Raw genomic sequence first — 222007 nt, forward strand, 5'->3', positions numbered from 1 at the left:
CGCTCTTCATCCGACACAGCGATCGCTGACTGGGTCGGCACGGGATATCCCGAGACGCCGAACCCGGTCTGGCGCGCCTCGTCGCGCCGGCGCCGATAGTCGCTCTTGAAGGCGCGCTCCCGCTCCGGGTCCATGGGGCCGTTCTGGGCGGGAAGGCTGAAATTCGCCGTGCGCTGGAAGACGGTCAGGTGCTCCGCATCCTGGGCGATCAGCGGGATCATCTGGATGCCCGACGAGCCGGTGCCGACCACGCCGACCCGCTGGCCGGAGAAGTCGACCCCCTCGGCCGGCCACATGCCGCTGTGGTACCAGCGCCCCTCGAAGCTCTCGATGCCCTTGAAGTCCGGCACGCGAGGCGTCGACAGGTTGCCCGTCGCCATGACGCAGAAGCGAGCGGCGATGGTCTCGCCGGCTTCGGTCGTGAGCCGCCACTGATTGGCGGCCTTGTCGAAGGAGGCAGCGACGATCCGCGTATTCAGCTGCACGTGTCCGCGCAGGTCGAAGCGGTCCGCGACGTGGTTGATGTAGTCGAGGATCTGACCCTGCGTCGCGTAGCGTTCCGGCCAGTTCCAGTCCTGCTGGAGATCGTCGGAGAACGAATAGGAATATTCGAGGCTCTCGATATCGCAGCGGGCGCCCGGGTACTTGTTCCAGAACCAGGTGCCCCCGATCCCGCTGCCGGCCTCGAAGGCGCGCACCTCGAAGCCGAGCCCGCGAAGGCGATGAATGGCATACAGCCCTGCAAGCCCGCCGCCGACAATCGCGACATCCAGGGTGGTCGACGTTTGCGCGACACCCCGTTCCGCCTGTCCGCTCATCCGTATCCTCCCTAGGTGTTTTGTCCGGACCATATTGGCGACCAGCAGATTGTCAACCGTCGACGGTCGTCGGAAGTCCGTTGACAAACCGGCGACGCTCGTCAGATGCTGAGGCGCGTCCTGAGGATGTTTCATGTTCGTCATGCCGGAGATCGTTCGGTCTCCCAGCCTGGCCGAAAAGGCCAGACAAATGATCCAGGAGGCCATCTGGTCCGGCGAACTCGGCCCGGGCGTCCATCTCGTGGAAGCGACGTTGGCCGAGCAGTTTCACATCAGCCGCGGACCCTTCCGCGAGGCGCTGCGCACGCTCGCGGCGGACGGATTGGTCGAGTTCTATCCGGGACGCGGGGCCTTCGTGGTCGATACGACGCCGGAGCAGATGCAGGACATGATCATCCTGCGCGCGATGCTCGGCGGGATGGCCGCGCGCTATGTCACGGCGGAGGCAGATGCCGATCTCCTGCAGCGCCTGTCGGCATCGTACTCCAAGATGATGATTGCATCGGAGGCGGGAGACGAACGATCTTTCTTCGACGAGCATTGGCGATTCTATGAGATCCTGCACAGGTCTGCCAACGAGTTCATCTACCGATCCTGGAAGTCACTGTCCGGCCTGATCAACGTCTATTTCAGGCGCATGGGGCGCGAGCATCTGACGCAGAATCTGATCCTGCGGGATATCGAGTGCTTCCTGAAGCTCTTCCAGGCCGGCGATCCCGACGAGGCCGAGGCTGCGGTGCGCAGCGAGATGCTGCGGATGGGATTTGTCGTGCTCGACAAGCCGATCCCGCGGATGCTGCACAGCTACGTGACGCGGCGTGTCCTCGAGGACGGATCGCTCGTGGCTTACGATCCGGTGTCGGATTCGGTTGCCGGATCGGAACTTCAAACAAACAAAACAAATCAAAACGAGGAAACGTGGGGGAATGACAGTACATCCGCAGATAAGAGCCGCTCTCGCCGCGCTGGCTGAGGCGAACCTTCCGGCGATCGAGACGCTCACGCCCGAGAGGGCGCGCGAGGTGTTCAACGCGATGTCGCGGGCGCGCGGCGGCACGCCCGCTCCGATCGCGAAGGCGGAAGACCATGTCGCCGAGGCGGAGGGCCTGAAGGTTCCGGTTCGGATCTACTGGCCGGAGGGCGTGGGGCCTCATCCCGCCTTCGTGTTCTTCCACGGGGGCGGGCACGTCATCGGCGATGTCGAGACCCACGACAAGCTGGCGCGCAACCTCTGCGGCCTCTCGGGCGCTGTGGTCGTCTCCGTCGATTATCGCCTCGCTCCCGAGCATCGGTTCCCGGCCGCCATCGAGGACGGTTGGGCTGCCTATGAATGGGTGCGGCGGAGGGGAGCCGATCTCGGCATCGATCCAAGCCGCCTCGCCGTCGGGGGCGACAGTGCCGGAGGCAACATCGCCGCCGTCGTCGCGATCATGGCGCGCGATGCAGGCTACAGCGACATCCGCCTTCAGGTGCTCGTCTATCCGGTCGCCGACTTCACGTTCGGCCATGACAGCCATCGCCGCTTCGCCGAGGGCTACGGCATCCTCACGGCCGACGCGATGCGCTGGTTCCGGGATCACTATCTCTCGGCGCCCGACGATGCGCGCGACTGGCGCGCCTCGCCGCTCTTCGCGAGCGATTTCGGCGGCCTGCCGGCCGCTTTCGTCGCCACGGCGGATTGCGACGTGCTGAGCGACGAGGGCACGGCCTATGCGGAGGCGCTGCGCGCTGCCGGAGCCGTCGTCGAGCATCGCGAGTACCGCGGGATGATCCACGGCTTCCTCGCGATGACGCCTGCGATCGACGACGCCGCTCGCGCGCAGGCCGATGTCGCCGCGGCCTTGAAGGCCGCCTTTGCCCGGGAACCCGCATCCTGAGGCGGTCGATCGGGCACAACGAAACGACGTCCGGAAAAATCCGGACGAAATCTGGGAGGGAACCTGTGTTGAAGACTTTGTTCGGGCGATCGACCGCGATCGCCGCCGCCTTCGCGGCCATCGTGATCGCCGCGCCCGTGAAGGCAGCCGAAAAGCTGATCTACGCCACCTATTTCTCGGACGTCTATTCCGCCAGCAAGACCGATTTGTGGTTCATGGCCGAAGTCGAGAAGCGCTCGAACGGCGAGATCACCTTCGAGAAGTACTGGAACCAGTCGCTGATGAGGGCGCCTGAGCTGTTCCCGGCCCTGCGCAGCGGCGCTGCCGACATCGTCGACGGTGCCCCGGCATCCTACAATGTCCGCGAATATCCGCTCGCCAACATCCTGATGCCGCTGACCTCGTCCAAGGCGGATGCGGTGACACTCGCCTGGAACAAGCTCTACGCGCAGAACGCCGATTTCCGGAAGGAATTCGAAAGCCGGGGTGCCAAGGTCCTCTACGCCACGGCCTGGGCGGAGAATTCGGCCTGGTCCCGGCGCCCGATCGCGAAGGTCGGAGATTTCAAGGGGCTGAAGGTTCGGGCCGTTCCCCCGATCGCCGAAGCCTATGCCGCCCTCGGCGCGACGCCGATCAGCATGACCTGGCCGGAAGGCCTCGAAGGATTGCAGCGCGGCGTCGTCGACGCGATGTCCGCGGCGCCCTTCGATTCCGGCGTCCTCGGCGGTGCTCCGGACGCGGCGAAGTATGGCAGCGATGTCGGCGGGATGGGGATCTTCTCCATGGCGACGGTCGCGATCAGCCTCGATCGCTACCGCAAGCTGAGCGAGAAGCACCGCAAGATCATCGACGAGGTGGCCGCCGAGGCACCGAAGAAGTCGATGGAGTTCAACGAAGCCAGCATCAATGGCGCCGTCGAGAAGCTTTGCGCGCGCAAGGACAAGGTCACGGTCAACGTGTTCCCGCCGGAGGAGGCCGAAAAGGTGCGCAAGGTCGCCTCGAGCCCGCTGCAGGAGGCCTGGATCAAGCGGGCCAAGTCGGAGGCCAAGGTCGACGGCAAGGCGATGCTGGACGAGTTCCTGGGCTATGTGCGCGAGTTCGAGAAGACCTCGACCTACGTGCCGGGCTTCGAGCGCTACCTGAAGACCTGCGGCTCGAAGGGCTGACGCCGTCTCATGGCCGGCGAGGGTGTCGAACCCTCGCCGGATTCTCCTGATCGCATCGAGGCAGACGCCATGACGGCCCTAGTCGAGAAAATCGAGCGAGGCTTGCTCGCTCTCAGCATCGTGAGCGGTTTCGCCACGCTCCTGATCATCGTCATCGTCACGGTGGATGTCGCCGGACGCTTCCTGTTCAACATGCCGTTCCACGGCGGTGTCGAGGCCAGCGAACTCCTGATGGTGGTGCTGGTCTTCTTCGGCCTCGCCGCCGCCCAGCAGCAGCGCCAGAACTATACGATCGAACTCCTGGTGCGGCATCTGCCGCCGCAGGCGCAGCGCGGTTTCGAGCTCGTCGGCTACCTCGTCTGCTTCGTGATCGTCGTGATGCTGGCCTGGCCGAGCACCAAGCAGGCGCTCTCGTCCTTCGAGCGCGGAGAAGCCGGTTTCGGCGTGGTGCCGTTCCCGCTCTGGCCGGCCCGGATCCTCCTCGCCGTCGGACTCTGGCTCCTGGCCGTCCAATTCCTCTGCGACATCTACCGGTTCTTCGCGGATCGCCCGCATCCGGCCGAGGCTGTCGACGCACCGAAGGTCTTCGAGTGATGCTGCACGACATGGGCCCCGGCCTCGCCATTATCGGCCTTCTGCTGATCCTCCTGCTCGCTCGCCTGCCCATCGCCTTCGCGCTCGCGGCAGCGGGCATCGCGGGCCTTCTGTGGACGCGGCCGGGGCGGGCGGTCGACTTCCTGCTGTCCACCTTCGCCTACGGTGCCACCGCGAATTTCGCCTATATCGTCCTGCCCCTGTTCCTCTTCATGGGGCAGATGGCCTTCTCGGCCGGGCTGTCGCGCTCGGCCTTCGATGCGGGCGAGAAATGGCTCGGGCGCGTGCCCGGGGGGCTCGCGGCGGCGACGGTCTTCGGCTGCGCCGCCTTCTCGACCATCTGCGGCTCGAGTGTCGCGACGGCCTCGACCATGGCCCGCGTCGCGCTGCCCGAGATGCTGAGCAAGGGCTATTCGCCTCGCCTCGCGGCGGGCTGCATCGCCGCCGGCGGCACGCTCGGCGTGCTCATCCCTCCGAGCGGCATCCTCGTGATCTATTCCATCGTCACGAACGTCTCGCTCGTGAAGCTCTTCTTGGCGGCCTTCGTGCCGGGCGTCCTCACCGCGATCATCTACGTGATCGGGATCATCGTCTGGGTGAAGCTCAAGCCCGAGATCGCGCCCCGGCCGGAGAACGAAGCCCCGCCCACCTGGGGGGAGCGGTTCGGCTCGCTCTTCCGGGCCTGGGAGCTGCTGCTCCTCTTCGCAGCCGTGATGGGCACGATCTATCTCGGTGTCGCGACGGCGACGGAAGCGGCGGCGATCGGAGCATTGTTCGCGCTGATCGCCGTTCTGCGGCGTCCCGGCCGCAAGGCGGCGGTGCTTCAGGGCCTGCGCGAGACGGGCACGGCGACCTGCTCGATCTTCGCCCTCGTGATCGGGGCCGGGCTGTTCAGCCTCGGGCTGTCGACCACGGGCCTGCCGACCCAGCTCGCCACGCTGGTCACGGGGCTCGAACTCTCCCAGACCGCCACCATCATCATCATCCTGCTGCCGTTCCTGTTCCTCGGCTGTTTCGTCGACGGCATCTCGATGGTCCTGATCATGATGCCGATCGTCTACCCGATCGTCGAATCGGTCGGGTTCAGCGGCATCCTGTTCGGATTGCTCGTCGTGAAGATGGTCGAGATCGGCGCCATCACGCCGCCGGTGGGTCTCAACGCCTTCGTCGTGAAGAGCATGGCGCCGAAGATCGAACTCAGGGACGTGTTCTACGGCTGCGTCCCGTTCGTGATCCTGGAGCTCCTGATCGTCGCGATGCTGATCGCCTTTCCCCAGATCTCCCTGTTCGCCGTGTCGGATTGAGGCGCGGGCCGGGTCGGCGAGGAGCACAACTCGGACCCGGCCCGCGGCTGCGGGCGGAGCGTCGGCGCAGGCCGTGCTCGCCCGCCGCCGCCCTCGGCGTGCGCCGAGGGCGCACGCTCCCAGCAACGCGGCTTGAGCCGATCAATCAGAAAATCAAACGAATGAATCAAACTTTTTTGTTTGCCCGTTCATAGCTCGTCGCTGCACATCCGGAGCAGGATCGGACGCCGCCGCGTGGCTTTGGCCGCGCCTGGCGAGGCCGAGCGGTGAGGAGTTGTGTCGATGACGAGCGATGCCAAGTCGTTCCGGAACGCTTTGGGAGCCTTCGCGACCGGCGTGACGATCGTGACCACGCGCGATCCCGAGGCCGGCGATGTCGGCATGACGGCCAACAGCTTCAATTCCGTCTCGCTCGATCCTCCCATGATCCTCTGGAGCCTCGGGAAAAGCTCGAGCAACATCGACACGTTCCGTCGGGCGGGATCCTTCGCCGTGCATGTCCTGGCGGCGCATCAGGCCGAGCTGTCGACGCGTTTCGCGACGCGCGGCGTGGACCGGTTTCAGGGCCTCGCCTTCGACCGGGGAGAGGACGGCACCCCGCTGCTGCGCGATTGCACGGCGCGGTTCGAGTGCCGGACCGCCTTCCAGCACGAGGGCGGCGACCATGTGATCTTCGTCGGCGAGGTGACGCGGTTCACGCATTCCCAGAGCCAGCCGCTGGCCTTCCACGGCGGAGATTATGCATGGGTCGTCAAGCGTGACCGGGACGAGCGATCCGACCCGACCGATGCCGGCAATCGGAGCCTCTCCCCCGTCGATCTCCTCTACCACATCGCCCGGGCCTATCATCACCTGCGCCACGACACGGTGCAGGAGCGTCTGCGGCTGGGCTGGAGCGAGGCGGAATACTTCACCATCGCCATGCTCAGCATGCACGGTCCGATGACCCTCCCGCAGCTCGCCGCCTCGGTCGAACACAGGGGGTACGGAGTGACCCGGGACGTGATCGACGCGCTGCGGCAGAGGGGCATGATCGAGGCGCCGCCGGCTGCGGAGGGCGAGACCTCTCTCGGTCTGACGGAGGCCGGCCGGGCGGCCTTCATCGAGGTCATCGCCATCGCGAAGGCAACGGAGGCGGATGCGACGGAAAGCTTCACGCCCGCCGAGGTGCAGTTGCTGAAGCGACTCCTGCAGAGGCTTCTGCCGGCCCAGGACGCGAGGGCGTCCGGATGGTCGGAGGCGGCCCGAACGTGACGCGCTAGGATCGGGACGGTCCGGGCGGCGGCTCGGGCGGCGGCTCGGGGGAGACGGCGATGCAGATCAATCTGAAGACGCTCGCGGCCTTCCTGTCGGTCGCCGAGACCGGCTCGTTCCGCAAGGCGGCCGACGTGGTGCGCCGATCGCAATCGGCGGTGTCGATGCAGATCAAGCAGCTCGAGGACCAGCTCGGCCTCGTGCTGTTCCATCGGACGACGCGCCGCGTTCAGCTGACCGCGGAAGGCGAAGTGCTGCTCGGCTCGGCTCGGCGCGCCCTCGCGGAGCTGAAGACCGGGCTCGAAAGCCTGCGCGAGGCGGCCGACATGCAGACCGGGCAATTGTCGCTCGGTTGCGTGCCGAGCGTCGCCGCGACCATGCTGCCGCCGATCCTCGCGCTCTATCAGCGCGACTTTCCCCGGATCAGGGTCACGTTGCGGGAACTGGCATCGGACGACCTGCTCCAGGCCGTCGCCCGGCGGGATGTCGAGTTCGGCATCGGGCCCGGCGTCGCCTGGGCGGGAGATTTCGCCTTCCGTCCCTTCGCCAGCGATCCGATCCTCGCGCTCGTGCCCAAGGCCTTCGACACGCCCGAGCGAGACGAGATCACGTTGGCCGATCTCGCCCGGCTGCCGGTGCTGATGTACTCGCGCTCGGCCGCTCTTCGCGGCAATCTCGAGCGGGAAATGGCCGCCCGCGGCCTCACCTTCGACATCCGCTACGAGATCCTTCACGCCCAGACCCTCGTCGCCTTCGCGCGGGCGGGGCTGGGAGTTGCCGTGCTGCCGAAGGTGACGGTGCCGCCGAGGCTCGGAAAGGGGCTGCGCGCGCTTCCGATCGTCGATCCGAGACTGGAGCGGTCGCTCGACATCATCACCCTGCGCGGCCAGGCCCTGTCGCCCGCCGCGCAGCGCCTGGCGGATCTCGTGGCGGCGCGGTTCGAGCGCAGGGATGCCGGCCGGGCCGGAACCGATCAGAGAAACTGACCAATCATTGAGATAAATGCATTTGCCACGAGGTCGCTGCCACGACTAGCTATTTCGGTTGCTTGCGACCTCGGTACGGCATGATGTGCCTCGCCCTGTTTCCGATCCTGATGAGGCGCCTATGCCCCGCCAAATGAAACTGATCGCCTTCATGCAGGCGCAGAATTGTTCCAACTATCCGGCCTCCTGGCGATACCCGTCGTCCGGGACTGACTGGCACGACAGCCGTTACTATCAGCGGATCGGCCGTATCCTGGAGGATGGAAAGTTTCATCTTGCGTTCTTCGACGACCGGCTGGCGATCCCGGACCGGTTCGGCGACGATTTCGCGCTCACCATCGAGCATGGCATTCGGGCCGCCAAGCTCGACCCGATGCTGACGGCGCTCACCATGGGCCTCGCGACCGAGAGGCTCGGCATCGGCTGCACCTACTCGACGACCTATTACGAGCCGTTCCACGTCGCGCGCTCCTTCGCCACCATGGACCTGCTCCTCGGCGGGCGCGCGGCCTGGAACGTCGTCACCTCGGTCAACAATTCGGAGGCCGCCAATTTCGGCCGCTCCGAGCATCTCGCGCACGATCTTCGCTACGACCGGGCCGACGAGTTCATGGAGGTCGTCCACGGCCACTGGGACAGCTGGGAGGACGACGCGATCCGCAACGACAAGGCGGAGGGGCTCTTCGCCGATCCGGCCAAGGTCCATCGGCTCGACCATGACGGGCGCTTCTTCAAGTCGCGCGGTCCGTTCACCGTGCCCCGTTCGAACCAGGGGCATCCCGTCATCATCCAGGCGGGACAGAGCGGGCGGGGCAAGACCTTCGCCTCGCGCTGGGGCGAACTGATCTTCGTGATCTATCCGAACCTCGCGGTCGGCCAGGCGTCCTACCGGGAGATGAAGGACCATCTCGCCAAGACCGGGCGCGAGACGACCGCGATCGCCCCGGCCGTGTATCCGATCGTCGGCGAGACGCAGGCCATGGCCGAAGACAAGCGCGCCCTGATCGAGAGCCTGGCGAAGCCGGCCGACGCGATGGCGCTGCTGTCCGAGGTGCTGAACTACGACCTGTCGGCCAAGGACCCCGACGAGGCCTTCTCGGCCGAAGAACTCGAGGCGATCAGCGGCATGCAGAACATCCGCGACCGGGCCGTGAAGATGTCGGGCAAGCCGAACCCGACCGTCGCGGAACTCGTGCGCGCGAGCGGTCGCGGCACGATCCGGGAACTCCCGGTCTTCGTCGGGACCGCGACCAGTGTCGCCGACCAGATGGAAGAATGGTTCACGACCGCGTGCGATGGCTTCGTGGTTTCGGCCACGCATTCGCCGGGTGCCTACGAGGACTTTGTTCGGCTCGTCGTGCCCGAATTGCAGCGACGCGGCATTTTTCAACGCGATTATGCTGGTTCGACCTTGCGCGAAAACCTGGGGCTTGCAAGGCCGGAGCGCGGCAGTTGGCGTAGGGCCGGCTGACGCCCGCGGCTCGGCCTCGGCCTCGCCGCGGGGATGACGTGACCAGGGCCGGCTCGGCGCAAAAGTCGCCGGGCCGAAGAACAGAACGGAGTGGGGAGGACATGATCGTGGTCGGAACGCGGCGGGCGGCGTTTGCCGTCGTGGCCGGAATGGCGGCATTGGTCGCCGTGCCAGATATCGCCCAGGCGGATGACGCCGTCGCCGCCTTTCCCAGCCGGTTCGTGCGGCTGGTCGTGGGCCAGGCCCCGGGCGGCACCACCGACGTCATCGCGCGGGCGATGGCAACCCGGCTCTCCGAGCGGTGGAAGCAGAACGTCATCGTCGAGAACATGGCCGGAGCGTCCGGAAATCTCGGCGCGCAGAACGTCGCGCGCGCCGAGCCCGACGGCTACACGCTGCTCATGACCTACGAAGGCTCGCAGGCCATGAACCCGCATGTGCTTCCGACCACGGCCTTCGATGCGGTGAAGGATTTCTCGCCCATCGCCACGGTGGCACGCGCGGGCTTCCTGCTCATCGCGTCGCCGAAGACGGGGATCGAGGACTTCGCGACGCTCGTGAAGCGCGCCCGCGCCGCTCCGGCGACGCTGACCTACGGCAGTGCGGGAGCCGGTTCGGCCAATCACCTCATCGGCGAGATGCTGCAATCGAAGGCCGGCATTCGTCTGCGCCACGTCCCGTATCGCGGCGCGCCGCAGGCCACGACGGACCTCATCGCGGGGCAGATCGATCTGGCCGTCGTCTCGATCCCCTCGATCATGGGCCAGGTCGCCGCCGGAACCGTGAGGGCGCTCGCCGTCACCAGCGCGGAGCGCTCCTCGGCGCTCCCCGATGTGCCGACCGCGGCCGAAGCGGGGGTCGCGGGCTTCGCCGTGACGCCCTGGTGGGGCATCCTCGCCCCGGCCAAGGCGGATCCTGCCCTGGTGCGCAAGATCGCCGACGACATCAACGCCATCCTCGCCGAGGACAGCATCAAGGCGACGTTCGGGAAGCTGGGCGCCGAGGTGTTCGTGACGACGTCGGCGCAATTCGGGGAACTGATGGCCGAGGACGTCCGGAAGTGGGGCGTGACCGTGAAGGAGATCGGCCTCAAATAGGCCGCCCTTCGATCTCGACGACGGACGCGGCCGTGGTGCCGTGCCTCCGCCGGGCGAGCGGGTCGGTCGACCCGCTCGCAGACCGCGTCATCCGACGATGACATAGACCTTGCGGATCGTCGTCTCGACGGTCCACACGCCGCCGGTATTCGGCGGGAAGAACACGGTGTCGCCGGCGCCAATGCGGATCTCGTCGCCGCTGTCCGGCTTGAACGTGCAGGTCCCGCTCAGCATGTGCATGACCTCGCCTTCCTTGACGTCCCGGCGGAAGGAGCCGGGGCTGCATTCCCAAAGCCCGGCGCGCTGGGAGATGGCGCCCAGGTCCAGGCTCTGGCCGCTCAGGCTGCAGGGCGGCTGGCTGATGGGTTTCGCGACATGGCCACGGTCTTCGGGCAGAGCGATCTGTGCGCTGCCCTTGATGATCTGGATGCTCGACATACGGTCTTGAACCTCTCTCGTCCTGTTTTCAGAGCTTCAGTCGGTCACGAATCCGGCCATAGGCGATGCGGGCCGCGGCGCCGATGGGCCAGAATGAGTGGAAGGGAAACGGCAGCAGGCCGGTGACGGGCATGGCAAGCTCCGCTCCCGGCGTGCCGGTGATGCGCCGGGCGATCTCGCTCCCCATGGCGGTCGCCATCGCGACGCCCCGGCCGTTATAGCCGAGCGCGGCGATGACCTGCGGCGCCGGTTCGTGAAAATGCGGGTAGTGATCGCGGGTGATTGCGATGCGGCCGTTCCAGCCATGCGTCCATGCGTGGCGTGACAGGCCCGGCCAGAGCTTGCGGGCATAGGTGCTGAGCGAGCCGAACGCCTCCGGCCCTTCGGCCGAATGCAGAACGCTCCGCCCTCCCATCAGGAGACGCCCCCCGTCGTCGACGCGGTAATAGGTCGTGATCGAGCCGATCTCGTAGACGGCGGGGCGCCCCGGCAGGATCGCGGAGCGGAGGTCCTCGTCCAGCGGCTCGCTCGCCACGATGCCGCTGAAGACCGGCACCACCGTCTTCCTCAGACCCGGCCAGAGATCGTCCGTGTAGCCGTTGGTCGCGAGGACCACCCAGTCCGCCGAGACCGAGCCTCCGGGCGTCGTGAGAAGCCAGCGGCCGTCCCGGCGGGACATCGACGAGACATGCGTCCGGCCATGGATCGCGGCGCCTTCGCGGATCGCGGCTTCGGCCAGTCCCCTCGCATAGGCCAGGGGATTGAGCGTGCCGCCGCGACGGTCGATCACCCCGTTGAGGTAGCGGTCGGTGCCCGTCGCGCGCGCCATCGCGTCGCGGTCGAGATAGTCGGTCGGGAGCGAGCGCGCGGCCCAGGCATCCGCCGTGCGCTGGATCGTGCCGGCGTCGCGCGGCGCGAAGGCGGCTCTCAGCGTGCCCGTCTGCTGCGCCGCGCATGCGATCGCGTGGTCGCGGATCAGCCGGAAGACCAGATCCGGGGCGCCGCCCGACAACGCGATCATGCGCCGGCCGAGCTCCGGTCCGAAGGTCCGTTCGATCTCGTCCGGCTCGGCCTTCAGGCCGGGATTGACCTGTCCGCCGTTCCGGCCGGAGGCGCCCCAGCCGGGCTCGTGGGTCTCGAGCACGACGGCGTCCACGCCGCGCAGCCGCAGATGGAGCGCGGCCGACAGGCCCGTGAAGCCGCCCCCGACGATCGCGACGTCGCAGCGCCTGTCCTGCGCCAGAGGCGGCGTCGGCGCGGCCGGGCCGGCCGTCTCGCGATAGAGGCTTGCCGGGAGTTCGGATCGGGAGGGGACGGACAAGGCGGTCATTCCCCCGCCGCGCGGGAATTGACCCAGATCACCTGGGTCAGGCCCGTTCCCGGATTGCCGAATTGATGCGGCCGGTTGCTGTCGAACGAGAAGCCGTCGCCCTCGCGCAACACATGGGTCTCGCCTTCGACGCACAGTTCCAGCACGCCTTTGACCACGATCCCGGCTTCGGCGCCGGAATGGGCGTAGGGCGCGCCGCCCGTCGAGCCGCCGGGCTCGATGGTGATCAGGTAGACGTCGAGCTTCGGATTGGGATGGGTCGGGGTGACGAGCTCCTTGGAGATCGAGGTGTCACGGAACGCGATCCGTCGCCGCGTCTCCCGGCGCTGCACGATCGCCTCGTCGTCATCGCTCTCGTCGAACAGACCGCTGAGCCTGACATTCAGCGCATTCGCGATGCGGACGAGCACGCGGACGGAGGCGGACGAGCGTCCGCGCTCGATCTGGCTGATGAAGCTGACGGAGAGCCCGGACCGCTCCGCGACATCCTTCAGCGACAGCTCTCGGGCCTTCCTGAGATGGCGGATACGCCGTCCCAGCTGCGCATCTGCGCCCGCGGCAGAATCGTCGTCGATCGGCTCCATGGACTCGATCTGCATGGCCGCGGGGCTCGTCACGATAGCCCGTCCGTTCGGTGATGCGCGATTGTCGGCATGGCTCGGCCCTCCGTGCCGCAGGCTCCCCAGGGGAGCACAAACGATCGGCGCGCGGTTGGTGAAAAATGCGGCGGCGAAGATTTTATTCTGAACATAATCTGCCTTGCAATTTCTTTTTCTAGCAGAAAGATTGGCGGCATGAGCAGCCCTCGCGAGCATGACGGCCTCCACCTCCGGTCCATCCACAAGTCCTTCGGGGCGGTGCGGGCCGTGGACGGCGTAGACCTAACGATCGCGGCTGGGGAGTTCGTCGCGTTCCTCGGGCCGAGCGGCTGCGGCAAGACGACGTTGCTGCGGATCATCGCGGGTTTCGACCGGGCCGATTCGGGCGAATTGCTGCTCGACGGCCGGGACATCGGCTCCCTGCAGCCCAACAGGCGCGACGTCGGGCTGGTGTTCCAGAACCTCGCCCTGTTTCCCCATCTCTCCGTCGCCGAGAATGTCGGCTTCGGCATGCGCATGCGCGGCCGCCCGGATCAGGAGATCCGGGCCAAGGTCGCCGAGATGCTGGAGATCGTCGATCTGTCGAGCTTCGGCGACCGGCGCATCCCGCAATTGTCCGGTGGGCAGAAGCAGCGCGTCGCCCTCGCGAGGGCGCTCGTTCTGCGTCCTGCCGTCCTCCTTCTGGACGAGCCGCTTTCCGCGCTGGACGCAAAACTGCGTCGTCAACTGCAGTCGGACCTCAAGGCGCTGCAGCGCGAGACCGCGACGACCTTCGTGTTCGTGACCCACGATCAGGAAGAGGCGCTCTCGATGGCGGACCGCGTCGCGGTCTTCAACCGGGGGCGGCTCGAGCAGGTCGGGGAGCCGGAGGCCTTGTATGCCCGGCCGCAGACGCGGTTCGTCGCGGAATTCGTGGGGGATGCGAACCTCCTCGGCGCGGACGATCTGGCCCGCTTCTCGGTCGGCGGCGGAGCCGACGAGCTGCTCATCGTGCGGCCCGAGCAATGCGCCATCGGCGAGGCGGCCGCGGGCCTGCCGGTGCAGCGGGACGCCGTGGTGACGATGCGGGAATTCGTCGGGCCGCATGCGCGCCTCAGGCTCGAGGTCGAGGGCTCCGGGGTGCGGTGGCTCGCCCTGTGCCCGGGCGTCGCGGCGACGGGCCTCGATGCCGGGGCGCGCACGCGGCTCGGCTTCGATCCATCCGCCTGCGCCAAGGTTCGGGCATGATCGGCTCCGGAACGCGCGCGCTGCTCTTTGCCCCGATGGGCCTCCTTCTGGCGGCCTTTCTGATGACCGTCGTCGGGCTGGTCCATTCCTCGGCGGCGCGGGGGCTCGCGGTCTATGTCGAGCTTCTGGGCGATCCCGGCATCCGCACGGTCCTCGTCCGCACGGTGATCATCGCCACGATCACGACGGCGGCCTGCGCCGTGCTCGGCTATCCGCTGGCGCTGTTCCTGTCGCGCAGCCGCAACCGCAATCTCTGGCTGATCCTCGTGATCTCGCCCTGGCTCGTCAGCATCGTGGTGCGGACCTTCGGCTGGATGGTGCTGCTGGGCTCGCGGGGGCTCGTCAACACCACGCTCCAGGCGGTCGGGGCGACCCCGTCCCCGATCAGGATCCTGTTCACGCCGACGGCGGTCGTCCTCGGCCTGACGCACGTCTTCCTGCCCTTCATGGTGATCGCCATCCTGTCGTCGCTGCTGCAACTGGACCGGCGCCTCGAAGAGGCGAGCCGCATCCTCGGCGCGACGCGCTGGCAGACCTTCCGGGCGGTGACGCTTCCCTTGTCCGTCCCCGGCCTGATCGGCGGGTGCTCCCTGGTGCTGTTGATGGCGACGGGCGCGATCGTGACGCCGCTTCTGCTTGGCGGCCTTCGTGACCGGATGCTGGGCACGCAGATCTACACGGAGGTCTTCCAGGTCTTCAATTTCGAGCGGGCCTCCGCCATGGCGGTGATCCTGCTCGCGACGGCCCTGATCCTCGTGATCCCGCTCCGGCTCGTCGAAGGCCGCATGCGCCGCCGCCTCGGAGCCGCCCGATGAGGACCAGCCTGCCCGTCCGCATCCTGGCGGCTCTCGTCCTCGTCTTCCTGCCGGCGCCGCTCATCATCGTCATCGGGGCGTCGTTCTCGCCCGGCGCGGTCCTGTCCTTCCCGCCGCCCGGCTTCTCGCTGCGCTGGTACGGAGAGGTGCTGGGCGATCACGGATGGGTGATGGCCTTTGTGGCGAGCGCGGGCATCGCCGCCGGCGCGGCCGTCGTGACGACGATCGCGGCGCTCGGGGCCGCGCTCGCGCTGGAACATGCCTCGCCGCGCACGCGCAGCATCGCCGAGACGATGATCCTGGCGCCGCTGCTCTTTCCCCATGCCGCCCTCGGCATCGCCTTCCTGAGCTGGCTCGTCGCGCTGCATGCCAACGGCACGATGATCGGCGTGTTCGTCTCCCACGTCATCCTGTGCGCACCCTTCGCCTACCGGCCGATCGCGGTCTCGCTGCATCAGATCGACCGATCCGTGGCGGAAGCCGCCGAGATCCTGGGCGCGAGCCCGTGGCGGACCATCACCACGGTGCTGATCCCGATGCTGCGGCCCGGTCTCGCCGCCGCGCTGATGTTCAGCTTCATCATCAGCTTCGACGAGGTCACGGTGACGATGTTCCTGGTCGGGCCCGAATTCTCGACGCTCCCGGTCAAGATCTACGGCCACCTCGCCGATAGCGCCGATCCGGTCGTCGCCGCGATCTCGACCATCCTGATCGCCATGACCGGAGGCATGATCCTGCTGCTCGATCGCGTCGTCGGCCTCGGCATCTTCGTCGACATCGAAGAAGACGCCCGCGGAAATGCCTGAGCTCGGAGATGTATGATGATGAAGCGACGTGATTTCCTGGCCGGCTCCGCCGCGCTGACCTCCGCTCCCTGGATCATCCCGGCCCGTGCGTCCGATGACAGGATCGTCATGGCCTGCTGGGGCGGCGGCACGGCCCGGATGTGGCGCGATGCCTTCGGAAAGCCCTTCACGGCGGACACCAAGATCCCCGTGACGGTCGCGGAAGTGCCCGACCCGTCGGCCGCCATCGCGGCGGCGCAGGGGCGCCCTCAGCACAACGTCATCATCGCGGCCTCTTTCCAGGGCGCTTCTCTGGCCCGCCGCGGCCTGATCGAGGAGTTCGACGCCAGCGAGCTGCCGAACCTCAAGCACATCCCGGAAAAATACTGGATCAAGAACGAGGCCGGCAAGGTGCTCGGCATGCCGATCTACTTCATCTATTACGGCGTCGCCTACAACACGAAGAGCTCCAAGGCCGACGATTTCGCGTCCTGGAAGAACCTTGCCGAACCGAAATGGAAGGGTCTGCTCTCCATCACGAGGCCGATCTTCTTTGCGCCCTACGACCTCACCATCTGCAGCAAGGTGATGGGCGGGAACGAGGTGAATATCGAGCCGGGCATTCCTCTGCTCCAGGGCATCGCCCGCAATGCGGTCAGCTCCTATACCTCGATGGCCTCGCTCCAGCAGCAGCTCGCGCTCGGTGAGGTCTCGGCGGCGCCGTTCTATTCGAGCCAGGTCCAGCTTCTGAGGCGGAGCGGCGAGAAGGGTGTCGACATCGTGATCCCGCAGGAAGGCGGTCTCGTCCTGTCCTACATCCTGGCGATCCCGAAGAACTCGGGCAGCCGCGCGGCGGCGATCCGGTTCCTGAACGAGTCCATCTCGCCTCCGAAGCAGATCGAGGCGGCCCGCAACGCCTATCTGCCGCTCTCCAACAATGTCGAGCTGCCGGCCGACCTGTCCAAGGACTACGGCATGACGATGGACGAGGTCCGCGGCCGCAACTGGGCGCCCGACTGGTACGCCGTCGCCGGCCAGATCGAGGAGCGGATGCGACTCGTCCAGAGGATCATCGACGAAGCGCGGTAATCGATCGCTCGGCTCGGCGGGGTTGCGACCTCCCGGCGCGGCGGCGGGTGTTGGAGACGGATGTTCATGCGTGTGGGTATCGAGATCGGCGGGACATTCACGGATCTCGTCCGGATCGACGATCGCGGCATCCGGATCGTCAAGGTCCGCAGCACGCCGGCCGCGCCGGATGCCGGATTGTTCGATGCCGTCGAGGCCGGCGGCATCGACCTCGAGGCGGTGCGCGACTTCGCGCACGGCTCGACGGTCGCGACCAATGCGGTCCTCGAGCGCAAGGGGGGGCGGATCGCTCTCCTGGTCACGGAAGGCTTCCGCGACATCCTGCTCTTGCGCCGCCAGGACCGCGAGGCCCTGTTCGACATCTTCTATCGGAAACCCGAGCCGCTCGTGCCGCGCAGCGACACGCTCGAGGTGCCCGAGCGCGTCGGCAGCGGCGGGGACGTCGTCCGGGCGCTCGACGAGGACGCGCTGGTTCCGCGCCTCGAAGCGTTCCTGCGGGATGGGGGATACGATGCCGTCGCCATCTGTCTCCTGAACGCGTTCGCGCGGCCCGATCACGAGCGGCGCGTCGCCGAACTCGTGCGCCGGATCGCGCCCGATCTTCCCGTGACGTGCTCGGTCGATGTCAGCCGGGCCTTCCGCGAATACGAGCGGGCGAGCACGGCGACGCTCGCCGCCTATGTCCAGCCGGTGCTCGACGCCTATCTCCGCCGGATCGAGGCGCGTCTCGACGGGTCCGGGTTCCGCGGCGCCTTCTCGATGATGCAGTCGAATGGCGGCCGGGTTCCCGCCGCCGCCATCCGCTCGAACGGGGCGAGCGCGCTTCTGTCGGGGCCGGCGGCCGGCGTGACCGGCGCGATCCGCCAGAGCGCACGGTCCGGGGTGCGCGACATCATCACGCTCGATATCGGCGGCACCAGCGCCGATGTCTGCCTGATCCGCGACGGGCGGCCCGACCTCACCAAGGAAGCCCGCATCGACACGCTGCCGGTCCTCGTGCCGATGGTCGACATCACGACGATCGGCGCGGGCGGCGGCTCGCTCGTCTGGATCGACGATGGCGGGCTCCTGCGCGTCGGCCCGAGGAGCGCCGGCGCCGATCCGGGTCCGGCCTGCTATGGTCGCGGGGGCACCGCGCCGACGCTGACGGATGCCCATGTCGTCTGCGGCCGCATCAATCCCGACGCGAAGCTCGCAGGCTCGCTTCCGCTCGATGCTGCGGCTGCCCGGCGCGCCTTCGAGCCGATCGCCGAGACCCTCGGCCTGTCGGTGGAGGAGGTGGCGAGCAGCGCCATCCGGATCGCCGTCGAAGCCATCGTCTCGGCGATCCGCCTCGTGAGCACCAGCCGAGGCCGCGATCCGCGCGACTATGTCCTCGTGCCGTTCGGCGGAGCGGGACCGCTTCATGCGGCCTTGGTCGCCGATGCGCTCGCGATGGACAGGGTCCTCATCCCGCCCAATGCCGGGGTGCTGTCGGCCTATGGGCTCCTGGTCGCGGATTACTCGGTCTATGACGGCGTGACGCGCCGTCGGCGGCTCGAGGAGGAGGCGATGCCGGATGTGCGGGCGACGATCGCCGAGCTTCTCGAGGGGCTGACGCGGCGGGCCGACGAACTCGGCCTCGGCCCGGACCGCCGCTTCGACGTGATCCTGGAGATGCGCTTCGTCGGCCAGGCCTACGATCTCGGCGTGCCCATCGACCTCGCCGCGCTCGACGAGCTGAAAGCCTCGGACCTCGTCGCCGCCTTCGTGCGCGAGCACGAGATCGTCTATCGCCACGGCGGACTCGGGGCGGTGAAATCCGTCGAGATCGTGTCCTTCCAGGCCGGCCTGCACGTCGCGCCCGAGACCGTCCCGAGCCTCGCCGACGTGGCGGAGGCGGAGGCCGCCATCCCGACAATCGGCGCGCGGATCTATGACGAAGGGCGGTGGCACGAGACCTCGCGTCAGGCGCGAAGCGCCGTCGCGGACGGCATTCGCGGGCCTGTCGCGCTCGAAGACCTGACGGCGACCGTCTACGTGCCCCCCGGCTGGACGGCCGCGTCCGACGAGGCCGGCAACCTGACCCTGAGGAGAGTCGCGTGAATCCCGTCGATCAGGCGATCATCAGCCAGGCGCTGCTCTCGGCCGCGCGCGAGATGGGGATCAAGCTCTACCGGTCGGCCTATTCCTCTGTCGTGCGCGACGGCAAGGATGCCTCGACCGGCATCCTCGACTGCACCGGCCAGGCGGTGGCGCAGAGCGACGAGCTCATCCCGATCCTCGTCGGCTCCCTGTCGATCACCTTCCGTGCCTGCGCCGAGCGCTATCCGGTCGAGACGCTGCGCGAGGGCGACTTCTACATCTGCAACCACCCCTATCACGGCGCGCACCACCTTCAGGACATCCTGATCTTCGTGCCGATCTTCTTCGAGGGAGAATTGCTGGGCTTCAGCGCCTCGGTAGCGCACCATCTCGATATCGGGGGCGGTGCGCCGGGCATGAACACCTCGGCGACCGACTACTACCAGGAGGGGCTGATCATCCCTCCGAGCAAGTACAACCTGAAGGCCGATTGGCAGGACGACGGCCCGTTCCAGCGCTTCCTCGCCGCGAATTTCCGCGTGCCGGAAATGACGATCGGCGACATCGATTCCCAGTTCGCCGCCTGCGCCGTCGGTGCCGACCGGGTCCGGGAACTCGCTGCGAAGTTCGGCCCGGCGACCGTGAAGGCGGCGATGAGCGAGATGATCGCCTATGTTGAGCGGCGGGTGCGCGCCGCGGTCAGGGCGATCCCGGACGGCACCTATTTCGGCGAGGATTGCCTCGACGACGACGGCCTGTCGGACGAGCCGCTCGCCATCAAGGTCAAGCTGACGGTCGCGGGGGACCAGCTCTCCGTCGACTTCGAGGGTACCTGCCCGCAGGTGAAGTCGAACCTCAACGCGCCCTTCGCCTCCACCGTCTCGGCGACGCTCGCCTGCGTGAAATCCGTGCTCACGGGAGACGACGTGCCCTTCAACGAAGGCGCGACTCGGGCCGTCAGCATCACGGCGCCTCGGGGGAGCCTCCTCAACCCCAATCCGCCGGCACCGGTGCGGGCGCGCATGGAGGCCGCCTTCCGGTCCTACGACGTCGTGCTCAAGGCCTTCGGCGCGGCCATTCCAGACCGGGCTGTCGCGCCGGGCTACGATTGCACCACGGGATTCTGCCTCAGCCACCTGAAGGATGGCCGCTTCCGCGTGTTCCTGGAACTGCGCGACGGCGGCTATGGCGGATCCGCGAAGGGCGACGGCTGCGATGCCGTCGCCGGACCCCTGTCCAACTGCACCAACACGCCGGTCGAGCAGATCGACGCGGATTACGACTTCTTCCGCATCGAGTCCTACGAGCTGCGGCCGGATAGCGGCGGCAGGGGGCGTCACCGCGGCGGCATGGGATCGACCCGGACCTACCGCATCCTCGAGGACGGCGTCCGTCTGTCGATCTATGCGGATCGCTTCAAGTTCCCGGCGGCGGGGCTCGCCGGCGGCGAGCCGGGGGCGCCGGGTGGGTGTTTCGTCCATCGGGGGGACGAGGTCATCACCGTGCGGACCAAGGACGACCTTCCGCTGCGCCGCGGGGACCTCATCGTCCTCGCCTCTGGTGGCGGCGGCGGCTTCGGCGAGGCCTCGGCCCGCGACGAGGCTGCGATCAAGCTCGATCAGAAACAGGGTTACGTGACCGCGTGACATCGCGGGACGGCAGGCCCTCCAGGGAGATGTCTCACATGTTCGATCGCCGCTCGCTTCTCCTCGGTTCCGGTGCGCTCGCCGCAGGCGCCATTCCGCGCACCGCGCGAGCGTCGGGCGGACGCGTCATCATGGCGACCTGGGGCGGAGGCAGCTCCAAGCGCTTCCGCGAGACCTTCGCCGGATCCTTCACCAAGGCGACCGGGATCCCCGTCACCATCGCGGAGGTGCCCGATCCGGCGGCCGTGATCGCGGCGGCCCAGGGCCGGCCTCAGCACAACGTCATCATCGCGGCGTCCTTCCAGGCCGGCACCCTCGCGCAGAAGGGCCTGCTCGAGGAACTGACGGAAGACGAGATCCCGAACATCCGCAAGATTCCCGAGCAGTTCTGGGTCCGCAACGCGGCCGGCAAGCTGATCGGGATGCCGATGTACTTCCTGTTCTACGGAATCGCGTACAATACCGAGCTCGCCAAGGCCGAGGATTTCCCGTCCTGGAAGGTGCTGGCCGAGCCCCGCTGGAAGGACAAGATCTCGATCACCCGCCCGGTCTTCCTGGCGCCCTACGACCTGACGCTCTACGCCAAGCTCAATGGCGGCGACGAGACCAATATCGAGCCCGGCATCCCGATGCTGCGGGCGGTCGCGAAGAATGCCGGCACCGCCTACACCTCCATGGCCTCGCTGCAGCAGCAGCTCGCCACGGGCGAGATCGTCGCGGCCCCCTATTACTCCGGCCAGATCCAGAACCTGCGGCAGGCAGGCCAGACCAGCATCGCGATGACGCTGCCCGCCGATGGCGGCCTTGCCCTGTCCTACATGCTGGCGGTGCCGAAGGGCGCGCCCGACCGCGCCGCCGCGATCCGCTTCCTCAACGAGGCCATCGATCCGCAGAAGCAACTCGAAACCGCGCGGAGCGGCTTCCTGCCGCTGACCACCACCACCCTGCCGCCGGACATCGAACGCGACCTCGGGACGACGGTCGAGAAGGTCCGACAGGGCACCTGGTCGCCGAACTGGTTCACGATCGCCGAGAAGTTCGAGGAGCGGGTCCGCCTCGTCGAGCGCATCATCACCGAAGCGCGGTGACGGACGGCTCGTGTAGTGCCGGGCCGGCAGGGACCGCCCGGTCCGACCCGGCCGCCGCTTTCGATCGAACCTGAGGCCTGCCATGCCGACCGCCTTCCTCTGGCACGAACGCTTCGCCTGGCATGAGGCCGGCCCCTATCCGTTTCCCGGGATGGAGCCGTTCCCGACGCCCGACACCGCGGAGGGCAAGCGGCGCATCCGCAACCTCGTCGATGCGTCCGGCCTCCTGGCGAAGCTCGTCGCGCTCCCGTTCGGCGAAGCCGAGGATGCGGCGATCCTGCGTGCGCACAGCCCGGCCTATCTCGATCGCCTCCGCGCGGTCGACCGGACCGGCGGCAGCCTCGCCCCCTTCGCCCATCTGGCGGCTGGCGGCCTGTCGATCGTCCGGCTCGCCGCCGGGGCCGCGATGGCGGCCGTGGACGGGGTCGTCGACGGCACGGTCGCCAACGCCTATGCGCTCCTGCGCCCCTGCGGCCATCATGCGGAGCGCGACGCGGGGATGGGCTTCTGCCTCGTGAACAACGTCGCGGTGGCCGCCCTGCACGCCATCGAGGCGCGCGGATTGCGGCGCGTGGCCGTGGTCGATTGGGACGTCCATCACGGCAACGGCACCCAGGACATCTTCTGGAACGATCCCCGTGTCCTCACGATCTCGCTGCATCAGGAGGCGCTGTTCGGTGCGGGGTCTGCCGGCGAATGCGGCGGCGTCGAGTGGACGGGCGGGTCCGACGCGGCCGGGACCAACATCAACGTGCCGCTGCCGCCCGGCTCGGGGGAGGGCGCCTATCGCGCGGCCTTCGAGCGTGTCGTCGTTCCCGCGCTGCGCCGCTTCGCGCCCGACCTGATCCTCGTCGCGTCCGGCCTCGATGCATGCTCGCACGACACGCTCGGACGGATGATCCTGCATTCGGACAGCTACCGGCACCTGACGGCGACGGTGATGGAGGCGGCGGCCGAGCTCTGCGAGGGCCGGCTGGTCCTCTGCCACGAAGGGGGCTACGCGCCGCAGCTCGTGCCCTATCTCGGCCTTGCGATCCTCGAGACGCTGTCGGGACAGAGGACCGACATCGTCGACCCGTTCAAGGACGGCGTGAAGCGTCAGCCCGGCCAGGTTCTGCAACCCCACCAGGAGGCAGCGGTTTCGCTGGCCGCGACGGCGGCAGGGCTGCATTCCTGACGCGCGGGAGGCGGTCCGCCCGCCGCGTGCGCCTTCCTTCCCCTCCAGTGCGCGCTCCACGACGCGGACGACCTGCCCCGGTGCGGTGTCGACCGCGCCGCGATGGCTCGCGCCGCCGATCGGGCGAGGCGTCACGATGCCGTGAAGGGGGGAAGAGGTCGGCTCCTGCCTACGCCTCGTCGAGCACGACGATTGGCCAGCCCGAACCGGGCATGGCGCGCACGGAGCGACCACCGGTGCAGGGTAGCCCAGCCGCCTCGCGGGTCAAGCCGACACGGCCCGCGCCCGGCCTTCGGCTGCCGTCGTCAGAGAGCGGCGAACCAATCGGCATAGATCGTCGTCCGGGCCATGTGGCGGTTCAGGTCTGGCGCGCCGTCGGTCCACCAGACCGGGCCGCGTTCGCCGAGCGCGCGCTTCGCCGCATCGACGGCGGCACGGGCGTCCCGCAGATCCTCAATGCGGCCGGACCGTCTGGCGTGGCCGACGCGGCGCCGCGCATCCATCAGCGCCGCCACATGCCGCGCGCGTTCCGGCTCGGGCAGGTTCGGGTTCGATCGGCGCCAAAGCCGGCCGCGGACCACGATGTATCGGCCGTCGGGCGTCACCGGAGGATCGCTCACCGTCCCGAGCCTGTCCCGCCGGCCTCCGCAATCTGCGCCCGCCGCGAGGGCAGGAGCAGCCTCGGAAGGTCGCCGCGGACAAAGCCGTGGCTGACCGAGGCTGCGTGATCCCGCGCCAGCGTGTCGAGATCGTTCAGCAGCCCCCGCACCGCCGCGCGCGCGTCGCCGCCGAATTCGGCCAGCACGGCATCGACATCCTCCTCGGTCACAGCCGGGACGGCCGTTGGAACGGGTGGAGAGGCGACGCGGCTCATAGGAACATTATGAGAACAAACGTCGCCGGAGTCGAGTCGCGTGCGGCGTCCTCGCGGCGCTTTGCGCTGGGGCCGTCCCGCTATGCGAGGTAGTTGTGGAGGACGCGCCCATAGGGAAGCGTGAAGTCGACGACCTGATGGCGCGCCTTCACGATCTTCCTCACCGGCAGGTCCGCGACCCGGCAATTGACGTGCGGGACGAGATGCAGGCGGGCATCGCCTTCCCAGGCGCCATGGACGGTGATGTCGGTGAGATTGTAGCCGATGAGCTGCGCGACATCCATTCCCGTGCCGTCGACCTTGGGGATCAGCTTCAGATTGACGTTCAGGCCGCCGATCCCGTCCCGCACCGCGTCCAACTGGTCTTCGAGGCTGCGATGCTTGTAGGTCATCGTGCCGATCGCGACGGGGATGTCGTCGTAGAACAAGGTGCCCGTGAGGGTGTCCTTGATCACCTTGAGCCGCGGGATGCCCCACTTCTTCGGGAAGCCCCAGATTTCCCGGCCGCCGGCAATGGGCGGCTCGTCGTCCAGATACATCTGGACCGAGAAGCTGCAGGGCTCGCCCTTGTAGAGGGCCGCGATGGCCAGGCCGCTCTCCTGGTAATCCCCGAACCCGGACGAATCGGGCATCTTCATCCACTCGTAGGAGACGATGTTGCCCGGGGCCGGTTCCAGCGGTTCCGGCAAGGCGGCTCGGATCAGGTCCGGGTCGCTTTCGTAGGAGATGATCAGGTACTCGCGCCCGATGAAGCGGTTCGGGGGCTTCGGATAGCTCGGGCTCGCGACCGGCATCGAGCTGGCGGCGAGAATTTCGTCTCGGGTCATCGCTTGTCCTCGTCTTCGTTTGTCCCGCGGCGATCCGTGAGATCGTAGAGGCTGATGCCGAGCGAGCGGCGGCGACCGAGCCAGTCCGGATGATCGAAGGAGCGCCGCGCGTCGTCGAGACCGGCGGTCCAGTGTTCCAGCATCGTCGAGCGCGAGAACTCGTAATCCTTCGCGCTCCCCTCGTAGGGCCGGCTTCGGTAGATGAGCTGAAGGATCGAGATGGAGGGCTCCTTCGAGCTCTCGAGCAGATGGGCGACGTCCTCGTCGTCCCGAAGCTCCGGCGGCAGCTTTGCGAGGAGGCGCCGCAGAGCCTCCTTCGTGCGGTGGAGCTCGACCTGGGCGTCCGTGTTGAGCCGGGTCCGGCTCGAATAGCGGATGTCCTTCTCGCGCACGCTGGCCTGATCGAGCGTTTGCGGCATCGGTCCCCGTGCGGGGAACAGGTCGACCTGAAGGATCGACATGTTCTCGTCGGTCGCGCAGTCGAGCACATGCTGGAGCGGCGTGTTCGAGACGAGCCCCCCGTCCCAGTAGTAGCGGCCGTCGATCTGGACGGGCGGAAAGCCCGGCGGCAGCGCGCCCGATGCCATGATATGTTCGGGGCGGATGACGTGGCTGTGGTTGTCGAAGAAGACGACATTCCCCGTCTCCACGTCGACGGCGCCGACGCTGAGGCGGGTTTTCCGGGAGTTCACCAGGTCGAAATCGACCAGCCTCAGCAAGGTCTCCCTCAGCGGCGAGGTGTCGTAGTAGCTCACGGGCCCCGGAAGCCCCGCCCCGTACAGCGCCCGCGGGGGGATGTGGTGACGGAAGAAGCCCGGAACGCCGGTGAGTGTGACGAGAGCCGCGCTGAGCTCGTTGACCGAGGCATGGAGGTGCTCGCTCGGCCACAGCGGAACTCCGACGCCTGACGAGACCTGTCCCCAGAACTCGCGCAGCCGCTCGAGCCTGCGCTCCGGCGGATTGCCGGCGATCAGGGCGGAGTTGATCGCCCCGATCGACACGCCCGCCGCCCAGTCAATGCCGGCGCCGCGCTCCTCCGCCGCTTCGATGACGCCGGCCTGGTAGGAGCCGAGCGCGCCGCCGCCTTGAAGCACAGCGACGTTCAAGCCGGACGAGCGGGTGGGGGTCGCCATGATGTCGTTCCGATGAGGTTCCGAGACCGGGAGCCTGCGGCGCCTATTGCATGAACCAGCCGTGGCTCACCACCGCCGATTGGCCGCTATGCGCCACGGAGGAGGCGCTCGCATAGAACAGCACCATGTCCGCAACCTCGTCCACGGTCGTGAACTGGCCATCGATCGTGTCCTTCAGCATCACCGTCCGGACCACATCCTGCTCGGACATGCCGAGTTCGCTCGCCTGTTCGGGGATCTGCTTCTCCACCAGCGGCGTGCGGACGAAGCCGGGGCAGACGACATTCGCCGCGACATTGTGCTCGGCGCCTTCCTTGGCCAGCACCTTGGCGAGGCCGATCAGCCCGTGCTTGGCGGTGACGTAGGCTGCCTTGAGCTTGGAGGCTTCCTTCGAATGGACGGAGCCCACATAGACCACGCGGCCATACCCGGCCTTGTACATGTGCGGCAGGCAGGCGCGGGTGGTCAGGAATGCGCCGTCGAGCTGGATGGCGAGGATCTTCTTCCAATCCCCGAAGCCAAAATCGACGAGCGGCTTGACGATCTGGATGCCCGCATTGGAGACGAGGACGTCGATCCTGCCGAAGTGAGCAACCACCTCGTCGATGGCCTTGCCGACCTGCTCCTCTTCGCTGACATCCATGACGACGGCATAGGCCTTTCCGCCCTTCGCCACGATCTCGTCCGCCGTCGCCTGCGCCGCATCCAGCTTCAGATCCGCGATCACGGCCACGGCACCTTCCGCCGCAAAGCGCTCGGCGAGCCTCTTGCCGATGCCCGATGCCGCTCCGGTCACGAGAGCGATCCGGTTCTCAAATCTCGCCATGTCGGTGATCTGCTCCATCCGCGGACCGAAGATCGCAGCCGAGTGCCGCCGTGGACGCCGGGCGCCGGTCGGGCGCGATGCTAAAACGGATGCGGATCGAGACAACCGGCAAACGTCCCAAATTCCTGCCGGATATGTCCCACCTGCGCAGGAAGCTCGAAACGATTAACCAAAATAAGCTCTCCGCGCGAATATCGTTCGGCGTTGCGCTCATGATCGGCACAATGTAAGGGCTGCTTTGTCTTGATTCTGACAATCAAGGCTGTGTATGCTGAGAATAGCAATGTGAATAGGCAATGAGATCGATTGCCTTCTCGCTCTCAGATTGTGCCGGCGTGCGTATGGTGGACGTCGGTTTCGCGCTTGTATGATGGGTCGGGACGATGAACGTCTATTTGGAAGCTTTGCGGCACCTTCCGTTGATCGTGATCGGCCTGCTTCCCATCATGAACCCCCTGAGCACCGTTCCGCTGTTCCTTGCGCTCACGAAACGGATGTCGGCTCGTCACAAGCGTCAGCAGGCCCTCAAGGCCAGCCTGTATGCCTTCGGCGTGCTGGCCGCATTCCTCCTGCTCGGCAACAGCATCATCTCTCTCTTCGGCATCTCCCTGCCGGGGATCCGCGTCGCCGGCGGCTTGATCATTCTGGTGCTTGCCTTCCGCATGCTGTTCGCCGGCGAAGGAGAGGCGGCCTCGATCGAGTCCGGCCCGGAGGAGATCAAGCAGGCCGATCTCGATTTTTCGTTCTCGCCCTTGGCCATGCCGAGCCTGGCGGGTCCCGGTTCGATCGCGGTCGTGATGGGCTACAGCTCGCACATTCCGCAGGATCACCTCGTCCTGGGCTACACCACCGTGTTGGCGGGAACGTTCATCACCACGATGGTCGCCTTCCTGGCGCTGGCCAGCGCGGGCTGGATCAGCAAGTTCCTCGGCGAGCACGGCATCCAGGCCGTGACCAAGATCATGGGGTTCCTCCTGACCTGCGTGGCGGTTCAGTTCATCGCGTCGGGCGTGCGCGAGTTCATCCAGTCCTTCGCGTGAGCCGGGCGATCGTCGGGCCGGGCGCGATGCGCAGGCCGGCGGCCTTGGATGCAGGGCTCCATGATCGCCATGGAATCGGTCCGGACCGTCGAGATTGAGCGACGCGAGGCGTTGCGGTGCCATCGCGCCGCTGCCAAGCTGGATCGCTGCGACGGCATCCGCCGTCGCAGCCTGTTCGATATCGGTGTCGATCGAGGGACGAGGCGGTGAGTGCAACCGAGATCGGCCTGTCAACCGACATGGTGGACAGGTCCGTTCGGACCGAGTTCTGGAGGGATGTCTCGAGCATCCTCTATGACATCACGCCGGTCGATGACGGGCGGGCACAGGAGCTCACAGGCTCGGTGCAGTCCCAGCCTTTCGGATCGATGATCCTGGGGCATACGACGTTCAACCGTCAGATCTGCCGGAGAACGCCGAAGATCATCGTCAGAAGCGCGCTGGATTTCTACATCGTGCAGCTCGTCCTCTCGGGCGATTACAGGGGCGATTTCAACGGCGTGAATTTTCACGCTCGTCCCGGCGACGTTTTCATCCTCGATCTGGCGCAGGTGCTCGACAGCGAGAAAGAAGCCGGAGCACGCATATCGCTCGTTCTTCCGCGCCCGGTCCTGGACAAGTGCCTGCCGGGACGGCGCCTGCACGGTCTGATCCTCGATCGCCGGAGGGCCACGACGCGTCTGCTGGCGGATTACCTTATCGGAATCGAGAAGGTCGTCGGCGATCTCGCGCCGAACGAGATCCCCGCCGTCCAGGAATCCGTATCGGTTCTGCTCGCGTCCGCCGTCGAGGGCGCGGGCGAGCATAGGGCGCCGCTGACCGTCAGTCGGCCGATGCGGCAGCGTATTCTCTACTATATCGACAGCAACCTCGGTGATCCGCTGCTCGGCCCCGACAGGGTGATGCGGCGCTTCCGGGTGTCGCGCTCGCATCTGTACCGTGCCTTCGAGCCGGATGGCGGCGTCGCGAGGATCATCCGGGCGAAGCGCCTCGATCACGCCTACCATCTCCTGAGAGGATCGGCCGGCGGTCGTGTGTCCGTGAAGGAGGTCGCCCGCCGCTGCGGCATCTCCGAGGGGACGGATTTCGCAAAGTCCTTCAAGGTCCGCTTCGGCCTGACGCCGAGCCAGTTGCGCGGCGTGGCGGCGACGGCCCGGAGCGAGCCGCAAGGCCCATTCCTTCTGCATGAGCACTTGCTGACAGAGGCGGCGAGGAACGGCCTCTGAGGCGATCGACGTCGCACGCGCCGGAGGCGTGTCGCCGTCGTCGTCCGAAGCAGGCGGCCGGCCGTCGCGTGCCAGCCCGATCGGGCGGCAGGCGCACCATCACGAGCAGGGTGTCGATGGCAGCGAATTCGGCACAGGAACCGGATGATCTGCGCGTCCAGATGTGAGCATGGAAGGCAGCGGCCAGGCCATGCACGAGAACCAGAACGAAATCGTGCCGTATCGAGCGGGGGATGGGTGTCGGATACGGAGCGCGATATCGCCGATTGCGTCGGGGCGGTCTACGAGGCCGCCACCGGCGGCGGCGACTGGCGACCTGCCGGCACCCGGATCTGCCGGCTGCTCGACGCCCAGAGCGCGACGTTCCGGCTCGGCGACGGGGCCGGCGCCAGCCGCAACGTGCTGTCGACGTCCGATGACGCCGAGGCGGCCTATATCGCCTATTACCACCATGTGAACCCGTTCATGCAGGTTGCGCGGCGGGTGTTCCGGAGAAGCCGCGAGCAGACCGTCGGGCGTGTCAGGCGCGGGGAGCAGGTCGTCCCCGATGCGGATTTCATGGCGAGCGAGTACTATCACGACTTCGCGCGCCACCACGGTCGCCGCCATATGATCAGTGGAATGGTCGGCCTCGGCGAGGCGACCCCGCTCGCCTTCTTCCGCGCCGATGGAACGGAGCCGTTCGGAGAGCGGGACGTCCGCGTGCTGCAGATGCTGATGCCGCATGTCCAGCGCGCCGTCGAACTGCGCGCGCGGCTCTCCCTCGATCGGCAATCCGCCGGATTGACGCGCGCCGTCCTCGATACCGTCCCGTTCGGGATCGCCGTGGTGGATGCGGGGCTGAGGATCCGCTTCGTCAACGATTCCGGGGCCCGCCATCTGGCCGGTGTCGATGCCGGGCTCCATGCGATGAGGTCGGGGCCCTTCGCGGGGACCGGCGTCCATCTCCGCGCGACCGGACGATCGGGGTCGGCCACCCTGCGCGCGCTCGTCTCCTCGGCTGTATCGGGTGGCCCCGGCGGTTCGATGCGGGTGCTGTCCGAAGACGGGAGCGCGTTGGCCGTGCTCGTGTCTCCGGCGCCCCATCTGCTTGCCGCGGAGATCGGCAGCGAGCGGCTCGGCAACGGCCCCGAGCCGCTGGCGCTGATCGTCATTCGGCCCCTCGATCGCAAGGATGCGCCCTCGATCCCGATGCTCTGCGACCTGTTCGGATTCAGCCGGGCGGAGGCTGAGGTCGCCGTGGCGCTCTTCGGCGGGGCGGGCGCGGAGGATGTCGCGAGAGGACGCGGCGTCTCGCTCGTAACCGTGCGCAACCAGATCCGCTCGATCCTCGTCAAATCGGGGGCAGCGAACCTCCGCGATCTCGAGCGCATGATGGCGACGATCGCGGCCTCGGCGCTCCAGGTTCGCTGACGTCCCGCCCGATCGTCTGTCCTGATCGGTATTCGGCGCGGAAGCGGGGCTCTACCCTGATCATGGTCCGGCCGTCCTGAGGCAAGTAGGAGCGGTCAGGGCGCCCGCGATATCCATGCGCGCGATCCTAGCCGATTCACCGTGCGGCATGAGCAGGACTGATCATGCCGGACGCGCCGCCGCCGACTAGGTCGCGGGCATCGAAGACGGCCCGGGTCCCTCGTCTCATGTCGATGCATGTCTTTCCGCCGCGGCGCAGCCAGACGATGTCAGGCGTCTCCGACCAGCCCGTCTGCAAAGGCCTGCTGCCCGACGACGGGAGCGAGGCGCTTGGCACGCCCGTCGACCGCGACCGACGACGCTCGCGCAATCACCGCTTTCGCTGACGGCCCTGCCGGGCCCGCCGGCGTCACCCGGCCGAGCCGCCGCCCCGCGGCCGGCCGATCTTCCCCGACCATGCTCGACCAATGGAGACATCGATGAAAAGAGTCCTTTCCCTGATCGCGGGCCTCGGCCTCGCGGCGCTGGCGGCAGGCGCTGCCCATTCCGCTCCCGTTCCGACCATGACGGCCCAGGCAGCCCCCGCCGGCGACATCGTCACGGTGTCGGGCGGCTGCGGGCCGTTCGGCTGGCGCGGGCCCTGGGGCCATTGCCGCGACACGCCCTATAGCGGCCCGCTCCCCGGCGGCGGCTGGGCCGGCGGCCCGCAGCCCGCGGCCGACTTCTTCGGCAATGGCTGCCCTCCCGGCTACTGGCACGGCCCGTGGGGCCATTGCCGCAACACGCCCTATCACGGCGCCCTGCCGGGCGGCGGCTGGAAGTAATGCGTCTCGCCCATCCTCCTGACCGACTGGATCCATCCATGCTCAAGATCACTCTTCCGGCCGTCGTCTTCGCGGTGGCCGCGCTCGGCGTCGGCGTCGCCCAGGCCCAAACCCAGCCCGCTCCGCAGCAGCAGCCGGCGCCGACGATCGTCGAACTGCATACCGCCGAGGATTCCGTCGCCGTGCTCGATGCGCGCCTCGCCGCGCTGAAGACGGTGATCGGCATCAAGCCGGACCAGGACAAGCTCTGGGCGCCGGTGGAGGCTGCGATCCGTCAGGTCGCGAAGAACGCCGCCGACCGCCGCGCGCAGCGGGCCAAGGCCGCGCAGCCGACGAGCTTCGTCGACATCCTGGAGCGCTCGGCCGATGCCGAGGCCGCCCGCGCGGCCGATCTCAAGATCGTCGCATCGGCGCTGAAGCCGCTCGTCGCGTCGCTGAGCGAGGCCCAGCAGCGGCGCATCCCGGCCTTCCTCGGCCTGCGCGAAGGACGCTACGGCATGCCGCAGCCCTCCGCCGAGCTTTGGATCTTCGAGGACGAAAGCTGATCCGACCGGCCGGCGGATCGCGGAACACTCCGTCCGCCGGCCCGCCCCCAAGCGGGCGTCGAGACACCGTGACCTGAGGGCGTGGGTGGAGAGGGCCGGCGGCCGCCGCCGTCGCCACCCCCTGCCCACTCCCCCCTCCGCCCGCGGACGATCGAAGCGATGATGGTGCGCGTCGCCGCCATGACGGCGAGAGCGATGAGGAGACGGTGGCCGCGAGCCGCAGCCGGGCCAGAAGGTGACAGGCGAGCGGTCGCAGCCTCGACGGCGATGGCTTACATCGCGACTGCCCGCCGGACCGTGGGCGATCGGGACAGCGAGCCATGCACCGAAACGACTTCAGGACGCTGCAGCTGTTCGTGGCAGCTTGCGAACTGAAGAGCCTCAGCCGGGCAGCCCAGCGCCTCGGCATCGCCCCCTCCGCTGCCAGCCGCCGGATCCAGCTCCTCGAGCACGACGTCAAGGGGGCGCTTCTCGAGCGCCTGCCTCACGGTGTCGTGCCGACACCGGCCGGAACCACGTTCCTCCGTTTCGCGCGCGACATCCTGCATCTCGTGGACCGCGCCGACCACATGCTGAGCGAGCACCAATCAGGGGTTCGAGGCTTCGTGCGCGTCGCCTCGTCCAGCTCTGTTCTGCTGGCCCGGCTCGCTTACGACATCTCGCGGTTCGCCTCGTCCCATCCCGATATCCAACTCGACCTCGAAGAGCGCGACACGGAAACCACGCTCGAAATGGTGCGAAGCAAGCAGGTCGATATCGGCCTCGTCGTCAGCGGCGCGGATACCCAGCCCCTCGTCACCTTCTCCTTCGGCGGCGACCGACTTGTTCTCGCCGTGCCGCAGACGCATCGGCTCGCGTTGCGTGAACGGCTGAGATTCTCCGAGTTCTCCGACGAGACCTTCGTCACGCTGGGCCATGGCACGGCCGTGAGGAAGGTGCTGGTGGAGCAGGCTCGCCTGCTCGGAGCGCCGCTCCTGGTGCGCGTTCAGGCGAATACGTTCGAGGCGATGGCGCTCCTGGCAAGCCAAGGGCTCGGGGTGGCGGTCTTGCCGCAACCCGTACTCGCGCCCCTCAAGGAGGCCTATGGGCTGAAGGAGATCGAGATCGTGGAGCCGTGGGCGAGGCGAAATTTCGTGCTTTGCGTGCGCTCGATGCCCGAACTGGACCCGCCGGCGCAGAAACTGCTGAGATTTCTGCTCGACCCTTAAGCATTCGAATTTGGCGAAATCAGAATTCTACGAATTCGCCTTTATCGCGCGCAGGGTTATCGGCGAACCTTCCTCGCTGCCATGGTCCAGCAGTTGAACGGGAGTGTGATGTCCGCTCGCTCGCCACAGCCGAGAAAGGCCCCGACTGATCGGGTCTTCGGGGTATCTCAGCAGGTCGGACGCAACACGGCAGGACGTCCGGCATGACCCTGAACGCGCGCACGAGAGGAACGCTTCTCGTTCTCCCCGCCACGCTCTGGCTCCTGCTTTTCGCCGTCGCTCCGCTGGTGCTGCTCGTCGCGATGTCGTTCTGGACGTCGAGCATCTTCGGGACGACCCCGGACCTGACGCTCGACAACTACCGGGTCATCGTCGAGGAGCCGATCTATCTGAAGGTCCTGCTCCAGACCCTGCGCATCGCCGTGACGGTGACGCTGATCTCGCTCCTGCTCTCCTATCCGATGGCCTATTTCATCGCCACGCGGCCGATGTCGAGGAAGAACACCTTCCTCGTGCTCCTCTTCCTGCCGTTCTGGTCGAGCTACGTGGTGCGCACGTTCGTCTGGCTGCCGATGCTGGGACGGAACGGCCTCGTCAACTCCGTCCTGCTTCAACTCGGCGTGATCGACCAGCCGCTGGAGTGGCTCCTCTACAACGAGGGCACGACCCATCTCGCCCTCGTCTATGTCTATACGCTGTTCATGGTCCTGCCGATCTACCTATCCCTGGATCGCATCGATCCGAGGCTGATCGAGGCGGCGGCGGATCTCGGCGCCGGGCCGTGGCGGACCTTCAGGCGGGTCATCCTGCCCCTGTCGATGCCGGGCGTGCTGTCCGGCTGCGTGATGGTGTTCCTGCTCGCCTGCGGCGCCTACGTCACGCCGCAGCTCGTCGGCGGCACGACGGGCATCATGTTCGGCAACGTCATCGCCCCGCAATACACGGTGACGAACAACTGGGCTCTCGGCGCGGCCTTGTCGGTGGTGCTGATCGTCGTCGTCTTCCTGTGCCTCGCCCTCTTCGGCCGGAAGGTCCGGCTCAACGACGTCTTCGTCGGGGGCTGAGATGGCAGGCAGCACCGACACCGCCGGCGCTCCCGCCGACCGCCTCGGCAGGCTGAGGGCGACGGCCCTCTCGGTCTATGCCGGGCTGTTCTACGCCGTCCTCTATCTGCCGATCCTGCTCCTCGTCGTCCTGTCGTTCAACGATTCGCAGTCGATCGGCCTGCCGTTCAAGGGCGTGACGCTGCGCTGGTTCGAGGAGGTGCTCGGCTCCAGCGCGATGCGGACCTCCATCGCGAACAGCGTGCTGCTCGGCATCGCCAGTTCAGTCATCGCGACCGTCCTCGCCCTGATGCTGGCCCTGGGCTTCCGGAACGACTTCGCCTTCAAGAATCTCCTGATGAAGGTGGTGCTCCTGCCGATCCTCGTCCCGGGGATCGTCGGCGGCGTGATCTACCTCGTCTTCTTCGGCTATGCCGAATTGCCGTTCGGGGTCTGGTCGACGGCTTTGCCCGTCCACATCACCTGGGTCCTCCCCTTCGCCTTCCTGACGCTGTTTCCGCGCGTGCACGGGCTGGATCGCAGCCTCGAGGAAGCCGCCGCCGATCTTGGCGCCCGTCCCTGGGTCACGTTCCGTCGCGTCACCTTCCCGCTCATCAAGCCCGGCGTGGTCGCGACCACGATGTTCGCCTTCACGCTCTCGTTCGACGAGTTCATCCGCACCCTGTTCTCGATCGGCAACGAGAGGACGGTTCCCGTCCATCTGTGGTCGCTGCTGTCGGACCAGATGGCCCCGTTCCTGCCCGCGGTCGGCGTCGTGATCATGGCGATCTCGATGATGGTCTCGCTCGCCGGCTTCGCGCTGTCCGCGCGGGCGGACCGGAGACCGCGCTGACAGCGCCCCCCATAACCAGAGGAGAACCACGCATGAGCCGTCACCCGTTCGATCTCAGCCGCCGTGCGATCATGCAGGGCTCGGGCGCGCTTCTGAGCGCTTCGGCGCTGCCTTTCGGGGCGTGGGCCCAGACGCCCGAGGTCACCGCGCTGATGGTCAACGCCATGCTCGGGCCGACGCTGAAGCCGATCGCCGAGGCCGAGGCGAAGGTCAAAATCACGGAAGGCGCCTTCATGTCCGGGACGGATACCGTCTCGCGGCTCACCGCGCCCGGCGGCGCCCGCTACGACCTCATGAACAGCTCCTTCGCCTTCTCGCAGCCCGTGGTGATGGGCGCGAAGGCCGGCCAGGAGCGGGTCCAGCCGATCGACGTGTCCCTGATCCCCAACATGAAGGACATCAACGCCCCATCCAAGGAAGGCATCGGGGAGCGCGACGGCAAGGTCTACATGATCCCCCACAGCTGGGGCTTCGATTCCATCCTCTACAACCGCGCCGTGGTTCCGGACGACGACCCCTATACCCAGTCGTGGTCGCTGCTGTTCGAGGACAAATATGCCGGCCGCATCGGCTGGTGGGACGTCGCGCACCAGATGCTGATGGCCGCGGGGCTTTATCTCGGCCATGCCGAGCCGGAGAAGATGACGCGAAGCGACCTGAACGAGGTCGGCCGCTTCCTGATCGCGAAGAAGAAGAACGTGCGCACGTTCTACACGACCTTCGCGCAGGGCTCGAACCTGCTCAGCAGCAACGAGATCGACATCTGCTACGGCATCGCGCCGATGCGCAACGATCTCCAGAAGCGCGGCTTCAACATCACGGGCGCCTGGCCGAAGGAAGGCGTGCTGTCGCTGATCAGCGCGTCCTATATCCCGAAGGACTGCAAGAACGTCGCTGGCGCGCACGCGATCATCAACGCGATGCTGGGCGAGGCCTATTCGAAGGAGCTGTCGAACGGGAGCGGCTACCTGTCGGCCTCCATCCACGGCGACGCCAATCTGTCGGCGGACGAGAAGAAGAAGTTCGGCTACGGGCTCTTCGACGGCTCCGTGAAGCACTATCAGCTCAAGTTCCCGACGGCCATGAACATGTGGATCGAGACGTGGAGCCGGGTGAAGAGCTCGTGACGACCTCTTCGCAAGCGTCGGTGGGGGCGGAGCAATCCCCTGCCGGGGAGACGGCCGTCTCCCTGCAGGGGATCACCAAGGCGTTCGGCGGCGTCACCGTCCTCGAACCGACCACCCTCGATATCCGGAAGGGAGAGTTCTTCTCCCTTCTCGGCCCCTCGGGCTGCGGCAAGACGACCTTGCTGCGGATCATCGGGGGCTTCGAGCATCCGAGCGGCGGCGAGCTCCTGATCGGCGGGCAGCCGATGCTCGGCACGCAGCCCTATGACCGGCGGACGAACATGGTCTTCCAGCACGGCGCCCTGTTCCCGCACCTGACGGTGGCGGAGAACATCGCCTTCGGCCTGGAGATGAGCCGGAAGCCGCGCGGGGCGATCGACAGGAAGGTCGCCGAGGCCCTCGATCTCGTCCGGCTCGATGGATTCGGCGCGCGCCGGATCGATCAGCTGTCGGGCGGCCAGCGCCAGCGCGTCGCCATGGCCCGCGCCTTGGTGAACGAGCCGGAGGTGCTGCTGCTCGACGAGCCGCTCGGTGCGCTCGATCTGAAGCTCCGCCTTCAGATGCAGGACGAGTTGAAGCGGCTGCACCGCGCCATCGGCGGCACCTTCATCTTCGTCACCCACGATCAGGGCGAGGCGATCTCGATGTCCGACCGGATCGCCGTGATGAGCCGCGGCGTGATCCAGCAGGTGGGATCGCCGCGCGACGTCTACGAGAAGCCGGCGAACCGGTTTGTCGCCGAATTCATGGGCCATTCGAATTTCTACACGGGGCAGGTCGGGCGCCGGGAGGACGGCGCGGGCGAGGTGATCGTGAACGGCCGGCCCTTCCCCTGCACGATCCCGCCGGGCTTCGCGGTCGGGGCGCCGGTCTTCGTCGCGCTGCGATACGAGCGCGTCGAGGTCGCTCCTCCCGACGATCCCGGTTTCGGCCTCGACGGAACGCTGGTCGAGGAGGCGTATCTCGGCCCGACCGTCCAGCGGACGATCGATCTGGGCGAGATCGGCCTCATCGTGTCCGATACCGCCAATAACGGCAGGGAGCGGGCGATGGCTCCCGGCAGCCGCGTCCGGGTGAGGTGGCTGGCAGACAGCCCGACGCTGCTCGCGCCATGAGCATGGAGAGGGACATGCCCGCAGGGTACGGCGGCGGCCTCGCGATCAACCACTACATCACGCCCGAGGGCTATGCGCTCGAACGGTTCCTCGACGATTGCGCCGAGGCCGGAGCGACCGGCGTCGGGCTCACCGAGCGGGCGCTCGCGGAGATGCCGCTGGAGCGTCTCGGCCAGGCCCTCGAGGAGAGGAGCCTGCGCGTCACCTCGGTCAACAGCGCGGGCTTTTTCCTGTGGGACGATCCGCAGAAGGCCCTGCGGCAGCAAGAGATCAACGCCGCCCTGATCCATGCCGCCGCCGTTCTCGGCGCCGATGCGCTCGTCACGATCACGGGCGGCCTGCACGATTACGCGGAGGCGAGGCCGGGCGACCTGAAGCGGGTCCGCTCGCGGGTGGAGCAGGATCTCGCCCCGCTGATCGATGCGGCCGTCGCGCGCGATGTCCGTCTCGGCCTCGAGCCGATGCATCCGATCCGCATTCCGAACAAGTCGACCTTGAACACGCTCGCCCAGACCGAGCGCCAACTGGCGCACCATCCCGGTCTCGGTTTCGTCCTCGACATGTTCCACTCCTGGTGGGATCCCGATCTCGAGGAGGTGCTGGAGCGGTCCGTGTCCCGCCTTCGCCTCGTCCAATTGACCGGCGTCGCGCAGCCACGGGGCGATGTCCTGCTCCCGGTCCGCTGCCCGCTCGGAGAGGGGCTCGTCGACCTGCCGGCGCTGCTCGCGACGCTCCGCTCCGTGGGCTATCGCGGCCATTTCGAGTTCGAGCTGTTCGCGCCCGATCTGCGCGGCGCGACGGTGGCCGAGGCCATCCGCCGCGCGGTGGCGGAATTCGGCGCCGCTTGGGAAGGCTGAGGGCTGCCATGTCCGTTCTCGTCACGGGAGGCTCGGGTTTCGTCGGCCTGAACATCGCCTCCGAACTTCTTGCGCAAGGCACCGACGTCGCGCTGTTCGGGCCGGCCGCCCCGCCGGCGGGCGCCCTCGCGCATCTGCGCGGGCTGAAGGGCGTGCTGACGATCGCCGAGGGCGACGTCCGCGACCGGCGCTCGCTCGATGAGGCGATCGCGGCCACGGGAGCGTCGCGGCTCGTCCACGGAGCCGCCATCACCGCGGGTCTCGAGCGGGAGGCGGTCGAGGCGATCCGCATCGCGGAGGTGAACCTCCTCGGCACGCTGAACGTCCTCGACGCGGCGGTCGCCGCCGGGATCAGACGGGTCGTGCAACTCGGGACGGGCTCCGTCTTCGGCAGCGTGCCGCCGGACATCGACGCGATCGACGAGACGCTTCCGCCGGTCCCCGACAGTCTCTACGGCATCACCAAGTACGCCGCCGAGCGGGCTGCGATCCGTTACCGCCAGACCCGCGGGCTCGATGTCGTCGTCGCCCGGCTCGGCGTCGTGTTCGGTCGCTGGGAATACGATACCGGGGTGCGCGATACGCTGAGCGTGCCGCTGCAGCTCGCGCGCCTCGCCCGCGCGGGCGAGAAGGCCTGTTTCCGGGCCGGATTGCCCGACGACTGGGTCTATGCCGCGGATATCGCGGGCGCCGTGGCCGCTTTGCTCGACGCGCCGGCGACATCCTACCCCGTCTATCAGATCGCGACCGGACGGCGCTGGTCGATCACAGACTGGTGCGAGCGCCTCAAGGGCACCTATCCCGGCTTCGACTACGCGCTGAGCGCGGATGACGCGCTCATCAACGTGGCGAGGGCCGCCCCGACCGCACGGCCGCCCTTCCGCGTGGACCGGCTGCGCGAGGATGTCGGCTACCGCGCGCGCTTCCTGGAGGAGGCCGCCTTCGAGGATTATCTCGCCTGGCATCGGGCCGGAGGGTTCGAGACGCCATCCGCGTCCCCGCAGCCGGCCGACGACCGAGCGGCATCGATGGGTGCGGGCCGATGAACGCGATCTCGTCCGAAACCTTCAGGCTCGACGGCAAGACGATCGTCGTGACAGGCGCGGGCGGCGGGATCGGCACCGCGATCTCGACGGCCTTCGCCGCGGCCGGAGCGCGCGTCGCCTGCCTCGACAGGGAGACGCCGCAGGCCACCGTCGACGCCATTGCGGCCGAGAAGGGTCAGGCCCTGGGGTTCGCCTGCGACGTCACGGACCAGACGCAGGTCTACGCGACGATCCAGACGATCGTCGCCCATTGGGGCGGCCTTCACGGCCTCGTCAACGGCGCCTCGAACGACGATCCGTCCGGCAGCATCGTCGAGCTGTCTCCGAAGCACTGGTCGGCGGTCTTCGACGTCCACGTGACCGGCGCCTATCACATGAGCCGGGCGGCGCTGCCCCACATCATCGCCTCGGGCGGCGGGAGCATCGTGCACATCGCCTCGCAGATGGGCCATGTCGGCGCGCGCGGCCGGCCGGCCTATTGCGCCGCGAAGGGCGCCTTGATCCAGCTGGCCAAGGCCATGGCGCTGGACCATGCCGATCAGGGCGTCCGCGTGAACTCGCTGTCGCCGGGGGCGATCGAGACGCGCCGCCTCGTCCTGCGGCACGGGGACATGGAGAGCGCCAAGGACTACAACGCCTCCAAACACGCGCTCGGCCGGATCGGCCAGCCGCACGAGATCGCCGCGGCCGCGCTCTACCTGATGAGCGACGCCTCGAGCTTCATGACCGGCACCGATCTGCTCGTGGACGGCGGCTACACAGCGATGTGAGCCGAAGCGCCAGGGCTTGCAGCGAACGTATGAAGGGCGCGCGTATCGGGAGGCGCTTGGGCGCCTCCGCCGCTTCCGCGGAACGATGACAGCTAGGCCGCCAAGCCCTCTGCCTCATCCCTCGATCTTCTCGAGTTGCGCCGCGACCTGCCCGCGCTCGACGAGTTGCGCGCGATCCCGAGTTGGATGGCGTGGCGGTTGAGTGATGTCGCACATCGCTTTTCGGCTTGGATGCCGACGCCGGCAGTATCAATCCATTCGAATGGGTCCGTCCGGCAAGATCGCGGACTCCTCGATCCGGGAAAGCTTCACGAGCCGATCGGACGGCCCGCCATCGCCAAGCTGATCGAAGCCGGTCGTATTGGGATCCACGATGGTGCTTCTCCGTCGGCTCCGCCCCTCAGACGAATGCGCCGATCGAGCGCGCTTGGCGGAGCACGAAGCAGAACGTCTCGCACCCCCTTACCGTCACCATGGCCGGGCCGGAGCCGCGAGGCGGAACCGACCCTGCCAAACCCTCTACCTAGGCGCCTACGGCCTCTCGTGTTGCGGCAGGCCCTGAGGCACGATCGTCTGGACGATCGAAGCATCCAGCATTTCGAAATCGTGGAGGCCGATCGTCTCGTAGAGTTCGGCCCGGGTCTGCATGGCGTCGACCTGGTTGTGGGTGCCGCCGTCGCGGGCGATGGCGGCGTATAGCTCCGCCTGGGCGCGATTGGCCACTCGGAGCGAGGAGACCGGCCAGATCACCATGCGATAGCCCATCGCCTCGAACTCGGCCGCCGAGAAGAACGGCGTCCGGCCGAACTCGGTCATGTTGGCGAGAAGCGGCACGCCCGGCAGGCGTTCGGCGAAGGCCCGGAACATCTCGGCCGTGTTCAGCGCCTCGGGGAAGATCGCGTCGGCGCCCGCCTCCAGATACAGCTTCGCGCGGGCGACGGCTCCGTCGAGGCCTTCGCTCGCCGCGGCATCCGTCCGCGCGATCAGATAGAGGTGGCGGCGGGCCTTCGCCGCGGCGGCGACCTTGGCGGCCATGTCCCGCGCATCGGCGAGCTTCTTGTCGTTCAGGTGTCCGCACTTCTTCGGCAGGATCTGGTCTTCGATATGCAGGGCCGCCGCACCCGCATCCTCGAAGGTCCTGACGGTGTGCATCACGTTCAGGACCTCGCCGTAGCCGGTATCGGCATCGACCAGCACAGGCAGGCGGCTCGCCCGGGCGACCTGGCGGATGAAGAAGGAAACCTCGTCCATCGTGATCACGCCGAGATCGGGCAATCCCATGGATGCCGTCATGGCCGCGCCCGAGAGATAGAGCGCCTCGAACCCCGCCCGGCGGGCCTGCATGGCGGCCATGCCGTTATGGGCGCCGGGAAGCTGCAGGATGGCGGGGCGCGCGAGGAGAGCGCGAAAGCGCTCACCTGCGGGTCTGTCGGGCAGGTCGGAGCCGACGAGATAGGGCATGGTTTTCCTCAGGAGGCGTGGAGGGCGGCGCGGTCGCGCGCGGCGAGCGGGACGAAGGCGCGCTTCTCGGGCCCGGTATAGTTCGCGGACGGCCGGATGATCTTGTTGTCCTGGCGCTGCTCCATCACATGCGCGCACCAGCCGGAGGTCCGCGCGATGACGAAGAGCGGCGTGAACATCGCCGTCGGCACGCCCATCAGGTGGTAGGAGACGGCGCTGAACCAATCGAGATTGGCGAACATGCGCTTGGTCTCGTCCATCACGGTCTCGATCCGGTCGGCGATCGTGAAGAGACGGGGCGAGCGCGCCTCTTCGGACAGGCGGCGGGCGACATCCTTGATCACGCGGTTGCGCGGATCGGCGATGGTGTAGACGGGATGGCCGAAGCCGATCACGACCTCTCGGTCCGCCACCCGCCGGCGGATATCGGCCTCCGCCTCGTCGGGACCCGCGTAGCGGTTCTGAATCTCGAAGGCGACCTCGTTGGCTCCGCCATGTTTCGGCCCGCGCAAGGCGCCGATGGCGCCCGTCACGGCCGAGTACATGTCCGCGCCCGTCCCGGCGATCGAGCGGGCGGTGAAGGTCGAGGCGTTGAACTCGTGCTCGGCGTAGAGGATCAGCGAGGTGTGCATCGCGCGCACATGCGAATCCGGCGCCGGTCGGCCGTGCAACAGATGGAGGAAGTGGCCCCCGATCGTGTCGTCGTCCGTCTCGACCTCGATGCTGCGGCCGTGATGCGCGTAGTGGTGCCAGTAGAGCAGCATCGAGCCGAGGCTCGCCATCAGCCGGTCCCCGATCTCGCGCGCGCCCGCCGGGTTGTGATCATGCGTCTCGGGCAACACGCAGCCCAGCGCCGAGACGCCCGAGCGCATCACGTCCATCGGATGGGCGGCGGCGGGGATCGTCTCGAGGGTCCGCTTCACCGCGGCGGGCAGACCGCGGAGGGAGCGCAGCTTGGTCTTATAGGCGGCAAGCTGCGCCTCGCCCGGGAGCGAGCCGTGCACGAGAAGATGGGCGATCTCCTCGAACGTGCAGGTCTCGGCGATGTCGAGGATGTCGTAGCCGCGATAATGCAGGTCGTTGCCGCTGCGACCCACGGTGCAGAGCGCCGTATTGCCGGCGGCGATCCCTGACAGCGCGACGGACTTCTTCGGAGCCGGCTTGTGCTCTCGGGTCATGGCGCTCCTCCCTCGGTGGTGGCTGGTGCTTCGCCGTCATCGAAAATGCCGGTGCGGCCGGATGCCCGGAGCAGAGCCGGATCCACCGCGAAGGTCAGGCCGAAGAGGTCGTCGGCCTTGAGGGTCGGCAGACGATCGACCGTCCCGAGGAAGCGGTCCTGTTCGCTCGGCAGGACGATGCCTTCCGCCAGAGCCCGGAATTTCGCGACATATTGCGCACGCCCGAACGGCCGCGCGCCGAGAGGATGGGCGTCGGCGAGGGCGATCTCGTCGTCGATCACCGATCCGTCGTCGAGCGTGACGACGACGCGGCCGCCGAAGGCCTTCTCGTTGGGATCGCGCGCATGGTAGCGGCGCGTCCACTCGGGATCCTCGACCGTCCGGATCTTGTTCCAGAGGGCGACCGTGTCGGGACGCCGGGCGCGTTCGGGCGCATAGGAGCGCTCATGGTGCCATGAACCGTCCTGCAGGGCGACGGCGAAGATGTACATGATCGAGTGGTCGAGCGTCTCCCGGCTCGCATTCGGGTCCATCTTCTGCGGGTCGTTGGCCCCGGTGCCGATGACGTAATGCGTGTGATGGCTCGTATGGATGAGGATGTCCCGCACGCGGCCGAGATCGTCGATCCGGCGGCCGAGACGGCGGGCGAGGTCGATCAGGGCCTGGCTCTGGTACTCGGCGGAATGTTCCTTGGTGTAAGTGTCGAGGATGGCGCGCTTCGGCTCGCCGGCTGCCGGAAGCGGCACGCGATAGCGCGCCTCCGGCCCACCCAGCAGCCAGGCGATGAAGCCGTCCTCGCCCTCGTAGGCCGGCGAAGGCGCTCCCTCTCCCCGCATGACGCGATCGGTCATCTCGATCGCCATCTTGCCGGCGAAGGCGGGCGCATAGGCCTTCCAGCTCGAGATCTCGCCCTTGCGCGATTGCCGCGTCGTCGTCGTGACGTGGAGCGCGCCCTGGACCGCCTGGTAGATGGTCTCGGACGGCAGGCCGAGCAGCGCGCCGATGCCGGCGGCCGCCGAGGGGCCGAGATGGGCGATATGGTCGATCTTGTGTTCGTGCAGGCAGATGCCCTTCACGAGATCGACATGGATTTCGTAGGCCGCCGCGAGGCCGCGCACGAGATCCGCGCCGCTCCGTCCGCAATGCTGGGCGACGGCGAGGACGGGCGGGATGTTGTCGCCCGGATGCGAGTAATCGGCTGCGAGGAACGTGTCGTGGAAGTCGAGTTCGCGCACCGCGACCCCGTTTGCCCAGGCCGCCCATTCCGGCGAGATCCGGCGATGGGGCGACAGCCCGAACACCGTCGCGCCCTTCGCCGCGGCCTTGTGGGCCAAGGCCTGGCTCCTGGCGCTCGCGACCGGTCGGCGGGCGAGCGAGGCGGCCGCGACGGCCGCGTTGTCGATGATGCGGTTGCCGATCATCTCGGCGACGTCGGTCTCGACGCTCACCGGATCGGCCGCGACGGCCGCGATCTTCCAGGCGAGTTGATCCTCGCGGGCCAGCTTCTCGGCCGACTTGTAGCTTCGCACGTCGTGCAGCGTCACGGTTCGATCCTTGGGCAGCGTTTCAGGGAGTGATGGGTCTCGGGCGCCCCGCCTCGTCGACGGCGACCATCTCGAAGGAGCCCCGCATGGCCACCTGCACGTCGCCGGTCGCGTCGACGTCGGTGGTCCCCTCGACCTCGACGCTCATCGACGAGCGGCCGATCCGCGTCACACGGGCGTGGTACTCGACGATCTCGCCCACGCGGACGGGGCGGACGAACTCGACCCGCTCGGAGGCGGCGAGGACGATCGACGGCCCGGCCCGGCGGCTTGCGGCGACGAAGGCCGTCTTCGCCATCAGGGCGAGCGCGGCTCCTCCGAACAGCGTCCCGTGATGGTTCGCTCCGCCGGGGAAGACGATCTCGACCAGTCGAGCATCGCAGCGTCCGGCCGGTTCACGGTCGGAATCGGGGAGCGCAACGGGTGAGGGACTTGCCATGTCTTCGCAATACGCACATCCTTGATCCGCGATGAAGAACTGAAAGTGCGAGGAAATGCGAAGCCGACTCGCCGGTTTTGCAAACTTTGCAAAGATGCGATGAAGACCTTTGCCGGAATCAGATTGAGACGGCTGCGCGAGGAGCGACACCTCACCCAGGCCGTGCTCGCGAAGACGATCGGGATCTCGCCGAGCTATCTCAACCAGCTCGAGAAGAACCAGCGCCCCCTCACCGTGGCCGTCCTCCTGAAGCTGACATCGGCTCTCGGGGTCGATGCCCAGCTCTTTTCCGACGACGACGAGGCGCGCATGCTCTCGGCCCTGCGCGACGTCGTCGCCGACATGGCGCCGGAGATCCAGATCGCGACGGCCGAACTCCGCGAGATCGCGACCCAGATGCCGGCCGTCGGCAGGCTGATCCAGTCGCTCCATTCGCGCTATCGCGGCGCGGTCGAACAGGCCGATGCCCTCTCCGCCGGCCTGGGCGAGGATCGGCAGGCGGCGGGATTCCGGCCGACGCCTTTCGAAGAGGTACGCGACGTCTTCGCCGCGCATCGCAACCACTTTCCGACGCTCGACGAGGCTGCCGAAGCCATCGGGCAGGGCTGGCTGAGCCCGGAGCGCTCGGTGGCGGGATTGCGCGAGCGCCTGTCCTCTCGCCACGGCATCCGCATCGTGTCCTGGGAGGGTGAGGAGCCTACCGCGCTCCGGGCCTTCGAGCCCGCGAGCCGCGTCCTGCGCCTGTCCGCGCGCCTCAGGCCCGGCCAGCAGGCCTTCCAACTCGCGACCCAACTCGCCTTCCTCGAGATGGCCGACGAACTGGACCGGCTCGTCGGCGAGGCGCGGCTCACCTCGGAGGAATCACGCAAGCTGCTGCGCGTCGGGCTCGCGAACTACTTTGCCGGCGCCCTGATCCTTCCCTACGGACCGTTTCTGGCTGCCGCCGAGGCGCAGCGATACGATATCGAGGCACTCTCGGCCGGGTTCGGGCACGGCTTCGAGACCATCTGCCATCGGCTGAGCACGCTGCAGCGGCCGGGCGCCCGGGGCGTGCCGTTCTTCTTCATCCGGGTCGACCGGGCGGGGAACATCTCCAAGCGCCAATCGGCGACGGACTTCCACTTCTCGCGCGTCGGGGGCACATGCCCGCTCTGGAACGTCTACGGCGCCTTCGAGCTCCCCGGGCGGATCCTGACCCAACTCGCGGCGATGCCGGACGGCCGGACCTATCTGTGGCTGGCCCGCACCGTCTCGCGGAGCGGCGGCGGCTACGGCCGCACGGGGCGGACCTTCGCCATCGGCCTCGGCTGCGACGTCCAGCACGCCGAGCGTCTGGTCTATTCGCGTGGGCTCGACCTCGTGGAGCGCCATGCCGCGACGCCCATCGGCATGGGCTGCAAGATCTGCGAGAGGCCGGGCTGCGCCCAACGTGCCTTCCCGGCAGTGGGCCGGCCCCTGATCATCGACGAGCAGATCGGCGGGCTAGCGCCTTATGCGGCCCATCCCGTGTGAACCGCTCCGCCACCGGGACTGTCTACGCGATTTCGAGAACCGCCCTTGAGGAGACGCAACAGCGTACGGGGTCTAATTCCCCTGCTCAGCCGGGCTCGCGCGTCGGCAAGTCTTCCCAAGGGCGCAGGCCAGAGCAACTGCGCCCGACGACAGCGGCAAGGAGAGAGGTCGCCGGCGCCTCATCCGCAACTTCGGAGTCCGAAATCTCAGGGGCCGATGCTTTGGCACCAGCTAAGGCTTGGATGCCCCTTGGCGAAGCGGCGTCACCTGATGGACGATTGGGCACGCTTCGTCGCGTCAGTGAGCGCCGCGGCGTCCAGGAAGGCGACCAAGTCGTCGTGACGGATCACGGTCGCGCCGCCGATCTTGCGGGCGGCGACCGCGCCTTGAGCGATCAGTTCCCACATTGTCGACTTGCTGACGCCGATGGCTGCCGCTGCTTCCTCGACTCGGTCGGCGAGCGGAGCAATCTGGGTGGACATCGTTCGGACGCTTCGAGCTCGAGAAGGATTTGCCGGTAGCGTCAGCCAACCGTGGCCCGGGCCGCGTCAACGCCGCGCGTTCGGGTTCGATCAGGAGATGGCTCGCGCGCGTCTACGGGCACCGCCATCCGTCGTTCCGGGAGGAGGCCGCGAGGAAAACCAGTAAGACATCCAACCGGTCCGCAACCCGGTCCAGCGCGTGACGTCGAATTCTGTAAGATGCTGATCTAACTCGGGAAAATTGGTCGGAGTGATAGTCCGACAAAACGTGATCTCACGCTGCTTCATTCGATCTCGCATTGTCTCTGTAAACCATTGATTTGTCATACATAAAGCTACGTTTAAGCCGTGTCACACGTTTCGTCAGGTTGCGCCTTGTCTCATGCCGAAAGTGGGGCCTATAGTGGGGATAGATCGATAGGCCCCACTTAGAGACAGTCATGGCGAGGGCGCGCAACAAGCTCAACACCAAGGTGGTCGCTGGCCTCGGCGCGGGCCGGCATTCCGATGGGGGCGGGCTGTATCTCGACCGTGATCGCTTCGGGCGGGCACGGTGGTTGTACTTCTTCGTTTGGAACGACAAGCGCCGAGAGATGGGGCTCGGTCCCTATCCGGTCGTGTCACTCGCCGCGGCCCGTAAGGCCCGAGACGAGGCAGAGCGTTTGGTCCGCGAAGGCCGAGACCCGATCGCCGAGCGCGATAAGGCGCGGCAGGCGGCCCGCGCCGTCCCAACCTTCGGGGAGGTCGCTGACGCTCTGATCGAGGCCAAGAAGCCCGGTTGGCGGAACGCAAAGCATCAGGATCAGTGGAAGCAATCGCTCGAAGTCCTGGCGAAGGCGCTCCGCGACAAGCCCGTGAATACGATTGACACCGAGGCAGTCCTTTCAGTTCTGCGCCCGCACTGGTCGTCGAAGCCTGAGACGGCGAGCCGGCTGCGACAGCGCATCGAGGCCGTGCTGGATGCAGCGAAGGCGGCCGGCCACCGCGCAGGCGAGAACCCGGCCACATGGCGTGGGCACCTGTCGCACCTCCTTCCGCGGCCGTCGAAGGTCGAGAAGGGGCATCATCCGGCCATGGCGTACCAGGAGGTGCCGGACTTCGTCGGAAAGCTGCACGCTCACCAGGGGCGGTCGATCGCCGCGTTCGCGTTGGAGTTCCTGATCCTGACCGCGGCCCGTTCCGGCGAGGTCCGAGGCGCGACCTGGGACGAGATCGACCTGAAGGCGAATGTCTGGACCCTCTCGCCCGAGCGGATGAAGGCGGGGCGGACGCACCGTGTTCCGCTTTGTGACCGGGCTGTTACGATCCTCTCCGAGGTCAAGAAGGTGGGAAGCGGCGCGCAGGTCTTCCCCGGGCGCAGCGAGGGCGGGAAGCTGAGCCACCTGACGATGTCGAAGGTCATGGCTCGGCTCGGAGCCGAGGACGCGAGCCCGCACGGCTTCCGGAGCGCCTTTCGCGATTGGGCGGGGAACGAGACGGCCTTCCCGCGCGAGGTGGCCGAGGCGGCCCTCGCTCATGCGGTCGGCGATGAGACGGAGCGCGCCTATCGCCGCGGCGACGCGCTGGAAAAGCGCAGGGCGATGATGACGGCATGGGCCGCCTTCATCGAGCCCGCCAGCCCCGACAATGTCATTCCGCCGCGGCCCGCCGGCCGTGAGCATCAAGAATCAGGCGCCGCCTGAACCGCCGGATATGCGATCCAGCGGAAGCGGCCGACCGGGGTGGTTGCAACACCTCGATCGGCCTAACCAAGAGAGAAAGTGACTTCACTCATGGCTAAGGTTCACAATACGGGAAAATCGTTTCTAAAGACTTCGGAAGCCGCTGAAACTCGATCGTGCTGCACGGTAGCTGCGCTCGTCAGGCTTCAACAATATGATTTCGGTCAAGGGCAGGCCGTCTTAAGCTTCGGAGACGGGCGCGAGGCGCGCATCCCATTGAGCGATATCGCGGTGCCCGGGGTGGTCGCGCCAGACCACGGGGCTCGGGTTCTCGTCGACGGCTCGATCGAGGGCAATGTGCTCCTCGCCACCGCGCAATGGGTTCTCGTCCAGCCGACCACGTCGGTCGTGCCGATGGCCGTCTCGCCGGGACGGGTAGCCTTCGCGGATCACTAAATCGCGCAAGCGCGTCGCCCTGACAGGCGACGCGCTTCTGCTCATGCCGGGGCACCTACCGAGCGAGCCTTGTAAATAAAATGTAATCCTTGGAAAAATGTAGTTAACGTGAACGTTAGTATGAATATACCAAAAATTTAGCATAACAAGAACGGCAAAACACGACGATCCCTCTTGCGTCGAGATGAGAATCTTGGATACATAGTTTTCGTCCCCCACGGCAAAACTGAGCAGTCGGCCGCATTCGACCGCTCCCGATGGGGATGCTCGTGTCTAGTCCAGTCCAGTCTACGGCGAGCCAGTTTGGCTCTTCGCCTACGCTCCCGCAGCGCGCCCTCCATTCTCTGGCGGAGGGGCAGGCCATTCTCGGCAATCCGAGCCGCGCCACGATCTATCGATGGGAGCGGCAGGGCCTCATTGAGCTTGTGCGCATCGGGGGGCGGACGTTCATTCCCGCCCGAGAGATCGCGCGCCTCACCGCCGGGGAGGTCGCGTAGTCATGACCGCGCTTCACGATCCGATCGGAGACCCGCCCGACGAAAAAGAAACGGCCCCGCGCGCCAACGCGGGACCGGATATCGAAAGCAACTTCAAGAACGATCAGATGAATAGCACGCCGATGCTGATTTCGCCAGCGCTCCCGCAGGCCGTTTCCGGTTTTCAGCGCGTCGCCACCGCCGCTTTCGCGGTCGCGCTCGCCGCGGGCTACGACCCGAGCACGCTGGATGCGTTCGCCGAACGGTCGATCGATATCGGGGCCGGGGTGAACCCGGCCAAGTACAAGCGCCGGATCGCCTTTGCGTCCGGCGTCCGCGAAGGCGACTGGCGCTTCGGCGCGCCGCCGCCTGGGCGCTCTCACCGAGAGCGGAGCAAATTCGCCGATCTCATCCTCGAACTGTCCAAAACGATGCTCTCGGAGATGCCCCGGCAGGACGTGGAGCGGATCATCTTCGCTGCGCTGGCTGAGGCGAAGACGGAGGCGCGCGATGTCTAGCGCCTCGACCACGGAGTGGGCCGAGACGCCCTCGGGCTTCTCTACCGATCGCACCGTCGAGCATCGGCGGTTCGACTTCGTGCAATACCTCCGCGACCATGCTCGCCGCAGAGACAAGTGCGACGCCAACCCGGCCTACAAAGCCGCTCATCTCATCGCTGCAGCGGGGGGGCACGTCTTCCCGTGCGGGCCGAACAAGCGCCCACTGATTCGGGAATGGCCGAAAGAAGCGACCGACGATTTCGGTCGAGTCGAGACTTGGTGGAGCCAGTATCCTCAAGCGCTCGTCGGGATCGCTTGCGGCAAGTCCGGGCTGGTCGTGCTCGACGGCGATCGCCACAACGGCCCGGACGGAGTTGCGGCACTCACCAGCCTCCTGGGGGGTGATCTCGTCCCGACCGGCGCTCCGATCGTCGAGACGCCGAGCGGAGGCATCCATGCGTTTTTCCGGCAACCCGAGGGCGAACCGATCCGCAACTCCGCGAGCCTCTTGGCGCCGGCTGTCGATGTCAGGGCAGATGGCGGCTACGTCGTCGGTTGCGGCTCGGTGCTCCCGAACGGCCGTGCTTACTGCCCGATGGAGGGCGCGCCGGACCTCGTCGAGGCGTTCGCTAACGACTTGATCCCGGTCCTGCCCAGTTACATCGCGGAGCGGCTTCGCGCCCCGAAGTCCGACCACGCCGAGCGCCCGGCGCCGCCGCGCGATCCTCGCGGATCGTCGGATGAGCCGCGGCCCTCATCCCCGCCCGGCGCCCGCGAGGTGGCCTATGCGCGCCGCGCCTTGGACGGGAACGTCCGCGAGCTTTCCAGCGCTGGGAGGGGCGGCCGGAACCAGGCTCTCAACGCGATTGCATTTCGCACGGGCAGGATGGTCGCGGCCGGCTGGATCGACCGCAGCACGGTCGAGGCCGCGATTGAGGAGGCTGCCCATGCTTGCGGGCTCACCCGCGACGATGGCATTCGGCAGGTTCGCAAGACGATCACGTCGGGCATCGAGGCCGGCATCCAGAACCCAGCCGATCCGCTGCGAGACGATGGGCAGGGGGCCGAGCGCGAGCCGTTGAACTTCCGCGGCACGCGGGATCGGGAGCCGGCCCGTGAGGCTCGCCGGAGCGAGGACGGGACGATCTACGACGGCGAGACCGGCGAGGTGCTGCATGAGGCGGGGCCGGCGCCTGCCGGCCGGGAATTGCCAGAGCATCTGACGCGCCCGGCCGGGCTGCTGGGCGAGATCGTCGACTGGATCACGGCTTCAGCGCGGCAACCGAACCGCGCGCTCTCGCTCGCCGCGGCCGTCACTGTTCTCGGCACCGTGATCGGCCGGCGCGTGGCCGGTCCAACCGATGCTGGCGTGCACCTCTATGTCGCCATGCTGGCGCCGAGCGCGGGCGGGAAGGATCATCCGATGAAGCGGGCGCAGGCACTCGTCCGCGAGGTGGGTGAGAGCCTTGTCGGGCCGAGCGGGTTCACGTCCATGGTCGCAATCTCGCGGCATGTGAGCGAGTTTCCGCTGGCCCTGTCCGTCGCCGACGAGCTGGGCAACACGATCAGCCGCATCGCCGGCCCACGGGCGGGGAATTGGGAGCGCGGGATCACCAAAATCCTGCGCGAGATTTGGGGATCGTCCTTCGAGGTGATCGCGGGCGAGCAGCGGGCGGCGGGACGCGACCCCGACATCCGCTGGCCGAGCCTGTCTATTCTCGGCGCGTCGAACCCGAACGAGTTCTTCGACGCCTTGGGATCGGCCGAGGTGTCGAACGGGTTCCTAAATCGCATCCTGCTTCTGGCGACTTCGAGGAAGTCGCCGAAGGTCGAGCCCGTCGCGGATCGGCACGAGATTCCGGACGCGATCCGTTTCGCGCTCGCTCGACTCTTCGCCTCCTGTCGAGGCGACCTCGACGAGGATGTCACCGAGATCATCGGAACGACCGCAATCAAGCGTTATGCCGGCGACCCCGACCTCCGGGACGCTCACGGCAAGATCAGGATCGGATGGGTGGACGACGGCATCCGAGACGCCTGGCTCGCCCTCGACACGGAGGCGTCCGACCGCATGGAGGCGGACGGCAACGAGCTATGGGGCCGGGTCGCCGAGATGGCCGTCCGGTTGAGCACGATCCATGCCGTCGGCCGCGCCGGCCTGAGCGCCAAGGTGACGGCGGAGGATTGGGCCTGGGGGCGCGACCTCGCCCGCTGGTCCGCGGAGACAATGTCCCGAGAGGCCCGATATCGCATTGCCGACACCTTGCCCCAAGGGAACCTTAAGCTCATCGTACGGCACCTCGCCGAGGCGGGCGGAAGCCTCACGGGAACGGGGCTTGGCAAGAAGCTTGACGGCCGCCTGCGCCAAGTGGAGCTCAAAGACGCGCTCGCGTCGCTAATCGAGGCAGGCACGATCGAGGTCATCAAGACGCAGAGCCCGAAGGGCGGACCTCCGGCGGTCACCTACGTCCTTTGCCGGGACTGACGAATCCGACATCGCCGGCAACATGCGCCTCGGCCCACCGCCGGGGCGCTTTTTTGGCCTCCCATCGGTCGCCTTGCCCCCCATCGTGGGCAGGCAAAGAGCTGGCATCCCAGCTACAGCTTTTACGGAAATGGAAGCTCCCGCCCTCACCCCGATCGCTCTCGAAGCAGGGGGGGGGTTAGACCGGGAGGTTAGGGAGGGTTAGGCCGGGTTAGACCGGTCCATCGCTGTATCCGCCAATGACGATCGGGAGTGGTTAGCCCGGTTACACCGGTAGCTGGGCCGGTGTCTCATCCTGTCTAACTACAATATCTAAATATATGATATATATATGTATTTTCATAAATAGAGGGTTAGACCGGTTAGAGCGGAGGCATTTCCGGAAAAGAGAACAGAAGGGGATCATTGCCCCTCTATAAAGATATGCTTCCGTGATAACCGGCCTAACCCCTTCGGCGGCCGAGGCACGAGCGCTCGATACGGACTGGTCGGCCTTGGACAGACCTGCCGGAGGGAGGGAGGCACCCCTAGCTATGGGAAGGCTAGGGCCGTTTCAGAGTCTCGCCGCACCTCGCCGATTTGATCGGCCCACGTCACCGGCAAGCGTTTCAAATTAACAGTTCAGCAATAAAAAAATCGCTCTCCCCTCTGTGATCCCTCTCTTCGGTCACGGCGCGATCCGTGTTTATATCGCTTTGGTCGCGCAGATACTCGCTACGACATTATGTCGTGCCAGGGGATTGCAATGCTCTCATCAAATACCTTTCGCATCATCCCTGATCGTGCGGCCTATCCTTTGAACGAAGCCTCTGTCTTGCTTTCGATCAGCCGCGCCAACTTGTACCGGCTCGCGAAGGACGGCCGCATCAGGTTCGTGAAGATCGGCCATCGGACGGTCGTTCCGGCAAGCGAGATCGACCGCCTTGCGCAGGGCCGCGCCGCGTGAGGCGAGCCCGCCAGCACGAGAAGCCGCCATGATCACGACCGTCCATCTTGATGCCGCCCCGACCAGCCGGAATGCGCTGCCCGCCGAACTGGCGCGTGCGATGCTGCTCGCCGTGAAGCCGCTCCCGGAGTGGGCTGCTGAGGAGCGCCGCGAGCCGCCCGATGTCATTCACTGGATCGCGGCGCTCCTGATCCTCGCCGAAAATGCCCGCCTGGACGAGGTCGAGGCGCGGGGCCTGTTCGACCGCCTTGGCCTGGATCAGGTCGAGGCCGTGCTTGCGAGGACGTTCCAGTGACCGCGACCAAGCACCCCGGCGGGCGCCCCTCCGGCTACAGCCCCGAGCGCGTCGAGCCGTTCCTCAACCTGATCGCCGAAGCGAAATCGACGGTCGAGGCCGCGAAGGCCATCGGCGTCGAACCGCGGACAATCTTCCGGTGGCTGGAAACTCATGACGAGTTCCGACAGCAATACGCGCGAGCAAAGGAGGCAGCCGCAGACCACCTTGTAGAGGAGGTGCTTGCAATCGTCGATGACGGCCGGAACGATTTCATCGAGGGAAAAGGCGGCCCGATCTTCAACGCGGAGGCTGTTGCCCGCTCTCGTCTTCGTTTTGAGGCGCGCAAGTGGCTCGCAGGCAAGTTGCGGCCGAAAAAGTACGGCGAAAAACTCGACGTAGATCATGGTGTGCAGCCTGAGAGCTCGCTCGCTGTGTTCATAAAATCGATCTCAGGCTCGTCAATCAAACCGGTCGAAAAGGCCGGACGCGAGGAGGAACATTCATGACCGTGTCCAGCGAAACGTCGCGCGCCACCCCGAAGCTCACCCTCGTCGAGGGTGGGCTCGACCAGAATGCCCCGCCAGCCCGGCCGGCTCCCGTCCCTTCGCCGAGGGCTCCCGAGCCACCTCGGCACGTCAAGCGGCCGTTGGCAGGCCGCCCTGACGATCAACCGCCCGCTGCCTGATCCCACACCTGATCGAGAGAACCCTCAATGTCTTGGCGCCTTCACTCCGACCTCCGCACGAACCGCCTGGCCGACTTGTTCGAGCCCGGACACCTGCACTTTCTCGTCGGCTCGCCCGGCGCACCGGCGAGCGAGATCGCGGCCGACCTCGCCGTGGCGCTCGCTGCCGGTGCGCCCGGCAGCGGCCTTGGTCCGGACAGGTTCGGCAAACGCTCCGCCCTGGCTGGCTTCTTCGGCGTTCCTGCCGGTGCGTCGGTGCCGGTTGCCGTTGCCGTCGACGGGAGCCGTGCCGACCAGAACGCGCTCGACATCGAGGCCGCGCGCCTCGCCCGCGGCGTGACCACGCCGCTGCCGCTCGTGATGTCCGCCGCGCGGTTCGACCTCCTTCCGGAGCTCGCGGGCGGGGGCCTGCGCATCGCGGATGCTGCCGGTCTGCTCGGACGCCGGCCGCGCGTCGCCGTCCTCGATCGCATCCCGCTGGGGGGCGATGTCCGGACCCGCGCGGCCGGCGTGTTGCTCCAGCAGCGCGACATCAACCGCGAGACGGCGATCCTCGTCGTGACCGACGAGCCGCCGCCCGGCTTACTCTCGCATGGCTCGACCGTCCTTGAGGTCGATGCGGAGACTCTGACGCTGGCCCGCTCGCCCACGGGCGAGACGTGGCGGCGCCGGTTCACGACGGTCAGCATCGAGACGGGCCACGGCGAGGCGCTGGCACTGCGCCCTGGCCCGGCGGTAGATTACAAGCCCGAGCCGATCGTGGAGCCCGTCGAACCTCCTTCTGCGGCCGCCGAGGCGCCGTGGGTGCCTGCCATCCGGATTGCCGTCATTCCGCTCGGTCGACCGCTGACGCCCTCTGAGCGAGCGTCATGGGAAGGCTATCGGATCGTCGACGCAGAATCCCGTGCCGTGCCGACACGCGAAGATGTCGACACCGAGGGTCTGCACGAGATCACGATCGTTCCGACCGATCGCGACCCGCGCCGGGAGGAGGCGAGCCGGAAGGCCGGTGCGATCACTGCCACTATCCTCGACCGCGGCCTGGCCGACAGCGTCCGCGTCACGATCTCCGACCGGTTCGTCCCTTTCAGCCTCGCCGCGTGATCGCGGCGAAGGCCCCCTTTCCTCTCATTCGAGTTCATGTCATGTCCGATGGCTTTTCGGCTTCGCCGCTCGATCAGGTGCTGGCGGAGTCGCAGACGAAGCTCCGTCAGGCATCCACGGCGCCGGTCGGTCCCGCCTTCCAGTCCGACCAGCCCGAGCCGGCCATGCCCGAGCCCGCGCTGCTCACGGCCTTCGAGAGCACTGCTGATCGATACGGCATCCCGGTCGATGCGCTGCTCGCGATGGCGCAGAAGGACTCGAACTTCGACCCGCTCGCGCGCTCGCGCGGGATCGGTCCGAAGTCTCGCGGCATCGTCCGGATCAGCGACGACGATCTGACCCGGACCGGCATCAACCCCTATCAGCCCGAGCAGGCGCTCGGTGTCGCCGCCCAGAAGATCAAGGGCTACCTCGACAAGGGCATGTCGATGGAGGACGCCATCAAGGCGACCGTCGGCGGACCGAACAAGGAGACCTGGGGGCCGGAGGTCCAGCAGTACTACGACGACGTGATGGGCCGGGCCGGCAAGCTCGCCGACGCGCTCTATCCCGCGCAGCCCGAGCCGGCTCCCGCGCCTGCGGCCCCGCCCTCGGACGGCACATGGTATGGCGACATCGGGCGCGCCGTCGATCGCGGCGTCGGCTCCGTCATGAACATGCCGTTCGAGATCGCGTCCGCCATGGGCAGCGAATGGGCGGAGAAGCAGGCGAAGGGCGTCCGCGACTACAACGAGGAGAGCCGCAAGCGCGACAGTGCCGGGCTCCACGCGTCGCGCGAGGCCTTCGACAAGGTCGGCGGCCGGATCGGCAAGCGCATGAAGGAGGGCGACCTCGCGGGCGCCACCGGCTGGCTCTCGGCCATCGCCGACAACCCGATGGATGCGATCCGCGACTTCGGCGAATCCGTCGCCGCTATCGGCACCGACCCGCGCCTCCTGACGACCACGATCGCCGAGAGCGCGCCGAGCATGCTGGCCGTGGGTGCTGGCGGCGGCGTGGGCGCCGTCGCGGCCCGAGCGGCGGGCGGCTCGGCCGGAGCGGGCAGTGCGCTCGGCATCTTCCTCTCGTCGTCGGGCATGTCCGCTTCCTCGATCGCCGAGACGATCAACGGCGACGTGGACAAGATGAAGGGGTCGGACCTGCGCCGGCTCGCCCCGCAGGCGAAGACGCTCGAAGAAGCCAAGCGGACCGTCAAGCAGAACGCCTTCCTCACCGTCGAGACGCTCGCGGCCGCAGGACTGGCCGGGTCGATCGACCTCATCGGCCGCGGGGCCGAGAAGATGATCGCGGGCGGGCTCCGCGAGACCGGCGGCATTCTCCGCACGGCCGCGAAGGGCGCTGCGACCGAGGCGGCGCAGGAGACCGGCCAGTCCGCCCTTGAGGCCGCCGCTGGCGCACGAGCGCAGGACAGCTACCAGCCCGAGCAGGATAACTGGTCGGGGGTCCTGCGCGAGACCGCGGCCGGAGCGGTGGCGGGTGCCGGCATGGGCGCCGGCACGGGCGCCATCTCCGGCGCGCGCGGTCGGAACGATCATTCGAATCCGTTCTCGGCGCTCGACCCAGCAGTGCAGGCGGAAGCCGGGGACGGGTACGTGACCGCCGGCACTGTCCCCTCTGCGCCTACTCAAGCCAGCCCCGCGCCCTCCGAACCGGTGATGAAGCCGATCCCGCCGACTTCTCCCGAGACGGTTGCTCCGGCCTCCGCGCCGGCTGGGCCGCTTGCCCGCGCGCTCGACGTTGGTGCTCCTCAGTTGCGCGAGGTCGCGAAGCCGGCCGGCAGCGTCGTCGTCGTGACGGATGAGACCGGTCAGCGCGTCGGCCGCATCGTTGGCCAGGACTCTGACGGGATCATGTTCGAAGACGCCGACGGGGTGGTAGAACTCCTCTCGCCGGACGACATCACGAACGGCATTGTTCAGGTGACGACGCCGGAGGATGCTCCGCGCGTTCCCCAGGCGCCTGCCGCCCCTATCGTCGCGGAATCCGCAGAACCGGTCCAAGCCCCTGTCGCTGACACGACGGGGCTTGTCGCCATGGGCGGCGGCCTTGCTGGAGCGATCACCGACAGCTTCTACGGCGGCTGGTTCGACCTGCTCTCGCGGAAGGAGGGGGCGTCCAGCGCTTTTCGGGCCGAGCGCCTGTATCCGGCGACGCGCAGGGCATTCGATGCCGGAGAGATCACGTCGCCGGCCGACCTCAAGGCGTTTCTGGATCGCTCGGAGAAGGCGCCGGCTGAGAAAGAGGGCGAGACCCGACCGTTCGCGCCCGAGACCGGAGCGCTCGGCGTACCGCGGGCGGAGATGCCCCAGGTCGCGAGCGAGCACCATGGCGCGCTCGTCAACCACCTCAATGCGAAGGGGATCGCGCACGAGACCACGGAGGTCGATGCCGGCGCTCTGAAACCGACGCAGGCCGAATACGAGCCCGCGAAGGTGAAGCGCGCGAAGGCCGAGGGAAACGGCGAGCGCTCCGTCATCGTATCGAATGACGGCCACATCGTCGACGGCCATCATCAGGCTGTCGCGGCGGCCGAGGAAGACCGGCCGGTCAGGGCGATCGTGCTCGACGCCACGGCCGAGGAGGCGCTCGAAGCAGTCAAGGCGTTCCCGAGCGTTAGGACGGCTGGCACCTCCGAAGGCAAGGTGCGGGAAGTCGAAAAGACGCTGGCCGAGATGTCGGAGCCCGAGCTGCGCGAGCGTCTGAAATACGTCGCCGGTCAGGCCAAGGCGAATGGGGGCTGGGGCAAGCGTTGGATCGAGGCCCGCCGCGAGGTGGAGCGCGAGATCGGCAGGCGCCAGCGTGGCGCACAGAGCTTCGGCTCGCCTGTAGCGGCGAAGCCAGAGAAGCCGGTCGCCATGAAGGCAGCTTCGTCGAATGCGGCGCAGGCCGTGGTCGGGAGGTCGTTCGGATCGCCCGAGAAGGCCGAGGCGAGGCTCGCGAAGCTGAACCTCTCTGCCACCCATGAGGTCGTCCAGACGGGCAAGGTCCGTTGGGAGATCAAGCCGAGGCAGACGGCGGCCCCAGCGCCAACCGAGAAGCAGGCGCCCGCGCCTGTCGCCGCGCCCGCCGCCAAGCCATCCGCGAAGGAGAAGGCGGCTGCCGAGCGCGCCCGCATCGACGACTACTTCACGCCGGGCAACATCGTCCCGTCCTATGGCGGCGGTGCCGATCGCGTCGTCTCGTTCTCGCGCGGCAAGGATGGCGAGATCAGCGTCACTGTCGAGGCCGTCAGGAAGGACGGCGATCGATGGGTCGGCACCGGCGAGCGGCGCACGCACTCGACGCAGCCGGGTCCGCGCGAGCGCGTGATCGAGCGGGCATCTCCGAAATTCGATCCCGTCGGCGACATGGTGCAGGCGGAGGCCGGGCCGACCGCCGCCGAGCCCGAGGCGAAGGCGGACCCGTTCGCCGGCAACAAGCTGTTCACGTCCGACGCCGTCGCCAAGGCGCGGGCGCGCATGAAGAACAAGCTCTCGTCGCCGAAGCCGTCGGTTGCACATGGTGAGCCGGAGGGCATGTCATCGGAAGCCCTGTCCGAGCACCTCACGAGCGGCGAGGATGCCGCTCTGATCGCGAAGCTGATCAGTGCCGGCCACATCGTGCTCCACGACAACGCCTCCTCCCTGCCGGACGGGATCGGCGCGCCTGACGGCGTACAGGGCGTGACGATGGCGGATGGCACGATCCACCTCGTCTCCGGCAACCTGACGCCCGCGACGGCCCGGAGCGTGCTCCTGCATGAGATGTTCCACGCGGGCACCCAGCCTCTGATTGGCGAGCGGCAGTGGGGAGCGCTGCTCGATCGCGTGCGGCGGGCAACCGATGCGGCCATGGCCCGATCTCGTGCGGGCACGTCGCACGCCTCCGACGCCTTCTGGCGCGACGCGGGCGAGCGGGCCGGAGCGGCTGGGACGCCGACCGAGCACCTCGCCGAGGAGGTCGCCGCCTATGCGATCGAGAGCAGGGAGCGCGCGCCCGCTGGCCTCCGCGAGATGGCGGACAGCCTCGTCGGCCGGGTGAAGGCCTGGGTGCTCCGCACCTTCGGCCACCAGCTCGGCGCCGTGACGCCGAGCCAGCTTCGCGCTCTCGCGGTCTCCGCCCTGCGATCGTGGCGGGATGCGCCGATCGTCTCCTCAGATGGCGGCACGCGATACTCCGTAGCCGCCACGGTGGAGCTTCAGCCCGATCGGAAGGGGACGCTTTTCGATCGGGCGCAGCGGCAGGCGTCGTCCTTCCTGACCAACGCCATGGCCGGCAAGCTGACGCCCCTCGCGCTCGTGCCGACGCGTCCGCTCTTCATGGAGCTTGCTCGCGACCTGCCATCCGCGCGCAAATATCTCCGCACGAAGGAGGCAATGGACGCGATGCGCAACGACCTCTCCACCGAGGTCGCGCCGATCGTCGAGAAATGGGGAACCTTCGCGCTCCGCCACCGTGGAGAGAATCGGGCGCTCGCGGACCTGATGCACGACACGACCATCGCGCAGCTCGATCCGTCGGAGCCGCCGCGCCTCAAGGCCGGCGATCCGCGCCGCGCGGAATATCTCGCCCTGCGCCAGCGGTTCGAGGCGCTGCCGAAGGCCGCGCGGGACATCTATACAAAGGCGCGCGACTTCTACGAGGAGCGTGCCGACCAGAGCGAGCGAGAGGTCATCGCGAACATGCGCCGGGCCATCGACGCCGCCGCGAAGCGCGCCGATCGCGAGCACGCCGCCGAGATGCAGCGGATCAGCGACAAGGGCCTGACCGGCAAGGAGCGCGCCGAGGCCGTTGCCGAAGCCGATCGCAAGCGGACCCTGGCGCAGAGCCGCACCCGTCGCATGCGCAACGCACGCCTGAAGCGGCTCCGCGAGCAGTTCGAGAGCAACCGTCTCGCCGGCCCCTACTTCCCCCTGGCCCGGTTCGGCCGGTTCTTTGTCACCGTACGCGACGCTGACGGGAAGGTGGTCTCGTTCTCCCGGTTCGAGAGTGTCGGCGAGAGCGAGGACTTCGCCGCGCAGATGCGCCGGGACAGGGCCAACACCGTCGAGGTCGGCCTGATCGAGGAGAAGACGAGGGCCGAATCCTTCCTCGATCCGAAATTCGTGGCCGACGTGGATGCGATCCTCGACGCCGGTCATGCCTCGCTCGCGGTGCGCGATCAGGTCTGGCAGCGCTACCTCGAAACGCTGCCGGACCTGTCGATGCGCAAGAAGCGCCTCCACCGGAAGAACCGGGCCGGCTATTCGAGCGACGCGCTGCGCGCCTTCGCATCCTCCATGTTCCACTCGGCGCACCAGATTTCCCGTCTGCGCTATGGGCTGGAGCTGGGCGAGCACCTGGACGAGGCCGGGAGCGAGGTGAAGAGCGCGAAGGACCCGTATCGCTCCGGCGCCGTCTTCGACGAGATGAGGCGCGCGCACGACTTCACCATGAATCCGGACATCAAGGGCTGGTCGCATAACGTCACCTCGGCCGTGTTCCTCTGGACGATGTGGGCGAACATCTCGTCGGCCTTGGTCAACCTCGATCAGGCGTGGTCGAAGGGTGTGCCGGTGCTCGGCTTCGATGCGGAGACCGGCAATGTCGGAACGAGGCGCGCAGCAGCCTACATGGCAGCGGCCCTGGTCGATTTCCTCCGCGGCCGGACCTTCGTCGCGAACTCGCCCAGCCTCTCGGCGGACGAGCGGGAGGCGATCGGGAAGGCCTATGAGAGCGGCGTCATCGACAAGACGCAGGCTCACGACCTTGCCGGCGTCGCCGATCGCGGCGTCCGCTACAATCCCTTCTGGGCGAAGCTGATGAAGTTCGGCTCGGCGCCTATGCACCAGACCGAGCGCCTCAACCGCGAGATCACCTTCCTCGCCGCCTATCGCCTGGCACGCGATTCCGGGCTGGCGCACGATCCGGCCATCGTGAAAGCCGGCGATCTCACCTGGATGACGCATTACGACAACCAGGCCTCGGGCAAGGCTCGGCTCATGCGCGGGAGCACCGGCCGGGCCATCTTCGCCTTGAAGTCCTTCCAGGCGAACGTGCTCTACCGCCTGTTCCGCGATCTGCATCAGGCGACGCAGGACTTGCCGCCCGCCGAGCGCAAGGCGGCCATCGGTCGGCTGACCGCGACCATCATGCTGTCGCTCCCCATGGCCGGGTTGAAAGGCTTCGCGGGCATCTCGGTCCTGATGTCGATCGCGGGCCTGTTCATGGGCGCCGCCGGAGACGATCGCGATCCCGAGGAGGCGCTGCGCAAGGCGGTGCTGGAAGCGGCCGGGGACACGCTCATCGGGCAAGCCGCGGGCGGCATGCTGATGGACGGCATTCCCGGCTACCTGACCGGCACGAGCCTCTCCGGCCGCGTCGGCATGGGTGATCTCTGGTTCCGCTCGAACAACCGCGACATGAATGCGGAGCAGCAGTTCACCTACGTCCTTGAGCAATTGCTGGGCGCGCCCGTCGGCCTCATGCATCAGGTCTGGCAGGGCGGCGCGGACATCGCGAGGGGCAACGTCACTCGCGGGTTCGAGAAGATGGCGCCGGCTGCCTTGCGCAACCCGGTCAAGGCGGCCCGCTACGCGACGGAGGGCGTCCGCGACAAGAGCGGCGACACGGTCGTGGAGCGCGTGGCGCCGCAGGACGTGATCAAACAGATGATCGGCTTCACGCCGGCCGAGATCGCGGACCGCCACGAGCGGAACAATTTCCAGCACAACATGAAGAGCCGGATTCAGGGAGAGCAGGCTGCCCTGAGGCGCGCCGCGGCCGAGGCGCGCCGGGCCGGCGATCCGGACAGGCTCGCGAAGGCGATGGCCGAGGTCGACGCATTCAACGACCGCCACCCTCGCTATGAGGTCGACCGGCAGAGCATCAGGCGGGCGCAGCGAGCCATGGAGAGCCGGTCCCGGCGGAAGGAATTCGGCGTCGATCTGCCGACGAGCATAGCGCCGCTCATCCGAGAGAGCACGGCGCCATCGATCTACTCGCGGCGGGAGTAAGAGAAGCTGCCCCGACAGAGATACAGGCCGGCTGATAGGGCGGATGCCTCACGCGGGTACAAGGGCCTCGACACGAACTTGACCGAGCGGCAGGTGAAGCCGAGAACAAGGACATTCCGACGTTGACGTTGCCGGGCCGCCGGATCATCCGCGCCCGCCGAGGCGCCGTGGATGCCTGTCGTCCGGATCGTCGTCCAATGGCTCTGCCGCCAGCACCACGGGGCTGGCATGGGGTCGGTACAACTCTCGCGGCCGGCTTCAGGATTGGACGCCAGGCAGTTGCCTAAGGAATGCACAGATCGCATTCGGCCAATCCAAAACCTGATGCCGACGCAGTACAAAGTATTCAGATGGCGTCGGTTTCTCCTCGCGATAGAAAACCGCATTGCAAGCATATATCTGAGTGACGCTGTTGAGACCATCAGTTTCTTGATCGGCGAATGTTATCGCGGAGAGCCGTGGCCTCGTGCGGTACTGTGACGGTTTGTGAATGACAACGGCGATTCGAGGAGTGATAGGGCAAATGATGCTCAGGCTCCCCAGATTATAAGAGCCAGGAGCAAGGGTGCTATAGAATCCGTCCCCAAATATAAACTCCCTGTTTGGAGAATAAATGATAGCTACCTTGCCAATGTACGGAATATTCCGAGCATGATTTCGCTGAGTGCCTCTTAAGTTCATGGAGATCAAGTTGTTTTTTTCCTTTACTTTTATCGATCCCCGGAGGTGTTCTGCCGTCGCAACGGCTAGCGCTCGCGTCATTGGGCTCCGAACGGCCAACGAGATGACGCACTCAAGGAGCTGATCTATTTGCTCCGATGCCGCTTCGATCGGGATGTAACGATCTCGGAGACCGGCCTCAATGAGAGGAGGCCGGTCTAAACTCTGAAGCCACTCAATAACATGGGGGAAGGCCGAGTCGGGCCTGTCGAATTCTGGCTCAAATGTGAAATCCCACGGCGTGTCTTCGCCGGGATCATTCCCCAATCGCACACTGTGGCCGCCGCCAATCGCAGCGAAGTTAGCTGGATCAGACGATATTACTTCTCCATCCGGCTTCAGCCAATGGACGATACCCTCATCATTCTTCCAGTATCGAGATACGCCCTTTGGCCACCAATGGTGTTTGGACGCTAACGGATGGGCCATCGAGAAGCTCAAGCGCGGCACATAGTCCGCCAGCATCACTAAGAGTGCCCCGCGCTGCATCGCCCCGCAACTTAATCGAAGGTCGATATGCGCTTCGCCATCTTGGCGCTCACGCTGCGCAGGGGCGCCGCCGCCTCGGCCGGCGGATATGACCGCAATCTCGCGCGATATCTCGACGATCCGATCCACGGTCTCGCGCTTGGCGCCGGCCAGCTCGCGCGGCCTCGATCCAGATCGGGATAGCGGTCGGCGCTCTTGATGCCGATGTCCTCGCCCGTCCGGCGAGCCATCTCGACCGCCACCCAGGTCCAGAGACGAGCGTCTGCTCGATCGTCGCGCACGCGGGCGTCCTGTGCCCGCTGGCGAGCTTCGACATCGGCCAGATCGTCCACCCGTTCATGAGATCGGTCGCCTCGCGCTGGATGCGCTCCCGGGCCTCGCGGCGGTGGGCGAGCAAGACGGCGATCACGGCTGTCCGCTATCCGGATTGTCCGGTGCTCCAACGATTCCGTCATCGAGCTCTATGGATGGAATGTCGAGCAGGCTGCCGAATTCGACGGGCTCGCTGAGATATCGAAACCCCCACGGACTTAGGAGGAGCGCGCGCCTTCGAGCCGGTTGCTCGAAACGATGATCCCAGAGATCGTCAAGCTCGATTTGCTCCAATAGTTGTGCCATCCGGACCTTTGGCAAGGCAACCTCGTGGGGGGAGAATCCAGAATCCAGCATGTAATCAATAAATTCTGACGGCTGTTCTGCGGTTATGTCCCAAATTACTGAAAATACTTTACCGCCAAGCTGGCCATTGATCGCTTCCTGCCGCAGGAACTCCGGCGACGTTTCCGGACCCGGTGACGAGCTCGAAATGGAAAATGCGCCGGAGGCAGGATTTGCATGAACAGTCCAGGTCGCAGGAAAATTTTCGCTTAATCGACCGACAATTGTTCGCGATGGATGAAAAGAGCTTATGGAATTCGATACATATATTCTGAGGACATCGAAAAATCCTATGCCTTTTGTTAAAGCCAGATTCACCTCCTCAAAAGTCAACCTAGTCGCGAGGCCCCCATTGCGGCGTCGTAAACGCAAGCCATCTTCCCATATGACGTAGTCGGCATGGTAGATACCGTTACGAATATCGTCTCTAAATGCGCCCTCCAGAATCGATGACAGTTCCGTCATGCCGATTTCGTTCGCAGTTTTTGCAAGATTTCTGAACGTGGCATTTGCGTTAGGGCCGATAATTCTCTGCGGAGCAGTTCTTACTTTAACAAGATCATGGAACGGCCACAGAAGGTATGGCTTAAGAGTGATGATGCCCATCACATTTTTGATAGTTTCATAGACGCCACCCGCCTCTGCGAGCTGACAATAGAGAAATAACAAGACGCGAATCTCGGCTTTTGAGCGCGCGCGACCTTGCTCGGCACAAGATGATATCTCTCGGAACACCTCGTGTGCGGTGATAGTGGTCGACCAACCGGGGTCTTGCATGCCGCGAAATTCGCCGCTGAGCGACGCAGCAAAATCAAGCTCATTAACCTGCTTTGCGCAAGCAAACAGATATGCAAGATGTCGTGATAGCTTATTTAGGTATGTCAGCGAAGTCATAGGTAGGTCTCGGTGCGTTAAATTTGACATCATGCACGGGAATATTTTTTTAAGATCTACGCCGCCCGGAAAGAAGGCAACGGGAGCGGGTGGATCGGCGCTCCGGTGCGTAGCAACATAATGAGAACGAATGAGACGAGAGTCGAGTCAGCCGGCCGCGGCGACGCGCGTGCGGCCGGCTGACATGATCTCCCGAGGGGACTAGAACACGCGCGCCCGAGCGGCGAACTCTTCGACATCTTCAAGCGTTGCTTCGTACATGCGGCTATAACAGCCCAGAACGCCTATGTTGTCGTAATAACCTACGATGGTATATCCCGTGTCGAAATACTTACGAAGATGTGATCGCGCAGGCGTCTTTTTAAGACGGTAGCCGGCGCGGGCGAGCAAGCGGCGAACTCGATCTTCGCGAATCTTGATAGCAGACATGCAACGGTGTCCCTTGGTTGGGATTATCCACCGTTGCGCTGCGGCGATCAGACTGGCCTGCCTGTGGAATTGGGCAAGAGGTCCGGCGCACGAAGGCGCTGCCAAGGCTGGCATCTTGCGCGATCTGGATCGCGCGTCAATACCGGCATCCTGCCCTCGCTGCTGAGGGCGCAAAGCGCGTGTCGGCGCCCTAGTTCGATGGGCAGGCGGAGGGCACATGAAGGCTGAAATCGTGCCGGCGACATCCAAGCTACTGGATGAACTCGAAACTTGGCTCAGGGCGGAGAACGACGCCTACGAGGCGGCTTGCGAACGCCAAGCAGAACGCTGCCCAGAAATTGAGATTTTGGAGCGCGGATTCTTCTGCAATTGGAACATCGTCCGGCGGTCCTTCGAGCGCGATCCGCGGAATGTGCACGTTCTCCTCATGGACGGCGCGGCCATTGGCTTCGTTGACGAAATGGACATCCTAGAGGTCCACCCGAACTTCCGACGCCAAGGCCTCGGAGGGATGCTCGCCGACTTTATGATCCGCCGGGCGTTCGACCTGGGCCACAGCGTGGCTGTGATCGAGGTCGCGCCGGCATCTGCCCAGCCTTTCTGGGAGCGCATGGGGTTCACAATGGACGTGAACCGTCGGGGCGATGGCGGCGGGATCTACGCTTTCCGCAGGTTCGAGCGCCCCCAAGCTTTGGGAGCAGGGCCGCGCATCCCATACCGGATCGCCTTCCATGATCGGTCGCGCGACTGGGACGAGAGCGTTGAGCCGTTTTCGGTTTTCGAGGGCATGGGCGAGCAACAAGCCGATGGCTCGGTTCGGCTAGCCGAACGGGCCTACTGCTTCGATGCAACCCAACCGACATCCTTTGACTGCGTCGTCCGGGTTGAACTCGCGGGGAGGCTGCTCTTCGAGGACAAGGTCAAACGACGGGAGGCCCAGGATGTCGGCCTGGAAATCGACCCAGGCAGCATTTGCTATTTCGAGCACCTGACGCCCCAGCATTGAAGATGCTGACGCCCCTGGGCTCACCCGAGGTAGCGACACTCGCGCATCGCTAGGAAGCTTCAATGCCAGCGTCAGCGGTGCCGGTGCTTGCGTACGATCCAGAGGGCTACAATTGCCCAAGGATGGTTCACCCAAACACCGGCTCGGCGAGGTTATGCGAGGGCTGGCGGGGCAGCAAGGCGTGCGCGACAGTTGGCCTGTAGCCGGGTGAACTGAGCAGACCCCGGCGGAGAAGGCTCCAGCACCTACAACTAGCTTTGGTGGTCCTCATTAGCGAAGGCCGGCCACTTCACGATGAGAGAGACCAACTTCTCGACCGCGCATGGGTCGTGGCGACCTGTCTGCGCACGGGTTCCGCTCGACCTTCAGGGATTGGGCGGGGAACGAGACTGCGCATCCGCGCGAGGTTGCAGAGGCCGCGCTCGCCCATCTTGTCGGCGACGAGGCAGAGCGAGCGTACCGGCGAAGCGACGCTTCGGCGAAACGGCGTCACCTGATGGACGATTGGGCAAGCTTCGTCTGTGAGGAAGGCCACGAGGTCGTCGTGACCGATCACGATGTTAACGCCAATTCCCCGGCTCGGAGCGGGCGACGGCTCAGTCGGGTGGCGAGGCGCTGACCGAGCGATCCCGGAGCCCAGCCCGATCGCGCGTCCCACTTTGTCGCAGGAGGCATCATGAGCGCCCATGCCGAAAGTGGGGCCGAAAGTGGGGACCGCCTCCCATGCGTCTGATAATCGTCAACGAAATCAGATAGATAGCGGAAAAATTGGTCGGAGTGATAGGATTCGAACCTACGACCCCCACGTCCCGAACGTGGTGCGCTACCAGACTGCGCTACACTCCGCCAAAACCGCCGCGAGGCGGTGCATCCCGGTGATTCAGAAGAACCGCTGCGGGAGGCGCGATCCTATAGCGGGGGTGAGCCGCTTCCGCAAGCCGTTTGCGGCGCCTCAATGCGTCCAGGGCGCGGTGCGGTTGAACTTGAAATTGTCCGAGTAGGACATCAGCCGGCGCGACATCGCCTGCGGTTCCTCGACACGGTAGGAAATGCCCTCGCGCTCGGCATAGGCGATGGCCTCTTCCTTGGTCGCGAAGCGCAGCCGCAATTGCTGCGTCGTGTCCGCCGAACTCGTCCATCCCATCAGCGGCTCGATCTCGCGGGCGCTGGCCTGATCGAATTCCAGCAGCCATGTCTTGGTTCGGGCAAGACCCGATTGCATGGCGCCTTTCGCGGGCTTGTAGATACGGGCCGGCATGACGGTCGAAACGCTCCAGACATGACTGGTCGGGGCGGCCGGATTCGAACCAGCGACCCTCTGCTCCCAAAGCAGATGCGCTACCAGACTGCGCTACGCCCCGACGCTGTTTTCAGCGTTGGAACTCCTACAGATTTCGGCGCCGCACCGCAATGCCCGTCTGATGACGATGGGAACGCTACGGCAACGTATGGCACTGGTCGGTACCAGGATCCCCGACATTTCTCCCGACGCTGTTCCCCGCCCGTTCCGACCCTCCCCCTCACGGGAGGCGTCCGGACGGTCGCAGCTCTCTATGTTCAGGCCGAAGGCTGTTACGCCGATCTGGACGGCGTCGAGCCCTGGCCGGTCGAGCGGGATGCGCGGGCCTATGCCGGGCCGCATCCGGTCGTGGCACATCCGCCGTGCCAGCTCTGGGGCGCGATGGCGAACGTCAACTATGCGAGATGGGGCGGCGAGCATAATAGGCCGGGCAATGATGGAGGGTGTTTCGCCGCAGCGCTGGCAGCGGTGAGGAGGTGGGGCGGCGTCCTCGAGCATCCAGCGACGTCGCGGGCCTTCGCCGCTCACGATCTTCCTACGCCACGGGGGGTAGGCTGGCAGCGCTCAAGTTGCGGTGGGTGGGTCTGCGAGGTTTGGCAATCGGCCTATGGCCATCGCGCGAACAAGGCGACGTGGCTGTACGCCTTCGGGACCGGGCTCCCGCCGCAGTTGGACTGGCGGCGCCCGGTCGGGACGCATCAAGTCGGATTCCAGGACCAGCGCGGGAAGGCTCGCAACAAGCCGACGCTGCCCAAAGCTGAAGCAGCCGCCACCCCTCCCGCCTTCCGCGATCTTCTGATCTCGATCGCTAGGTCTGCCCTCACGGGAGGCGTCCGATGAGCGCCTGTCCGTCCTGCTGCGATCGGGGCTCCGTGGTCGATCTTCACGCCATGGTGGAGCGACCGTGCGCCATGTGTCGCCGAGATGCTTACGAAGCATGGTGCGCGACGCTGAGGCCACAGACCCGCCGTCTCGCCGTCCTCGACGGTAAGGGACGCTGCTGCGGCCGGAAGCCCCTTGTCTATAAGCGCGACCGTCATCGGTTCTGCACCCGATGCAGCGCCAGCTTCGACCTGAGCACGGGACGGCAGGTGCCGAACTGGGCCTGGATCGCAGAGGGTGACGCCTTCGTCGCGAAAACCCCTTCCGCAGAGATCGCCCGCTCTCTCCCCGGAGGCGGACATGGGTAGCCGGATATGGGTGGTCGTCCAAGATGACGGCCTTGGCACGCCACTGGCGGGCTTTCTCTCGCAGGCTGAAGCCGATGCCTACGCGAAGCACCAGCAGAGCGACTGGTATTCGCACTCGGTCAGGGAGGTGCCGCTGATGCGCTTCGTGCCGGCGGTGATCGAGCCGACCGAACTCCCCACCACCCCGCCCACAGGAGAGAGCCATGGATAGGCCGAAGCGAGCCCAGCTTTCGAGGGCGAAAGGCTGGAGAATGCCGCCGAACACCGTGAAGGTCGACCGGACCACTAAGTGGGGGAACCCCTACCGGGCCGGGATCCATTGCGACCGGTATCACGCCGTCGACAGCCACCGACACCTCTGCCTCTTCGGGCGCCGATCGAAGGGAGCGCCTTGGCCGGATCGGGACGAGGCTGAATACGTGCGCATCGTGCGAGACGAGATCGGCGAGCTTCGCGGCAAGAACCTCGGTTGCTGGTGCAGCCTGGAGAGCCCGTGTCACGCTGAAACGCTGCTCGACCTCTCCAACCGTCCGGTCTGCGAATCCATCGAGGGAGAGAAGAGGTGAGTGAGGTCAGCCTAACCGACAGGCAGCGCCTGGACATACGGGCAATTCGCTCGAACCCTGGCTGTTACGGGGTTCCGCTCGATCAGGGGCAGGAACACGACGATCAGCAGTTTCATGACCTTGAGCGGCGTGGTTTCATCGAGCGCCGGAAGGTCGACGGCAAGTGGGGTTTTTACCTGACCCCTGCCGGCATCGCGGCAGCCGCAAAGAGCCGCCCATGACCCTCGTCCGCGATCTACGCGCAGACGGACGGCCTCTGTCCTTGAGAGCGGCAGAGGAGATCGAACGCCTGCACCGACAGCGCGTCTCCGCGATCCAGAGAGCCAAGGGAGAGCAGAAACGGGCTGAGCGCCTTCAGGCCGAATTGCGTGAAAGGAGAGCGTGATGGGGTTCAACACAGTCGCCGTGCTTTATAACGACCACACACACCGGATCGCGGAAGGAGGCGAGTTCGGCGCTAGCATGGCGGCCGCCATGCAAGGCTGGCTCAGACGCGACAGAGACCGTCTCGCGACGTGGTTTGGCTCCGGCATGATCGTTTCCCAGGCGCACGCCGATTACGATCAAGTCGTCATCGTCGGCCAGAACAGAGGCTGCCCAATCCACGAAGCGAACGATCTCGGATGGCAGGCCCTCGATCAGATGAAGGATTGCCTTGAACGCCACGGCTACAAGGTGACGAAGCGTCGCGAAATCAGGAGGCCAGGATGACGTCGATGATCGAGGTTGTGGCGAGGGCGATATGCGTCCCTCAGGGGGTCGACCCTGACCAGCCCGTCGCAGACGACTACGTGGACGAAGACGGGGTCCCTGGCTCCCTCACCATACCGGCTTGGCAGAACTACGCGGAAGAGGCCCGCGCCGCGATCGAGGCCATGGCGGCAGATATCCGCGATGAGGAGATCTCGCGCGCCGCCGGGCAATGGGCATTCCGCCTAGCCTATACATCGAAGCCCCAGCCGCTGAACGAATTCGAAGCGGGCTATCGCATGGGCGCCAAGCGGGAGGGTGCGAGCCTGCTGGAAGCTGACGCCGCCCGCGCAGCACTGGAAGGAGAGCGTGATGGCGGGTGAGGGAGACGATCTCGGCGACCGTATGAAGGGGTACGAAGCTGTCGAGACAGGTCGCCGGCTCCCATCCGGGATGCCCATCTATGCGCGGATCGACGGCCGCAGCTTCTCCCGATTCACGCGAGGGATGCACCGCCCCTTTGACGAGCTGATGTCGCAAGCGATGATCTCCGCGACGGGACATCTGGTCGAAACCACCGGCGCCGTCATCGGCTACACGCAGTCGGACGAGATATCGCTGGTCTGGCAATCCGATCCGGCGAACCCGGCCTCGCAAGTCTTCTTCGACGGCAAGGTCCAGAAGCTCGCGTCGGTGCTCGCTGGTATCGCGACAGCCGCCTTCACGCGAGCCATCTTGGCATCCGAGCTATCCTCATACGCTGAGAGGCTTCCCCACTTCGACGGGCGCGTCTTCAGCGTCCCCGACCGGGACGAGGCGACCAACGCCTTCCTCTGGCGGGCCCTCGACGCTGAACGAAACGCTGTCCAGATGGCTGCGCACGCGGTCTTTTCGGCCAAGGCGATGTTCAAGAAGCCGGTGCGCGAGTTGAGGAAGATGCTGGCGGAGAAGGGCGTCGACTTCGCCGGCTACCCGCCGTGGTTCAAGTTCGGAACCTTCGTCCGGCGGGCCGTCGTTGAGCGCACCCTGACCGATGAGGAGCTGGCCCGGATTCCGGAAGCCAATCGCCCCACCGCAAGTGCCACCTTCCTGCGTGGCGAGACGAAAGCCTTTCAGGTGCCGGCCTTCGTCGAGGTGGAGAACCGAGCGGCCGTCATCTTCGATGGAGCCGAGCCGATCTACCGAGATGGCGCCACCTCATGACCCCGACCGCCCGCATCCAATCTCTGATCGCCAAGACAGAAGCAGATCGCCTCTCCTACAAGGCAGCAGGAGATCACGTCTTCGCAGCAGCGTGTGCGATCAGGCTGACTGCGCTGAGGCAGTGCCTGGAGATCGTGAAGGAGGCTTGAGGTCAGCCGACCAACGTGAGCCGCGGGCGCCCGGCCGTAACCGGCTCCGGATCCGGCGGCGGCTCGTGCGGCGGCTCCGGATGGAGTAGGTCCCGATAGTAGGCTCGGCAGTAGCGGGCATATTTCCGGCGGCGCGTCAGCGGCGGCACCTGCCACGGGCATGACCGAGTGATCCGGTAAAGCAGGAGCTCGAGGTTCACGTCAGGACCGAACCGAGCCGCCAGTCGCGCTAGCCGATACGACCCGTGCCGCGGGCAGTCCATGCAGGCGATCCGCACCGTGACATAAGGGAATTGGGCCAGGGTTCGCGGCAGTACGGGCTCATCCATCAGCGTCTCCGGACTCGACTCTCCGACGCGGATGTTCTTATTTCGTTCCATGCCCGATGAAAGCCCTCCGTCCGGATCGGACCGACGATCCGCCATCACAGACGAGGACGTGGACGCCGTGCTGGCGGAGTTCGGCGGCGATGCCCGCGCGGCCCCGATGCACCTCTCGTGGCACGCCGTGCCGGACAATCCTGAGCAAGAGGGCTCGCTCTACGACGAGGAGATCCGCACCGGCCACGTGCGCTATCTGGATCTAGGGCCGCCTCGCTGGGACGCGCCGAACCGAGATCACCTTTGGAACTGGTCCGTGTTTGCCTTCGTCTGGCCCCGGCCGGCGATCGAAACGGGCGGGAGGTGCCTCACGAAAGAGGAAGCGAAAGCAGCGGCCGAAGCAGCCTATCGAGCGATCTGCGATATCCCCGGCGCTCGGGACATGCACATGACCCACAACCGCCAGCTGGAACGGATGAGGGCCAGGGCTAAGGCCAGGGCTCAGCGCGCCTGATCCTTCTTCTCCCCGCGGGCGACGATCTCGACCATCTCCGCCGGCAGCGGTCGTTGAAGCGCCGAGGCTTCGGACCATGGAGCACGAAGCCAGGCGTCACGCTCCGCCTCGGTCGTCAAGATGACCGGCATGGCCTTCGGATGGATGGACGCGACCGGCTCGCTCGGCTCGGTCGTCAGGAAGGCGAACAGGTCGATCGTCTCCGGCCCGGTCTTCACCTTACGCACCGAGGTCCATTGCGGCGTCCAGATCCCGGCGAAGGCCGCGAGCGGACGGTGCTCGCCGAACGCGAACCAAATGTCGCCGCCGGCCCCCTTGTTGAACTCGCTGAAGGAGGTGAAGGGGACGAGGCAACGATGCGCGGGCTCGAGCCAAGCCTTCCAGTGCCGGCTCGCCGTGTTCCGAACGTTCGTCGTGCCCTTGTCAGGCTCCAGGCGGAGAAGCTCGTCGAAGTCGACCTCGCGGCCCTTCGCGCGGAGCTTGTCGGCGCGGGCGCTCGCAGCTTCCATGAGCGCCTTCCGGCTCGACGGCATGCCCCAGCGCGCCATCGCGAGGACGCGCTCGTCGCCATCGACCCGAACGATCGGCGCCGCATAGTCTGGGAACACGCCCGGCAGCGGCGGCAGGTTGCCCGTCAGGTCGCGATCGACCCGGAACAGCCGCCGGATCGCCTCCTGGTTCGTCGTGACGCTGTAGAGGTTGCACATGCTGGCGAGGGTAGCGGCCGGCGAGCATGACCGCTAGCGACCCGAGGCAGACGGCAGACGACTACTGCTGCGGGAGCGCAGCGATCAGTTCGGCCGCGAGAGCCCGATCCTCGTCGGATGTGGCCTGAACTGCGGCGCGCACCATCGTTGCAGTCGCTGGATCGTTCTTTGCCGCTTGAAGAACGGCCCGCCCGAGCGCGGCCTGCATCCGGCCCGGCGAATGGCGCGAAGTCTGATACGTGGTGCCGGGCTGGAAGAGCAGATAGAGCAGCGTCAGCAGCAGGACGATGACGAGAAGGAGGGCGGCGACCAAGATCTTCATGCCGCTCTTTATCACATGTGGCCGTCGCTCCGGTACGAGCTAGCGGCGGTCCGGCGCCAATTCAACCGGCAGCCCCTCCGGCACGGCGGGGCCGTCGACCGCCGCTTCACGCCGTCCGCGCCTGCCGCATGGCGCGGACGATCTCCCGCAGCTCGCGCATCTCAGCCCGCTTCTCCGCCTCCTCGTCCATCTCGCGGTCGTGAGCCTCCGCCTCGAGGAGCGTCGCGCAGCGCGTCAGGGCCGCCGTCAGCAGCGTGATCGCCTGCACGAGCAGCTCGATGTCGTGCGAGCCCGGGAAGTGGCCGTTGGCCGTCGGCAGGGTTTCGGGCTTCAGCGGCTCGCGGCGGCCGGTTGCGGCCTCCTTCTTATAGGCGAGGTATCCGACGACTATCGCCGTGAAGCCTCCGGCCCCGAAGAGCGAGATCAGTCCCGTCAGGATGTCGCCGGGGTTCATTCATGCGATCCTGCTCGGCTGAGTTGGAGCAGCCTCGGAAGGCGGAGCGGCCGGAAGGCATTGGCCCTGAAGGCATCGGCCATGCTGCGGGCGCACGAGACCAGCTCGAACACGATGAAGATGGGGTAGAAGACGAAGCCGGCCGGCGGGTTCGGTGACGGGTTCTGGAAGAACAGCCAGATCAGGACGAGCCACCAGACGACGCCGAACCACGAGCACATGAAGCGCAGGAGCGGCGTCCTGCACCAATGGCCGTTCACGACCAGCGCCCCGACGCGGACGACGCCGACGCATACCGAGAAGATGCCCCATTGCCGCTCGGTCGCAAGCGCCGCAAGCGCCGCGTAGGTGGGGTTCCCGAAGGTCTGCCACCATGGCGCGATGAGCCAGAGCCCCCAGCCGATCATCATGCTCGCAAAGAGATACTCGACGAGCCGATCGGGATAGGCGGCGCTGGCGCGGGTCGAGTTGGGCATCGGCCTATCCGCCCGCCGGTCCGACGACCTTGCGGCTCGGCACCTCGAGCGCGACCGTCGGCGACGTCGTGACGATCTTCGCGACCTCCGGCGCCTTGGCCAGCTCGTACATCACCGCCTTCGGGTCGGCGTGGACTGCGGACTTCGCGAGGCCAGCAGCGCGACGCTCGTACAGGGCCCAGCCGGAGGCGATCAGGACCATCAGGGCGCCGACGATCTGGTTCATGGTGTCGGCGTCGAGATAGCCGAGCGTGACAAGACTGCCACCGCCGGCGAGGAGGAACTGCCGCACGAGCGACAGGATGATGGTGCTGTTCATGACAGGTCTCCCGGTCGACGAGTGGGTTCAGTTGCCGACGCGCTGGCCGCGGATCGGGACGCCCCGATAGGTCCCGTCGCGCTTCTGCCGCGCTCGGCCGGACGCGTAGGCGACGGTCGGGTTCTGGACGGCCGCGCAGATCCCCGTCGCCACGGTGTCGACGAGATCGAGCGTGACGGCCGTCGAGGGCGCGAAGGTCTTCGCGATCGCAGCGATGGTCTGCGCCGTGGGCTGGTAGCCGCAGGCCTGGACGACACGGGCCTGAGCCTTGGCGACGAGCTCCGCCTGCCCGGCGGCCGATGCGAGCGTCTGAGCGCTGACGAGGAAGCCGGCCACCTGCGATGAGGTGACGTTGCAAGCGGACAGCATGAGCGCGCACAGGAGCGCGCCCGCCGTAAGAGCGGAACGGATCATGGTGGGACCTTTCAGGAGGATGCCCGGATGCCGCCGGGAGCGGATTTCAGGCGGCGAGCGCGGGGTTCAGGAGAGCCGACGTCGCCGCACGGATGGTGTTCCCAGCGCCGGTCGCGCCGACGTAGATCATGCTGCCTGCGGAGGGCACGGCGGCGATGTCCCACTTCCCACGCTGCGCGATTCCGAGCGTGCCCTGGACCTCGGCATGAGACAGGACCGTGCGGGGCGTGACCGGGATGCCGTAGCGCGAGCAGAGTCCGGCCAGCACGCCCGGCAGCATGTCCCACTGCTTCGGCGTCATCGGCGCCTTGCCGGGATCGAAGGGACGCTCGATCGCGCCGGCCATGCAGGCGAGCGAAACCCCGATCGAGCCCGTGTTGAGGTTAAGCGTGTGGGCGGCGTAGCCGGACTTGATCCCGGCGCCGTCGTTCAGGGCGATCGACTTGCCGCGGGCCAGCGTGCCGTCACCTTGGATGATGACGTGGTAGTGCTCGCGATCGAGGTCGGACGCCTTGTGGGCGCCAGCCGTCCAGTGGACGATGACCCGGGCCATCTTCGCCGCGGGCATCCAGGCCGAGGGGACGACACCCACGGCAGGAGCGACCGGCGGCACCACCGGCAGGACGATCCCCGCCAGCGCCGGCTTCCCGGTCTCCAGCGCCTTCAGGATGGCGGTCTGCGACAGGTCCCCGAGGTCGCCGTCGATCCCGTCCTTGTTCGGCCCGCTCCTGCCGATGTCATAGCCGAGCGCCTTCAGGCGCCGCTGGATGTCCAGCACGATCATGGGATGTCTCCGAGGCATGAAAAAGCCCGCGCGAGGCGGGCGGGGATCAGCTATCAGCACGGGTCGGCGTGGACCCGTCGGTTTCGGACGTTAGTTCCGAGGGGCCTCGGCAGCATCGGGACGTGGGACACCCGCCGGCACCCGGTTGATCGGAGTAGCGAGTCCGATCCGAAGTCGTGGCGCTCTCTGTCCTGCCGCCATGAGGCCGGGCATTGGCTTCTACGCGGCCGGCTCAGGATCCGGCTCCGGCTCCGCGGGCGGTGCAGGCGTCGCGGCGGCGAGCGCGGCCTTCAGCTCCTCGACCTCGAGCCTGAGGTCGCCGTTCTCGGATTCGAGCGTCGAGGCACGGGCGGACAGGGCGCCTACCTCTTCGAGGGTGTCGGCATTGATGGTCTCGATCACCGTCTCGAGCGGGAAGCCGAGGGCGCCGGCCTGTTCGGGCGTCATCGGGCCGTTGAGCGAGATCGTCTCGCGGCCGAAGGCGTCGGTCTGCGCGTCGCCGAGGATCACGTGGAAGGCGGGCGGCCCTCCGGAGCCCGGCGGGCGGCCGCGAAACAGGAATTCGTAGACGAAGACGGCCATGGTCGGCTCCTCAGGCGATGGCGGTGACGTTGGTGCCGGCGATCTTCCAGACCGAGCCGTTCCAGGTGACGACGGCGCCGGTGCCGGCTCCCGCCCCCTCCTGCGTGCCGGCGCCGTTGAAGGCTCGGCAGTTGCTGGCCCAGGCCGTGTGGCCGACCTGCATGTTGGCGGCAGGAAGGGTTGCGACGGTGAAGGACGGCAGGCTCGCCGCGGCGATCGATGCCACGGGCGTCATGGTGCATTCGTCGAAGTCGACCCATGTGACGCTGGACGAGACGCCAAGCGTCACGTTCACGACCATGCGGAACTCGCAATAGCCCGCATCGGCCGGGGCCGTGACCTGACCTTCGAGAAGAGCCCAGGCTGTCGTCGAGCCGACACCGATCGTCGAGAAGGCGGTCGTCGAGGCTGTCCCGTCGCTCTTGAACCACTGCGCACGCAGAGAGATCAGGCCCGCATTCGCGAGCGCGGCGTTGGCGCGAACCCAGGCGCTGATGGCGTAGCGTCCGCCCGGGACAACCGGAAACCTCTCCCCAACCGCGTTCAGCGTGCCGGTGGTCTTCGCTCCGAAATTCAGCCGGAGGTAGGAGCCGCCGGACAGGGCGTTGATGGAGGTGACGACCTGCTGCGCCGCCCCGTCGGAGAAGCCGCTGAAGGTCGGCCAGCCGGACAGGCCCTGCTCGAATCCACCGTTCGGCACGAGGTTCGGGCCGTTCGCGAGGCCGTTGAGGCGCTTGAGGTTTGCGCCCGTCAGAAGGCCGTCCGCCGTCTCGGTCGCTGCCCCGCCGAACGGCACCTGGCCGCTGCCCCGGGTCCAGTTGAGAACCCGCCATCCCCCCGTATCGTTGGACGCGACGTGGAGGATGTCTCCCGAGGCGACCGTGATGTTGGCGCCGCCCGGAATGACCAGCGTCGAGGCGTTGTGGTTGACGGTCGCCGCGCCCGAGAAACGGAGGATCTTCTCGCAGTTCGGGCTCGATCCGAACGAGGTGATCGTCGCTGCGCCGGTGATATTGATCCTACGCTTGCGGACCGAGCCGAGATTGGTGGTCGCGGCCGAGGCGAGCGTGCCCTCGCCGACGCGGAAATCGACCGTGCCGTCCGAGCCGTCGATGTCGATGCTCTCGGTCGGCACCACGCCGTCGAGATAGGTGCGGCCGAGGAGCCTCTCGGTGCCGGAGATGGTCCGGTGCTCCCATCCGAACCACTTCCGGGTCCCGCGGCGGAAGAGCCATTCCGTGAAGGAGCCGTTCCCGTCCGCGCGATCGAGCGGGAAGGACTTCGAGGCCTGATCCAGCGTGAGCGACAGGCCGAAGGTGTTCTTGAGCGCGTTGATCAGCGTGATCATGCCCAGGTTCGTCTGGGCGATGACGCTGCCGGGGACCGCGAGGTTGTCGATGACGAACGGGGTGCCGGCGGCGAATGCCGTGTTGTTGGAGAAGGCGCTGTCGATGGTGAAGCTCGCGCCCGTCGTGCCGTTCGGCGTCCAGGTCGTGATGATGCGCGTCGGACCGTCGATGCCAGCGCGCGAGCCCGGTCCGATGGCCATGCCCGGCGTCACAGGGAAGGCGGACATATCCCCCTGGATCGTGCCAGCGGTCGAGTTGGCGGCGAGCGTCAGCGTCGCGCCTGCCGGAGCGTAGTAACCCATGATGCTGCCCCTCAGAGTCTCGGAAGAATGTCGGCCCGTCCGGCTTCGACGATGACCCGCTCGACCTCGGCCTTGCGCACCGGCCTCTCGACCAGCCCGGTGAGCCTCGCCTTCAAGGTCTCGTGCTTGGCGGCCGCGAACCAGTAGGCGTCCGCCGTCTCGACGATCGCCTGTGCGACCTCCTCGGCAGAGCGACCGGCCGCAGCGGCCATTGCGGCAATCCCCGACGACTGACGTCCTTCGAGCGCCGCCGCCGCCTCAGGACGCTGCGCGACGGCAGCGAGGGCGGCAGCAGTGGCCGGCACGCCTTCCGAGGTCAGGACAGCGAGCGCCTTGGCCGCGACTGCCGCTCCCTGCGGGCCGACGAGGTGAGAAGCAACCGCCCGCTTGATCCGCCTCTGCCGGCGGACGGTGGTGGCTTCCGTGACCTCGAGCTCGAACCTGCGCTCGGTGTGCGAGGGGTGCGTGACGCGGACGACATGGGGACCGGCGACGGAGAAGGTCAGCGAGATCGGCCCCTCCTGCTCCGCCGGGATTGTCGTCAGCCCATCCGCGCCGTGCACCTCCACGATCGAGCCCGCCGGCACGGCCTGCAGCACGACCTCGTCGTTCTCGTCGGCCTGGACCGAGGTTCTGTCGGCGGTCACGGCGATCTGCTGCTTGGGCACCGGGACGCCATCAGGGGCATGCCAGTACTCCGGCCCGAGCGGCGGGACGTCCACGACGCGATTGTTGGGATCGAGCCTTTGCCGCAGGCGGTCGAGCGTTTCCTCCGGCGCGGGGTATGGGACAGCGTCGTACGACGCGACGAACGAGCCGCGCTCGTCGACGATCCACAGCATGCTAAATCTCCAGGGCAGTCCAGCGGACCCGAAGCCTCAGGTTTATGTTTCCTGAGGTCTTGCTGCACAGGTAGGTGATGGCCTTAATGTCCGTACTGTTCCACGTATAGCGCCAGCCGGCTCGCACAACTATTCGGGCGCCCTGCGTTTCGTAACGGTATTCAATGTGAAATGCGGAGCATAGCTTCTTCCCGAAAGCCTCGCCGCCATATTCTGTTCTGGCCAATTGAGCCGGGGTGTGGTCCACTCCCTGCCAGGAGTGCCAAATCTCAGGACTCCCGTCCTCCCGCTCAGGGATGGCAGTGGCGATGACGTGCGTCGGCGTGACACCTAGCCCGTGCGGGACGGTCTTCTCCCCAAGAACGAGGTAATAATAGACGCTGGTTCCGATAGCATAACCAGCAACATCGGCCCCTCCGCAGAAGAACTCTCCGGTCCCGAGCACGCGGCCGGGATAGCCCCGGCTGTCGAAGACGATCTGATTGAAGCTCGGGTTGGCGTCGTTCGCGCCTGGCGCGAGCTGCCGGATGATGAATTCTGAGCCCTTGCGGCCGGCGAAGAACGGGACGTCAGCCACCGGGCATCCCCATCAGCAGAGCGATCCAGTAGATGGGCTTCCCCTCGGCCGGGTAGGATCCGTCCCAGGCCTGGACCGCCTGGACCGTGAAGCCGGTCAGGTCGGGGTCTGCCCTGACCGGCGCGGATTCCGTGCTCTGTCCTCTCACGCCGCAGATAACCATCGGCGGCACGGCCAGGGGGATGGTGTTGCTGAAATTGACGCGCGGCGTGCCGCTCAGAGACGCGATGGTCCCGCTGTCGATCTTCATCAGCTGCTTCGCGGTGCTGAAGATCAGGTTGGCCTCGGACGTCGTGGCGGCGTCGAAGCCGTATTTGGCAATACGCAGCCCGTTGCTCGCGACGTAGAACTCCCTCGCCACTACTGCACCACGAAGTACTGGATTTGATCTCCCGGAGCGCCTGTCGAGGCGTAGCGGGTTGGGCGCAACACCCGGAATTGCGTCGCCTCTACGTGAGCAACGTAGAGCGTGCCGCCGACGTTATAGACCCCTCCAATGCCATCGAACGTCGTCGTGATCTCGGTGTAGCCCCGGATCACATAATTGCTCCGTCGCAAGGCCAGCTCGATGTTCGGAGGCGAAGAATAGCTCTGAAGGAACGGTATCCAGGCGCCTATGCTCGATACCGTGCCGATCTCCGCGATCCGGCCGATGCTCTGCCATGACGCAGCGAAGGCCATCTTCGTCCGGTCGTTCACGTCGTCGAGCAGGGCGTCGAAGCCCGGCCGCGCGATGCGGGCGTCAAGGCCGACGCTCGTTGGCCCGAAATACAGCTCCCGTCCCATGTCCTACCTCCAGAACGACAGGGAGCCGTTGTTGAGGTCGAGCACGACGCGGCGATTGACGCCGTCCGAGGCGAGGGCCGCCGAGACGACCTGGCCGGCATCCACGATGACCTGAGATGTTCCGTTGCTCATGGCGAGCACCGTAAAGCCGGCCCGGGCGTTGCTGGCCTTCACGCTCAGGGCCCATGCGGCCGTAGCCCCCGATGGAGCCGAGACAGCGACGAAGGCGAGCTTACCGCTCGCGGTCATGTCGTTCGCCTTCGCCTCGATCTCGGTGACCGTGCCAGCGACCGCGGTCACGGCGTTCTGCGCGGCCTCCGCCTTCGTGTCGGCGGCATTCGCCTTGGTCTGTGCCGCCACGGCCTTGCCGTCGGCGGTGGAGGCGGCCGTCGCGGCGTTGCTGGCCGCGGTCTGTGCGGCGACCGCTTTCCCATCGGCCGTCGACGCTGCTGAGGCCGCATTGGAAGCAGCCGTCTGGGCTGCCACAGCTTTTCCGTCGGCCGTGCTTGCCGCGGACGCCGCATTGCTCGCTGCCGTTTGAGCCGCGACCGCCTTGCCATCCGCCGTCGAGGCAGCCGAGGCGGCGTTCGACGCGGCAGTGGCCGCATTCACGGCCTTCCCGTCTGCCGTAGCGGCCGCGGAAGCGGCATTGTTCGCCGCCGTGATCGCCGCCGCTGCGTTGCCGGCAGCCCCGGCCGCAGCAATTTCGACGGAGCTGACCCGAGAAGAGAGCGACGGGTTCTGCGGCGTCCCGTTGCCGTTAAGGGTCAGTTCGAGGTTCCCCACGCGGGAAACAAGGCCTGAGGCGGGACCGTCCGGTCCTGCCGCCTTGCCGACGACCTCGGCAAGAGTCGTGAGCCGCGCGCTGATCGATGTCGGCCCTGTTCCGGAGACGGCCGTCTGCAGGTCCGACAGCTGGCGGACGAGGCCTGTATTTGGATCGGTCGTGACCTCTTCGAGCGTGGTAATGCGCCCCGTGATCGAACCGGAGCCGGTCCCCGTGCCGATCGTGCCCTCGATCGTGGACAGACGGCTGACGACGGACGAGGGGTTCTGCGCGTTCGTGGTGACGTTCTCGAGGACGCCGATGCGCCCGGCCGCCGCGCCTGCCGCTGTTTCGAGGGCTCGCTGCGCCGACGCCGTCGCGACAAAGCCGTTCGACATCACCTGCTCGAAGGACGAGAAGCGCGCAGCCGCGTCCCCCTGGACCGCAAGAATGGTTCGCCCGCTCTCCGCGATGACCTCGCCCATCTCCCCGATCCGGGCACCGAGGGTCAGGGTCGCGGTACCGAGCCGCTCGTTGACCCCACCTTCGAGCTCCGCCACCCGCGCGAGCAGAGCGTCGAGCGTCAGGTCCCTCGCATCGCCGTCGAACTTCACCGCCGCCGTCGACGCGGACGCGACGATCGAGCCGAGCGCGTTGAGCTGCAAGACGGCGTTCGAGACCTGGCCCGTGAGGGTGTTGACCGAACTCGCCAGCGACGTGATGGTCCCCTCCGGCCCGGTCAGCGTCGTGCTGAGGGTCGTGACCCGGCCGTCCACCTCGTCGAGCTGCGCCGTCGTCGCCCGGAGCGCGATCTCGCCGGCAACAGCGTCGAGGGAAACGGACAGCGAATTGAGCGTGTCGAGGATGCCGTTCAGGTCCCCATCGACGATCGTGGAGGCGAGCAGGGAGACCCGGGCATTGAGCGCGTCGAGGTCGATGGCGACGCTATTGATCCGGCTGTCGAGGATGGCCTCGCCAGCGATCCTGTAGGCGCCCTCCGACTGGACGACACCAATCTGCACCATCATCCCCTCGAAGGAGTTGAGGCGGTTCTGGGCGTCGGCGAACGCGGCCTGGATGAGGTCGAGGTCGTCTCGGAGCGAGCGCGCAACGAGCTTCGAGCGCGTGCGGTCCGCCGGGTTGGAGGACAGGGCGAGCTTGAGGTCCTCGATGTTCCCGAAGGCCGAATTTGCCCGCGACTGCGCGCTGTTCGCGACGTTGAGGGCTTCACCGATCGAGCCCGGCCCGGTGCCTTCGAGCAGCCCCCGGAAATAGGCGTCGATCTGGTTCAGGGTGACGTTGACGATGTCGACGGATCCGCCGTCGACGCGCGGCGGGACCGTGGAGAAGGTCGTATAGGTCCAGTCCCCGGGAACGCCGGTCCGGCCTATCGCGCGGCCGCGGACGCGCACCGGCAGAGGCGATTGCCGGATGACCACCGATCCCGACGCGCTGGCAAGGGCAGTCTGCACCTCGGTCCAATCGGTCGCGGGCATATCGACTTCGTCGATCGCGTACTGGACGTCGAAGGCGACCGCGCCGAACGGCTGCGGGACGCTCCAGACCATCTGGATGTCGGTCTCCGTGCGCTCGCACCAGGCTCGGATCGAGGGCAGGTTCGGGCGAAGGGGCTCGACAGGCCCCTCGGGATCGATCGGTCCGGGAACGACGGTCTCCTCCCCGAGGATCTGCCAGACCTTCGGGTTGTCGATGACCATCTCGATTTCGATGTGGTCCTCGCTGACGGGCCGCGTCGAGCGGGCGATGTAGGTCTCCTGAAGCTCGACGAGCGGGCCGATCGTCAGCGTGTTCGGCTCCTGCAGCTCGCCCGTCAGGACGTCCGCGAGGAGAACGCCGGTCGCGGCCTGGATGTTGCTGACGTCCGTCGCGTTGAGCGTGAGGCGCGTGCCGCCGTCATAGACCGCGCGCAGGATGCCCCACTCGTTTCCCTCCTTGCCGCGCAGCGAGACATAGGTGTTGCCGGCGGCGATCGGCGGCGGGGCCTCGACCTCGAAGGTCGTGCCGGACACGAGCCGGCCCGGTAGCGCGGCCTTCGCGTCCACGAACCAGAGATCGGACAGGATGTGCGTGGCGGGGTAGATGAGCCTTCCCTGCCACTCCGTCGTGATCGTGCGCTCGGCGCCGCGGAACTTGTCGATGGCCGACAGCCAGTTCGCGAGCATCACCGCATGCGCGCCGGAGGTGACGCCGGGGAACTTGTAGCGCTTGGGCGTGCGGGTCTGAGAGAACTTGGTCTGCCGGGCCTCGTCGGGGCGCTTCTCGTCGCCGTCCCGGAGGTATTCGACGATGACGTCGCCCTTCGAGGAATCGGACTTCGTGAAGATGAAGCGCTGGGCGGTCGTGTCGGCGAGGATCTGCTGCCGGGTGATGACCTGCCGGCCGCCGGCCTCCTCGGCGCTCTCGTCGCGCATGAAGCTGTAGATCTGGCCCAGGCGCTGATGCTGGGCGCGCAGCGGGCCGAGGACGGTGTTCAAGGCGACGCCGAACGTCGTCACCTCGTCGAGGAAGCCGTTGAACTCGTCGAAGCCGGCGAGGTCCGCCCGGTTCGCATAGGCGAGGCACTTCTCGCCATCGACCCCGTCCGGCCGGTTGAGGCCGTAGGGCGAGCGGATCAGGTCCGCGAAGGCCCAGACGGCCTTCCGCGTCGGCTGCTCCACCCACGTCGAGCCATTGAAGACGGGCACGATCCGCTCCGCCTCGACGCGGACCTCGCCCAAGGAGGAGATGCCCTTGATGCCGGAGACGCGGATGACGACCTCGGTCGTCCCCTCGCGCACGCGGACGTCCGGCAAGAGTGCGGAAAGCTCGTCCCAGTAGACGGTGTTCGACGCCTCGATGCCGATCATACTCGGGTCGGGCCAGGGATTGCACGAGCGGACCTGCCACTCCGCCATCTCCGGCAGGGTCTTCTCGCGTCCGAAGTGGCCGCCCTCGGGCAGGCACTGGTAGCCGATGTTTTCTGCGTCCGTGATGATGGGGCCAGTGGGGTTGCCCGTGACCGGATCGAGGCGCTGAAATTGGAAGGAGATGCCGAAATTGTTCGGCTTCGCCTCCCCCTTGTCGCCGCGGACCATGACGGTGCCGAAGCTCCAGGCGAGATAGAGCTTGTCGGCCTTCACCCCGTGCGGGGTTGCCCGATACCAGGGTGTCCAGTCCGGGTTCCCGTATGAGCGCGGCAGTTCCTGCCCGATGACGCTCTCGCTCGTCGCGATATCGCCGGGCACGATCTTCGAGGCCTGCTCGTAGAGGACCTCGACCTCGGACGGGATGCCGAAGAGCGACGAGACGTTGAACGGCGACTGGACGCCGCCCGCCTTCGTCCAGAAGGTGCTCTCGCCGACCTTGACCGCGAGGACGTCCCACTTCCCAAGCCCGACCAGCAGGCGCTTCACGAGAACGGTTTGCTTGTTCCCGATGTATCGAATGAAGTCTCGCTGGGAGAGCGGAGGCGTCGACCAGCATCGCCCGTAGCCGAGCGGGCGGCGCGCGCCGCGCTTCGCCACGTTGCCGGACGGCGCGATGTCGTAGAACGAGTTGTCCGTCTTCTTCGCGGCGTTCGACTTCGCCGCTGCGGCCTGCAGCAGGGCCGCGCCGATGACCATGCCCGTCTGCACCGCGAACCCGATAAGGCCGCCACCGACCGCCGCCGCGGCCCAAGGCGCGAGGAGAAGCAGGGCCGCAGAGGCGATCATCAGCGCAACCGACAGGCCGCTGCTGCCGCCCAGAGCCGGCCGCACGAACACGACATGGTCGTCCGGACCGACGAGCGTCGTCGCGTAATCCGCCCGCATCCTCGCGGCCTGGTCGAGATCGGCCCGCGTGAGGGCGGCGAGGTTCACCTTCTTCCGGAAGACGAGCGCGACCGTGGCCCGGTCCTTCGGGGCATGCTGCTTGACGATGGTCGACAGCCGCCGACGGCGCCGGGGCAGCGCCTTCGCCTCACCGAGAGGCTTGTGCAGGTTGTCGACTTCGAGGACGAGGGTCATGCGTCGGGCCGATAGAAGCGCGGGCGCCAGAGGCGGACGTGTCGAAGGGAGGCGAGGTCGTCGCAGACCACGCCGTGCCAGGTGTCGGTGTGCAGGACGCCCCGGCGATCGGCGAGAAAGGTGCCGACATGATCGTGAGGCCCGCCGGCGAAGCGGCTCATCATGACGACGTCGCCGTCCTGCGGGGTCGGATGCTCGTGCCAGCCGAGGACCTCGACGCCCTGCTGAAGCGCAGCAGCCCGGTCCTCGGGCAGGGGCTCGTTCCCGCCCGGCAGGATGCGGCCGAAGAGGTCGCGCTGGACGTCCACGACAAGCTGCCAGCAATTGGCCCGCTGCGCGTCATAGGGCCGGCCGAGGAGGCCCTCGACATAGGCCGAGCGGTCAAGGGCGATCCTCGAGCGCCAGAACGAGATCGTCCCGGCATCAAGATCGAGCTCGACTCGGCCGCTCCCGCTTCGGATCGTGACCATAGCGTCCTCCGATGGTGACTGGCGGGAGAACGACTGCGCTCAGCCGCGGCGGCATTCGCGCCCGGCGTCGCGCACCGATCCAGGGCCGCGCGCCGAAAGCAGCGACTGCACCTTGGCCTCGAGGAGCGACAACCGAACCCCCGGAGATGCTGACGCGTCCGCGCTCGCGGCTATGCGAGCCTCGATGGTCGAGATGCGCCCCTCCAGCGCCGCCACCGCATCGCGGATGCCCGAGGTGTCTCCATCGGCCGAGACCTCGGCGAGGAGGGACACCTTGGCCTCCATGTCCTGGATGCTGGCGAAAGCGGCCTCGAGATCGGCACTGATCTGCCGCTCGGCTTCGCCCGCTGCCGCCAGTATCCCGACGCCCTTTTTCCAGAACGCGGATTCGTCGACGCGTACCTCGAAGATGGCTTTCATCTCCCCGCGATTCCGAGATGCCTCCAGAGCATCCAGCCGCTTCTCGATGCGGTCGAGCCTTTGATCGATCAGGGCGAAGACCGAAGGCCCTTCCGCTTGGCCGGATTTGCCCGGCCAAAGGTCGCCTAAGGGCGTGATGCGCCCTCCGTCAGGCGTATCGCTGCTCATGGCGCGCTCCTACGTGTAGAGGGTCGGGAAGTTGTCGCGGTCGAAGAAGGCATTCGGCCCCGTCGGGACGTTTAGATTGCTGCCGTCGACGTATTCGAGCTTGCCCTCGGCGGACGCGCCGTCGAGGCTGGCCTCCTCGAACTCGAGGCCGGGGATCACGGAATTCGGCTTGCCGAGGGCGGCGAGGCCGGCGGAGCCGATCACGTATTCCCGCACGGTCGCTCGGATCGGCTCGTCGTAGTCGAGCGCGGATTTCAGCTGCGCGTAGATCTGGCTGGACGCACCATCGATCCGCAGGCGCCCCTCGGTTGGGCCGTCCTTCTCGGCGCCAGGCCGGATGAACGAGAAGAAGCACAGGGCGTGGTCGACGATGCTGTTGTCCTCGAGGCGGAGCGAGACGACGCTCTCGACCTCCTGCGGCTCGCCGATCACCATCGCGAGGCGGACGGGAACGGTGAAGCCGACATGGCTCAACTCGATCGTCTGGACGACGGTCTTGTCGAACCCGCCGGAGGAGTTCGCCTCCCGCATCGCGGCATCGTAGATGCTCAAGACACGGCTCCGACGGCCCGGAGATAGTCGCCGACCTGCCGGTACATGCCGGCAGCCTGCTCAGGCGTCACGGACGTCCCGATCATGACCGCCGCGATCTGACGGGCGGAGAAGGCGTTCATCGATCGCAGGATCGACATGTTCCCGCTGCCGAACGCCGTCGGGGCCTCGGTCTGCGTCGCGAGCAATTCGCCGTTCCGGTAGATGTTCACCGCGTTGCCGTTGCGGGAGAAGCCGAAGAGGCCCTGGCCAACGGTGTTCGGCGTGTCGAACTGCGTCGACGAGTTGGCCCGCACGCGGAAGATCGTCCCGTTCGAGATCTGAAGGCTCGAGAGCGTGCTGCCGATCGTCCCGAACTCGCGGCCGGTATCGGCGCCGGTCGTCAGGGACCAGACGAAGACCGACATGTTGTCGGGCGTGACGCCGGGTACGCTGGCGAGCGTGCCGCCGAGATCGAGGTGGCCCGAGACGCCGTCACCCTTGAAGCCGCGATTGATGCTGAAGGCGGGCACCGTGTCGCCGCCGAGCGCCGCGGTATAGGTGCCAGGCGCCTTCATGTTCGTCCGGCCGATCGACGAGAAGCGGTTGGCGAAGAGGTAGGCGATGCGGAGGCTGTCCCACACGCCGTCCTGCTTCATCCCGGCGATGAAGGCGTTGGCCCGGACCCGCCTCTCGTCGTCCCAGTTCTGCTCGCCGGTCGTCGCGAACAGCGCGCGCGCCTCGTCCTCGTATCCCCGCCAGTTCCAGACCTTCACGACCAAGCTGATGATGGCCGTGTTCCACGTCATGTAGCTCAAAGGGGCAAAGCCATTCTCGCCGATCGAGAACTGGCACTTCCTCGGCACGATCAGGCCATTCGGGAGAACGACGGGCGCCGTGAAGGGCGTGACGCCCATGTTGAGACCGAACTCGACGAAGTTGTCGAAGATCGGGAGCTTGTCCAGCGAGAGATGAAGATCGATGCTGAGAGGGGTCGGAGGGCGGCCGATGTACTTCCGCCGCATCCGCTCGTTCCCGCCCTCGAAGGGCGAGACCACAGCAGCTGGGTAAAGCCCCGGCGATCCACTACCCTGAACGCTGCCTCGGAGCGGAGGCAGAGACGCGGGCCAAACCGGGAGCGCCATCTCAGCCCCGGTTCATCGCGGCTTGGTTCGTCAGGAAGACGTCCTTCGCCTCCCCGCGATTCCGGCCCGCTTTCGAGGCCATGCGCCGCTCGGCGGCCCGCACGAAGGTCTCGAGCTGGATCTGTCCGTCCGGCCCGCGCGTCTCACGCTGCTCGACCTGCGCCCCAGCGTAGTTGTGAACGGTATTGGAGACCTGGATGGGCGCGCCGCCGCCCGCATTGCTCGGCATGACTGGAGCCGCATACGTCGTTGCCGGCCAGACCTCCCCGCCAACCGCGTACCCGGCCACGCCGCGACGCATGGCGTCGACGACTTGGGGCCCGCCCGCGCGAGCGACGTCGTGCTGCGACCAGACGACCTCGCCAGCGTGGACGATGCCGCGCGGCTCGTACATGCCGCCGGGGCCGGTATAGCCGCCGCCCGAAAAGCCGGTCGAGGGTCCGGCCGCGCTCGCACCGCTCGCTCCGAAGAGGCTGAACGCGCCCTTCCCGACGGAGCCGAGCACATCGACGAGGCCCGTCAGCGCCCCGCCGAGGGCCGGTGTCTTCGTCGCGACCGTGTCCTTGAAGACGTCGATGGCACCGCCGGCCGCATTGGTCGCCGTCTCGATCGGCTGCGTGATCTGGTGCTCAAGGCCATTCCTCATGACCTGCGCCCTGCGCTCCAAGCCTTCGCGAAGGAAGCCGAGCCCACCGGCTCCAGTCGCGCTCGTCGAGTAGTCGTCGCTCAGCCGCCCTCCGACCTTCGAACCAGCCTCAGGGAACCTCCATTGCTCCTCCCAGTAGGAAATTGGCCGGTTGAGAGCCGGCATATTCACCCGGCGCTGAAGCTCTGCCGAGCTCGGCGGTATCAGATCGCGGCTCAGCGAAGGCGGCTGAAGCTGGACCGGTTCACCACGCTGGAAGGGCGAAAGCGGCGAGCTCGTGACACTCGCGACCGGATATGGGGTGATTGGCGTCTGTTCCCTGTACGGGAGGATCACACCCGGGTCCGACGTGATCGGCGAACCGGAGCCGCTGCGGGTGAAGCTCAAGACGCGGCCGCCCGACGAAACGATCGTCCCGGCCGCCGACATGGGCGCCTGGACGGTTGCTCCGCCACCGATACCCGCCATGCCCGCGGCCCCTCGCCCTCCCAGCCCTGGGATGAGCCCGCCGATGCCTGCACCGCCGATGTTCACGACACCGGCGGTGACGGACATCGTACCCGTGGCCGTCTGGCCGATGCCAAGTACCTTGGAGGCGACGTCTCCTAGCGAGCCGGTCTGACCATTCGCACCCATGAGCGCCGGCAAGCCGGTGCCCTGGAGCAACCCGCTGAGCCATCCACCGTTGCCGGTCCCGTCTCGGCCCATCAGGCCCTCGATCAGCGGCTTGCTGATCATCCGCTCGAACATCTGATCCTGCATCCGGCCGAGGCCGTTTATAAGCCCGTCGATAGGGCTCTTGCCCTGCCGCAGGTCGCTGAACATGCCGGTGAGGAGGCCGCGGGAGCCGGACCGCATCTCGTCCATGCCGGCGATCGCGTTCTGCTGCGATAGCGCCAGCTCGTCCGTCGCGGCCTTGGCGCGACCCATCTGAGCCGCGAGGGCCTCCCAGCCGGCGCCGTATCGGTCGGTCACGGACTGACCGTAGCGAGTTGCCTCATTCAGCATATCGAGCCGGGCGCGCATCGTCTCCACCGCCTCAGGCGCCTGCCCGAAGCTGTCGCGCTGGAATTCGAAGCCGCGTCGCATCTCCTCGAGGCGCATGTTGAAGTCGCGCTGCGGCACGAACGAGTTCTCGATGCTTGCCTCGCGGCGGCGGTTGGCAAACCGCTCCCGAATGTCGGCGATGGTCTTCGCCGAAGCGCCACGGTTGCGCAGCAGTTCTTCCGTCTCTTCGTTGGCAATAGCCTGCATCGTCCGCTGCATCGGCAACAGACCTGCGGTCTTGAGAGAGTACTGCGACTGCCGGAGGGCATCGGCGGCGGCCTTCTCGTAGCGCGCCAGTGCCTCGGTCGTGGCCAAGATCGCGTCGGTTTCGGCGCGATAGGCCTTCGTGATGTCGCCCTTTGCCTCGAGCCGCTTCTGGTCCGCAGCAATCGCGGCTTCCTCACCGGCCGTCAGCGCCCGGATCGAGCGCAGATTGATCTCGTGCTGCTCGGACGCCCGCTGGTCGGCCGAGATACTCGTCTCCTTTGCCTTCCCAGCCCTCTCGATGATCTCGCGGTACTTGTCCGCGGAAATGCCCGCCTTCTCAAGATTCTTGATGACGTCAGGGTCGTTACGGGACGCAAACAGCTTGTCGAAAGAAATTCCGAGCTCGCGCAACTTGCCAATGTCAGGGTCAATACCCTCGGCAATACCCTGGATGTCGCGCGACGCTGCGGCAGCATCCTCCTCCCGCTTACGCCGGTCCGCATCGCGCTGCTGCATAGCCGCGACTGTCGCGTTCATGGCTTGCTGGGCGCCGATCTGGCCCATCCGTTGGGGGTCAGCTCGGTCGGTGATGCTCACCTCGGGTGGCCGAACGCCCTTGTTCAAAGTTTCGATGAGCGCATCGAGCCCCTTCTTTGCAGTGTCCCAAAGCAGTGGCAGGCCGGACAGTATCTCGCGGTGATTGGCGAGGCGCTTCGAAAACGCGTCCATAAGGGCGGTGGACGCCGTCAATCGGTTGCCGGACAGAGCCTGAGTCCGAATGAACGTCGCCGTGCCCGCATCGACCCGACCGAGGCGCTCTTCCAGCATCTCAAGGCCACGAACGGGATCGGCAATAGCCTGAGCCCATTCCTTGCTGCCTTCTACCGCGTCCTGACCTGTCGTGATTGAGTAATCGCGGGCCGACTGCATCACCCGGTCCATCAGGCCCGAATCGCGGATCCCAGAGCGGGCGACCACCCCGGCGAGATCGCGGGCGCCCCCGTATGTCAGATTCCCCGGGCCGGCGTTCCTCTCGGCAAGTTCATTCAGGCCCTGCAGCGTCAGTCCCGAACCGTAGCCGCGACCGGTCAGCGAGATCCTGAGTTGCTGCTGAGCAGCCTCAAGCCGATAGACGCTGTAAGCCGCCGCCCCCGCCAGCGCGACGAGCCCGCCGAACGCGACGCGCGCGGGCGTGACCATGCCCAGCAGGTCATCCTTCAGCGCCTTCAAGCCGCCACGGACGCCGCCCTCGTGATCGCCGAGGATCTGGGCGATCTGTGGGCCCTGCTGTGCGGCGACCATGAACGGCGATTGCCCCATGATGAGGCCGCCGATCACGTCATTGGCTTGATAGGCAAGGTTCGTCCGCTGGTGAGCCCGGAACCCGCCCTTGCCGGCGCCGAAGTCCTGGTTGACCCGGCGGAGGACATCGGCCTCGTGCTCCACGATCGCGAGGTACTGCGCCTCGCTGATCCGCCGCTGGTCGACCAGTCGCTTCGCGTCGGCGAGGGCTTGATTATGGCGCTCCTGAGCCGCCCCGAGCGGATCGGCGCGCTGCAGAAGCTCGTTCCGGGTCCGACCGAGGCGGTCGAACTCGACCTGCTGCTCGCGGAGCGCCTCGGTGACGCGATCGGCCTCGGCGCGAAGGGCGCGCTGCTCCTCGACAGCCCTATCGGCGAGAGCGGAGAAGGATGCGCCTCGGCTTGTGGCGGCCGGGCCGCCGATGCCGAAGCGCTCGTTCAGCGAGCGACCGAACTCGCCGCGCTCCTGCTGGTATCGAGCCGTGTCGATTGCCGCCCGCCGCTCCTGCTCTTCCTGGCGCCTCTGGGCGATCTGACGCTCGCGCAGGACCATGGCCCGATCGATGGCCGCCTGTTCGGCCTGCTCTTGCCGAGCCCGCTCCTCAAGAGCCGAGAACGATGCGCCCTGAGACGTAGCCGCCGGGCGCTCAGCGCCCACGCGCTCGCGGAAAGAGCGCCCGAACTCCGCGGAGTTCTGAGCGTGGCGCGCGGCCTCGATCCGCTCCCGATACTCCTGCCATGCCCTGGAACTGTCGGCGATGCGCCGCTGGGTCGTCTGGAGCGCCCGGTCGATCGCAGCGGACTCCGCCGCCACACGGGCCATCTCGGCGCGGACCTCGGGCAGCTTCTTGCGCGCCAGTTCGAAGTTGCGGCCGAACTGCTGAACGCCGATCCCTTGCCCCAGCGCCTGGTCGAGCGCCTTCACATCGCGCTCGAACTGCTTGAGCTCGCGGTAGCCGGGGACGGTGCGCTTCAGGAAGCTGTCGTAGGCGCGTTCCGTCGAGATGACGGACTTCTCATTGCGGTCGAGAGCTTGGCCCGCGGACGAGGCGGCACGCGCCATCTCCTCGAAGCCGCCCTGCATAGCGCGCAGTTTCGCCGCGGCCTCGGATGCGCCCGGCACATCCGCGCGCATCTCCAGGCGCCTGATGACGTCTAGATTGGGCATCTACGATGGCTTCCGTTGCCGTCTCGCCTCGGCCTCTTGGCGCCGGCGAGCGTCGTCGAGCCAGACCTTGTCCATCGCGCCGATAAGGCGATGGAGGCGATCGAACTCGTCGATGTCGATGATCCCGCAGCGGCGGGCATAGGCGTCGAGCGCCTGGAATGGGATCGGCCCGACTGAGCCGAACCCAAGATGGCGGTCCCCCTGCAGTGCCCAGAACGATGACCACGCGAAATGCAGGTGGTCAGGGAGTTCCGGCCGCTTCGCGAGGGGCGTGTCGTTGTCGCCCTCGGCGGCCCAGAGTTCGAAGACCTCGATCTTCGAGCCCCATGCCAATTGCCACTCGAGGGCGGCCGTCAGTCCCGGCTGTCGGCCTCGATGTCCTTGGCGTCGCCGTTGGACACCTCGCTCGCGGCCCATACGACACCCGCCCGAAACAGCGCGTAGTCCTTGTCCGCCAGCCACGTGTCAGCCTGCTCGCGCGAGTAAGGCACCGCCTTGTCGTTGTCGTCGGTGAAGCCGCCCCAGTCGACGAGGATCGCCTCCCGAAGGCGTTCGGTCATGTTGGCGGCGGCGGCGTCGTTCGTGATCGTGCCGCGCCGCAGCCGGTTCTGCTTGTCGATGATGCGCTGGTCGTCCTTGTTGCCGAAGGCGCGCACCTTGACCCAGGCATCCTCGAAACGGGGGTCGAAATCGGCGAGGCGGACGCGGACGCCGGCTTCGGCCTTCGCGCTGTCGATCTTGATGGCGGACATCTTCACGGGCGGACGCTCCTCTTGGCCGGCGCCGCCTCGGGCGCAGGCCTTTCCTCGACTTTGGGTTCAGGCTCCTTCGCGTGGCCTTTGCCGATAGCGAGATCGGCGAAGTCGTCGGGAACCTCGACTACCTGCCCCTTCTCGAACGCGCGCTTTCGGCCGCTCGGATAGCCGGTGAAGTCCTCGGTTATTTTCACGACACGCATCTTAAACCTCTCCAGGCAAGATATGTTTCCAGTTGTGACCGGCATGTATGCTGTGAATGGTGCGCTGGCTTACGCCATAGAGACGACCAATCTCGCGTTGACTGATCGTCTTTGCCCTTGCCATGTCTCGTATCTCTAGAACTTGGGCGACAGACAGCTTCGCCTGAGTGTGACGTTCGCCGCAAAGTAACGTTCCGTGCGCCCTTTTCTCGATGTTGTTCTGCTGCGCGGTCGCCCAACGAAGGTGGAGCGGATTCACGCAGCCATGCTGTCCGCGCCCACAAGAGTGCGCGGCGTGCACCTTGGACCCCTCACCCGGGCACGGTCCGTGAACCAGGATGCACATCACGCGGCTGGCGTGTTGGATACGCCCTTCGTAGGTCACTTCGCCGTAACCGGCGGTGTTTCGCCCGAACGGCCACGACAAGCACTCGTCCGAAGAATGGTCTACGTGAGCGCGGAGCCATTCAAGAAGGTCGCCGTGCAGCTTCCGACGGACGCATGCGGAGCCCGTTCTCATAAGCCTTCGATAGTGGGTGTTGCAGTACCCGCGAGCGCGCGACGGCTTGTTGCACCCATCCAAAGCGCATAAACGGCCAGAAGCCATGCCGAACCTCCAATGTTCGTCATCGGTTAGAGCCCGCACATCGTTGACGCGATGTGCGGGCTCGACCCTCTTAACTCATAGGCAAGCCCTATTCCACGGCGCTTAGGCGACGGCGCGGGTCACGACGATCGTCGCCTGAGCGGTCGCGTCGAAGATCGCCGTGAAGGGCACGGTGATCATCACGTCGTCGTCGTTGCCGCCGGCCGGGATGTTCCCGTCGCCGAAGCGGACCTTCGGGAGATTGAAGGTGTACTTCTTGTTGGCGTCGGCCCCGATCGTGAACGAGAGCGCGCCCGATCCGTGGTCGAGAACGGCCTGGTAAATCGCCGGATCGGAGAAGTAGAGCTCCATCTGACCCGTTACCCGGCAGCGGCCAAGCCCGAACTCCTCGCTGTAGAGCGAGCCGACGACCGGGCGCTCACGCATGCCATTGTCGACGTTCAGGCTCAGCGACATCACCTTGGGGGAGGTGACGTTTGGAATTGTCAGGCTCGCGACGTGCGAGCTCGAGTTCATGATCTGCTCGGTGCTGGCCGGCGTATAGGTGGCGCCCGTCACGATGGCCGTCGCGAGCGTCTCCTTCTGTGCCATCAGGCCGAAGGAACCCTCCACCTTCGCTGCCGGGCGCAGATCCAGCGAGAAGGTGTTGAGCATGGCCCCGGTGAAGCGCGAGAAGCTGTCGGTCGCGCCCATCTCGCGGGTCTCTTCGACCGTGAAGGAGGTCCGCAGGATCCCATTCTTGAGGATGTTGGTCGCCCAGCTGCCGCAAAGCACAGCCGCGAGCCAGTCGTCGAAGGAGCCGTAGCTCATCTCGACCGGATACTCGCCGGAGGCCCGCTGCGAGACCTGGATGAGATCGGCCACGTTCCGGTCGGCGCGCAGCTCGTCCGACTCGACCGTGGCCTTGTTCGTCCGCAGGCCCGAGGCGCGCGTGGTGCGCAGCGTCTTGAGCGTCGGCGTGGCCGGCGTGACGCCCCATGCGCTCTCGGCGACGTAGGCGATGCGCGTGAGCGCGTGATCCGCGAAGGGCATCGGGAACTCCTCAGATTGTCGTGAAGGTGGGCGGCGCGTCAGCCGAAGAGCGTGTGCTCGAACCCTATGGCGAGGGGCACTCGGTAGTACCCGCTCTCCTCATTGCGATCGTCCATCTGAGGGGATGTCACCGCCCAGCACTGGACCCCATCGAAGGACTGGCCGCGGAAGAGAGAGGCGAGTTCATCTGCCCAAGCGAGCGCCTGGTTCAACCCGGCGTTTCTCTCGGCGCCGATCACGAGGCGGATCACGCCCTCTTCGACCCACAGGTTGTTGCCCGGGTCTCCGATCGAACGCATTTCTTCGTTCGCCACGGGGAACTGCACCGTGATGAAGCGGCCGCCGGCAGGGTCGGCATCGCCCGTCTCGTTCGGACCAACCACCAAGACCGGATCGCCCGACGAAGGCTGCCAGTAGCGCTTGGGATCATCGGCTGGCCCCGTGAGAGGACCGAGCCTGTTCAAGACAGCGTTGACGACAGCGAGGCGGGCCATCAGCGCGGCCTCACGACGACGCTGGGCTGCCTGCGGAGCCAATCCTCAGCTAGGCCAGGGCGCCCACCACGGCGGGCCTTCTGCCTACGACCACCGGGCGATCGCGCCCATTCGTCGATCCCGCCGATAAGGAGCGATCGCCAGCTGAAGCCGATCCGAGCGACGTTGCCAAAGCGCCGCTGAGCGAGCATCGCCACCGCCTCGTAGACGCCGTCCGGGGCCTGGCTGGAGAGCCCGTTCTCGATCTTTCGAGCGTATGGCACCGTCGACGCGAACACGGCTTCCTCGAACAGCGGAGGCAGTGGCGCGCCGTCTTCTTGGGGGCGGCCGTCGATGATCAGGACGTGTGAGGAGCGATAGAGCCCGGGGTGACCAGGGCGGCGATCCCCGGCTCTGCCCACGGGCGAGTGCTTGATCAGTTGCTCGCGCACGTACTCGATGGTCGGCGAGATCAGGTCCCATTCCGCCACGATCTGACCGTCTGGGCGGACGCTGTCGAGCGATCCACCGCGCCTCCCGTCGACGATCGTCGCATAGGGGGCGGGGCGTCCGAGGACCGCCGCGTTCACCTGATTGGCATGCCCGATCTGCTCGCGGGCGTACTCGGCGAACGCCTTGCTGCGCTCCGCAGCGCTGAAAATCTCCGGGAAGGCGACCTCGAGCGATACGCTCGCGCCCTGGATGCGGGTCCGGGCCATCAGACGAGAGCCGCGCCCCCGAGCAGAAGCTCGTAGGCGATGAGTTCCCCGGCGACCCGACGCTTCGTGTCATCGACCTCGTTCACGGTGAGTGTCGTGTTCCCGATGATGACCTTGTCGGACCCGCGACGGAATGGCAGCGGGAATCCTGACGCATGAAGGGAATCGCGCATGACGATCGCCTTCCGGTCGCTGAGGTTCACGCCGCCCACCAGCTCGGCTTCGCCGTAGCTCACGAGCCGGATTCGCACGGTCCTTTCGATCGGCGCCGCATTGGGAACGACGCGGCGAAAGGTGACGTTCTCGCCATGCGCCGCGATCTGGCGCGCATACATGGCGCGGGCGGCCGCGGGGGTCATGCGAAGACCCTGAGCCCTGAAAGCATCTGATCGATAGTCTTCGCGATCACGAGGCCGGCAGATGGCGAGACGACATACCGGGTCGAGCCGACCCCATCGACATCCTCCTCGGCTATGAAGAGATTCTCGGCACCGACCGATTTGGCGTTGTTCACGCCCAGCACGATTGCCTGTTTCACCCTCTCGGGGACAGCCCCCGTCGTGTCGCCGTCGTAGCCGGCCCGATAGCGAATTCTCAGGTGACCGGAATCCGCGATTGTAGGCCACGACGTAGCCGGCATTACTCGCCATGACCGAAGCCGGACATGATCTTCCGGCGCGGAAAGCGTGCGCTCAGTTCCGTCTGGATCATCGTACTTGACCGAGAGCAGTTCGATCAGCGGCTGGTAGATGAAGCCCGGTGGGCCATAGGCCACGTCACAGGCGGTCAAGTGCAGTTCCAGGGTTTGCGGCCCAAGCGCCCGACCGAGCCAGCCCGTAGGGCCATCGATCTGCTCCGTCGCCGCCTGGATCAACGCCGCGACCTTGGCATCGTTCGCGACATGATCGCCGGGCACCGCTTCCGGAGTAATGAGCGGCCCAGGAGGCGTGATGACGATGGTCCTCATCGGCCAGCAACCTTCGCCAAGAGCGGGTACAGATCGACCGAAACCGTAGAGCCGTCGGCGTTCGTCAGCGTCAGGATCGCCTCGTCGCTCACGTCCAACCCGATGACAGGCAGGCCAGGTTCGCCCCGATCCCCTTTCTCGCCGGACTGACCTCTCTCCCCCGGAGCCCCGCGCTTTCCCTGCGAAGCAAGCAGTTGCCATCCATCGCCGGGGCAAGGACCGGGCTCATCTTTACGAGCAATGAAAGAACCACCGTTGAGCGCGACAACGTCGAGCGCCGAGTAGGAGGCGTCTGCTGCCCAGGTCCCGCGAATGGCGATGGATCGGCCAGCCTCGCCATCACGCCCGGACGCCGCGAGGCAAGACCAATCGGCATTTGGCGGCATCCGAGCCGTGTCGCGAAGCGCTTGGTAGGTCGCTCCGGACAACGTCACGACGTCGGCCTCGTAATAGACGCGGTCTTCCCATTCGCGGGCGACAGGAAGTTTTCCCGGCGGGCCTTCCTCACCACGAATGCCGGGTTCACCCTGCGGACCCCGGTCGCCGTCGCGCCCGTCCTTGCCATCAAGCCCAGGCGCACCATCGAGGCCCCTCTCTCCGTCGGTCCCACGATCGCCTTGCGGCCCTGGGTCACCCTTCTCACCAGCCGGACCATCTCGGCCAGGCGGGCCACGTTCGCCCTGCTCGCCTCGCTCGCCGGGGGCGCCGTCGACACCATCCCGACCGTCCAGGCCGCGTTCACCTGGCGGGCCCTGACGGCCTTCTGCTCCATCAGCACCGTCCCGACCCACCTTGCCTGGAGGACCGCGCTCCCCTGGCGCCCCATCTGCGCCGTTCCGGCCGTCTACGCCGTCACGGCCTGGAGGCCCGCGTTCGCCCGTCGCCCCATCGCGTCCCGGAATGCCGGGCTCCCCTGTGTCGCCGCGAGCGCCAGGCGGGCCCTTTTCCCCAGCGGCGCCGTCCAGCCCATCTCGACCATCGGCTCCGTCGGTCCCTGGCTCGCCCTTCTCCCCGCGGTCACCGTCTCTCAGCGACGCAAGCCGCTCGTCGACACGACGTAGGATCTTGTCGCTCAACTCGACGTTCGACGCCCGCGACTCGGCGACCGTCGCGCGAAGGTCTGCAATCGTCGCGCGTGCTTCAGCCTCGATGCCCTCGCGCTCACGCTGCCATTGTCGGCGCTCGGCCGCGATGACATGCGCAAGCGCCTCCCGTAAGGCCGAACTAGGCGACGAGGCGGCCGAGTTCATCCGCGTCCCGCAAGAGGTCGGCTCCGTTCCAGCCGAGGGCCTGATCTCCATCTTGTCCCTCGGTCTTGTCGTTCGCCGGAGATGGCAGTTCGGGCCCGCCAGGGGCTTGGGGAGCCGAAGGATCTGGAGGCCGCATTGCTGTGCCGTAGCTCAACGGCACGACCTGCTGCTGCACACGAGGCATCGCACCGTGTCCGCCCGGCACTGCGGGAAGGTCTTCCTCGGCGCGACCCTCATCTGGGCTGTAGATGCCGCTGATCACGCCGCGAGCGAGCGCCTCGATCCGATCCTTGTAGGCGCTACGCAACAGCGCACGGGTATCGAACTCAAGGTACTCGTCGGGCAGTCCGCGGAGCCCGAACAGGAGCCCGAAGGCTTCCTCGATGTGGTTCAGCGCAAAGCCTAGACCTGACGCGATCCACGACTGCATCAGCAGCTCGGTGGAGGCGAAGGTCGGGCCGCCGAGACCGAGCACCTGCAACGGCAGACGGAATGCCATCGCGACGCTCTGATCGGTAATCTTGAGGAGGTCTGCGAGTTGGCCGTCTTGTGCGGCAGTCGTGACTGGCTTTGCCTTAAGACCCCACGAGATGATGGGCGTCTTCCCTACGTTTTCGCCTTGCGTCTGCTCATCCCACCATTCCCGAAGGTCGCGCGACTGCTCGACCGTCAGCTTTTCGTCCGTCTCAAGGATGAACGAAGGTCGGGCCTGGTTCAGATAAAAGGCGACCTGTTGATTGAGCGCCGCATCCGACATCGCCCGCTCGAGCACGGTCGCGAGGATCGGGCTTTCACCCTTCAACGGGTGCCTCGGCGTATGAAGGCGGATGTGAAGGACGTCGCGGGCGGGGATAGGAAGTGAAAAGTCGTAGCGCCTCTCGAGGATTTCGTTTCCCGACAGGCCATAGAAGATCGATCCATCCTGCGCGACCAGCGGCTGGCCGCGGCGCATCAGGTGAAGTTCGCTCGGCTCTCCACGGTTGTTCCGGATCACCACGCCGAAGGCCTCGCCCTCGTTGTAAAGGCGGCGCGTCGCGTTCAGCAGCAGGTCCGACATAGACTGATAGTCATTCGGACGCTTCAGTATCCGGGTCAGCGCCGACCCGGTGACGCGCTCGCGGCCGCCGTTGTCCAGCTTCCGCCAGTGATCACCGGGGCACATGGCGACGGTTTGCGAATATGCGGAGACGCAGGCCTCCACCATTGCACTACCTTGGCCGTAGGGATGCAGACGGGAGCCGCTCTGCCACCAGTTCCAATGCTTGCCAGCGCCCGCAGACAGGATCCCATCGACCAGCATGTACGGGCCAGGGCGCGAACGTCCCTCGCCCGCACGTGCGGCAGTCGGCCGGAATATGCGGGTCAGCCAGTTGGCCATCGGGGGTCAGCGAGTCTCGTAGTCGACCGGCTTCGCCGACGTCTTCATATCCCGACGCGTCTGGCCGCCAGCGACCGAACGCTCCCGCATCTCGTCGAGGTCAGCCTGGGACGGATAGGGTTCGGGGGCGGTTGCGGGAGTTGCCTCGACCTTCGTCGCGGGTTCGGTAGCGTTCCCAGCAGCTTCGTCGATCCGCTTCTGCAGTTCAGCGGCGTCCCAGCCATTGAAGGCGTTCTTGCCCGTGGCTTCCTTGTAGGCCGCTCGCAGTGTTTCGACGTCAGACATTGGCATCCTCCTTGGTTAGAGCGGGGCAGCAGCGCCCCGCTCTCAATTCCACGACCGGTCAGGTTAGGCCGGCGCCCAATCCACGGCAGCGATGTGCTGGACCATGCCCTGACGGCGCATCGCCCAGGTCACGTCCATGATCATCCGCAGCGCGAGCTGCGCAGTCTGGAACATGCTCTGGGCCGGCGCGGCCGCCACATTCGGAGTGCCGGCAACGCCGATGTGGACCGGAGCGGTGTCCTCCATATGGAGAACCGTCTGCTCGCTGACGTCGAACTCGGGCGCATCCCCGGCCGCCGTCGCGAAATCCGCGGCGTCGATCAGGTAGACGTGACCGGCCGGGATCGTCGTCGAGCGGATGATCGTGAACTCCTCGAGGAATTGTGCCGCCCATCCGAAGCCGGAGGCATTCGGGCCGGGGGTCATCTTCAGGAGACGGGCCTCCTTCGGATTGAGCAGCAGGACGAGGCTGCGTCCCGCGTTCGCGGAATCGAACGGCGCGGCCAGCGTGGCGATGTCTTCGAGGATCGCCTGATAGCCGCCAGCGGTCGAAGCCGTGAGCGCAGTGACGCCGTTGGTGAGGCCGGCCGGACGCGTCGCCGAGCCCGCCACGGCGTCGAGCAGGAGCGTATCGATGGTGATCGCGGTGTCGGCCTGGATCTCCTGGCGAAGCAGACCTTCGATCTGCGGGTTGGAGTATCGCGCGATCTCCCGGCTGAACACGGAGATGACGCCGAGCTTGTTCGGCGTCAGCGTGACGGAGGTCAGGCCCATCCGGCGAACGGGGATCGGCGCACCTTCCGCGACGAACGAGCCGCTGACGGACGGCGTCGGAGCCCGGGAAGGCAGCTTGATCGCGGCGCGGCCGGGACCGAACGACAGCTTGGTGCCGAGCCCGGCAAGCTGGGGGTAGATCGAGATCGGCCGCAAAGACTCCATGAAGGCGCCCATTGCGGTCTCGACGAGCTCGGCTGCCCAGCCCGCAGTCGTGGTCTTGGCACCCTCGACAGCCGCGCGAACGACGACCTCGGTTGCCTCGTGGCCGCCGTAGCGGTCCTCCATGATGCGGATCGCGTCCTTGCCAGTGGCGAACGCCAGCGCGTTGCAGACCGCGGCGCGGACGATCAGGTCTTCCGGCTTCGGCTCGCGCAGGTTAACGCCGAGCGGCTTCCGCACGGACGGCAGCTTGGGCTTGTCGCCGCGCTGATCTCCGCCGCCATCAGAAGTGCGGCTGGCCAGGGCCTGCTCGGCCCGCTTGAGCGAGGCAAGCCGGGTCTCGCGCGTCTCGATCTCGGCCGAGAGCGCCTCCGTCTGATCGGTGTCGCCGCTGTCGTTGTCGAGATGGGCGGTGAGGGCGTCACGCGCCGCGTTCAGCTCGCTCTGCGCATTCTCGATGCGCGCGGAAAGGGTCGGGGACATGGATGGTGCTTCCTTGAGAGGGGGCAGGCCCACGCGGGATCGCTGCTCGTTCGGAGACTGGGCTTGCTCGCCCGTGGGCACGTCCCGTCGCTTCGTTCCGGCTTGCTCGCCATCGAATGCCAGGGACAGTGTTTCGTCGGAGAGGTTCATGGATCGGGCGACGGCGAGCGCATTCGCGTTGCCGGGCACCGAGACCACGCTGATCTCCAGCAGTTCTTGCTGCATGTACTCGTAGGGGTCGCCCTTCTCGCCGAGCTTGACGACGGAGAAGCCAACCGATGACGCCCGCAGGATTCCTTGCTCCAGCAGGCTCAGAAGCTCGTCGATCCGAGCGCTCGTTCCGCGAGCGGCGGGGACCAGCGTCGCGAGCACCTTCTCGCCCTCGACCCGGATGTTCTCCCAGCGCCCCATGACGAAGTCCGAGGCGTGGCCGAACAGCGCGATCGGGTTCTTCCGGAAGGAAGTCAGCAGCCAGCCGTTCGGGTTGATGCGGGTGCCGTAGCGATCCCGGCTGCCATCGGAGACGACAAAGTCGTACCCCCCGCCGGGCGTAACCGCCTCGCGATGATGAACCTTCGTCATCGGATCGATACTCCGTCAGGCCACCATGGCGCGGACGTTGAGAACAGCGCCCGCCACGGGGTCTCGCGCCATGATGTCGACCGCGTTGAAGGCGGCGATCAGCGGATCGATCTTGGCCGAGCCGGAAACCGCCTTGGTGATCAGGATGGCGTTGCCGCGGGGTTCGACCTTCGCGTTCCCCACGCACCACGTCATGAGCGCCGATCCGTCGTGAATGAGGTTCCCGGCCGCCAGTTGGCGCTCGGTACTCTTGATCTTGTCCGACATGGTCCAGCCCTGCCGGACCGGCTCGACGCGCTCGGCGACATCGAAGCCGCGGCGCCTGATCTCGTCGAGGATCTGCACGATTCCGACAGGGTCGACACCGATCGCCCGGCCTTGCGCCAGAAGCCCGGACTGATGCACCTGCTCGATCACGTCCACAACGCCGGTGACGTCCTCGTCGGAATCGTCCGGAAGCACCGTGAGCGTCTCCTCCTTGCGGAAGTCGATGAGCCGCGGCGCGATCTCCTTCCGTCGCGTCAGGACGCAATCGTGAGCCCAGGCCCGGCACCAGAGAAGCCAGCGCCGCGTCCCGCGCTCCCGGCCAAGCACGGCCAGGCCAAGCAGGTCGTCCAGCCCGCCACCGTCGATGCCGACTGCGACGACCTCGGATCGCTCGAGGAGCGCGTCGAGCGTAATCGTCCGATCTGCGGCCTTCAGCCAGTGATCGGCGCCAGCCCAGCGGTCGGTGCGCAGACCGATGCCGACCTCGACGTTGAAGTGCTGCGAGGCCAGCAGCGCGAGAGCCCCGATCCCCTCGCGCTCCGCCGCCGTGAGCTGGTCGACGAGGTAATCCTCTGAGACCGAGATGCCCAGGTTCGGGTTGACGAGCTTCCAGTTCTCCCGGCGCTTCCAGTTGTCGTGCGCGACGAGGTCCGCGGGCAGCTCGTACAGGATCGGCAGGAGGGCCATCTCGAGCTTGCCGTCCCGGACGTCGCGCGCCTTGGCGAGTTCGGCCTTGAACACTCCCGCGGGCGGCTCCTTGGACTGCGTGGTGATCTGCAGCAGGAAGCCATCCGGCCGGGCCGCGAGACCACCGCGGACCTCAATGAAGACCTGGTCCGCCTTCGCCATCGCCGCGAAGACGTGCGTCTCGTCGATCAGGACGAAGGTCGCCTTCGAGCCCGTGATCGCATCCGTGTCCGCCGCCTTGATCTGGATCTGCGCCAGCGTCCGACGATGGGTGATCGTCTTGATGTGCTCCTGGATGTGGAAGAGCTTCGTGAGAGCCTGGTCGAGCCGGATGATGCCCTTCGCCTGCTTGAAGGCGATGTTGGCGATCATCTTCGTCGGGGCGATGAGCAGCAGCTCTGCCTCCGGCCGCCGGTTCATCAGGGCCGCCGTGACGATGACCGCCGCGGCGATCGAGCTCTTCCCGTTCTTCTTCGGGATGAGAAGGAAGAACTCCCTGATCATCCGCTGCTTGAGGGCGACGTCGTAGGAGCCGAAGATCACCCTGACGAGATCGAAGACCCACGGCTCGCACACCTCGCCGTGCGTAGGGTTGCCCTCGATATCCGGCACCCGAAGACGCTTGAAGATGCGGAGAGCCTTCTCCGCCTCGTCCTCGAAGATGGGCAGCGGCGGGACCAGCGACGTCCCGTTCCGAATGGCCGACTCCCAATCGGGGTTGGCCGTCCGCCAGAGGCTCACTGCATCGTCGCTCCGGGCACCTCGAGGTCAGTCCCCCAGTCGGTGCCCTCGGCCGCTGTGACGGCCTCCTGCTGCGCGATCTCCTTCTTGCCGAGCTTCGGTGGCTTCGGCGCGGCCGGCTGTTCGGCCTTCGCGCCCCCAAGGAAGTCCTCCTCAGCCTCGGCCGCCTCCATGTCAGCCTTCAGCATCTTGACGGCCCAGCTCTTGCCGGCCCGCGCCTCACGCCAGACGATCTCGTTCAACTCGGCCCGGCGACGATGCCGCCCGACGCGCAGGGCTCGGCCGTAATGCTTGAGCAGCGTCGTCCGCGAGAGGGTCAGCCGCTCGGCGATCGCCTCATCGGAGATCCCGCAGGCCTTCATCTCCTCGACCCGCTGCACCTTGTCCGGGTCCATCTTGGACGGGCGACCGCCCTTCGACCCGGAGCGCCGGGCCCGTGTTCTCATCGGCATGATCTACGATCTCTGGCGGGCGAGCCGGGCTCGAGCCCCCTTCAGCGTGTTGTGCTGGACGCAAAGACATTGCCCATTGGCTGGATCGAACGGGTTGCCGCCGTCCTTCACCTCGACGATGTGGTCGGCCACCATCCGGTCTCGCGGCGCGGCCTTGTCGCAGCCCTCCGGCCACTGGCACTTGCCGCGCGCTCGCCGGATCACCGCAGCGGACCAGCGCCGATGCTCCGGCGTCCGGTAGATCGCGTCCGCGACCTTCGGTGAGGCCGCGAGCCGAGGCGTCGACGGCGTCAGGCGCGGCGCCGAGGCGGTCAGCCGCGACCCGCTGGGCCTCAGACGAGCCATGGGAACCTCACGACGGCTCGATGCAGAGCGCCGCTCTACCGATTGCAGCTATGGGTCAGTCGGAACCAACGCCATCGGGGCTCGAACCCGAACGTAGAGGACAGGCCGTCGCCAGCCGTGCCCCGTCACGCTCCGCATCGAACTGGTGAACTCGTGCAATTTCTGCACGGGTTGGATGAATCGAGCAGGCCGGGCTCTCTCGGCTTGTAGCGCGGGGCCTATCGGATGTTCGGCCCAACTTGGAGCGGGTTCACCGCCGTCAATGCGCGCGCCGCGCTTCCATCAGCGCCGCTGCTCGAACTGTTTCTCGCGGGCTGGACCGCTCGCTTCCCACCCCGGCTTGGATCAGGCTTCGGTGGTTCAGCGTCCAGCACCGAAGTGCTGCCTACCACTCCCAGCCATCACCTCACGGGCCTAAGCCTCGTCCGTCCGCCGCGAGAACTCGTAAAGCCTGAGCCGCTTTCGTTTAGAAGCGGGGGAGGCTTGGAAAGGATAGATGCGGGCCGGCCTCGACAACCGGCTCATCCCCGGGGGAAGGATTCGAACCAACGATCCCGGCACGTCGTACAAAGCCGGTGGCATAGCTCACCCAGGAGGGTGGTTTCCGCTTGCCTACCCCGCAGATGCCGAGGGTGACGAACCTCTCGGGACACGCCCTTCCGTGCTGCCGCATCTCCGATCCGGCTACAGACTAAGGCTCGACCGCGCAACGGTCCGCCAACTGCCTGCCGTATCGAACTGGTAGCAGGTGCCCGAGTTGAACGGGCTTGGTTCTGGTTATGAGCCAGACGAGATGACCGCCACCTCCCACCTGCGATAAACTGGATCGGGATGCTGGCTTCGAACCCGCATCTCCGGAGCCAAAATCCGGCGTGCTGCCTATTGCACCAATCCCGAGGGATCAGCGCTGCTGTTGAGTGGTCGGGCCGGCCGGATTCGAACCGGCGGGCTCCTCTGTCCGAGAGAGGCGGGAACGACCTGACTTCCCCACGCCCCGAAGGGCTGGGTATGGGAGGCCTTCACGTTCCTTCATGCCGGCCTCCTGTCGATTGTCGCGGCGCCCCAAGCGCAGAAATCAGATGTGCGCCTTTCATATCCGCTCAATCGCAGGCGTCAACGTTGATAAGCGCTGTTTATCATAGACGGCTACATCGATCATTTCTCATTATCGAGAAGCCGCACGGCAAAATCCGCGACAAAGTGTTCAACGCCGGTTTCGAGCCGCCCTCGCAGTACGTCCGAAGGGCGTGAAGCGGACCTTGCGCTTGCCCGACGCTCGAATGCGTTCGCCGGTGCGAAAGTCCAAAGCATCGCGATCCGGCATTTCTTTAATCGCGAATTTCCCGAAGCCAAAAATACACACCTCGCCATCGCGACTGATCCCGGCCTGGATCTGTCGGAAGCCGGCCCGCAGCACGCGCTCGACCTTAGTCCGCGGCCAGCACGTCTCCCGCCGCACCGCCTCAACAAGCTCCGGAAACGTCATCTCGACCTCCAACTGAGCCCTCATTTATCCGGGCCGAGTATCGCGATTTGACCATCCTGGCGAGCCCCGTCAATCCCTACGCGCTGTTCTTGTACAACAACCTGTCTGATTGAATTTGGTATAGGCCGAGAAAAATTCTGCAAATGGCCCCCGATGCGGTCGCTAGCCCCCTGATCTCCTAGACTTTTGCCTCCCCCTCCCCCTTTTCTTTTTTGCTTTTGCTTTCGTTTTTCTATTGACGACTCTGCATTGGCGGACACATATAGCCGTCATGAGGCGCGGCGATGGGGCGGGCGCCTTGGGGAGGATCGGAGGGGAGAGGACGAAGGGAGGCGAGCGCAGCGCCTTGATGCTCTGAGGAGCTTCACACGGTGCGCTTGACCAGCGGACCCCGTGACCGCCGTACGCGGTCGGATACGGCCCAACCCGGAGTGATGGCCATGGTCATGGTCACGTTGCGGGTCACCAAGAAAGGAAAGGACCGCTGGAGTGTTACGCTCCGAGCGGTCCTGACCTGGCTACCTTGGATGACCTAGCCGCTTAGCGCGGCGTGGTGGTCGGGCTGCAACCCCGGCCACCATCACTCCGGAGAATATAGCGGGCCGCACGCATTGCGGCAAGCGGCTCGGGGCGGCGCGCCAACGCCGATCCCGAGCCTGACCTAGACACGATGGAGCGACCATCATGACCAAGGCTGAGATCACCACTACCACGACGCGTGAGGATGCAGAACGCAAGATGCAGCGTCAGGCGGACGTGCTCGTCCAACGTGAAGTGCTCGTCTGCATGTCGAGCCTCGTGGCCACGCTTGCGCAGGGCTTCGGCTTCATCAATCCCGATGGCGGGCCTGTCCGCCGGGAGCTTTCTGCCCTCGCCGAACAGGCAGCGGAACTCGCCTCACCCATCGCTGACTACGAAGAGGCGGCGCGCAACGCCGGATGGAGCGTCATAGGCGGCGACTTCGAAAACATGTCGCTTGCGAGCACCGTTGACCATCCGGAAGACGCCGTCGCTACGGCCAGCCCGGGCGACGCCTGCGGATGGGAGGACCTCTGCGAAGAGTTTGGCCTCGATGCCTACGAAAGCGAGGTGTTCGAGCACTGGTCCGTGACCGAATGGCTCGCCGGCAAGCTGGAGGAGCAAGGCGAGAAAGTCGACCGCGACTTCGCTGGCCTCTGCATTTGGGCTCGCACCACGACCGGGCAGGCGATCGGCATGGACGGGTGCATCCGCGCTATCGTCCAGGCGACCGACTATGCCTCCGCGGAGGCCGCCGCGTGATGCCCGCCGCTCTCCATGGGCCGGATTGCGCCGGCCCTCGCTTCCCGCTCGGCGACGTGCTCGCCGCTTTCGTCCTCGTCTACGGTGGAGCCTTCATGATCGGCTTCGCCACGCTCATGGGAGGGTGAGGCTATGGACCACGATGTTTCGAACTGGCGTTGGGCACCGTTCCGGATCGCGGGCAAGCGCGTGCGGATCGGGAACGATGCGGATGGCTGGACGCATCTCGCAATCGGCAAGTGGTGCCGGGTCTCGCATCGGTCGCGCGATGGTGCGATTCGCACTGCTCGGCTGATGCTCGAAGGGGCAACCGCCTCAGCCTGACGCGACCCGAGGGCGCCAGCCCGGCGCCTTCCAGCCGCTTCATGCGGGCCGGCCGATAGCCGGCTGATTCCGACAATCCCGAGACGATGAAGGCCGCGCGTCCCGCGATGGCCAACGGGCGAGCGCGCCCGAACGAAGGACCACGACCATGGCCTATGTCGATTCCGTGGAAGCATCTGCGACGGCGCCGCGCGAGCCGGTGGACGCGTTCGGCCCGATCTATCCCGCTCTCAACGCGACGGTGGCAAAGGGCCGGCGGGTTGCCGATCCGACACGGGAGCAGCGGCGCGCGCATGGCGAGGCCGTCGGCGCGGCGATTCGCGAACTGCAGCGGCGCGAGCTGCAGCGTGAGGCGCCTCCGCATCGGTGCCCGTGCGCTAGCGGCACCTGGCATTCGGGCGATGACCTGACGAAGGCGATTCGTCGCCAGCATGACGCGGCGCTGCAAGCCCAGGCGAAGGCGGACCGGGCACGGCGGACCGATGCACAGGTGATGGCGCAGTATGAGGCGGCCATGGCGGAGCGGCGCGCCCAGGAAGCGGCGCTCGCGGCGGGCGGGGGTCGTATAGCGGAATCGGAGGCCGCCCGTCCTGTGAAGTCGAGCGCCCGCGGGCGGGATCCCATGGAAGCCGCCGTGATGAAGGCGGATCCCGCATTGCTGCGGGATGTCCTGCGGCGGGAGCCCGCCGGCCGCCTTCGTGATCTCGCCGCGGCGCGCCTGGTCGAACTCGAGGCGGGGCCCGGTCCTGTAGCGGCATCGGATGAGCCCGCGCCGGCCCTACAGGTTGGGCGGGAGAATCGAAATGGCTCTGTAGCGGCGGGCGATGCCTCGGATGCGGCTCCTCGCGGAACGATTGAGAAAGCGGAGGACGACGGCTCGCTCGTCTCGGCCCCGATGCTCGTCCGCGACCCCGTATGCCCGCCAGCAACGTCCGGAGAGGCATGCGTGGCCGATATGGGGATTCCCATAACGGGCGAAGCCGCAGCGGCCGCGCTCGACGACGCGGAGTGCCGGGAAGGCCCCGATAGCCCTGTACGGGCGTCTGAAGGCGTCCGGCGCCTTGGCGAGGCCGGAGGGTCCTGTACGGTCGTGTCAGGATCAGGCGGACCAAACGATCGTCGGTCGGGCCTCGCCGATGCGATCCGAATGCCGAGCGATCCAGTCGCGCGCGGCCTGGCGCGCCTTGGGCTGGGTTTCGCGAGAGACGTGCAGGTTGGGGATGCTCGGGCAGGTGTAGACGTGCTGGTCGCCTTCCTGGGCGTGGACGAGCCGGACCTTTGGCGCTCCGGGCTGCATACGGCCGCCTCAGGCCTCTCGCTGCCAGCGGGCATGCTCTCCGCACCATCCGGAGACCCGCAGGATCGCCGTCATCGCCTTCAGCTTCGCGGACTCCCGACTCCATGCGACCTCGAGCAGCCAATCCGCGTCCGGGCTCGTCGCGACGGTGCGGCCGTCAGGGAGAGGATTGAAGACCAGCCGGATCGTGCCGCGCTGGCGGATGGCGAGCGCCGCCGCTTCCTGCGCGTCGCGGACGATGACCGAGGGATCGAGGGCGCTCATGGCCTCGCACTCTATCAGGGCTGGCCGCCTTGGATAGACCGTCCTGTAGGGGCGTGGTGTAGTGGTGAGATCGATCGCGGGAGGGCGCAGTGTTCGGAAGACTGAAGCAGCGGTGGGCAGAGGCGAGAGGGGACGTCTTGCTCAAGGAAGTTGACGACGCCATACAGCGCGTGTCCAGGTTCCCGCCGCCCCTGCGACACTTCGCATCGACTGCTTTCCATGGCGCACTTGGGGATCTCACGAGCGGTAACGGCCCGGTGCGAACCTGGCATCCGGATATGAGGAAGCAAGCCGCCACGGAACTCAATCGGGCATCGCGACAGCTCTTTCGCAGCGCCACCGACAACGCTATCGGCGAGGCCTCAGTCGCCAGCTCTTGCGGCGGGGCGATATTGTCTCGCTACTTCGAAGCTCTAGACCTGCCCGGCACCCAGGCAGCAGACGCGGTTAAGATGATTGAATCCTGGGCCGAGATCGAGGGTTCGTAGATCCCCCGGGCGCTGAGCCTCGCTTGGCCTGCACTGCCCGTGACCCACACACGCTGCACACGAGCCGCTTCGTCAGCCGGACGAGCGGCGGATCGTCGGGGTGCACCTCCCGCGTCGCCGTATGGCCACACCGAAGGCAGGTGATAATCGTAACGGGGCGGTCTGCCATAACCGTCCTATAGTGGTGATTGAAGGTGAAGGGGTCGTGTAGGGGCGCTATCTGCGTCCGGCCTGTTGTGCGGCCGCATCAATCCAGCGGCCGATGTTCGCCGCGCCCGCGTTCCTCCAGTCGTACTCCATTGCGAAGCTGCTAAGCTCCATGATCTGGCCCCGACCCGGCGCCCGGATGTAGCGCGGCACACTGACAGGATCTCGGTGCCGCGCATATTGAACCCAGTTTCCGGCTACGCCTTCTCTCTCGCAGAGATAGAAGCGACCGCCCGCTTCATAAATACCCATATACCAGAGCGGGTTTGGTCCATTTCCGTCGGGGCTCCTGCGAGCGTGGTGATTGATCCCATTGATGTGAACCACGAGCAGCCCCTTATTGTTTATGACGCTGCGCGCGATCTCATATCGCACCCATGGCCGCTCCCATGTCATCGATCCTGCCAGTACGCAGACGACCGAGGTGTTCTTCACCCCTTGCCGGATCATTTGGCGAAGGGCCTCCTCGCCTTCCAGCTTCTTCTTCTCCCACAAGGACGCGTCGTAAAACTCGATCCCCCGGCCTCCGCCGCCTAGTATGGTGCCGCTGAATTCTTGACACATGCGAACATTGTTGACGCGCATGATGTCGGCGTAATGGAACGAGAAGAACACCCTTCGGTTCTTTAAGATTCCTAGACCACTCATGCCGCCGTAGATCAGCGGATTGCCGCCGAACGGCCTACCCACAGAACTGCCTCCTCGCCACGATAAAGAACAGCGCCAGCAACAGAGCTATGCAGCCGTAGAAATTCAGAATCGACCAGCTGCAGCAAGTCCGCCAGAACCCGATAGGCTCGCCCTTCGAAGGGTCGATAGTGAAGTCGGGCACCGCCGACCATGGTTCCGAAGCGGCCGATCGATAGAGGCCGCGGAAACGCTTCTCCATCCGCAGGTACTGCGCGTCGAGGAGCGCGAACCCCAGGATCGGGAGGAAGCCGACGAGGAGCACCAACGGCGCCTTGAGGGTGAGCGCGGCGCCAACGACCGCCGTGAGAACGGTCATGCAGAAGGTCTTCAAGCTGGCGCTATACGACGCCATGCGCGCGATGCTTCCGGTAAGCAGTTCGAGCCGCTTCACGCGCAGATCGGCGATCTTGTCTTCGGAAATGCCCATTGCCCGATGGGACCACCGTCGACCGCCGAACTCAAGAGGCTGTATCGTTGACTCCCACATTCATTTCATGAGAACAAAATGCGAACTTAAATCGGGAGAGCCCCTAATGCTGGTCCTGGCCACGGATGGCGGCAAGCGCGTACCCAAGACCGTCGCGCTCGATGGAATGCCTCGCCCGTCGAGAGATCGTCGCGGGTGCATGGGCGTAGGATCCGAAGGCGACCTATGCTGTGAACTGAGAGGCCTTCATAGCGAATCGGGAAACTGAGTTGACGCGCTGGCGTCGATCGAAGCCAGCAGAGCACTCCTTCTCGCCTGGGTCTCGCGGTAGTCCTGTGCTTCGACATCTCGATGAAAAGTGGCGCTGGGCGCTAGGCGCTTGAGAGCAGCCTCGACCTCATCGATGCTGGCGCGGAAGAACTCCTTTCGATAGTTCATCGCATTGATGCGCGTCGCATCGAACTCGGCATGGAGCGCCCTCTCGAGGGTTGGCGCGTCGTCGCTATAGATCATAGCGTGGGTGTCGAAAATGAACGGCACGCTCGCATCCCCGAGTTCTCGCACCCGGTCTAGCGGATCAAGTCGCCGCGTGAGACCAATCTTCACAACGCCGTCGCCGAATGATCCCACGTTGGAAATCACATAGACCCATCCAGACCGAGTCTTCTCCGCCATCGCCTGCGCGCGAGCCAGTTTGGAATGCGCGGCGGCAAGGTCTCGTTCCAAGATTGCGATCTGCTCGTTGAACGCCGCAAGGTGAGGGCCAGCGATGCTGTTCGCTTCCGCCTTGGCCTTGTCGAGAAGGCGCTGGTATCTCGCCTCTTCCTCCTCGGCGGCCTCTAGGTCGCGAAGCAGCTTCTGCTCTTCACGTGCTAGGCGGGCCTGCTCTGCGCGTTCCTCACGCTCAGCTCTTTGCTTCTCCCGCATTTCGTGCGTCAAGTATAGCTCACGTAGTTTCAGTTCCGCGTACTCTCGGCTGATCACCACCTGTTGCGACTCGTTCATTATGTCGATCTTGTTCTTGGCGGCCAGAATTCGGCTCTCCATTGCATTCACGTTGTTCCATCGCACATTTGCCACTGCAGCGTCGGCCTCGCCGTTGAACGCTCGCAGTGTAAGGCGGATCGTCCGGTTTATGAGTGTTTGGCCCTTCGCCAAGCTGCCGTCGACATAAATCTTCGCTTTGGAAACGACGGCGGTCTTCTCGTTCGCCATCATTTTCTGATGGGCGCGCGCAACGGACACCTCTTTCTTGTACGCTTCGCTGTCCTCGAATTCAAAATGCGGCTCGTAGACACCAAGCTCAGCGAACGCGAGTCGCTCGTCATAAATGGCGACCTCGGCAACCAAGCTGTCGAACGTTGTCTTCTTCTCAGAGTATGCGCTCTTCAGCGATTCGATCTGCTTGAGGCGCGTAATTATCTCTGATCGCAGATTGGCAAGCTCATCCTCAATGGAATAGATCGGTTCAAGTTTTTCCTCCAATTCGACATTTCTTCGCTCAACCTCTGCAAGTGCCTTCAGCAGATCTGACTTCTGGGTATCCAGATCGGATGCTGAAGTAGCGCGTTGCTCGTCGAGCTCTCGGCTGTGCAGAGCGGCTTCGAATGCCCTGAGCTGTCGCTCCTCCGCAAGCTTCCGACGGACGTGGATCAGGAACAGCACGAGCGCCACGCACGCGCAGATCAAAGATGCCGCCCCCGCGATAGCGATTATGACCAGACTCTCCAAGGCACCCTCCCGCACGTGCACAGTCAGTTCGGTAAAGCGGAGCTGTCAATCGCAGCCTTGGGTAAATCTGCCGCTATCAGGCGGCCTTCTCCGTTTTCGTGAGTTCGGTGCTGCCGCCGTCGCGCTTTCAGCGAATGGTGGGATAGTGGCCGAGAGCGCGTTCGTCATGCTCGACGTCAGCGATCGACCGGCTGACAAACCGACGCGCGAGCAGGCCGGGAATGCCTGGGCTCAACTCCACCCCGGCGAGAACTAGACCCTGCACGCAGCCTCCATCTCGGGTCGGCATATCGACCACCTTCACAACCGAGTAGAACGCGCCCTTCACTAGCGGGGGGGTGGCTGAGGCAGCTTGGGGATCGACGCATTTCACGCGCTGGCCTTTGTAGAATACCGGCTTGCCCTTCGCCTTCCTGGGCCGCTTGATCCCAAGTATGTCGCAGACGTCGTCGAGGGCGGCGGCGAAGTACCGTCCGGCCTGTCCTTCAGTGCAGCCGATCTCCCGTCCGATGAAGTCGAAGCGCTTGTCCTCGATGATGACCGCCTCGAGGAGCCTGACGACGCAATCGGGGAGCTCGCGCTCCAACTTCGAATACGCCATGCTGCTCACGGCGCGATCGTAGGCGCGCCCCGTCGAGGCCGAGTGATCGACCTTCATGCCGATGTCCGGGCTCTTCAAGCCGTGCTCGGACCGCGAGGCATGGTATAGATCGTCGAAGGCCTTGGCCGCCTTCTCGCGCCACAGCGACCGCTGCGACGGGAGATGCGTCATCTCATGGTGCTTCCGCCGGACAGTCGAGATTCCCTTCTGGATCCGAGTGTTGTCGAGGACATCGAAGGTGCGTGCGCCGCCTGCGGTGCGGAGGTCGGTCTGGATGTAGTCGAGGCCTTTGTAGCGGTTGCGTTGCGCCGTCTGCTCGCGCTCGGCCCGAACTTGCGCGCGCTTTTCGGCCCGCTTCGCTTCAGCGCTCTGAAACGGCTTCGGCGCCAGCGCGGCGAGGCGGGCGGCCACCTCGGCATCCGCCCGATCTGCGGGGGCGGAGAGTGCGTTCGCCTGGCCTAGGTACTTCTTCGCGGCCTTCCGGGTCCGTGCCAGTGCCGCGACGACTTTCGCGTTGTCCTGGCCGGCCTCGGCGAGCGCCCGCGCCTCTACATCGAGATCGGCCGCCATGGCAGTGTAGAGGCCGGCGAGCCGGACGGCCTCGTCATGCTTGCGGCGGGCGGTGGTTTTCCAGGCCTTCGGCTTGGCGGGGTCGCGCTTCTCCCGCGCGGTCGGACGCACGGCACGTTCGGGGACGGCGGTCTTCATGCGGCGTCACGCTCCTCATCGGGTCGTTGAGCAAGCTCGCGGCGGATCGCGGCGGCTTCCTCCTTCAGGGGGTGGATTCGCGCGTTGCAGTCGTCGAGCTGGGCGTAGAGCGGGATACGGGCTGCCTTCGCATCGGCGGTCAGGTTCGGCGCGGGCAAATCCGGATGCGTCTGCCGGATGGCCTCGACGATCTCCTGCTGCTCGCGCCGGAGGGCCGACAGAGACCAGCCGATCTCTTCGAGACGCTCCTTCAGCGCCAGCGCGTTGAGGCGTTCGAGAGGGACGATCATCGTCGCCTCCACAGGTCGTCGCCGTCGTCTCCGTCGTCTCCGCCGATCTCTGGATCCGGCGAGGTGAAAAGCCTGGTCCTGAGATCGAACTTCAGCGGGATCTCGCCTGGGCGGCCGGTCTCGGGCTGATAGCGGATTTTCTTGACCAGGATCGTCGAGGTGCCCTCCTCCCGTCCTTTCACGAGGATCAGACCCTGGTCAGCCTTGTTGGCGAAATGCGCGGAATCGGCGACGTCGTAGAGAGACAGGTCCTTGTCGCTCTTGAAGGTGGCGCCCTTCGAAGGATGGGCGACGATGATGACGAGGACGTCGAACCGGCGGGCGAAGGTCTTAAGGCGCCGTAGGGCTCGGCCGACGTACTCGGTGTGGGTCTCATCGGCCTTGCGGGCGTGGTCGACCTCGTTCCACGGGTCGAGCAGGAGCACGCGGGCGCCATGTCGGATGACGGCCGCCTCGGCCTTCTCGATCAACCAGTCGAGGTTCGTGTCATCGTCCGATTCCGGATCGGGCGCGATGAAGGTGAAGTGCTGCTCGACCCATGCGCGGCCGCGGGCCTTCTCCTCGTTGCTCCACGGCCGCGGGCGCTGGAGGTAGCCGGCGATCAGTGCGTCCCGGATGAATGGATTCACGCGCATCTCGAATGAGGCGATGGCGGCGTTCCAGCGATGCTGGCTCGCGAGCTGGGCGACCATCTGCGTCGCGAAGGAAGTCTTCCCCGCGTTGGCGAAGCCGGTGATCACCATGAGGGACGGGTGATAGACGAGGACGTGAGCGTCGAGCTCGGGCCAGCCGGTAGAGACCGGGCGGAGCTCCGGCTCCGGCGGAAACTCCGACAGCGTGTAGAGCCCGCGAACCGGATACGGCCTCGCTTGGCTGATGAGGTTGATCACGTGGCCGGGCCCGTGATGCAGCAGGACGTCGTTCAGGTCCTTGCAGCCCTCCGGATAGGCGACGAACGAGCACCGGACTCGGCCGAGGCGGCGAACCAGCTCGGCGGCGAGGCGCGTGCCGGGCTCGTCGTTGTCGACCGCGATGACGATCCGCTTCACCCGCTGGAGCCTGTCCCAGTTGTTGAACACGAAGGCGAACTTGTCGTCGTTCTCGGGGTCGACGTCGTCGGCGTTCTCAGGGACCGCGATGAGGCGGCCATTTTTGTCTCGGGCCGGCGGCGCGCCATCGGGAACCGAGACGGCGAAGGGATATCCGGCCTCGATCACGGAGAGCGCGTCCATCTCGCCTTCGGTGATGACGAGCGCCGCAGTCGATGCCGCGAGCGCCGGGTCGTCGAGGATGTCCGAGTTGTAGAACGTCTTGCGGGGCTTCGGCCGCTGGTAGAACTTCTTGCCGGGCGCTCGGTACTTTTCGGCGACGACCTCACCTCGTTCGAAGAACGGGAAGGCGATGATGTTGCCATTGGGGTCAGGCTCGGTTGCGAAGCTCTGATCATCGCCATCGCGACGACGACGAGCGCTGTAGATCCCGGTACGAGTGACTGTCTCGGGTCCGATGCCCCTCTTTTCGAAGAACTCGAAGACCTTCGGGTTTACCGCCTCGGTCGTCATAGAATGCTCCGCCTCGCCATTCGCAGTTGTGACAATAAAACTGGATGCCTTCACTATCGATTTTTACCGACAGACACTTCTTTTTGCGGTTCGCCGGCTTCCTGCCCGCCGAACATTGCGGGCAGAGAGCCAAGTTGTTGCCGGCCTGCTCTCGCCGGAGATCTATCCGGAAGCGATCGAGAAGTTCTCGGGCGGTCGGCATGGGTCACACTCGGAAGGCTTCGCCGGAGGGCGATGACCGTCCAGACGGAATGGGACCCCGCCCCCAGCCGGCGAGGTAGTTCCGCATCCACCGGCGCCACACCGCGTCGTGATCTGCCCAGACGTTCCCCTTGCTGGCGTGGTGGTCGATCATCGCCTCGGTCTGGGCCTCGACTTCCAAGCGCTTCAGCGTGACGCCCCTCTTGCGGGCCTCCTCGCGGAGCCAGGCCACGAGCTTCTCGGTCGGCTGCCAGTGCGCAGGGATGGCCGATCTCGGCTTCGCCCTGGCTCTCGCCGGTAATCGCGGTTCGATAGCCCCGAGCATGTCCCGGCTTGCCCCCTGGGGGGCTAGGGGGGATTCTCTTTCTCTCTGTCCCTCTCCCTCTCCCTCTCCCTTGGAAGCCTTGTCCCCGGTACTGTCCTGGGGACGTCTGTTTGTGTCCCCAGGGACAGGGAGCGCTTGTCCCGAGGGACAACCCGAAGACACCCAATCCTCAAGGCTGGGAATTTCGAGGGACATCGTGTGCCGCTGATTGTGCTTCTTTATCCGCGCGCACTCGGTCATCCAGCGCTGGCGGATGCGACCTTCCCAAGCGGCGTTCGCCTTTTCGGCGACTACCGGATGGTAGAGCCGGCCGTCGTCGCACTCGACCCAGTTGCGGAGCGCGCCCTCGCGAACGGCTTTCCACTCTCTCGCGATTTTGCCACGGTGCGCGTAGCCGGCGGTCTTCGCGATCCAGCGGTCGTCATTCGGGATCGAACCGGCGGGCACTTGGTGCCATGACGCGGCCCACAACAGAACCGCGGCCCAACAGGCCTCGGGCGTCTCATTCGCCGCGAGATCGCTATCGCGAAGCCGCGCGACGTCGAGCGGCATGAACGCGAAGTCGCGAAGGTCGCAGTCGGCCGGAACGAGGGGCGCGGGGCGGGATGTCATGCAAGGTCCCCGATCTGCGCGACCATGGCGTCGACGACGGCTCCAGCCGGGCTGGCGGGCATGCCGTCAGCTTCCCGAGTGAGGGCCCCGGCGATCGTGCCGATGTCGCAGCCGTGCTGCAGGAGGAGGCTGACGAGGATCGCGGAGTCGCGGACGCTCGCCATCAATGGGGTGCCGATCTTGCGATGCGCCGAGACGAAGACCTCGGCGGCCTCGCCGGGTTCGGGCATTCCGATCATCACGTTCAGATCGAAGCCGCCATGCTCGAGGTCGAAGCGAAGGCCGGGACGACGGTCAGGGAGGACGCGCCGGGTCATGCCGCCACCTCATCGAGCTTCGTGGCCTCGTCGCCCCAGCCAGCCCATCCGGGTCGGGTCTCGCGGGTGAAGACGTCGGCGCGGCGCCGGAGCCCTGGGCAGCGCGCGTCGACATGGCGATAGAACTCGTCGGGCTTCCGACTGTGCTCGCGGCGGACGCCGGAGATATCGCCATCGAAGGGCTGATGCCGAGGCTCGCCGATCGTGGCGATGATGACGGGCTCGATCTCACCGCGAACCCGATAGCCGGGCCCCACCGCGCGCTTGCCGCTCGGGAAGACCTTTCGCCAGAACGTGAGGGTCTTGAAGACGAAGCCCATTCGCCGCACGACGGCGATCTGGCGATCGATTAGAGGCGCGGTCGCGAAGGCAAGGAGCAGCGCCGACGGCTCGGCGAGTTCCTGCACAGGGAAGCGCCAAGCCATCTCCTCGGGCGGGTAGCACCGGTAATGTGCCTGCGCACTCTTCTTCTCGCCGCGCGGACTCCGGAGATCGAACCGCCACGGGAAGTCTACGACGATCAGGTTGAAGGCATGCGGCTGCAGGTCTCCGAAAGGCCAGGGCGCGAGCGGCGAGAAGAGGGTCTGAGCGTTCATGACGCCTCCGCCAGTTCGAAGAAATAAGCCCCGGACCGGCGGCCGAATGAAATGCCGATACAAGCCAGCTGGCGGCGCCATTCAGGCTCGCAAGTCACCAGCCGGTCAGGCGTCATCACGCCGACGGTCAGCGCCTGCATATCCGCGCCAGACCCAGATGCGATCCTCTTGAGGACCTGGATCAGGCCGTGCTCTGCAAGCCATGTCCCGCCCGGCCCGCGGATGTAATTGCGTTCTCCGTCGAGCTCGATCCCAGGTGCAACGACCCGCTGCGGGCGTTTCGCCGGCCGCTCTCGCTCTGGGCGGCCACGGCGGCGATCTCCTTGAGTGGCGCGAGGATCATTTTCCGCCCGAGCCATCGACAACACAACCTTGACCGAGCCCGGGGAGGCGCTCGTGTACTCGGCTATCCTGTCATGCGGCATGTCCGTGACCGCGTAGAGGTCCAGGATTCGGTTTCGCCGCGAAACATCCCTGTGTTTCATGCCGCGGCCTTTCGCTTCTGCACGCGGGCCATGAGCCGCGCGAACTCGTTGTCGGTAAGGGAGCCGACGATGTCGCCGGCGATGCTGTGGCAGGTCGCGTCCATGAGACGGCCGTCGTCGGCACCGTCCCCCATGCTGCGGCCGCGGCGATCGGCGTCCCGGATTTCCTCGCGAGCAAAGATCCGGGCGGCCCGCGCCTTCAGGACTTTCGCGATGTGATGCTGGTCCGGTCTCGTGACAGAGGCCCTGCCGCAACCAATGTCGAGGAGGCCCGTCATGCCGCGCCCCGCAGAGCGAGTTCGGGATTCAGCCAGTGCGGACGAACGTCCTGGGCCACCGCGGGAGCCCATTGCGAGCAGGCGAACCACCACAGCGCGGCCGCGTCGGCGGCATCAAGGTTGGGAGGGTTCCAGCCGAGCGCCTGGCAGATGCGCCGCGCCTCGCGCTTCTCGTAATCCTTCGGGCAGTGTTTCGGGGCCCTGCCGAAGCCCATGAATGCCTTGCGGACGGTCGTGACGGCGTGTCGCCGGACCATCGCTCCCCTGCGGCGGGCGAACCCACCGATGCAGGCCCAAAGCCCCTTGGTGATCAGGAGAGCGTCCGCGTTCGTCGTCTCGCCGGAGAACGACATGATTGGGGCCTCGATCACGACGCGGATCATGCCTTCTTCGATCGCCTCGCCCCGGCCGTAGAACTTGCCGCCGATGAAGCGCTCGGTGACGAGACGTTCCGCGATCCAGCCGATCGCGCGACCGAACGACTCCTCGTACTCGTCGGTGGGCTTACGGAAGCGCTCTGCGGAGAGCTGAGGGGTTTCCCCCGGCTTGCCCTCCGCGATGCCGCTCACCGAAGCGAGGTCCAGGGCGATGATGACGCCTTCGTAGGCCACGATCCGCCGCTCCGCTCAGTGAATCGCGCCGGCGACCGCGTCGAGGGCATCGCGGTCCTGATCGGCCTGCCGGAGGTGACGGGGTCGAAGGTCTTCCTCGTCGGCATCGCCGACCGGCGCCGGCGGAGGAGCGGACGCCTTCTTGCCGGCCCGCTTGGACTCGGCCGTAGCCTTCGCCTCCTCGAGCCGCTTCTGGGCTTCGTCCAGCGGAAGGCCGGCCCTCGGCTCGCTCGGTGCAGCCGGCGGCTCCTTGGCCTTGGCGGCCTGAGGCTGGACGTCCTTCTGACGCTGGCCGGACGTGGTGTTGTCGAAGACGGCGCCGGGGGCCTCGGTCTCGCCCTGGCCGGGCTCGCCCGCGAACATTGAGAGCTGGAACGGGCGGTTGATGTCTTCGAGCAGGATCTGCACCTGCTGAACCGTCGCTTCGTAGACGCCGTCGCGGCACTTCGCGAGGATGCCGCGGATCTTGATGGCCTCCTTCGTCAGGCCGAAGACCTCGTGCATCCGCTTGATCTGGGCGGAATAGCTGCCCGCGGCCGACTGCTGCTCGGTCTTGATCCGCGCCGCCTCGTCGAAGAGTTCGATGCGCTTCTCGCGATCGGCCGGCATCTTCGCGAGCGCGTTCTCGGCGACGTAGGCTGCCTTCTGAGCGGCCTTGTCCTCCTTGCGGCGGGCTTTCTCGTCCTCGGACAGTTTCGGGCGGCCACGGGCCATGATGCTCTCCTTCAGTGGTGAGGGTTGTCAGCCGGGTGGTCCGCCGCCAGTTCGGGGGCGATCTCCAAGGCCAAGGCGGCGCACGAGGTCGCGCGCCGCAGCAAGGTCCTCCCGCGCCAGATGCGGATGGGGCTGGGCATCGCTCGCCAGAACGCGAGAGAGCACCGCTGCCAGAGCGGCAGCTTCGGCACGTCCGGCCGTGATTGCATGGGAGGGCTCCTGGGCTGCCGTGGCCCGGAGGCGATCCATCTCCTCAGATCGGATCGCCCGTGCTTCTTCGTTCCAGATGGCGCGGACACGGCGGTCGCCGAGCCCAGTCTTGCGGGCGACGCGGGCGAGAACCGCCTTCACGCTGTCGCCGAGGTTCAAGGGGCCGGCGATGATCCGGATCAGCTCTCGAGCTTCCTCGGCCGCGCTCGTCCACGCCTTGGGTGAAAATCCCAAGCTCTCGGGTGACCTTTCCATGACCTTGGGTCGCTCCTGTGATGTCTTGCGGACATCGACGGAGCCGGCAAGGACCGGTGCTGACGGAAGGAGGTCAGGAGTGAAGGCGAGCGCGTACATTCAGCACGCCTCGCGCGAGAAGACGACGCGGCCGGTGCCGGGAAGCGAGGGCAACGTCGTCGGAAGGATGCTCCCGAAAAAGCGGCCCACCCCGGAGGGCAGGCCGCAGTCTAGGGAGGAAACGCCCAAGGAGGGCAGCGCAACGCCGGGAGGGTCATCCCGACGATGCTTCGGTCGGACCTTCGGGTCCGAATGGATTGCGGGGGTGGTCATCGCGCCCCCGGAACAGGATGAGGTGAGATCGGGTCGCCGTCGGCCGACTTCGGCCACGAGCGCGGATCCGAGGGATCGAACAGGCGAGCAGGACGCGGGCCGCATCGCGACGGAACGCGCGGACGCTGCGTCCGGCGGCGGGAAGACCCTGCATCGGCTTGAACCTGCGGGGCAGCCTTCGCCTCATGCGCTCGGCACCGACCACCCACATACAGCGCGACCGCGGCCATGAGCCCGATCGCCGTGACGACCGCGCCCGTCGCGATTTCGTTGCCGTATAACTCGTGGAAGGTCGGCTCCATATCAGGCCGCCTCGCTCAGAGCAGCGCAGCCGATGGCTTGGCGCCGGCTCACGCCGCTTCCTCCTCAGAGGGAGAGGGCGAGGGCAGAAAGTCGTTGGCGGTAACCGCGCCGTTAGTCAGTTCCGCGATTTGGACGAGATGCTTCAGCCGAGGCGTCCGTTGACCGAAGCGCCACTTTCTGACCGCCTCGGACGAAAACGCGCCACCGCTCCGAGCCGCGAAGCCTTCCTCGTCGAGACCTTCGGATTTGAGATAGTCGCCGATCCTCATGGGCGCATGATATGCCCATCATGGGCACTATCACAAGCGAAAAGTGTGCCCACCTTGGTGGCTGGCAACGCTGTGCCCATTCGTGCCCACTTCGGGCATGGCTAACAATCTCAAGCGCCTGAGGAATTGGCGAGGCTTATCGCAGGAGGCGCTCGCTGAGCGCATGGGCACTAGCCGCAACCAAATCACCAAGCTGGAGGCTGGGACACGGCGGCTATCTGACGTCTGGATCGACCGGGCGGCGCCAGCGCTCGATGTCGATCCTGGAATGCTCGTGTCCGAAAAGCTCGACCTTGAACCGCGCGAGTTGACGCGAGTAGCGGTCGAGCACGAGGATGACGACCATGCCCGTTCCGACGAGCCTGGAGCCGAGTCCGGCGTGTCATCTATCGGCCCGTATCGTGGCACCCTACCGGGCGCGATCCCCGATCTTGACGCCGCCGGCGGGGCCGGCCCCGGCGAGAACAGCCTGATCTATAGCACTGTCGGTGGCAACGGGTTGACGTATTCGGCCGATGCGGTCCGGGGCGAGATCGTTCTGCCGTCCTATCTACTCAGCGAGTTCACCCGCTCAAAGCCCGGCGTCGTCCATGCGGTGCGGGTGCGCGGCGACTCGATGGAGATGACGCTGCTCTCGGGCGACCGAGTCTTTGCTGACACGAACGACCACAATATCGGCCAAGGCGGTGTCTTTGTAATCGTCGATCACCGCTACGGTGACGAGGTCCTCGTGAAGCGCTTAAGGCGCACCGGGCGCGGCGCCGCTGCCCAGATCGTCCTCGTCTCAGACAACCCAAAGCAGGGCGACGACGAGAGGCATCCGGACGAAGTCACCATCGTCGGTCGAGCTATCGCTCGGCTAACCCGCCTTTAGGCAAGGCGATCGGAAAAGGACAATGACGGCACTCGTGACTTCGACGGAGCTGAGGTGATGAGATTGCTGCTACCTGGATCTGGATGGGTGCTGGTTGAGCAAGTCTTCCTGTATCCGGAGGAAAAGGTTCAGGAGATCGCCACGCTCCGCGCGCAGGCGGCTCGATCCCTCGGCGGCAGCGGTCTATCTGCCGGCGTGATAGGTGCTCCTAGCGTGACTCTCGCCGCCGAGGCCGCAGCTCTTTCGATGGTAGCTGGGTTCCTCAAGAATGTTGCGGCCAAGCAGGCGCTCGAAGCCATCAAAATGGCGAACGAGAAGCTTTTCGATCTTCTGACCAATGGCGGGGTGCCTCATGCACCGATGCTGATCTCGGGGTCGCATCTACCGGACCCGTCGACTTGGGTGGCCGAGGCCGGGAAACGACGCTTCGTCCATAGCGGGACCGAATACATCAGAGCGAACTGCGATCTCGGCCTCATGGACATTCGGTGGACGACGGTCTCAGCTTGGCTTCGATAGCTACCAATGTAACCATTTAGAACGGAGCGGCCGGCTATGCTCAAAAACACAGTGGGTATCTTAAGCAGCATCTTCGCACTTGCTGCGGCTGTATCGATTGCCGTAGCTTGGTCGTATTCCGAAAAATCATCGTTTTCTTTCGCTGAAGCGGCCTATGCTGGCGCGTTGTGGGGCAGAGCCGCTACCGCGACGCTTCTTCTAGTCGCGGGCTGCATCATCTATGCAACTATCGTGAGCAGAGAGGACGTGATATCCGTTCGAAACGAGCTGCGTGAACTTCAGAACCGGGTTGGCCTTGTGCATGCGGCCGTGATCGCCACTGCCCCATCCGGCGCGCACCCGCAGGTCGGTTACGCCTCGCCATCGCGCTTGGCGCAACAGTCATATGGCGACGCCGGTCAATGACCGCTGAAGTTGCGGTTATGCCGCCCCCCGCCCCGCGGATTCGCCGCTGTCCGCGCTTTGCCAATGCTCGGGCCGTTCATCGCCGGCACGTGTAGGAGTTTGCGGTGGAGATCGTTGCGATCATGCTGTTGGGTGCCATCTTGAATGGCCTCCTGGCTCAATCCCGAGGCCGGGGAGCCGCAGGGTGGGCGCTGTTAGGCGCCATCGCGCCGTTGATCAGCCTATTGGTGCTGGTGCTCATGCCCGACCTCAAAGAGCAAGAGCGGGCATCGAGTGTACTTGCCGCCTCGGAGGCTCGAGAGATCGAGGCCCGTCGAGCGGCGTCCGAGGCGGACCATCGAAGGCAAATCGCGGAGATCGCGACACACAAAAGCGCGACGAACGGAACCCGAGAATGTCCGTTCTGCGCTGAAACGATAAAGGCTGCCGCCGTTGTTTGTAGATTTTGCGGTCGCGATCTACCCGCCACGACGGCTATTGCGAGTGTCGAACCGAGGTTGAGGCCGGCGCCGGAATCGCATGCGTCGATGTCGAGCTCCCCGCGCCAGTATGAGATGGAGTACCGGGGCACGCCTTACTGGGTCCATCAGGACTTCACTATTTCGTCGAGCGTCGGCGGAGTGGTCTACGGTTGGCGGTCTCTCGATGAATTTCGGCAGTGGGTAAGTGGGTAGATGCTGCCCAACCTGCCTGACGGTCCCGCCCCCAGCCTCGATCCCCGCAGCCGGATCTCAACGTTGGTGAGAAAGCATGAGATCGTTCTTTATCGTGATTGGCGTTGTTCTGCTTACAGGTCTGATCCTGTACGCCGCCGGCTTCCGGATCTTCGTCGTAAAGCCAATCGGAGCGGTACCAGATGGCCGAACGCTGATTGTTCGCGGCCTTCCGGGGCTCCGCTTCATCGACAGCCCAGATGCTTTTTGCCTGCGGCAAACCGGGAGTGTCACCTTGATCTGTCGCGGAGCCGGGCTTGCGGCGGTAGCGAACCAGGGGACGATCGTCGCGCGCCTCCCCTATAGCTCGATCCTGGATGCGCTGGCCGGCACACCACAAACCGACCGCTAACCGGAAACCCAATAGCCTCCTTGACCGCTGCCTCCGACCCCATCCTCGCATCCCTCCTCGCCTACGAGGCGGACGAAGCGGCCTACAGGTTGCTGGCCGTGACGTATGATGAGGAGGCGGCGGCTGCTATTGCGCGACATCACCTGAGTCCAAGTCGAGATCGCCTTGCGATCCGATCCTCGGGAACGCCACTTCAAGATGTCGCTTGAATGACGACCAATCCCTGGAAATCTTCATGATCGGTATAAGCTGCAGAATATGATCCCGTAGGTCCGGTTGCCCGACTGTCTCCGATAGGAATTGGTGGTGCTTGTATTTCCTTCTCTTGGTGTCTTCGGCGGTCGGGTTCAACTCGCGCAGCGCCTCCAATACTCCGGGCGGCAGCCTCTCGTAGACAATATCATTGGTAATATGCCCCAATAGTGGCGTCTTAGCCCGTCCTACCGGCCATCTCCACCCCTTCAGCCGGTAGATCTGCTTATAGAATTCATCAGGGAAGCGTTTCGCCCACGCCAGTCGCTCTTCGGCTAGGTACACCGACAGCAACTTATACAGCTCGTCCCGTTCACGATCCGCCTGGAAGCCTGTCACTTCGTCGACAAGAGCAACAATTCCGACCTTGGCGAACGCTCTGATCAAGGCCTCACACTGGTCGGCGATATGCATCTGCTGCTTTAGCAGTGCGCCAGCTTGACGAGCGGCTAAGACGGCCTCACAGATTTCTGGAAGAATGTTTGCTTCATAGCCCGTTGCGGCACTCCCTCCGGACGGAGTCCGGAACCTCACCGGCTCGGCGATCCTGCTGATCAAGCTACTGGAAACAAATGGAGAAATTGCCTTTCCAGTAGCAAATTTGCCCAGTCGATCACCCTCGCCTGAACCTGCTCCGCCAATCGACATTCCCAGAGCCTTTACGATCCCTCCGAGTGAGAGCACGCGACGGCCATCATCGAGGACATAACAGGGAATATCGATGTCTCCGAGACGGAGAGGATGTTCTGCGGATCCGTGGGTCGCCTTTGGCAATGCGCGATAAGCTTCCCATCTCGCAGTAGCGCCGACCTTTGCTACCGCACGCCGCTCTTCCGAGGATAGAGCGGCCGCTCGCGCTTTACCGCCCTTGCTCTGAGGCTCTGCCGATTTGCTGTTCGCCATGATCCGTTCTCCGCAAGCATCATCCCGCAGACAAATAACATGCTTGCGCAGTTTAGCAAGCAGGCCGTCGTTGCGGGCTCGTGGTGCTTGGTGACAACGGGTTGCTTACCCCTAACCCTCCGGCAGATCGAGCGCTCGCTTCGGATTGCGGATGACGGCCTTCTCGCCTTCGTTGTCGCAGATCAGCCAGTCCTGTCCGTCCCAAGCGACCATCGACGGGAAGAGCTGCGGGAGGATGAGGCGATTGCCGCGGACATAGGTCCCGCCGGCCACCACGAGCCGCCGTCCGTCCTTGTCGTCCTCGGTGATCGCGCGCCACGACATCGCGAGACCCTACCCCACCTCTCTCCCCCCAGCCAGGCTTCGGCTAGTCGAAGCCGCCTCCGCATAAGCGCTTCTCATGGGGTCGCGCGCAACGCCGCTAGCAGGCCCAGACCGTGAGATGCCCAGCCAATCCGTGCCCAATATGGGATTGACATATGCCCAGGATGGGCACATTCTTCGTCTGTCACCCGGACGGAGATGGCGATGCAGCCCGCGACCGATACCTACTTCGACACCGCCGAGTACAAGGCGCTTCAGGCGCAGCGGGACAACCTGTTCTACTCGCCGGGCCGGTTCGCTGCGGTGCGCGCCGACATCCGGCTGATCGACCAGAAGATCGCCGACGGCCGCTGGCACCACGAGAACCCCGGCAAGACCGGATCGTGGCGGATCGCGACCGGCGGGCAGGTCGAGTTCAGCGCCGGCATCCCGCGCTTCGAGACCGAGGCTGACGCGCTCGCCTACATCGCGGCGCACCAGACCTATGGGCGCGCGACCGCCGTCTACCTCCGCTCCCGCCAGACGATCGAGGCCGACCTCCGCGCGGCCGGCATGAAGGAGGCCGCCTGACATGGCTCATCCCTGGAAACAGAGGGGCTCCGGCAAGGCTTCGTCCTGCCGGGCCGCGCGGCGGAACGCTTCGAAGGCCGAGCGCCGCGAGCAGTCCGGCGATCGCCACCGCGCCGCGAAGGCGGAGCAGACCAGCTACTTCATCCGTGATCGCTTCAAGCACGAGCAGGCCAATGCGCGCCGGGCTCGGCAGATCGCGGCCGGCCGGCTCCAGCCGACGGGAGGCGTCTGATGCCTACGGGATACACCGCGGCCGTTCAGGACGGCTCGATCACCACATTCCCCGACTTCGCGATGCAGTGCGCGCGCGGATTCGGCGCTCTCTACTCGATGCGAGACGAGCCCGGGGATGCGCCGATCCCTGATCGCTTCGAGCCTCAGACCGCATACCACGACGAGCGTCTCGCCGCGGCTCGCGTCCGCCTGATCCAACTCCTCGCAATGTCGTCGGAGGAAGTCCGCGCGGCGGCCGAGGAGTCTCAGCGGGAGAGCGACAAGAGCCTCAACGAGTACAAGGCTCGCCGCCTGCTCCATCGCGAGCGCTACGAAGCCATGCTGGTTCGTGTGCGCGATTGGGCGCCGCCTTCGAGTGAACATGAGCCGCTGAAGGAGTTCATGATCGAGCAGCTCGAAAGTTCGATCAATTTCGACTGCAGCACGGGACCGTGGAGCGAACAGCCGGCACCTCTGTCGCCTGAAGATTGGTTCGACGACGAACTCCAAAAGGCAAGTCGGGAAGTCGGCTATCACACCCGGGAGAGGGCGAAGGAGATCGAGAGGACGGAGAGCCGCAACAAGTGGCTGGCCGATCTTCGCGCCAGCCTCGCTGAGATCGAGGAGGTGTCGTGATGACGACCGCTCCTCAGCCCGCCGACGAGGCCTCGGAGACGAAGTCCGCGGTCCGCGTCCTGCCGCGCCTCAAGAAGGCTCTCCTCTCCGGCCCCAGCTACGGCACCCTCGCTGCCCTGTGGGCCTTGAGCGAGAAGCAGAAGGAGGGGCGCTGACATGGACGCCCGCTTCGAAGAGACGCTCGCCTACATCCGGCGGGACGATTCCGGCCTGATCGCTCGGCACGCGTCGTCCGAAATCCGGCCGATCGACCTCGCATGGGAGGACATCAACGCCCTCAGCCATCCCGACGACAAGACGCTTCGGGGCGAGACCGTGGACGCGGTGCTGGCGATCCTTGAGGCCTACGGCGCCCGCGATCCGCTCTCGCTCCGGCACGAGCCCAAGCGCGAGCCGGCCGCGACCCCGGTCCTCGACGGCATGGCGCATCGCGAGCGTCGGAACGCCATCGTCGCCGCGTCCGTGATCGCGGGATCGACCGTGCTCGCCGGCTGCACGAGCGAACTGGCCAGCGCCTTCGACCAGTGGCTCGGCGGCGCGATCCTGGCCGGCATCGCGGTGGCTGGTCTCGCTGGCGCCCTCTGGCCTCGTCGGGCTCCGGGCCCGTGCCCGCATCAGGATGCCGATGGCGAGGCCTCAGCACTTGGCAGGAGCGACCGATGACGAGTCTCACGCCGAACCAGGATGCTGGGCGGAACGCGGTCCTTCCGGACCATATCCGTCGGGAGATGGAAAAGTCCGGCGCAGACGGCGCCATTGCGAGGATCATTGTCGAGATCCAGGTAGGTGTCCGTTCCGCATTCCTCGCTGAGTTCGACCGGGCGACGCCCATCGACGCGATCATCGAAGGAATGCGGCAGGGGCTCGGCAATGCCCTTGCCTCGGTGGTGAGCAATTCGTTCGAAGGCGACCTTGAGCAGGCGGCCCAAGATTTCGCAGCCGGGGTCACCCGTCACGCTCTGAGGTCGCTCAACTGCGAGAGCGAGAAGCTGGTGGTGCCCGTGACGCCGGTGGCGCGCGCATGACCCGCTTCCCTCTCCTCCCGCCGAACACCTGCCACGGCGGCCCGCTTACGCCTCAGCACGAGCCCTTCGTCGGCATGGTCGGACACATCTCGCGGATGGAGGGCCTCTACCCGCTGTTGAGCGTCGCCCAGGTCTGCGTGGTCGAAGCCGGCTCTCAGATCATGGCCCAGCAGCGCGGCAGTGCACCTGACCGCCTGCAGATGATCAGGTGGTTGCTGTTCCGCGCCAGCGCTCTCGTCGAGCGCGAGCAGCAGCTCGCCGCCGCCTCTCAACGCCAAGCCGCGGAGTAGACGATGAGCGCCCAGATCGCGCCGAACGAGGATGCATGGACGTCCTGGCGGGAGGAACTGTCCGGGCTCCCGCGCGCCCTGCCTCGGGGGAAGGTGGCTCAGGGGTACTACGAGCTTCGGACAAAGATCGGCCGCCAGGTGCTTGCGGTCTTCTGGGATGAGGACGTCGAGGACTTTGTCGGTCGGCTGGGCGCCGATGGTGAGGACCAACTTGCCGATGAGGAGTTCTGCGAGAGGGTCTTCAGCCGGTCGAAGGCAATCTCGCACGAGGTCTACGAGGGCGTGATCAACGGCCACGGCTGGCCGGAAGAGCGTGCTCTGCGCGAGTCCGCCGGCGACGAGGACACGGGCAACCCGCACGAGGACCGCCCGAACACGCCGCCCGAGAAACACGCTGACATTGCGGATCGCGGGGCAGAACTCGACCGCAAGATCAGGAAGTGGGTGCAGGGCATCGGCGGCGAGATCAAGTCACAGGCCGACGCCGACACCGCCGGCAAGTTCAAGGCTGATCTGAAGGCGCTCGAAGACGAGGCGGCCGAAGGCAAGCGCACAGAGAAGGCGCCTGTACTCGCCGAGGCCGACCGCCTCGAGAAGCTCTGGGCTCCTGTCGTCGCGGATCGGAAGCGCAGCCGCGAGCGCATCACCGATCTTATCGGTGGCTTTCTGAAGGCCGAGACCGCCCGGAAAGCGGCGGAGCGGAAGGCGGCGCTCGAAGCCGGTCGTCCTGCTCCCGAAGCGAAGGTCACAGCCGGGGGCGCTGGGGGCGGCCGGAAGGTCTCGCTGATGACCGTGACGTCCGTCGCCTTCGACGATTTCGAGAAAGCGTGGGCTCAGGTCGCGGCGACGAAGGCCTTCAAGGAAAACCGGATCGTCCGACCCGTCTTCGATCAAGTCGTCCACCAGCTCCTGCGTTCTGGCGGCGAGGTCGAGGGCGCACGCCTCGTCGAAGAGCAAAGGGCTCGCTGAGCCGCAAAATCGGGAGAACAACTTGAGCCAGGAACTCGCTACCGTCGCGCCGCAGCGTACTCCGATTGTCGCCGGCGGGCAGGTCAACGCCATCGTGCCGGCTACCTTCGAGGATGTGCAGCGCCTGTCGGCGGCCATCTTCGCGAGCGGCCTCGTGCCCTACGGCATGGACCGGCCTGAGAAGGTCATGGTCGCGCTGATGACCGGGCTCGAGCTGGGCATCAAGCCGATGCAGGCCCTCCAGGGGATCGCGGTCATCAACGGCGCGCCACGGATCTGGGGCGACCTCTCCCTGGCTATGGTGCGGGCGTCCGGTGAACTCGAGGAGTTCGAGGAGCGATACGAAGGCAAGCCACCCACCAACTGGGCCGACCCGAAGGGAGACGAGCGCCTCTACACTGCCATCTGTCGCGTGAAGCGGGCCGGCGAGAAGGCGAAGGAGGAGGAGTTCTCCATCGCCGATGCCATCACGGCGAAGCTGTGGGGCAAGTCCGGGTCCAAAGGGCCGACCCCTTGGGTCACTAGCCCGAAGCGAATGCTGAAGATGCGCGCCCGCGCCTTCGCTTTGCGCGACACCTTCGCGGACATCCTCAAGGGCATGGCGATCGCCGAGGAGATGATCGGCCATGAGGATGAGACGGCAGAGGCCCGTCCCGCGAAGGCGCGCCGCGCACCGCCGAGCCCGCCACCGGTCGAGGCGAAGGCGGCAAACGAGCCGGTCCAGCCGCAGACCGAACACATCGAGGAAGCGGAGGTCACCGAGGTCGCGACGGATGCCGCATCGGCTGTGGCTCAGACCGAGCTTACCGAGGACGAGAGGCAGACCCCTGACGAGATCCTGGTGGAGCTGAAGGAGAAACTCGGCTTCGCGAAGACGGCCGACCAAGTCGAGGAGTTCTACGACGACTTCGATGCGGAGTCGCTCCTCGAGCAGACGGAGGATGGCGTCGACCGGGCGCGCGCGCTGAAAGCGGAGACGCTGACCCGGATCGGGAAGCCAGCGACCGAGACGACGCCTGCGACGGCGAAACCGGCCGACCCATTCGATCTGCCCGATATCGAGAGCCCGGCCGACTATATCGCGTGGATTGAGGGCGCCGCCGCGAAGGTCGTCGACACCGACACTGCCAAGCGCATGTCGGAGGCATGGAACTCGTCGAAGGCGCTTCGCCGCGAGATCGAGATCGATGCGGCCGCGGAGCGAAAGCTGAAGGCCGAAATCACATCTCTGATCGCGAGGTTCGCGCCCCCATCCGAAAAGGCCAACGCCGCAGGGAAGGCCGACACGCCACTTGCTGCCTCGGTTGACGTCGATGCCCAGCCCACCTCCGCGGAGCAGTACGTCGCGCAGCGCGTCGCGATGGCGGAACGAGCCAAGACGTATGACGAGGCCCGGGATCTCAAGCGCCGCTTCCTGCACGAGTCGAAGCTCCGAGAAGACCTTGGCGTGAAGCAGGCTCTCTACGAGGAGGCCAAGAAGGCCGTCCATGGCCGCGTTGACGCTCTTCGTCCGGCGGACGCCTGAACATGGCCGCTCGCGATCTCCCCAGCGCCATGATGAGGGTCACGGGAACGGGGCTCGCCCCGGCCGATGACCACGCAGGCGACGAGCTCGCGCGCTTCCCTGTGGGCAGCGATGTCGAAGTCTCGCTCTTCCGCGCGCCGAACCCTGCCTATCGGCGCCTCCTCTACGCCGTGGTTGGAGACGTCTATCCGAACACGGATTGGCCGACATCCGACGCGCTGATGACGTTCCTCAAGACCGAGCTTCGGCACGTCGATTCCTGGCTCACTATGGGGGGCGGTGTGACGATCAATCCGCGCTCGCTCTCCACGTTCGACCACGACGAGATGATCGAGTTCGGGATGGCTTCCATGGGGGTGCTCTCCACCCAGGTCGTCCCGGGGCTCGATGTCGACGGACTCCTCCGCGCCAAGCAGCGCCGGATCCGCGGGAGCTTCCGATGAACGCGCTCCGACCGACCGACGATCTCTTCCTCGTGGATGCCTCGTCGTTCATCCACCGGGACTACCACAGCTCGAAGCTCCAAGATCAAGCGTACAACGTGAATGATCGCGGCGAGCCCATCGGTGCCGTGAAGCGCTTCGCCGAGAGGCTCTTCTGGTGGCGCAAGCGGGGCGCGCACAATCGCGTCCCGACGCACATGGGCATGGTGTTCGATGCCGGGCGGAGGAACTGGCGACACGAGATCTACCCGGCATACAAGGCGGGCCGCCCGCCTCTCGATGACGATCTCCACGTCCAGATGCCGCTCATGCGCGTGGCTGCCGAGGCCATGGGGATCTGCGCAGTCGAGGAGACCGGCTACGAGGCCGACGATCTCATTGCGACCTACGCGCTCACGGCCGTCGAGCAGGACGCGTCATGCCTGATCATCTCCGGCGACAAGGATCTGCTGCAACTTGTCCGTCCCGGTGTCCAAGTGTTCGATCCCCAATGCGGGGTCGAGGGTTATCCAGGCTATCGGCCGGCGCGACTCTTCGGGCACGACGAAGTCGTCGAGAAGTTCGGCGTTCCACCCGATCTCGTGATCGACGTCCAGGGGCTCGCGGGAGATCCTGGCGACGGCGTGCCAGGTGTGCCGGGCATCGGCATCAAGACGGCGGCGAAGTTGGTGGCCGAGTTCGGCAGCCTTGCAGCAGTGCTCGCGGCTGCACCAGAGAAGGCGGCGGCGAAGAAGCCGGCCGCTATGTGGGTGAAGGTTGCGGCCAACGCCGACCTTGCGCTGACCTCTCGCTGTCTCGTGAGCCTCGACTGCTGCGTCGACTACTCGACCCCGATCGAGGCGATGCTCCTTGAACCATTCGAGCATGATCGAGCCATCGCGTTCGCGGAGGAGATCGGCCTGCCGTCGATTGTCCGGATGCTCGAGAAGGACCGCGACTATGCGGAGCGGAGGGCTGCAGCATGACATGGTCGCCACAACAGGAGGCGGCCGTGAAGGAGGTCCGCCGCTGGCTGAAGGACGAGTCGAGCCAGGTCTTCCGCCTGTTCGGCTACGCCGGCACGGGCAAGACGACGCTCGCGAAGGATCTCGCGGAGGGCGTGAAGGGCAAGGTGCTGTTCGGTGCCTTCACCGGCAAGGCCGCCCTGATGCTTCACCGGAAGGGCTGCCGGAACGCCTCGACGATCCACTCGATGATCTACTCGATCGACGAGGCGGCGCAGGGCTGGGAGCCCAAGTTCCGGCTGAACCCCGCGAGCACCGTCAAGGATGCGAAGCTCGTCGTGATCGACGAGGTGTCGATGGTCGACGAGGCGCTCGCCGCCGACCTCCTCTCGTTCGGCACGAAAGTCCTGGTACTCGGCGATCCCGCCCAGCTTCCGCCCGTCAAAGGCACTGGCTACTTCACCGCTGCCGATCCGGACGTCATGCTGACAGAGGTCCATCGTCAGGCGCGGGACAACCCGATCATCGCAATGTCGATGAGGATACGGGAGGGCGGCCGGCTCGATCTCGGCGACTACGGCGAGAGCCGCGTGATCCGTCGCGAGGACATCGACGCTCAGCGCATTCTCGCCGCCGATCAGGTGCTCGTAGGCATGAACAAGACGCGGCGAGCCTACAACGATCGCATCCGCTCGCTTCGAGGGATGGACCCGTCCGGGCCGCAGGTTGGCGATAAGCTGGTCTGCCTGCGCAACGAGCGGGAGAAGAAGCTCCTGAACGGCGGCATCTGGCGCGTCGAATCCATGGGCAGGCCGGGCGAGCTCGTCGAGATGCTGGTCACGTCGGAGGACCACGTCGAGGTTGAGCCGACCGAGATCCGCGTGTTGCCTGAGTTCTTCGACGGGCGCGAGGATCGCCTCACCTGGGAGCAGCGCCGCGGGACCCAGGAGTTCACATACGGCTACGCCCTGACCTGCCACAAGGCGCAGGGCTCGCAATGGGACGATGTCGTCGTCTTCGACGAGTCGTCATTCTGCCGAGAGGACGCCTGGCGCTGGAAGTACACGGCGGTCACGCGGGCCGCTCAGCGCGTGACGGTGGTGCAGTGATGGCCCGCCCTGCCGAACCCCGCCGCAAGGTCCCGATGAAGATCCAGCTCTGGGCCGCGCTCTATCAGCTCGGGCTTGAGCCGACGGACGCGGAGCTCGATCACTTCCCGGCGCTGGCGCTTCGCCCGATTGATCCGGTGACAGGCGAGCACCAGCCCCACCAGCACGATCCGCGGGCCCTGATCTGGCGCTCGAAAGCCGATCACCGGGCGAAGACCTTCGGCACGGGCGCGACCACGCGCGGCGCCGATGCCGGCGAGATCGCGCACACCCGCCGCCTGACGAAGAAGGAAGCTGAGTTCCAGGCCCGCCTTCTCGCGAAGGACGTCGGCGAAACCCCGGAGCCCCGCCGCGGCCGGCGGCTTCAGGGCGGCCGCAACAGCCACCTCAAGAAGCGGATGGACGGAACAGTCGTCCAGCGCCGCCAGCCCTCCACAGGAGCCCGGCCATGATCCCTCCCATTGGATCCATCCCTGAGTCTGGGCCCGAAGCCAAGGACCAGATCATTGCCGAACTCCTGGATGCGCTGAGAACGATCGGCTCTCCGGACGAAGTTGATTTGGTCAGCGTCTCCGACAGCGCAATTCGAGGGATGCTCTACGCGTCCATCCGCGTGGCTCGTGATGCCGTCGAGCAGGTGGAAGAACAGTCTCAACTCTCCGCCGGCCAAGGGGCTTCGGAGAAGGAGGCGGGGGAGGTCCATGACCTCTCGATCGGCGCAATCGCGAGGGGCCAGTACGAGGAGGGCTTGAAGGCCGGTCGTGCTGAAGGTGAAGCCGCCCGCCTCAAGGCAGAAGCCGAGCGGGACAGAGCACAATCGGAAGCGGATCATTGGGCCTGCATTCAAGGCAGGACGAATGACGCCCGCGTCCGTGTCACAACGGAGCGGGACGACCTCAACGCGAAGCTCGCCAAGGCAGAAGCCGAACGAGACGATCTCCGGGCCGCGATCTTCGGCGGGACCGACTACGACCGAGACCTCACGAATGGGAACTTCGTCGAGATGGCGAACGCCACCGAGGCCGGTGGGCAAGGCGCTGTCGAATGCATGGCCGCCGCCGAATCCGAACTCTCCACCCTCAAGCGTCAGCTAGAGGCCCGTGGTGGGGTGAGCGAGGAGGCTGTCGAGCGGGAAGCGCGCTTGATCGCGGCGAACAAGATGGGGCTCGTAAAGGACCCAACGGGGTCAAGGCTGCCTGACGACCTGTGGCGTCAGTGCGAAGAAGAAGCCCGCGCTACCCTCGAAGTCGCCCAGCCGATGCTGATGTCTCAGTTCGCGTCCGACGTGCTCGCCGAGCGCCGCCGTCAGATCGAGGTCGAGGGTTGGACGCCTGAGCACGACGACAAGCACGACAAGGGTGAACTTTCCGATGCCGCCGCCTGCTACGCGCTCGGGACAGAAAAGGTATGGGGCGCCCCTCTTTGGCCTTGGCACTGGTCGTGGTGGAAGCCTGCCGACCGCCGCCGAAACCTCGTCAAGGCCGCCGCTCTCATCTTCGCGGATGGTGAGCGCCTGGACCGCGCCGCCCCCGCCCCGACCGCGAAGGAGGGGTGAGATGGCCGAGCACGAGCCCTGCGTCGGCAAGTCCGATGATTGGTATACGCCGCCCGCGATCTTCGATGCGCTCGGTCTGACGTTCGACCTGGACCCGTGTTCTCCGGGGCCGGGCCATTGGGTGCCGGCCCGGCGTGTCTACACGATCGCGGACGATGGACTTTCCCAACTGTGGACGGGGCTCGTCTTCATGAACCCGCCATTCGGCGGTCGTGAGGGGCATATCCCTTGGCTGCGCAGGTTTCTCGCGCACGGCCAAGGCGTAGCTATCGTCCGCGCGTACACGTCGAGCGGCTGGTTCCATGACGAGTTGGTTCCTCGTGCAGAAGGCCTTCTTTTCCCGCGCGGGAAGACGAAGTTCATCCGGCCTGATGGGTCGGTTGGCGGCTCTCCTGGCCACGGCATTGTCCTAGTCGGCATGGGCCAACAGGCGCTGGGAGCGATGGAGGCTTCTGGCCTTGGCCTGTTCGTTACGATCGCACCTCCCGCCTCCGGAGACCCGTCATGACCACCAAACCGAATGAGCTGGTGGACGAGATCGAGCGCATTGCGCAGTGGCTCCACGATGAAGTCGTCTACCCAGACCCAAGCTTTCCGCACTATTCCTGGCCCGAACACGAAGACGATACGGGCCAGAGGGGCGACGGATGGCTTAGAATGGTCCCGCGCGACACGCAGGAGCAGTTCCGCGATATCGCCCGTCGCTTCTATCGCGGTTTCGTAGCACCCGCCCGCCTCTCACCGGACGCTCCGGTTGGTAGCAAGGACGAGCCATCGGTTGCGATGTTGCAGGCCGGCTACACGGCGTATGCTCGTAAAGAAGCGGATGTGTGCAGCGTAACTCCGAGCGAGCGTCCAGACGAGGGCGGCGGCCCGCTGGGGTACGCATACATGGCGATGCGGAGACTCGATCCCGCGTTCGCCGCTCCGGCCGGAGAGACGGCACCCGATCCTGTCGCAGCGGATGGGATCGTGGAGAGGCTGCGAGAGGCGGCCAGGGCGTATCGAGATGCCGGCATCGGCATTGAGCCTGACATTGAGGCGGCGGGTAGATGCGAGGAAGCCGCCGATCTGATCGAGCGCCACCCTGCCGACCTCGCCCGCGCAAGAGCCGAGGGACGCCGGGAGATGGCGGAGGAGGCGGCGAAGGTCGCTGAGAGCCACTTCTGCTTCGCAGCCCCTAACATCGTCGGTCGAATCGCCGCCGCCATCCGCTCTCTCGCGGAGAAGAACAATGGCTGAGAGACCGAAGCTGACGGCCCGGCAGGTTCAGGATCTGCGCGCGCTAGCGGAGTGCTCTCCGATATCCTTCACGACCTGGGGAGGCGAGGCGCTGACGAGGCTCCCCAGAGGCCTGACTACGACCCGACTTTGGCGGCTCGCCGATAAAGGCGTGGCTGGCGTCAAACGCCTTAATCACCTGCGCGAACGGTGGGCTGTGACTGAAGCCGGCCGCCAGTACCTCGCCAGCCTGGAGAACAGCGATGGCTAATCCAGAAGAACTGCTCCGTCTCGCTGAGAAGGTCGAAGGGGCGAAGGGGGCGGATCGCGATCTCGACGCGGAGGTGATGTTCGACGTGTTCGCGAGGCCCGTAGGGAAAGCACCGGATGGCGGCCCAACGGGCTACGTCTCCATCGGGTCAGGAAGTGCTTCGTGGGCCTTCGGGATGCGTTTCCCCGGCAAGGACCGCGCGTGGGTTAAAGCCGCCCGAAAAGAGGCCGGCGGCGAAACGCTCGTGATCGACCGCGATGGCGCCATCGTGTTGATGAACTCCCTCCGAATCCCACCCCTGACCTCCAGTCTCGACGCCGTGACCGCCCACATACGGGAGAAGCTGCCGGTCCGAGGCGAATACCTGCTGCTCGGGGCGATCGAGGGTCGAGACCGTCGCGCGCCGGAGCAGAATATTTGGGACGCCCTGCCGAGGTTTCTCCTCTCGGCTTTCCTCCGCTCACTCGCGACCCAGGAGAAGAAGCATGGCGGCTAAGACGACAACATGGCTCATCCGAGTTTCGGGCTACGGCACCTTCGAATTCGAGGGGACGGAGCCAGAAGCTGAGGAGATGCGCGTCCACAAATGCAGGTGGGAAGGCGGCACCGGGATGAAGTGGCGCAAAGACCTTGCCCGGGAGGAGGATCGGATTCGATCGGAGATGGCGTCCCACTTCGATGCAGGCGAGGGCGCGCCATCGTCTCTGTTCGCCAGGCTCCGGCAGACCCTCGCGACCGCCCGCTCCAAACCGGAGGACCCCAGCCATGGGTGACGACTGGAGGCCGATCGAGACGGCGCCGAGGGATGGGACTGTCGTCGAGCTGATGCACGAGGACGTGGGCTCCTACCGGATGCGCTGGAACCCGATCGGCGACAACCCTCTCGTCTCGCTGGAGATCGGCCTGTGGAAAGCGCCGGACGAGTCCTTCACGTGGTGCGAGGATAGCGGTCACGGCCCCTCGCACTGGCGGCCCGCCCCGCCTGAGGACGAGTAGCATGGGGGCGCGGGAACGCATCGGAGCGCGCGAAGTCGCCGAAATCCTGGGCGAAGCGCTGCGGCGCGTGCAGGCTCCAATCGGCCATCGCCCGAACAAGCCATTTCGAGTTGAAAGGATCCGCGACAAGGAGCTTGCTTCGGTCGTCGGTATCCCGTTGGGCGAACTTCGCCGGCTCAGCGAGAATGGCGACGTGCCAACGGCGGCCAAGCTCTCTGACTGCTACTCGTACAATGTTCTGGCGATCCGCAAGTGGATCAGGAAGGGCGGCCCAGATCGGCACCGGCCAAAGCAGCCTGTGCGCCACGGCAAGGTCTATGTCGTGGCCTCCGGCGAGCATATCAAAATCGGGTTCGCTTCTGATCCAGGGCGGCGCCTCGCATCCCTCCAGACTGCTTCTCCCTTCAAGCTGGTGACGGTGGCCATCTTCGCGGGCAGCACGCTCGACGAGCGTGCGTTGCATCGCCGGTTCGCCGGGCAGCAGGCAGTGGGGGAATGGTTCCGGCGCGAAGGCGAGTTGGCCGCGTGGATCGAGGAGGGTTGCCCGTTATGACGAAGCTCCTCACCCCCCAGGAGGTGGCCGATTCCCTAGGGATCACACCTCGGACGCTGCGCGAGCACGTCCGCGACGGACGTCTCCCCTACATTCCCACCGGGCGCGGCTTGCAGCGCGAGCGCCGGATGTTTCACCCTGACGACGTGGCCAACTTCTTGGCTGAGCAGAGGAAGGCCGGATGTCGACCTACCGGAAAACTGGACGCCGCTTCTTCCTCTACGACTTCGATATCGGCGGTCATCGATTTTACGGCTCGACGAAGTGCACGTCTAAGCGGGATGCCGACGCCTTCGAGCGCGCCAGGAAGTCGGAAGCGCGGAAGCAACTTGAAGAGGCTGCCGCTCTCGGGAGGCAGCCCATGACGTTCGGGGTCGCCTCGACGCGCTACTGGGAGGAGGTTGGGCAATTCGCCTCGACATCCGGTGGCATCGAGTGGTCGCTCGCATGGTTGCAGCGCGAGGTAGGGAAAGGGACGCGGCTTCCCGCCATCACGGGAGCCACGGTCGCCAAGCTCGTCCAGAAGCGGCGTCGTGATGCCGTCCAGCGCGGCGAGATCAGCGTGCCAGTCTCGAACGCGACCGTGAACCGCACCGTGACCGAAGTGCTGAGGCGCATCCTGAAACGCGCTGCCGAGGTTTGGCGCGAGCCGGTCGCGCCGATCCGATGGCGAGACCACCTCCTCAAGGAACCCGAGGAGAGGGTCCGAGAACTGCGCGACGACGAGGAGACGAAGCTCTTCAAGAGCCTGCGGCCGGACTACCACGCGATCGTGCGGTTCGCGCTCCTCTCTGGCTGCCGGCTGAATGAGTGCGTGAGCCTGCGCTGGCAAGACGTGGACTGGGGCGGCCGTCAGATCTGGATCAAGGGGAAGGGCGACAAGCTGGCCCCGATCCCCATGCCCCCGAGCATCCGAGAGTTGCTGTGGCCCCTTCAGGGGCAGCATCCGGAATTCGTGTTCACCTACGTCGCCAAGCGCGCGAGCGAGGTCCGGCGCGTCGGGGGGCGATATCCGATCACATACGAAGGGCTGAAGACGGCCTTCCGGCGGTTCGCGAAGACCGCCCTTCCCGGTTATCGGTTCCACGACAACCGGCACACCGCCGCGACGCGTGTGATGCGCGCCTCGGGTAACATCAAGATCGCCCAGACGCTCCTTCGGCACACCAGCATCACGACCACGACGAAGTACGCGCACGTCGTCCATGACGAGGTTCTGGATGCGATGGAGCGAGCCGCCAAAACGAGATCGGCGACACAATCTCCCGACATTTCTCCCGACATTGAGGATTCAGACAGGAAGAAAGCCAAATGAAATCAGTACGATCCGAAGGTCAGGGACATCTTGTCCCAAAGCAGATGCGCTACCAGACTGCGCTACGCCCCGACAGATCGAAGGGCCTTGTAGGGCAATGGCTCCACCGCGGGAAGTCCCCGCGTCGCCGAAGACGCGGGGAGGAGTCAATGTGGTTCCTGGTCATTCCCGGCCGCGCTCATATCGGGTTAACGGAGGTGGCTTGCGCGCGCCGCGATTCGCGAGGGACCCGGCCTGCCGGCGGACCCGTCCGCATCGCGAAGCGGAGCGCCTTGCGGAGAATGACGGATGAGCCTCTGGGACTGGTTCGCGATCGCCTTTTGCGGAGCCACCATCCTCAGCGTCGCCTGGATGGCGATCCGGTGACGGCTCGCCTCAGGCCGCCTCGCCGGCGGGCGGCGTCGCCGGCCTGATCGCTCCGGGCTCGGCCGGTGCCTGCACGTCCAGGACCTCGAGCACGTGCGCGCCGCCGGTGCGGTCCCGCCAATCGATCGATTGCCCCTCGGACAGGCCGATCAGCGCCGCCCCGATGGGGGTCATGACCGAGATGCGCGAGCGCTCGATATCGGCATCGGGCGGATAGACCAGCGTGACGGTGCGGGCCGGTCCGTTGTCGGGCCTGAACGACAGGGTCGAGCCGACGCGGACGATCTTCGGGCCGAGGGAGCCGTCCTTGACGATCCGGGCGCGCTCGAGCTCGAACAGGAGTTCGTCCGCGAGCGCGGAGCTCTGATCCGGCAGGCCGTTGGCCAGCGCCGTCAGGCGGGCGTGATCCGATCGCGTCAAGGTGATCTTGGGGCGGCGGGGACGGGTGGGCGACGTCATGGGTGGGATCTCGATATCCGAGCGCCGCCAAGCGACGACGCTCGGCGGCAGAAGATGGACAGGGAATGAGCGAGGGGGCCGGCTCACGCCGGTGCGGCCGCCATAGGCGGCCCGCCCGACGTTCGGCGCCGGGGGCCGATCGTCGGGCTCAGCGTCCCGCGATGGGACAGACCCGGAAATGTCCGCGATGCGTCGACATGATGCTCTGTTTGTGGTGGTGGCCGCCCTGCAAGTCAATGATCCGGACCGGGAGCACCGGCTGCGGATCCCGGCTCGGCCACGTCGGCCGCACGGCCCCGCCCTGTCTCAATCTCCTCGGACATCCGGGGCGTCGGCCTCGCCCGGAGCGGCTTTTGCGCGGCCGCAGAACCGTCGTAGGGTAGCGGGATGCACGACATCCTGATGACGCGGAGGCATGGGAGCGCGGCGCTCTCGGTCGAGATTGCCGACATCACGACGCTGGCGCTCGACGCCATCGTCAACGCGGCAAATTCGAGCCTTCTCGGCGGCGGCGGCGTCGATGGCGCCATCCATCGCGCGGCCGGGCCGGAACTCCTCGAGGCGTGCCGATCCCTCGGCGGGTGCGAGACGGGCGATGCCAAGCCGACGCCCGGTTTCCGTCTCCCGTCCGCCTGGGTCGTCCACACGGTGGGGCCGGTCTGGCAGGGCGGGACGGCCGGCGAGGCGGAGCTTCTCGCCTCGTGCTACCGTCGCTCCCTCCTCGTCGCGGCCGGTCTCGGAGCCCGATCCGTCGCTTTTCCCGCCATCTCGACGGGTGTCTACGGCTTTCCTCCCGAACGTGCGGCGCCCATCGCGATCCGCACCGTCCTCGAGACCCTGCCGGAGGCCGGGATGGAGCGCGTCGTCTTCTGCTGTTTCTCGAAGGACAGCGCCGGGCACCTCGTCTGGGCCCTCGAAGAACGATCGGGAATGATCTGACCGGCTCCGTCGCTTGCGGCACGCCTTCGCCCTCCTTACAGAGCCGGTCGACCTCTTACGAACGCCCAAGGGACATCATGACACGGCCCTCCAAGCGCCGACCGGACGAGCTGCGCCCGGTCACGCTCGAACGCAACGTCGCTCGCTATGCCGAGGGGTCGTGCCTCGTCTCCTTCGGCAACACGAAGGTGCTGTGCACGGCGTCGCTGGAAGAGCGGGGGCCGCCCTGGCTGCGCGGCTCCGGACGGGGCTGGGTCACGGCGGAATACTCCATGCTGCCGCGTGCGACCCATGAACGGACGCGCCGCGAAGTGACCTCGGGCAAGCCGTCCGGCCGCACCCAGGAGATCCAGCGTCTCATCGGCCGCTCGCTCCGCGCCGTCACCAACCTGCCGGCTCTCGGCGAGCGCCAGGTCACGATCGATTGCGATGTGATCCAGGCCGATGGCGGCACCCGCACCGCCTCGATCACCGGCGCCTGGATCGCGCTGCGCGATTGTTTCGCCTGGATGCAGGCGCGTTCGATCATCTCCGTCGATCCGCTGCGCGACCACGTCGCGGCGGTCTCCTGCGGCATCCACCAGGGCTCGCCCGTGCTCGATCTCGATTATGCCGAGGATTCGGCGGCCGAGACCGACGCCAATTTCGTGATGACCGGATCGGGCGGGATCGTCGAGGTGCAGGGAACGGCCGAGGGCAAGCCCTTCTCGCAGGAGGAACTGCTGGCCATGCTGGCCCTCGCCAAGGGCGGCATCGCCGATCTCGTCGCGCTGCAGAAGGCGGCGATCGCGCCGTGAGCGGGCATCGCCGCCTCTCGGGCCGCATCGTCGTCGCGACCCATAATCCGGGCAAGCTCGTCGAGATGCGCGAGCTTCTCGCGCCGTTCGGGATCGAGGCCGTCTCGGCCGGCGAACTCGGTCTCGCCGAGCCCGACGAGACCGGCACGACCTATGCCGAGAACGCCGCGATCAAGGCGCATGCGGCGGCCCGCGCCTCGGGCCTGCCCGCGCTCGCCGACGATTCCGGCATCGCGGTCGAGGCGCTCGACGGCGCGCCGGGCCTGTTCTCCGCCCGCTGGGCCGGCAAGCCGGCGGATTTTGCCGCCGCCATGGCCCGCATCGACCGGGAACTCGCGCGGCGCGGAGTTACCGAGCCGGAGCGGCGGCGCGCGCATTTCGTGTCGGCGCTCGTCCTCGCCTGGCCCGACGGTCACGAGGAGTTGTTCGAGGGGCGGGTCCATGGGCGGCTCGTCGCCCCGCGCGGAGAACGCGGCTTCGGCTACGATCCGATGTTCCAGCCCGATGGATATGCGCTCACCTTCGGGGAGATGTCCTCCGAGGAGAAGCACGGGATCGACTGGTCGGCCGCACTCCCGGCGCCGCTCTCGCACCGGGCCCGAGCCTTCCTCGACCTCGCACGCAGCTGCCTGCCCGAGCGACGTTAAAGCATGCTGCGGGACCGGTTTTCCGGTCACAGCATGTTTCCACGATAACTCGGAAGGGCGGATCGCGCGGGCCGAGGGGAGGGCGACGCGTCGCCCGTCAGGCGGCGACCCAGCGCCAGTCGGGCATCTGGTCGTCGCCGCAGACCCGGTTCCGACCTGCGCGCTTGGCGGCATAGAGGCGGCGATCCGCCGTGGCGACCAGCGACTCCCACGCCGCGGCCGAGCCCGGTGCCAGCGTGGCGACGCCGAAGCTGGCGGTGACGGCGAGCGTCGGCGCCTCGTCGAGCTGCATCTCCGCGATGCGCTCTCTGAAATGCTCCGCGACGGCCGCCGCCTCGGCTGCCGTGGTGTTCGGAAGCAGAAGGGCGAATTCCTCTCCGCCGTAGCGGCCCAGAGCCATCCCGGGGCCTATCAGCTGGACGAGTTCCCTTGCGATCCGCCTCAGAACGATGTCGCCCGTGCCGTGGCCGTGGGTGTGGTTGATCCGCTTGAAATGGTCGATGTCGAAGAGGACGAGTCCGAAGGACTCGCCGGCATCCTCGGCCAGCTTCGTCATGCGCTCGGCCTCGGCCTCGATCGCTCGACGATTGAGGATCCCCGTCAGCGCGTCGGTCTGGGCAAGCTCCCGGAGCTCATCGGCCATCGCTCGCTGCGCGTCGTCGAGCTCCCTGCGGAGACGCTGGTCGCCGCGCAGCGTGTTCAGCTCGGCCAGCATCTCGCCGACCTCCTTCCCGACCCGACCCTCGAGTTTCGGCTCGGACAGATCGCCGCTCGCCAGCGCGATGACCTGCCGCCTCACCGTCGTGAGCGGATAAAAGAGCGCGTGGCGGAGGATGAAGGTGATCCCGAGCACGATCAGGCAGACAAGCGCCGTCAGGACGCCGGACGCAACGAGCTTCGTCAGCGCGCGGCTGTGGATCTGTTCCAGCTTCCAGCGCGAGGCGGCCGCGACCTCCTCGCGCAGATCGTCGGCCAGGCGCAGGTTCGGGACGTAGAGTCCCGTGAACGTCTTGACGCTCATGCGTTCGTCGGCCCGGGCGCCTCTCGCCGCGGCGGCGGCCAGCGGCATCGATTCCTGGAAGAAGCGCGCATCGAGGGCTGCCATCGCCCGCACGACGCCCGAGTGCTCGGCTCGCATGGGCAGCGTCAACGTCTCCACGGCCCGGCGCAACGTCAGCAGCCGCCCGGCCGTCTCGAACATCCGTTCGAACGCGACGTCGATATCGGTCGAGTTCGGCACGAGTTGCATGACGACGTAGGAACCGTAGCGGCCGGCATGTTCGCGCAGGCTGCTCGCGGCGATCCCGAGGAAGACCTCCGTGCCGATCTCGGGCGTCGCCTGCACCGGGAGCAGGCCGGCATGCATGCGGGCCTGCTCGGCGATATCCGCCGCGACGAACATCGCGAGGATCGCGCGTGTCAGCGCGCCTGGCGAGCGGAGGTCGGGACGGGTCGCCGCCACCTTGTCGACCGCCGCGCGGCCCTCGGCGAGGCGCGCGCGGAGCTCCTTCAACTCCTTCGTGACGCCTTGCAGGCCCGGCAGGTCTCCCTGCAAGGCGTCGGCGGCGGCATCGATCGCCGAATCCGTCGTCGCTCGCGCCTTGCGGAGCCAGTCCTGCGCGGCGGGATCGTCCGGCGCGACCGTCATGGCGAGATTGGCGGGACCGCGTTCGGCCGATACCGCCGAGACCGCGACCAGAACCTTCCGGAAGCGATCGAAATTCGCGATGCCGGCCTTCACGCGCCGATCATCGTTCCAGGCGTCGAGGAACGACATGCCGCCGAGAACGATGCAGCATAGGGCGATCGTGAGGCCGCCAAGCGACTGAAGCTGCTGCAACCGAAGCTGGAACACCGGTGCTCCAAAAGGCGAGTCCGACTGCATGTCATCGCGCAGGAACATCTACAGCCGATGAATCGAAAGAGGCGGGATCGCTCGATTCCTCCCGCCCACGGGGCACGGACCCGCGCCGAGACCGTATCCGGCTGCAGCTTGACAGTGCCGGTGTCGGGAGGCTGAAGGGCCGGAATGGACGCGGCTTGGCGAGGCCTGGAAGGACGAATGGATCAGACGAATGCGGCTCCGTCCCGGAGCTACCTGCTTGCGGTCGAGGACACCGACTTCCTGCTCCGCGACGAGATGCGGTCGATCCGCTTCGCCCTCGAATACGCGAAGGCCGAGCTGTCGCTGAGGGATTGGGGCATCCGGTCGACGATCATCGTGTTCGGCAGCGCTCGCACGCCATCCCCCGATCAGGCCGCGGCGGCTCTCGCGGCGGCACAGAGTCCCGACGAGAAGAAGCTCGCGGAGCGCCAGGAGGCGCAATCGCGCTATTATGCGATCGCGCGGGACTTCGCGCGGATCGCCTCGGAAAGAGGCGGCGCCTTTTCGCCCCGGAATCGCTGGCGGGACAACGTCATCGCCACCGGCGGCGGGCCGGGGATCATGGAGGCTGCCAATCGTGGCGCATCTGATATCCGTGCGCCGAGCATCGGCTACAACATCTCCCTGCCGCACGAACAAGGGCCGAACCCCTACATCACGCCGGAGCTGACGTTCCGCTTCCATTATTTCGCGATGCGCAAGATGCATCTGGCGATGCGTGCCAATGCTCTCGCGGTCTTCCCCGGCGGGTTCGGAACGCTCGATGAGCTCTTCGAGGTGCTGACCTTGCAGCAGACGCGGAAAGCGCCGCCGGCGCCGATCGTCCTGTTCGGCAGTTCCTATTGGAAGCGGGTCATCGATTTCGATGCGCTTGTCGACGAAGGCATGATCGCTCCCGACGATCTTGCCTTGTTCGAGTTCGCCGACACGGCCGAGGAAGGCTGGGCGTCTCTCGTCCGTCGGGGTCTGCTCACCGATCCGGGGCATCACACGACCTGACGATCGTCCGCCGCGCGAACGGCACAGGGGAACGGTCTCGCGCGGGTCGAGGCGCGTGCGCCATCGCACAGCCGGTGTGCGTTTCAATGGAACCGATCGAAGCCGGCGAGCATATCGCCGACTGCGTCCGCCTCGGTGTCGCTTCAGTGCGCGGACGACATTCGCCTGAAACGTTTGGGGCGTTTGATGCCTGCAAGCGATGGAGGACAGGATGCTGACGATCGTCCGCCGTCTCTTCGGGATCGATCCCGAGGAGCGCTCGCGGCAGGAAGAGCGGGATAGGAACGAGCGCCGGGCCCATGCGGCGCGGCTCATTCGTGAGGTCACCGCGTCGCGGCTGGACCCGCCCCTTCGCCTCGCGCCCGTCCGCGTCAGGCGCTGAGCGGGTCTCCCGTCGGAGGAGTTCTCGAGGGCGCACGCGCAACGAGGCGCCGCGTCGCTTCGCATTCGCCTCGATAGTGCGCCCGCAGGCCTGACGTTCGCTCTCGCTAGGAGCGCCCCACCAAATCGACGACGCCGCTCTCGTTCTCCTGCAGCGCCTTGCGCTGGATCTTCTGCGTCTCGGTGCGGGGGATGAGGGACACGAGCTGCACGTAGCGCGGCAGCATGTAGGCGGGAACGCGCCCGTCGAGGAAGTCGCGGACCGCTTGCGGGGCAAGCTCTCCCTCCGCCACCACCACCGCCTTGATCTCCTGGCCCCAGATCGGATCCGGCACCGCGACCACGGCCGCGTCGCGGATGCCCGGGTGGTCGAGCAGCACCGTTTCGATCTCGAAGGGCGAGATGTTCTCCCCGCCCCGGCGGATGATCTCCTTCGTCCGGCCGAGGAAGTAGAGATAGCCGTCCTCGTCGAACTGGCCGGCATCGCCCGTGTGAAACCAGAAGTTCCGCGAGGCCTCCCAGCTTGCCTGCGCATTGTCCCAATAGCCGAGGAGGATCGTGTCCGGCTCCTTCGGCCGCACGACGATCTCGCCGGGCGTGCCGGGCGGCACCGGACGGTCCTGCGCGTCGAAGACCGCGACCTCGACATCGGGCCGCGCCTTGCCGACCGAGCCGAAGCGATAGGCCTCGCGCCGGTTACCCGTCACCCAGCCGCCGACCTCGGTCATGCCGTAGAGTTCGTGCGGGGTGATGCCGAAGCGCTCCTGCACCGGTCCCCAGACCTCCTTCGGACAGCCGCCGCCGATGCAGCGCGTGATCGGATGGTCGCGCACCTCGTCCCGGATGCGGCTCGTCAGCATGGCGAGGACGGTGCCGACATAGGTGAACACCGTCGCGCCGAAGCGGCGGGCATCGTCGAAGAAGGCGGAGACCGAGAGTTTCGGACGGATGACGAGCGCGCAGCCGGTCTCGAGCGCCGTCATGACCGCGTACATCTGCGGATTGGTGTGGAAGAGCGGCAGGAACACCATGATCCGGTCCGCCTCGACGATGTCGAGCAGGGTCGCCGTCTCGCGGCCGCAGGCGAGGAAGGCCTCGTGGCAGTTCAGCACGCCTTTCGGCGGCCCCGTCGTGCCGGAGGTGTAGATGATGCTGACGGGCTCCGAGCCGTCCGCATCCAGCACCGGATCGGGCTCGTGGCGCCGGGCCTCGGCATAGAGGTCATCCTCGCCATCGAAGACGATCAGGGTGAGCCCGGCGAGGACCGGCTCGAGATCGGCGCGGAGCTTCTCGTACAGCGCTCGCTCGACGATCAGCGCGCTCGCCTTCGACTGGCGGATTCCGTAGCGCAGCCCCTCGCCGACGAGGCCGCTGTTCAGCGAGACCACCACCGCGCCGGAATTCACGAGGCCGAGCCAGGCGACGAGATAGGCCGGCCGGTTGGTGCAGAGGAGGGCGGCGTGCGAGCCGGCGGCGATCCCGAGCGCTCGGAACCGGGCCGATGAGCGGAGCGAGAGGTCGGCCCAGTCCTGCCAGGACAGGTCGCCCTCGTCGGCGAAGACGGCCGTCGCCGCGCCGCGCCGCGCCGCCTGCGCGGCGAGGCTGCTCGCGATGTTCGACATCTCAGCTGGTCTTCCGGCGCGGATCGAGCCCGGCGATGGGCAGGAGCATCTTGGCGATGGTGTTCTTGAGGACCTCGTTCGAGCCGCCGGCGACCTCGTAGGCCTTGGCGTCGCGCAGGTAGCGGCCGAAGGGGGCGTTCTCCATGATGCCGTAGGCGCCGCAGATCTGGGCGGCCTGAGTGGCGACGGCGGTCGCGACCGTGGAGGCCTTGAGCTTCGCCTCGCTGCCGAAGCGCGGCACCTGCTCCTTCGTGTTCAGCGCCTCGGTCGCGCGGTAGATCAGCAGGCGCGCCGCGTCGATCTCCGTCAGCATCTCGGCGAAGTACCACTGGATGCCCTGGAACTCGAGGACGCGCTGGTCGAAGGCGACACGGTCGCGCGCGAAGCGGAGCGCCCCCTCGAAGGCCGCCCGCGCGATGCCGAGCGAGACGGCGCCGGCGAGCGTGCGCGAATGGTTCAGCACGGTCGCCGCCTGGCGCACGCCCTTCCCCTCCTCGCCGACCATGTGGTCGAAGGGGAGCCGAACCTCGTCGAAGACGACGTTCATATGCGGGCCGTTGCGCAGGCCGAAGGTCGCTGAATTCTGCCCCTCGTAGATGGAGACGCCCTTGGCGTCGCGCGGCACGGCGAAGACCGAGACGCCCTTGTCGGTCTCGGCGAGGATCACGAAGAACTCGGCCGCCGAGCCCGAGGTGATGAAGTGCTTCTCGCCCTTGACGATCCACTCGTCGCCCTCGCGGCGCGCCTTGGTGTCGAGCGAGCGGATGTCGCTGCCGTGGCGGGCCTCGGTCAGGGCGTAGGACGACAGCAGCCCGTCCGCGAAGGCCGGCAGGTAGCGCTGCTTCAGGCTGTCGAGGCCGAAGAGGCGCAGCATCGTCTGGCACTGGAAGATCGTGATCAGCGACACGCCGACCGCCGCGCTCGCGACGGAGACCTCCTCGCAGAGCGCCGCGGCATGCTCGTAGCCGAGCCCGCGTCCGCCGAATTCCTCGGGCAGGATGACGGTCGAATGGCCGTCCCGCGCGAGCGCCTTCATGATCTCGGTCGGGTAGACGTCCTCGCGGTCGATCCGGTCGGCCTCGGGCTCGATCCTCTCGCGCACATAGGTCCGGAGCGGCTCGACGAAGCCGGGCTCCACATAGGGCAGCCAGAGGGCGGTGCTGTCGATGGGGGCGCTCATCGGCTGTAATCCATCGTGCGCGGCAACCATGTGGCGATGCCCTGCCAGTAGCAGACGGCGTACATCATCAGGATCATCAGGACGCAGTAGGGCACGATGGCCCGGGAAAGCTTGTCGAAGGGGATGCTGCCGATCTTGGCGATGGCGAACAGGACGAGCCCGACCGGCGGGCTGATCTGCGCCACCTGGATCGCCAGCACGACGAAGATGCCGAAGGCCAGCGGATCGATCCCCGCCTGCATCGCGACCGGATAGAGGATCGGGATCGTGATCAGCATCATCGACAGTTCCTCGAGGAACGTGCCGAGCACGACGTAGAAGATCACCATCAGCGAGACGACGCCGAAGAAGCCGAGACCGGATTCGGCGATGGCGGCGGTCAGGCGATGGGGCACGCCGGTGATGGTGAAGAAGTACGACATGAGCGCCCCGAAGGCGATCAGCATGAAGATCATCACCGAGGAATGGGCCGCCGAGAGCCCCGCCCGCCAGATCTTGCGGAGGTCGAGGGTCCTCATCGCGAGCCCGACGGTGACGATGTAGACGACGGCGATCGCCGCGACCTCGGTCGCGGTCGCGATGCCGGTATAGAGACCCACGAAGATCAGGACGGGCAGCAGCAGGACCGGCAGCGCGTCGAGCGCGGCGCGGCCCACCTCGCCAACCGTGTAATGGCGCTGGTGGGGGTCCTTGGGGTTCGAGGCGATCGTGTAGAGCGCCATGATCGCGACCAGCATGATGCCGGGCACGACGCCCGCGACGAAGAGGGCACCGATCGACTGGTCCGTCAGCACGCCGTAGATCAGGAGGGCGATCGAGGGTGGGATGAGGATGCCGAGCGTGCCGCCGGCCGCGATCAGGCCGCCGGCCCGCGCGCTCGGATAGCCGTTCGCGGCCAGGGCCGGCACGGCGACGAGCCCGATCGTGGCCGCGGTCGCGATGCTCGAGCCGCAGACGGCGGAGAACAGCGCGCAGGCGAGGATGGTCGCGACGCCGAGGCCGCCCCTCAGGCGCGAGACGAGGGAGGCGGCGAAGTTGAAGAGCTTCGTCGACTGGCCGGTCTCCTGAAGCAGGGTCCCGGCGAGGATGTAGAGCGGGATCGCGAGGAGGACGAAGCTGTCGAGCGAGCCGTAGATGGTCACGGCCATCTTGTTGGGAAGCCCGACGCCGCCCTCGACCAGATAGATGCCGAGCGCCGCGCACAGGCCCATGGCGCTGTAGACGGGGACGCCGATGGCGAGGGCGAGCAGGAAGAGGCCGATGACCCCGAGCGCGATGAATTCCACGGGGCTGCCTCAGATGACGTCGATGCCCTCGGCCTCGTCGGCCACCACGCTTCCCTCCCGCGCGACGCGGATCAGGTCGCGGAGGGTCGCGAGCGAGAGCAGGATGCCGCCGACGAACATGCAGGCCTGCATGATCCAGAGCGGGACCTGCAGGATGGTCGAGGTGCGAAGGTCGAGCATCCAGGAGAAGGACAGGAGCGTGTAGGCGCCCCAGGTGAAGATGAGGGCGAAGACGAGGGCGAGAAGCAGCGAGATCACGTCCAGGACCGCGCGGCCCCTCGGCGGGAACATGTCCCGGACGAAGGTGACACGGAAATGCCCGTCGACGGCCTGCGTCGCGCCCGCTCCGAGAAAGGCGATCGCGAGCATCAGGTAGACGCTGACCTCGCCGGCCCAGAGGGTGGGCTCGGCGAGGGTTCGCAGAGCCACGTCGTAGGTGACGAAGGCCGTCAGCAGCCAGATGCCGAGATTGGCGAACTGGCCGCCGAGCCAGCCGAGCGCGTCGACGGTCCGGACGACCAGGCCGGCCGCCCGGCCTAGCGTCGAGGACATGCTCACGCCCTCACTTCGGCGCCACGAGCGCCGCGATCGGCGGGCTGAGCTGCTTCAGGGCGGCCTTCAGGACGGGGTCGAACACCGTCTTGAACTGCGCGTATTCCGGCATCTGCTCGGTGAGGAAGGTCACCGTCATGCCGCGGTCGCGGTAGTTCTTGGTCAGGTGCTCGATCTCTTCGAGGATCGCCTTGCGGTTATGGCGCGAGGCCTGGTCGACCGCCTTCACGAAGACCTTGCGATCCGCCTCGGGAAGGGAGTCGAACCACGTCTTGTTGGCGGCCCAGCCCATCATCGTGGTGCCGAAGAAGGAGGCCGGCACGAGGACGTACTTGCCGACCTCGTACATGCGCTGGCTCTCGACGCCCTGGAAGCCGAGGATGGCCGCGTCGACGGTGCCGTACTGCATCGCGGTGTAGACGTCCGCGAAGGGGATCTGGACGGGCGAGCCGCCGAGCGCCCGGACGGCCTCCGCCAAGCCTTCGGAGAAGACGCGGATCTTCTTGCCCTTGAAGTCGGCCGGCTTCAGCAGGGGGACTTTCGAGACGAGGGCGGGCGGCCCGAGATCGGCGAGGCCGAGGAGGACGGAGTTCTTCGCCTGGAACGCCTTCTGAAGCTGCTCCATCAGGCCGCCGGGCTTGTCGATGAGCGCATCGAGCTGGGCCATGCTGAGCCCCGTCGGGGCGTCCATGACCTTGCTGTCCCGCACGGTGCCGGACCAGCCGTTGACCGTGATCCAGCCGAACTTCACCTGCCCGGTCGGGATCGCGACCGGCATGTCCTTGTCCTGGCCGAGCTGGCCGCCGGGGAAATGCTGGAACTTGATGCCGTGCGGCTCGAGCTCCTTGAGGGCTCGCTCCATGGCCGGCGGGAATTCGCGCACTCCGACATGGGACTGGCCGCCCCAGGTCGCCAGCGGAATCGCCGTCTGCGCGGATGCGCTGCCCATGGCGAGGGCGAACAGCCCCGCCGCCAATCCCCATCGACCGATGACCGTCATGATTGTCCTCCCTCGTTGCCGCCCTTGCCGGGCGGGCTCCGCCGTGCGTCCCGGCGTCTTCAGGCGTTCTTGCTCTTGACCATCCGCGTGACCTTGTAGGTCAGCACGACATCGCCCTTCTGGTTCACGACTTCGTTGAAGGTGGTGACGATGCCGCGGCCCGGCTTCGAGGTCGGACGGGCTTCCGTCACCTCGCAACGGACGTGGATCGTATCGCCGGCGAAGCTCGGCGCGAGGATCTTGAGTTCCATGCCCAGGAAGGCGAGGCCGGTATGCTGCATCACCGACTGCATGAGGAGGCCCTCGGCGAAGGAATAGACCAGCGCACCCGGGGCGAGGCGGCCTTTGATCAGGGATTCCTTTTCCAGGTAGTCGAGGTTGGTGAACAGGACCTCGAGCATGCCCGTCACGCAGACGAAGTTGGTGATGTCGGCATCCGTGATCGTCCGCCCGACCGTGCGCAGGCGGCGCCCGGGCGTCCAGCCCTCGAACGGGATGCCCAGTCCGACGATCTCGTAGCCGTCCACCTTGTCCGTCGTCATGAACGTTTCGCTCCAAAATTCATTGGTGTGGCCCATGATCCATGACCATGGACGCGTCAAGAGGCGTGCCGGTCCTCGAGGGAGGCCAGCGTCTCGCGGAGGATGAGGCTTTCCTCGAGGGCATGGGTAAAGGGCAGGCCGTGCCGGGTGCCCGGCACGACTCGCAGCCGGCAGGCGGGAAGAAGGGCCTTCATCTCGGCCCCGTGAGCGACCGGGACGAAGGGGCTCGAATCCGGCAGCGTGATCGAGACCGGGATGCGAAGCTCGCGCAGAGCCTCGGTCAGGTCGGCTTGCGCGAGGACGCCGCCGAGCCCCATGGCGACATGGGGACGGGTTGTGGCCTGCTCGGCAGCGAACCAGGCCAGCGCATCGGGCTCGCCCGCCCCGGGCGCGAAGCGGTTCGCCATCATCCGCTCGCTCCAGCCTGCCGCGCCGCCATCGGCGAACTGGTCCCGCCAATAACCGAGCTCGCCGAGCCCCTTGCCCTTGTAGGACGCGTTCGACAGATGGACCGACGCGACCCGGTCCGGACGGGCGCAGGCCGCCGCGAGGACGATCGTCCCGCCCATCGATTCGCCGACGAGATGAACCGGCTCCGATCCCGCCAGATCGACCACCTCGAACAGGTCGTCGATCATCTCGTCCATAGAGAAGACGTGGTCCTCAGGCGGGACGACGGAGCGGCCGAAGCCGCGCATGTCGAAGCGCAGCACGGGGTGCCGCGCGGCGATCGCCGGCAGCCAATCGGCCCAGATCTCGTGGCTGGTCCCGATCCCGTGATGGAAGACGACCGGCCTGCCGGATCGGCTCCATGGCGGCCGCAGATCGTCGATCCGGACGTGTAGGCCGCGGGCGGTCCGAAGGATGCGTGCGCCCCCGTCCGTGCTGTCATCCGGCATTCCACTCCCCTTGATTTTGTTCATCAGGGTGGAGCGTGATACACGGTCGTGAACTAATCAAGTCCGCTGCGAAGGTCGCCGTTCTCCAGGCGGGCGATCTCGCTCAGAAGCAGCGCTGCCAGGGGCTCCAACTGGGCCGATGCCCGGTAGGCGGGCCCGGCGACGAGGAGGCAGAGGTGACGGTCGGGGAGGGCGAGGGGAATGGCGACGCCGACGAGATCGAGCGAGTAGCCGTTGTCGTTGACGAAATAGCCCCGCTCGTTGGAGCGCGCGATCTCGGCCTCGACCTCCTCGGCGCTCATGAGAGTGGCCGGCGCGTAGCGGACATAGTCCGTCTTCCGGAGGATCGCGCCGCGCTCGCGCGGGGACAGCAGGGAGAGCAGCGCACGGCCGGCGGAGGTCGCGTAGAGGGGGATTCGCTGGCCGATCTCGGCGATGTAGCGAATCGGATGGGGCGATTCCACGACGTCGACGAAGACGCCCGCCCCACCCGACAATCCCGCCAGGACCGCCGTCTCGCCCGAGGCCGCGGCGACGTTCGCGACCATGGTGTGGAGTTCGTCGGAGACCGGCCCGTGGGCCACGATCGTCTGGGCCAGAGAGAGCAGACGGTGGGTCGGATAATAGCCGCCGCGATGGCGGGGCTCGTAGACGTAGCCCCCGCGCGCCAAGGTCTCGATGAGATTGAAGGTCGAGGATCGCGGCCAGCCGAAGTGATCGGCGATCTCGGACAACCCCGCGGGCCGCTTCCGGCTCGCGAAGAATTCCAGGATCTGGAGTGCGTTCTGGACCTGCTTGACGATCATGGCCGCAGGCCGTGTAGCTGAACGCGTGAACGACGTGCAACGGCCCCAAGGTGGGTGACGGGGCCGCAGGGAGAGAAGCGAAGGGCGATGGAACGGAAAGCGACGGGACCGCTGGCAGGCGTCCGGATTCTCGATCTCACGACGGTCATGATGGGCCCCTCGGCGACGCAGTATCTCGCGGAGCTCGGGGCCGATGTGATCAAAGTCGAGGCTCCGGCGGGCGACCCGATCCGGGGCATCGCGCCCGGCCGCCATCCGGAGATGGGCGGGCTGTTCATGAACGCCAATACCGGCAAGCGTTCGATCGTGCTCGATCTCAAGCACGGGCCTGCGCGCGATGCGCTGCTGCGGCTTGCGGAGAGCGCGGACGTCCTCGTCTACAACATCCGCCCGCAGGCCATGGCGCGTCTCGGGCTGTCCTACGAGGATGTCGCCGCCCATCGGCCCGACATCATCTATGCGGGTCTCTTCGGCTTCGGGCAGGACGGTCCCTATGCCGCCCAGCCAGCCTATGACGATCTGATCCAGGGGGCCTCGCTCATCCCCTGGCTGATGCACAAGGCGGGGGCCGCCATGCCGCGCTACATGCCCTCGGCCATCGCCGACCGGGTCGTCGGGCTCGCGGCCGTCAGCGCCATCAATGCGGCGCTCTATCACCGGGAGAAGACGGGCGAGGGCCAGCGCATCGACGTGCCGATGTTCGAGACCATGGTCGGCTTCGTCATCGCCGACCATCTCGGCGGCCTTACCTTCGATCCTCCGCTCGACCAGGGCGGCTATCCGCGCCTCCTCGCCCTGCAGCGCAAGCCCTACAAGACGAGCGACGGCTATGTCTGCGCGCTCGTCTACAACGACAAGCAATGGCGGGCCTTCTACGAGGCGGTGGGCGAGGGCGACGCCTTCGCGACCGATCCCCGCCTTGCCTCCATGAACACGCGCAACCAGCATATCGACGAGCTGTACGGGGAGGTCGCCGCCCGCTTCGCGACGCGCACGACGGCGGACTGGATGGAGCTGCTCAAGGCGGCCGACATTCCCGTCATGCCCTATCACGGGCTCGATACGATCTTCGACGATCCGCATCTGAAGGCGATCGGCTTCTTCGCCGAGGACGAGCATCCGACCGAGGGGCGGATCCGCCGCGTCAGGGCCGCCGGCACCTGGTCGAAGACCCAGCCGGGCCATGTCCGGCACGCGCCCCGCAAGGGCGCCGACACCGAATCGATCCTGCATGAAGCAGGGCTCGACAAGGCCGCCATCGCCGCCGCGACCAAGGCGGGATGAGCCGAAGCCATCAACGATCAACGAGGAAACGACCTGACATGACGACGTTTACGAGACGCGGAACCCTGGCAGGGCTCGGCGGGGCCGCTGCGCTTGCTCTGACGGGCGGGAGCGCATGGGCGGATCTCTATCCGAGCCGACCGATCCGCATGCTGGTGCCCTTCCCGCCGGGCGGGCCGACCGATCTCGTCGCCCGCGTGATCGCCGAGGCGATGGGCAACGACCTGAAGCAGCAGGTCATCATCGACAACCGGCCCGGCGCGAACGGCAACATCGCGGTCGAGGCGACCGCGAAGGCCGCGCCGGACGGCTACACGCTCGTCTACAACACCTCGGCCGTCTCGATCAGCCCGGCGCTCTATCCCAAGCTCGGCTACAACATCGAGACCGACCTCGTGCCGATCGCCCTGACCGCGACGGTCCCGCTCGTCCTGATCATCCATCCCTCCATCCCCGCGAAGACGGTGAAGGAGTTCATCGACTACGCGCGCTCGAAGCCAGGCGAACTGTCCTACGCCTCCACGGGCATCGGCAGCGTCACCCATCTCGGCGCGGCTTTGTTCCAGTCGACGAACGGCATCAAGGCCGTGCACGTGCCCTTCCGCGGCAGTGCGCCGGGGCTCACCGGCCTTGCGGGAAACCACGTCCAGTTCATGACCGACACGGTCAACTCGGCGCATCCGCTCATCAACGGCGGTCAGATCAGGGGGCTCGCCGTGCTCGGGGCCAAGCGCGTCCCCGTGCTCCCGGATCTGCCGACGCTCGATGAGGTCGGCCTGAAGGACTTCGATATCGGCGCCTGGCAGGGCATCATGGCGCCGAAGGGCACGCCGCCGGCCATCGTCGAGCGCCTCAACGCCGCGGTCCTGAAGGCCCTCCAGGATCCCGGCGTGAAGGAGAAGCTCGCGATCCAGGGCGCCACCATCCTCGGCTCGACGCCGAAGGAATACGGCGACTACATCCTCGCCGAGATCAAGCGCTGGGGCCCGGTGGTGAAGGAGAGCGGCGCGAAGGCCGATTGAGGCGCGGATGGCGGGCCGCCCATCGGCACGGTGGGCGGCCTTCCTGTGTCTCTGACGATGCCGTGCCGGCCTGAGGGATCGGGGCCGGACGGCGGCCTATTCCACCTTCACCCCGGCCGCGCGGACGATGTCGCCGAGCCGGTCCACGTCGCGGGCGACGAGCTTGCCGAGATGGGCCGCTCCGCGCTCCGCCGCTTCGGGTGCGGGCGCCGCGAGATCGGAGAAGCGCTGCTTGACCTCGGGGTCGTCGAGCGAGGCCGACAGAGCGGCTTCCAGCTTGGCGACGATCTCCGGCGGCGTGCCCTTCGGCGCCATCATCGCGTTCCAGACGCTGAGATCGAATTCCGACACACCGCCTTCGATGAAGGTCGGAACGTCGGGGAGCTGCGCGATGCGCGCCTTGCTCGACACGCCGAAGGCGGTGACGCTGCCGCCCTTGTGCATCGGGATCATGGTGACGGTCTGGTCGAACACGACGTCGACGACACCGGCGACGAGGTCGGTGATCGAGGGGCCCGAGCCGCGGTAATTGACCAGGGTCGCCTTCGTCTTCGTGACGTGCTGGAAGGCGACGGCGGCGAGATGGCTGGTCGAGCCGATTCCGGCCGTGCCGATATTGACGCTGCCCTCCTTCTCGCGGAGCCGCTTCAGGAAGCCGGCCATGTCCGTGATGCCCGACTTCTTGCTCGCCGAGACCACCATCGGGATCGTCGCGATGAGGCCGATCGGGGCGAGGTCCTTGCGGGGGTCGAAGGACAGGTTCGGATAGAGCGAGACGTTGGCCGCGAACGAGCCCATATTGCCGATGGTGAGCGTGTAGCCGTCCGGTTCCGCCCGTACGACGCGCTGGGTCCCGGTCGTGCCGCCGGCTCCCCCCACGTTCTCGACGATGACGCTCTGGCCGAGCTGCGCCGTCATGGCCTTGGCCATGATCCGGGCCAGCACGTCGGTGGTCCCGCCGGGCGCATAGGCGACGACGATCGTGATCGGTCGGCTCGGATAGGCCTGAGCGAAGGCCGGGCCGGCAATGAGCAGGGCGCAGATCGCCCAAAAGACGCGTCGCATGGTGTTTCCCCGTTATCGTTGCCGCCTCACTGTCAGACAATCAGGCAGGCATCAAGCCTTCAGGGCGCCGACACTACGATGCGGGCTGTGCCTCGACATCGCCGGTCCCGGACCGGCGATGTCGAGGGTCGGGCAGCGCCCTACTTCTTGACGAGGGAGCAGCGGCTCTCTGACAGGGGCTGGAACGCCTCCTCGGCCGAGACCTCCTGCTTGATGGTCAGATAATCCCACGGATACTTCGATTCCGAGGGCTTCTTGACCTGGACGAGATACATCGGGTGGACCATCGCGCCATCGGCGCGCACCTTGCCGTCCTTGGCGAAGATGTCGTTGACCGGCATCTCGCGCATCTTCGCCATCACCTCGTCGGTCGAGTCGGTGCCGGCGGCCTGGACGGCCTTCAGATAGTGCATGACCGCCGAATACTCGCCCGCCTGCGCGGCCGTGGGCATGCGCTTGTGGCGTTCGAAGAAGCGCTTCGCCCAGGCGCGGGTCTCGTCGTTCCGGTCCCAGTAGAACCCGTCCGCATAGAGCATGCCCTGGGTCGTCTCGAGCCCAAGCGCGTGCACGTCGCTGATATACATCAGCAGCCCGGCGATCGATTGCCCCGCCGCGACGACGCCGAATTCATGGGCCGCCTTCACGGCGTTGACGGTGTCCGAGCCGGAATTGGCGAGGCCGATGACCTTCGCCTTCGAGGCCTGCGCCTGCAGGATGTAGGACGAGAAATCGGCCGTGCCGAGGGGGTGGCGCACCGCACCCATGACCTTGCCGCCGGCCGCCTTCACGAGCGCCGCGGTATCCTGCTCCAGCGAATGGCCGAAGGTGTAGTCCGCCGAGACGAAGAACCAGCTGTCCCCGCCCGTTTTCGTGATCGCGTTCGCCGCGACCTTGGCGAGGGTCTGGGTGTTGTAGGTCCAGTGGATGCTGATCGGGCTGCAATCCTCGTTCGTCAGGCGGCTCGAGCCGCCCGCGGCCGCAGCGATCAGGACCGGCTTGTTCTTCGCCTTGCCGACATCGACCACCGCGATCGCGGTCGCGCTGGCGGCGACGTCCGTGATGGCGTCGACCTTGCCCGTATCGAACCATTCGCGGGCCCGCGCGCTCGCGATGTCGGGCTTGTTCTGGTGGTCCGCGTAGATGATCTCGATGGGCTTGCCGAGGACGGTGCCGCCGAAATCCTCGATCGCCATCCGGGCCGCGAGGACCGAGCCGGGGCCTCCGCTATCGGCGTAGGGACCGGTCATATCGAGCAGCAGCCCGATCTTGACCACGTCGTCGGAGACCTTTCCCTGCGCCATGGCGCCACCGGTCAGGGCGAGCAGCCCGACCCCGGCGAGCAGCGCTCTACAGATATGCTTCACAACGTCCTCCCGTTATCGATCGCCAGGGAGACGGCGCGCCTGCGCGGCTCGCCGTGCATGCGCGACGATCCATCGATCGCGCCCCGGTCGTGTCGACCGTCGCGACGCCTTTGCGGCCGTTCCCCCTGCTTGACGGGCAGGTAGCACAGTGTAGCATTGATGGACAAGTGTCCGCTCAGCGGACATTTTTGAGGCGGGGGCGCGCGGATGACGACGACACGCAACGGATGTCGCCTCGCCGCGGCCTGACGCTGCTCGGCGTGGATGGGCCTTGCGCCCAACGGGAGCTGTCGCCCCGCAGCGGACGGATATCGCGCCTGGCCTGCAGCCCCGTCACACGGCTGCAGGCGGACATCGGAATGGAGGAATAGGGTCGATGATCAAGATGATAGCGCTGCTCAAGCGCAAGGATCACCTGACATACGAGGAGTTCATCGAGCATTGGACCGAGATCCACGCGCCCTTGGCCTATGACGTTCCCGGTATTCGCCGGTATGTGCAGAACCACATCGTGACGCGTCAGTCGCGGGCCGACATTCCCGACATTCCGGTCGATGCGGACGGGGTCGCGGAACTCTGGTTCGACGATGCGGCCGCGATGGCCAAGGTGCACGGGACGCCGCAGATGCAGCGCCTGCTGGCCGACGGTGCGACCTTCATCGGCCAGATCCGGACCTTCATCGTGGAAGAGAAGGACGTGCCCCTGGCCGGCGTCGACGCCTAAGCCGCGGGCTGAGCCGGCGCGACGGGGGCCGCGACCGTGTCGCGCCCCCCGATGTCGTCAGGCGGCGGGGCTCAGGCCGGCCTCGCATGCCGGCTGGCCTCGTCCTCGATCTGGTGCCAGATGTTGAGCGCCATCGGCCGCTCGCTCTCCTCGAGGATGTGGCCGACGAGACCGATCGCCCGCGCCATCACGCCGAAGCCGCGCACGATCTTCCAGGGGAAGCCGAACTCGCAGCACAGGGCGCCGAGCGCCCCGGTGGCGTTCAGGGTCAGCGGCTTGCCCGCTGCTGTCTCGGCCTCGGCGTGGATCTTCTGGATGAGCGTCACGTAGCGCCCCGCCATGCCGTTCTCCTCGGCGATCGCGAAGAGGCGCGGCGTGCGCGGATCGATCGGCTTGTGGATCGGATGGCCGAAGCCCGGCAGGATGCGCTTCTCCGCGCGGTAGCGCTGCACGAGATCCCGCGCGATGGCGTCGAGATCGGCTTCTCCGGCATCCTGAGGCAGGGCATCTTGGGGCAGGGCGTCGTAGAGCATGCGCGAGGCGCCCTCCATGCTGCCGACGAACACGGTGCCGAGACCGCAGAGGCCGGCCGCGACGGCGGCCTGAAGGGATTCCGGCGCGCCCGCATAGGTCATGCGCGCGGCGATCGCGGACGGCGTGATGCCGTGCTCGACCAGCGTGATCAGCAGCGCGTTGAAGACCGCCGATTCCGGAGCGGTCGGCACCCGTCCGGTGAGCTGGAGGAAGGCCATGTCGCCGAGATTGAGATGGCCGAGGATCTCGTTCGGCAGGCTCTTCCCGCGCACGACGATCTCGTCGGAGGTGCTCCACGCGATGTCGGAGCGGATGGTCTTGGACGGAGCGGTCATGGATTCCTTCCCCCTGGACGTCGGGCTTCTCAGGCCGTCTCGGGCCAGGTCGCCGGTTCGAAACGGTAGCCATCGCCCTGCCGGCGAACATAGCCGCAATGCGGCGCCCCGAAATGCATGGGCATCAGCAAGACGTCGTTGTCGGCCGCATCGGCGAGGACGCGTGCGCGGGTCCGGCGCGCCTCGTCCGGCAGCGCGCAATAGCCGGTGTTGAGTTCCGGCAGCAGGATCTGCAGCGGCGAATGCATCACGTCGGCGCTGAACAGGCCCTGCTCGCCGCGCGAGCGCAGGCGATAGGTGAGCATGCCGTGGCTGTGCCCGGGCGCCGGCTCGACCGCGAGGCAGCCGGCGATCTCGCCCGCGTCGTCCTCGACGAAATCGACCAGCCCGGCCTCGATCACCGGCATGACGCTGTCGGCGAACGAGGCGTCGATCAACGCATCGGGCTCGGAGGCGAGCTTCGTGCGGTAATACTCGAAGTCTCGCTTCGGCATCAGGTAGCGCGCATTGGGGAAGGTCGGCACCCAATGCCCGTCGGAAAGGATCGTGTTCCAGCCGACATGGTCGCTGTGCATGTGGGTCTGGACGACATGCGTGACCTGGTGCGGGGCCGCGCCGGCCGCCTCGAGCCAGGCCGGCACGAGGGAGTTCAGCATGTTCATCCGCGCCGCGCCGCGCGGCTTCGCATTGCCGACCCCGGTATCGATGACGATGACGTTGCCGCCGGCCTGCACGATCCAAAGCTGGATGGTGACGATCAGCCGGTTCATGTGCGGCATGTAGTGGTGCGGCGCGACCTGTTCGGCCTTCGCGGCGAGGGTCGCGGGGTCGAGATCCGGGAACAGGAAGGCCGGATCATGGGTCGGCGCGGCATATTCCAGCACGCGCGTCACCCGGGCTTCGCCGATCATCCGCGTCTGCATCATGGCGCATCCTCCTTCGGTTTGCTGTGGCGGGCGCCCGTCATGGCGGAGCGCGGTGGGGCGCTACGCGGCCCCGTCCAGCGTCTCGACGAAGGCTCGGATGGCGCCCGCGACGATGTCGGGGGTCTGGGTGGCGGAGAAGTGACCGCTCTCGACGGCCTCGAAGCGGGAGCCGCGCACCAGACGGGCGATCGGCTCGATCATCTCCGGTGGGCGCAGCGGGTCGTGGCGACCGGCCAGGAACAGCGACGGCAGGGAGAGCTGCTCCAGCTCGGCCCGCATCTCGATGCCGGCCAGCATGCGGTAGATCGCGGCATAGCTGCCGGGATCGTTGGCGAGCCACCGGGCCCTGAAGCGGCGGAAGCGCTCGGCATCCGCGCGCAGCACCTCGGGGTAGGAGCGCGGAAGCTCGTCTTCGGATACCGCGAGCATCCCCTCCCGCTCGACCCGGTCGGCATAGGCGAGGATGGCGGGCCGCCGCTCCTCGGCGATGCCGGTCGCGGGTCCGAGCGCGACGACGCCATCGAACCGATCCGGGTGCCGCGCCGCCGCATGCAGGGCGAGCGCGCCGCCGACGGCGCAGCCGACGACGACGGCCGGACCCCGCAGCCCGTTGGCATCCATGAGCGCGACGACGTCGTCGGCCATCCGGTCGAACGGAGCGGTCCCGCGGAGCTTGGTCGACTGGCCGGCCCCGCGCGTATCGAAGCGCAGGATGGCGCGCCCAGCGCCCAGCAGCGGCAGGACGAGATCCCAGCTCTCGAGCGTTCCGCCCATCTCGTGGACGAGGACGATGCTCCGCTCGCCGCCGCCGGTCAGCTCGTGCCGGAAGCCGGCTCCGTCAAGCTCGATCCAGTCCACGCTCATGCACCGTTCCTTTCGATCGGATCGCCCCCGCCGCGCCGAGGATCGCATGGGCGCTCGCACGGCATCCGGCTGTCGTCCCGGCAGCCTTTACGAGTCGGCGGGCGCCAGGTCCGCGTCCGTGAGCTCCTGGAGGTCGGCGAGGCTGATGCCGGGAATCATGTCCCGGACCTTGAAGCCGCCCGGGGTGACGTCGAGGGTCGCGAGGTTGGTGTAGACGCGCGTGACAGAGCCGAGGGCCGTCAGCGGGTAGGAGCATTGCCGCACGAGACGCGGCCGCCCTTCCTTCGTCGTATGCTCCATCGCGATCCAGACGCGCTTGGCCCCGACGGCGAGGTCCATCGCCCCGCCCACGGCTGGCGCCGTGTCCTCGGCCGATGTCGCCCAATTGGCGAGATCGCCGTTATCCGCCACCTCGTAGGCGCCGAGCACGCAGAGATCGAGATGGCCGCCGCGAATGACGCTGAAGCTGTCGGCGTGATGGATGTAGGCCCCGCCGGCGCGAAGCGTCACATACTGCTTGCCGGCATTGATCAGCCACGGGTCGACCGCGTCGGGCGACGGGGCGGGACCGACCCCGAGGATGCCGTTCTCGGAATGGAAGATCACCTCCCGCTCGGCCGGGACATGGTCCGCGACGAGCGTCGGAATGCCGATGCCGAGATTGACGAACCAGCCTTCCGGGATGTCGTTCGCGATCCGCTGCGCCATCTCGCGGCGGTTATGGGGCGTCCAGGGCCGGTCGGTCTGCGGTTGCGCGCTCATAGCACCGGGTCTCCGTGCGGAACGTGGATCACGCGGTCGACGAAGATGCCCGGCGTGACGATGCTTTCAGGGTCGAGCTCGCCGAGCGGAGAGACGTGCTGGGTCTGGACGACCGTCAGGCGGGCGGCCATCGCGGCGACCGGATTGAAGTTCCGTCCGGCCGCGCGGTACGCGAGGTTCCCCCAGCGGTCGGCCCGCCATGCCTCCACGAGGGCGACGTCGCCGGGGAGGGCCCGTTCGAGCACGTAGAGCCGTCCGTCGATCTCGCGCGTCTCCTTGCCCTCGGCCAGCCGCGTTCCGGCGGCGGTCGGGGTGTAGAAGGCCGGGATGCCGGCGCCCGCCGCCCGCATCCGCTCCGCGAGCGTCCCTTGGGGCACGAGTTCGAGTTCGAGCTTGCCGGTCTTGTACAGCGTCTCGAAGATGGTGGAGCCCGCGATCCTCGGGAAGCTGCAGATCAGCTTGCGCACGCGGCCCGCCTCAAGCAGCCGCGCGAGTCCGACCCGCCCGTAGCCTGCGTTGTTGGCGACGATGGTGAGGTCCTTCGGGCCGGCCTCGATCAGGCCCTCGATCAGATGCGTCGCCTGGCCGACGGCGCCGAAGCCGCCGAGCAGCACCGTCGCGCCGTCGTCGATGCCGGCAAGGGCGTCGGCAATCGAGCCCACGAATTTGTCGATCATGCGCAACCTCCGCGCGCGGGGCGCGCAGCCTCGTGCCTCATCCGGCCCTCGCCCACGGGCGTGATCGGACCTCCGGCGGCTACGCTTCGGGTCGTCGACAAAGCCTGCACACGTTCCTCCGAGGTTTCGCTTCCGGCGAAATCCAACGGTCCGCAGAGCGGACAAAGGTCCATTAAACGGACCATATGGAGGTGTCAAGCGACGCGGTCGCGAGGCACGGTCTTGCTCGAAACCTCAAAAGCGGGCATGAATCCGGACGGTTCACACCTCCGGCTCCTCCGTCGAGCCCGCGACGTTCGTTCCGCGGTACGGAGCTGAAAAGAAAGCAGAATGGAGCGCTCGACCAATCCTCCGAGGAGCACCGAGCGGGACCCGGAATTCGTCGAGGCCCTCGCGCGCGGCCTGAATGTGATCGGGGCCTTCAACCGCGACCGCCGCCGCATGACCCTGTCCGAGGTCGCCAAGCACACCGACCTGAGCCGGGGCACGGCACGCCGGCTCCTGCACACGCTGCGCGCCCTCAACTTCGTCGATACCGACGGGCGGCTGTTCTGGCTCACCCCGAAGGTGCTGAATTTCGGCGACGCCTATACGGCCACCCTGGGTTTGGGCGACCCCGCGCGCACGGCGCTGCAGGAGGTCACCGAGACGCTCGGCGAATCCTCCTCGATCGCGGTGCTGGAAGGCGGCGAGGTCGTCTATGTCGCGAGGGTCGAGGTGCGACGGCTTTATTCGTCGGGCATCCATGTCGGCACGCGCCTGCCGGCGCATTGCAGCTCCCTCGGCCGCGTCCTGCTCGCCAGCCTCGAGGACCGCGAGATCGCCGATTGGCTGGACCGCCATCCGCTCACGAAGCGCACGCCGCGCACGGTCACGGACCCCGCGCTCCTGATCGAGAAGCTGCAGGAGGTGCGGCAGCAGGAATTCGCCATGATCGACGGCGAACTCGAGGTCGGCATCCGCTCGATGGCCGTGCCCGTGCTCGGCCGGACGGGCCGCATCGTGGCGGCGCTGAACGCGAGCACCTCGACGGCGCGCGGGTCGCTGGACGTGATGCGGAAGAAGTTTCTGCCCGTGCTCCGGGCAGCGTCCCGGAAGATCTCCCAGAGCCTGGAATAGGCGAGACGTCCGGCCGCGCTAACGCGGCTGGACGAAGATGTTCACCTCGAGATCGGCATCGGCGCCGTCGACGGGATCGGTCGCGAATTCCTCGATGAAGGCGTCCTTGGCGACGATGTCCTTGGCCTCGAGATAGGTCGTGATCGTCTCGTAGGTGTTGTCGACGTCGTCGTAGGGGCCCTTGTGCACGAAGCGCCACGCCCTGCCGGCGGGCGTCGTGCCGAAGCGCATGTCCTTGGCGAGGTCGGCGGGCGGATTGGCCGGCGCCTCGGCGACCGGGATCATGGCCTCGAACCTGAAATTGTCGTCCGTCGTCTGCGTGTAGAGGACGATGGGGCGGCCGCGCGGCTCGATTCCGAGCCGTCCGAGCTCCTTCTCGATCCGCCCGAACGCCTCCTTCAGCGATTTGAGCCCCGAATCCCAGTCGCTCGATCCCGACAGGACGAGCGCCGGCTTCGCCGGCAGGACCACGTCGTCGACATTGGCGGGATCGCCGGGCTCCGCGAGCAGGGGCGGGCGTGAGGGCTTGGTCGGCGCTGCCGGCACGCCCGGACTGTCGGCCGGCGGGCTGGCGGGCGCCGGCGCCGCAGGCGGCTGGCTGCCCGTGGCCGATCCTTGAGCCAGGAGGGGCCCGGCGCCCAGAAGCGGCAGAGCCGGGGCCAGAAGGGCCGCCGTCAGGGCCACCGCGATCGATCGAGAAGCCGCACGCATCGATGGTCCTTTCGAGGCCGGGGCCCTCGCGACAGGACCCGCGCCCTCCGATATAGGGGCTCCAACGAAATTGTTCCCGCGTTCGACGCACGAATTCGACGGGATCGAATCGCGATGGATGCCCCATGAGTACCCTGGCAGACAGGCGCTATCTCAAGATGAATGGTCTCGGCAACGAGATCGTGGTCATCGACCTGCGCGGCGGGCGCGCCGAGATCTCGCCGGCCGAGGCGCGCGCCGTCGCCGGACAGGGGGAGAGCCGCTTCGACCAGCTCATGGCGATCCACGATCCGGTCACGGCCGGCACCGATGCGCGGCTCCTGATCTACAACACCGACGGGTCGCGCTCCGGAGCCTGCGGCAACGGCACGCGCTGCGTCGCCTGGGCGATGATGGAGGACGCTGCGGTCTCGCGCGGAACCATCCGCGCCGAGGGCACGCTCGCCCTCGAAAGCGAGGCCGGCCTGCTCGAGGTGACCCGGCGAGGCCCGCTCTCGTTCACCGTCGATATGGGGCCGCCGCGCCTGCGCTGGGACGAGATCCCGCTCGCCGAGCCCTTTGCGGACACCCGCGCGATCGAGTTGCAGGTCGGCCCCATCGACGATCCGGTGCTGCACACGCCCTCGGTGGTCAGCATGGGCAACCCGCATGCGATCTTCTGGGTCGAGGACCCCGACGCCTATGATCTCGCGCGGCTCGGCCCGATGCTGGAGAACCATCCGATCTTCCCGGAGCGGGCCAACATCTCGCTCGCGGCCGTGCGCTCACGCGACCACATCGTGCTGCGGGTCTGGGAGCGCGGCGCCGGGTTGACCCGCGCCTGCGGCTCGGCGGCCTGCGCCGCCCTCGTCGCGGCCGCGCGCAAGCGGCTGACGGGGCGCGAGGCCACGGTGACGCTGCCGGGAGGCGATCTGCGGATCGCGTGGCGCGAGGAGGACGGCCATGTCCTCATGACGGGGCCGGTCGAGCTCGAACATGACGGCGTGCTGGCGCCCGCCCTGTTCTCCGCGGCGGAAGCGGCGGCCGGGTGAGCGTTTCGGTCCTGAATTTCGGCTGCCGTCTCAACGGGGCCGAAGGCGAGACGGTGAAGGGGCTGGCCGAGGCGGCCGGCCTCTCGGACGTCGTCGTCGTCAATACCTGCGCCGTCACGGCGGAGGCGGGCCGGCAGGCGGCACGCGCGATCAGGCGCGCCAGGCGCGAGCACCCGCAGGCGCGCATCGTCGCCACCGGCTGCGCCGTCGAGATCGAACCCGCCCGGTTCGCCGCCATGCCCGAGGTCGCCAATCTCGTCGGCAATGCCGAGAAGATGCGCGCCGGCATCTGGGCCGATCTCGGCGCAGGCGCACTCCCGCGCGCTGCGATGGGCGGGCTCGCGCAGCTGCGCGACGCTCCGGCGCCGGCGAGCGATGCCGGAGCGGGCCGCGTTCGCGCGTTCGTCGAGGTCCAGAACGGCTGCGATCATTCCTGCACCTTCTGCACCATCCCGGCCGGACGCGGCCGGTCGCGCTCCGTGCCGGTCCCGGCGGTGATCGAGGCGATCGGCGTCGCCGTCGCCGGAGGCGCGCGCGAGGTCGTCCTGACCGGCGTCGACATCACGGCCTACGGCCAGGATCTCCCGCGGCCGACGCGTCTCGGCGGTCTCGTCAAGGCGATCCTCTCGGCCGTCCCCGAATTGCCGCGGCTGAGGCTGTCGTCGATCGATTCCGTCGAGGCGGACGACGACCTCCTCGATGCCCTCGCGACGGAGCCCCGGCTGATGCCGCATCTCCACCTCTCGCTCCAGGCGGGCGACGATCTCGTGCTGAAGCGGATGAAGCGTCGGCATGCCCGCGCGGACGCCATCGCCTTCTGCGAGGCCCTGCGCCGGGCGAGGCCGGGCATCGTGTTCGGGGCCGATCTGATCGCGGGTTTCCCCACCGAGAGCGAGGCCATGTTCGCCCGCTCGCTCGACCTCGTCGAGGAATGCGGCCTGACCTATCTGCACGTCTTCCCGTATTCGGCGCGTCCCGGCACCCCGGCAGCCCGCATGCCCGTGGTTGCGGAGACGGTGATCCGAGAACGCGCCGCGCGCCTTCGCGAAGCAGGCGCCGCATCGGTCACGCGCCACCTCGCCGCAGAGGTCGGGCAGCGCCGCCGGGTGCTGGTCGAAGGGAACGGCATGGGTCGCACCGAGACGTTCGCGCCGGTCTCGTTCGCGTCGGCCCCGCCGCGGGGCACGCTGGCGGACACGATGATCCGCGGACACGACGCCCGCGCGCTGCTAGCCTGAACGGCTAGGTTGTCCCGGCAGCGTAATCGCGCAGGACAGTTGTCGACGAATTGCTATTAGACCTTTTAACTCTTTCAGACTAGCTTTGCGGTTAGTCCTCTCATTCATGCGAGGGCTGGGTGTTGCCGCAAGACGGGCTGCGAAGATGAACGTCAGATTGCGGAGATCGTCCGCTATCCATGACGCTTGCTCTCCGGTCTCGGTCTGTCGGGGCGTCGGGGCCGGTTGATGACGGACGCCGCGCTGACCGTCACGGATGCGAGTGCGGCGCTGGTCGGCGCGGCGGGCTTGCTCGCGGCCCTTTGTGTCGTGCTGGCAGTCCTCGCCTGGAGGCGCGGTGCGCGGCTGAAGGCTCAAACCGAAACCTTGCGCCGTCTCGAAAGCGCGATCGAGACCATGTCGGACGGCTTCGTGCTGTGGGACGAGGACAGCCGCCTCGTTCTGAGCAACGAAGTCTACCGGAGCATGTACGAGGTCAGTCGGCCCGTCCTGGTCCCCGGAGCCCGGTTCGGCGACATCATCCGCTGGGGAGCCGAGGCCGGCCAGTATCCGGAGGCCGAGGGGCGGATCGACGAGTTCGTCGAATCGGTGATCGCGTTTCATCGCTCCGGGTCCCAGACCGCGGAACGGCTCCTGCATGACGGCCGCTGGATCCAGATCACCGAGCGCAAGATGGCGAGCGGGGGCACGGTCGGCATCCGCACGGACATCACGCCTCTCAAGTTGGCTCTGGCCGAACTCGCCGCCGCGAATGCGCGCGCCGAGGCTGCGGCGGCGGAGGCCAATGCCCGCAGCCAGGCGCTGCGCCAGCGCGACGAAGCGCTGGATTCCAGCCATGCGTTGTTCGAGGCGGCGCTCAACAACATGTCGCACGGCCTGACCATGATCGATGGCGCCGGACGCCTGATCGTCAGAAACCGCCAGTTCTGCGAACTCGTCGGTCTCGATGAGACGATGCTCGCTCCCGGCATGACGGCCGAGGAGCTGCATCAGGCAATGGCGCGATCCGGCCTCCTCAGCGAGGCTGCCGTCGCGCAGATCTGGTCGGGCCATCGCGACCTCGCGGAGCACGGCAACCCGATCGCCTTCGTGATCAACACCTTGGCCGGCCGGGCGATCGCCGTCACGCAGAGACCGCTCGATGGTGGCTGGGTCGCGATCTACGAGGACATCACGAGACGGCGCGTGGTCGAGCGCCGGGTCCGCTTCCTGGCCCTCCACGACGACCTGACGAAGCTCCCGAACCGGATTCACTTCCGGAGCCGGCTCGAAGAGTTCATGCAGCGCAGCCGGCTTCAGGGCGGCTCCTTCGCATTGCTGTATCTCGACCTCGACCGCTTCAAGGGCGTCAACGACACCTACGGCCATCAGACGGGGGATTCGCTGCTGAGAGCGGTGGTGCGGCGGCTGCGGGCCTGCGTGCGGCCCGGTGACGTGATCGCGCGCCTCGGAGGCGACGAGTTCGCGATCCTCCAGCCGCTGTCGGACGAGGACAATCGGCCTGAAATCCTCGGTCGGAACATCGTCGCCGCGATCGATCGCCCCTTCGACCTCCTCGGCCACCGGATCTCGATCGGCGCGAGCATCGGGATCGCGATCGTCGCCGACGGCCGCGTCGCCGATGCCGATCGGATCCTTCGGGAGGCGGATCTCGCGCTCTATCAGGCCAAGACGACCGGCCGGGGCACGTGCCTCGTCTACGAACCCGTACTCGAACAGACGCGCCGTCATCGGCTCGCTCTGGAGGCGGATCTGCGGCAGGCGATCGAGACGGGAGCGCTGTCGCTGAGGTATCAGCCGATCTTCGAGCTCGCGCATGGGCGCGTCTCCGGCTTCGAGGCTCTGGCGCGGTGGTACCATCCGGAGCGCGGCTGGATCTCCCCGGCCGAATTCGTGCCTCTCGCCGAGCAATCCGGCCTGATCGACGAGCTCGGCGCCTGGGTTTTGCGCAGGGCCTGCCGGGACATCTCGGGCTTCCCGGGCTCCCCCAAGGTCGCGGTCAACCTGTCGACGCAGCAACTGCGCTCCGAGGCGATCGTCGCCATCGTGGCGGATGCGCTCGCACAGAGCGGCCTTGCGCCCGAGCGCCTCGAACTCGAGATCACCGAGACGGCGCTTCTCACGGAAGTGCTCGGGACCGCCTCGCTGCTCAACAAGTTCCGGGAACTCGGCACGCATATCGTCCTCGACGATTTCGGCACGGGCTATTCGTCGCTCAGTCATCTGCGCAGCTTTCCGCTGAGCAAGATCAAGATCGATCAGAGCTTCGTGCGCGACATGGCCACCGACAAGCAAAGCTCCGCCATCGTCTCCTCCACCGTCGAACTGGCAGCGAAGCTCGGCATGCTGACGACGGTCGAGGGCGTCGAGACGGCGGAACTGCTGGATCTCGCCCGGTCGATGAACTGCACCGAGGCGCAGGGCTATCACCTCGGCCGCCCCGTCACGATCCTCGAGGCGGTGGAAATGCTCGACAAGAGGCTCGACACGGCCCGTTCGCGCCCCTTCCTGCGCTCGGTCTGACGTGACCTGACCGCCGTGCGGCTGCCGGGGCGATCTGCTATGCCACCCTCGCGTGATCCCTCGGTGCGAGGCTCGGAATGCGGACAGGTTGGGGCGGATGAGCGAAGCTGCATTCCGGCAGGCGCTCGGTGAATTCGCGACGGGGGTTGCCGTCGTCACGGCCCGCGGCAAGGACGGCGACGATGTCGGGATGACGATGAGTTCGTTCAACTCCGTCTCGCTCGATCCGCCGCTCGTCCTGTTCAGCGTGAGCCGAAGCGCGAGGAGCCTGCCGGCGATGCTCGAGGCGGGGGGATACGCTGTGAACGTGCTCGCGCGGGACCAGGAGGGGATCGCCCAGCGGTTCGCCCGCACGCTCGGTGACAAGTGGGAGCGTGTCCGCACGAGCCTCGGCCATGCCGAGGCTCCCCTGATCGCGGGGGCGCTGGCCCATTTCGAATGCGAGCCCTACGCCCATCACGACGGCGGGGACCACGTCATCTTCGTCGCCCGCGTGCTGCGGCACAGCGTGCATCCGGGCCCGAAGGAGCCGCTTCTCTTCTTCCGCCGCCGCTATCGGGGCCTCGACGAGGCCCGTGACGAGGACGCGCCGGACAATCCTTCGCCGATCCTGTGACGGCTCGACGCGCTAGGCCAGGCTGCGCTCCGCCTCGTCGACGAAACGGGGATCGATGTAGCTCTCGGCGCTGAGCTTCGCCCGGCCGGGTAGGGCGCGGATGAGCGCGGAGACGTCGATCAGCGCCTGCACCGCCGCGACGCTCGCCCGGGCGTCGGGCGGGAAGATCTCCGCCTCGACCATCTCGTCCCAGGCGAAGTCCGCGTGCTCGGCCGAGAGGTCCGCTTCCGCCGCGGCGATGGCGCGCGAGGCCTCCTTGTTGGCGCGCAGCCAGCGATGGGCCTCGATATAGGCGCGCAGGAAGGCGACGACGGTCTCCCGGTGGGCCGAGGCCCAGGCCATGTCGACATTGACGGAGGTGAACTGGAAATCGGGAAAGAGCGCGCGCGGGGAGCCGAGATCGGAATAGCCCTGCTCGATGGCGATCCGGTTCATGGGGGCGCCCTGGAGCCCGGCATCGATCTCGCCCGATTGCAGCATCCGCCAGCGCGCGAGGATGGGGCCGACCGGAAGCAGCGTGTAGTCGTCCGGATAGCGCAGCCCGTGGCGCGCCAGCAGTTCCATGACCAGCGAGGACGATCCGGCCTGGATCGAGGAGACGCCGATCCGTGCGCCTCGGAGTTCGGGGATCGAACCGATTCCCGCCCTGGCGATCAGCGAGAAGGGCAGCCGGTTGACGTTGCCGGCGACGATGGCGAGCCGGCCGCCGCGCTCGCGCTCGAGGATCACGTTCTCGGTGACGCCGAGATCGATATCGAGCTCGCCCGCCGCGAGCCGGCGCGTGACCTCGTCGATGCCCTCGATCAGATGCAGCTCGACCTCGAGGCCCTCGCGCGCGAAGAAACCCCGATGCTGCGCCGCCCAGAGCGGCATGTTGAAATAGTTGCGCGACACCGCGCCGACGCGAAGCTTCGTCATGGCGTCCTCCCCGCTCCTTCGATGGAGCGGGGCCGGGCGGGTGTAAATCCCCGGCGGAGGCCGCTCACCCCGGCGAAGGCCGGGGTCCAGCAGGAACCGGTGGCGCGATGTCGGGGCCGGGGGCTGGTTCCCGACTTTCGTCGGGATGAGCGGGGAGCGGCTCTCAGACCGTCTTCGACCAGAGCCGCTCGGCGAGCACGCCCGTGCGGGCCTCGATCGCCTCGGCCGCCGCGAGCGCCACGTCCTCCCGGAAGCGGCTGGCGACGAGCTGGATTCCGAGCGGCCGGCCTTCGTGCAGCCCGGTCGGCACGACCGCGCAGGGGAGGGCGAGCGTGTTGAGGCCGGTCTGGAACACGAAGGACCGGAACAGCCCGTCCACCGCCTCGGGCCCCTTCAGGTCCGCATCCGCCGCGTGGGAGGGCTGGAGGCAGAGCGGGGTGAGGACCAGCGGATAGCGTTCGAGGAACAGCATCCAGTTGCGGATATGGCCGGTGCGCTCCGCGCTCGCCGCCATGAAGCCCTTGAGGTCCTTCGCGTGGCAGAGGCCGATATAGGCGTCGACGATCGCGTTCATCTCCGGCGTCGCCATCTTGCGATAGGCGTCGAGCTGCATTTCGCGCATCTCGGCCGGGATGAGGTCGAACCAGAGTTCGAGCGGGCGTGCGATGTCGGGCGTCTTCACGCGCTCGACGACGTAGCCGGCATCGGCCAGCATGCGCGCGGCTTCCTCCACCGCGGCGAGCACGGCGTCGTGGACCGGGTACCCGTCAGGAACCTCGGCGATGGCGACCTTGATCGGGCCGTCGAGCGCCGGGCCGTCGAAGGGCAGCGGCACGTGCCAGGGATCGCGCGGATCGCGGCCGATCATCGCCTGGAGGCCGAGGCGGACATCCTTCACCTCGCGCGCGATCGGCCCCTGGGAGGACGTGATCTGCGCCAGCATGGGCCGCTCCCCGCCGGCGGTCGCGTTGAAGGCCGGCACGCGGCCGGTGGTCGGCTTGATCGTCGAGACGCCACAGGCGAGGGCGGGCCAGCGCAGGGAGCCGCCGATGTCGTTGCCATGGGCGAGCGCCCCGATCCCGAGCGCGACCGAGGAGGCCGCACCGCCGGACGAGCCGCCGCAGGTGGCGGCCGGATCCCAGGGGTTGAGCGTCAGGCCGTGGAGCGGATTGTCCGTCATCGCCCGCATCGAGAATTCGGGCGTGTTGGTCATTCCGATCGCGATCGCGCCCGCATTCCGCCAGTGGCGGACGATCGGCGAATCCTCCTTGGCGATGAGGTTCGCGAGGGCCGGCACGCCGTTGGAATTGGCCTGGCCGACATAATCGACATTGATCTTGATCGTGACCGGCACGCCGTGCAGCGCGCCGAGCGGCTCGCCCTTCGCACGCCGCGCGTCAGCTTCACGCGCCGCGGCGAGCGCCTCCTCGCGCAGGTCGACGACGACGGCGTTCACGGCGCCGTTGGCGGCATCCTTGCGGGCGATCGCCGCCTCGACGGCCTCGACGGCGCTGATCGTGCCGTCACGGATCGCCGCAGCCTGGTCGCTCGCGGACATCTGCCAGATTTCGGTCGCCTGCATCATGCTCCCCCGTTCGCCGCTGCCGCTCGCGTCGTGCGGCGGGAGGACTTTAGGAGGGGATCGCGCGCGAGGCGACCTGTGATCCGCTGGCGTCTGGGCTGCGCCCCGGTGCTGGACCTCGTGGAGGTGGCCCGATAAGCCCCGGGCCAATCCTGGAACGCCTCCGATGTCCGATCGCCTTTCCCTGTCCAAGGACAAGATTCCCGTCCTCCTCCTGGAGGGCGTGAACGACGCCGCGGCCGAACTCTTCGTCACGGCCGGCTACCGCAATCTCGAACGCCTGCCCAAGGCGCTCGACGAGGCCGCCCTGCGCACGGCCCTGCAGGACGTGCGCATCCTCGGCATCCGCTCGCGCACGCAGATGACCGAGGCGGTCTTCGCCGCGGCTCCGAAGCTGTTCACGCTCGGCTGCTTCTCGGTCGGCACCAACCAGGTCGATCTCGACGCCGCCCGCCGCCGCGGCATCCCGGTCTTCAACGCGCCCTTCTCGAACACCCGCAGTGTCGCCGAACTCGTCATCGGCGAGATCGTCATGCTGCTGCGGCGCATCCCGGACCGCTCGCGCTCCGCCCATAAGGGCGGCTGGGACAAGTCGGCGAATGGCAGTTTCGAGGTGCGCGGCAAGACGCTCGGCATCGTCGGCTACGGCAATATCGGCAGCCAGCTCTCGAACCTCGCCGAGGCGATGGGCATGCGGGTGATCTATTACGATCACACCGACAGGCTGCGCCACGGCAACACCGAGGCGATGCGGACGCTGGCGGACCTCCTCGCCGCGAGCGACGTCGTCAGCCTGCACGTGCCGGAGACGCCCGCGACGCATCGCATGATCGGGGCGGAGCAACTCGCCGCGATGCGGCCGGGCTCCTTCCTCATCAACAACTCGCGCGGCACGGTCGTCGATCTCGACGCCCTCGCGAAGGCCCTGAGGAGCGGCCATCTCGCCGGCGCGGCGGTCGACGTCTTTCCGAAGGAGCCGGCCTCCAATGCCGAGCGCTTCGAGACGCCGCTTCAGGGGATCCCGAACGTCATCCTGACGCCGCATATCGGCGGCTCGACGGAGGAGGCGCAGGAGCGCATCGGCAGCGAGGTCGCCAAGAAGCTGATCGATTATTCCGATACCGGCGCGAGTGTCGGCGCGGTCAACTTCCCGCAGGCCCAGCTCCCCTCGCGCCCCGTCGGCACGCGCTTCATGCAGGTCCAGCGAAACGTGCCCGGCAATCTCCAGCGGCTGAACGATCTCTTCGCCCGGCGCGGCATCAACATCGCCTCCCAGTATTATCAGACGGACGGCGAGATCGGTTACGTCGTGGTCGAGGCCGACGAGACGGGCGAGAGCGCGCGCGACCTCCTCGCGGAGATCCGAAAGCTCGACGGCACCGTGCGGGCGCGGCTGATCTACGACCGAGCGTGATCCGCGGTTGATGCGAGTGGCTTCTGCTCGCCGGCCTGCCCAACCTCCTCATGCTTCGAGGCTCAGCTTCGCCGAGCACCTCAGCATGAGGAGGGAGGAGTTTCGGAACTGATCGCGATCCCTTTCGCCCCCGCCCCGAACCCCGCTAGTGTCGCGTCTCGCGCAGGACGGTGCCCATGAGCTTTATCAACCCCAACGCCTTCACGACGCGGCCGGAGATCGACGGCACCTTCGGGGTCGTCGCCTCGACGCATTGGATCGCGACGGCGGTCGGGATGGGCATCCTCGAGCGAGGCGGAAACGCCTTCGATGCGGGTGTCGCGACGGCTTTCGTGCTGCAGGTCGTCGAGCCGCATCTGAACGGCCCGCTCGGTGACGTGCCGGTCATCCTGCACGACGTGCGGCGCGGACGGCCTGATGTCGTCTGCGGCCAGGGTCCGGCCCCGGCTGCGGCGACGATCGAGCACATGACGGGCCTCGGCCTCGACATGATGCCGGGGACGGGGCTCCTGCCGGCCGTGGTGCCGGGCAGCTTCGATGCCTGGATGCTGATCCTGCGCGATCACGGCACCATGCGCGTGCGCGACGTGCTGGAGGCGGCGATCGGCTATGCCGCACGCGGCTTCCCGCTCGTCGAGCGCATTCCGGCCACCATCGGCACCGTCGAAACCCTGTTCCGCGAGCATTGGCCGACCTCGGCTGCGGTCTATCTCCCGGGCGGCGAGGTGCCGAGGCCGGGCGCGCTCTTCACGAACCCCGCCATGGCCGAGACCTATGCCCGGATCGTGCGCGAAGCGGAGGCGGGCGGTGGCTCCCGCGAGGCCGAGGTCGAGCGCGCGCGCAAGGCCTGGTCGCAGGGCTTCGTCGCGGAGGCGATCGACGCATTCTGCCGGACGCAGGAGGTGATGGACACGTCCGGCCGCCGGCATGGCGGCCTCCTCACCGGCCAGGACATCGCCTCCTGGCAGGCGACGATCGAGGAGCCCGTGGCCCTCTCCTATGGCCGCTACACGGTGCTGAAGGCCGGGTTCTGGTCGCAGGGGCCGGCGACGCTGCAGCAGCTCGCTCTGCTCTCGGGCTTCGATCTCGGCGGGCTCGATCCGGCGGGGCCCGATTTCATCCACCTCCAGGTCGAGGCGGCCAAGCTCGCCTTCGCGGACCGCGACACCTTCTACGGCGATCCGGATTTCGTGCGCGTTCCGGCCGAGACGCTGCTCTCGGACGCTTATACCGATGCCCGCCGCACGCTCATCGGCGAGACGGCCTCGCTCGACTATCGCCCCGGCACGATCGAGGGCTACGGCAAGTCGATCGGCGCGCGCGTCGGCGGCGAGCGCACGGCGGTCGGGGCGAGCGGCGCGGGCGAGCCCACGGTCGGGCGCATCCCGACCGCTCCCCGGGCTCAGCGCGAGAAGATGGGGGCGGTCTCCGGCGACACCGTCCATTTCGACATCGTCGACCGGCACGGCAACATGATCACGGCGACCCCGTCCGGCGGCTGGCTGCATTCCTCTCCGGTGATCCCCGCCCTCGGCTTCCCGCTCGGGACGCGCGGGCAGATGTTCTGGCTCGATCCCGCGCATCCGCAGGCGCTCGGGCCCGGCCGCAGGCCCCGCACGACGCTCTCGCCGACCATGGCCCTGCGGGACGGCAATCCCTACCTCGCCTGGGGTACGCCCGGCGGCGACCAGCAGGACCAGTGGATCCCGCAATTCTTCCTGCGCCACGTCCATGCCGGCATGAACCTCCAGGAGGCGATCGACGCGCCGGCCTGGCATTCGGAGCATTTCCCCTCGTCGTTCTGGCCTCGGACCTCGCGGCCCGGCGTGCTCGTGGTCGAGCGGCGCGTGCCCGAGGCGACGATCGCCGAACTGCGCCGGCGGGGGCATGTCGTCGAGATCGGCGACGAGTGGTCTGAGGGCCGTCTCACGGCCGCCTCGCGCGACGGCCATCGCCTCCGCGCCGCCGCCAATCCCCGCGGCATGCAGGGCTACGCGGCGGGGCGGTAGAGCGGCGAGCCGGCTACGCGGCGTTTGCGTCGCGGGCCTGACGTTCCGGGGGCGGGGCTGGAGGCGTCTCGGGACGACGCAGGACGAACCGCGCCTCTTCCGCCTTGTTGATGTACTGGCTCGCGACCATCAGGCCCTTGATGGGGCGCAGGATCGGCACGCAGGCGAGCAGGAGCAGCGGCACCGTCACGAGAAGATGTGCCCAGAACGGCGGTTCGTGGACGAGTTCGAACCAGATGCCGAACCCTGTGACCGGGATCGCCATGGTCATCATCACGAAGAAGGCGGGGCCGTCGGCCGGATCGGCGAAGGAATAGTCGAGGCCGCAGGCTTCGCAGCGCGGGGCGAGGCGCAGGAAGCCGTCGAAAAGGCGCCCCTCGCCGCAACGGGGGCAGCGGCAGCGCAGGCCGGTCGACCAGACATTCTGGGACGCCGAGGTGTCCGACAATTTCGCCTCCAATCTCCTGACGCTCGCGGGATGTCCGATGTCATCCTGCTCCGCCCGGACATATAGGCTCGTGCGGACGGGGTCGCCATGCTATTGTATCCATACATCGTCGATATTGTATGGATCGCGAATGGCTGGATGGCTTCCGGAGCTCGCTCCCGGCGACGGGCCGAAATATGCGGCGATCGCGCGGTCCCTGACGGCGGATATCGAGGCCGGCCGGCTTCGTCCCGGCCAGAGGCTGCCGGCCCAGAGGGCGCTGGCGCAGGCCCTCGGGATCGATCTCACCACCGTCACGCGCGCCTTCAACGAGGTCCGCCGGGCAGGGCTCATCAAGGCGGGACCGGGGCGCGGAAGCTTCGTCCGGGCTCCCAGCCGCTCGCATCTCGTCGGAGCCCGCGAGGCGCCTCTCATCGACATGAGCATGAACGTGCCGCCCTGTCCGCCCGAGGCCCGGCTGCCCGAGCGGCTGAGCGAGGGCGTTGCGCGGCTGATGCGCTCGCGCGAGGCGCGGCTTCACCTGACCTATCAGGACAGCGCCGGGACCGCCGCCGTCCGGAACGCGGGCGCGCATTGGACGTCGGAGCGGTTCGGCATCCCGACCGATCCGATGCGGGTGGTCGTGGCGCCTGGAGCCCAGGCCGCGCTCGCGGCGATCCTCAAGGTCGCGGTGCCGCCGGGCAGGACGCTCTGCGTGCCGGCGGCCACCTATCCCGGTCTCCTCGCGGCCGCGGCGCAGCAGGCCTGCGCGCTCGCGCCGATCGAGATGGACCGGGACGGGCTGGTCCCGGACGCATTCGAGGCGGCCTGTCGGCGTGTCGCTCCGGCGGCGCTGTATTGCGTGCCGACTCTCGACAACCCGACGACCGCCACGCTGCCGCTGGCTCGCCGCGAGGCCATCGTCCGGATCGCCCGCGCTCACGGCGTCGCCATCATCGAGGACGACGCCTACGGCGCGCTGGCGGTGGAGCCTCCGCCCGCCTTCGCCGCGCTCGCGCCCGACCTCACCTGGCACGTCGCCACGGTCTCGAAATGTCTGACGCCGTCGCTGCGCGTCGCCTGGGTCGCTGCGCCGAGCCTCACGGGCGCGCTCGACGTGTCCGGAACGCTGCGCGCGGCGACGATGATGGCGTCGCCGGTCCTCGCTCAGATCGCCGCGGATTGGCTGCTGGACGGCACGCTCGGGCAGATCCTCCAGGCCATCAGGCACGAGACGATCCTGCGGCAGGCCCTCGCGGGCGACATTCTCGCCGGCTACGATGTCGCCTCTCATCCGGAGGCCTACCATCTCTGGCTCCGGCTGCCGCCGGGCTGGTCCGGAGGCGATCTCGCGGCGCGGGCGGGCCTTGCCGGGCTCGCGATCGTGCCCGACGCCGCCTTCTCGACCATGCCGGGGCGCGGCGCCGTCCGCGTATCGCTGGGCGCCGCTCCGGATCGCGGCAAGCTGGCGGATGGGCTCAGGCTGATCGCCGCCCTGCTGGCGCGGCCGCCCTCGGCCATGTCGGCCATCGTGTGAGGTCCCGATGCCGGACGGAGGCTCGCGCGGCAGAGGCTTGGCGAGCCGGCCCGGAACCGGCGAGACCACGCCGCTGTCTCACCGAAACGCCAACGTGCTCTAAGTTATTGTGGATGCATGCTGTTGCCGGAGAACCGGTTTCCACTTTTCCGCAGCATGCTTTAGGTCGTGGGTGAGGCGCGGTCCGCCGCCGCCCGGGGAGACGGCATGGCCGGTCGCGAATTCCTCCATTCTCCCGGCCCTTCGCACGTGCCCGACCGCGTGCTGGCCGCCATGCATCGCCAGCCGCTGGACCTCGTCGATTCGCGGCTGAAGGCCGTCGTCGGGCGCTGTTTCGAGGGGCTGAAGGATGTCTTCCGCACCCGGGGGCACGTCTTCATCTATGCTGCGAACGGCCATGGCGGCTGGGAGGCGGCGCTCTCGAATCTGTGCCGGCCGGGCGATGCCGTCCTCGTGCCGGAGGCGGGCCATTTCTCGAACAGCTGGGCGGATCATGCCCGCGCGCTCGGCCTCGATGTCGAGGTGATCGACGGCGATTGGCGCAAACCCGTCGACCCGGCCGCCATCGAACGGCGGTTGCGGGAGGATCGTGGCGGCCGCATCAAGGCGGTGCTCGCGGTCCAGATCGACACCGCCACCTCCACCCTGAACGACATCCCGGCGATCCGGGCCGCGATCGACGCGGCCGGCCACCCGGCCCTCCTCGTCGCCGACACGATCGCCTCGCTCGGCGCTGTCCCCTTCGAGATGGACGGATGGGGCGTCGACGTCGCCATCGCCGCGTCGCAGAAGGCCCTGATGTGCCCGCCGGGCCTCGCCCTTCTTGCGGCCAATCAGCGGGCGGTCGAGGTCTCGGCGGCGTTGCCTCGCCACCAGCGCTACTGGGATTGGGCCCCGCGGCTCGGCGAGGAATCCTACCTCAAGTTCAACGGCACCATGCCGGAGCATCTGCTCTTCGGGCTCGCCGAGGCGCTCGACCTGCTCGCGGAGGAAGGCCTGCCCGCGATCCAGGCACGGCACCGGCGCCTCGCGGGCGCGGTTCACGCGGCGGTGGAGGTCTGGAGCGAGGCCGGGACGCTGTCGTTCCACGTGCCGGACGAGGCGGCGCGCGCCGTCACCGTCACCGCCATCCGCACGCCCGAAGGTCTCGCCGACCGCATCCGCCTTCACGCTCGCGAGCGGCTCGGTGTCTCGGTTGCCGGCGGGCTCGGCCGCCTCTCCGGAACGGCCTTCCGCATCGGCCATCTCGGCGATCTCAACGAGGCGATGATCCTGGGCTGCCTCGGCGCGCTCGAAATCGCCTTCATCGAACTCGGCATCCCGCATGGACGGGGTGGGGTGGGCGCCGCGATCGAACGTCTCGCGGCTGAGAGAAGGAACGTTGCCGGATGACCGGACCCTTGATCGCGCCCGACGCGCTGGCCGCACAGCTCGGCGATCCCGACCTCGTGATCCTCGATATCCGTTCGGTGGTCGATGGCGGGGGCAGGGCGGCGTACGAGGCCGGCCACGTCCCGGGCGCCATCCACACCGATTACGTCGCGGGCGGATGGCGGGTGAAGGATCCGGGCGGCGGCGCGGGAATGCTGCCGGACGACGCGGATCTTGCCGCGCTGCTGGGAGGGCTCGGCATCGCGCCGCGGAGCCATGTCGTCGTCGCCCCGGCGGGCGTGTCGCCCGGCGATTTCGCGGCGGCGGCACGCGTCTACTGGACGCTGAAGGTCGCCGGCCACGACCGCCTCTCGATGCTGGACGGCGGGACCGCCGCCTGGACGCGATCGGGACATCCGCTCGAGACGGACCTCCGGGCCCCGCATTCCGCGCCACCCTATCCGGTGGCGCGCAGGGACGCGTTCAGAGCCGTCCTGCCGCAGGTCGAGCGGGCCCTGGCGGAGGGGAGCGCGACCCTGGTGGATACACGCAACGATGCGTCCTTCGCCGGCGAAGAGAAGTCCCCGGTGGCGGCGCGGGCGGGCCGTATTCCCGGCTCCCTCCAGCAGGAAGGCGCTCGCGCCTACGACCGGGCCGCGAACCGGCTGCGCCCGCCCGCCGAGCTCGAGGCGGCCTTCCCGGTCCCGGACGGCGAGGTCATCGCCTATTGCAATACCGGCCAGCAGGCGGCGACGAACTGGTTCGTCCTGTCCGAGGTGCTCGGCCGGCCCGCGATCCGCCTCTATGACGGCTCGCTCTCCGAATGGACGAACGATCCCTCGCGCCCGGTCGAGACCGGGCGCGCCGCGACGGATTGAGCTTCCTCAGCGCAGGCGGCTGCGAGCCGCGTCGACGCTCCACGGGCCGGCGCCGGCGGCCGCGATATAGAGGAAGACGAAGGCGTAGAGCGCCGCGAGTTCGCCCCCGTTGAGGATCGGGAAGAAGTTCCGCTGCGCGTGGAACAGGAAATAGGCGAAGGCGCACATGCCCGAGGCGAGGAACGCGGCCGGCCGGGTGAGGAGGCCGACGGCGATCAGGAGGCCGCCGACGAGCTCGATGATGCCGCCGAACCAGAACAGCGTTCCGATCGCCGGCATGCCGTTGGCCGGCGCGGTGGGGAAGGCCAGCAGCTTCTGCGTTCCGTGCTGCATGAAGAGCAGGCCGGCCATGAGGCGCATGAGGCTGAGGAGGTGGGGAGCTAGACGGCCTCCGAGCGCGCTGAGATTCATGAAGTCCTGTCCTGTCGTGGCCCTGACGGCCGGATGATGCGACGCGGTTTCGGGACGGCTTATTCCCTCGCGGCCCGAGGGGCCAACGTCTTTTTCGGCGGCGTGTCCGGACTGCCGCACCATCCGCACGCTGCCCCACCGCTTCCGGCCGTCTCCGGCTTGGGGTTAAGCCTTAACCCTCCAGGCCGATCGCGCCTCCCGACCGGGGGCGGCGACCGCGATTCACCCGGCGTCAGCCATCTTTGCCAACGCTCTCGTCAGCGTTGCCCCGCACTGTCCGCCCAAGGTCGACAAGAAGGACCCTGGGATGAACATCACACAGAATGGCGGGCCTCCCCGTCTCGGAGCCTCGCAGATCCGCCGGTTGGCGCTCGTCGTCGCGGCCTGTCTCGGCTGCCTGCTGGCGGCGAAGGCCCATGCCCGCGAACGCGTCAGCTTCGACGCCGGCGGCGTTCCGGCGGGGACGATCGTGGTGCGGACCTCGGAACGCGCGCTCTATCTCGTCGACGGCTACGGTTCCGCCTTGCGGTACCGCGTTGCGGTCGGCCGGCCAGGCAAGCAATGGTTCGGCTGGTCGCAGATCGACGGCAAGCACGTCCATCCGGCCTGGTCGCCGCCCGACGAAGTGCGCCGGGACAATCCGCGTCTGCCCGACGTCATCCCGGGGGGATCGCCGGCCAATCCGATGGGGCCGAGGGCGCTGACCCTCTCGGGCGGCGAATATGCCATCCACGGCACGAACCGGCCGTCCTCGGTCGGGACCTTCGCGTCCTATGGCTGCATCCGCATGTACAACGCGGATATCGTGGATCTCTACGAGCGCGTGCGCGTCGGGACACGGGTCGTCGTCGTGAGATAGATGAGACGGCGGTCCGCCATGCATCCGCGGCATGCCGTCGCTGCCGCGTCCCGCCGACCGGGCTATGTCGCCCGGCAAGGCGCTGATCTCGTTATGATATCCTGCTCGGCTGGCCGTCGCCGAGGCGGCCTTCTTGTTCCCGCGCCCGGCAGGGTGTAGCTCTCCGCCTCGAAATCGGTTGGCGCATATTCGCCAAAATGAGCGGGTACTTGCCGCCCGAAGTCAATTCGAGGTCAGCCACTTGCACGGAGCCCCCGGCCCCGGAATGTCGGACGTGAGCCCTCCGGGCAGTCGGTCCGATCGCTATTCCGTCTCGCCCTCTCCGCCGGAGAATGCGCTCGGTCCGACGCAGGCGTCGTCCCTTCTGCGACGCAATGCCGAGGTCGATCACGCCAGGACCGCTCGAGCGCCCGCGCCCTACGATCCTGACGACGACGAGGACAACCGCCCGACCTACGCGCAGATGTTGTCGCTTCCGCAACGTCGCGCCGATGGGGGAAACAACTGGCTGTCCTTTCTCATTTTCGTCATGCTGCCGACGGCGTTGTTCAGCTTCTACTACGTCGCGATGGCGTCCGAGCAGTATGTTTCGGAATTCCGCTTCGCCGTGACCGAGACGTCCTCGCACTCCTCGCCGGCCATGGGCGGCTCCGGCAACGGTGTCGCCTCGCTCCTGGGCGGGATGGGCGTCCCGACCATGACGAGTACCCAGAACTATATCGTCACCGACTACATCACGAGCCGTCAGGCGATCGATGAGCTGGAGAAGCGGATCAACGTCACCTCCCTCTATTCGAAAGGGTCGATAGACTGGTTCTCGCGCTTCGGTCAGTCGAATCCGATCGAGCATTTCGTCCGGTACTGGCAGAAGATGGTCACGTCGCGGTTTGACCCGATCACGGGTCTCGCCACGGTCGAGATCCGTGCCTTCACGCCGGAGGATGCACGGCTCGTCGCGTCCGCGCTGGTGACGCTGTCGGAGGAGCTGGTCAACGGCATCGCGATGCGCTCGAAGACCGACTCGGTGAAGTTCGCCGAGGCCGAGGTGCGGCGCGGCGAGGAACGGCTGATGAAGGCGCGCGCCGCGGTCACGGAGTTCCGCATCGCCGAAGGGGTCATCGATCCGACGACCAGCGTCGTATCCGGAAACATCGCCGACATCGCGACCGTGCGGGCGATCTTGATCCAGCTCCAGACCGAGTACGGCGCGCTCGAGAAGCAGAACGTCAGCGCCACCTCGCCCGCGGCCGTGGCTCTGCAGTCCCGCATCCGGGCGACGCGCGAGCAGTTGAAGCGTCTCGAGAGCGAGGTCGCCAAGGAGCGGAGCGGCAACTCCACGCTGACCAACGTGGTCGGGCGCTACGAGCAGCTCGATCTCGAACGGCAATATGCGCAGAACATGCTGACGAGCGCCATGACCGCCCTCGATCAGGCTCGCGCTGCGGCCGGAAGCCAGTCGCTGTACCTCACGCCCTATGTGCGGCCCGGTCTGCCGGAAAGTGCCACCTATCCGAAGAAGCTCCAGACGATCGCGCTGATCTTCGTCAGCGTGCTGGCCGTCTGGTTCGTCGGGCTGCTCGCCTGGAGATCGTTCCGGCAGAACGCCTGAGCGGATCGGCTCCGCCCTGCGCCTCGCCGGCGTCGGTCGGCCTCAGACGAAGCTGACGGACCAGCGGATCGTCCTCGTACGGCCCGAGCAGATCGCTTCGACCATGGTCGTCGGCTCCATCTGGAGATAGCCGACGGATTGCCAGCCCCGCACGGGGGACAGGCCGCCGCGATGGAGACGGAGCTCCGCGTCGCGCTCGAGCATGGTCACGACCATCGAGCGCCCGCCTTTCAGCGCGATCACGAGGCGGGGGCCGATCATCTCGATGTCCTCGAGGCTCCTGTCGAAGTGGAGGCAGCTCGAGAAGGCCTGAACGCGATCCGACGAGACGAAGTCGTGGATCCGCAGGGATTCGCGCGGCCGGTAGATCAGCTCCCGACGATGCTTGAAGACATACCGTGCGTTCCGGATCGTCGTCTCCCCGGCGAGGAGGAGGCCGTCGCGCTCGACGCGCGGTTCGAACAGGAATGTCCGTCCGAGAGGGATGTCGAGCCGCCGGATCTCCGTGGTCGCCAGTCCGACCGTGTTGTGAGCGGCGGCGCTTTCGACGTAGCGGCGCATGTCGTTCATCGGCTTGACGTAGCCGTACTTGCCGCTGTCGACGATGAGCCGCTGGCCGAACTCGTAGAGTTCGAAGCTCAGCTTGTCGGCATGGCTATGCGTATGCGCGTGGGCCGTGCCGACGACGAAGAGCATCGAGGCCTCGTCCGGCCCGACCTCCGGCAGGGAGCGCACGATGCCGTAGCCCGAGCGCCAGAACGGCGCCACCGCGTAATCCACGCCCTCGAAGCGCCTGACATTCGCACCGACATCCCGGAGCGGGGGGCCTGATCCCGCGCTGTCGCCGACATCGGCATAGTTCCCGTCCGGAAAGACGAGCCACGGCAGAACGGCGTTGGCCCGCTGGACGACGGTCAGGGTCTCGGGAGGAAAGATCCGGCTGAGCGAGCTTCGCTCCAGATGCCGCAAAGCATAGTCGTGATAGCAGGGGCTGTTCTCGACATGGACGCCCTCCGCCGTGAACTGCATCGGGACGAGTTCGGCGATGCGCGCCGCGGCGAAGTCTCTGCCGGAGGCCGCCCACGGTTCATCCTTCAGGACGCGGCAGAGCTGCTCCAGGCCCATGATCTGGTAGTAGCCATGGTTCATGGTGTGCATGTTGCCGGGCGTCATCAGCCAGGCGGCATCGGCGCGGGCCCGCGCGAACAGGGCCGCGCGCTCCTCGCTGCTGAGGGCGAGGTCGCCGTTCAGGTGAGCGTCGAGCACGATGGCGAGCCGCGTCCCGCGCGAGCCGGAGGTTCCGCCGAGGGTCTGCATCTCGGAGGGATCGTCGCGCTGCGAGTCGTAATAGGCGCCCCATGAGGCGATCCACGGCACGATCCGCCTCAGATAGCTGCTATCCTTCGTCCGCCAATAGGTGCGGATATACGCGTCCATCATCCGCCAGCTATGGAAGATCGCGTACCAGTTCGGATCCGCGTAAGGATTGGCGGTCCAATCGAAAGGTTCGCTGGGGAAGAACGGCTCAACACCGGCCCTGGCAACCCAGCCTTTCTCGTCCTGTTCTTTGACGGCCGTGGTGCGGGTTCCGGCGAGCCCGTGCAGATCACTTTCGACAATCACCGATGTCGACATTCGAGCTCCCAGGATGCGGCCGGGATATCGATGCCAACGGTGCGTCAAGTCAAGCCAGTGCCGCGCACCGGCCGGTGTTGCTCCGCGTCGCGGCGAGGCGGTGTCCGCATCCGGCGCGCAATCCCGTGAACCTTTGTGCGGGCCGCGGCCACGAAGAGGGACCCGCCGGAGGCGATCCCATGTTCGCACGAAAGACCGTCACGACGATCCTGGTCCTGGTCGTCCTCGCCGGCGGGCATGCCTCGAACAACCTCGCCAATGTCCTCGGCCGCGCCGATTTCGGCATCTCCCGCAAGGCCGACGATCGTCGCTCGACGGCGCTGTCGTGAGGAGCGGGACGACCAGGGCGCGTCCGCGCGGCGGAAGCTGCCGGTGCCTCAGCCGAAGCGCGTCGGGCTGAACGGCGCCAGATCGACCTCGGGCGCACGGCCCGAGACGAGGTTCGCGACCTCGCGGCCCGTCGTCGAGGCGAGGCACATGCCGAGATGGCCGTGGCCGAAGGCGACCCAGGCATTGGTGAGGCGCGGGGAGCGGCCGATGACGGGCAAGCTGTCGGGGAGGCAGGGACGATGGCCCATCCAGCGCGTCGTCTCGCTCGTGTCGAGATGGGGGAACATCTCGCGGCCGATCGTCAGGAGCGCGTCGGCACGGGCCCAGTTGGGCGGCGCGTCGAGCCCGGCGAACTCGACCGTGCCCGCGAGGCGGAGGCCCATCCGCATGGGCGAGGCGAAGATGCTGCGCTCGGGCGCGGTGATCGGATGCGTCACGGACAGGTTGTTGGAGCGGACCGTGACGTGATAGCCGCGCTGCGTCTCCAGCGGCACCCGAAGATCGAGCGCCTCGGCGATGGGACCCGACCAGGCTCCGCTCGCGACGACGACGCCGTCGCAATCGAGCGTGGTGCCGTCTTCGAGAACGAGGCCGGTGAGGCGGTCTGCCTCCTTGCGCACACCCTTGGCGCGGCTGCGCCTCACCGCCGCGCCGTCGGCGACGCATTGCGCGAAGATGGCCTTCGTCAGGCCCGACGGATCGTCCGTCGCGCCGCTCTCGGGTGCGAGCACCGCGAAGCGGAAGCGGCCCCTGAGGTCCGGCTCGAGCGCGGCCAGTTCCTCCTCGCCGATCTCGCGGAACTCGGCGCCCAGCGAGCGGCGGATGTCGAAGCCGTATCTCGCTCTGTCGGCGGCCTCCCGGCTCGAATAGACGTAGAGGCAGCCGTTGCGGTGGAGGAAGCCCGAGGCGCCGGCCCGCTGCAGCAGCGGCTCGTAGCAATCGAAGACGGGGCGCAGGAGGCCCGAGAGGGCGGCGGAGAGCCGCACGACCTCATTCCGGGTCGAATGGCGCAGGAAGCGCAGGAGCCAGGGCAGAACCCGCAGCGCATAGGCGGGGCGGATGGTCAGGGGGCCGAGCGGGTCGGTGAGCCAGCCCGGCACCTTCTTCCACATGCCGGGCAGGCCGACCGGGAGGGACACCGAGCCCGAGATCGAGCCCGCATTGCCGAAGGACGTCGCTTCGCCCGCCTCCAGCGGATCGACGAAGGTGACGCTGTGCCCGTCGCGCTGGAGATACGCGCCGATACATGTGCCGATGATGCCGTTGCCGATGACCGCGATATGCATGACATGACTTCTAGCGAGGCGCGGGCGCGACTCACAGTCCAAAGTCGAGGCCTTGACGCTCGATCCCCGGCGCGGGAAGCGGGGGTATGATCTCGCAGGCGGGCCGCGACGTGCAGCAGGGGGATGTGCACCAGGACGACGAGCGCCCGGTCCTCGTGACCGGCGCGGCCGGCTTCATCGGCTACCATGTCTGCCGCCGGCTGCTGGAGGCCGGGCGGACGGTCGTCGGGGTCGACAATTTCGATCCGTATTACGACGTCGCGCTGAAGGAGGCGCGGGCGACGGAACTCGCTCTCAGAGGGGATGCCCGCAGCAGCTTCCGCCTCGAACGGCTCGACCTCGCCGATCCCGCCGCCGCTGCCGCCCTCTTCGAGGCCGTCAGACCGGGCCTCGTGATCCATCTCGCCGCCCAGCCCGGCGTGCGTCACTCCCTCGTCGATCCCGGCGCCTATGCGCGCGCCAACCTCACCGCTTTCCTGAACGTGCTCGAAGGCTGCCGGCATCACCACGCGCGGCATCTCGTCTATGCCTCGTCGAGCTCGGTCTACGGCGCGAACGGCAAGATGCCCTTCGGGACGGCGGACCATGTCGACCATCCGCTCAGCCTCTATGGCGCGACCAAGAAATCGAACGAGCTGATGGCGCATGCCTATTCCAGCCTGTTCGGCCTGCCGACGACGGGTCTGCGCTTCTTCACCGTCTACGGGCCCTGGGGGCGGCCCGACATGGCCGTCTATTCCTTCACGCGCGCCATCGCCGAGGGGCGGCCGATCGATCTGTACAATCACGGCCGCATGCGGCGCGACTTCACCTATGTCGACGACATCGTCGAGGGTCTGCTGCGTATCGCCGAGCGCGTGCCGGGCCCGGATCCCGCATGGGATCCCGAGGCGCCCGATCCGGCGAGCAGCGACGCGCCCTACCGCGTCTACAATATCGGCAGCGATGCGCCGGTGACGCTCGAGCATCTCGTCGCGACGATCGAGCGCGAAGTCGGGCGCAAGGCGATCGTCGACCGGTTGCCGATCCAGCCGGGCGATGCCGAGGCGACCTGGGCGGATATCGGCCCCCTGGAGCGCGACACGGGCTTCCGGCCCAGCACCTCGATCGACGAGGGGATCCGGGCTTTCGTCGCCTGGTATCGATCCTATCACGGCGCCTGACCGGCCCATCGGAGACTGAATGATGAGCACCGACACCGTTCCGCCGCGCGCCGGCGAGCCCTGGCCGTCCGCCTCGCCCGAGGAGGCGGGTTTCGATGCGGGCCGTCTGGCCGAGGCGATGCGGCTCATGCAATCGCTCGAGACGCCCTGGCCGCTCGATCTCCAGGCGAAGCTCGAGGCCGGCTTCTTCGAGCCTCCGCCGCAGAACGAACTGATCGGCCCGGTCTCCCCGCGGGGAGGCGCGAACGCGATCCTGCTCCGCGGCGGCCGGCGCGTCGCCTCCTTCGGCGATACGCGGCGCGTCGACATGACCTTTAGCGTCGCCAAGAGCTATCTCGCGCTCCTCGCCGGCATCGCGAAGGCGGACGGGCTGTTCGGCTCCGTCGACGATCCGATCCGAGAGACGGTCGATGACGGCGGCTTCGAGGGGCGCAATGCCGGCATCACCTGGCGCCACCTGCTTCAGCAGACCTCCGAATGGGAGGGGACGCTCTTCGGCAAGCCCGACACGATCGACCGCAACCGTGTCCTCGGCATCGACAATACGGGCCGCCCGCCGCGCGACACGACGCGTGAACTCGGGGCGCCGGGCTCGTTCTGGGAATACAACGACGTCCGCGTGAACCGGCTCGGCCTGTCGCTGCTGCGCCTGTTCAAGCGGCCGCTCCCGGAGGTCTTCGCCGAGCGCATCATGGCGCCGATCGGCGCCTCGCAGGATTGGCGCTGGGAGGGCTACCGCAATTCCGAGGTCGAGGTGGACGGGCGCATGATGCGTTCGGTGCCGGGCGGCGGTCATTGGGGCGGCGGCGTGTTCATCCATGCCGAGGACCAGGCGCGGATCGCCCTCCTCGCCGCGCGCGACGGGATCTGGGGCGATCTGCGCCTCCTGCCCGAGGGCTGGATGGCAGCCTCGCTCGAGCCCTGCGCGCTGAACCCGAATTACGGCTTCCTCTGGTGGCTGAACACGGGCCGGATCCGGACGCCCGCCGCCTCGGAGCAGGCCTTCTTCGCGCTCGGAACGGGCGGCAACGTCTCGCTGGTCGAGCCGGCGGACGACATCGTCCTCGTCCTGCGCTGGGTCGATCCCGCGCGGCTGGACGATGTCGTCTCCGCCGTGCGGGGCGCCCTGGCCCGCTGAGCCTGGCGAGGCTCGCCTGCATGGGGCCTGCACGAAAGATGAGGTGACGCTGAGCGGAGACCGCCGAACGTGCTGCACGGCGGCGGTCGACAACCGTCGGCATGAGCACGTTCCGCATCCTCCTCGTCAACGTTCCCCATCCCTCGATCGGGAGCCGCATCCCCGACGATCATCTGCCGCCGCTCGGTCTTCTCGCGGTCGGCGGCCCCCTCGTCGATGACGGCCACGCAGTGCGTCTCCTGGACGCCGAGTTCGGACCGATGCCGCTCGCCGACATCGTGCGGGAGGCGCTGGCCTGGTCTCCCGACGCCGTGCTGTTCGGCCATTCCGGCTCGACCTCCGGGCATCCCGTCATCAGCGAGGTCGCCGCGGCGATCGCGGCGGCACGGCCGGACATCACGATCGTGTATGGCGGCGTCTATCCGACCTACCATTGGCGGGAGATCCTCGCGGAGGAGCCCTCCGTCACGGCGATCGTCCGGGGCGAGGGCGAGGAGACGACGCGGCGGTTGATGGCCGCGCTCGCGGCGGGCCTGCCGATCCATGACATCGCCGGCATCGCCTGCCGGAGCCGGGGCGAGCCCGTGGCGACCCGGCCCGCTTCCGTCATCCGCGATCTCGACGCCTACCGGGTCGGGTGGGATCTGATCGACCACGCCCGCTACAGCTATTGGGGCGGTCTGCGGGCGGTGGTGGTGCAGTTCTCCCGCGGCTGCCCGCATCTGTGCAACTATTGCGGCCAGCGCGGCTTCTGGACCCGCTGGCGACATCGCGATCCCGTCCTCTTCGCCAGGGAGCTGGCGCGGCTGCATCGCGAGCACGGCGTCCGGGTCGTGAACTTCGCCGACGAGAACCCGACCGTTTCCAAGAAGGCCTGGCACACCTTCCTCGAGGCTTTGATCGCCGAGGACGTGGATCTGATCCTCGTCGGCTCGACCCGCGCCGACGACATCGTGCGCGATGCCGACATCCTGCCGCTCTACAAGAAGGCCGGCTGGCAGCGCTTCCTGCTGGGCATGGAGAATACCGACGAGGCCACCCTCAAGCTGATCCGCAAGGGCGGCGCGACCTCCACCGATCGCGAGGCGATCCGGCTGCTGAGAGAGAACGGCATCCTGTCCATGGCGACCTGGGTCGTCGGCTTCGAGGAGGAGACCGACGCCGATCATTGGCGTGGGCTCCGGCAGCTCCTGTCCTACGACCCCGACCAGATCCAGATGCTCTACGTCACCCCGCATCGCTGGACCCCCTATTTCAGGCTGGCGAGCGAGCGGAGTGTCATCCAGACGGATCGGCGGCGGTGGGATTACAAGCATCAGGTGCTGGCGACGCGGCACATGCCGGCCTGGCGGGTGCTGCTCTGGTTCAAGTTCACGGAATTCGTCGTTCAATCCCGCCCCAAGGCCCTCGCTCGCGTGCTGTTCCATCCGGATCGCGGTCTGCGCCATGCCATGCGCTGGTATACGCAGATGGGCCGGCGCGTCTGGCCATTCGAGATCTGGAACTTCTTCGTCCGGGACCGCCGGATCGCGAACGGGCCGTCGGTCGCCCAGTTCTGGGGAGCGCCCCAGGACGAGGAAGAGCAGTCGATGACGGCCTCCCGAGCCGGCCGCGATCGGGCTGCCTGACGCAGGCTCCCGTCTCCGCAGCCGGCGGGTCGCGGCTCAGTGAGCGAGGCCGTGGGCCGGTTGGGCGCTGCTGGTCGGGTGTTGCGTCGGATCGCTTCCGACGACCCTGTTCCGTCCCTCGCGTTTCGCGGTGTAGAGGCACGAATCCGCGCGGGCCAGGAGTTCGAGAAAGCTGGCCCCGTCCAGCGGGCCGGTGGCGACGCCGATGCTGACGGTCGGCGCGAGAGCGAGGCTGTCCCCGAACGCGGCCGGGATGGCGCTGCGCAGCCGCTCCGCCTGAAGAAGGGCGGCTTCGCGCGGCATCGCCTCACCCAGAACCACGAACTCCTCGCCGCCGTAGCGGAAGACGTGGTCCTCGGCCCGGATCCCGGATTTGATCGCCGCGGCGATCTTCACCAGGACCTCGTCGCCGACGAGATGACCGTAGCGGTCGTTGATGTCCTTGAAATGGTCGACATCGATGATGGCCACGCTCAGCGGCTGCTTGCGCACGATCGCCCGCGCGGCGCTGGCCGCGCCGATCTCCTCGAGCCGGCGGCGGTCCATGACGCCGGTCAGCGGGTCGATGCCCGTGGTCTTGAGCAGCGCCTCGTAGCGGTGGCGATAGGTGAGCTTGTCGAAGAGATCGCCGGAGCTCTGTGCGTTCTTCACCGGCGCGATGGCCGGCTCGATCCAGCGCAGGTAGGCGGCGATGAACAGGCTGTAGATCAGGGCGGCGCCGATCTTGGCGATCCAGCCGCCTTCGAGCGCGCTCGTCGGCGCTCCGGCAATGATCTTGAGGCCATGATAGAACAGGATCTGATCGACGCTGAGGATGATGGCGAGCGCGAGGAAGAAATAGAGGAAGACCGGAAGCCGGATCAGGCTTCTCAGCCGCTCGAACAGAAGGATCAGCAGGATGCTGTCGGCAAAGAGCAGCAGCGTGCCCCAGATCATCAGAAGGCCGAGCTGATCGATGAAGGCGAGGTCGGCGTTGTAGTCCGGCAGCACGACCGGCGAATGGAAGCGCAGGATCGCCGCGAGAAGGACGAGCAGGCAGTTCCCGAGGAGCAGTCCGTAGATCGGCTGACGGACCGTCTCGGCGTCCTCCTTCGCGTAGAGAAGCAGGATCATCGCGAGCTTGCCTGAGAACAGGACGGTCGATCCCGGCGAGATCAGCCCGAACGGCAACTGGATGAAGAAGACCGCCGCGAGATACGTTTCGAGGAAATGCATCACGCCCAGGCAGCAGACGAAGACGCCCACGCCCAACCGCCTGCGCGCCCTGAACACGAGCGCCATCGCCCAGAAATAGAGCGACGCCTGCACAAACAGAACGAGCAATCCGATCATCGCCTTCCCGTCGCCCGCTGCGGCCATCGCGAGCAAGTCCGCTGACGCACAGCGGCTCTGCCAGAAGGCAGCACCTCCCGCGACAGGTCGGCTGATGCGTCTCCCACCGAAGGCAGAGACCTCGCCTTGCCAGGCGACTGACATAATCCCCGATCATCCGCCTGCGAGATCGCTGTACGATATGGAACGGTCGCGGCGGTGTTGCGGCTCGCGGCCGGCCGGACGATGGGCGCGCGTCGCTCGTCGCGTCGTCGCGTCGTCGTCACCGATCGGCCGCTGCCTCTTGATCTGACCGTCGCGCAGAGGCATGGGCCTGTCGGCCGAGACGGCCCCGGGCCGCCCGGACGTGATCGCTCTTCACCCTGCGTTCAGTTCGCCGTCCGTACCGATGCGTCAATCATGCACCGGTTCCCACGCGAGGGAACCTTGTGTCGTGCCGCGATTTATGTTGCAGTGCACAAATGATGACAGGGCGACCAACGATGCGAAAGCGCGCCAAGGATCTTCCGCCGCCGCGCGTGCGGAAGGAACCTCCCACGATCGAGGAGGCGATCAGCGCGGCTCAGGACCTCAGCGATGATCGCGAGGCGCAGATCGAGATCGCGGCCGGGTTCATGGGTGTCTCGATCGACGAGGTCCGTCCTCTGATGCCGCTGCGGGTGAAGCCCGCGACCTCGATCATCGCCGGCAACCGCTCGGTCGTTGTCGAGCGCCGCGTCGCACGGCCGTCCCTTCGCCGGATCGCCGCCCGCTAAGGCCGGCGCGAATCGCTGTTTCGATCCGATCGTCGACCGCGTCGCGGGGGCTGAAGCTCGGGCCTCAGCCTTTGGGCTTCGCCTTCTCGACGATGTCGCGGGCGGCTTCGCGGGCGAGATCGTTCATTTCGCCGATCTGCCGGACGAGCCGCTCCGTCGCCTGCCGCAGGTAATCCTGCTGGATGGCCGCGAATTCCGTCGTCGTCTTCGCCTGGACGAGCCGTCCGGCATAGTCGAAGCCGGCCTGGGCATTGGCTTCGGCGAACGAGAGGACGCGCATGTTCACGTCCTTCGCCCCTGACCAGACCTGCCGGCTCGCATCGTCGAGCGTATCGAGCATCTTCTGCGTCGCGGTGATGTATCGCCCATAGGCCTCGCGGGCCTGCTCGACATTCTTCTCCGCCACGTCCCGAACCTCGGGGGAAATGGGTGCCTCGACCCGCATCGATCCTGGCGCGGGCCTGTCGGCGGCCGGATGCGAGGTGGCCGCCCGGGGGCTGGCCGGCGTAGCTGCGGGCGCGGGCTTGGCGGCAGGCGCCGGCTTGGCTGATGTCGCCGGCCGCGACACCCGCGTCCGCGCGGCTTTGCTCGCCGCCTTGCTCGCACGGGCCGATGGCCTGATCGGGGCCGGCGGAGCATCGGCTGCGACCGCCTTTCCGGTCGTCGCGCCTGGCGGACGGGTCGTCTTCTGCGGCGGCGATACGGGAGCCGGCGGGGACGGCTTCCGGGGCGAGGCCGAGGAACTGCGTGACGGCGGCGGGGTGACAACCTTCGCGGTCGCCTGGGCGGGTTTCGGTTTGGGCTCGGCGGCGCGCTTCGCCGGGGCGGCCCGGGCGGGCTTCGGCGCTGTCTTGGGTTCGGCGACCGGGCTTGCCGCGGAGGAAAGACCCGGCAGATCGTGCTGAGGCGCCGCCGGCTTGGTGGGCCGTCGCTTCGGCGAATCGGGGGGCGTTGCGACGGATGGCTGAGGAGCCGCCTCGGCGGCGCCCGATGCGGGATCCGTGGGCTCCGAGGTCGATCGTGTCGGCCGTCTCGCCATCGCTCTGCGTCCCTTTCGTTGAAGGATACTAGCCCGCGTCTCTCGTTCCGAGGAGTCAATCCTTTGCCTTGATCGGTCAAAAGTCGAGCCAGAGTTGCGCGAAAAGCCGCTTTTTTGCCGAGGTCCGGATGTGATGACCGCTGCCGGAGGGACTTGTAAGCGCGTCCGGATTGTGGCTGGCAGGAGCGGCCCAGGCCATCATCGCGCCCCTTTTGGGGCCGAGTCGGCAACGATCGGAACAACACGGGGATGTCGATGCGCGCTCTTCTTTGCCTCACCCTTCTGGCGTCGGTCGCTGCCTTCGGGCCCGCCGAGGCCCAGCAGAAGAAGCCGGCTGCCAAGCCCGCCGCGGCCGAGCCTGCCCCGCCCGCGCTCTTCCCGTGCCGCACGCAGGACGAGATCTGCTATCTCGGCGTCATCGTCGGCTCGCAGGTCGCGATCCTCTACACCAATGCGCAGAACGCGCAGGACGTCTCGCCGGCGCCCGTCGATCTCAGCGATGCCGGCGGCGCCAAGGTCGACCTCAGCAAGGATGACGGCCGCGTCGTCATGCTGACCGGAACGCTCGATCCCAAGGCCGGCCTCAAGGGCGAGGTCGTGGAGGTCGCGAGCCCGCTCGCGTCCCTCGCGATCAAGGCCCAGCTCGCCGCCGGGGCGGAAGAGCCCGCTCCCCCGCCGAAGGGCGGCAAGCGCCGCTGAGCCGCGGCCGCTTTCGAGACGCCGCGAGGTCCGGTATCCGCCGGGCCTCGCAGGCTCGCACGGCACGCCTGGTGCGTTTCACCGGCGCCCGGAATGGCCTAGAGGGACGGTATGGCTGATTTCAACATCCAGGTCGTGCCGGTCACGCCGTTCCAGCAGAATTGCTCGCTCGCCTGGTCGGCTGCGACGAAGCGCGGGGTCGTCGTCGATCCGGGCGGCGACGTCGCGGTGATCCGTCAGGCGATCGAGAAGGCCGGCATCACCGTCGATTTCATCCTCCTCACCCACGGCCATATCGACCATGCCGGGGGCGCGGCCGAACTCGCCGAGGCGCTCGGGGTCGGGGTCGTCGGCCCGCACGAGCTGGAGCAGCCCCTCCTCGACAAGCTGGAGGAGCAGGGCCGGAAATGGGGCATGGACGGCGTCCGAGCCGTCAAGCCCGGCCGCTACCTCGCCGAGGGCGACACGATCGAGATCGCGGGCGTGACCTTCCACGCCCTGCACTGCCCCGGCCATTCTCCCGGCAGCGTCGTCCTGTTCTCGCCGGCGCTTCGCTTCGCCTTCATGGGCGACGTCCTGTTCCAGGGCTCCGTCGGCCGCACCGATCTGCCGGGCGGCAGCCACGAGCAGCTCATCTCCGCCATCAAGACCAAGGTCCTGCCGCTCGGCGACGACGTCTCCTTCCTGCCCGGGCACGGGCCGGGTTCGACGATCGGCCAGGAGAGGGCGACGAACCTGTTCCTGCGGTGAGCGGAGACAGGTTCGGTCGCCTCGCCTTCGTGGTCACGGAGGACTGGTTCTTCGCCTCCCATTTCCTGCCGATGGCGCGGGCCGCGCGCGAGCTCGGCCTCGAGGTCGACGTGATCACGCGGGTGCGCGACCACGCCTCCGTCATCGAGGCGACCGGCGCGCGGGTCGTGCCGCTCGAAGCGGAGCGGCGCAGCCTCAACCCCATCGCCGCGGGCAACGCCGCCGGCCGTCTCTCGGCGATCCTCAAGGCGCGCCGTCCGGACATCGTCCACTGCATCGCCCTCCGCTCGATCCTCGTCGGCGGCGCGGCGGCGGCCATGGCCCGGATCGATCGGCGCGTCTATGCGCTGACCGGGCTCGGCTATCTCGGCGCGCGGCCCGATCTCGTCGGGCGCGGCGCGAGGGCCGCCATCCGCACGCTTCTGCGCGGGCCGCTCCAGAGCCGCGGCACCCGCTTCCTGTTCGAGAACGAGGACGATCCGCGCCTCCTCGGTCTCGACCCGGCGGACGGCAGCCGCGTCGCCATCGTCGGGGGGGCCGGGATCGATCCGGATATCTTCGCGCCGGCTCCCCGGCCGCCCTCGCCGCCGCTCAAGGTCGCGATCGTCGCCCGCATGCTGTGGTCCAAGGGCATCGACACGGCCGTCGAGGCGGTGCGCATCGCCAGGCGGGAGGGGGCCGACGTCACGCTCTCGCTCTACGGCGCCCCGGACCCCTCGAACCCACGCGCCCTCGGCGAGGCGCAGTTGCGGGACTGGTCGCGTGAGGAGGGCATCGCCTGGCACGGCCCGACCCGCGACGCTCCCTCCGTCTGGCGGGAGCATCACGTCTGCTGCCTGCCCTCGCGAGGCGGGGAGGGGCTGCCGCGCACGCTCCTCGAAGGCGCGGCCTGCGGGCGGGCCGTGGTGACGACCGACGTCCCCGGCTGCCGCCGCCTCGTCCGCGACGGGCGGGAAGGGCTCGTCGTGCCGCCGGACGATCCGCCCGCGCTGGCGCGCGCCTTCGCCGAACTCGCGGGCGATCCCGACCGCATGGCCGCGATGGGCGAGGCGGCCCGGGCCCGCGTGCTCGAGGGCTTCACGGAACGCGCGGTGATGGAGCAGGTGAAGACGCTCTATCGCGGCATGCTCGGCGAGGCGGTATCGGCGCCGTGACGATCGCCGACCGCCGGGCCTTCATCCTCGCCCAGACGCGGCTCCTGCCGGTGCCGCACGTGCCGGAGGTCCGGCTCCATCTCGCCGACGAGGCGACGGCGCTCTGGGAGAGGACCGAGGAGGAGCTCGGCGAGATCGGCCTGCCGCCCCCGTTCTGGGCTTTCGCCTGGGCGGGCGGACAGGGGCTCGCCCGCTACGTGCTCGACCATCGGGACGCGATCGCCGGGCGCCGGGTGCTCGATGTCGCCTCCGGCTCGGGCCTCGTCGCGATCGCGGCGATGCTGGCCGGTGCGCGGGCGGTCGAGGCGGCCGATATCGACGCCTTCGCAACCGAGGCGATCCTCCTCAATGCCGAGGCGAACGGCGTCGCCGTCCGGCCGCGCCTCGAGGACCTGATCGGGCGCGACGAGGGCTGGGACACGGTCCTTGCGGGCGACATCTTCTACGATCGCGACATCGCCGCCGCGATGGAGGATTGGCTGAGGGGCCTGCAGGAGCGCGGCGCCACGGTTCTCATCGGCGATCCCGGCCGCTCCTATCTGCCGACCGAGAGGCTGGAGGAGGTCGCTGCCTATTCGGTGCCCGTCACACGCGCGCTGGAGGATGCCGAGATCAAGCGCGCGAAGGTCTGGCGGCTGCGATAGGTCCGGGCTCCGCTGAGCTTGGCTTGCGACGTGGCGAGCACGGCGAGGCGGCGACCCTCAGCCCTCGAGCGCCGCGAGTCCTGCCGAGTCGACATTCGCGCCGCAGACCAGCACTCCGACCCGCTCGCCCGGTTCCGGGCGATAGGCACCGCGGAGGAGGGCGGCGAGGGCGGTCGCGCCGCCCGGCTCGACCGCGATCCGGCACTCCCGCCAGAGCGCGACCTGGGCCGCCGCGATGGCCGCGTCCGGGACGAGAACCACGTCCTCGACCGTGTCGCGGCAGATCGAGAAGACGAGATCGCCGACATTGCGCGCGCCGAGCGAATCGGCGGCGATCGACTCGACCGGAACGTCGACCGGGCCGCCCGCCGCGAAGGCGGCATGCAGCGCCCGCGATCCCTCGGGCTCGACCGCGACGACGCGCGGTCCGGTCCCGGCCCACCAGGATGCCATGCCGGAGACGAGACCGCCGCCGCCCGTCGCGACGAGCACGGTATCGAGATCGGGCGCGTCCGATTCCCATTCGCGCGCGAGGGTGCCCTGGCCGGCGATGGTCTCGGCCGCGGAGAAGGGATGGATGCGGAGCGCGCCTGTTTCGACGACGAAGGCGTCGCATGCCGCCTGGGCATCGGCGTAGCGCTCTCCGCCGATGACGATGTCGGCCCCGTAGGCGCGGATCGCGGCGATCTTCGCCGGGCTCGCGATGGCCGGCACGAAGATGCGCGCCCGATATCCGAGCTGGCGGGCCGCGTAGGCGACCGCCGCGCCGTGGTTGCCGCCCGAGGCCGCGGCGATTCCGGCCGCCGGCACGGTCCCCGACAGGATCGCGTTGAAGGCGCCGCGGGTCTTGAACGAACCCGCATGCTGCAGGAATTCGAGCTTGAGGCAGAGAGGCACGTCGATGCCGAAGGTGCCCGGTCCCGGCGACAGCACGGGCGTGCGCCGGATGTGAGGGGCGATGCGGGCGGCGGCCGCCTCGATCGCGGCCCGGGGGAGGGCGCTCACTTCGCTGCCGCCTTCGCGCCGCCCGCCGGCGAGACGCTCATCGTGGCGCGGTGATGGGCCTGTTCGCCCGGCTTGAGGAAGGTCATCGAATCGCGCTCGGCGAGCTTGCCGGACGCGTCCTCCCAATCGGCATGCGCGCTCCAGGCCTCGAGCGACAGGAAGGGAGCGTCGGGCCGCGACCAGACCGCCAGATGCGGGAACTCGTCGACGGCAAGCTTGATCGCCTCGCCGGACGGCGCCTGGAAGCTCAGCGCGTGGCTCTGCGCGTCGAGGAAGACGAGCGCCTCGGTGAACAGCTCGGGGGCGAGCGGCAGGATATTGTCCTGGAGAGGGACGTTGCGCGTCTGGCGCGCGAGGAGGCCACCCTCGGCGATCTCGGGCACGCTGCGCATCTCCGGCTTTTCGAAGACGACGCGATGGCCGTCCTTCGTCTCGCCGCCGAGAGGCCAGGGGAAGGCGGGATGGACGCCGAGACCGTAGGGCATGATGTCCTGCCCGCGGTTGGTGACGGTGAAGTCCTGCCGCAGGCTCGTCGCCGACAGCGTCACCGTCACTTCGAGCGAGAAGCGGAACGGATAGGCGGCCAGCGTCTCCTTGGTCTCCGTGAGCACGAAGGTCGCGGAACTCTCGTCGCGGCTCGCGAGCGAGAAGGTGCTCGTGCGGGCAAAGCCGTGCTGCGGCATCGGATGATCCTTGCCGCCGATCCGGATGACGCCGCCCTTCGAGGCTCCGACGAGGGGGAAGAGGATCGGTGCGTGATACGACCAATGGGCCGGATCGCCGCTCCAGAGCAGATCCCTGCCGCCGATTCGCCAGGAGACGGGTTCGGCACCACGCAGGGCGATCCTCGCCTCCGCCTCTCCGGCGCCGAGCTGGACGACATCGGGATCGGTCATGGGCAGCTCCGTTTCAACCGTGCACGTCTTCCCGCTTTCGGGCCTCGATGCAATGGTGCAGCGCAATCGGGCGGCGGTGGGCGGATGATTACGCGGTTGGCTGTTGCGGGATATCGATCCCTCCGGGACCTGCGGATCGAGCTCGGCCCGCTGACCCTGGTGACGGGGGCGAACGGGAGCGGAAAATCGAGTCTCTACCGGTCCCTGCGGCTCCTCGCCGACATCGCGCAGGGGCGGATCATCCGCTCGTTGGCGGAGGAGGGCGGGCTGCCCTCGACGCTCTGGGCCGGCCCCGAATCCTATTCCCGCGGCATGAAGGCCGGGACGACTCCCGTGCAAGGCACGGTGAGAACGAATCCCATCCGGTTGAAGCTGGGTTTTTCCGGGCCCGATTACGGCTACGCGGCCGAGCTGGGCCTGCCGCCGCCGATTCCTCCTTCCGCCTTCTTCCTCGATCCGGAGATCAAGCAGGAGGCGATCTGGACCGGGGAGACCATCCGCCGGTCGAACGTCTTCGCCAAGCGCGAGGGGCGCTCCGTCCGTATCCGCGATGCGGAGGGCGTGTGGCAGCAGATCGCGACCGGGCTGCCGGCGGTGGACAGCATGATGACGCATTGCGCGGAGCCGCAGGCGGCGTCGGAACTGCTCGACCTTCGTGAGCGGATGCGGGCCTGGCGCTTCTACGATCACCTGCGCACCGACCGGGACGCGCCGGCGCGGCGGCCGCAGGTCGGAACCTACACGCCGGCTCTGTCGGATGACGGGTCCGACGTCGCGGCGGCCCTTCAGACGATCCGGGAGATCGGCGACGAGCGCGAACTCGACCATCGCATCGACGATGCCTTTCCGGGCGCGAGGATCGAGATCTCGCATGAGAGGGCGCATTTCGACCTCGTCATGCATCAGCGCGGGCTGCTGCGTCCGCTCGGGGCCGCCGAGCTATCGGACGGCACGCTGCGCTACATCCTGCTGGTCGCGGCGCTCCTGTCGCCGCGTCCGGCGCCGCTGACGGTGCTCAACGAGCCCGAGACGAGCCTGCATCCGGACCTTCTCGAACCGCTCGCGCGGTTGATCGGCGCGGCGTCGCTCAACGGGCAGGTGGTGGTCGTGACTCATGCGCGGCGGCTGGTCGAGGCCCTGGCCGCGCATGCGCCATGCCGGCGCCTCGATCTGTCGAAGCGGCTCGGGGAGACCATCGCCGGGGAGGACGAGCGGGCCTCCTGGACCTGGCCGTGAGGCTGCGCGCGGATCCGCGCGTCAGCCCCGGCGCAGCGCGTTCAGGACCTTCCCGCCGGCGCGTCCGGTCGGCTTCATGCCCAGGCGCCGCTCGACATCCTTGATCGCGTCGCGGGTCTTCGGACCGATGCGCCCGTCAGGCTCGCCGACATCGTAGCCGCGGCGCGCGAGCAGGACCATCAGTTCCCGCCGCTCGACCCGCGTCAGGCCCGGATCGTCCGTCGGCCATTGGCCCTGGATTCCCGGGGCACCGCGCAGCCGATCGGACAGGACCGAGATGGCGAGGCCGTAGGATTCGGCGCCGTTATACGAATAGAGCGCGTCGAAGTTGCGGGTGACGAGGAAGCCGGGGCCGTTCCGTCCGGCCGGCATGATGAGGCCAGCCGTATAGTTGCCGGAGAGCGGCCGCCCGTCTGCGCGGGTGACGCCGGCGGAGGCCCAGGCGGAAAGCGGGCGCTTGCCCTTGCGGCCGGTCGGCGCGACCCCGGAGGGGACGCGGACCTCGAAGCCCCAGGGCAATCCGTTGACCCAGCCGGCGCGGCGCAGGAAGTTCGCCGTCGAGCCGACGGCGTCGGGCACCGAATCGACGATGTCGCGTCGCCCGTCGCCATCGAGATCGACGGCGAGCCGCTGATAGGTCGACGGCATGAACTGGGTCTGCCCGAAGGCCCCGGCCCAGGAGCCCGTGAGGCGCGAGGGATGGATGTCGCCGCTCTGGATGATCCTGAGCGTCGCCATCAGCTCGCCCTTGAAATAATCGCGCCGGCGGGTCGCGTAGCAGGAGAGGGTCGTCAGCGACTGGACGAGCGGGCGGGTGCCGAGATCCTTCCCGAAATTCGATTCGACGCCCCACACCCCGGCAATGACGTGACGGTCGACGCCGTAGCGCGATTCGGCGGTCGCGAGGGCTTGGCCCCAGCGCCGCATCGCGGCCCGGCCGTCCTGCACGCGCTCGTCGTCGACGAGCATGGTCAGGTAGTCCCAGATCGGCGTCTTGAACTCCGGCTGGTTGCCCATCAGGTCGAGCACGGTCATGTCCGGCTGCACCTGGCCCGCCGTGGCATCGAAGGTGCGCGCCGAAATGCCCTTGCTGGCGGCCTCGCTGCGCAGGCCGGCGAGGCAGCTCTGGTAATTGGCCAAGGCCGGGCTCGTTCCGGCGAGGCCGACCACGGCAGCGAGAACGAAACCCTTGAACCGCATCGCAAGATCACTCCTGTGTCGGCCCGATTGTCCGGATCGCCGTTAAGATCAGCTTAACCAAGGCCGAGGGCGGGACCGAGGCGAGCGCGTCCGCGGCCCCCGGTTCAGGGATTGTACTGCGGAAAGACGACGGTGAACGAGGTCCCCGTCCCGACCGTGCTCTCCACCGCGATCTCCCCCATCATGGCGGCCACCGCGCCATGGGCGATGTGGAGCCCGAGCCCGAGGGCGCCCTTTCCGCGCCCCGTCGTGAAGAAGGGCTCGAAGACCCGGTTCAGGTGCTGGGGCGCAATGCCGCAACCGTCATCCTCTACGCGGATCGCGACATCGCCCTCCTCGGTGAGGCGGGCCCGGATCGCGATCGTTCCGGTCTCGTCCTCGGCATAGGCGTGTGTGCCGGCATTGCGGATCAGGCCCTCGATCACCTGCGCCAGCAGATCGGGATAGCCGTCGATGTCGAGCCCCTCCTGGCACTCGACGACGAGGCTGTGCCGCTGGGGCGGCAGCGCCTGGAGAGCCTTGTCGAGCAGGGTCTTCGCCGAGAACCGGCGGCGACCGCCGCTCAATTGGACGGATGCGATCCGGCTGAAATTCTGGATGAGGCTCGCGGCGCGATCGAGGTTGGCCGAGACCATCGCCGTGCCGTCCCGGAGACGGTGCAGGGCGCGGGTGAGATCGGCGGGATCGACGCCGGTCTGCGCCGTCCGTTCGCGGAGGCGGCGAAGCTCCCGCTCGACGATGCTCGTGACCGTGATGGCATTGCCGACCGGCGTGTTGATCTCGTGCGCGACGCCGGCCACCAGTTGGCCGAGCGCCGCGAGCTTCTCCGTCTGGACGAGGCGATCCTGGGTCTGGCGCAGACGCTCCAGCGAGCCCTCCAGCTCCTCCGTGCGCGCCCGCGCTTCCTCGAACAGCCGCGCGTTCTCGATCGCGATCACGGCCTGGTCGGCGAAGGTCGTCACGAGGACGATCTCCGCGGGCGAGAACGGCAGGACCTCACTCCGCCCGAGCACCATGACGCCGATGAGGTCGCTGCCCTTGAGCAGCGGCACTCCGAGCATCGAGCGCACATTGCCGATCCGGACATCGCCCTGGGGGCCGTATTCGGGATCGGCCCAGGCATCGTCGATATGGACGGCCTGACCTTCCAGGGCTACCCGACCGACCAGCGTCTCCCGGCCGGGCCGGATGCGCACCTGCTGCTCGATCTTGCGATAGACGGGATTGAGAATGCGGCTGACCGCGTAGCGGAACACCTCGCCGTCGCGCCGGAAGATCTGGGCCGGACCGGCCGCGCAGAGATCGGCAGCCTTCTGCAGCACCGTCGTCAGGACATGGTCGAGGTTCGTCGCCGACTGGCTGATGACGCGCAGAACCTCTGCGGTCGCCGCCTGTTGCTGAGCCGCCTCGTTCAACTGCCGGGCCTGCTGCTCGACCAGCTTGCGCAACTCGCTGTCCGATTGGCCGATCCTCATGCGTTTCCAGGCTCCGACCGCGGCCAAGTTTGAAGCCTCGCGCATGACGGCGTGTCAATCGTCCATCGTCGTGACGAAACCCGACGATGGCACGATGCTTCGCGGGGCGACCGGCCGCCGGGTGCGCCTGCGTCCCTCAGGCGGCCGGCGGCACGGCCCCGTTCCGGGTCCTCATCATCAGGGTGATGAAGCCCGACTGCACCGTCTCGTCATGCTGGTTGAGGACGTCGAAGCCGAGCTTGACGACGCCGCGGGCGGGATCGCGCGTCGGGCGGGCGAGGAGCGGCGTGACCCGCGCGCGGACGGTGTCGCCGATCTTGACGGGAGCCGCGAAGGTCCAGCCCACCTCGAGCAGGCCGATCGCCGTCCCGTCGATCAGGTTCATCTGCGACATCAGCCCGATCGCGACCGACATCGTGAGGGGGCCGTGCGCGATGCGCCCGCCATAGGGTGTCTCGGTCCGGCAGAACTCCTCGTCGACATGCAGCGGGTTGTGGTCGCCGACGAGCCCGGCAAACAGCGAGATGTCGCCCTCGCCGATCGTCCGCCCGCGCGACAGGATCGGCGTTCCGATCTCGAAATCCTCGACGTGAAGGCCCAAGGCCGCGTTCCTCCATATCCGACCGGGCGGTTAGATGACCGGCTTGTCAGACGGTAGCGTGGGCACTACCGTTCCGCAACGACGGGAGGCGCGCCGCTTGTTTCCGAGCCGGGAAGATCTGCACGAGGCGAAGCGCCAGGCCGTCCTGCGGCAGGCCGCGACCTCCTTCAACGCCAGGGGCTTCCATGCGACCTCGCTCGCCGATGTCGCGGCCGGGCTCGGTGTCACGAAGGCGGCGCTCTATCACTATTTTCCGAACAAGAACGCGCTCCTCGCCGCCTGTTTCGACCATGCCATGGCGCTCTGCTTCGCCTGTCTCGACAAGGGGCGCGCGGAGGGACGGAACGGGCGCGAGCGTCTGCTTCTGACGCTGTCGGGCTACATCGCGCAGATCATCGACGACCTGAGCTGCGCCGTCGTGCTGCTCGAGGAGGGCGCGCTCGAAGCGGATGACTACGCCAAGGTGATCGCCGAGCGCGACCGCTTCGAGAAGGCTCTGCGAGGACTCGTCCGCGAGGGCGTCAAGGACGGCAGCATCGTGCCGTGCGATCCGAAGCTCGTCGTCTTCATCATGCTCGGAGCCCTGAACTGGGTGCCGAAATGGTATCGCCCGGGCGGGCGCTGGAAGCCGGAGCAGATCGCCGCGGCTCTGGCCGAGGTCTTCGACCGCACGCTGTCCTCGACGCCGGCCGCCGCGATGACGACGGAGGTTGCGCGCATCTCGGGCCGGCGCGCCAAGGCCCGCGCCGCGGAGCCTCCGGCGCCGGCCTCGGATCCACCGGATCCAGGCCCGCCGAAGCGGCGCGGGACGAGGGCTCGGACGAACGGCGCCGCAAAGGCGCGCTGACCGAGGGGGAGGATGCGGAGTGGGCGAGAACGGCGGCGGCTCGGCTTTCGGGGGCCGGCATCATGCATGACTATCCTCTGGAGCAGCGCACGATCGGCCACATGCTGGCGGACAAGGCCGTGCGCGTCGGCGACAGGGCGTGCCTCGTCTTCGGCGGGCGCTCGTACAGCTTCCGCGAGGCGCACCGCCTGTCGAACCGCTTCGCCAACGCCTTCGCGGCGCTCGGCGTGCGCAAGGGCGACCATGTCGCGACCATGCTGCCGAACTCCCCGGAACTCCTCTGGACCTATTGGGGGCTCGCGAAGCTCGGTGCCGTCAACGTGCCGCTTAACACCGCGGCGCGGGGCGATCTCCTGCGCTATTTCGTCGAGCAGTCCGATTCCCGCATCGTCGTGGTCGCGCGGGAATGGCAGGAGCGCATGGCCGAGGCCATCGCGGGAAACCGCGCGGTCGAGGCGCTCGCCACGCTCGGCGGCACGGAGCCGGCGCTCGGTGCGCTCGGGCTGCCGAGCGCGGCGCTGGAGGAGTTTGCCGAGGCCTCGGACGAGGCGCCGCCCGTCGATGCGGTCCGCTTCGACGATCCTCAATTCATCATGTACACCTCAGGCACGACGGGGCCGTCGAAGGGCGTCGTCAGCCCTCACGCCCAGGCCCACGCCGTCGGGCGTCATCTGACCCAGCACTACGGCTATCACCAGGACGACGTCCTCTATACCTGCCTGCCGCTCTTCCACGGCAATGCGCTCTGGTATTCGTGCTTCGCCGCCTTCTGGGCGGATGCCGCGCTCGCTGTCTCGTCGCGCTTCACGGCATCGGGCTTCTGGGACGAGATCCGCGCCTGCGGCGCGACGCAGTTCAACGCGCTCGGCGCGATGACGAACATCCTGCTCAAGGCCGAACCCTCGCCGCGCGAGCGCGCGCACACGGTGCGCCAGGCCATGGTCCTGCCGCTCTCGCGCGAGAGCTACCGCGCCGTCTCGGAGCGCTTCGGCGTCCAGGTCACGTCGCTCTACGCGATGACCGAGACCTTCCCGACGACGATGTTCGTGCCGGGCGATCCCGAGGCCAAGGGTTCCTCGGCCGGCAAGCCGCGCGGGCTCGCCGAGATCCGCATCGTCGACGAGGACGATCGGCCGCTCGGTGTCGGAGAGACGGGCGAGATCTGCGTGCGGCCCTCCGAGCCCTGGATCATGATGAGCGGCTATTACCGGATGGCCGAGGCGACCGTCCGCGAGACGCGCAACCTCTGGCTCCACACGGGGGACCGCGCCTATCTCGACGAGGACGGCTACCTCTTCTTCGTCGACCGCAAGAAGGAGGCGATCCGCCGTCGCGGCGAGAACATCTCGGCCTACGAGGTGGAGATGCTGGTCGCCAAGCACCCGGGCGTCGCGGAGGTCGCGGCCATCGCGGTCGCGTCGGAACTGTCGGAGGACGAGGTGATGGTCTTCGTCGTTCCGGCGCCGGAGAACGCGCCGAGCGAGGAGGAACTCGTTCACTTCTGCGGCCGGAGCATGGCTCACTTCATGGTGCCGCGCTTCGTCCATTTCATCGACGCCCTGCCGAAGACGGCGAGCGAGAAGATCGAGAAATACAAGCTGAAGAGCTGGGCCGAGGCGAACCGTGCCTCGCTCTGGGACCGCGAGGCGCGTGGGATCGCGCTCGCGCGCTGACGGGTCTGCTCGGTCATTCATTGACCGTCCGGTTAGACAGCAAACTTGTCAGTCGGACATATTTGGCGCTAGTGCCGCATGGCGTCTCCGGCGCGCACTGCGCGCGGAGACAGGAGGAAGGCGATGGACGCGACCGATCGAACGGCGGAGGGTGCGGACGGTGCCGAGGGGCAGGCCGTCTCGTTCTCGTGGCCGGAGCCCGATATCGCGCTCGCGACCTTCAACCGGCCGCGCGAACTCAACACCCTCTCGCTGGAACTGCTCGCCGAACTCGACGCGGCGCTCGACCGCGCCGTCGCGGGCGGTGCGCGCTGCCTCGTTCTCACGGGGTCGGGCCGCGCCTTCTGCGTCGGGGCGCATCTGAAATATTTCACCGCAGGCGACGGGCGCATCGGCAGCGGCCGCTTCGCGCTCCGCGACAACTACCTCGCCCACATCACGCGCGTCTTCGACCGGATCGAGGCGCTGCCGATCCCCGTGATCGCGGCGATCAACGGCTTCGCGCTCGGCGGCGGCTGCGAGATGGCGCTGTCCTGCGACCTGCGCATCATCGCCGACGGCGCGCGGATCGGCGTGCCGGAGGTGCGCATCGGCGCCCTCGCGGGGGCGGGGGGCGTGCAGAAGCTCCATCGCCTCGTCGGGCGCGGCAAGGCGATGGAATGGATCCTCCTCGGCACGCATATCGAGCCGGCCGATGCGCTCGCGCACGGGCTCGTCACGGCCGTCGTGCCGGCCGATCGGGTGCTCGACGAGGCGCTCGCCTGGGCGAAGCGCTTCCGCATCGCCGGGCCGCGCGCGGTCGAGCAGTCGAAGATGGCCGTCCATCTGTGCGGCGATGCCGATCTCGCGAATGCGCGCCGGATCGGTCTCGAAGCCCTGTCGATGCTGATCGACGGCCCCGAATGGCAGGAGGGCATGGCCGCCTTCATGCAGAAGCGCGAGCCGCGCTTCCCCGGCCGGTCCTGAACGAGATCCGAGGAGCCGAGCCGCCATGGCCGTTCTGACCAGCAAGGTCATCCCCGGAAGCCCCGCGTTTCGCGAGAACGAGCGCCAATACGGCGATCTCCTCGCCGACCTCGCCGAGAAATACGACTGGGCGCTCGGCGGCGGCGGCGAGAAGATGATCGCCCGCCATCTGGCGCGTGCGAAGATCCTCGTGCGCGATCGGATCGACCTTCTCGTCGATCCGATGACGCCGTTCCTCGAATTGTCGCCGCTCGCGGCCTACGGGCTCTACGACAACGGCCTGCCCTCGGCCGGCATCGTCACCGGCATCGGCACGATCCGCGGGCGGACCTGCGTCATCATCGCGAATGACGCGACCGTGAAGGGCGGCTCCTTCTTCAAGGAGACCGTTCGCAAGCACATCCGCGCGCAGGACATCGCGATGGAGAACCGGCTTCCGGTCGTCTACCTCGTCGATTGCGGCGGGGCGAACCTGCGCAACATGGAGGACGTCTTCCCCGACCAGGACCATTTCGGGGGAACCTTCTACCGCCAGTGCCGCATGTCGGCCGAGGGCATCCCGCAACTCGCGGCGGTCTTCGGCGAATGCACGGCGGGCGGCGCCTATATCCCGGCCCTCGCCGACGAGTTCGTGATGGTGAGCGGGAATTCCTCGATCCATCTCGGTGGTCCGCAGATCGTCAAGGCCGCGATCAGCGAGGTCGTGGACCGCGAGAAGCTGGGCGGCGCGCTGATGCATTCCACCGTCTCCGGCGTCAGCGACCACTACGCCGCCGACGAGCATCAGGCGATCGGCAAGCTGCGCGACATGGTCGGGGCGCTGAACTACCCGCAGCCCTTCGGGCCGGAGGTCCGCGAGAGCCGAAGGCCGTTCTTCGACGCCGCCGAACTGCCGGGCATCGTCGGCACCGACCTCTCGCGCCCGCTCGACCCGCGCGAGATCATCGCCCGCATCGTCGACGGCAGCGAGTTCCACGAATTCAAGCCGCTCTATGGCGAGACGCTGGTCTGCGGCTTCGCGCATATCGAGGGCCTGCCCGTCGGCATCATCGCCAATAACGGCGTCCTCTTCTCCGAAAGCACGCTGAAAGGCGTGCACTTCATCGAGTTGTGCGACCAGCGCGACGTGCCGATCCTGTTCATGCAGAACACGACCGGCTTCATGGTCGGCTCGGATGCCGAGCGGACGGGCATCGCCAAGAATTCGGCGAAGCTCGTCTATGCCGTCTCGAACACCCGCGTTCCCCGCTACACGCTCGTGACCGGCGGCTCCTACGGCGCCGGCAATTACGGCATGAGCGGGCGCGGCTTCCGGCCCCGCTTCATGTTCATGTGGCCGAATGCGCGGCTCGGGGGGATGAGCCCCGATGTCGGCTCCTCGGTGCTGATGGATCTGCGCCGCGCCAGCATCTCGCGCAATCCGGCGACGGAAGAAGAGTTGGCCGAGGAGGAGCGGGGCTTCCGCTGGCTCTTCGAGGAGAAGAACGACCCCTATTACTGCACGGCGCGCATCTTCGACGACGGCATCATCGATCCGCGCGACACGCGGTCCGTGCTCGCGCTCTGCCTCGCGACCGGGGCCATGCGCCCGCGCGAGGTCCCCGCCCGCCCCGTCTACCGGATGTAGCGCAGCGATGATCCTCTCCGCGGCCCCCCGGCCGATCCGCACCCTCCTCGTCGCCAATCGCGGCGAGATCGCCTGCCGCGTCATGCGCACCGCGCGGCGGCTCGGCCTCCGCACCATCGCCGTCTATTCCGACGCCGACCGGAACGCCCTCCATGTCCGCTCAGCCGACGAGGCGCATCGCCTCGGCCCGGCAGCGGCCTCGGCGAGCTATCTCGATATCGAGGCCGTGATCGGCGCGGCGAAGGCTGCCGGCGCCGATGCGATCCATCCGGGCTACGGCTTCCTGTCCGAGAACGCGGCATTCGTGCGCCGCTGCGAGGAGGAGGGCATCGCCTTCGTCGGGCCGACCTCGGCGGCGGTCGCGGCGATGGGCTCGAAGATCGAGGCGAAGCGCATCGCCATCGAGGCGGGCGTGCCGACCGTGCCGGGCTATCTCGGCGACGACCAATCGCCCGGCCACCTGCGGGCCGAGGCGGATCGCATCGGCTATCCCGTCCTCATCAAGGCCTCGGCCGGCGGCGGCGGGCGCGGCATGCGCCTCGTCGAGGCCGGCGAGGATTTCGAGGCGGCGCTCTCGTCCGCCAAGGCCGAGGCCCGCTCCGCCTTCGGCGACGATGCGGTGCTGCTGGAGAAGTTCGTCGCCGATCCGCGCCATCTCGAGGTGCAGATCATCGGCGACGGGCACGGCAACCTCCTCCACGTCTTCGAGCGCGATTGCTCCGTCCAGCGCAACAATCAGAAGGTCATCGAGGAGGCGCCGGCGCCGAACCTGCCGGAGAGCGTCCGGGCCACGCTCTTCGAGGCCGCGCTGAAGCTCGGCCGGGCGATCGGCTACACCTCGGCCGGCACGATCGAGTTCATCCTCCAGGCGGGGGGCGAGGAGCCGTATTTCCTCGAGATGAACACGCGTCTCCAGGTCGAGCACCCCGTCACGGAGGCGATCACCGGGATCGATCTCGTCGAGTGGCAGTTGCGGGTCGCGGCAGGGCTGCCGCTGCCGCTGAGGCAGGACGAGATCGTCGCGCGGGGCCATGCGATCGAGGTCCGGCTCGCGGCCGAGCGCCCCGATCGCGGCTTCCAGCCCTCGGTCGGGACCTTCACGGAGGTGAGCGCACCGGCCGGTCTCCGCTTCGATACCGGCATCGAGAGCGGTTCGGAGGTCGGCCTCCATTACGACAGCATGGTGGCCAAGCTGATCGCGCACGGGTCCGACCGGACCAGCGCCGTCGAGCGCCTGCATCGGGGGCTCGCCGCACTGGTCCTGCTAGGCGCGGCGACGAACCAGGCCTTCCTGCGCGACTGCCTCGCCGAGCCCGATTTCGCCGAAGGCCGCGCGACGACGCGTTTCCTCGGCCGGGCCTTTCCCGAGGGTTGGCAGCCGGCCGCCGCCGATCTCGCGAGGGTGCGCGCGGCAGCGGCCGCAGCCGCGATCACGGCCCCGGCCGGGGCCGGCATCTGGACGCAGCCATCGGGCTTCCGCGTGATGGCGCGCCGTCGCCCGGCCAGGGTCTGGACGGATGTCGTCGACGAGTACGGGCGCGCCGCCATCCGCCTCGAGCGGCGGGACGAGGGGCTGTCGGCGGAGATCGATGGCGTGACGGTCGACCTCGACGGGCCGGGCGAGGCGGGACCTGGGACGGCGGCGGAGGTGGCGCCCGCTCCCGAAGGCGGCTGGCGCGTCCTCGCGACGCGAGCCGGGCTCTCGATCGACGCCATCGCGACGCTCAGCGTCGAGACGCCGCGTGTCGCCGACGATGCCGGAGCGACCGGCCGGAACCTCGTCGCTCCCCTGCCGGGGCTCGTCAGCGACATCCGCGTGCAGGTCGGCGACCGGGTGTCACGCGGCGAGACGGGCCTGCAGATGGAGGCGATGAAGCTGATCCACACGCTGGCTTTCGCCACGGACGGGACCGTCACCGCAATCCGCTGCGCCGTCGGCGACATCGTCGCTAGCGGCGCGACGCTCGTCGAGATCGACGCCGCAGAGGAGGTTTGAATGCCGGGATTGTGGTTCGAGGAATTCCAGGACGGGATGGTCTTCGACCATCGCTGGACGCGCACCATCACGGAAGCGGACAACAAGTGGTTCTCGCTCCTGACGATGAACACCCAGCCGCTTCACATCGACTCGCATGCGGCGGCGAAGAGCGTGTGGAAGAAGCCGCTGGTCAACAGCCTGTTCACGCTCGGCTGCATGGTCGGGATGTCGGTGGACGACACGACCTTCGGGACGACCATCGCCAATCTCGGCATGACGGACGTCAAGTTCCCCCATCCGCTCTTCGAGGGCGACACGATCAGGATCCGCACGACCGTCCTGTCGAAGCGGGAGTCGAAATCGAGGGCGGGGGAGGGGATCGTCAACCTCCGCCACGAGGCCTTCAACCAGGACGGCGTCCTGTGCGGCACCTGCGACCGCGCCGCCCTGATGATGAAGCGTCCGGCGGAGGCTGTCGCGTAGCCGCCGGACCTTCTCCCCGGATCGGGCGAGCGCCGCCGAGGCCTACTTCACCAGGGGGCAGCCGCCGTCCTTCAGCGGCCGGAAGGCGCGTTCGGCCGGAATGGTGGCGAGGACCTTGTAATAATCGTAGGGGCGCTTGGATTCGGAGGGCTTCTTGACCTCGACCAGCATCATGTCGTGAACGACGCGGCCGTCCTCGCGCAGCCACGTCTTCCCGAACAGCGGATCCTCGAAGGGGCCGGCCTCCCGGATGGCCTTGACCACGGCCGCGCCGTCCTTCGGCGAGCCGACCTTCTCGACCGCCTTCAGATAGGCGAGGACCGCCGAATAGGCGCCCGCCTGGTTCATGGTGGGAAGGCGCCCGCCATTGCGCGCCGCATAGCGCTCGCCGAAGCTGCGGGTGCTGTCGTTCAGGTCCCAGTAGAAGGCCGTCGTCAGTTGCAGGCCCTGCGCGGTCTTGAGGCCGACGGAGTGGATGTCCGACAGGAACAGCAGCATCCCGGCGAGCTTCTGGCCCCCCTCCACGATGCCGAATTCCGAAGCCTGCTTGATGGCGTTGATCGTGTCGCCACCGGCATTCGTGAGGCCGATGACCTGCGCCTTCGAGGCTTGCGCCTGGAGGAGGTAGGAGGAGAAGTCCTTGGCGTCGGTCGGGTGCCGGATGCCGCCAAGCACCTTGCCGCCGTTCTCGTTGATCACCGCCGTCGCGTCGCGCTCCAGCGAATGGCCGAGCGCGAAATCCGCGGTGAGGAAGAACCAGCTCTTCCCTCCGGCCTTCGTGATCGCGTCGGCGGTGCCGTGAGACAGGGCCCAGGTGTCGTAGGTCCAATGCACGGAGTTCGGCGTGCAGGCCTTGCCGGTGAGATCGGAACTGCCGGACGCCGTGAAGAGGGCGACCTTGTTCTTCTCGCGGACGAGCGGCGCGATGGCGAGCGAGATGGCGCTCGTCGGCAGGTCGATCAGGGCATCGACGCCTTCTGAATCGAACCATTTGCGCGCGATGGCGCTGGAGATGTCCGGCTTGTTCTGGGCGTCGGCCGAAACGACCTCGATCTTCAGCTTGCCGGGACGGGCCTTCTCGTAATCCTCGGCGGCCATGCGCGTCGCCTCCGCCGCTCCCATGCCGCCGATGTCGGAGAAGATGCCCGACATGTCGGCGAGGACGCCCAGCTTGACCGGGGTCTGCGCGGCGGCCCCCGAAGCGAAGAGCGAGACGGCAGCCAACGCGCCGCACCATGCGAGCCTGAGATCCTTCAACGCATCCTCCCATCCATCCGGCTCTTTGGCCGAAATTCCATTCCGTGAATAACAAAGTCACGTATGTGAATTGTCAAGCGACCTTTCGAGCGCGATGATGTCCTCGGCAGGAATGGGCGGATTCGCGGCAGCGGGACCGCCCGGCAGAGGAATGCGCGGACGGGCATGCACGTCAGACAGGCCGCCAACGTCTTCGACCTGATGGAGTTTTTCGAGAGGCGGCGGGCGCCGGCGACGCTGGCCGAGATCGCCGACGCGCTCGGCTGGCCGCGCTCGAGCACCTTCAACCTCGTCGGCACCATCGTGGAGAAGGGCTATCTCTACGAGCCCCGGCCGCGCGCGGGCTATTATCCGACGCCGCGCTGGCTGTCGCTGGCGCAGGCGCTGGCCGAATCGGAGCCTCTCCCGGAGGCGGCTCTCGCCCTCGTCCGCGAGATCGCGGCGCAGACGGGCGAGACGACGGCGCTCGCCACCATCAGCGGCGTGCATGCCCTGTTCCTCGAGGTGGTCGAGTCGCCGCATTCGGTCCGCTATCACGCGCGGACCGGCGACCGCGTACCCATCCATGCGAGTTCGGTCGGACGCGCCCTGCTGGTCCAGCTTCCCGAGGCGCAGCGGACGGCGATCTACCGGCGGATCGCGTTCGAGCGCTTCTCCGACACGACGCCGATGAGCCCCGGTTCCATCGAGCGCGAACTCTCCGCCGGCACGGAGCGCGGCTTCCATCAGAGCTCGTCGGAATATATCCCCGATCTCGCCGGCGTGTCCCTGCCGCTGCCCGGATCCTCGCGTCAATTGTCCGTCGTCGTGGCCGGACCCACCTCGCGCTGCCTGGAGATCCGCCCCGCCACGGCCGCGATCATGATCCGGGCGCGTGGCCGGCACTTCGGAACGGCGCTCGGCCAGACAGCCTGAAAAAGCGGCATGATCCGCCGGAATATCGATTTTCGATTGACGATCCTGCCCGCTGAGTTAGCATGCTGCCCATGCTCGGGGCCGCCGGTATCACTCTCGACCGAACCGCCGGACAGCTCGGGCCGCGCACGCTCGCCTCCGCCATCTGCGAGCGGATCCGGGCGGAGATCATCGCCGCCGATCTGATGCCCGGGCAGAAGCTCAACATCTCGCTGCTCGCCAAACGCTTCTCCGTCAGTCTCGCCGCCGTGCGAGAGGCCTTGTCGCGCCTCGTGAGCGACGGCCTCGTCGAGGCGTTGGACCAGAAGGGCTTTCGCGTCAGGGCCGTGTCGCCGCGGGACCTGCTCGACCTCACCCGCACGCGGATCGAGATCGAAGGCCTGGCGCTTCGCCATTCGATCGAGCAGGGCGGTCCGGCCTGGGAAGCCGAGGTCCGGGCGGCGCATGAGCGCCTTCTCGCCCTCCCGCGCCTCGATCCGATCGGCGAGCCCCGCTGCAGCGATGCCTGGGCGCGCGAGCACCGCCTCTTCCACGAGGCGCTGGTCGGTGCCTGCGATTCGAGCTGGCTGCTGGCGTTCCGCACCATCCTTCACGAGCAGTCGGAGCGTTACCGGCGGCTCTCGACGCCGCTGGCGCCGTCGGAACGCGATGTCGAGGGCGAACACCGGCGAATCGTCGAGGCGGTGCTCGCTCGCGATGTCGAGGCGACGCTTCGGGCGATCGCGGACCATTTTCAGCGAACGACGGACATCATCCTGGCAGCCACACCGGTGCTGCTGGGGGACGCCCTCGCCGCTTAACCGAATCAACACCGATCAGGATGCTCAAGGCGGCTCCGGACAGGGGGGAACGAGATGAATTGGACGCATGGCCGGCTGGGACGCCGCGAATTTCTGGCAGGGGCCGCCGCTGTATCGACGGGCGTTCTGAGCCGTCCGGCTCTGGCCAAATCCGAGATCCTGCGCGTGGGCCTGCCCACGAAGACGTATTGGCCGACCATCGTTGCCGAGGCCGCGAAGGCGCAGAAGCTGTTCGAGAAGGAGGGCCTCACGCCCGAACTCACGATCTATCGCGGCGGCGCCGAGGCCTTCGAGGCGCTCGCGGCCGGTGCGGCCGACATCGTGCTCGATCCGCCGTCGCTCGTCGCGGCCGGCCGCAAGCGCGGCGTGCAGTCCAAGATCGTCGCGGGCGCCACGACGGCCTATAACGGCTGGTTCCTGATGGTCCGCAAGGACGCGAAATTCGAGAAGGCCGCCGATCTCGCGGGCAAGAAGGTCGGCATCACCTCCGCCGGCTCGGCCTCGGACCTTCTCGCCACCTGGACGATGGCCGAGCACAAGGTCACCTTCACGAAGGTGCCGCTCGGGGGCGGCGGCCTCGTGCCGAACCTGCTCTCCGGCAATGTGGACGCCGTCGTTCTGTATTCGCCCCTCAGCTTCAAGATGACGAAGGAGGGCGAAGCCAAGGTGCTGATCGACTTCACCAAGGCGGTGCCGAAGAACATGACGTCCGGCTGGATCGTGCAGGACAAGCTGATCGCGGAGAAGCCGGCCTTCGTGCAGAAGGCGGTCAACGCGCTCTATGCCGGCGTCGGCTATCTGCGCGCCAACCGGGACGACGCGATCAAGCTGATCGCCGAGACGAACGAGGTCACGGCCGAGATCGCGGCGCTGGAATACGAGAACACGATCCTCGACCTCCTGACCGATGGCGCCATCGATCCGGTTCAGGTCGAGCGGGCTCTCGACCTCGCCAAGCTCGCCGGACCGACCAACATGGCGCCGGCCAGCGAGATCTACGACGCCCGGTTCGTGCCGGTCCCGAAGAAGGCGTGACATGACGCTCTCGGAGCGCCAGCGTGCCTCACTGGTGCGCACGGCGATCGTCGTCGCGCTCTTCGGGCTGTGGGAGCTTCTCTCGCGGACGGGCGCGGTCAATCCGCGTCTCCTCCCGCCCGCGAGCGACGCCCTCGCGACGCTGTTCGAGCTGCTCGGGCGGCCGAAGATGCGCGCCGACCTCATGGTCACGGCGAGCGAGGTCGCGGTGGCGTTCCTGCTCGCCGTCCCGGTCGGTGCGGCGATCGGGCTCCTGATCGCGGAAAGCCGCTATTGGGGCGAGGTGCTGCGGCCGCTCGTGTTCTTCCTCTTCTCGATCCCGAAATCGATCTTCCTGCCGATGTTCATCCTGGCCTTCGGGATCGGCTTCGCCCAGAAGGTCGGCTTCGGCTTCTTCTCGACGGTCTTCATCGTCGCGATGAGCACGGCGGCGGCGGTCGAATCCGTCAAGCCCGACCATGTCACCGTGGCGCGCTCCTTCGGCGCCACGCGCTCTCAGATCGTCTCGCGCATCTATCTGCCGAGCATGATGCCGGTGCTGCTCGAGGCTCTGCGCATCGCGATGATCTTCAATTTCACCGGCGTGATCCTGGCCGAGATGTATGCCTCCCGCGACGGGATCGGCCATGCCATCTCGACCTGGGGCGAGAACTTCCAGATGCGTCAGCTCTTCGCCGGCGTGATCCTGGTGGCCCTGATCGCGATCCTGTTCAACGAGGCCGTCCGGTGGGCGGAGCGACGATGCGAACATTGGCGAACGTGACGGAACTGCGCACCACCCCTGCGATACGCCTTGAGGGCGTCGGCCAGATCTATGGCGCGGCCGGCGATACGGTCGTGGCCGTCGAGGACGTGTCCTTCGACGTCGAGCCCGGCAAATTCGTCGTGCTCGTCGGCCCGAGCGGCTGCGGCAAGTCTTCGCTGCTGATGATGATGGCGGGCCTGCGCCATCCGAGCGGCGGGCGGATCCTCGTCGAAGGCAAGCCCATCGACGAGCCCGATCCCGACCGGGTCGGCGTCGTCTTCCAGGAGGCGAGCCTGTTCCCCTGGCTGACGGCGGAGCAGAACGTCGAGTTCCCGCTCTCGCTGAAGCGGACCCTGCCGAAGACGGAGCGGCTCGCCCGCGCCCGCGAGCGGCTGGACCTCGTCGGTCTCGCGGGGTTCGAGGCGCGCTACCCGCACGAACTCTCGGGCGGCATGAAGCAGCGCGTCTCGATCGCCCGCGGTCTCGCCCAGGACCCGCCCGTGCTGCTGATGGACGAGCCCTTCGCGGCGCTCGACGAGCAGACCCGCATGACGATGGGCGACGAACTCCTGCGCATCTGGGCCGAGACGAAGAAGACGGTGGTCTTCGTCACCCACTCCCTCACCGAGGCGGTCTATCTCGCCGACGAGGTGATGGTGATGTCGGCGCGGCCGGGACGGATCATCGACCGGATCAAGGTCGATCTGCCGCGTCCGCGCACCTACGAGATGCTGGGCGGGGAGATCTTCGGGCGGCTGCGCGACCGGATCTGGCGCCAGATCCGCACTGCGGCCTGAGGCGCACGTCATGAGCCTCACCCCGAAACAGACGCGCTGGCTCATCCTCGCGCTCGTCGTCGTCCTGTGGGAGGGGCTGCCGCGCGCGGGGCTGATCGCGCCGCTCTTCCTGCCGCCGCTCACCCAGACGCTGGCCGCCGGCTTCGGCGACATCCACTCCTACGCCTCCCATCTCCTCGTGACGCTCGGCGAGGTCGCGGTCTCGCTCGTCTTCGCCTGCGGCGGCGGCATCCTGGTCGGTGCGATCCTCGGCAGCATCCCGAAGGTCGGCCGGCTGCTGCTGCCGCTGTTCTCCAGCCTCTACGCGGTGCCGCTGGTCATCCTCTATCCGGTCTTCACCGCCTGGTTCGGGATCGGCTCGGAATCGAAGATCGCCTTCGCCTCGATCTACGGCTTCTTCCCGACCATGCTCGGCACGGCCGCCGGCATCGCGACGATCGACCCGCAATATCTGGTGGCCGCCCGCTCGATGGGGGCGAACCTGCCCCAGCGCATCCTGCGCGTCGTCGTGCCGGCCGCGATCCCGACGGTGCTGTCGAGCTTCCGCATCGGCGGCGCGCTCGTGATCGTGGGCGTCGTCGTCTCCGAGATGCTGATCTCCTCGGCCGGGATCGGCTACCTGATCACGAGCTACCGGACGGTGCTCGACACGCCGCGCGTCTTCGCGGCGATCCTCCTCGTCCTCATCCTCGCCATCGCCTTCGACGGCCTCGTCCAGCTCATCGAGCGCCGGACCTCGGCCTGGCGTCAGTCGGGCCGCTCTCCCGTGATCCCGGGCAAGGCGCCTCGCGGCTCCGCTTCGGCGGCCGCGGCGCCCTGATCGATGCGCTCCCTCACGCTCACCTTCGACAACGGGCCCGAGCCCGACGTCACGCCCCGGGTGCTGGACATCCTGCGCGAGCGGGGCATCCGGACCACGTTCTTCGTGATCGGCGAGAAGCTCGCCGATCCGGAGCGGCGTGCCCTCGCGGAGCGGGCGTTCGACGAGGGGCATTGGATCGGCAACCACACCTACACCCACTCGAAGCCGCTCGGGCTGCTGCCGGGGCCGGGCGTCGCCGAGGCCGAGATCGGCCGCACGCAGGATCTGATCGGCGAGCTGTCGCATCCCGACCGGCTGTTCCGGCCCTACGGCAATGGCGGCATCATCAGCCGGGCGCTGCTCTCGCCCTCGGTCGTCGAGCATCTCGTCGAGGGCGGCTATAGCTGCGTCCTCTGGAAAGCGATCCCGCGCGACTGGTCCGATCCCGACGGCTGGGTCGATCGCGCTCTGTCGCAATGCGAGGAGCAGGGCCGGACCGTGATGGTCCTGCACGACCTGCCCTCGGGCGCGATGGCGCATCTGCCGCGCTTCCTCGATGGCCTCGCGGCGCGCGGCATCGCGATCCGCCAGGACATTCCGCCCGAGATGATGCCGATCCGGCGAGGCCGGATCACGCAGCCCATCGCGGATTACATCTCGGACGCGCCGTCCGAATGCTCCGCCTGAACACGTAAGATTCCGGAGAAGACCCGATGTCGAACAAGCTCCTCCCCACGACCGTCGTCGGCAGCTATCCCCAGCCCGATTGGCTCGTGGACCGCGAACTCCTCGGCTCGAAGCTCGTGCCGCGCGTCCGCGTCCGCGACGTCTGGCGTGTTCCCGAGCCCTTCCTCGAACAGGCGCAGGACGACGCCACCATCCTCGCCATCCGCGACATGGAGCGGGCCGGCATCGACATCATCACCGATGGCGAGATGCGGCGCGAGAGCTACTCGAACCGCTTCGCGACGGCGCTCGAGGGCATCGACAACGACAATCCGGGCGAGGTGATCGGGCGGACGGGCAAGCCGACGATCGTGCCGCGCGTGGTCGGCGCGATCCGGCGCCGCGAGGCCGTCGAGGTGCGGGATATCGAGTTCCTGCGCCGCAACACGGATCGGGCCGTGAAGCTTACGCTGCCCGGCCCCTACACGATGGCGCAGCAGGCGAAGAACGAGTTCTATGCCGACGAGGAGGAGATGGCGATGGCCTTCGCCGCCGTCGTCAACGAGGAACTCAAGGACCTCAAGCGCGCCGGCGCCGACGTGATCCAGCTCGACGAGCCCTGGCTCCAGGGACGGCCGGACGGAGCGGCGCGCTACGGCGTCAAGGCGATCAACCGGGCGCTGGAAGGCGTCGAGGGGCCGACCGTCATCCATGTCTGCTTCGGCTACGCCGCGATGGTGAGCGAGAAGCCGTCCGGCTATTCCGTCCTGCCGCAGCTCGCCGATTGCGCGGCCGACCAGATCTCGATCGAGGCCGCCCAGCCGAAGGTCGATCTCGGCGTCCTCAAGGACCTTGCCGGCAAGACCATCCTGCTCGGCGTCCTGAACCTCGGCGACAAGAGCGTCGAGACGCCGGAGACCGTGGCCGAGCGCATCCGGGCCGGGCTGAAATACGTTCCCGCGGACAAGCTCGTCCCGGCGCCCGATTGCGGCATGAAGTACCTCTCGCGCGAGGCCGCTTTCGGCAAGCTGCGGTCTCTCGCCGAGGGCGCCGCGATCGTGCGCCGCGAAATCCAGTAGCCCCAGCCTCGCAGCCAGGAACCCGATCCATGCGCTTCTCCTCGATCCGGACGACGGCGGGCGACACGCTCGCCGTCAGGTTGGAAGACGGCCTCCACGACCTGCGCGCCATCGACCCGTCGCTCCCCGACGGCGTCGGCGCGCTGGTCGCCGGCGGGCCTGACCTGATGGCTCGCGCCGGCCAGGCGGCGAAGGACGCGACGGCCGCATCGCGGCTCGACGAGGCCTCGCTCTCCTACCGCCCGCTGATCGAGCGGCCGGGCAAGATCATCTGCATCGGCCGCAACTATGCCGCCCATGCGCGGGAGGGCGGCGCGGAGCCGCTCGCCTATCCGGACGTCTTCATGCGCAGCGCGTCCTCACTCGTCGCGCATGGCGAGCCGCTGGTGCGGCCGCGCGCCTCGGACAAGTTCGATTACGAGGGCGAACTCGTCTTCGTCGTCGGCCGCAAGGCGCGGCACGTCCGCGCCGCGGACGCCTACGGCATCATCGCCGGCTATTCGCTCTTCAACGAGGGCTCGCTGCGCGACTACCAGCGCAAGGCGACCCAGTGGACGATGGGCAAGAACTTCGACGGCACGGGCGCCTTCGGCCCCGATCTCGTCACCCCCGACGAACTGCCCGAGGGCGCCGACGGCCTCCGCCTGACGACCGTGCTCAACGGGCAGGTCATGCAGGACGGCAACACGCACGACTTCATCTTCCCCGTCGCCCGGGTGATCGAGATCCTGACCGAGGCGATGACGCTCGAGCCTGGCGACGTCGTCGTGACGGGGACGCCGGCCGGCGTCGGCTATGCCCGCAACCCGCCCGTCTTCATGAAGCCGGGCGACGCGGTCGAGGTGACGATCGAGAAGGTCGGCACGCTGCGGAACACCGTGCGCGACGAGGCCTGACGGCGGCTGAGGGGAGGGGGCTCAGCCCTTCTCTGGGGAGAGCAGCTCGCGATTGATGCTCTTCCCACCCTCCCCTGGAGGGGGAGGGTCGACGGCGAAGCCGGCGGGGTGGGGTGAAACCACCTTGTCCCATCGCCGGCGCCGTCGAGGCGGAGACCGCGCGTCACCCCACCCCGGACCTTCGGTCCGACCCTCCCCCTCCAGGGGAGGGTTGCTCATCCCTGGCGCTGCTTTCCGAGCCGGCGATCCGGCTGGTCGCCGGGATGGATGCGGATGGCTAGCGGCGCCCCTCGGGCGGCGTTAGGACATCGCATCGGGACGTCGTGAAGGTCGATCACAAGGCCGTCCCGCCGGGAGGGTTTGGGATGGCAGACGGAACGAGTGGTTCGACGACCGATTGGCCGGCGCGCTTCAAGACGGCGGCGACCGCCATCATCAGCGACAACCTCGATCGCCTCGCGGGCGCGGTCGGGCTCCGGCCTTTCCATCGCGGCGGGACGATGGCGGGCACCGCCTTCACCATCCGGACGGCGGCGGGCGACAACCGGGCCATCCACGAGGCGCTCGAGCTGTTCCGGCCGGGCGACGTGCTCGTCGTCGACGGCGGAGGGGACACGAGCCGCGCCCTCATCGGCGAGATCATCTCGACCATCGCCCAGCAACGCGGGGCGGCGGGCATGGTGATCGACGGGGCCATCCGCGACGCGGGCGCGTTGGCGCGCTCCGATTTCCCGGTCTTCGCGAGGGTTGCCATCCACCGCGGCCCCTACAAGAACGGCCCGGGCGAGACGGGCGTGCCGGTCTCGATCGGCGGCATGGTGGTCCATCCGGGCGACATCGTCGTCGGCGACGAGGACGGCGTCGTCGCCTTCTCCCCCGAGATCGCTGCTGATCTCCGCGCGGCCGTGACGGCGCAGGAGGAGAAGGAGGAGGAGATCCTCAAAAGCGTCCGCGACGGCACGTATCGGGGCGCCTACGCGAAATAGTCCACTCGACGTCCTCATGCTGAAGCGCCGGCCGAAGGCCGGCCTCGAAGCACGCATCCGTCGAGGCTCGGCTTCGCCGAGCGCCTCAGGATGAGGAGCGGGAAGCGGCGCCGATCCTGCTCAGTCCCAGGACGCCTCGGCCGTCATGCACAGCGTGCCGTCGGCCTTCGCGGTCCAGAGCTTCAGCCCCTCGCCGTCGGGCGAGGCGTGCAGCGAGAAGGCATCGTCGTCGAAGAGGGGCGAGAGGCCGCGGAAGGCGAAGCGGGCGGGCGGCTTGCCGCGCAGGTCGCCGGCATAGTCGCAGAGCATCGCCGCCTGCATCGGCCCGTGGACGATGAGCCCGGGATAGCCCTCGACCTCCGTCACGTAGCGGCGGTCGTAATGGATGCGGTGGCCGTTGAAGGTCAGGGCCGAGTAGCGGAACAGCAGCGTCGCATCGGCGGTCATCGGCCGGCTGTGCTGGCCCTGCTCGGCCTTCGGCGGCGCCTTGGCCGCGCCGCCGGGCGGATCGAGGTCGCGATAGACGACATCCTGCCGCTCCTCGACGACGACCCGGTCGCCGGCTTCGATCCGGTGCGAGACCGTGACGAAGCAGAGCGCGCCGGTGCGCCCGTGCTTCAGGACGACGTCCTCGATCCGAGAGACCCGCCGGACGGCATCGCCTACGGCGAGGTCGCCGTGGAAGACGAAGCTGCCGCCGGCCCACATCCGCCGCGGCAGCGGAACCGGCGGCAGGAAGCCGCCGCGCTTCGGATGGCCGTCCGGCCCGAGCCCGGATGCCGGAACGGCCGGCTGCGCCAGGCAGAAATGGATCAGGCGCGGGACGACCCCGCCCACCGGCGGCGCCTCGGCCGGCCGGTCGAACATCGCGTGATACTTGCGGGCGAGGTCCTCCGTGACGAGGTCCTCCCGGACCTCCTCGCGGCCGATCCAGCTCCGCAGATGATCGATGTCGAGGGCGTCCGTCCCGCTCATGATTGCGTCCTCAGAACGAGCGCGGCAGGCCGAGGACGTGCTCGGCGACGTAGGAATAGATGAGGTTCGTCGAGATCGGCGCGACCTGGTAGAGGCGCGTCTCGCGGAACTTCCGCTCGACGTCGTATTCGGCCGCGAAGCCGAAGCCGCCATGGAACTGGAGGCAGGCATTGGCCGCTTCCCAGGACGCCTTGGCGGCGAGATACTTCGCCATGTTGGCCTGGGTGCCGCAGGGCTCGTGCGCGTCGTAGCGGCGGCAGGCCTCGAAGCGCATCAGGTTCGCCGCCTCGACCTCCATGAAGGCGTCGGCGATCGGGAACTGGACGCCCTGGTTCTGCCCGATCGGGCGCCCGAAGACGACGCGCTCCTTGGCATAGGCCGTGACCTTGTCGATGAACCAGTAGCCGTCGCCGATGCATTCGGCGGCGATGAGGGTGCGTTCGGCGTTGAGGCCGGTCAGGATGTATTTGAAGCCCTGGCCTTCCTCGCCGATCAGGTTCTCCGCCGGGATCTCGAGATCGTCGAAGAAGAGTTCGTTGGTCTCGTGGTTGACCATGTTCAGGATGGGATTGACCTTGAGCCCCTTGCCGACCGCATCCTTCAGGTCGACGATGAAGATCGACATGCCCTCGGACTTCTTGCGGACCTGGTCGAGCGGCGTCGTGCGCGCGAGGAGGATCATGAGGTCCGAATGCTGGATACGGCTGATCCA

The 222007-nt window shown here is 67.3% G+C and carries 230 protein-coding genes, 4 tRNA genes and 2 pseudogenes (2 of these 236 cut by a window edge); 127 read left to right on the forward strand and 109 right to left on the reverse strand.

What is annotated here, in order from left to right; translation table 11 throughout:
- A protein-coding gene (locus EV668_RS15125; RefSeq protein WP_133771407.1) for a flavin-containing monooxygenase crosses the window boundary here: on the reverse strand, positions 1-818 show its 5' portion. 814 nt of this gene lie to the left of the window's left edge; only the first 818 of its 1632 coding nucleotides appear in the window; its start codon is at positions 816-818; the stop codon falls past the left edge of the window.
- A gap of 133 nt (positions 819-951) precedes the next feature.
- On the opposite strand from EV668_RS15125, the gene EV668_RS15130 reads away from it, so the two are divergent.
- The 9 genes from EV668_RS15130 (at position 952) to EV668_RS15170 (ending at position 10567) form a co-directional block, all read left to right on the forward strand.
- Entirely contained in the window at positions 952-1791 is an 840-nt protein-coding gene (locus tag EV668_RS15130; RefSeq protein WP_133771409.1) for a GntR family transcriptional regulator, read from the forward strand.
- Positions 1745-2695: an alpha/beta hydrolase gene (locus tag EV668_RS15135; protein WP_133771411.1), complete on the forward strand. Its 951-nt coding sequence runs from the start codon at positions 1745-1747 to the stop codon at positions 2693-2695. The genes EV668_RS15130 and EV668_RS15135 overlap by 47 nt, the downstream gene beginning before the upstream one ends.
- Positions 2696-2763: 68 nt before the next feature.
- Entirely contained in the window at positions 2764-3861 is a 1098-nt protein-coding gene (dctP, locus tag EV668_RS15140; RefSeq protein WP_133771413.1) for a TRAP transporter substrate-binding protein DctP, read from the forward strand.
- Between the two features lie 102 nt (positions 3862-3963).
- Positions 3964-4455, forward strand: coding sequence for a TRAP transporter small permease (locus EV668_RS15145; protein ID WP_166652479.1), 492 nt, complete (start codon positions 3964-3966; stop codon positions 4453-4455).
- Entirely contained in the window at positions 4455-5759 is a 1305-nt protein-coding gene (locus EV668_RS15150) for a TRAP transporter large permease (RefSeq protein ID WP_208111548.1), read from the forward strand. The genes EV668_RS15145 and EV668_RS15150 overlap by 1 nt, the downstream gene beginning before the upstream one ends.
- A 282-nt stretch (positions 5760-6041) precedes the next feature.
- Complete coding sequence (locus tag EV668_RS15155; protein WP_133771417.1) at positions 6042-7013, forward strand: flavin reductase; 972 nt, start codon at positions 6042-6044, stop codon at positions 7011-7013.
- A 59-nt stretch (positions 7014-7072) separates the two neighbouring features.
- A complete protein-coding gene (locus EV668_RS15160; protein WP_133771419.1) occupies positions 7073-7999 on the forward strand; it encodes a LysR family transcriptional regulator in 927 nt (308 codons plus the stop codon).
- Positions 8000-8120: 121 nt separating this feature from the next.
- The gene (locus EV668_RS15165; RefSeq protein WP_133771421.1) at positions 8121-9470 is read left to right on the forward strand and encodes an LLM class flavin-dependent oxidoreductase; all 1350 of its coding nucleotides are present in this window, start codon (positions 8121-8123) and stop codon (positions 9468-9470) included.
- 101 nt (positions 9471-9571) lie between these two features.
- Positions 9572-10567, forward strand: a complete 996-nt coding sequence (locus tag EV668_RS15170; protein ID WP_133771423.1) for a Bug family tripartite tricarboxylate transporter substrate binding protein — start codon at positions 9572-9574, stop codon at positions 10565-10567.
- 87 nt (positions 10568-10654) lie between these two features.
- Here the strand turns inward: EV668_RS15170 and EV668_RS15175 are convergent, their stop codons facing one another.
- Genes EV668_RS15175 through EV668_RS15185 form a run of 3 tightly spaced genes read right to left on the reverse strand, consistent with a single transcriptional unit; the run spans position 10655 to position 12952 of the window.
- Positions 10655-11005 (reverse strand): cupin domain-containing protein, encoded by a 351-nt coding sequence (locus EV668_RS15175; RefSeq protein ID WP_133771425.1) that lies wholly within the window; start codon positions 11003-11005, stop codon positions 10655-10657.
- Positions 11006-11033: 28 nt separating this feature from the next.
- On the reverse strand, positions 11034-12335 hold the full coding sequence (locus EV668_RS15180) for an NAD(P)/FAD-dependent oxidoreductase (RefSeq protein WP_133771427.1): 1302 nt from the start codon (positions 12333-12335) through the stop codon (positions 11034-11036).
- On the reverse strand, positions 12332-12952 hold the full coding sequence (locus EV668_RS15185; RefSeq protein WP_166652480.1) for a helix-turn-helix domain-containing protein: 621 nt from the start codon (positions 12950-12952) through the stop codon (positions 12332-12334). Before EV668_RS15185 ends, EV668_RS15180 begins: the two co-directional genes overlap by 4 nt.
- Positions 12953-13129: 177 nt before the next feature.
- Between EV668_RS15185 and EV668_RS15190 the strand changes: the two genes are divergently transcribed.
- From EV668_RS15190 to EV668_RS15225, 8 genes are all read left to right on the forward strand, one after another.
- Positions 13130-14161: an ABC transporter ATP-binding protein gene (locus EV668_RS15190; RefSeq protein WP_166652481.1), complete on the forward strand. Its 1032-nt coding sequence runs from the start codon at positions 13130-13132 to the stop codon at positions 14159-14161.
- Positions 14158-14976 carry an ABC transporter permease gene (locus EV668_RS15195; protein WP_133771431.1) on the forward strand — a complete coding sequence of 273 codons (819 nt, stop codon included), beginning with the start codon at positions 14158-14160 and terminating at the stop codon, positions 14974-14976. The genes EV668_RS15190 and EV668_RS15195 overlap by 4 nt, the downstream gene beginning before the upstream one ends.
- Positions 14973-15782 carry an ABC transporter permease gene (locus tag EV668_RS15200; protein ID WP_133771432.1) on the forward strand — a complete coding sequence of 270 codons (810 nt, stop codon included), beginning with the start codon at positions 14973-14975 and terminating at the stop codon, positions 15780-15782. The genes EV668_RS15195 and EV668_RS15200 overlap by 4 nt, the downstream gene beginning before the upstream one ends.
- A 15-nt stretch (positions 15783-15797) precedes the next feature.
- Positions 15798-16850 carry an extracellular solute-binding protein gene (locus tag EV668_RS15205; protein ID WP_166652482.1) on the forward strand — a complete coding sequence of 351 codons (1053 nt, stop codon included), beginning with the start codon at positions 15798-15800 and terminating at the stop codon, positions 16848-16850.
- 66 nt (positions 16851-16916) lie between these two features.
- Complete coding sequence (locus EV668_RS15210; RefSeq protein ID WP_133771436.1) at positions 16917-18935, forward strand: hydantoinase/oxoprolinase family protein; 2019 nt, start codon at positions 16917-16919, stop codon at positions 18933-18935.
- Positions 18932-20560, forward strand: coding sequence for a hydantoinase B/oxoprolinase family protein (locus tag EV668_RS15215; RefSeq protein WP_133771438.1), 1629 nt, complete (start codon positions 18932-18934; stop codon positions 20558-20560). The genes EV668_RS15210 and EV668_RS15215 overlap by 4 nt, the downstream gene beginning before the upstream one ends.
- A 38-nt stretch (positions 20561-20598) precedes the next feature.
- Positions 20599-21648 (forward strand): extracellular solute-binding protein, encoded by a 1050-nt coding sequence (locus EV668_RS15220; RefSeq protein WP_166652483.1) that lies wholly within the window; start codon positions 20599-20601, stop codon positions 21646-21648.
- Positions 21649-21730: 82 nt separating this feature from the next.
- Positions 21731-22825, forward strand: coding sequence for a class II histone deacetylase (locus EV668_RS15225; protein WP_133771442.1), 1095 nt, complete (start codon positions 21731-21733; stop codon positions 22823-22825).
- A gap of 305 nt (positions 22826-23130) precedes the next feature.
- On the opposite strand, the gene EV668_RS15230 is transcribed toward EV668_RS15225, so the two are convergent.
- The 5 genes from EV668_RS15230 to EV668_RS15250 all read right to left on the reverse strand — a co-directional run bounded on the left by EV668_RS15230 (position 23131) and on the right by EV668_RS15250 (position 26485).
- A complete protein-coding gene (locus tag EV668_RS15230) occupies positions 23131-23445 on the reverse strand; it encodes a hypothetical protein (RefSeq protein ID WP_133771444.1) in 315 nt (104 codons plus the stop codon).
- Positions 23442-23699, reverse strand: coding sequence for a hypothetical protein (locus tag EV668_RS15235; protein WP_133771447.1), 258 nt, complete (start codon positions 23697-23699; stop codon positions 23442-23444). The genes EV668_RS15230 and EV668_RS15235 overlap by 4 nt, the downstream gene beginning before the upstream one ends.
- Positions 23700-23779: 80 nt before the next feature.
- Positions 23780-24526 (reverse strand): acetoacetate decarboxylase, encoded by a 747-nt coding sequence (locus tag EV668_RS15240; RefSeq protein ID WP_133771449.1) that lies wholly within the window; start codon positions 24524-24526, stop codon positions 23780-23782.
- Positions 24523-25659: a DUF3734 domain-containing protein gene (locus EV668_RS15245; protein ID WP_133771451.1), complete on the reverse strand. Its 1137-nt coding sequence runs from the start codon at positions 25657-25659 to the stop codon at positions 24523-24525. The genes EV668_RS15240 and EV668_RS15245 overlap by 4 nt, the downstream gene beginning before the upstream one ends.
- Before the next feature lie 43 nt (positions 25660-25702).
- Positions 25703-26485 carry a 3-hydroxybutyrate dehydrogenase gene (locus tag EV668_RS15250; RefSeq protein WP_133771453.1) on the reverse strand — a complete coding sequence of 261 codons (783 nt, stop codon included), beginning with the start codon at positions 26483-26485 and terminating at the stop codon, positions 25703-25705.
- A gap of 383 nt (positions 26486-26868) precedes the next feature.
- On the opposite strand from EV668_RS15250, the gene EV668_RS15255 reads away from it, so the two are divergent.
- From EV668_RS15255 to EV668_RS15315, 14 genes are all read left to right on the forward strand, one after another.
- Positions 26869-27525, forward strand: a complete 657-nt coding sequence (locus EV668_RS15255) for a MarC family NAAT transporter (protein ID WP_133771455.1) — start codon at positions 26869-26871, stop codon at positions 27523-27525.
- 60 nt (positions 27526-27585) lie between these two features.
- Positions 27586-27735 (forward strand): hypothetical protein, encoded by a 150-nt coding sequence (locus tag EV668_RS24835; RefSeq protein ID WP_166652484.1) that lies wholly within the window; start codon positions 27586-27588, stop codon positions 27733-27735.
- Positions 27732-28751 (forward strand): helix-turn-helix domain-containing protein, encoded by a 1020-nt coding sequence (locus tag EV668_RS15260; protein ID WP_133771457.1) that lies wholly within the window; start codon positions 27732-27734, stop codon positions 28749-28751. The genes EV668_RS24835 and EV668_RS15260 overlap by 4 nt, the downstream gene beginning before the upstream one ends.
- Positions 28752-28988: 237 nt before the next feature.
- Positions 28989-30164: a helix-turn-helix transcriptional regulator gene (locus EV668_RS15265; RefSeq protein ID WP_166652485.1), complete on the forward strand. Its 1176-nt coding sequence runs from the start codon at positions 28989-28991 to the stop codon at positions 30162-30164.
- 479 nt (positions 30165-30643) lie between these two features.
- Positions 30644-30988, forward strand: coding sequence for a GCG_CRPN prefix-to-repeats domain-containing protein (locus EV668_RS15270; RefSeq protein ID WP_245513209.1), 345 nt, complete (start codon positions 30644-30646; stop codon positions 30986-30988).
- A gap of 38 nt (positions 30989-31026) precedes the next feature.
- Positions 31027-31533 carry a Spy/CpxP family protein refolding chaperone gene (locus EV668_RS15275; protein ID WP_133771462.1) on the forward strand — a complete coding sequence of 169 codons (507 nt, stop codon included), beginning with the start codon at positions 31027-31029 and terminating at the stop codon, positions 31531-31533.
- Between the two features lie 320 nt (positions 31534-31853).
- Complete coding sequence (locus tag EV668_RS15280; protein WP_133771464.1) at positions 31854-32741, forward strand: LysR family transcriptional regulator; 888 nt, start codon at positions 31854-31856, stop codon at positions 32739-32741.
- Positions 32742-32944: 203 nt separating this feature from the next.
- Positions 32945-33805 (forward strand): ABC transporter permease, encoded by an 861-nt coding sequence (locus EV668_RS15285; RefSeq protein WP_133771466.1) that lies wholly within the window; start codon positions 32945-32947, stop codon positions 33803-33805.
- Between the two features lies 1 nt (position 33806).
- Positions 33807-34637, forward strand: a complete 831-nt coding sequence (locus EV668_RS15290; RefSeq protein ID WP_133771468.1) for an ABC transporter permease — start codon at positions 33807-33809, stop codon at positions 34635-34637.
- 32 nt (positions 34638-34669) lie between these two features.
- Positions 34670-35764 (forward strand): ABC transporter substrate-binding protein, encoded by a 1095-nt coding sequence (locus EV668_RS15295; protein ID WP_133771470.1) that lies wholly within the window; start codon positions 34670-34672, stop codon positions 35762-35764.
- Positions 35761-36879: an ABC transporter ATP-binding protein gene (locus EV668_RS15300; RefSeq protein WP_245513210.1), complete on the forward strand. Its 1119-nt coding sequence runs from the start codon at positions 35761-35763 to the stop codon at positions 36877-36879. The genes EV668_RS15295 and EV668_RS15300 overlap by 4 nt, the downstream gene beginning before the upstream one ends.
- Positions 36880-36893: 14 nt before the next feature.
- Entirely contained in the window at positions 36894-37736 is an 843-nt protein-coding gene (locus EV668_RS15305; protein ID WP_166652486.1) for a sugar phosphate isomerase/epimerase family protein, read from the forward strand.
- An 8-nt stretch (positions 37737-37744) separates the two neighbouring features.
- Complete coding sequence (locus EV668_RS15310; protein ID WP_133771474.1) at positions 37745-38782, forward strand: NAD-dependent epimerase/dehydratase family protein; 1038 nt, start codon at positions 37745-37747, stop codon at positions 38780-38782.
- The gene (locus tag EV668_RS15315; RefSeq protein ID WP_133771476.1) at positions 38779-39552 is read left to right on the forward strand and encodes an SDR family NAD(P)-dependent oxidoreductase; all 774 of its coding nucleotides are present in this window, start codon (positions 38779-38781) and stop codon (positions 39550-39552) included. The genes EV668_RS15310 and EV668_RS15315 overlap by 4 nt, the downstream gene beginning before the upstream one ends.
- A gap of 249 nt (positions 39553-39801) precedes the next feature.
- On the opposite strand, the gene EV668_RS25600 is transcribed toward EV668_RS15315, so the two are convergent.
- From EV668_RS25600 to EV668_RS15335, 5 genes are all read right to left on the reverse strand, one after another.
- Positions 39802-39924, reverse strand: coding sequence for a hypothetical protein (locus EV668_RS25600; RefSeq protein ID WP_280960110.1), 123 nt, complete (start codon positions 39922-39924; stop codon positions 39802-39804).
- A gap of 159 nt (positions 39925-40083) precedes the next feature.
- Complete coding sequence (gene prpB, locus EV668_RS15320; protein ID WP_133771478.1) at positions 40084-41013, reverse strand: methylisocitrate lyase; 930 nt, start codon at positions 41011-41013, stop codon at positions 40084-40086.
- Positions 41014-41021: 8 nt separating this feature from the next.
- Positions 41022-42191 carry a bifunctional 2-methylcitrate synthase/citrate synthase gene (prpC, locus tag EV668_RS15325; RefSeq protein ID WP_133771480.1) on the reverse strand — a complete coding sequence of 390 codons (1170 nt, stop codon included), beginning with the start codon at positions 42189-42191 and terminating at the stop codon, positions 41022-41024.
- Positions 42188-43735, reverse strand: a complete 1548-nt coding sequence (locus EV668_RS15330) for an MmgE/PrpD family protein (RefSeq protein ID WP_133771482.1) — start codon at positions 43733-43735, stop codon at positions 42188-42190. Before EV668_RS15330 ends, prpC begins: the two co-directional genes overlap by 4 nt.
- A gap of 22 nt (positions 43736-43757) precedes the next feature.
- Positions 43758-44174, reverse strand: coding sequence for an acyl-CoA thioesterase (locus tag EV668_RS15335; protein WP_133771484.1), 417 nt, complete (start codon positions 44172-44174; stop codon positions 43758-43760).
- Positions 44175-44273: 99 nt separating this feature from the next.
- On the opposite strand from EV668_RS15335, the gene EV668_RS15340 reads away from it, so the two are divergent.
- Positions 44274-45686: a short-chain fatty acyl-CoA regulator family protein gene (locus EV668_RS15340; protein ID WP_133771486.1), complete on the forward strand. Its 1413-nt coding sequence runs from the start codon at positions 44274-44276 to the stop codon at positions 45684-45686.
- A 263-nt stretch (positions 45687-45949) separates the two neighbouring features.
- Here EV668_RS15340 and EV668_RS15345 read toward each other — a convergent pair whose 3' ends face one another.
- Positions 45950-46168, reverse strand: a complete 219-nt coding sequence (locus EV668_RS15345) for a helix-turn-helix domain-containing protein (RefSeq protein WP_133771488.1) — start codon at positions 46166-46168, stop codon at positions 45950-45952.
- A 440-nt stretch (positions 46169-46608) separates the two neighbouring features.
- Here EV668_RS15345 and EV668_RS15350 point away from each other — a divergent pair, with 440 nt between their 5' ends.
- The 9 genes from EV668_RS15350 (at position 46609) to EV668_RS15390 (ending at position 61732) form a co-directional block, all read left to right on the forward strand.
- A complete protein-coding gene (locus tag EV668_RS15350; RefSeq protein ID WP_133771490.1) occupies positions 46609-47850 on the forward strand; it encodes a tyrosine-type recombinase/integrase in 1242 nt (413 codons plus the stop codon).
- Between the two features lie 255 nt (positions 47851-48105).
- A complete protein-coding gene (locus EV668_RS15355) occupies positions 48106-48285 on the forward strand; it encodes a hypothetical protein (RefSeq protein ID WP_133771492.1) in 180 nt (59 codons plus the stop codon).
- 499 nt (positions 48286-48784) lie between these two features.
- Positions 48785-49279 (forward strand): hypothetical protein, encoded by a 495-nt coding sequence (locus EV668_RS15360; protein ID WP_133771494.1) that lies wholly within the window; start codon positions 48785-48787, stop codon positions 49277-49279.
- Positions 49272-51746, forward strand: a complete 2475-nt coding sequence (locus EV668_RS15365; RefSeq protein ID WP_133771496.1) for a bifunctional DNA primase/polymerase — start codon at positions 49272-49274, stop codon at positions 51744-51746. The genes EV668_RS15360 and EV668_RS15365 overlap by 8 nt, the downstream gene beginning before the upstream one ends.
- A gap of 745 nt (positions 51747-52491) precedes the next feature.
- Positions 52492-52692: a helix-turn-helix domain-containing protein gene (locus tag EV668_RS24840; RefSeq protein WP_280960117.1), complete on the forward strand. Its 201-nt coding sequence runs from the start codon at positions 52492-52494 to the stop codon at positions 52690-52692.
- Positions 52693-52720: 28 nt separating this feature from the next.
- Positions 52721-52987 carry a hypothetical protein gene (locus EV668_RS15375; protein WP_133771500.1) on the forward strand — a complete coding sequence of 89 codons (267 nt, stop codon included), beginning with the start codon at positions 52721-52723 and terminating at the stop codon, positions 52985-52987.
- A complete protein-coding gene (locus EV668_RS15380; RefSeq protein ID WP_133771502.1) occupies positions 52984-53475 on the forward strand; it encodes a terminase small subunit-like protein in 492 nt (163 codons plus the stop codon). Before EV668_RS15375 ends, EV668_RS15380 begins: the two co-directional genes overlap by 4 nt.
- A gap of 332 nt (positions 53476-53807) precedes the next feature.
- Positions 53808-54758: a hypothetical protein gene (locus EV668_RS15385; protein ID WP_133771505.1), complete on the forward strand. Its 951-nt coding sequence runs from the start codon at positions 53808-53810 to the stop codon at positions 54756-54758.
- 41 nt (positions 54759-54799) lie between these two features.
- Positions 54800-61732 (forward strand): PLxRFG domain-containing protein, encoded by a 6933-nt coding sequence (locus EV668_RS15390; RefSeq protein WP_133771507.1) that lies wholly within the window; start codon positions 54800-54802, stop codon positions 61730-61732.
- Between the two features lie 258 nt (positions 61733-61990).
- Here EV668_RS15390 and EV668_RS15395 read toward each other — a convergent pair whose 3' ends face one another.
- The 3 genes from EV668_RS15395 to EV668_RS15405 form a co-directional block, all read right to left on the reverse strand.
- Positions 61991-63070, reverse strand: a complete 1080-nt coding sequence (locus EV668_RS15395; RefSeq protein WP_133771509.1) for a hypothetical protein — start codon at positions 63068-63070, stop codon at positions 61991-61993.
- Between the two features lie 276 nt (positions 63071-63346).
- A complete protein-coding gene (locus EV668_RS15400) occupies positions 63347-64492 on the reverse strand; it encodes a hypothetical protein (RefSeq protein ID WP_133771511.1) in 1146 nt (381 codons plus the stop codon).
- 201 nt (positions 64493-64693) lie between these two features.
- Positions 64694-64921, reverse strand: a complete 228-nt coding sequence (locus EV668_RS15405) for a hypothetical protein (protein WP_133771512.1) — start codon at positions 64919-64921, stop codon at positions 64694-64696.
- A gap of 217 nt (positions 64922-65138) precedes the next feature.
- Between EV668_RS15405 and EV668_RS15410 the strand changes: the two genes are divergently transcribed.
- Positions 65139-65927, forward strand: a complete 789-nt coding sequence (locus EV668_RS15410; protein WP_133771514.1) for a GNAT family N-acetyltransferase — start codon at positions 65139-65141, stop codon at positions 65925-65927.
- 334 nt (positions 65928-66261) lie between these two features.
- Positions 66262-66546 (forward strand): annotated as a pseudogene (locus EV668_RS25370) (hypothetical protein); the annotation flags it as partial.
- A gap of 150 nt (positions 66547-66696) precedes the next feature.
- On the opposite strand, the gene EV668_RS15420 reads toward EV668_RS25370, so the two are convergent.
- The 3 genes from EV668_RS15420 to EV668_RS15430 all read right to left on the reverse strand — a co-directional run bounded on the left by EV668_RS15420 (position 66697) and on the right by EV668_RS15430 (position 67288).
- A tRNA-Pro gene (locus tag EV668_RS15420) sits at positions 66697-66773 on the reverse strand.
- Positions 66774-66879: 106 nt separating this feature from the next.
- Entirely contained in the window at positions 66880-67185 is a 306-nt protein-coding gene (locus EV668_RS15425; RefSeq protein WP_133771516.1) for an ETC complex I subunit, read from the reverse strand.
- A 26-nt stretch (positions 67186-67211) separates the two neighbouring features.
- Positions 67212-67288, reverse strand: a tRNA-Pro gene (locus EV668_RS15430).
- Positions 67289-68409: 1121 nt separating this feature from the next.
- On the opposite strand from EV668_RS15430, the gene EV668_RS15435 reads away from it, so the two are divergent.
- The 7 genes from EV668_RS15435 (at position 68410) to EV668_RS15470 (ending at position 71859) form a co-directional block, all read left to right on the forward strand.
- Positions 68410-68628, forward strand: coding sequence for a hypothetical protein (locus EV668_RS15435; protein WP_133771518.1), 219 nt, complete (start codon positions 68410-68412; stop codon positions 68626-68628).
- Positions 68621-68983, forward strand: a complete 363-nt coding sequence (locus EV668_RS15440; protein ID WP_133771520.1) for a DUF4326 domain-containing protein — start codon at positions 68621-68623, stop codon at positions 68981-68983. The genes EV668_RS15435 and EV668_RS15440 overlap by 8 nt, the downstream gene beginning before the upstream one ends.
- Positions 68980-69204 (forward strand): hypothetical protein, encoded by a 225-nt coding sequence (locus EV668_RS15445; RefSeq protein ID WP_133771522.1) that lies wholly within the window; start codon positions 68980-68982, stop codon positions 69202-69204. Before EV668_RS15440 ends, EV668_RS15445 begins: the two co-directional genes overlap by 4 nt.
- Positions 69205-69367: 163 nt before the next feature.
- Positions 69368-69694, forward strand: coding sequence for a hypothetical protein (locus EV668_RS15450; protein WP_133771524.1), 327 nt, complete (start codon positions 69368-69370; stop codon positions 69692-69694).
- Entirely contained in the window at positions 69691-70056 is a 366-nt protein-coding gene (locus EV668_RS15455; protein ID WP_133771526.1) for a hypothetical protein, read from the forward strand. Before EV668_RS15450 ends, EV668_RS15455 begins: the two co-directional genes overlap by 4 nt.
- Positions 70046-70876, forward strand: a complete 831-nt coding sequence (locus tag EV668_RS15460; protein ID WP_133771528.1) for a tRNA(His) guanylyltransferase Thg1 family protein — start codon at positions 70046-70048, stop codon at positions 70874-70876. The genes EV668_RS15455 and EV668_RS15460 overlap by 11 nt, the downstream gene beginning before the upstream one ends.
- A 587-nt stretch (positions 70877-71463) precedes the next feature.
- Positions 71464-71859: a hypothetical protein gene (locus EV668_RS15470; protein WP_133771530.1), complete on the forward strand. Its 396-nt coding sequence runs from the start codon at positions 71464-71466 to the stop codon at positions 71857-71859.
- Here EV668_RS15470 and EV668_RS15475 read toward each other — a convergent pair.
- From EV668_RS15475 to EV668_RS15610, 27 genes are all read right to left on the reverse strand, one after another.
- Positions 71847-72566, reverse strand: coding sequence for an SOS response-associated peptidase (locus tag EV668_RS15475; RefSeq protein WP_133771532.1), 720 nt, complete (start codon positions 72564-72566; stop codon positions 71847-71849). The genes EV668_RS15470 and EV668_RS15475 overlap by 13 nt on opposite strands.
- Positions 72567-72627: 61 nt before the next feature.
- The gene (locus tag EV668_RS15480) at positions 72628-72888 is read right to left on the reverse strand and encodes a hypothetical protein (protein WP_133771534.1); all 261 of its coding nucleotides are present in this window, start codon (positions 72886-72888) and stop codon (positions 72628-72630) included.
- A 106-nt stretch (positions 72889-72994) separates the two neighbouring features.
- Positions 72995-73342: a hypothetical protein gene (locus EV668_RS15485; protein WP_133771536.1), complete on the reverse strand. Its 348-nt coding sequence runs from the start codon at positions 73340-73342 to the stop codon at positions 72995-72997.
- Complete coding sequence (locus EV668_RS15490; RefSeq protein WP_133771538.1) at positions 73339-73818, reverse strand: hypothetical protein; 480 nt, start codon at positions 73816-73818, stop codon at positions 73339-73341. The genes EV668_RS15485 and EV668_RS15490 overlap by 4 nt, the downstream gene beginning before the upstream one ends.
- Before the next feature lie 4 nt (positions 73819-73822).
- Positions 73823-74137: a Pam3-gp28 family putative phage holin gene (locus EV668_RS15495; protein WP_133771540.1), complete on the reverse strand. Its 315-nt coding sequence runs from the start codon at positions 74135-74137 to the stop codon at positions 73823-73825.
- Positions 74138-74164: 27 nt separating this feature from the next.
- On the reverse strand, positions 74165-74551 hold the full coding sequence (locus tag EV668_RS15500; protein WP_133771542.1) for a hypothetical protein: 387 nt from the start codon (positions 74549-74551) through the stop codon (positions 74165-74167).
- 46 nt (positions 74552-74597) lie between these two features.
- Positions 74598-75335: a peptidoglycan recognition protein family protein gene (locus EV668_RS15505; protein WP_133771543.1), complete on the reverse strand. Its 738-nt coding sequence runs from the start codon at positions 75333-75335 to the stop codon at positions 74598-74600.
- Between the two features lie 219 nt (positions 75336-75554).
- On the reverse strand, positions 75555-75917 hold the full coding sequence (locus EV668_RS15510) for a hypothetical protein (RefSeq protein ID WP_133771545.1): 363 nt from the start codon (positions 75915-75917) through the stop codon (positions 75555-75557).
- Between the two features lie 10 nt (positions 75918-75927).
- On the reverse strand, positions 75928-77568 hold the full coding sequence (locus EV668_RS15515) for a carbohydrate binding domain-containing protein (RefSeq protein WP_133771547.1): 1641 nt from the start codon (positions 77566-77568) through the stop codon (positions 75928-75930).
- An 11-nt stretch (positions 77569-77579) separates the two neighbouring features.
- Positions 77580-78410 (reverse strand): hypothetical protein, encoded by an 831-nt coding sequence (locus tag EV668_RS15520; protein ID WP_133771549.1) that lies wholly within the window; start codon positions 78408-78410, stop codon positions 77580-77582.
- A 1-nt stretch (position 78411) separates the two neighbouring features.
- Positions 78412-78987 carry a hypothetical protein gene (locus EV668_RS15525; RefSeq protein WP_133771551.1) on the reverse strand — a complete coding sequence of 192 codons (576 nt, stop codon included), beginning with the start codon at positions 78985-78987 and terminating at the stop codon, positions 78412-78414.
- Positions 78980-79348, reverse strand: a complete 369-nt coding sequence (locus EV668_RS15530) for a hypothetical protein (protein WP_133771553.1) — start codon at positions 79346-79348, stop codon at positions 78980-78982. The genes EV668_RS15525 and EV668_RS15530 overlap by 8 nt, the downstream gene beginning before the upstream one ends.
- Positions 79348-79773 (reverse strand): hypothetical protein, encoded by a 426-nt coding sequence (locus EV668_RS15535; protein ID WP_133771555.1) that lies wholly within the window; start codon positions 79771-79773, stop codon positions 79348-79350. The genes EV668_RS15530 and EV668_RS15535 overlap by 1 nt, the downstream gene beginning before the upstream one ends.
- 3 nt (positions 79774-79776) lie before the next feature.
- Entirely contained in the window at positions 79777-84546 is a 4770-nt protein-coding gene (locus EV668_RS15540) for a host specificity factor TipJ family phage tail protein (RefSeq protein ID WP_133771557.1), read from the reverse strand.
- Entirely contained in the window at positions 84543-85016 is a 474-nt protein-coding gene (locus tag EV668_RS15545) for a glycoside hydrolase (RefSeq protein ID WP_133771559.1), read from the reverse strand. Before EV668_RS15545 ends, EV668_RS15540 begins: the two co-directional genes overlap by 4 nt.
- A gap of 39 nt (positions 85017-85055) precedes the next feature.
- On the reverse strand, positions 85056-85604 hold the full coding sequence (locus tag EV668_RS15550) for a hypothetical protein (protein WP_133771561.1): 549 nt from the start codon (positions 85602-85604) through the stop codon (positions 85056-85058).
- Positions 85605-85613: 9 nt separating this feature from the next.
- A complete protein-coding gene (locus tag EV668_RS15555) occupies positions 85614-86156 on the reverse strand; it encodes a hypothetical protein (RefSeq protein ID WP_133771563.1) in 543 nt (180 codons plus the stop codon).
- Entirely contained in the window at positions 86153-87160 is a 1008-nt protein-coding gene (locus EV668_RS15560) for a hypothetical protein (RefSeq protein WP_133771564.1), read from the reverse strand. The genes EV668_RS15555 and EV668_RS15560 overlap by 4 nt, the downstream gene beginning before the upstream one ends.
- 121 nt (positions 87161-87281) lie before the next feature.
- Positions 87282-91649, reverse strand: a complete 4368-nt coding sequence (locus EV668_RS15565; protein WP_133771566.1) for a phage tail length tape measure family protein — start codon at positions 91647-91649, stop codon at positions 87282-87284.
- The gene (locus tag EV668_RS15570) at positions 91650-91982 is read right to left on the reverse strand and encodes a phage tail assembly chaperone (protein WP_133771568.1); all 333 of its coding nucleotides are present in this window, start codon (positions 91980-91982) and stop codon (positions 91650-91652) included.
- Between the two features lie 20 nt (positions 91983-92002).
- Entirely contained in the window at positions 92003-92407 is a 405-nt protein-coding gene (locus EV668_RS15575; protein ID WP_133771570.1) for a hypothetical protein, read from the reverse strand.
- The gene (locus tag EV668_RS15580) at positions 92404-92607 is read right to left on the reverse strand and encodes a hypothetical protein (RefSeq protein ID WP_133771572.1); all 204 of its coding nucleotides are present in this window, start codon (positions 92605-92607) and stop codon (positions 92404-92406) included. Before EV668_RS15580 ends, EV668_RS15575 begins: the two co-directional genes overlap by 4 nt.
- Positions 92608-93316: 709 nt before the next feature.
- A complete protein-coding gene (locus EV668_RS15590; RefSeq protein WP_133771576.1) occupies positions 93317-94246 on the reverse strand; it encodes a phage tail tube protein in 930 nt (309 codons plus the stop codon).
- A 38-nt stretch (positions 94247-94284) separates the two neighbouring features.
- Positions 94285-94740 carry a phage tail terminator-like protein gene (locus EV668_RS15595; protein ID WP_133771577.1) on the reverse strand — a complete coding sequence of 152 codons (456 nt, stop codon included), beginning with the start codon at positions 94738-94740 and terminating at the stop codon, positions 94285-94287.
- Positions 94740-95438: a hypothetical protein gene (locus tag EV668_RS15600; RefSeq protein WP_133771579.1), complete on the reverse strand. Its 699-nt coding sequence runs from the start codon at positions 95436-95438 to the stop codon at positions 94740-94742. Before EV668_RS15600 ends, EV668_RS15595 begins: the two co-directional genes overlap by 1 nt.
- Positions 95438-95797 carry a hypothetical protein gene (locus EV668_RS15605; protein ID WP_133771581.1) on the reverse strand — a complete coding sequence of 120 codons (360 nt, stop codon included), beginning with the start codon at positions 95795-95797 and terminating at the stop codon, positions 95438-95440. Before EV668_RS15605 ends, EV668_RS15600 begins: the two co-directional genes overlap by 1 nt.
- Positions 95794-96405, reverse strand: coding sequence for a hypothetical protein (locus tag EV668_RS15610; RefSeq protein WP_133771582.1), 612 nt, complete (start codon positions 96403-96405; stop codon positions 95794-95796). Before EV668_RS15610 ends, EV668_RS15605 begins: the two co-directional genes overlap by 4 nt.
- 407 nt (positions 96406-96812) lie before the next feature.
- Here EV668_RS15610 and EV668_RS25375 point away from each other — a divergent pair, with 407 nt between their 5' ends.
- Positions 96813-97466 (forward strand): hypothetical protein, encoded by a 654-nt coding sequence (locus EV668_RS25375; protein ID WP_245513211.1) that lies wholly within the window; start codon positions 96813-96815, stop codon positions 97464-97466.
- A 163-nt stretch (positions 97467-97629) separates the two neighbouring features.
- Here EV668_RS25375 and EV668_RS15620 read toward each other — a convergent pair whose 3' ends face one another.
- The 9 genes from EV668_RS15620 to EV668_RS15660 form a co-directional block, all read right to left on the reverse strand.
- The gene (locus tag EV668_RS15620; RefSeq protein WP_133771587.1) at positions 97630-99033 is read right to left on the reverse strand and encodes a phage portal protein; all 1404 of its coding nucleotides are present in this window, start codon (positions 99031-99033) and stop codon (positions 97630-97632) included.
- Positions 99034-99039: 6 nt separating this feature from the next.
- The gene (locus tag EV668_RS15625; protein ID WP_133771589.1) at positions 99040-99318 is read right to left on the reverse strand and encodes a hypothetical protein; all 279 of its coding nucleotides are present in this window, start codon (positions 99316-99318) and stop codon (positions 99040-99042) included.
- A 63-nt stretch (positions 99319-99381) separates the two neighbouring features.
- Positions 99382-101319, reverse strand: a complete 1938-nt coding sequence (locus EV668_RS15630) for an HK97 family phage prohead protease (protein WP_133771591.1) — start codon at positions 101317-101319, stop codon at positions 99382-99384.
- A gap of 15 nt (positions 101320-101334) precedes the next feature.
- Positions 101335-103014 (reverse strand): terminase large subunit, encoded by a 1680-nt coding sequence (locus EV668_RS15635; RefSeq protein ID WP_133771593.1) that lies wholly within the window; start codon positions 103012-103014, stop codon positions 101335-101337.
- On the reverse strand, positions 103011-103460 hold the full coding sequence (locus tag EV668_RS15640) for a helix-turn-helix domain-containing protein (RefSeq protein WP_166652489.1): 450 nt from the start codon (positions 103458-103460) through the stop codon (positions 103011-103013). The genes EV668_RS15635 and EV668_RS15640 overlap by 4 nt, the downstream gene beginning before the upstream one ends.
- 9 nt (positions 103461-103469) lie before the next feature.
- Positions 103470-103811 carry an HNH endonuclease signature motif containing protein gene (locus EV668_RS15645; protein WP_245513212.1) on the reverse strand — a complete coding sequence of 114 codons (342 nt, stop codon included), beginning with the start codon at positions 103809-103811 and terminating at the stop codon, positions 103470-103472.
- 822 nt (positions 103812-104633) lie between these two features.
- Positions 104634-104708, reverse strand: a tRNA-Gln gene (locus EV668_RS15650).
- 21 nt (positions 104709-104729) lie between these two features.
- Positions 104730-104808, reverse strand: a tRNA-Pro gene (locus EV668_RS15655).
- A 207-nt stretch (positions 104809-105015) separates the two neighbouring features.
- On the reverse strand, positions 105016-105297 hold the full coding sequence (locus EV668_RS15660) for an HU family DNA-binding protein (RefSeq protein ID WP_166652490.1): 282 nt from the start codon (positions 105295-105297) through the stop codon (positions 105016-105018).
- A gap of 684 nt (positions 105298-105981) precedes the next feature.
- Between EV668_RS15660 and EV668_RS15665 the strand changes: the two genes are divergently transcribed.
- From EV668_RS15665 to EV668_RS15670, 3 genes are all read left to right on the forward strand, one after another.
- On the forward strand, positions 105982-106578 hold the full coding sequence (locus EV668_RS15665; protein WP_133771599.1) for a hypothetical protein: 597 nt from the start codon (positions 105982-105984) through the stop codon (positions 106576-106578).
- A complete protein-coding gene (locus EV668_RS25605; protein WP_280960112.1) occupies positions 106578-106706 on the forward strand; it encodes a hypothetical protein in 129 nt (42 codons plus the stop codon). The genes EV668_RS15665 and EV668_RS25605 overlap by 1 nt, the downstream gene beginning before the upstream one ends.
- A 344-nt stretch (positions 106707-107050) precedes the next feature.
- Positions 107051-108568, forward strand: coding sequence for a hypothetical protein (locus EV668_RS15670; RefSeq protein ID WP_133771601.1), 1518 nt, complete (start codon positions 107051-107053; stop codon positions 108566-108568).
- 599 nt (positions 108569-109167) lie between these two features.
- Here EV668_RS15670 and EV668_RS15675 read toward each other — a convergent pair.
- From EV668_RS15675 to EV668_RS15740, 16 genes and pseudogenes are all read right to left on the reverse strand, one after another.
- Positions 109168-109848 carry a TIR domain-containing protein gene (locus EV668_RS15675; RefSeq protein ID WP_133771603.1) on the reverse strand — a complete coding sequence of 227 codons (681 nt, stop codon included), beginning with the start codon at positions 109846-109848 and terminating at the stop codon, positions 109168-109170.
- Positions 109841-110275, reverse strand: a complete 435-nt coding sequence (locus tag EV668_RS15680) for a hypothetical protein (RefSeq protein ID WP_133771605.1) — start codon at positions 110273-110275, stop codon at positions 109841-109843. Before EV668_RS15680 ends, EV668_RS15675 begins: the two co-directional genes overlap by 8 nt.
- A gap of 246 nt (positions 110276-110521) precedes the next feature.
- The gene (locus EV668_RS15685) at positions 110522-112006 is read right to left on the reverse strand and encodes an SNIPE associated domain-containing protein (RefSeq protein ID WP_245513213.1); all 1485 of its coding nucleotides are present in this window, start codon (positions 112004-112006) and stop codon (positions 110522-110524) included.
- A 127-nt stretch (positions 112007-112133) separates the two neighbouring features.
- Positions 112134-113315, reverse strand: coding sequence for a hypothetical protein (locus EV668_RS15690; protein WP_133771607.1), 1182 nt, complete (start codon positions 113313-113315; stop codon positions 112134-112136).
- The gene (locus EV668_RS15695; RefSeq protein WP_133771609.1) at positions 113312-113605 is read right to left on the reverse strand and encodes a hypothetical protein; all 294 of its coding nucleotides are present in this window, start codon (positions 113603-113605) and stop codon (positions 113312-113314) included. The genes EV668_RS15690 and EV668_RS15695 overlap by 4 nt, the downstream gene beginning before the upstream one ends.
- Positions 113602-115167, reverse strand: a complete 1566-nt coding sequence (locus EV668_RS15700; RefSeq protein ID WP_133771611.1) for a DnaB-like helicase C-terminal domain-containing protein — start codon at positions 115165-115167, stop codon at positions 113602-113604. The genes EV668_RS15695 and EV668_RS15700 overlap by 4 nt, the downstream gene beginning before the upstream one ends.
- 205 nt (positions 115168-115372) lie before the next feature.
- Positions 115373-115600, reverse strand: a complete 228-nt coding sequence (locus EV668_RS25380) for a hypothetical protein (protein WP_245513215.1) — start codon at positions 115598-115600, stop codon at positions 115373-115375.
- 384 nt (positions 115601-115984) lie between these two features.
- Positions 115985-116305 (reverse strand): annotated as a pseudogene (locus tag EV668_RS25760) (DUF1376 domain-containing protein); the annotation flags it as partial.
- Positions 116302-116622, reverse strand: coding sequence for a hypothetical protein (locus EV668_RS15710; protein WP_133771615.1), 321 nt, complete (start codon positions 116620-116622; stop codon positions 116302-116304). The pseudogene EV668_RS25760 and the gene EV668_RS15710, both read right to left, overlap by 4 nt.
- Positions 116619-117218 (reverse strand): MT-A70 family methyltransferase, encoded by a 600-nt coding sequence (locus tag EV668_RS15715; RefSeq protein WP_166652491.1) that lies wholly within the window; start codon positions 117216-117218, stop codon positions 116619-116621. The genes EV668_RS15710 and EV668_RS15715 overlap by 4 nt, the downstream gene beginning before the upstream one ends.
- Positions 117215-117703, reverse strand: a complete 489-nt coding sequence (locus tag EV668_RS24845) for a hypothetical protein (RefSeq protein WP_166652492.1) — start codon at positions 117701-117703, stop codon at positions 117215-117217. Before EV668_RS24845 ends, EV668_RS15715 begins: the two co-directional genes overlap by 4 nt.
- The gene (locus EV668_RS15720) at positions 117700-117981 is read right to left on the reverse strand and encodes a hypothetical protein (RefSeq protein WP_133771619.1); all 282 of its coding nucleotides are present in this window, start codon (positions 117979-117981) and stop codon (positions 117700-117702) included. Before EV668_RS15720 ends, EV668_RS24845 begins: the two co-directional genes overlap by 4 nt.
- The gene (locus tag EV668_RS15725) at positions 117978-118550 is read right to left on the reverse strand and encodes a hypothetical protein (RefSeq protein WP_133771621.1); all 573 of its coding nucleotides are present in this window, start codon (positions 118548-118550) and stop codon (positions 117978-117980) included. Before EV668_RS15725 ends, EV668_RS15720 begins: the two co-directional genes overlap by 4 nt.
- A 57-nt stretch (positions 118551-118607) precedes the next feature.
- On the reverse strand, positions 118608-119306 hold the full coding sequence (locus EV668_RS15730) for a hypothetical protein (protein ID WP_133771623.1): 699 nt from the start codon (positions 119304-119306) through the stop codon (positions 118608-118610).
- A gap of 27 nt (positions 119307-119333) precedes the next feature.
- Positions 119334-119870 (reverse strand): hypothetical protein, encoded by a 537-nt coding sequence (locus EV668_RS15735; protein WP_133771625.1) that lies wholly within the window; start codon positions 119868-119870, stop codon positions 119334-119336.
- A 563-nt stretch (positions 119871-120433) separates the two neighbouring features.
- Complete coding sequence (locus tag EV668_RS15740) at positions 120434-120655, reverse strand: helix-turn-helix domain-containing protein (protein WP_133771627.1); 222 nt, start codon at positions 120653-120655, stop codon at positions 120434-120436.
- A 97-nt stretch (positions 120656-120752) separates the two neighbouring features.
- On the opposite strand from EV668_RS15740, the gene EV668_RS15745 reads away from it, so the two are divergent.
- The 4 genes from EV668_RS15745 (at position 120753) to EV668_RS15760 (ending at position 123518) form a co-directional block, all read left to right on the forward strand.
- On the forward strand, positions 120753-121529 hold the full coding sequence (locus EV668_RS15745; protein ID WP_133771629.1) for an XRE family transcriptional regulator: 777 nt from the start codon (positions 120753-120755) through the stop codon (positions 121527-121529).
- A gap of 57 nt (positions 121530-121586) precedes the next feature.
- Entirely contained in the window at positions 121587-122048 is a 462-nt protein-coding gene (locus EV668_RS15750) for a hypothetical protein (protein WP_133771631.1), read from the forward strand.
- A gap of 36 nt (positions 122049-122084) precedes the next feature.
- Positions 122085-122453: a hypothetical protein gene (locus EV668_RS15755; RefSeq protein ID WP_133771633.1), complete on the forward strand. Its 369-nt coding sequence runs from the start codon at positions 122085-122087 to the stop codon at positions 122451-122453.
- Positions 122454-123203: 750 nt separating this feature from the next.
- The gene (locus EV668_RS15760; protein WP_133771635.1) at positions 123204-123518 is read left to right on the forward strand and encodes a hypothetical protein; all 315 of its coding nucleotides are present in this window, start codon (positions 123204-123206) and stop codon (positions 123516-123518) included.
- A gap of 126 nt (positions 123519-123644) precedes the next feature.
- Here EV668_RS15760 and EV668_RS15765 read toward each other — a convergent pair whose 3' ends face one another.
- Positions 123645-124673: a P63C domain-containing protein gene (locus EV668_RS15765; protein WP_133771637.1), complete on the reverse strand. Its 1029-nt coding sequence runs from the start codon at positions 124671-124673 to the stop codon at positions 123645-123647.
- 111 nt (positions 124674-124784) lie between these two features.
- Entirely contained in the window at positions 124785-124997 is a 213-nt protein-coding gene (locus tag EV668_RS15770) for a hypothetical protein (protein ID WP_133771639.1), read from the reverse strand.
- 204 nt (positions 124998-125201) lie between these two features.
- On the opposite strand from EV668_RS15770, the gene EV668_RS15775 reads away from it, so the two are divergent.
- The 22 genes from EV668_RS15775 to EV668_RS24855 all read left to right on the forward strand — a co-directional run bounded on the left by EV668_RS15775 (position 125202) and on the right by EV668_RS24855 (position 138632).
- On the forward strand, positions 125202-125567 hold the full coding sequence (locus EV668_RS15775; RefSeq protein WP_133771640.1) for a hypothetical protein: 366 nt from the start codon (positions 125202-125204) through the stop codon (positions 125565-125567).
- Position 125568: 1 nt separating this feature from the next.
- Positions 125569-125799 (forward strand): hypothetical protein, encoded by a 231-nt coding sequence (locus tag EV668_RS15780; RefSeq protein ID WP_133771642.1) that lies wholly within the window; start codon positions 125569-125571, stop codon positions 125797-125799.
- Between the two features lie 62 nt (positions 125800-125861).
- Positions 125862-126416: a hypothetical protein gene (locus EV668_RS15785; protein WP_133771644.1), complete on the forward strand. Its 555-nt coding sequence runs from the start codon at positions 125862-125864 to the stop codon at positions 126414-126416.
- Positions 126416-126571 (forward strand): hypothetical protein, encoded by a 156-nt coding sequence (locus EV668_RS24850; protein WP_166652493.1) that lies wholly within the window; start codon positions 126416-126418, stop codon positions 126569-126571. Before EV668_RS15785 ends, EV668_RS24850 begins: the two co-directional genes overlap by 1 nt.
- Before the next feature lies 1 nt (position 126572).
- On the forward strand, positions 126573-127079 hold the full coding sequence (locus tag EV668_RS15790; RefSeq protein WP_133771646.1) for a hypothetical protein: 507 nt from the start codon (positions 126573-126575) through the stop codon (positions 127077-127079).
- Positions 127076-127441, forward strand: coding sequence for a hypothetical protein (locus EV668_RS15795; RefSeq protein ID WP_133771648.1), 366 nt, complete (start codon positions 127076-127078; stop codon positions 127439-127441). The genes EV668_RS15790 and EV668_RS15795 overlap by 4 nt, the downstream gene beginning before the upstream one ends.
- On the forward strand, positions 127438-127731 hold the full coding sequence (locus EV668_RS15800) for a hypothetical protein (protein ID WP_133771650.1): 294 nt from the start codon (positions 127438-127440) through the stop codon (positions 127729-127731). Before EV668_RS15795 ends, EV668_RS15800 begins: the two co-directional genes overlap by 4 nt.
- Positions 127732-127734: 3 nt before the next feature.
- Positions 127735-128700 (forward strand): hypothetical protein, encoded by a 966-nt coding sequence (locus EV668_RS15805; RefSeq protein ID WP_133771652.1) that lies wholly within the window; start codon positions 127735-127737, stop codon positions 128698-128700.
- A gap of 22 nt (positions 128701-128722) precedes the next feature.
- Positions 128723-130225, forward strand: coding sequence for a recombinase RecT (locus EV668_RS15810; protein ID WP_133771654.1), 1503 nt, complete (start codon positions 128723-128725; stop codon positions 130223-130225).
- A 2-nt stretch (positions 130226-130227) separates the two neighbouring features.
- Positions 130228-130668, forward strand: coding sequence for a hypothetical protein (locus tag EV668_RS15815; RefSeq protein WP_133771656.1), 441 nt, complete (start codon positions 130228-130230; stop codon positions 130666-130668).
- On the forward strand, positions 130665-131633 hold the full coding sequence (locus tag EV668_RS15820) for a 5'-3' exonuclease (RefSeq protein WP_133771658.1): 969 nt from the start codon (positions 130665-130667) through the stop codon (positions 131631-131633). Before EV668_RS15815 ends, EV668_RS15820 begins: the two co-directional genes overlap by 4 nt.
- Positions 131630-132721: an ATP-dependent DNA helicase gene (locus EV668_RS15825; protein ID WP_133771660.1), complete on the forward strand. Its 1092-nt coding sequence runs from the start codon at positions 131630-131632 to the stop codon at positions 132719-132721. Before EV668_RS15820 ends, EV668_RS15825 begins: the two co-directional genes overlap by 4 nt.
- Positions 132721-133173 carry a hypothetical protein gene (locus tag EV668_RS15830; protein ID WP_133771662.1) on the forward strand — a complete coding sequence of 151 codons (453 nt, stop codon included), beginning with the start codon at positions 132721-132723 and terminating at the stop codon, positions 133171-133173. The genes EV668_RS15825 and EV668_RS15830 overlap by 1 nt, the downstream gene beginning before the upstream one ends.
- The gene (locus tag EV668_RS15835; RefSeq protein ID WP_133771664.1) at positions 133170-134276 is read left to right on the forward strand and encodes a hypothetical protein; all 1107 of its coding nucleotides are present in this window, start codon (positions 133170-133172) and stop codon (positions 134274-134276) included. Before EV668_RS15830 ends, EV668_RS15835 begins: the two co-directional genes overlap by 4 nt.
- Before the next feature lies 1 nt (position 134277).
- Positions 134278-134784 carry a DNA N-6-adenine-methyltransferase gene (locus tag EV668_RS15840; protein ID WP_133771666.1) on the forward strand — a complete coding sequence of 169 codons (507 nt, stop codon included), beginning with the start codon at positions 134278-134280 and terminating at the stop codon, positions 134782-134784.
- Positions 134781-135518 (forward strand): hypothetical protein, encoded by a 738-nt coding sequence (locus EV668_RS15845; protein ID WP_133771668.1) that lies wholly within the window; start codon positions 134781-134783, stop codon positions 135516-135518. The genes EV668_RS15840 and EV668_RS15845 overlap by 4 nt, the downstream gene beginning before the upstream one ends.
- Before the next feature lie 326 nt (positions 135519-135844).
- The gene (locus EV668_RS15850; protein WP_166652494.1) at positions 135845-136264 is read left to right on the forward strand and encodes a hypothetical protein; all 420 of its coding nucleotides are present in this window, start codon (positions 135845-135847) and stop codon (positions 136262-136264) included.
- Complete coding sequence (locus tag EV668_RS15855; protein ID WP_133771672.1) at positions 136254-136541, forward strand: hypothetical protein; 288 nt, start codon at positions 136254-136256, stop codon at positions 136539-136541. Before EV668_RS15850 ends, EV668_RS15855 begins: the two co-directional genes overlap by 11 nt.
- Entirely contained in the window at positions 136534-136764 is a 231-nt protein-coding gene (locus EV668_RS15860) for a hypothetical protein (protein WP_133771674.1), read from the forward strand. Before EV668_RS15855 ends, EV668_RS15860 begins: the two co-directional genes overlap by 8 nt.
- Before the next feature lies 1 nt (position 136765).
- A complete protein-coding gene (locus tag EV668_RS15865; protein WP_133771676.1) occupies positions 136766-137317 on the forward strand; it encodes a GIY-YIG nuclease family protein in 552 nt (183 codons plus the stop codon).
- On the forward strand, positions 137314-137682 hold the full coding sequence (locus EV668_RS25765) for a helix-turn-helix domain-containing protein (protein WP_166652495.1): 369 nt from the start codon (positions 137314-137316) through the stop codon (positions 137680-137682). Before EV668_RS15865 ends, EV668_RS25765 begins: the two co-directional genes overlap by 4 nt.
- 218 nt (positions 137683-137900) lie before the next feature.
- Positions 137901-138632 (forward strand): tyrosine-type recombinase/integrase, encoded by a 732-nt coding sequence (locus EV668_RS24855; RefSeq protein WP_166652496.1) that lies wholly within the window; start codon positions 137901-137903, stop codon positions 138630-138632.
- A gap of 375 nt (positions 138633-139007) precedes the next feature.
- Here the strand turns inward: EV668_RS24855 and rnk are convergent, their stop codons facing one another.
- Complete coding sequence (gene rnk / locus EV668_RS15880) at positions 139008-139457, reverse strand: nucleoside diphosphate kinase regulator (protein ID WP_133771683.1); 450 nt, start codon at positions 139455-139457, stop codon at positions 139008-139010.
- Positions 139458-139859: 402 nt separating this feature from the next.
- Here rnk and EV668_RS15885 point away from each other — a divergent pair, with 402 nt between their 5' ends.
- The 3 genes from EV668_RS15885 (at position 139860) to EV668_RS15895 (ending at position 141840) form a co-directional block, all read left to right on the forward strand.
- Complete coding sequence (locus EV668_RS15885) at positions 139860-140396, forward strand: O-acetyl-ADP-ribose deacetylase (protein WP_133771685.1); 537 nt, start codon at positions 139860-139862, stop codon at positions 140394-140396.
- A gap of 77 nt (positions 140397-140473) precedes the next feature.
- The gene (gene rph / locus EV668_RS15890) at positions 140474-141193 is read left to right on the forward strand and encodes a ribonuclease PH (RefSeq protein ID WP_133771687.1); all 720 of its coding nucleotides are present in this window, start codon (positions 140474-140476) and stop codon (positions 141191-141193) included.
- Positions 141190-141840, forward strand: coding sequence for a non-canonical purine NTP pyrophosphatase (locus tag EV668_RS15895; RefSeq protein WP_133771689.1), 651 nt, complete (start codon positions 141190-141192; stop codon positions 141838-141840). The genes rph and EV668_RS15895 overlap by 4 nt, the downstream gene beginning before the upstream one ends.
- Positions 141841-141937: 97 nt before the next feature.
- Here the strand turns inward: EV668_RS15895 and EV668_RS15900 are convergent, their stop codons facing one another.
- The gene (locus EV668_RS15900) at positions 141938-143695 is read right to left on the reverse strand and encodes a GGDEF domain-containing protein (protein ID WP_166652497.1); all 1758 of its coding nucleotides are present in this window, start codon (positions 143693-143695) and stop codon (positions 141938-141940) included.
- Between the two features lie 207 nt (positions 143696-143902).
- Here EV668_RS15900 and EV668_RS15905 point away from each other — a divergent pair, with 207 nt between their 5' ends.
- Together EV668_RS15905 and EV668_RS24860 are read left to right on the forward strand one after the other, a co-directional pair.
- Positions 143903-144724: an LOG family protein gene (locus EV668_RS15905; protein WP_133771693.1), complete on the forward strand. Its 822-nt coding sequence runs from the start codon at positions 143903-143905 to the stop codon at positions 144722-144724.
- A 211-nt stretch (positions 144725-144935) separates the two neighbouring features.
- On the forward strand, positions 144936-145106 hold the full coding sequence (locus EV668_RS24860) for a hypothetical protein (RefSeq protein ID WP_166652498.1): 171 nt from the start codon (positions 144936-144938) through the stop codon (positions 145104-145106).
- A gap of 106 nt (positions 145107-145212) precedes the next feature.
- On the opposite strand, the gene EV668_RS15910 is transcribed toward EV668_RS24860, so the two are convergent.
- From EV668_RS15910 to EV668_RS15945, 8 genes are read right to left on the reverse strand one after another with little or no spacing between them, the layout of a single operon-like run.
- Positions 145213-146727, reverse strand: a complete 1515-nt coding sequence (locus tag EV668_RS15910; protein ID WP_133771694.1) for an AMP-binding protein — start codon at positions 146725-146727, stop codon at positions 145213-145215.
- 1 nt (position 146728) lies between these two features.
- A complete protein-coding gene (locus EV668_RS15915; protein WP_133771696.1) occupies positions 146729-147907 on the reverse strand; it encodes an acyl-CoA dehydrogenase family protein in 1179 nt (392 codons plus the stop codon).
- On the reverse strand, positions 147904-149193 hold the full coding sequence (locus tag EV668_RS15920) for a TRAP transporter large permease (RefSeq protein ID WP_133771698.1): 1290 nt from the start codon (positions 149191-149193) through the stop codon (positions 147904-147906). The genes EV668_RS15915 and EV668_RS15920 overlap by 4 nt, the downstream gene beginning before the upstream one ends.
- Before the next feature lie 9 nt (positions 149194-149202).
- The gene (locus EV668_RS15925) at positions 149203-149745 is read right to left on the reverse strand and encodes a TRAP transporter small permease subunit (RefSeq protein WP_133771700.1); all 543 of its coding nucleotides are present in this window, start codon (positions 149743-149745) and stop codon (positions 149203-149205) included.
- Positions 149746-149755: 10 nt separating this feature from the next.
- Positions 149756-150745: a TRAP transporter substrate-binding protein gene (locus EV668_RS15930; RefSeq protein WP_133771702.1), complete on the reverse strand. Its 990-nt coding sequence runs from the start codon at positions 150743-150745 to the stop codon at positions 149756-149758.
- Positions 150746-150804: 59 nt separating this feature from the next.
- The gene (locus EV668_RS15935; protein ID WP_133771704.1) at positions 150805-151287 is read right to left on the reverse strand and encodes a MaoC family dehydratase; all 483 of its coding nucleotides are present in this window, start codon (positions 151285-151287) and stop codon (positions 150805-150807) included.
- Between the two features lie 56 nt (positions 151288-151343).
- Positions 151344-152186 carry an alpha/beta fold hydrolase gene (locus EV668_RS15940; protein WP_166652499.1) on the reverse strand — a complete coding sequence of 281 codons (843 nt, stop codon included), beginning with the start codon at positions 152184-152186 and terminating at the stop codon, positions 151344-151346.
- Positions 152187-152239: 53 nt separating this feature from the next.
- Positions 152240-152992: an IclR family transcriptional regulator gene (locus EV668_RS15945; protein ID WP_133771708.1), complete on the reverse strand. Its 753-nt coding sequence runs from the start codon at positions 152990-152992 to the stop codon at positions 152240-152242.
- Positions 152993-153079: 87 nt separating this feature from the next.
- Between EV668_RS15945 and EV668_RS15950 the strand changes: the two genes are divergently transcribed.
- Positions 153080-154276, forward strand: a complete 1197-nt coding sequence (locus tag EV668_RS15950) for a CaiB/BaiF CoA transferase family protein (RefSeq protein ID WP_133771710.1) — start codon at positions 153080-153082, stop codon at positions 154274-154276.
- A gap of 38 nt (positions 154277-154314) precedes the next feature.
- Positions 154315-155298: a Bug family tripartite tricarboxylate transporter substrate binding protein gene (locus tag EV668_RS15955; protein ID WP_133771712.1), complete on the forward strand. Its 984-nt coding sequence runs from the start codon at positions 154315-154317 to the stop codon at positions 155296-155298.
- A gap of 96 nt (positions 155299-155394) precedes the next feature.
- On the opposite strand, the gene EV668_RS15960 is transcribed toward EV668_RS15955, so the two are convergent.
- Together EV668_RS15960 and EV668_RS15965 are read right to left on the reverse strand one after the other, a co-directional pair.
- Positions 155395-156363, reverse strand: a complete 969-nt coding sequence (locus EV668_RS15960; protein ID WP_133771714.1) for a Bug family tripartite tricarboxylate transporter substrate binding protein — start codon at positions 156361-156363, stop codon at positions 155395-155397.
- A 140-nt stretch (positions 156364-156503) separates the two neighbouring features.
- Complete coding sequence (locus EV668_RS15965; protein ID WP_342636839.1) at positions 156504-157727, reverse strand: ABC transporter substrate-binding protein; 1224 nt, start codon at positions 157725-157727, stop codon at positions 156504-156506.
- Positions 157728-158103: 376 nt separating this feature from the next.
- Here EV668_RS15965 and EV668_RS15970 point away from each other — a divergent pair, with 376 nt between their 5' ends.
- Positions 158104-158451, forward strand: coding sequence for an EthD domain-containing protein (locus tag EV668_RS15970; RefSeq protein WP_133771716.1), 348 nt, complete (start codon positions 158104-158106; stop codon positions 158449-158451).
- Between the two features lie 71 nt (positions 158452-158522).
- Here the strand turns inward: EV668_RS15970 and EV668_RS15975 are convergent, their stop codons facing one another.
- The 5 genes from EV668_RS15975 to EV668_RS15995 all read right to left on the reverse strand — a co-directional run bounded on the left by EV668_RS15975 (position 158523) and on the right by EV668_RS15995 (position 162546).
- Positions 158523-159320, reverse strand: a complete 798-nt coding sequence (locus tag EV668_RS15975) for a citryl-CoA lyase (RefSeq protein WP_133771718.1) — start codon at positions 159318-159320, stop codon at positions 158523-158525.
- Positions 159321-159349: 29 nt separating this feature from the next.
- Entirely contained in the window at positions 159350-160246 is an 897-nt protein-coding gene (locus EV668_RS15980) for an MBL fold metallo-hydrolase (RefSeq protein WP_133771720.1), read from the reverse strand.
- Between the two features lie 60 nt (positions 160247-160306).
- Positions 160307-161110 (reverse strand): alpha/beta fold hydrolase, encoded by an 804-nt coding sequence (locus EV668_RS15985; protein WP_166652500.1) that lies wholly within the window; start codon positions 161108-161110, stop codon positions 160307-160309.
- A gap of 87 nt (positions 161111-161197) precedes the next feature.
- Complete coding sequence (locus EV668_RS15990; RefSeq protein ID WP_245513218.1) at positions 161198-161872, reverse strand: 3-oxoacid CoA-transferase subunit B; 675 nt, start codon at positions 161870-161872, stop codon at positions 161198-161200.
- Entirely contained in the window at positions 161869-162546 is a 678-nt protein-coding gene (locus EV668_RS15995; protein WP_208111561.1) for a 3-oxoacid CoA-transferase subunit A, read from the reverse strand. Before EV668_RS15995 ends, EV668_RS15990 begins: the two co-directional genes overlap by 4 nt.
- Positions 162547-162879: 333 nt before the next feature.
- Here EV668_RS15995 and EV668_RS16000 point away from each other — a divergent pair, with 333 nt between their 5' ends.
- A complete protein-coding gene (locus tag EV668_RS16000; protein WP_133771726.1) occupies positions 162880-163668 on the forward strand; it encodes an IclR family transcriptional regulator domain-containing protein in 789 nt (262 codons plus the stop codon).
- 18 nt (positions 163669-163686) lie between these two features.
- Here the strand turns inward: EV668_RS16000 and EV668_RS16005 are convergent, their stop codons facing one another.
- Positions 163687-164379: a GyrI-like domain-containing protein gene (locus EV668_RS16005; protein ID WP_133771728.1), complete on the reverse strand. Its 693-nt coding sequence runs from the start codon at positions 164377-164379 to the stop codon at positions 163687-163689.
- 125 nt (positions 164380-164504) lie between these two features.
- Between EV668_RS16005 and dapF the strand changes: the two genes are divergently transcribed.
- The 4 genes from dapF to EV668_RS16025 all read left to right on the forward strand — a co-directional run bounded on the left by dapF (position 164505) and on the right by EV668_RS16025 (position 169787).
- Complete coding sequence (gene dapF / locus EV668_RS16010) at positions 164505-165410, forward strand: diaminopimelate epimerase (protein ID WP_133771730.1); 906 nt, start codon at positions 164505-164507, stop codon at positions 165408-165410.
- Positions 165407-166648: a tRNA (N(6)-L-threonylcarbamoyladenosine(37)-C(2))-methylthiotransferase MtaB gene (gene mtaB / locus EV668_RS16015; RefSeq protein ID WP_133771732.1), complete on the forward strand. Its 1242-nt coding sequence runs from the start codon at positions 165407-165409 to the stop codon at positions 166646-166648. The genes dapF and mtaB overlap by 4 nt, the downstream gene beginning before the upstream one ends.
- A 228-nt stretch (positions 166649-166876) precedes the next feature.
- On the forward strand, positions 166877-169171 hold the full coding sequence (locus EV668_RS16020) for a putative bifunctional diguanylate cyclase/phosphodiesterase (protein WP_133771734.1): 2295 nt from the start codon (positions 166877-166879) through the stop codon (positions 169169-169171).
- 97 nt (positions 169172-169268) lie between these two features.
- Positions 169269-169787 carry a flavin reductase family protein gene (locus tag EV668_RS16025; RefSeq protein ID WP_133771736.1) on the forward strand — a complete coding sequence of 173 codons (519 nt, stop codon included), beginning with the start codon at positions 169269-169271 and terminating at the stop codon, positions 169785-169787.
- 12 nt (positions 169788-169799) lie between these two features.
- Here EV668_RS16025 and EV668_RS16030 read toward each other — a convergent pair whose 3' ends face one another.
- Positions 169800-170705: an ABC transporter substrate-binding protein gene (locus EV668_RS16030; protein WP_133771739.1), complete on the reverse strand. Its 906-nt coding sequence runs from the start codon at positions 170703-170705 to the stop codon at positions 169800-169802.
- Between the two features lie 163 nt (positions 170706-170868).
- Positions 170869-172287 (reverse strand): amidase, encoded by a 1419-nt coding sequence (locus tag EV668_RS16035; RefSeq protein ID WP_245513219.1) that lies wholly within the window; start codon positions 172285-172287, stop codon positions 170869-170871.
- 166 nt (positions 172288-172453) lie between these two features.
- Between EV668_RS16035 and serA the strand changes: the two genes are divergently transcribed.
- Together serA and EV668_RS16045 are read left to right on the forward strand one after the other, a co-directional pair.
- Positions 172454-173701 carry a phosphoglycerate dehydrogenase gene (gene serA / locus EV668_RS16040; protein ID WP_133771743.1) on the forward strand — a complete coding sequence of 416 codons (1248 nt, stop codon included), beginning with the start codon at positions 172454-172456 and terminating at the stop codon, positions 173699-173701.
- Positions 173702-173877: 176 nt separating this feature from the next.
- Positions 173878-175710 carry a gamma-glutamyltransferase family protein gene (locus tag EV668_RS16045; RefSeq protein WP_133771745.1) on the forward strand — a complete coding sequence of 611 codons (1833 nt, stop codon included), beginning with the start codon at positions 173878-173880 and terminating at the stop codon, positions 175708-175710.
- 13 nt (positions 175711-175723) lie between these two features.
- Here the strand turns inward: EV668_RS16045 and EV668_RS16050 are convergent, their stop codons facing one another.
- Positions 175724-176158 (reverse strand): DUF983 domain-containing protein, encoded by a 435-nt coding sequence (locus tag EV668_RS16050; RefSeq protein WP_208111550.1) that lies wholly within the window; start codon positions 176156-176158, stop codon positions 175724-175726.
- Positions 176159-176288: 130 nt separating this feature from the next.
- On the opposite strand from EV668_RS16050, the gene EV668_RS16055 reads away from it, so the two are divergent.
- From EV668_RS16055 to EV668_RS16065, 3 genes are all read left to right on the forward strand, one after another.
- On the forward strand, positions 176289-177674 hold the full coding sequence (locus tag EV668_RS16055; protein WP_133771749.1) for an aminotransferase-like domain-containing protein: 1386 nt from the start codon (positions 176289-176291) through the stop codon (positions 177672-177674).
- 207 nt (positions 177675-177881) lie between these two features.
- Entirely contained in the window at positions 177882-179066 is a 1185-nt protein-coding gene (locus tag EV668_RS16060) for a pyridoxal-phosphate-dependent aminotransferase family protein (protein WP_133771751.1), read from the forward strand.
- Positions 179063-179923 carry a sulfurtransferase gene (locus EV668_RS16065; protein WP_133771753.1) on the forward strand — a complete coding sequence of 287 codons (861 nt, stop codon included), beginning with the start codon at positions 179063-179065 and terminating at the stop codon, positions 179921-179923. The genes EV668_RS16060 and EV668_RS16065 overlap by 4 nt, the downstream gene beginning before the upstream one ends.
- A gap of 6 nt (positions 179924-179929) precedes the next feature.
- Here EV668_RS16065 and EV668_RS16070 read toward each other — a convergent pair whose 3' ends face one another.
- Positions 179930-180334, reverse strand: coding sequence for a DoxX family protein (locus EV668_RS16070; RefSeq protein ID WP_133771754.1), 405 nt, complete (start codon positions 180332-180334; stop codon positions 179930-179932).
- 307 nt (positions 180335-180641) lie between these two features.
- Between EV668_RS16070 and EV668_RS16075 the strand changes: the two genes are divergently transcribed.
- Complete coding sequence (locus EV668_RS16075; RefSeq protein ID WP_133771757.1) at positions 180642-181193, forward strand: L,D-transpeptidase; 552 nt, start codon at positions 180642-180644, stop codon at positions 181191-181193.
- 274 nt (positions 181194-181467) lie between these two features.
- On the forward strand, positions 181468-182802 hold the full coding sequence (locus EV668_RS16080; RefSeq protein ID WP_133771759.1) for a KpsE/RkpR family capsule polysaccharide export protein: 1335 nt from the start codon (positions 181468-181470) through the stop codon (positions 182800-182802).
- A gap of 42 nt (positions 182803-182844) precedes the next feature.
- On the opposite strand, the gene EV668_RS16085 is transcribed toward EV668_RS16080, so the two are convergent.
- Positions 182845-184437 (reverse strand): alginate lyase family protein, encoded by a 1593-nt coding sequence (locus tag EV668_RS16085; RefSeq protein ID WP_133771761.1) that lies wholly within the window; start codon positions 184435-184437, stop codon positions 182845-182847.
- A 179-nt stretch (positions 184438-184616) separates the two neighbouring features.
- Between EV668_RS16085 and EV668_RS24865 the strand changes: the two genes are divergently transcribed.
- A complete protein-coding gene (locus EV668_RS24865; RefSeq protein WP_166652501.1) occupies positions 184617-184766 on the forward strand; it encodes a hypothetical protein in 150 nt (49 codons plus the stop codon).
- A gap of 48 nt (positions 184767-184814) precedes the next feature.
- Here EV668_RS24865 and EV668_RS16090 read toward each other — a convergent pair whose 3' ends face one another.
- On the reverse strand, positions 184815-186053 hold the full coding sequence (locus EV668_RS16090; RefSeq protein WP_133771763.1) for an NAD(P)/FAD-dependent oxidoreductase: 1239 nt from the start codon (positions 186051-186053) through the stop codon (positions 184815-184817).
- Between the two features lie 86 nt (positions 186054-186139).
- Here EV668_RS16090 and EV668_RS16095 point away from each other — a divergent pair, with 86 nt between their 5' ends.
- From EV668_RS16095 to bchE, 3 genes are all read left to right on the forward strand, one after another.
- Positions 186140-187216 carry an NAD-dependent epimerase/dehydratase family protein gene (locus EV668_RS16095; RefSeq protein ID WP_133771765.1) on the forward strand — a complete coding sequence of 359 codons (1077 nt, stop codon included), beginning with the start codon at positions 186140-186142 and terminating at the stop codon, positions 187214-187216.
- 22 nt (positions 187217-187238) lie between these two features.
- Positions 187239-188354: a serine hydrolase domain-containing protein gene (locus tag EV668_RS16100; RefSeq protein ID WP_133771767.1), complete on the forward strand. Its 1116-nt coding sequence runs from the start codon at positions 187239-187241 to the stop codon at positions 188352-188354.
- Between the two features lie 101 nt (positions 188355-188455).
- On the forward strand, positions 188456-189982 hold the full coding sequence (bchE, locus tag EV668_RS16105; protein WP_133771769.1) for a magnesium-protoporphyrin IX monomethyl ester anaerobic oxidative cyclase: 1527 nt from the start codon (positions 188456-188458) through the stop codon (positions 189980-189982).
- A gap of 36 nt (positions 189983-190018) precedes the next feature.
- Here the strand turns inward: bchE and EV668_RS16110 are convergent, their stop codons facing one another.
- On the reverse strand, positions 190019-191341 hold the full coding sequence (locus tag EV668_RS16110) for a GGDEF domain-containing protein (protein WP_245513221.1): 1323 nt from the start codon (positions 191339-191341) through the stop codon (positions 190019-190021).
- Positions 191342-191796: 455 nt separating this feature from the next.
- Between EV668_RS16110 and EV668_RS16115 the strand changes: the two genes are divergently transcribed.
- Positions 191797-192069 carry a hypothetical protein gene (locus tag EV668_RS16115; RefSeq protein WP_133771771.1) on the forward strand — a complete coding sequence of 91 codons (273 nt, stop codon included), beginning with the start codon at positions 191797-191799 and terminating at the stop codon, positions 192067-192069.
- Between the two features lie 64 nt (positions 192070-192133).
- Here the strand turns inward: EV668_RS16115 and EV668_RS16120 are convergent, their stop codons facing one another.
- The gene (locus tag EV668_RS16120; RefSeq protein ID WP_166652502.1) at positions 192134-192475 is read right to left on the reverse strand and encodes a phasin family protein; all 342 of its coding nucleotides are present in this window, start codon (positions 192473-192475) and stop codon (positions 192134-192136) included.
- Positions 192476-192611: 136 nt separating this feature from the next.
- On the opposite strand from EV668_RS16120, the gene EV668_RS16125 reads away from it, so the two are divergent.
- The 5 genes from EV668_RS16125 to EV668_RS16145 all read left to right on the forward strand — a co-directional run bounded on the left by EV668_RS16125 (position 192612) and on the right by EV668_RS16145 (position 196355).
- Positions 192612-192974, forward strand: coding sequence for a hypothetical protein (locus EV668_RS16125; protein WP_133771775.1), 363 nt, complete (start codon positions 192612-192614; stop codon positions 192972-192974).
- Between the two features lie 389 nt (positions 192975-193363).
- On the forward strand, positions 193364-193807 hold the full coding sequence (locus EV668_RS16130) for a hypothetical protein (protein WP_133771777.1): 444 nt from the start codon (positions 193364-193366) through the stop codon (positions 193805-193807).
- Between the two features lie 111 nt (positions 193808-193918).
- Complete coding sequence (locus EV668_RS25385; RefSeq protein ID WP_133771778.1) at positions 193919-194557, forward strand: MBL fold metallo-hydrolase; 639 nt, start codon at positions 193919-193921, stop codon at positions 194555-194557.
- Positions 194554-195711 carry a glycosyltransferase family 4 protein gene (locus EV668_RS16140; protein WP_245513223.1) on the forward strand — a complete coding sequence of 386 codons (1158 nt, stop codon included), beginning with the start codon at positions 194554-194556 and terminating at the stop codon, positions 195709-195711. Before EV668_RS25385 ends, EV668_RS16140 begins: the two co-directional genes overlap by 4 nt.
- Positions 195708-196355, forward strand: coding sequence for a class I SAM-dependent methyltransferase (locus EV668_RS16145; RefSeq protein WP_425359626.1), 648 nt, complete (start codon positions 195708-195710; stop codon positions 196353-196355). The genes EV668_RS16140 and EV668_RS16145 overlap by 4 nt, the downstream gene beginning before the upstream one ends.
- Before the next feature lie 57 nt (positions 196356-196412).
- Here the strand turns inward: EV668_RS16145 and EV668_RS16150 are convergent, their stop codons facing one another.
- Both EV668_RS16150 and EV668_RS16155 read right to left on the reverse strand, forming a co-directional pair.
- Complete coding sequence (locus EV668_RS16150; protein ID WP_133771782.1) at positions 196413-197360, reverse strand: threonine/serine dehydratase; 948 nt, start codon at positions 197358-197360, stop codon at positions 196413-196415.
- Positions 197357-198256, reverse strand: coding sequence for an aldose 1-epimerase family protein (locus EV668_RS16155; RefSeq protein WP_133771784.1), 900 nt, complete (start codon positions 198254-198256; stop codon positions 197357-197359). Before EV668_RS16155 ends, EV668_RS16150 begins: the two co-directional genes overlap by 4 nt.
- An 84-nt stretch (positions 198257-198340) precedes the next feature.
- On the opposite strand from EV668_RS16155, the gene EV668_RS16160 reads away from it, so the two are divergent.
- On the forward strand, positions 198341-199492 hold the full coding sequence (locus EV668_RS16160) for an AAA family ATPase (RefSeq protein ID WP_133771786.1): 1152 nt from the start codon (positions 198341-198343) through the stop codon (positions 199490-199492).
- Positions 199493-199513: 21 nt separating this feature from the next.
- Here EV668_RS16160 and EV668_RS16165 read toward each other — a convergent pair whose 3' ends face one another.
- The 3 genes from EV668_RS16165 to EV668_RS16175 form a co-directional block, all read right to left on the reverse strand.
- The gene (locus EV668_RS16165) at positions 199514-200692 is read right to left on the reverse strand and encodes a lytic murein transglycosylase (protein ID WP_133771788.1); all 1179 of its coding nucleotides are present in this window, start codon (positions 200690-200692) and stop codon (positions 199514-199516) included.
- 104 nt (positions 200693-200796) lie between these two features.
- Complete coding sequence (locus EV668_RS16170; RefSeq protein ID WP_166652503.1) at positions 200797-202167, reverse strand: sensor histidine kinase; 1371 nt, start codon at positions 202165-202167, stop codon at positions 200797-200799.
- A 136-nt stretch (positions 202168-202303) separates the two neighbouring features.
- On the reverse strand, positions 202304-202768 hold the full coding sequence (locus tag EV668_RS16175; RefSeq protein ID WP_166652504.1) for a MaoC family dehydratase: 465 nt from the start codon (positions 202766-202768) through the stop codon (positions 202304-202306).
- Between the two features lie 97 nt (positions 202769-202865).
- Here EV668_RS16175 and EV668_RS16180 point away from each other — a divergent pair, with 97 nt between their 5' ends.
- The 6 genes from EV668_RS16180 (at position 202866) to EV668_RS16205 (ending at position 210342) form a co-directional block, all read left to right on the forward strand.
- On the forward strand, positions 202866-203615 hold the full coding sequence (locus tag EV668_RS16180; RefSeq protein ID WP_208111551.1) for a TetR/AcrR family transcriptional regulator: 750 nt from the start codon (positions 202866-202868) through the stop codon (positions 203613-203615).
- A 62-nt stretch (positions 203616-203677) separates the two neighbouring features.
- Positions 203678-205288 (forward strand): AMP-binding protein, encoded by a 1611-nt coding sequence (locus EV668_RS16185; RefSeq protein WP_133771796.1) that lies wholly within the window; start codon positions 203678-203680, stop codon positions 205286-205288.
- Between the two features lie 123 nt (positions 205289-205411).
- The gene (locus EV668_RS16190) at positions 205412-206254 is read left to right on the forward strand and encodes an enoyl-CoA hydratase/isomerase family protein (RefSeq protein WP_166652505.1); all 843 of its coding nucleotides are present in this window, start codon (positions 205412-205414) and stop codon (positions 206252-206254) included.
- Between the two features lie 25 nt (positions 206255-206279).
- Positions 206280-207881, forward strand: coding sequence for a carboxyl transferase domain-containing protein (locus tag EV668_RS16195; RefSeq protein ID WP_133771800.1), 1602 nt, complete (start codon positions 206280-206282; stop codon positions 207879-207881).
- A 7-nt stretch (positions 207882-207888) separates the two neighbouring features.
- Positions 207889-209877, forward strand: a complete 1989-nt coding sequence (locus EV668_RS16200) for an ATP-binding protein (RefSeq protein WP_133771802.1) — start codon at positions 207889-207891, stop codon at positions 209875-209877.
- Positions 209878-210342: a MaoC family dehydratase gene (locus EV668_RS16205; protein WP_133771804.1), complete on the forward strand. Its 465-nt coding sequence runs from the start codon at positions 209878-209880 to the stop codon at positions 210340-210342.
- A gap of 42 nt (positions 210343-210384) precedes the next feature.
- Here the strand turns inward: EV668_RS16205 and EV668_RS16210 are convergent, their stop codons facing one another.
- A complete protein-coding gene (locus EV668_RS16210; RefSeq protein ID WP_133771806.1) occupies positions 210385-211599 on the reverse strand; it encodes an ABC transporter substrate-binding protein in 1215 nt (404 codons plus the stop codon).
- 165 nt (positions 211600-211764) lie between these two features.
- On the opposite strand from EV668_RS16210, the gene EV668_RS16215 reads away from it, so the two are divergent.
- The 10 genes from EV668_RS16215 (at position 211765) to EV668_RS16260 (ending at position 220320) form a co-directional block, all read left to right on the forward strand.
- Entirely contained in the window at positions 211765-212514 is a 750-nt protein-coding gene (locus tag EV668_RS16215) for an IclR family transcriptional regulator (RefSeq protein ID WP_133771808.1), read from the forward strand.
- Between the two features lie 62 nt (positions 212515-212576).
- Positions 212577-213314: a GntR family transcriptional regulator gene (locus tag EV668_RS16220; protein ID WP_245513226.1), complete on the forward strand. Its 738-nt coding sequence runs from the start codon at positions 212577-212579 to the stop codon at positions 213312-213314.
- Between the two features lie 54 nt (positions 213315-213368).
- Entirely contained in the window at positions 213369-214349 is a 981-nt protein-coding gene (locus tag EV668_RS16225; RefSeq protein ID WP_133771810.1) for an ABC transporter substrate-binding protein, read from the forward strand.
- 1 nt (position 214350) lies between these two features.
- Positions 214351-215112 carry an ABC transporter permease gene (locus EV668_RS16230; protein ID WP_133771812.1) on the forward strand — a complete coding sequence of 254 codons (762 nt, stop codon included), beginning with the start codon at positions 214351-214353 and terminating at the stop codon, positions 215110-215112.
- Positions 215091-215891 (forward strand): ABC transporter ATP-binding protein, encoded by an 801-nt coding sequence (locus EV668_RS16235; protein WP_133771813.1) that lies wholly within the window; start codon positions 215091-215093, stop codon positions 215889-215891. Before EV668_RS16230 ends, EV668_RS16235 begins: the two co-directional genes overlap by 22 nt.
- A gap of 10 nt (positions 215892-215901) precedes the next feature.
- On the forward strand, positions 215902-216711 hold the full coding sequence (locus EV668_RS16240) for an ABC transporter permease (RefSeq protein ID WP_133771814.1): 810 nt from the start codon (positions 215902-215904) through the stop codon (positions 216709-216711).
- A 3-nt stretch (positions 216712-216714) separates the two neighbouring features.
- Complete coding sequence (locus tag EV668_RS16245) at positions 216715-217380, forward strand: polysaccharide deacetylase family protein (protein ID WP_133771816.1); 666 nt, start codon at positions 216715-216717, stop codon at positions 217378-217380.
- Positions 217381-217406: 26 nt separating this feature from the next.
- On the forward strand, positions 217407-218438 hold the full coding sequence (locus tag EV668_RS16250; protein WP_133771818.1) for a 5-methyltetrahydropteroyltriglutamate--homocysteine methyltransferase: 1032 nt from the start codon (positions 217407-217409) through the stop codon (positions 218436-218438).
- A gap of 29 nt (positions 218439-218467) precedes the next feature.
- Complete coding sequence (locus EV668_RS16255) at positions 218468-219334, forward strand: fumarylacetoacetate hydrolase family protein (RefSeq protein WP_133771820.1); 867 nt, start codon at positions 218468-218470, stop codon at positions 219332-219334.
- A 365-nt stretch (positions 219335-219699) separates the two neighbouring features.
- Positions 219700-220320, forward strand: coding sequence for an RraA family protein (locus EV668_RS16260; protein WP_133771822.1), 621 nt, complete (start codon positions 219700-219702; stop codon positions 220318-220320).
- Between the two features lie 120 nt (positions 220321-220440).
- Here the strand turns inward: EV668_RS16260 and EV668_RS16265 are convergent, their stop codons facing one another.
- Together EV668_RS16265 and EV668_RS16270 are read right to left on the reverse strand one after the other, a co-directional pair.
- Positions 220441-221295: an HTD2 family dehydratase gene (locus EV668_RS16265; RefSeq protein ID WP_133771824.1), complete on the reverse strand. Its 855-nt coding sequence runs from the start codon at positions 221293-221295 to the stop codon at positions 220441-220443.
- A gap of 10 nt (positions 221296-221305) precedes the next feature.
- Positions 221306-222007 carry the 3' portion of an acyl-CoA dehydrogenase family protein gene (locus tag EV668_RS16270; protein WP_133771826.1) on the reverse strand. It continues 465 nt past the right edge of the window, so the window shows 702 of its 1167 coding nt (coding positions 466-1167); the start codon falls outside the window, past its right edge; the stop codon is at positions 221306-221308.

This window comes from Enterovirga rhinocerotis, assembly GCF_004363955.1.
In the GTDB taxonomy this organism is placed as follows: Bacteria; Pseudomonadota; Alphaproteobacteria; order Rhizobiales; family Beijerinckiaceae; genus Enterovirga; species Enterovirga rhinocerotis.

Coding starts and splice junctions, on each gene's coding strand:
- EV668_RS15480 (WP_133771534.1), bottom strand. CDS start 72,888: ATGAAGATCTTGGTCGCCGCCCTCCTTCTCGTCATCGTCCTGCTGCTG.
- EV668_RS15830 (WP_133771662.1), top strand. CDS start 132,721: ATGGCCCGCCCTGCCGAACCCCGCCGCAAGGTCCCGATGAAGATCCAG.
- EV668_RS15865 (WP_133771676.1), top strand. CDS start 136,766: ATGGGGGCGCGGGAACGCATCGGAGCGCGCGAAGTCGCCGAAATCCTG.
- EV668_RS15605 (WP_133771581.1), bottom strand. CDS start 95,797: ATGACCCCCGCGGCCGCCCGCGCCATGTATGCGCGCCAGATCGCGGCG.
- EV668_RS15515 (WP_133771547.1), bottom strand. CDS start 77,568: ATGGGTTACTACGCTCCGGCAGGCGCGACGCTGACGCTCGCCGCCAAC.
- EV668_RS15560 (WP_133771564.1), bottom strand. CDS start 87,160: ATGCGGCGGAAGTACATCGGCCGCCCTCCGACCCCTCTCAGCATCGAT.
- EV668_RS15970 (WP_133771716.1), top strand. CDS start 158,104: ATGATCAAGATGATAGCGCTGCTCAAGCGCAAGGATCACCTGACATAC.
- EV668_RS15660 (WP_166652490.1), bottom strand. CDS start 105,297: ATGACGTTTCCGGAGCTTGTTGAGGCGGTGCGGCGGGAGACGTGCTGG.
- EV668_RS15200 (WP_133771432.1), top strand. CDS start 14,973: ATGAGGACCAGCCTGCCCGTCCGCATCCTGGCGGCTCTCGTCCTCGTC.
- EV668_RS15730 (WP_133771623.1), bottom strand. CDS start 119,306: ATGGCCCGTGGCCGCCCGAAACTGTCCGAGGACGAGAAAGCCCGCCGC.
- EV668_RS16240 (WP_133771814.1), top strand. CDS start 215,902: ATGAGCCTCACCCCGAAACAGACGCGCTGGCTCATCCTCGCGCTCGTC.
- EV668_RS15210 (WP_133771436.1), top strand. CDS start 16,917: ATGCGTGTGGGTATCGAGATCGGCGGGACATTCACGGATCTCGTCCGG.
- EV668_RS15130 (WP_133771409.1), top strand. CDS start 952: ATGTTCGTCATGCCGGAGATCGTTCGGTCTCCCAGCCTGGCCGAAAAG.
- EV668_RS15680 (WP_133771605.1), bottom strand. CDS start 110,275: ATGGGCATTTCCGAAGACAAGATCGCCGATCTGCGCGTGAAGCGGCTC.
- EV668_RS24835 (WP_166652484.1), top strand. CDS start 27,586: ATGATCGCCATGGAATCGGTCCGGACCGTCGAGATTGAGCGACGCGAG.
- EV668_RS16020 (WP_133771734.1), top strand. CDS start 166,877: ATGACGGACGCCGCGCTGACCGTCACGGATGCGAGTGCGGCGCTGGTC.
- serA (WP_133771743.1), top strand. CDS start 172,454: ATGTCCGATCGCCTTTCCCTGTCCAAGGACAAGATTCCCGTCCTCCTC.
- EV668_RS15280 (WP_133771464.1), top strand. CDS start 31,854: ATGCACCGAAACGACTTCAGGACGCTGCAGCTGTTCGTGGCAGCTTGC.
- EV668_RS24845 (WP_166652492.1), bottom strand. CDS start 117,703: ATGAAACACAGGGATGTTTCGCGGCGAAACCGAATCCTGGACCTCTAC.
- EV668_RS15160 (WP_133771419.1), top strand. CDS start 7,073: ATGCAGATCAATCTGAAGACGCTCGCGGCCTTCCTGTCGGTCGCCGAG.
- EV668_RS16260 (WP_133771822.1), top strand. CDS start 219,700: ATGGCAGACGGAACGAGTGGTTCGACGACCGATTGGCCGGCGCGCTTC.
- EV668_RS15165 (WP_133771421.1), top strand. CDS start 8,121: ATGCCCCGCCAAATGAAACTGATCGCCTTCATGCAGGCGCAGAATTGT.
- EV668_RS16170 (WP_166652503.1), bottom strand. CDS start 202,167: ATGAGGATCGGCCAATCGGACAGCGAGTTGCGCAAGCTGGTCGAGCAG.
- EV668_RS15315 (WP_133771476.1), top strand. CDS start 38,779: ATGAACGCGATCTCGTCCGAAACCTTCAGGCTCGACGGCAAGACGATC.
- EV668_RS15955 (WP_133771712.1), top strand. CDS start 154,315: ATGACGACGTTTACGAGACGCGGAACCCTGGCAGGGCTCGGCGGGGCC.
- EV668_RS16250 (WP_133771818.1), top strand. CDS start 217,407: ATGTCGAACAAGCTCCTCCCCACGACCGTCGTCGGCAGCTATCCCCAG.
- EV668_RS15975 (WP_133771718.1), bottom strand. CDS start 159,320: ATGACCGCTCCGTCCAAGACCATCCGCTCCGACATCGCGTGGAGCACC.
- EV668_RS15800 (WP_133771650.1), top strand. CDS start 127,438: ATGACCCGCTTCCCTCTCCTCCCGCCGAACACCTGCCACGGCGGCCCG.
- EV668_RS15610 (WP_133771582.1), bottom strand. CDS start 96,405: ATGAGGACCATCGTCATCACGCCTCCTGGGCCGCTCATTACTCCGGAA.
- rnk (WP_133771683.1), bottom strand. CDS start 139,457: ATGACGTCGCCCACCCGTCCCCGCCGCCCCAAGATCACCTTGACGCGA.
- EV668_RS16255 (WP_133771820.1), top strand. CDS start 218,468: ATGCGCTTCTCCTCGATCCGGACGACGGCGGGCGACACGCTCGCCGTC.
- EV668_RS15335 (WP_133771484.1), bottom strand. CDS start 44,174: ATGGCAAGTCCCTCACCCGTTGCGCTCCCCGATTCCGACCGTGAACCG.
- EV668_RS15375 (WP_133771500.1), top strand. CDS start 52,721: ATGATCACGACCGTCCATCTTGATGCCGCCCCGACCAGCCGGAATGCG.
- EV668_RS15710 (WP_133771615.1), bottom strand. CDS start 116,622: ATGACCCGGCGCGTCCTCCCTGACCGTCGTCCCGGCCTTCGCTTCGAC.
- EV668_RS15590 (WP_133771576.1), bottom strand. CDS start 94,246: ATGCCCTTCGCGGATCACGCGCTCACGCGCATCGCCTACGTCGCCGAG.
- EV668_RS15980 (WP_133771720.1), bottom strand. CDS start 160,246: ATGATGCAGACGCGGATGATCGGCGAAGCCCGGGTGACGCGCGTGCTG.
- EV668_RS16090 (WP_133771763.1), bottom strand. CDS start 186,053: ATGCATATCGCGGTCATCGGCAACGGCATCATCGGCACATGTATCGGC.
- EV668_RS15745 (WP_133771629.1), top strand. CDS start 120,753: ATGGCTAACAATCTCAAGCGCCTGAGGAATTGGCGAGGCTTATCGCAG.
- EV668_RS15930 (WP_133771702.1), bottom strand. CDS start 150,745: ATGACGGTCATCGGTCGATGGGGATTGGCGGCGGGGCTGTTCGCCCTC.
- EV668_RS15835 (WP_133771664.1), top strand. CDS start 133,170: ATGATCCCTCCCATTGGATCCATCCCTGAGTCTGGGCCCGAAGCCAAG.
- EV668_RS15150 (WP_208111548.1), top strand. CDS start 4,455: ATGCTGCACGACATGGGCCCCGGCCTCGCCATTATCGGCCTTCTGCTG.
- EV668_RS15500 (WP_133771542.1), bottom strand. CDS start 74,551: ATGATCCGTTCCGCTCTTACGGCGGGCGCGCTCCTGTGCGCGCTCATG.
- EV668_RS15460 (WP_133771528.1), top strand. CDS start 70,046: ATGGCGGGTGAGGGAGACGATCTCGGCGACCGTATGAAGGGGTACGAA.
- EV668_RS15945 (WP_133771708.1), bottom strand. CDS start 152,992: ATGATCGTCAAGCAGGTCCAGAACGCACTCCAGATCCTGGAATTCTTC.
- EV668_RS15805 (WP_133771652.1), top strand. CDS start 127,735: ATGAGCGCCCAGATCGCGCCGAACGAGGATGCATGGACGTCCTGGCGG.
- EV668_RS16045 (WP_133771745.1), top strand. CDS start 173,878: ATGAGCTTTATCAACCCCAACGCCTTCACGACGCGGCCGGAGATCGAC.
- EV668_RS16165 (WP_133771788.1), bottom strand. CDS start 200,692: ATGCGGTTCAAGGGTTTCGTTCTCGCTGCCGTGGTCGGCCTCGCCGGA.
- EV668_RS15135 (WP_133771411.1), top strand. CDS start 1,745: ATGACAGTACATCCGCAGATAAGAGCCGCTCTCGCCGCGCTGGCTGAG.
- EV668_RS25605 (WP_280960112.1), top strand. CDS start 106,578: ATGCCCGCCGCTCTCCATGGGCCGGATTGCGCCGGCCCTCGCTTCCCG.
- EV668_RS15910 (WP_133771694.1), bottom strand. CDS start 146,727: ATGTCGAACATCGCGAGCAGCCTCGCCGCGCAGGCGGCGCGGCGCGGC.
- EV668_RS16155 (WP_133771784.1), bottom strand. CDS start 198,256: ATGACCGATCCCGATGTCGTCCAGCTCGGCGCCGGAGAGGCGGAGGCG.
- EV668_RS16000 (WP_133771726.1), top strand. CDS start 162,880: ATGGAGCGCTCGACCAATCCTCCGAGGAGCACCGAGCGGGACCCGGAA.
- EV668_RS15495 (WP_133771540.1), bottom strand. CDS start 74,137: ATGAACAGCACCATCATCCTGTCGCTCGTGCGGCAGTTCCTCCTCGCC.
- EV668_RS15595 (WP_133771577.1), bottom strand. CDS start 94,740: ATGGCCCGCCTCGCTGTCGTCAACGCTGTCTTGAACAGGCTCGGTCCT.
- EV668_RS15850 (WP_166652494.1), top strand. CDS start 135,845: ATGTTCGACGTGTTCGCGAGGCCCGTAGGGAAAGCACCGGATGGCGGC.
- EV668_RS15950 (WP_133771710.1), top strand. CDS start 153,080: ATGGAACGGAAAGCGACGGGACCGCTGGCAGGCGTCCGGATTCTCGAT.
- EV668_RS15235 (WP_133771447.1), bottom strand. CDS start 23,699: ATGAGCCGCGTCGCCTCTCCACCCGTTCCAACGGCCGTCCCGGCTGTG.
- EV668_RS16070 (WP_133771754.1), bottom strand. CDS start 180,334: ATGAATCTCAGCGCGCTCGGAGGCCGTCTAGCTCCCCACCTCCTCAGC.
- EV668_RS15700 (WP_133771611.1), bottom strand. CDS start 115,167: ATGACGACCGAGGCGGTAAACCCGAAGGTCTTCGAGTTCTTCGAAAAG.
- EV668_RS15365 (WP_133771496.1), top strand. CDS start 49,272: ATGTCTAGCGCCTCGACCACGGAGTGGGCCGAGACGCCCTCGGGCTTC.
- bchE (WP_133771769.1), top strand. CDS start 188,456: ATGAGCACGTTCCGCATCCTCCTCGTCAACGTTCCCCATCCCTCGATC.
- EV668_RS15885 (WP_133771685.1), top strand. CDS start 139,860: ATGACGCGGAGGCATGGGAGCGCGGCGCTCTCGGTCGAGATTGCCGAC.
- EV668_RS16055 (WP_133771749.1), top strand. CDS start 176,289: ATGGCTGGATGGCTTCCGGAGCTCGCTCCCGGCGACGGGCCGAAATAT.
- EV668_RS24865 (WP_166652501.1), top strand. CDS start 184,617: ATGTTCGCACGAAAGACCGTCACGACGATCCTGGTCCTGGTCGTCCTC.
- EV668_RS15860 (WP_133771674.1), top strand. CDS start 136,534: ATGGGTGACGACTGGAGGCCGATCGAGACGGCGCCGAGGGATGGGACT.
- EV668_RS15785 (WP_133771644.1), top strand. CDS start 125,862: ATGCAGTGCGCGCGCGGATTCGGCGCTCTCTACTCGATGCGAGACGAG.
- EV668_RS15340 (WP_133771486.1), top strand. CDS start 44,274: ATGAAGACCTTTGCCGGAATCAGATTGAGACGGCTGCGCGAGGAGCGA.
- EV668_RS15155 (WP_133771417.1), top strand. CDS start 6,042: ATGACGAGCGATGCCAAGTCGTTCCGGAACGCTTTGGGAGCCTTCGCG.
- EV668_RS15350 (WP_133771490.1), top strand. CDS start 46,609: ATGGCGAGGGCGCGCAACAAGCTCAACACCAAGGTGGTCGCTGGCCTC.
- EV668_RS15435 (WP_133771518.1), top strand. CDS start 68,410: ATGGGTAGCCGGATATGGGTGGTCGTCCAAGATGACGGCCTTGGCACG.
- EV668_RS15640 (WP_166652489.1), bottom strand. CDS start 103,460: ATGAGAACACGGGCCCGGCGCTCCGGGTCGAAGGGCGGTCGCCCGTCC.
- prpB (WP_133771478.1), bottom strand. CDS start 41,013: ATGCCCTATCTCGTCGGCTCCGACCTGCCCGACAGACCCGCAGGTGAG.
- EV668_RS16110 (WP_245513221.1), bottom strand. CDS start 191,341: ATGGCCGCAGCGGGCGACGGGAAGGCGATGATCGGATTGCTCGTTCTG.
- EV668_RS15845 (WP_133771668.1), top strand. CDS start 134,781: ATGACCACCAAACCGAATGAGCTGGTGGACGAGATCGAGCGCATTGCG.
- EV668_RS15405 (WP_133771512.1), bottom strand. CDS start 64,921: ATGTCTGCTATCAAGATTCGCGAAGATCGAGTTCGCCGCTTGCTCGCC.
- EV668_RS16245 (WP_133771816.1), top strand. CDS start 216,715: ATGCGCTCCCTCACGCTCACCTTCGACAACGGGCCCGAGCCCGACGTC.
- EV668_RS16005 (WP_133771728.1), bottom strand. CDS start 164,379: ATGCGTGCGGCTTCTCGATCGATCGCGGTGGCCCTGACGGCGGCCCTT.
- EV668_RS15960 (WP_133771714.1), bottom strand. CDS start 156,363: ATGCGACGCGTCTTTTGGGCGATCTGCGCCCTGCTCATTGCCGGCCCG.
- EV668_RS15390 (WP_133771507.1), top strand. CDS start 54,800: ATGTCCGATGGCTTTTCGGCTTCGCCGCTCGATCAGGTGCTGGCGGAG.
- EV668_RS15290 (WP_133771468.1), top strand. CDS start 33,807: ATGGCAGGCAGCACCGACACCGCCGGCGCTCCCGCCGACCGCCTCGGC.
- EV668_RS16065 (WP_133771753.1), top strand. CDS start 179,063: ATGACCGGACCCTTGATCGCGCCCGACGCGCTGGCCGCACAGCTCGGC.
- EV668_RS15815 (WP_133771656.1), top strand. CDS start 130,228: ATGGCCGCTCGCGATCTCCCCAGCGCCATGATGAGGGTCACGGGAACG.
- EV668_RS15485 (WP_133771536.1), bottom strand. CDS start 73,342: ATGAACCCCGGCGACATCCTGACGGGACTGATCTCGCTCTTCGGGGCC.
- EV668_RS15550 (WP_133771561.1), bottom strand. CDS start 85,604: ATGAGCAGCGATACGCCTGACGGAGGGCGCATCACGCCCTTAGGCGAC.
- EV668_RS15310 (WP_133771474.1), top strand. CDS start 37,745: ATGTCCGTTCTCGTCACGGGAGGCTCGGGTTTCGTCGGCCTGAACATC.
- EV668_RS16190 (WP_166652505.1), top strand. CDS start 205,412: ATGGACGCGACCGATCGAACGGCGGAGGGTGCGGACGGTGCCGAGGGG.
- EV668_RS16115 (WP_133771771.1), top strand. CDS start 191,797: ATGCGAAAGCGCGCCAAGGATCTTCCGCCGCCGCGCGTGCGGAAGGAA.
- EV668_RS15630 (WP_133771591.1), bottom strand. CDS start 101,319: ATGACGAAGGTTCATCATCGCGAGGCGGTTACGCCCGGCGGGGGGTAC.
- EV668_RS15940 (WP_166652499.1), bottom strand. CDS start 152,186: ATGCCGGATGACAGCACGGACGGGGGCGCACGCATCCTTCGGACCGCC.
- EV668_RS16200 (WP_133771802.1), top strand. CDS start 207,889: ATGATCCTCTCCGCGGCCCCCCGGCCGATCCGCACCCTCCTCGTCGCC.
- EV668_RS16130 (WP_133771777.1), top strand. CDS start 193,364: ATGCGCGCTCTTCTTTGCCTCACCCTTCTGGCGTCGGTCGCTGCCTTC.
- EV668_RS15535 (WP_133771555.1), bottom strand. CDS start 79,773: ATGGGACGGGAGCTGTATTTCGGGCCAACGAGCGTCGGCCTTGACGCC.
- EV668_RS16185 (WP_133771796.1), top strand. CDS start 203,678: ATGCATGACTATCCTCTGGAGCAGCGCACGATCGGCCACATGCTGGCG.
- EV668_RS15715 (WP_166652491.1), bottom strand. CDS start 117,218: ATGAACGCTCAGACCCTCTTCTCGCCGCTCGCGCCCTGGCCTTTCGGA.
- EV668_RS15775 (WP_133771640.1), top strand. CDS start 125,202: ATGCAGCCCGCGACCGATACCTACTTCGACACCGCCGAGTACAAGGCG.
- EV668_RS15455 (WP_133771526.1), top strand. CDS start 69,691: ATGACGTCGATGATCGAGGTTGTGGCGAGGGCGATATGCGTCCCTCAG.
- EV668_RS15225 (WP_133771442.1), top strand. CDS start 21,731: ATGCCGACCGCCTTCCTCTGGCACGAACGCTTCGCCTGGCATGAGGCC.
- EV668_RS15620 (WP_133771587.1), bottom strand. CDS start 99,033: ATGGCCAACTGGCTGACCCGCATATTCCGGCCGACTGCCGCACGTGCG.
- EV668_RS15735 (WP_133771625.1), bottom strand. CDS start 119,870: ATGTACGCGCTCGCCTTCACTCCTGACCTCCTTCCGTCAGCACCGGTC.
- EV668_RS16225 (WP_133771810.1), top strand. CDS start 213,369: ATGAATTGGACGCATGGCCGGCTGGGACGCCGCGAATTTCTGGCAGGG.
- EV668_RS15285 (WP_133771466.1), top strand. CDS start 32,945: ATGACCCTGAACGCGCGCACGAGAGGAACGCTTCTCGTTCTCCCCGCC.
- EV668_RS15410 (WP_133771514.1), top strand. CDS start 65,139: ATGAAGGCTGAAATCGTGCCGGCGACATCCAAGCTACTGGATGAACTC.
- EV668_RS16215 (WP_133771808.1), top strand. CDS start 211,765: ATGCACGTCAGACAGGCCGCCAACGTCTTCGACCTGATGGAGTTTTTC.
- EV668_RS16025 (WP_133771736.1), top strand. CDS start 169,269: ATGAGCGAAGCTGCATTCCGGCAGGCGCTCGGTGAATTCGCGACGGGG.
- EV668_RS15625 (WP_133771589.1), bottom strand. CDS start 99,318: ATGTCTGACGTCGAAACACTGCGAGCGGCCTACAAGGAAGCCACGGGC.
- EV668_RS15245 (WP_133771451.1), bottom strand. CDS start 25,659: ATGGCGACCCCCACCCGCTCGTCCGGCTTGAACGTCGCTGTGCTTCAA.
- EV668_RS16100 (WP_133771767.1), top strand. CDS start 187,239: ATGAGCACCGACACCGTTCCGCCGCGCGCCGGCGAGCCCTGGCCGTCC.
- EV668_RS15270 (WP_245513209.1), top strand. CDS start 30,644: ATGAAAAGAGTCCTTTCCCTGATCGCGGGCCTCGGCCTCGCGGCGCTG.
- EV668_RS16160 (WP_133771786.1), top strand. CDS start 198,341: ATGATTACGCGGTTGGCTGTTGCGGGATATCGATCCCTCCGGGACCTG.
- EV668_RS15795 (WP_133771648.1), top strand. CDS start 127,076: ATGACGAGTCTCACGCCGAACCAGGATGCTGGGCGGAACGCGGTCCTT.
- EV668_RS15770 (WP_133771639.1), bottom strand. CDS start 124,997: ATGTCGTGGCGCGCGATCACCGAGGACGACAAGGACGGACGGCGGCTC.
- EV668_RS16035 (WP_245513219.1), bottom strand. CDS start 172,287: ATGCAGGCGACCGAAATCTGGCAGATGTCCGCGAGCGACCAGGCTGCG.
- EV668_RS16265 (WP_133771824.1), bottom strand. CDS start 221,295: ATGAGCGGGACGGACGCCCTCGACATCGATCATCTGCGGAGCTGGATC.
- EV668_RS15175 (WP_133771425.1), bottom strand. CDS start 11,005: ATGTCGAGCATCCAGATCATCAAGGGCAGCGCACAGATCGCTCTGCCC.
- EV668_RS15440 (WP_133771520.1), top strand. CDS start 68,621: ATGGATAGGCCGAAGCGAGCCCAGCTTTCGAGGGCGAAAGGCTGGAGA.
- EV668_RS15755 (WP_133771633.1), top strand. CDS start 122,085: ATGCTCAAAAACACAGTGGGTATCTTAAGCAGCATCTTCGCACTTGCT.
- EV668_RS15220 (WP_166652483.1), top strand. CDS start 20,599: ATGTTCGATCGCCGCTCGCTTCTCCTCGGTTCCGGTGCGCTCGCCGCA.
- EV668_RS15240 (WP_133771449.1), bottom strand. CDS start 24,526: ATGACCCGAGACGAAATTCTCGCCGCCAGCTCGATGCCGGTCGCGAGC.
- EV668_RS15760 (WP_133771635.1), top strand. CDS start 123,204: ATGAGATCGTTCTTTATCGTGATTGGCGTTGTTCTGCTTACAGGTCTG.
- EV668_RS15690 (WP_133771607.1), bottom strand. CDS start 113,315: ATGAAGACCGCCGTCCCCGAACGTGCCGTGCGTCCGACCGCGCGGGAG.
- EV668_RS24860 (WP_166652498.1), top strand. CDS start 144,936: ATGCTGACGATCGTCCGCCGTCTCTTCGGGATCGATCCCGAGGAGCGC.
- EV668_RS15925 (WP_133771700.1), bottom strand. CDS start 149,745: ATGTCCTCGACGCTAGGCCGGGCGGCCGGCCTGGTCGTCCGGACCGTC.
- EV668_RS16230 (WP_133771812.1), top strand. CDS start 214,351: ATGACGCTCTCGGAGCGCCAGCGTGCCTCACTGGTGCGCACGGCGATC.
- EV668_RS15840 (WP_133771666.1), top strand. CDS start 134,278: ATGGCCGAGCACGAGCCCTGCGTCGGCAAGTCCGATGATTGGTATACG.
- EV668_RS16060 (WP_133771751.1), top strand. CDS start 177,882: ATGGCCGGTCGCGAATTCCTCCATTCTCCCGGCCCTTCGCACGTGCCC.
- EV668_RS15170 (WP_133771423.1), top strand. CDS start 9,572: ATGATCGTGGTCGGAACGCGGCGGGCGGCGTTTGCCGTCGTGGCCGGA.
- EV668_RS24840 (WP_280960117.1), top strand. CDS start 52,492: ATGCTCTCATCAAATACCTTTCGCATCATCCCTGATCGTGCGGCCTAT.
- EV668_RS15740 (WP_133771627.1), bottom strand. CDS start 120,655: ATGAGGATCGGCGACTATCTCAAATCCGAAGGTCTCGACGAGGAAGGC.
- EV668_RS15820 (WP_133771658.1), top strand. CDS start 130,665: ATGAACGCGCTCCGACCGACCGACGATCTCTTCCTCGTGGATGCCTCG.
- EV668_RS16205 (WP_133771804.1), top strand. CDS start 209,878: ATGCCGGGATTGTGGTTCGAGGAATTCCAGGACGGGATGGTCTTCGAC.
- EV668_RS16220 (WP_245513226.1), top strand. CDS start 212,577: ATGCTGCCCATGCTCGGGGCCGCCGGTATCACTCTCGACCGAACCGCC.
- EV668_RS15985 (WP_166652500.1), bottom strand. CDS start 161,110: ATGAGCGTGGACTGGATCGAGCTTGACGGAGCCGGCTTCCGGCACGAG.
- EV668_RS15855 (WP_133771672.1), top strand. CDS start 136,254: ATGGCGGCTAAGACGACAACATGGCTCATCCGAGTTTCGGGCTACGGC.
- EV668_RS15790 (WP_133771646.1), top strand. CDS start 126,573: ATGGACGCCCGCTTCGAAGAGACGCTCGCCTACATCCGGCGGGACGAT.
- EV668_RS15255 (WP_133771455.1), top strand. CDS start 26,869: ATGAACGTCTATTTGGAAGCTTTGCGGCACCTTCCGTTGATCGTGATC.
- EV668_RS24850 (WP_166652493.1), top strand. CDS start 126,416: ATGACGACCGCTCCTCAGCCCGCCGACGAGGCCTCGGAGACGAAGTCC.
- EV668_RS15695 (WP_133771609.1), bottom strand. CDS start 113,605: ATGATCGTCCCTCTCGAACGCCTCAACGCGCTGGCGCTGAAGGAGCGT.
- EV668_RS16195 (WP_133771800.1), top strand. CDS start 206,280: ATGGCCGTTCTGACCAGCAAGGTCATCCCCGGAAGCCCCGCGTTTCGC.
- EV668_RS15190 (WP_166652481.1), top strand. CDS start 13,130: ATGAGCAGCCCTCGCGAGCATGACGGCCTCCACCTCCGGTCCATCCAC.
- EV668_RS15935 (WP_133771704.1), bottom strand. CDS start 151,287: ATGACGACGGACAAGGTGGACGGCTACGAGATCGTCGGACTGGGCATC.
- EV668_RS15780 (WP_133771642.1), top strand. CDS start 125,569: ATGGCTCATCCCTGGAAACAGAGGGGCTCCGGCAAGGCTTCGTCCTGC.
- EV668_RS15450 (WP_133771524.1), top strand. CDS start 69,368: ATGGGGTTCAACACAGTCGCCGTGCTTTATAACGACCACACACACCGG.
- EV668_RS16095 (WP_133771765.1), top strand. CDS start 186,140: ATGATCTCGCAGGCGGGCCGCGACGTGCAGCAGGGGGATGTGCACCAG.
- rph (WP_133771687.1), top strand. CDS start 140,474: ATGACACGGCCCTCCAAGCGCCGACCGGACGAGCTGCGCCCGGTCACG.
- EV668_RS15305 (WP_166652486.1), top strand. CDS start 36,894: ATGCCCGCAGGGTACGGCGGCGGCCTCGCGATCAACCACTACATCACG.
- EV668_RS15825 (WP_133771660.1), top strand. CDS start 131,630: ATGACATGGTCGCCACAACAGGAGGCGGCCGTGAAGGAGGTCCGCCGC.
- EV668_RS15400 (WP_133771511.1), bottom strand. CDS start 64,492: ATGACTTCGCTGACATACCTAAATAAGCTATCACGACATCTTGCATAT.
- EV668_RS15670 (WP_133771601.1), top strand. CDS start 107,051: ATGGCCTATGTCGATTCCGTGGAAGCATCTGCGACGGCGCCGCGCGAG.
- EV668_RS15475 (WP_133771532.1), bottom strand. CDS start 72,566: ATGTGCAACCTCTACAGCGTCACGACGAACCAGGAGGCGATCCGGCGG.
- EV668_RS15580 (WP_133771572.1), bottom strand. CDS start 92,607: ATGCGTGTCGTGAAAATAACCGAGGACTTCACCGGCTATCCGAGCGGC.
- EV668_RS15275 (WP_133771462.1), top strand. CDS start 31,027: ATGCTCAAGATCACTCTTCCGGCCGTCGTCTTCGCGGTGGCCGCGCTC.
- dapF (WP_133771730.1), top strand. CDS start 164,505: ATGAGTACCCTGGCAGACAGGCGCTATCTCAAGATGAATGGTCTCGGC.
- EV668_RS16235 (WP_133771813.1), top strand. CDS start 215,091: ATGCGAACATTGGCGAACGTGACGGAACTGCGCACCACCCCTGCGATA.
- prpC (WP_133771480.1), bottom strand. CDS start 42,191: ATGACCCGAGAGCACAAGCCGGCTCCGAAGAAGTCCGTCGCGCTGTCA.
- EV668_RS16085 (WP_133771761.1), bottom strand. CDS start 184,437: ATGTCGACATCGGTGATTGTCGAAAGTGATCTGCACGGGCTCGCCGGA.
- EV668_RS16075 (WP_133771757.1), top strand. CDS start 180,642: ATGAACATCACACAGAATGGCGGGCCTCCCCGTCTCGGAGCCTCGCAG.
- EV668_RS15490 (WP_133771538.1), bottom strand. CDS start 73,818: ATGCCCAACTCGACCCGCGCCAGCGCCGCCTATCCCGATCGGCTCGTC.
- EV668_RS15505 (WP_133771543.1), bottom strand. CDS start 75,335: ATGATCGTGCTGGACATCCAGCGGCGCCTGAAGGCGCTCGGCTATGAC.
- EV668_RS15915 (WP_133771696.1), bottom strand. CDS start 147,907: ATGAGCGCCCCCATCGACAGCACCGCCCTCTGGCTGCCCTATGTGGAG.
- EV668_RS15905 (WP_133771693.1), top strand. CDS start 143,903: ATGGATCAGACGAATGCGGCTCCGTCCCGGAGCTACCTGCTTGCGGTC.
- EV668_RS15750 (WP_133771631.1), top strand. CDS start 121,587: ATGAGATTGCTGCTACCTGGATCTGGATGGGTGCTGGTTGAGCAAGTC.
- EV668_RS15520 (WP_133771549.1), bottom strand. CDS start 78,410: ATGCTGTGGATCGTCGACGAGCGCGGCTCGTTCGTCGCGTCGTACGAC.
- EV668_RS15180 (WP_133771427.1), bottom strand. CDS start 12,335: ATGACCGCCTTGTCCGTCCCCTCCCGATCCGAACTCCCGGCAAGCCTC.
- EV668_RS15195 (WP_133771431.1), top strand. CDS start 14,158: ATGATCGGCTCCGGAACGCGCGCGCTGCTCTTTGCCCCGATGGGCCTC.
- EV668_RS15205 (WP_166652482.1), top strand. CDS start 15,798: ATGATGAAGCGACGTGATTTCCTGGCCGGCTCCGCCGCGCTGACCTCC.
- EV668_RS15360 (WP_133771494.1), top strand. CDS start 48,785: ATGACCGCGCTTCACGATCCGATCGGAGACCCGCCCGACGAAAAAGAA.
- EV668_RS15510 (WP_133771545.1), bottom strand. CDS start 75,917: ATGGCCGTCTTCGTCTACGAATTCCTGTTTCGCGGCCGCCCGCCGGGC.
- EV668_RS25385 (WP_133771778.1), top strand. CDS start 193,919: ATGGCTGATTTCAACATCCAGGTCGTGCCGGTCACGCCGTTCCAGCAG.
- EV668_RS16030 (WP_133771739.1), bottom strand. CDS start 170,705: ATGACGAAGCTTCGCGTCGGCGCGGTGTCGCGCAACTATTTCAACATG.
- EV668_RS15565 (WP_133771566.1), bottom strand. CDS start 91,649: ATGCCCAATCTAGACGTCATCAGGCGCCTGGAGATGCGCGCGGATGTG.
- EV668_RS15990 (WP_245513218.1), bottom strand. CDS start 161,872: ATGAGCGCGCAACCGCAGACCGACCGGCCCTGGACGCCCCATAACCGC.
- EV668_RS15645 (WP_245513212.1), bottom strand. CDS start 103,811: ATGGCTCGTCTGAGGCCCAGCGGGTCGCGGCTGACCGCCTCGGCGCCG.
- EV668_RS15545 (WP_133771559.1), bottom strand. CDS start 85,016: ATGGTCACGATCCGAAGCGGGAGCGGCCGAGTCGAGCTCGATCTTGAT.
- EV668_RS15665 (WP_133771599.1), top strand. CDS start 105,982: ATGACCAAGGCTGAGATCACCACTACCACGACGCGTGAGGATGCAGAA.
- EV668_RS15720 (WP_133771619.1), bottom strand. CDS start 117,981: ATGACGGGCCTCCTCGACATTGGTTGCGGCAGGGCCTCTGTCACGAGA.
- EV668_RS25765 (WP_166652495.1), top strand. CDS start 137,314: ATGACGAAGCTCCTCACCCCCCAGGAGGTGGCCGATTCCCTAGGGATC.
- EV668_RS15540 (WP_133771557.1), bottom strand. CDS start 84,546: ATGACCCTCGTCCTCGAAGTCGACAACCTGCACAAGCCTCTCGGTGAG.
- EV668_RS15765 (WP_133771637.1), bottom strand. CDS start 124,673: ATGGCGAACAGCAAATCGGCAGAGCCTCAGAGCAAGGGCGGTAAAGCG.
- EV668_RS15250 (WP_133771453.1), bottom strand. CDS start 26,485: ATGGCGAGATTTGAGAACCGGATCGCTCTCGTGACCGGAGCGGCATCG.
- EV668_RS15600 (WP_133771579.1), bottom strand. CDS start 95,438: ATGGCCCGGACCCGCATCCAGGGCGCGAGCGTATCGCTCGAGGTCGCC.
- EV668_RS15425 (WP_133771516.1), bottom strand. CDS start 67,185: ATGCCGGCCCGTATCTACAAGCCCGCGAAAGGCGCCATGCAATCGGGT.
- EV668_RS15345 (WP_133771488.1), bottom strand. CDS start 46,168: ATGTCCACCCAGATTGCTCCGCTCGCCGACCGAGTCGAGGAAGCAGCG.
- EV668_RS15295 (WP_133771470.1), top strand. CDS start 34,670: ATGAGCCGTCACCCGTTCGATCTCAGCCGCCGTGCGATCATGCAGGGC.